Source organism: Neobacillus sp. KR4-4, assembly GCF_042136325.1.
In the GTDB taxonomy this organism is placed as follows: domain Bacteria; phylum Bacillota; class Bacilli; order Bacillales; family Cytobacillaceae; genus Neobacillus.
Map to the genome: position 1 here is coordinate 1 of NZ_JBHHJU010000007.1, position 201036 is coordinate 201036.

Genomic DNA, 201036 nt, shown 5'->3' on the forward strand with positions numbered 1-201036 from the left:
ATATTTAGGTTAAACTGTACTTGAGTCATAATTACTTCCTCCACATTGTTTAATTAGCCGTTAACATTGTAACCATGAGGAATTAATTTGACTCATTTTCTTTTTACACAATTATATGGGCTTAATCCGTTTCGGGGGGGATAAGCGGAGATTTTCCGGTTATGCAAAGAAAAATCCCCCACTTTCACGTTTTTCTAGTAAATAGGCGGAATTTCTCCGTCTATTTAAGCTTTTTTTTATTAAAATTTCAAATTAGGCGGAATTCTTCCGTCTATTGATCGGCTCGGGTACGTAACCTGATCCCCAACCGATAAGTACGGGCCCTCTTTATTCAAAAAGGTCCTTCCCAAAATGGGAAGGACCTGAACGAATTTACATATTTTCGTGAACCTTCACAATTGAAGTTTCCTGCGTTACATTGCCTTTGCGTTTTAGTTTGCCCCAACCAACGGTTACTCCCTTGATGGCTGAGAAGATGGATTTTACCACCACATACGTCATCAGCTGTTTGTACAAGATTCGTTGTAGAAACAATGAAGCGAGCGGCTTTGGACTTTCTTTTTCCAATCGAAACGCATAGAGAGAAGTACAGAAATCCAGCAAGTAAAATAGGATAAATCCAATCGCCGCTTTTTCAGGATGCGGGTTAAAAAGAGCGATAATGAACAATAAATCGGCAATCGGCGAAATGGTTTGATAGATATACTGAAACAGCCACATGTTTGGAAGCGCGACAAAACCTAATGAGTGATGTTTTTTATTGAATAAAGCCCCGCGATGCTTCCATAAGCATTGTAAGGTTCCATACACCCAACGGTAACGCTGTTTGGCCAGACTTTTAAGATCTTCCGGCACTTCTGTATAGGCATAGGCCTTTTCTTCGAATTCAATCGTTTTTCCCTGGCGTAACAGAGTAAGCGTGATATCCGTATCCTCGGCAAGGGTATCTTCTTGAAAATATCCTGCTGCTTCTACCGCCGTCTTTCTCCAGGCACCGATGGCACCAGGAACAACGGTAATGCAATTGAGGGCGGCGAAGGCTCTTCTCTCGAGGTTAAAGCCGGTCACATATTCGATATGCTGCCAGTTTGTCAGGAGGTTCCCTTTATTGCCGACCTTTACATTCCCTGACACAGCTGCGACATTCTCATTTTTAAAGTGGTTCACAAGCAAGGAAATCGCATTTTCAGCGATGAGTGTATCCGCGTCAAGTGCCACGACGATTTCCCCATTTGCTTCTTTAAACCCAAGATTGACAGCGGAGGATTTCCCGCCATTGGTCTTTTTAATTAATCGGACGAGTGGATGGTCTGCATAAGTCTCTTCCACGACAGCCGCCGTATCATCCTTTGAACCGTCGTCGATAACCAGGATTTCAAAAGCAGGGTAATCGCTCGCTAAAATCGAATCGACGGTTTTGCAAATGACTTTTTCCTCGTTATAGGCAGCAATCACGACACTAACATACGGGGTAAAGTCAGGGTCAATCTCCGTTTCCTTATACCTTTTGACCTGCCTTCTTGAAAGGAAAACGAAGACAACTAGTCGCAGGATTCCGATCACGATCGCTGAGTAGAAGAGAAAGCTTAATCCTAAGTTCCAGCCTTGGAGGACTTTGAATACTGCCTTGTCATAGACTAAATAAGGGTTGTCTGGATTAGCTTCAGGCATAATTTGACGATCACTTTTTCCAATCAGATCCCCAATGGTGGAAAAGGTGTAGCCGCGCTGTTTGAGCTCTTTAATAATCATCGGCAAGGCTTTTACCGTGTTCGAGCGGTCACCGCCGGCATCGTGCATCAATATCACATTTCCATCTTGCAGCTGGCTCAATACCTGCTGGAGAATCTCCTTACTAGAAAGTCCTTGCCAATCATCCGAATCGATTAATTCACCGACCGTTGTATATCCCATCTCCTGTGCCCGCAAGATCGGCTCCAGTTCACTCTTCGTGTTTGGTTCCGCATCGGCTGCATATGGAGGACGGAAAAGGGTCATCGAATGGCCTGTAATTTCTTGATACAACCGCTGATTAGCATTGAGTTCCCTTTTTGTTTGTTCCGGTGTGATCGATGCAATATTCGGATGGGTAAAGGTATGGTTGCCAATTTCATGGCCCTCTTCATACATCTTTTTCACCAATTGTGGATGCTGCATCGCGTTCTCACCAAGGATAAAAAAGGTGGCTTTGATATGGTTCCTTTTCAAAATGTCTAATATTTGTGGAGTATAGGTTGGATCTGGACCGTCATCAAAGGAAAGGACGATTTCCTTACTTTTCGGTTTTCCATACCGTTCTACCACAATTGGTTGTGGCAATTTAACATACGATTCGGTTTGAATCATCCCTTGTGCATCCAAGCGAATTGTTCTGTTCCCCTGTTCTGTTTGAGAAGCAATTTTCAAAACTTCACCCTCACCTGCAAAGTGAACAGGATTAGGGCTGACCAAGGATTTAAGGGCATTGGTTGGATCGTTTATTTCCTTTGGTTTATTCAGATAATTCCAGATGGAAGGATCTTCAGAACCAAGACGCCAAACCGCGATACCTTTTGAACCATGATCCATTGATAACTTCATCTGATTATAAAAAGTAGCCCCATCTAAAAACCAAACGGTATGATTTTTCCCTTTTAATTTGTAGCGTAAATAGGGGTTGCTTGTTTGTTTATTCCACTGGATTTGAAGGTTGGTGCCTATTCCTAAATCCATGATATCGCCGAAGGCAACTGTTTTGGCGGGCTGACCGGAGTTTTCCTCCCAGTCGTACCCGAAGCTGCCCAAACTCACAATCAATTTTCCCGATGGAATTTGGAGTTGGTTTAAATTCTCTTCAACCCAATCCGTTGGTGCCACAGGTCCAGGTTTACTCATTGAATGATGCTGGTCATATAACATGACAATCATCCGATCTACATTTGCTGATAGAGCAGCGTAGTTAAAACTATCGTTGTCCGGCGGAACATCTAGTGTAACCATGAGACCATGTTGATGGAAGGCATGATTAACTTTGCTGATAAATCGCGTGAAGTGATTTCTATCATTGGGCTGAATGTCTTCAAAGTCGATATTGATTCCGTCAAAGTCATTTGTTCTCACATAATCCAGCATCTTATTTATAAAAAGATCTTCTGCACCAGGAGTGATAAATAACCGGTGCAGTACTTCGCCATCCCATTTATTATTAGTGAAATTATTTACTAAGGGGAGAATCTTTATCTTATGTGTTTTGGCCTGATCAACAATCGACTTGTCTGTGCGGGTTTCAAGGGTTAGGCCATGTGTAAGTTGCAGCCAGCCCGGTACTAATGTGGTAATCGAATCAATATTCTTTTTAAAAGAAGTGCGGCTGTTTTTGTCCCAATCGACGTAAAAACCATAAACTTCTTGTTTTTGATTCACTTCCCCGATTTCTTTATGACTAGCAAGGGAAGGCGTTGTTTTTTGAACCTGAGCGGCGAGTTGTTCTTCACTAAAACTTATATTAATTGGTTCAATCCCGCTCTTTGCTCTGCTGTTATCAAGTTGCAGTGCTGGAAACTCTGGGTTGTTATTCAGGCTTTCGATAAAAATCGTCGACACTAAAATCATTAAAGCGGCAAAGCCTGCACCCATTCGTTTGATAATCGACCAGCGTCTTTTGGCAGGATCAAGAAAAACATGGTCTTGATTCCGCTCTCTCTTTTTCAACCCTAAATTGTAAAACCAATGGAAGAAAAAATAGCAAACAAGACCAATCAGGCCGCCTAGGATTGCTGGGGCAATCGATTGTGAAAGCTGTATTTTCGATTTTAAGGTTGAAATGAACCACGTATCTTCTAATCTACTTAAATCCAGGATGGGTAGATGATTCATTTTTGGAATGAAAATAGGTATCAACGTTCCCAGGAATAAGGCGATGATATTCAGACGTAACAAAAGTGACAGAACTACTAATAGCGGTATTCTTATATTATCTAAAGGCAAAAACCCTAAGAAAAAACCAAGTGTGCTTGCCACCGCTCCGGCATTTCCGGTGACAGGAGCAAATAGTGACCTAACCAGCCACCTAAACATTCGATTCACATAGATTCCTCCTCTAGGTGTAGTGTTGTTCTATATTAATAGATTTATATTTTACATAATGTCCAGCAGATAGCGGGCCAGATTTTTCGACAGAAAATGACCATATTCAAAGACTTAGATAGTAAAGTGGAGATTTTGGGGGTAGGAAGAAAAAGTTCTTATTCTTTTTAAATGGTAATAGAGGGTAGAGGGAATATTTTGGTTAGTTACCAAGATAACATCTATTCCTGCGCTTAGTACCTATTTTTAGAGACTTATGACCTATTTCCAGAGACTTATTACCTATTTTTTGAACCTTATAACCTATTTCCGGACGCTTATGACATGTTTTACGAGACTTACGACATTTATTGGTAAATAATTGGAAGTTAGAGGGGTGGAGAGGTATGTTTTTTACTAAAAATGGAAATTTTATATATATTGATGCCTAAGGAGTTAACTAAATGGTCGGGATTATTATAGCAGTGATCTTATTTAACCTAATTGCAATCAAAGTAAAAAAACGTTTAACCAGAAGTGAGATGCTGCAGATTTGGTTATTTACAACCTTATTCCAACTGATGTTTGATGTATTTATCAGTTTGAAATACCAGGGGTACTGGTACTTCACGAAGGGTGTGGATTGGCAGTCCTTGCTTGTGTATGTATGTTTAGTCCCACCTGTGAATCTTATCTTTTTAAATGTCTATCCTTTAAAAAGTCCATTATGGAAACAATTCTCCTTTTTTTTAGCTTGGAATGTAGGAATTGTGATCTATGAGGTTTTAACCTTATTACCAGAGCCTTGGGGTTATTTCCATTATGGTTGGTGGAGTTTGTATCACTCCATCATGATCAATCCTTTTCTCCTCCTCATCTTATTAGGGTTCTATAAATTAGTTCGTCGATTAGAACATAAGGCTGTGGTTAAGCAAGTATAGTGGGGAAAATGAGAAGGCCTCTCCTTGTTCTATAGGACGTTTGGTCTATTTTTATCCTTTAGCTGTTAACTGATTGACAACATTAACCAGCGGGTGTAGAGTGAATATTAAATTTATAGGAAGACCACTAGGGGAGCCGTTTGGCGGCTGAGACAAGAATAATCTTGGACCCTTTGAACCTGATCTAGTTCATACTAGCGTAGGAAAGTGGAGTCTGTGTATGGATAAATACTATTATTCTGCCGCTCCATTTTTGGAGCGGTTTTTTCGTGTTCGAACCGTTAGCCGTTCCATTTAGTGTCTTCCCATAAAACAAATAAGGGGGAGAAATATATGAGTTTTTCAGCAGAACTAAGAAGAGAAGCCAATCCGATTTTTGAGGCAATTTTTGAACATCCGTTTGTCCGGGGGATCGCTGATGGGGAGTTACAAAAAGAACAATTGGTTCATTATGTAAAACAGGACTTTGAATATTTGAATTCCTTTATTCGCATCTATGGAATCGCCGTTTCTAAGTGTGAGAATCGTGAAGAAATGGATATGTTTAATCAGCAGATTTCATTTATATTAAACAGTGAAATCCATCCACATAATAACTTTTGTCAAGTAGCAGGTGTACCCTACGAGGCATTACAGGGATATCCGTTAGCACCCTCAGCCCTTCATTACACGCGTCATATGCTTACGGTTGCACATGAAGGGACATTAGGGGAAATTCTAGCGGTATTGCTTCCATGTCCATGGACGTATTGGGAAATTGGGAAAAGATTATTAACGGAAGTGAATCCAGATCGCTCCCATCCTTTTTATGATTGGATTCATTTTTATGGAAACCGGACCGATTCGATTACGACAAAATTTTGTGCCAGGATCGATGAGTGGGCTAAGATAGCAACAGAGAAAGAAAAGGAAAAAATGAAGGAGCATTTCCTCATCAGTTGTCAGTTGGAATATATGTTCTGGGATATGGCTTATAAACTAGAAGAATGGCCTGTGAAAATGGAGGCAGTGAAATGAAGACCTGGAAGATGAAAGAAGTCGTTCTTGCTGTGATTCTAGCGGTGGCCTGTGGAGTGATTTATTTAGGATGGTCGACGCTGTGGATTCCGATTTCTGCTATTGTCGGGCCGGTCGGTGCAGGCTTTATGTTTGGTATTTGGGTGATTGCCAGTCCAATCGTCGCGTATATTATCAGAAAACCGGGAGCAGCATTTATTGCAGAGGTAGCAGCGGCTGCCGTCGAGTTATTAACAGGAAGTCATTTTGGTCTGTCGGCCCTGTTAGTAGGTGTTTTTCAAGGGATTGGTTCAGAAATTGCCTTCGCCCTATTCGGATATAAACGGTATAACCTTTTTACTTTAATGCTATCAGGTGCTCTAGCTGCCGTATTTGGAATGCTTTATAACATAATCGCCAACGGTTTCGGTTATTACACACTGGAAGTCTTTTTGATGACACTAGGAATTCATGTCATCAGCGGCATGATTCTTGGCGGCTGGCTAGCGAAAGTTGTCGTGGATGCCCTCGCAAATACAGGGGTGTTAGAGCAATATGAGTTGATGAAGGAAAAAAGAAAAAAGGACAATGTCAATGTTTCTGGGTTGTAAAGATCTTTCGATTCGTTTTTATAACCGCTCTGAAAAAATACTCAATCATATTACCTTGTCCATCCATCAAGGGGAGAAGGTATTAATCCTTGGACCTAGTGGGAGTGGGAAATCTACATTGATTTCTGCTCTTGCTGGGATTATCCCTGAGCATTTGGACGCAGAGGTCAGCGGTGAAGTATGCATCCGGAAAAATGCAGGAGTGATGTTTCAAGATCCTGATTCCCAGTTTTGTATGCTGCGTGTCGATGAAGAAATTGCCTTTAGTCTGGAAAACCGTTCGATTCCTCGTAACGAAATGGATCAAATGATCTCGGATTTGATGGAAAAAGTAGGGCTGATGGTAGATAAGAAAACACCGATTGAAATGCTCTCAGGAGGGATGAAACAACGATTGGCGTTAGCGTGTTTGCTTGCATTAGAACCAGACGTCCTCTTCTTTGATGAACCAACCGCTCAACTCGACCCTGCTGGCCGGAATGAGATCTTTGGTTTATTGAGACATTTAGCCGAAAAAACCAACCATACGATGGTCTTTGTCGAACATGTCCTTGACGGCTGCATCGAATGGATGGACCGAGTCATTATCCTTGATGAGCATGGAAAGATTATTGGGGATGGGGAACCAAAAGAGATGCTGCTCCAATTTAATCAACAAATGAAAGATGCGGGGATTTGGCGTCCTAAGTTGTTTCCTCACAAATGGGAGGAGATCGTTCAAGATCCCTCGCACCCTCTATCTATCAAACTTAAAAATGGAGTAAAAACGAAACCGCTCGTACAAGGCGATTGTTTACTCCGCACCGAACATGTTGAAATTGGCTATGGGAAGAAGACCGTCATCAGTGATATAGAGGTGAAAATCCATAGAGGGGAATGGATTTCCATTGTCGGAGAAAATGGGAGTGGGAAAAGCACCTTTTTAAAAAGTCTGATCCGGTTGGAGCCGATTCAAAAAGGGAGAATTTACTTTCAAGGTGAGGAACTAAAAAAATGGACAGACCGAGAATTATTTGAGCAGGCAGGCTTTGTTTTCCAAAATCCCGAACATCAATTCATTACCGATACGGTTTTTGACGAAGTGGCTTTTGGCGGCCGGCAGCGAAATTGGCCGGAGGAGCAGGTTCGCTCGAAAACCAATCGATTGTTAGAGGAGTTTGGATTGGCGCCATACCAGGATACGCACCCTTTTACCCTGAGTTTAGGACAAAAACGGCGGTTAAGTGTGGCGACAATGTTATTGTTCGATCAAGCTTTGCTATTGCTTGATGAACCAACCTTTGGTCAGGATGAAAAAACAGCGAGAGAGCTTATTAAACGTCTCAAAGAGAGACAGGAACAGGGAACAACCATTGTGATGGTAACCCATGATATGGATGTGGTCGATCGTTTTTCTGATCAAGTCCTTCTATTCAATAAGGGACGAGTATCCTATCAAGGAACGCCCTATGGTTTATTTTCAGAGCCAAGTTATTACTGTGAAAGTGCGTTGATTCCACCACTCCATTACCAGTTGATGCATGCAAGAAGGGAGGGTGTTTTGGTATGAAGGCGAATGATTCATTCCTAGCTGCACTCAATCCTGCTTGTAAGTTGTTCGCTCATTTGATCGTGATGTTTCTTTTAATGGCCATCTCCAATCCAACGGTGACTTTTTTGATTTGGTTTCTTGCGCTATTGATTGGCATTTTTTTAGGCGGATGGAGAATGACGTATCTTATCAAAAGGCTTTTGCCTTATTTAGGTTTTTTCATTCTTGTATTTTGGATGATCGCTGCTTTTGGAGAAGGAGAAGAAACGATTTGGAAAGGGGCCTGGTTCCATATTACGGTGGAGAGTGTAAATCATGGCTTAACCATCGCCTTACGGATGTTAGCGTTTGTCACGTATGGTTTATTATTCACCTCCACCACCGACATCACGTTGTTCATCATGAGTTTAATTCATCAATGTAAACTTTCACCAAAATGGGCGTATGGACTATTAGCGGGGTTCCGCTTTATCCCGTTGTTTCAATCGGAACTAAACCAAATGAAGACGGCACATAAAGTGAGAGGTTACCGGCAAAGAAATAATTGGAAAGCGTTTATGAGGTATGCTTTGCCACTGTTTACTCAGGGCATACGAAAATCAGAACGAATAGCGATTGCCATGGAGGCGCGTGGGTTTACGGGTACAAGGGACAGAACCTATTACCAAACAACTAAACTAGCAGTGAAAGATTTCGGCTATCTGCTTTCGTTACTTATTGTTGCTTGGGGGATCATGACTTTTATTGAATAGGCTCTGTTATATGGATTCCACTGTGTTTGAAAATAAACGGAAAAATTCCGTTTATTTTGGGAAATACCCATATTTCCTTAATAATAAAGGAAGTTTTTCCGTCTAAACTATCGAAATCTTTGGATATTGTCTTTTTTTGAGGAGTTAATCGGAATATCTTCCCTTATATTGCTTCTTAAGCCCTGTCTATATCCATTAGCCGGAAATTCTCCGCCTATGAATTCTCATAACTACTCAAAAATCTACAATGAATAATAAGGGGAGAAGTGTATACGCACTTCTCCCTTTTGGCTTTACTAAAGGTCTGCTTGGTCAACGTTTAGTTCAATGAGATTTCCATCTGGGTCGGCACAGAAAATCTGGGCAAAGCCACTCATGCCCTTAGGTTTCTCTAATAGTTCAACATCCTTACTTTTCAACCAATTCAACGCAGCATTGTAATCTTTCACCCGAAGGGCAAAATGACCTTCACGGCTGCTTAGGCGCTTATCTTGGCGAAGGGTTTGGGAGGCAGGATCGACGATGAGATGGAGCTGTTGTCCTTCGATATCGTACCAAGCACCAGGGAAATCAAAATTCGGGCGCTGGATTTCTTTTAAACAGAGGATATTGCTATAAAAATGCTTGGCCTGTTCTAAATTGGTCACGGATAGGCTCACGTGGTGGAGGCATTCATATTGAATCATGGCGGTTAACTCCTTCATAAATTTTATTCCATCATACCACAAGGGGTTGGACGGATTAAGATAAAAACCAGGCATACAGCCTGGCTTAGGTCCATTTCTTAATTCTCGATACTTGCGGCAACCTCTTTCTGCTGTTCATCCCATGAGTTATCGAATTCCGTAATCATTGCAATGAATGGTTCGATAAATTGGGGGTCAAATTGTTTGCCAGAGCAGCGGCGCAACTCGGCGATTGCTTCTTGAAAGGTTTTTGTTTTTTGATAGGGCCGCTCTGTTGTCATGGCATCAAAGGAATCGATCACGCAGAGAATTCTTGCTAGTTTTGGGATCGATTTTCCGATTAGCCCATATGGGTAGCCGTTTCCATCAAAACGTTCGTGATGGAGTTCAACGAGTGGAATCAAATCTTCTAATTTTTTATTGGTTGAAATGATATCTTTTCCATAGGTAACGTGTTTTTTCATGGTTTCCCATTCTTGCGAGTCGAGACTGCCTTTTTTATTTAATATTTCACGCGGAATTTCAATTTTTCCAATGTCATGGATAAGCGCTCCGAGAATCAGTGTTTTGCGTTCATCCACGCTTAGATTCAGTACTCGTGAGAAGTCGACCGCATATTGGTAGACGCGCTTGCTATGGCGATAGGTATAAACATCCTTGGAAAGAAAGATTTTTAATTGATATTCTGCTTCCTCTAGCTCTTTTTCAAGCGAAAGTGAGCGTTGTACGGAATATTCTGAATGTCCATTGTAAATTTGGACTAGATTTTTTCCTTGGTTTTTCGCTGCATACATTGCTTGGTCGGCTTTGTTAAGAAGTTCAGAAATGCTGTAGGTTTCTTTTTCACATTCAGCAATCCCGGACGAAAAGGACAAGCAGCCGTAAGGGAGACTTTCCACCCCTTTATAGTAGGTGTCATTTACTTTCTTCCGCAATTCATTCATGAACGAATAAGCAGTCTTTCGATCGGTATTGGGCATGATGATTGAAAACTCTTCTCCGCCATAGCGGGCAACGATATAGTTTGCTACATCTGAACTGGCCTTCAAAAGGGTGCCAAATTCTTGGAGCAAATGATCCCCTTGAATATGACCGTACAGATCGTTGTACTTTTTAAAATCATCAATATCCATGATGACCACACACAGTGGCTGATCATTTTCCTTCGCAGCTGTTACTTCTTTTTCCAAAATTTCTTTAAAGTATCCGTGGTTGTTTAAGCCTGTGAGGAAGTCTTTGTTGGCTTTCTCGGAAATTTCTTTATATAAATTAAAGTACTGTTTAAAGGCTAATGACAATAAAAAGGCAATACAGGTGAAAAGAGATAGACCGAATAATTCGTCGGGTTTCATTAAAATGACTAGGACTAATGAAAGCACAAGTGTAATTATATATGTGGCAGCTGTTTCTTTAATAATTTCTTTGAAAAAGGCTACTATGTTCTCAGATCCTGCCAAGATGAAAAACAAACCAACCAATAGTAGATTCAATGCAAAATAGGTGCAAAAAGAAAATAAATAGGGAAGGCTGTTATTGACACTGATAGGTCCAGTAATGCCATTTGTAAATATAAAAACATAATAGGCACAATTGATCATTAAAGAATAAACAGAGAAGTTAAACAGATGTTTCCACCAGGCAATATTACGCTGTACTAGTGTAAATATAATGGAATGTATAAATAAAACAAGTAATGTAGTATCTAATCCATACAAAAAAAGACTTGCTAGATAAATAGAAGAATCCATTGAAAGGGAATTACCCTTTGGAGGAATCAGTATAGTGTAGTAATTAAGCAATAAAATGGAACTGGAAAAAGCAAAAATAATAATCCAGTCCATTTGAGAGTATTGTGGGATTTTATTTAAGAAGGTGAAAAATAAAATGCCTAAAGCTGAAATGAAGAAAAGATATGTATTTGCAGGTGTCTTAATAATACGCATACTCATCACTCTCGTAAATAAATTTAGGAGAAGTAATAAAGAAATTACTTCTCCTATCATTCTACACTTAAACTAATTTATATCCAGAAGTTAAAGCAATAATAATTGAACCGATAATGATTGCATTGTATAGAATCCCAGTTAATTTAATGCCTTTTTTTTGTCCATTTTTCATCTTTTTTCACCTCCTTCAAGGAGAGGAGGTGAAGCAACCGCTTTTTTGAGATTGGATGATGAACCATTAGATACTGAATGAAAAAGAAGATTCCAATATTCATAATTATATCACCAATACTGATGATTTGGGTTCGTGGATAAGGGGCAGAGATTGGAATAACATCCCCCAAAAATCCGAGGTGAGTTGAAGATGTTAGCATTGTATGTTTTGCATATAAGCTATCTTTTAGGGTTTCGATGTACACTGGATCCAAAACGGTAGCAGCCTCTACTGATACCGGCATTCTTCCACCGTTGATTACCATGACTAGAAAGTTGAGAAATACTCCAAATAAAATAAGAATAAACCCTCGGTTTTTACGGTTCATATATAAAAATAATAGTCCGAGTACATAAACTACTATATAGATAGATCCACTGATCTGTCCAAGGAATTTACTATCGTTTTGAAACATAAACACGGTTAATTCAACAACTAATAGTAAAGGAAATATCCATCCCCACTTCAGCTTCAATTTCCCAAGTGCTCGTAAATTCCCTTTTCGAAGAAAGCCTACTAAAAATGAAATGATGATGCCGTCAAATACCATAGTTGATACCCACCTATGCTAGGATAAATGAAATATTTTAAAATTTCGTCAAGGTGAAATATTCCCATAATAATATAATCAAAGAAAATATTAAAATACAAGTGGTTATATGCTGAATTGATGAATAATTTGTGTATTTTTGAAAATATTTGGCGAAATAGGACGGATTTCAACTGAACCCCTCTAATTATGAGGAAATATAGAATATTTCCTGCGAAATAATCCCGCATATTTCGACTATTTCCTGCTACTCTTAGTCCATAAGATCATGACAAATCAAATCCTCAAATAAAAAGGCATCCTAATCAAAATTCATAGGACGCCTTTTAAATATATTACTTTAACCCATAAGCCTTAATAATTTCCTGACTGATGGTGTTACCTGCATTATCCCAGGCGCTGGCTCGAAGGGAGACATAGCTTCCAGGTGTTTTTGGATGTGTAACTTGGGCTGTCCAGCCATTAGCATCACGAACCAAATCTACCTTTTTCCAAGTTTGGCCTTCATCATAAGAAACTTCTAGAGTAGCACCATCCACTTTGCCGTTCTCTGGTGCACCAGGGACCTGAACTGCATTCAAGCCGAGTTGAATGGTGCGGCCAGCCTTCGAATCCCCGTTCATGTCAGTATCGACCTTATAGTCTAGCGAAAGCAGAGGTAATTCTGTCTTCCATTCTTCTTGCTGCTTAGACCAGAATGTCCACTCGGTATGGGTACGAACGGAAGTATTCCAACGTTCCGGATCGCGGGAAACATCACTCACTAATCGGTACTGAGTTTTTTCAGCCGGGTGCTGTATAAAGGAGTATAGCGCCTGTCCTTTTGCTTCCTTCACAAGCGTATCACCCTGATAAAACTTAAGTGTTTGTGGTCCCGGGTACTCTGTGTCTGCTCCTGTGTGTCCTAAGCCAGAATCAGCAAATGCAGGGATATTGAATGTAAAGCTGTTATTTGTACGATATGGTACCCAGAAACCAGTGCCCAAGCGCGGCCGAACCACTGGGGCAAACCATTCTTCCTCTAAATTCTGGCCAGGTTTGTATTTTGCCACTGGCTGACGTACTTCCCATTCTGCATCAAGCACGCTTGCCTGATGGTACCAGGATGTACCTTCCTGAGCCGATACCCATTCGGTTCGTACCGATGGAAGCGATAGCTTCATTTGGTAGCCTACTCCATTTGGGCGATATGCCGGGATATCCCAGCGGAACTCCCCGCCTGGTGCTTCGCGGTCTGATTTATACTGGGTATTAATTTTTACAAGATCCTTAGGCTTAGGTGCATAGGTTACATCTTTTGGAATGGCATGATCGTGATTGTCGATCAAATCATACACGTAGTCACTATCAGGATTTCCGTTAACGTTAAGTTTCGCATTTCCAGAACGAGCAGCCTTAATCAACTCTGCACCTTCTGTTCCGCTAATTGCTGCAACTGCGATTGGAACATCTTCATAATTTTCCGTTCCGGACCATTCACTCAATTCTTTAGGACCATCGTTTACGGTAATTAACAGTTTCGCACCTGCCGCAGTCGCTGCTGTGGCACGTTGCGCACCTGATACGTCGTTACTGCGTTCCACGATCACTGCTTTATCCTTCACATTCAGACCAGTGTAATCTTCTGGTGTACCTTTGCCAGCATAAACGGCATCCAGATTGTATTTACCATTTAGAAGTGTGCTTCCTGCCTGAGGGATATCATCCAATTCTTGGCCGCGGAAGTTAATGGTCAATACTGGTTCTGTTAGTCTCCAGCGTGTGTTCATTGTGAATTCGCCATCTTTTACAGCCTTCGTTGGAGCAGCGTACATTTTATCAATCCACACCGGCATAAGGTAGATGTCATTGACCGGGTTTCCGTTAATCGTACGGTAATACTCCATTTTTCTAAAATTAGCTTCATTCTCTTTTGGAACTTTTGCTGTGATTTCATTAGCCTTCCGGGCATCGAGCTCCACGGTTTTAGGTCCATCTAGCTTAACTTCAGGGTCACCGACCAATGCCACTCCGGCGTGATCCGTATCAGCATCGACATCCATCAAGGACATCACGGAATAGGTGTCAGGCACCAGTCGTAATTCCTTTGTTCCGTCGACAGCTATAAACTGCGGATCACCATCTGGACCAAGGACGTTAATGTAAGCAAGGGCGGGGGACCCATCTCGGTCAATTGCTTTAATGGTTAGAGGATATTTTTCCTCTTCTTTTATCATCCCTAACGCGGTATGCGCTACGGTTTTGCCATCTAAATTAGCAGAGATCTGTCCTTGATAACGAGCACCAAGAGCGCCAAACTGCGGGTCAACGGTTACAGTTACTTTCGTATTCCCATGAGCTGGAACGGTCACTTTATCTGTTGAAAGCTTTAGCAATCCAGCAGGGGTATCTGAACCACTGCCATCTGTAAAGTCTGCTGACAGGTCCAGAGTTACTTCCTGATCGCCATCATTCGTATACGTAATCGTCTTCTCTACAGGGGCATCCCCTTCATGCGGCCAATCAAAGAAGCCAAAATCCAATGATCCTGTTGCACGAACAGTGCCCAATGTGGCTACCGCCACGTCAAGGCGTCCAGTTCCACCCTCAAATGGTTTAATATCGTCGAGTTTTTTGGTTGTACTCATTAGAGCATCTTTCAATTCAGCACCAGTCCAATCAGGATGACGCTGGGAGAGAATCGCTGCTGCTCCAGCCACATGTGGCGTGGCCATTGACGTACCGTCCATCGTCAAATAATCGCCGCTGCCTTGTGAAGCATATTGGGAACGTGCCGCTTTAATCCCTACACCAGGGGCGGTAAGATCAGGCTTTAATCCTGAACTGCCAAAACGCGGTCCCTTAGAGGAGAACCATGCAAGTTGATCAGATTTATCAACCGCACCGACTGTAAGGGCAGAATCTGCCGCACCTGGTGAGCCAATGCCTTCAGCACCCGTGTTCCCGGCCGCAATAACAAACAGGGAACCTGTTTCTGCACTTAGGTTATTGACAGCTTGAGCCATCGGGTCCGTGCCATCACTTGACTCACTGCTTCCCAAACTCATGCTGACAATCTTGGCTTTGTGTGCAGCCCATTCCATTCCATCGATAATCCAAGAATCCTGACCGAAGCCATCATTATTAAGCACTTTCCCTACGAGGAGACTGGCTCCTGGTGCGACCCCTTTGTTGAGACCTCCGGAAGCTGCTCCTGTTCCAAGTACAGTAGAAGCAACATGGGTACCATGTGCATGATGGTCGAGCGCATCTTCACCAGGAACGAAACTCACGGCTTCTTCCAACTGGCCTGCTACATCGGGATGCTCTGAATCAATACCGGTGTCAAGGACAGCGACTTTAACGCCTTTGCCATCGTACCCCGCATTCCAGGCCGCAGGTGCCCCAATCTGTGGAACACTTTGTGCGAGTGTGGCTTCCACTTTCCCATCGAGCCAGATTTTCTCAATGCCTGGGGCCAGCACCGCCTTTGAAGTTTTAGACGGCTGAGTATTCTTCGTAATATCTTGCCAGAACTTCTTTGCTTCTTTTTTATTAGTAGAGAGTGCTGCCCCGTGAATGCTCTCCAGTTCATGCGTTTTCTTTGAACCTTTCGGAGCAGGTTTGGAGGCAGATGATTTCGTTTTCGATGGTGCGTATTGAACGATGACAGGCAATGTCGTCTGGCTGGCATCGTCATACCCGTCTGAAATAAGGGATGTGACGTTAAATAAATCTTTATCTAAAAAGCCGGAAGCTAAATAGGGCATCGCCTGATCTGGGATTACATATGTATCCTTGGCAATGGTGAGGATCCGCGCTCCGCTTTGTGCAGGATCAGCCGGTTCCACACTAATGACACTTTTTCCATCTGCCAGTCCTGTCACCGTGACCACATCACCGGTAATCAGCGTAATCACATGTTTGTCCTTATTTGCTAACACATTCAAGGCCTGTACATCCGAAGTTGTCGTATGTAAGGGACTCTTGGGCGGATCATCGGCAAACGCCTGAATCGTTGGAACGGCTAATAGGGCCGTCGTCATCATCGCCGCAAAATACTTCTTAAACGTTGGCTTTCTCATGATTCATTTTCTCCTCTACTAAAAAATTTTTGTTTACTAGATTTCACAATCCTCCTTTAAAAATGGGTGTTGGGCTTTTAAAGGTCTTTCTAGTTAAAAAGTATAGAGTGGATTTACTAGACTGTTTATCGGGAAAATTCTGATTTTTAAAGGGGGATGGGAGTGGAATGTCGATGTTATTTTTAAAGGAAAGGGGTGTAAATTCTAGCAAAATGAAGCCATCAACTTGGGACAATTTGATCAACTCGACAAAAAAAGACAATTGCGGCGAGGCAATTGTCGTGTAAATCTATCGTACATTCGCAGTTTTTAATTCAACGGGTGACCCAATATGGAATAGTTGATTCTTCAGGTGCTGGTTGGCAATATGAAGATAATGATTGGCCGAGGCGTAATCCTGTTTTTCTTCATAGTAAGAAGCAATGAGCTGGAGATATTTACTTCCACGATTTGTGGACAAATGATTTTCAATAATGGACAGTCCCTGGTTAATTAAATAGGTAATCAGCGCTTTTTGGGAACCAGCTGCCTCCAAATAGAGGACTTTTAACTCAATATAACGTGGGGATTTTTGATCTTGAATTGATTCTAACGCCCCCTTTAAAATTTCCATCGCTTTTTCGTTTTGACCATCCGCAATCAACGCCTCAGACAGAGAGGAGATTGTAATATAGTAAGAAGCTGAATTTTTTTCTTTGTGATGGAGCGCTTGAAAGTAATAGTCTAGAGATTCTGCCATTCTCCCTTGTCTGTAATACAAAAATCCGAGATTATGTAAGGAAAGCTCTTTTGTCTCTCTTTCTTGGAGGATGTCCGCATCAGATAAAATTTGCTCCAGTATTTCTTTGCCTTTTTCAAATTCACCGATGTGGATAAAATTAACGGCTAGTATCATTTTGACATAAACAATCCGCAAAAAGTTGTTGGTATTTTGAAAAACACGCAGGGCCTTGTAAGCATAATGAATCGATAAAGAATAGTGGCATAAATGTCCGTGCAAGGCCGACCGAAAATAATAGTATTCTGTAATCTTGGTTTCATATTGCTCTGCCTGCTCTTCGACACGGGAAAGATAGAGGAAAGCCTGCGGAAATTGTTCCATTTTTCCATAATAAATGCCCTGAAGTAGATTCCAGACATACTCTTCAAAGGGAGAAAATTTTGACACATAGCGATGAATGCCTGCTGAAGACTTTTCAAAGGTTGAAAAGTCATTTAATAGCAAAAAATAGCGCAGCTTATATAATTCGTATAAATAAATCATGTCTGTACATTGGATATATTCTTTTTCTTGCAGTAATTCTTGATAAAGAATGGTTGCTTTCTCTTGATGGTGCCTTTCCATCGTCTCGTAAAATATATCTAGCTTCTGCCGCAATTTCTGGCTTTTTTTGCTCTCATCTTCTAGTGAAATCGATAATCTGTCACATAACATTTGCAGGGTTTTCGGATTGGCTTCTTTGACATTGTTTTCAATTTTACTTAAGTGCGTCACCGAGCAAATGCCTTGGCAAAGCTGTTCCTGCGTCTTATTCTGCTTCCTGCGATGATAATAAATCACTTTTCCAATTGACATAAAACAAACCCACTCTCCTATCATCGAAGTCTTGCTCTCTATTATTATATTTATCCTTGGGCTAATTGAAATAGAAAAGATTTAAGTGCGTTACAAAAGATGCCTATTTGCACTGTTCTTTAAAGCACACAAATAGTAAAAAATAAAAATAAAGCCGTTCTCACTTTTAATGAGAAAGGCTTTATGTTCATTCTAAAATAATTATTTTAAACCCTTTCGAGCATCTTCATATTTCTCTTCATGCATATGGTCTACATAATCATCTGAAATCTCACCTAAATGAATCATGTCTTCCCCATCTACAATAGCTTCCATCGATTCAAAATACTCTCTAGGGATGTTAAAATCGATGAGCAGTTCCCCTGAAGTACTATAGATACTGCCATATAAAGTGCCTGGAGGTTCTTTCATTTTTAGTAAATCCTTTAAAGTTACAGCCTTACCGTCAGCTTTAAAGTTCACTTTAACTTCATACAGGGCAATAGTTTGCTCTAATAAACGAACCATCTCATCAAGGTCTTCATCGCTTAGTTGGGAAGGATCTTCTACAGTCATTAAATGTTCCCACAGTGTATCGTTTGTTGTCATTTGGTCTAGTTGGTCTTTATTTTTTTCTTCCACTTCCGCTAAATAGTTGAAAAATCTCTCTGCTTCTTCTTCTGTTATGCCCGTATCCGATAATGCTTTTTCTACTTCCGCCATACTTTTATCGGCACTAATATAAAATTCAACTGTTGAATCCAAATCGTTGATAAACTTATATTCTTTTACCGAGTCTCCAAAATGGTCCATTAAGTCATTTAGTTCTTTTTCAGTTAGACCATATTTGATTAGTAAATCCTGATAATTTTTCGAGTTAATGGGCGGACCCAGGAGTTCTTTTAGGCCTGTCATTGTATATTCATCTAAAGGAATTTCGTAGTAATCAATATACTCCAGAAATTCTTGTTTCGTCCATCCTATATCGGCTAAATACTGTTTTATTTCATTTTCAGACGGAGCTGCTTGAGCAGAGGGAGCACTGAATAGAAATGGGAGTAAAAGAAAGCCTATTAGCATAAGTTTTATTTTGACCATTAGTACCCTCCTTTATAGATGTTGCATTAATAATTTCCCCTTTTTGAACCATATTAAAAATGCAAATAATTTCTAATAAATCTTCACAAGGATATTCCCTTCATTTTTCTAAAATACTGGGTATCAACTGATTGCTATGAACAATAATAATATTGAAGTTAGTTAAGCGATTCAAAGTAAACCCAATTGACATGCCATATCGGTTTTGTATAGTAGGTGGCGAAGATGATGATTGGAGATTTGAAGTTGCTAGGGCCGCCAGAACCTTCCCTGTGGTCTCCCCTAAATTTAAACTCTCCGTTTCTCATGCATATATTTCATCCATTTCTTCAATTTATAACTGCAAACGATATACCCTGTAAGCGAGACCGCAGCGACTCCTGCGGACAGCTGCCAGATGAGGTCGTATGAGGTATAGAGTCCGGCGGCTATGCCTGTCATCCCGAAGAGGGTTAACTGGAATAATTGCTTTTTCGTATTTTCATAGATGGTGAATTGGAATTGCCTCCGCTGTTCGACTTCCTTTAACTGCTCCAATTTTTGCGGGGCATTCAGGAATTCGGTTATGGAGTGAAAGATTTTGAAGATTGGCTGTGATTGGAGCCATTGCCAGACGAACAGCCATTTATTATTCCCTTGCTTGTTTAACCACTCCATAAACACAGGTTTTCCTAACTCTAAGATCTCTGCCTCTGGCGCTAAGTTACGGATTATTCCTTCAATCGTGACAACGGAACGGCCTAAAAAGACAAATCTGGTTGGTATTTGAATGGGGAGCGCTTGAATCATATCATTAATTTCCATCTTAAAAGCGAGCAGGTCCATTTCTTTTAATTGGGCCGGCTGAAAGGTGATAAATTCCGCTAAAATTCGCTCGATTGTTCTTGATTCTGCTTCAGGGAGCAAAACGCCTAAATGAAACAAGCAATCGACGGCCTTCGGGTAGTTTTTAGCGAGAAAGCTTTCAATTAGACCTTGAAAATAACCGGCATCCTTTTTGGAAAGTTCTCCAACCATTCCAAAGTCTAGTAAAATGATTTTCCCTTCCTTTGAGACAAGCACATTTCCGGGATGGGGGTCGGCATGGAAGGGGCCGGGCTCCATCCATTGTGGCAGGAATACTTTCATCAGCCGTTGCGCCAGTTCCTGACGACTTACGGGTAATTGGTCGATGGCCTCGTTATTGGTCAGTCGTAATCCTTCAACCCATTCCATGACCAGCACATTTACGGTACTCAACTCGGCATACACCGATGGAATATGGACCGTATCCATCTCCTTAAACCGCTCTTTAAAGCTCAGGATGGTGATCAGTTCTTGGGAATAGTCCAGTTCGCGTTCAATCACTTGCTTTACTTCTTTAAAAAGAACTTTAAAATTCATAAAACCCTTTGGAAGAGGGACTAGGTGGTTCACAAACCACATGACAATACTTAATATACGAAAGTCGGTGTCGACAATGGAATCAATATACGGGCGTTTCACTTTAATGGCGACTTCGGTTCCATCGTGGAGCATGCCCTTATACACTTCTCCAATTGATGCCGAAGCAATCGCTGTTTTTTCTATTGATTGAAAATGCTGCTGATACAAGTGTCCCCATTCTTTTTCTAATATTTCCTGAATCTCGCTCCAATCCGAAGGGGGGACTTTATCTGTCATGTCTTCGATTTGACTGATAAAGGCAGGTGGCAGCAAATCGGCACGCGTGCTGAGGATTTGTCCCAGTTTGATGAGCAAGCCTTCTAAATCAAATAGAGTCTGGCGAAACCGTTCTCCGATGGTCCCCCAGAGTTTTTCCCACTCCGCTTTCGGTTTTCTGCGGATCTTATACCAATAAATTTGCAAGAAAATGCTAAAGGCTAAAGAAAGGACCTTCGACATCCGCACCAGCTTATTTTTCGTCTTCATCCGAATCCCCACAATCCCTTTCAAGTTTTACTGTTTATAACGATTTTGATAGATGGTAAGTTTCAGTACTAGTGTGGTCACTCATTATAGTGTGATGTAAATTTCTGCTATTTTATTTTAACATTTTGTCATCACCGTAGAATATTCTTGTGACTAAAATTTGGAGGAGAATTTATGAATAATAGATTGTAAATGTTAACCAATAAGAGTTAATTGTGCCCGTCTATGTTAAAAAAGGTGGTAAACGGTAATGAATAGCCGATAATTGTGCCCGTTCAAGTAATAAAAGGTGGTAGACGGTAACGAATAGCTGATAATTGTGCCCGCCCAAGTAATAAAAGGTGGTAGACGGTAACGAATAGGGGCCGCGCCGCACCGCACCGTACTAAATTAACGAAATCTACCAATCTAAATCATTTGCAAAAGTTGCCGCTCCATTGAATAACAACAGAAAACGCTTGCAAAAAAATAGAGAGCGCTTTATAATGAGCTCATAACTACCATATTAGTATATTAATATGTCGGTAATACCTGAAAAGGAGGTACATCTTATAATTCTCATTTGATATACTATGTGCAGTATAGAAAAGAGAAGAGGATAACGAATGGCAAACAACACCGTAAATGCAAAAGAATTTGCGTATGAAGAAATAAAAGCAGAAATATTAAGATTAAAATTAATTCCTGGTACAAAAATCTCTGAAAAGACGATATCGGACCGATTGAATGTCAGTCGGACGCCGATCAGAGAAGCCTTTTTAAAATTAGCCCAGGAAGAATTGTTAACCATCATCCCGCAAAGCGGTACCTTCGTCTCGCTAATTAATTTGGAGCTTGCCGAAGAGGCACGATTTGTTCGCGAGGTCATTGAGACAAATATTGTCGGATTATGCTGTGAACACGTTTCGGAAGAATCGGCTTTTAATTTAGAAGTCAACTTGAAAATGCAAGAGCATCTTGTAAGTAATCATATAGAGAAACAACAAATCGAAAAATTTACCAATTTGGATGAAAATTTCCATAAGGAGCTATTTATCGCTTGTGGAAAAGAACGCACCTGGCGAATGATTCAAAACATGGCCGGTCATCTCAATCGGTTTAGAATGTTACGAATCATCGATACAAAAAATTTGGACTGGGATTTATTACTGTCACATCACAAAGAAATTTATCAGGCCATTTCAGAAAAAAATAAAGAAAAAGCAGAAGCGCTGATGAAGGAACATTTGCGACTGATGTTATCGGAGAAAGACATTTTACTTCAAGCATTCCCAGAATATTTTTATACACAGGAATAGAGATCATATTTATTTTTTGAGAAGCGGGAAAGCGCTCACAAGGGAGAGAACAACATGCAAATGACATTTCGTTGGTACGGAGAGGGCAATGACTCCATTACGTTAAAACAAATCCGCCAGATTCCAGGAATCAAAGGGGTCGTTTGGGCGCTGCATGATGTGCCCGTCGGAGAGGTTTGGCCGGTTGAAAGAATTGAAGAAGTAGTAAAACAAGCAAAAGAGTACGAATTCAATACCGAAGTGGTTGAGAGTGTTAATATTCATGAAGATATTAAACTTGGTTTGCCTACAAGAGACCACTATATTCAGACGTATAAACAAACCTTGAAAAATTTAAGCCAATTCGGTGTGAAGGTCGTATGCTATAACTTTATGCCAGTCTTTGATTGGTTCCGGACCGACTTATTTAAAGAGATGGAAGATGGAAGCACCGCCTTATTCTTCGATGCCCAAAAAGTTCTCGCATTAACACCAGAACAAGTCGTAAAGAATATGGAAGAAAACCAAAAAGACTTCACCCTTCCAGGTTGGGAGCCTGAAAGATTAACAGATTTACAGCGTCTCTTTGATTTATATAAGGATATTACTGAAGTGGATTTATTAGAAAACTTAACTTACTTCTTGAAGGAAGTATGTCCGGTGGCAGAAGAATGTGGAATTAAGATGGCCATTCATCCGGATGATCCGCCATTCTCTATCTTTGGTTTACCACGGATTGTCAAAAACAAAGAGGATATTGGGCGGCTGTTACGTGCAGTGGATAGTCCAGCCAATGGGTTAACTTTCTGCTCTGGTTCGTTAGGTGGAAATCTTGCGAATGATTTGGTGGATATTGTCAACTCCTTCGCCGATCGGATCGCTTTTGCCCATATTCGCAATGTAAAACATTTTGAGGATGGCAGTTTTATTGAATCCGCTCACCGCGTTGAAGATGGTTCCTTACCGATTACAGGCATCATAAATGCCCTCTATGAAAATGGATTTGATGGGTATATTCGCCCCGACCATGGCAGACATATTTGGGATGAAGTATGCAGACCAGGATATGGCCTATATGATCGTGCGTTAGGCGCCATGTATTTACAAGGTGCTTGGGATACAAATGTGTCATTGAAAAATGGAGCAGCTCCTAAGAAAACAATGCAAACGGTTTAAGCTTCGTTGTCTATCAAGAAGTAAGGAAGGAACATGACCGAAATCGTTCCTTTTCTTATATTGCTGATGAAAGCGTTTTACCTGGTTCTGTTTTATATTTCTCATAATTATAGGGAGGCGTTATCATGCCTAGAAAGAATAAGGAAATTTCGCTAAAAACTAGTATTGGCTTTGGTTTAACCGATATGATGGGTGGAGGAGCCTTTACCATTATTGGGGCTTGGCTGCTATTCTTCTTCACCACGTTTGCTGGCTTGTCACCGGTTCAAGCGGCATCCATTATCGCGATTGCCCGGATCGTGGATGCCGTCGTCAGTTTATTCATGGGAAGCTTTTCGGATAACTTTTTTAAATTTAAATTGGGTAGAAAATATGGACGGCGCAGATTTTTCTTACTGTTGGGCGCCCCGTTAATGCTTGTATACGTGTTGCTATGGGTAACCGGAATGAACTATTTTTATTACTTACTGACGTTTTTAGCTTTTGAAATCATCGCCGCTATGATCTTAATCCCCTGGGAAACACTGCCTTCCGAAATGACAACAGATTTTAATAAGAGAACGAAATTATCAACGGCAAGAATGTTTATATCAGGTACAGGTACATTTTTGGCCACCTTTATTCCAGGTCAATTATTTGGAGTATTAGGACAAGATAATCCGATGGCATTCTTGGTTAACGGTGCCCTGTTTGCTGTCATCTTTGCAGTTTGTATTTATATTTCTTTCCGCTCCACATGGGAAAGAGAGGTTTCTCCAGAAGAGATGGCGCAATTTGCGACACAAAAGAAAGAGAAGAAGAGTGTTGCTGAAAATGTAAAAGTTATTTCCAAAACGCTTGTTGATTTTGCTTCTACGTTTAAAGTAAAAAGTTTTCGCAAACATTTACTTATCTATATTTGCTCGATGACCGCTAAAGATGCCTTTAACGCTGTGTTTGTTTTTTACTGTGTGTATGCATTACATAGTACGTCAGAAGTTGCGGCCAATTTGCTTTCCTTTAGTATTATCGGACTTCCTGGCGCGATTATTTATGGATTTTTAATGATCAAGATTGGGCCGGCTAATTTAGCAAAAATTTCTTATTCAACGATGATCCTTTGTGTATTTGGATACGGGGCTGTCTATTACTTCCATCCAAGTAACTTAATTATTACGTTAGGAATTATCTCATTTGTCTACCAAATTGGAAGAAGTATGCTAGAATTCGTACCTTGGAACGTATTCCCATTTATTCCTGATGTAGACGAAATGATTACGAAACAACGCCGCGAAGGGATCTTTGCATCTGTTATGACATTCTTTAGAAAGTCTTCTGTTGCACTTGCGACTTTCTTAGTTGGGGCCATTTTGGAGGCTGGAGGTTTTGTTCAAAAAGCAACAACACAACCAGAAGGTGCCGTTCATACAATCATAGGTATCATGCTAATTGGGGTGGTTGGACTACTTCTTGTTGCATTAATTACTGCTTTTACATTTAAATTAAATAAAGAAACACATGGTATTCTTGTAGATGAAATCAACCGCTTGAAAAACAACGGCAGCAAAGACAAGGTTACTCCAAAAACAAAAGAAGTGGTCGAAGCACTTACAGGTTATAAATATGAAAAGCTATGGGGCGGCCGCACACCAGCTGACTATCCTCGTACAAAAGCGAATTAATAAGAGGGGCGAATCAAATGAAAGCATTTATGGACAAAGATTTCTTGCTTCAATCAGAAACAGCAAAAGTGCTCTATCATGACTTTGCTGCTAAAATGCCAATCTATGATTATCATTGTCACTTAGATCCAAGCGAAATCTATGAAAATAAAAGATATAAAAATATCACCGAATTATGGCTGGGCGGCGACCATTATAAATGGCGGGCGATGAGAGCCAATGGAGTGGAAGAATACTACATTACGGGGGATGCTGAGGACTACGAAAAATTTGTCAAATGGGCTGAAACTGTTGAAAAATTGATGGGAAACCCGCTCTATCATTGGACTCATTTGGAGTTGAAACAATATTTTAATGTCGATACCGTCTTAAAAGGGTCGACGGCCAAAGAAATTTGGGAAACCTGTAATGAGAAGATCCAGAGCCCAAATTTCTCAGCAAGAAGTTTGATCGAGCAATCAAATGTAGCGCTCATCGGAACAACTGACGATCCAATTGATGATTTGCGGTATCATAAATTACTACAAGCGGATAGGGATTTCTCAACCACGGTTTTGCCGGCATTTCGACCGGACGTTGTCATGGCGATTCAACAGACGCAGCCATGGGCGGATTATGTGGGCAAGCTAAGCAAACTGACTGGGATTGAGATTACTGATTTCACCCAGCTAATCAATGCGTTAGAAAGTCGAATGGATTATTTTGCGGAAATGGGCTGTAAATTATCCGATCACAGTATCGAGACCGTTGTCTATGAAACAGCCACGGAACAAGAACTCGATGCCATTGTGCAAAAGGCTTTGAATAACGAGCCGATCTCATTGAAGGAAAATAATCAATTTCTAACGCAGTTACTTGTAAGACTTGGTATGGCTTATCACAAGCGCGGCTGGGTTATGCAATACCATATTGGAGCATTGAGAAGTGCCAACACTCGTCTGTTCCGTGCGATAGGGCCGAATGTCGGTGTCGACTCTTTCCGGGATGAGCCCATTGCTGTTCCTCTCTCGCGATTGTTGGATGAGCTTGATCAAGATCAGCAGCTTCCAAAAACGATTCTCTATGGCTTGAATCCGAAAGATAATGAAGTGCTGGCAGCGATGGCTGGTAATTTCCAAGAAGGCGGAATCCCATCTAAAGTACAGTTTGGTTCGGCCTGGTGGTTTAACGATCATATGGATGGCATGGTTGCACAAATGAAAATCCTTGGTAATCTTGGTTTACTATCCCGATTTATCGGCATGTTGACCGATTCGCGCAGCTTTTTATCATACAGCCGCCATGAATACTTTAGAAGAATCCTTTGTAATATTGTCGGTAATTGGGTTGAAAATGGAGAATACCCCAATGATTTAGAATGGTTAGGGCAATTTGTCCAGGATATCTCCTATAACAACGCACTGGAATATTTTAATTTTCAACTCAAGTCTGTAAAAGTGCCGTTGGCGTAATGAAGTTTGAAGGAGGAACCGCATTGCTATTACTAGAAAAATCCCAGCTAAAAACCAATAAGGATCAATTTGAAAAGATCGGGATTAAGACTCCCGCCTTTAATTTTGAAGAAGTTTGGGAAGAAACAAAAAAGGAACCGATCTGGTTACATTTCGGCGGAGGAAATCTTTTTAGAGCGTTCCATTCTGTGTTACAGCAGCATTTGATTGAGCAGAATGAAACCAATAAAGGGATCATTGTAGCTTCCACCTCCGATGATGCCTTGATTCAAAAAATCTATCAACCTTATGATAATTTAAGCCTCGATGTTGTCATGAAAGCGGATGGCTCATTAGATATGGAAGTAATCGCAAGTGTGGCTGAAAGTATTGCTACTTATAACGGTCCATCCTCATGGCAGCGTTTAAAAGAAGTGGCCAGTCATCCATCCCTGCAATTCATTTCCCTTTCAATTACCGAAAAAGGGTATGACTTAAAGGATATGAATGGGGAGATTCGAGCGTCGCTTCGTGAAGAAATCGAGCAGGGACAGGATCAGCCGAGTCAACATACGATGATTTTGCTGGCATCGCTTTTACATGACAGATACAATGGTGGAAAAGCACCGTTAGCACTCGTAAGTACAGATAATTTCTCCCATAATGGAGATAAGCTGAAAGAGGCTATTATGACGGTTGCTTCCATATGGAAGGAAAATGGTGTGGTTGAGCAGGGTTTTATCGATTATTTGAATGATGAATCGAACATCACCTTCCCTTGGAGTATGATTGATAAAATTACACCGCTTCCTTCTGTAACCGTACAAGAACAATTAACAAACCTAGGATTTGGCAGTGCCGAACTCATTCCAAAAAGAAAAAATGGGTCGCTCGTGGCTCCATTTGTGAATACGGAGGAATCTGAATACCTCGTAATTGAGGACCGTTTTCCAAACGGAAGACCGGCGTTAGAAAAAGCAGGCGTCTACTTTACCGACCAAGTAGTGGTCGACCTTGTCGAACGAATGAAAGTGTGTACCTGTTTAAATCCCCTTCATACCGCCTTAGCAATCTTTGGCTGCTTACTTGAGTATACCTCGATTGCGGATGAAATGAAGGATGCTGATTTAAAAGCATTAGTAGAAAAAATCGGCTATGATGAAGGGATGAAAGTTGTCACTGACCCTGGAATTATTGATCCAATGGAATTTATAAAAGAAGTCATTGAAGTCCGTTTTCCAAATCCTAATATTCCCGACACACCACAACGAATTGCGTCCGATACATCACAGAAGCTGGGAATTCGCTTTGGGGAAACGATTAAATTATATCTAGAAAGAGAAGACCTAGATGTCAATGATTTATCATTTATCCCATTAACGATTGCTGCTTGGTGCCGTTATCTGTTGGGCGTAAATGATGCCGGAAAAGAAATGAACATTAGTCCGGATCCGCTTTTAGAAGATTTACAGTTACATCTTCAAAAGGTGGAATTTGGTAACGCTGATTCAGTCGGTAGTCATTTACGGCCCATTCTCTCCAACCAAAGAATCTTTGGTATCGATTTGTATGAAGTTGGCTTGGGGGAAAAAGTAGAAGAATTCTTCAAGCAGCTGATCAAAGGACCAGGTGCAGTTAGAACGACATTGCATCATCAAATCCATGTATAACGGAAAGAAGTGACTCAGAGACTTGGACAACAAGTTTTTGAGTCACTTTTTTTTAAAAATCCAATTCAGTTCAACTTGGTGTTCATGATAGTAGTATAATAATCAATGAGGTGCTAATCGTATGAAAGAAATAACTATAGGATCACTGCTAGAGACCATCGGTGAATTATTTTCAGATGAAATATCCATTGCGGTTTCGAATACAAAAGAATATATCTACTATCGGCCAAGTAAACGAATTGATTTGAAAATTAGCCCTGGCGATCCTGTAAAGGAAGGGACGATTGCCCATAATGCATTGGTGACGGGTCAAAAGGTCTCTGAGTTTATTAATCGGGATGTTTTTGGTGTTCCTTATCATGGAATGGCGGTGCCATTTTTACATAATGGACAGCTTGAGGGGTGTGTAACAGCGATATATCCTGCTTTAACAGATGGGAAATCGGTCGTTACCGTGAAAACATTGGATGGCTGGATTCCCATTCCTTTTTCAAAGGTCGTTTATTTAGAATCCAAAGATAAGAAGACGAGTGTTTATTCAGAAGTGGTGTCAGGCACTCATAAATACTCCCTTCAAGAATTTGAATATCTGCTTCCGAAGGATTCCTTTATTAGATGCCATCGCTCATTTATTGTGAATGTTAATCATATTAAAGAGATTCATCCTGATACTCATTCGACCTTTTTGCTCTCTATGGATAATGGTGAGCGGGTACCTGTTAGCCAGTCCTACTCTAGTTATTTTCGAAAACTTCTAGGATTCTAGATACTTCTGCTTTGGAGCCTAAATTTGCTGTTTTATCAGAATATTTCGTATCGTACTCCATAATTTCCCATCTTGATGATGTAAATAGGTAAAATGAGGATAATACTTATTTACGAAGCGAGGGATTTGTTTATGGAGAAACATGTGGAGCGAATAAGAGATTCTCGTCTAAGAGACCGAGTGGTTACGGCTAAAGAAGCGGCTGCCTGGATTGAAAACGGAATGACGTTGGGTTTAAGTGGGTTTACACGAGCGGGTGATGTGAAAGCGGTGCCAGTGGCGTTAGTCAACCGAGTAAAGGATGATGAATGGTTTAAAGTCAATGTCTATACAGGAGCCTCCTTAGGGTCGGATGTTGATAAATTGTTTGCTGAAGCGGGGATTTTAGGAAAAAGATTGCCTTTCCAAGCCGATGCCACTATGAGAAGAGGAATCAATCAAGGTGACTTTTTATTTGTTGATCAGCATTTGTCCCACACAGCAGAGTTGATTCGGTCCGATGTACTGAATATAGATGTCGCTATTTTGGAAGCGGTTGCAGTAACGGAGGATGGAATGGTGATTCCAACCACTTCGATTGGAAATTCCTTATCGTTTGCCTTAAATGCCAAGTCTATTATTATTGAGATCAATATGGCTCAATCTCCCCAGCTAGAAGGATTGCACGATTTATATGAACCTGGAAAACAAGGATCAAGGCTTCCTATTCCGCTCGTTAAACCTGATGATCGAATTGGAATGATTGGCATTCCAATTGATGTTGAAAAAGTAAAGGGGATTGTGTTTACAAACCAACTTGATTCCCCATCGACAATTGTTCCACCAGATGAAGATACGGAGATCATGGCACAGCATTTAATAGATTTTCTTCGAAAAGAAGTAAAGACAGGCCGATTAACAGAACGTCTAGCGCCAATACAATCGGGTATTGGTTCGGTGGCTAATGCTGTCCTGCATGGAATGTTAGATTCAGAGTTTGAAGATTTGGTAGTCTATTCGGAGGTGTTACAGGATGCGGTGTTTGATCTCATGGATGCTGGAAAAGTACGCTTTGCTTCTTGTTGCTCCATCACGCTTTCTGAAGCAAAACACCAGCAGGTATTTTCCAATTTTGAACAGTATCGTAATAAATTAATGATGCGCCCGCAGGAAATTTCGAATCATCCCGAAATCATTCGCCGCCTGGGATTAATCTCCATAAATACGGCTTTAGAATTGGATATCTACGGAAATATCAATTCCACTCATGTTTCGGGTGCAAGAATGATGAACGGTATAGGTGGTTCTGGAGATTTTGCAAGAAATGCCCGTCTAGCTATCTTTGTCACTAAATCCATTGCAAAAGCCGGTAATATTTCAAGCATTGTGCCTTTTGTCTCTCATGTAGACCATACTGAACACGATGTTGATGTGATCGTCACTGAACAAGGATATGCTGACCTAAGAGGATTGGCACCAAGGGAAAGGGTGGAGAAGATTATTGAGAATTGTGCGCATCCAATGTATCGCGATCAGCTACGAGCCTATTACCAGGAAGCACTAACAAGAGGCGGGCAAACTCCTCATGTTTTAGAAAAAGCTTTTTCTTGGCATACGAATTATGCCAAAAATGGAACGATGCTTGAAGCGGTATTAGAAACGTTATAGATTTACATTTGCTACGATTATGGTAACTCTGAAAAAAGCTGAATGGAGAAAATCTCCATTCAGCTTTTATTTACTTAATTTCTAGTTCTGACTTTAATTCCTTTTGAACCCGTTGGATTTCTTCTTCTGAAACCAATCCATAATAAATGTTATCGATTCTTGTTCCTTCTTCTTCTATCTCCATTTGCTCAATGGATGATCCAACATGTTTATAACCTTTTTGAATAGCTACCATTTGATCAAACGTCAGGTTTGTTTTTACATTTTTGCCAAGGACGGCAAATATACCGGAAAACTTAGTTAAGCTGGATAAACTTGCTCCCTCTTTAATTACCCCTTCAATAATTTGACGCTGTCTTATTTGTCGGCCAAAGTCGCCTCTAGGGTCTTGTTTTCTCATTCTTGTATAGCTTAATGCTTTTTTACCGTTTAGCGTCAATTCTCCTTCAGGAAAATGGTATCCATCTTGGGTGAAATCTAAGTCATTATTGACCGTTATACCGCCAACGGCATCGACCATCCCCGTGAAGCCTTTCATATTAACCTCTATATAATAGTCAATTGGTATATCCAGAAAGTTTTCGACGGTATCCAGCGCCATGGGGATCCCTCCAAAGGCGTAGGCGTGGTTAATTTTATCCTCCGTCCCTTTTCCAATAATTTCAGTTCGAGTATCGCGTGGAATGCTTAGCATTTTTACGGAATTATTGTTGGGATTAACGGTTAATACAATCATGGTGTCAGAGCGGCCCGAGTCTCCTTCTCGCTCGTCCACACCAAGCATTAAAACCGAAAAAGGATCTTTTTCCTTAAGCGAAACGGGTTCCTCACGTTTTTCAGATGTTTCACGTTCCATCGGCTGATGCATCGCAGCAACAGCATTTTTGAAAGATTTATAGACAGTGGATCCATAGATTCCGCCGCCAATTAACAGTAGTAGAAGGATTGTGCCGGTCACCTTTACCCATTTTCTAAGTTTTCGTTTCCTTTTTTTCAATCGCATTCATAAACCTCCAAACTATCACAATCAGTTGTTCATATCATACGATAAAAGTGTTCGAAAGTCGTCGGTTTTCCGTTGCTATTGTCAAAATGTGTCGGAACTCCTAGGAATTAGGGGCGGGAAAATGGGGATAATAATGAATTAAGTCGCAGTATTCTGGTTGATTATGACTATCCCCAAAGTATCAGCCGTGAAACCTTTCCCCATCTCATACGTATGTATTCATAAATAAACGAACGAGGGTGACCGCATTACATGGAAACACGAGAAGTTTTGTTGAACGAACTAAAGGTCATTGAGAAGTGGGAAAATGATCAGAGTGATCTGTGGATTTGGGATCGACTAGGCAGACTTCCATTTAAGATTCTTGATAAAATAACTCCCCAATTCATCCATAACAAAGTTGGCAATTTGCTAGAAGAAATCGGCTCCTATATTCAGAATGGCGGCAGCTATTTAATGAAAGAACATAATCTCTTTGAAAAAATTGAAAAAGAAACGGGCCGGCCCATCACGCAGGTATCGGATATTGAGGATATCCCGTTAGTTACTATGGATAAGTTGAGTCAGGAGCTAACCGGGCAACGGAAGAAGTTTGCGGCCATCCAAGGAGCAAGCACAGGAATTGGCGGGATTTTTACCCTTGCACTCGATGTTCCGGCGTTAATGGGTATCTCCTTAAAAACACTGCAGGAAATCGCCATCCTCCATGGGTATGATCCCAATGAGAAAAGCGAACGTATTTTTATGATCAAATGTCTGCAGTTTTCATCGGCAGATATTGTTGGTAAACGAGCGATTCTGAATGAGCTTTCCAGCTATTATCAGCAAGGGAGCGGGTCCAGTGAAATGATGTCGCAGCTGCAAGGCTGGCGTGAAGTGGTATATACATACAGGGACCAGTTTGGATGGAAAAAGTTGTTTCAGATGGTGCCTATCGCTGGGATGATTTTTGGGGCATTTACCAATCGCTCGATGATTAACGACCTTGCGGAGACGGGAATTATGCTTTACCGGAAAAGAAGGATTCTTGAGAGGTTGGAACAAAAATAGGTATAAAAAAGGGGACAGCATATTTTTGCTGTCCCTTTTGGCGAGAGTCATGGGATCCCGTCAAAACTTTAATTCAAACCTATTAAATGCTAACGAGAATTTCTGCTTTTTCCTCAAAATATTTATGCATAAGTGTATTAAGTTTGATAGAAAGATTGATGTATTCCGAGCTGCTTGGTCCATCTTGCTTACATATTTCGCTCAGTGTTGTTTTAAGTTGAACGATTTCCTTTAAAAGTTCCATATTTTCCTTTTGAGTTCGTTCCATTGTTTTCATCATACACCTCGTAAAATTATTTTTTACTGCCTTTGGTTTGGAAGGCATGATGACTTGATTCCCATCTTTTTCGTCTTCTAATGATAATACAATTCCAAGCCCATTTTGATAGTAACATAGTGGATTTTTCATGTGAACACCGAATTTAATAGTAAAAATATTAGCAAAAAAGTAAATGATATTGGTATATCAATGCATTTAAATAGAGATTTCTAACTGCTTGGTAATAAACGTCTCTCATATTTCGACAAATTATTTCATAATAACATCAAAAATAAAAATAAAATTATTCGAAAATTTCAGACAATGATTCTCTCCAAAAAAATAGATCCGGCCGAGTGCCAGATCCAAACAGAATATATTAAAGGGGGTTTTTGAAAAAGAGAAAGGTAAGTGCTTGTCCTCTTCATGTACTTATCTTACCCCAAAATAATGAACAAACTATGAATAATTCATTTAGATTTTATTAATTGTTTAGAACTTGCAACTAAGCCTAGAGGCTTTTTTTATTGAATTGTAGGCTTTAATTCTACTTTTAAAATTCCATATATTATCAAAATGTACAAAAACACTGGATTTTTGTACTAAACGGCTTGAAAATTGCACAAAAGCTTGTTGGATTTGAACAAAACATCTTAAAAATTGAACAAAACCCGCCCGAAAAATAGATACAATGTAATATTGAAATTAAATTTCAATAATATTATTAAAAATATAAAATACAATAATATTATAGAGGAGGATTACATAGTGAAGTATCGACTACTAGCAACAGACTTAGATGGCACGTTATTAAATGATCAAAAAGAGATTGATGTGGAAACAATCGAGGCGATTCATGAGTACCGCAAGCGAGGTGGCAAGGTCGTCATTTGCAGCGGTCGCTCCCCGCTATCCACGCAATGGATTGCCCGGACAATTGGGCTTAGCGGTGAGTCAATCATTGCCTACAATGGAGCGATTCTGCTGGATGCGAATGGCGAAATCCGCGAGCAATCCGTTTTTCCATATGAGTCACTAATGACCTTTTGGGAAATATGTGAGACGGAGGGCATCTATGCGCATTTTTATGAGGGGGATATACTCCTCGTCCCTGAGGTGACTAAATGGAATGAGAAATGGATTGAAAATAACATCCCCACCCTGGAAGCATCTGGGGGAGAACCTCAACATTGCCAGAGGGTTCGGGAGAAATGTCAGGTGAAGGTCGTCGATGACTTTTACCAGTACCTGAAGGAGCAGGAGCGGAGCATTACAAAAATTGCTGTATTTGATGATGAGAATAAGCTCCCGGAGTTTACCCGGCGGCTTAAGGAACAGGCAGTGGAAATGGAAATTAGCAGCAGTTTTAATTTTATCAATTTAGAAATTACCCCCAGTGGTGTAACAAAGGCATCTGCCCTGGTTAAACTTACTGAGCAGTTGGGAATCCCGCTCTCACAAACGGCAGCGATTGGTGATAATTTTAACGATGCTCTGATGATCTCAGCTGCCGGCCTCGGAATTGCGATGGGAAATGCACCTGAAAAGGTGAGACAATTAGCGGATCGGGTGACTGGAAATAATAACGAGGCAGGGGTCGCAAAGGCGATTCGTCGTTACTTGTTTGAATAAGACCCTAGATCATCTCAGAGTGAAATAGTGTTTTGAAATACCATTTCACTATTTTAATAAATTACTTGAAATAAAATTTCAAACGGAATATAATAAACGTACGGTAACCGTTTTCACCTCAAAAAAGACTTACAGGAGGACAACGATCATGACAGAAAATCTTGAATTATTAACGACTGAATCTCGCAACGAACAGTCCATGCAGATAGATACAGCAAGTCCAAGTGACATCTTACGAATTATGAATGAGCAGGATCAACTAATCGCACTAGCAGTCAAGGATGTTTTACCGGATATTGAAGCAGCCGTCCAATTTGTGGTTGAATCCTTTAAGAACGGCGGACGCCTGATTTATTGTGGTGCAGGCACGAGCGGGAGATTAGGGGTTCTCGATGCAGTAGAATGCCCGCCCACTTTTAGCACAGACCCTGAAATGGTCCAAGGACTTATCGCAGGAGGAGAGCGCGCCTTTTTGAAAGCAGTTGAAGGAGCGGAGGATCAGCCGGAATTCGGTGTGAACGATTTGAAGGAAATCGGGCTGACGAAAGATGATACGGTCATTGGTATTGCAGCTAGCGGCCGCACACCTTATGTTATCGGGGCGCTTCGATATGCACGAAGCATTGGAGCGAAAACCGTAGCCCTTTCTTGCAATAGAAATGCGGCAATTAGTCAGGAAGCCGACCAAGCAATTGAAGTTATTGTCGGTCCAGAGGTCCTGACTGGTTCGACACGATTGAAGTCAGGTACCGCTCATAAGATGATTCTAAACATGATTTCAACTTCTTCGATGATTCTTTTAGGAAAAGCCTATGAGAATTTAATGGTTGATGTTCATGTAAGTAACCAGAAATTAAAGGAACGGGCGATTGGAATCATTCGTAAAATTACCGGGGTTTCCTATGAACAGGCGTCGGAAACACTTGAAGCCTCTAATCTTCAAGTCAAAACGGCCATTGTTATGATTAAGACGAATACGTCGAAACAAAAAGCAGAACAATTATTAATAGAAGCAAATGGATATGTGAAAAAGGCAATCCAACATGTAGTAGAGTAATTTTAAAAAAGGTGGTCTTTGGTGTGGCAGCAGGCGGATTAAAAATGATTCAAAATATGTTGGAACAGCTTCCAGCTTCTGAGCGGAAAATTGCTGAACTGATTCTTGAAAATCCTCAAGTGATATTAAACAGTACCGTCCATGACATCGGTTCCAAGGCTAATACAAGTGGTGCAGCTGTAATAAGACTGTGTAAATCTTTGGGCTTAAATGGATTTCAGGATTTAAAAGTAAGAATTGCAGGCGATCTTGTGAAACCGGTGGAGCAAGGGTACCGTGACATTGAGCCGGGTGAATCGTTTTTCTCCATCGCCCAGAAGACAACAAGCAATAGTATCCAAAGCATCCGCGACTCGGAAGAAATGATTAATTTTGATGAATTGGAACGTGCCGTTCACACCTTGTCTGCTGCACAAAATGTTCATTTTTTTGGAATTGGGGCTTCAAGCATTATCGCAAAGGACGCACAGCAAAAGCTCCTAAGGGTTCATAAAAATGCAACCGCTTTTACGGATACACATCTTGTTGCCACGTTAATTGCCAATGCCAATAAGGAGGATCTCGTGTTTGGGATCTCCCACTCAGGCGAAACACCTGAAGTCATTAAAGTTATGGCACTTGCAAAAGAGCGCGGCGTGAAAACGATTAGTTTAACGAAATATGGGCAATCAACGGTCTCTGCTCTGGCTGATATTAACTTGTTTACGGCGTACTCTGGAGAAGCTCCGTTTCGAAGTGCAGCTACTTCTTCACGCCTTGCGCAGTTATATATCATGGATATTTTGTTCTTGTCGATGGCAACCGTCCAATATGAGGATACGATTCATTCCATTGATAAAACAAGGGAAGCGATCCGGTTTATTAAAGATGGGAAATAGTCCTTTTCGGGAGGTGATGTGAACACTTTTCCATTTGTAGATTTAAGGAAATAAGTTCACTTAAAAAAATAATCAACGGAGAGAAGGGGAACAAGAATGGCTGGAGAGAATAAAATTTTAGCAGAAAAGATTCTTGAACAACTAGGCGGCCCGGCGAATATTAGCAATTACACGCATTGTATGACAAGACTTCGTGTGACACCAAAGGATGACGCACTTGTCAACCAAGTGGCCATTAAGAAAATTGACGGAGTCATGGGCGTAGTAGAGGAGGAAACCCTCCAAATTATCCTTGGACCTGGAAAAGTAAATAGAGTCACAGAAGAGTTTGGTAAATTAATAGAAGACGCCGGCGGGATTGATTTGAAAGAAAAGGCGGCCAGCAAAAAGGCGGAAATCAACAAAAAGAATGCGACACCGTTTAAATTGTTTTTACGAAAAATCTCTAGTATTTTCATCCCGTTAATTCCGGCTCTAGTTGCATCCGGGTTGATTACAGGAATCACCAAAGCGATTGTCCAAGCGGGCTGGCTGGCAGCGGATTCCCAACTGGCGACTATTTTATCGGTTATTGGCAGCGGTTTATTTGGTTACCTTGGCATTTTAGTTGGTACCAACGCAGCGAAAGAATTCGGTGGTTCACCCGCACTCGGGGCGATTGCTGGTATTTTAATCATTAACCCTGCGGTTGCAGGAATCAAATTGTTTGATACTGCTTTACTTCCGGGACGCGGCGGTTTAATCGGAGTTTTATTTGCCGCCATCTTTATTGCTCTTGTTGAAAAACGAGTTCGTCGTTATGTTCCACAATCGCTTGATCTATTTATCACACCAACGGTTGCTTTATTGGTTACTGGTATTGTTACTTATCTTGTCTTTATGCCGTTGGGTGGTTTTGTGTCAGATGCGATTACAAAAGGATTAACGTCACTGCTTGATGTGGGTGGTGTAGTGGCTGGATTTGTCCTTGGGGCCACCTTCCTGCCGCTCGTTGTCACTGGTTTACATCAAGGATTAACACCGATTCACTTGGAGTTAATTAATACACTTGGAAATGACCCGCTTCTGCCAATCTTGGCGATGGGTGGTGCGGCACAAGTCGGAGCGGCGTTTGCGATTTACGCTAAGACGAAGAAAACTCGCTTAAAAAGAGCGATTGGCGGGGGTCTTCCTGCAGGAATTCTCGGCATCGGTGAACCGCTTATCTTCGGTGTAACCTTACCATTAGGCCGTCCATTCTTAACTGCCTGCTTAGGTGCAGGTGTCGGCGGTGCGTTCCAGGCTGTCTTCCATGTGGCAACTATCGCGGTCGGGGTTTCTGGTTTACCGCTGGCATTTTTAGTCGTAACTGGGCAAGTCCTGCTGTATCTGCTTGGTGTATTAATTTCTTATGGAGCTGGGTTCTTGTTCACCTATTTATTCGGCTTCAATGATGACATGGCCGGTGAGTTTGATTGATCGGTATTAGTTTCTATTTAAATGACCCTTTAGCAGAAGAGCGGATTAGATCTGCTGGGAAAATGGGTGTGAGGTCGGCATTTACGTCGCTTCACATCCCAGAAGAGTCTGGGGATTTAGCAGGCCGTGCGTGTGAGTTGCTTAAGGCAGCAAAAGAGGCTGGTATCGAGGTGTATGCAGATGTATCTGCTCGAACGCCTGCCCATTTAGGATTGGATAGTTTATTTTCGTTAAAATCCTTAGGGGTTATCGGTTTGCGGTTGGATGACTTTTTTGCGAATGAGACGATTTTGAGTCTGGCGAAGGAATTCAAACTCGCGCTTAATGCGAGCATTTTGTTTGAGGAAGATGTGCGGGTACTGTTAGAAGGCGGGTTAGAAGCTAGTCAGCTGCTGGCTTGGCATAATTTCTATCCAAGGCGTGAAACGGGATTATCGGATTCGTTTTTTCAGGAGCAAAATGAGCTTTTTAAAAGGTATGGTATTCCGGTAAGCGCGTATATTCCAGGTGATGGTGAGAAACGCGGCCCGTTGTATGAAGGGCTGCCAACCTTGGAAAATCATCGCGAAGTTGATCCGTATCGGGCTGCGCTGGAGTTGTTCCACGCGGGTGTGGAGGATGTCTACATCGGTGATCCGGAGGTAAGTGAGGACCTTCTTCAAAAATTAAACGATTTTGACTGCCATCATCGTGTTTCGATCCGAGTTGAAGGCTTCCAGGAAGGTGAGTTCCGGCTCCGCCCTGATTTTTCCCGTGATGTTCTAAGGCTTATGGATACGAGAAGTTCTGAATCAGTCGCCGCTCGGAATACGGTAGAGCGGCCGCTGGGGACGATTACTCGAGATAATGACCGCTATGGACGCTATCGCGGAGAGGTCCAAATCACGCTTCATGACCTCCCGGCCGATGAGCGAGTCAATGTGGTCGGAAGGGTTGTAGAGGAGGACTTGCCGTTGCTTTCCTTACTGCAGCCAGGGCAGCTTGTCAAGCTGATTCGGGTTTAATTCTTGTGCTTGTCGACGTAAAACCAAGGGATATCCCTAATTGGTTCTGACACCTGTCACAAACCCTTCATTTACTCTTTAAAATGTTTGAAAATATGTACAACAAATGGCATCGCGTTTGCGGTGCTTTTTTCATGTCTCTTTAGAAAATTTAGCATTTCGTTATAGGCGCTTTTGTATGACTTTTCATTAAATTTAGTTGAGAATGGATCACTAAATCCGTGCTGTCCATTAAATTTATGGATCTCGACATTCTTTTTATCTAAAATTGAAATTAACTCATCCACATTAAAGGATTGTTCCTCTTGTGGAAAAAATAAAATTGTAGGACATAACGGAACTATTTGTTCGTAATTCCTTATTCTCGAACCATAGTATGCAACAACGCCATCAAGACCATCTTCCTCACTACACAACCAAGCAACAGTTGCCCCGACACTAAATCCAATAATAAATATTTTTTGGTAATCATTTTTAATATCTATTAATAGATTCTTTATTTTATGTACTGCTTTAGAAATCCCTACATTCTCCATAAAATTATGGTAGGCAGTCTTCTCTTCAGAATAATCAAATGGATGTTCGCGCTCTAATAAGTTCGGACAGATAACATCAAAATTCTGTTTTGATAGTAAATGACAAAAACTCTCCATATGTTGATTAATGCCATAGATTTCGTGTAACACAATAACCAAATTACCTGACTTATTTAGTAACTGAAGCATTTTTAATCCCCCTATAATGACTCTTAACACCCCTAGTATAAATCCAGTTTAATAAATTTTATCAATACAAAGATATAATCGGTTTCAAATAACCACAAAAAAACACCGAAAACCGGTGTTTTTTTTATGGTCAATTTTCCATCAGCCATTTTGTTACAATCTCTGATTTTTCCGCATCTAATAGATTTCCAGGCATTTTTTTCGTGCCTTCGTTGACAATCTTCAGAACTTCCGCTTCAGAATATTTATCTTTCATATGTGTTAATCCCGGGCCAACAGCTCCTTGTAATGTATCGCCGTGACAAGCGGCGCAACTTTCTTTATAGATTTCTTCCCCATCCATTGCTGTACTGGATTTAGTTGATGAACAGCCTGTTACTAATATAAGCACCAACGCTACAGCAGCCCACAGTCGATTCACGATGTCTCCTCCAAACACATTATTATTGTTCTTTATAACTATCTTAATAGAGTTTGGGTGCGAAATTTCATTTCAAATATGAACAAAAATGTAAACTTCGCGCTATAAAGGACATATGGAGTGTTCAATAAACAGCTAATCACATCCTACGAACGAACGTGGGCAGGCAGGGTTATATTTGATACGCTATTACCTTCAACCAATTTGAAATCTATCATATTTTGTATTGGTACTTTCTCACCTTGAATTTGTTTAAAAAGTAAATCTACTGTTTTTATGCCAATAAATTCTTCATCTTGTTGAATGTGAGTGAAAACCATAGCGTTATACAGCCGTCCGGGATGGTCGAAACAAGCAATGGCATAATCTTTAGGAACCGATTTTCCAAGTGATTTAAGTACTTGGGCTAGTACACATGCTATTTCATACTCACAAGCAATGAATGCGGTCACCTGTGGATTTTCCTCGATAAACTTCTGTAGTTTCATCTCATCCTCAAAAACCTGCTCTGATTGCCTAAATGTCGGCAAGGTACAGAAAATATCCGTTAATAAATAATTTGGACTAACTCCCATTTCCCTCTGCGAATATGCCGTCATAAATCCTTGAATTCTCTCTTCGATTGATGAGGTGTATTCTTCTGGCGGGGAAACAAACGCAATATGCTTATGTCCTTTGGAAAACAAAAACTCTGTTAATTCCTGAGTCGCTGTCTTATTGTTTGTATAAACGGCACAAGCTTGAATTCCTTTTAAATATCTGTCAATTAAGACGAGTGGAAATCCCTCAAGTACCAGTCGTAATAAGTTTGCTGTGTAATGCTGCCCGTGGACTGGACAAATAATAATCCCTTTTACCCCCTGCTGAATCATGGAATGAATGGCTTCTTCTTCTTGTTCTTGGCTGCCATATGTCAACTTGACCAACAGGTTAAACTTCAATTCAGAGCAGCGCTTCTCAATATTATTCAGCATTATCCTTCCAAAACTATCGGAAAAGAACTCAGGTATAATCAGACCAATCAATCCATTCACGTCTTGATCCTGATGTTCCCTTTGTTCCAGCTGATTCTTTGAATCAACTGTTCCAAAATCAGGAAGGGTCATAGAAACATAGGAACCTTTGCCTCTAATGCGCTCGATTGCCCCAATTTGCACCAATTTATCAAGCGCCTTTTTCGAAGTGATTCTGCTTACTTGAAATTGGTCCGCTAGTTCTCTCTCTGTGGGAACTTGATCCCCAGGTTGTATTTTACCTGTCTCGATCTGATTTAATAAATTAATATAGATTTTTTCATATAATGGAATTTCCATGTTAATCCTCATTTCGTTCAAATGATATATTAAATATATTATATAATACAACCCATTACAATGCATTATAAAATATATAATTTTATGGCGGTTCAACTAGTCCCTTTTCTAGGAAAAGAAAGAAAATCATTAAAAGATATGACCGAATTATAGTACTTTTATATCATTTTTTATTAAGAATATAGTAAATATTCAAAAAACATATTGACTTAATATAAATATATCAATTATCCTATCAACATATAAAGTTAGAAAATTAAGGCAAGGGAGGAATGAATTAGGTTGGGACATTGGCATCATTTTTATATTCAATTATGAAATCGTTTTCTTTTGCTCAAAACAATAAATGAGAGAATGGGTGAGAGTGTATGAAAATGAAGAAGTATAAGAGATTAGCAGTTGTTTCCCTTATCACTGGAAGTGTATTGTTAAGTGCAGCATGCTCGAATCAAAGCGCATCGACAAAAGACAGTAATAAAGAAGTCATTAAAATTACCTATCGATCTGGTGGAGGAACGAACAAAGGGTTTACAGATTGGCTCAATAAAGAAATTATCCCGGAATATGAAAAGAACAACCCCAAAATAGACATTCAGCTGGCGCCCTTAAATGTCTCGGAAGGGGATTATTTTGCAAAAATTGCCTTAATGCTGAAATCCAAAAATACAGCGCCTGATATCGTAACAGAGGATACCTTTATGGTGAATTCAGATGCGAGCGCCGGTTATTTGACACCGCTTGATGATAAGATCGAGGGTTGGAGTGATTGGAGCAACTATACCGAAAATGTTAAGCAAGGTGTTATTGCGCAGGACGGTAAGATTTATGGGGTGCCTTTTAACACCGACTCCCGAGGACTTTGGTATAACAAGGATCTATTCACGAAGGCGGGCCTTCCAGTTCCATGGGAGCCTAAGTCATGGGATGATATCCTGCAGGCCGCAAGAACCATAAAAGAAAAGCTTCCTGATGTGACACCGTTTTGGATGAACTCCGGAAAAGCAACAGGGGAAGCAACATCAATGCAAACATTTGAAATGTTGCTTTATGGAACGAAAACTCCGCTTTATGATAACGATTCGAAAAAATGGATTGTAAAGAGCCAAGGACTTACGGATACCTTCAAATTTATAGATACGATTTATAAGGAAAAGCTTGGTCCGAATCTTTCTCAAGTATTAAATGGACAGGCAGGTGCTGTGGCTTATCAGCAATTAATGCCTAAAGGCAAGCTAGCCATTGGCTTAGACGGAATCTGGCAGACAGGTACCTGGGGTGAGACTGGCGCAGTACCTTGGCCTGAAGCCTTTACGACGTTAGGATTTGCCGCGATGCCGACCCAAAATGGGGAAGCACCTGGAACCATCACGATGTCCGGCGGATGGGCACTCTCTATTCCAAACAATTCACAGCATAAAGACGAAGCATGGGAATTTATTGAATTTGTCTCAAGCAAGGAACACACTCTGTCACTTCTAACAAAAGAAAGAAATTTGACAACACGTGATGATGTTGCACAAGAGAAGTCGTATCAGGAAATTCCGATGTTTAAGGAAGCGACTGAATTTTTGAAATTTGCTCAATTCCGTCCTGCCGTTGATAAATATCCAACTGTATCCACACAAATTCAATCACTTGTCGAGGACGTTGTAACAGAAAAATTAACTCCTGAGCAGGCTGCAAAGGAATATCAGAAAAATGTTACAAAAATTGTCGGTCAAGACAATGTGATTGAAAAATAATCATCCACAAAAAGTAAAATAAAGGTTACCTTTTTGTTCTTTGTAAAAGGTAACCTTTGTTTTAAATATAATCGACCGGGGTGTGAAATGAATACAAATACGGTTGTATCACCAACAGTCGCCATAAAAGAGAAGAAGAGAAAGGATCATACTCTTGTAAAATCGGTTCTCTTCTTATTGCCAGCATGGATCCTATTGCTTGTCTTTTTTGTTGGACCTATATTACTAACTTTTTATTTTGCGTTTACGAATCTTGCGTTAACAGGAACAGAGGCTAAGGATATTCAGTTTATCGGATTTCAAAACTTTTTATCCATGTTTGAAGACCCCAATTTCCGAATCAGTGTTGTAAAAACCATTGTGTTCTTGCTTTTTTCTGCCGTTATTGGCCAGCAGGTTTTAGGGTTCATTTTGGCTGTCCTTATGAAGGAGAAAAACAAAACGTTTCGTCGAATCATCGGCATCATTGTTCTTGCAGGCTGGGTAACCCCTGAAATTGTGGTAGCTTTTTGCTGGGTAGCATTTTTAAGTGATAACGGGACCTTAAATTTAATTTTGCAGCATATAGGCTTAAAGCCGGTTACGTGGTTATACACCTTTCCGATGGTTAGCGTAGTCGTCGCGAATATTTGGCACGGAACGGCCTTTTCGATGCTCGTCTTCCAAGCAGCCTTGGATGATGTTCCGAAAAGTGTGGAAGAGGCAGCTATGATGGATGGAGCCTCTCGTTTTCAAGTCATGTTTCGCATTGTACTGCCAATGGTTAAAGGATCCATCGTTACCAATATGGTTCTGGTAACCTTGCAAACATTAGGTGTTTTTACCTTGATTTTTTCTATGACAGGCGGAGGGCCTGGAACATCAACACAAACTCTTCCTATTTTTATGTACAACCAGGCATTTGTCAATTATCAACTTGGCTATGGAACGGCGATTTCACTCATCCTGCTCGTCATCGGTATCGGTGCAAGCTTGATTTATATCCGCTCTATGAAGGTCAATCTTTAGGAGGAGTTACTGTGAACCGTTATAAAACTGAAAAACTGGTTCCATACATTATTTTAACAGTCCTTGGAATCATGTTTCTTTTACCGCTTTTGTGGGTGTTGTTTGCATCCTTCGATCCAAATGCCCAGCAAGCTTTAAAAATGCCCAGCTCCTTTACGGTAAACAACTTTACGTCAATCTTGGCGGATCCTGCCAATCTTCGTTCCTTTGGAATTGGGCTGTTTATTTCATTAGGACAGGCAGTGCTGGTTGTAGTTGTTGCCGTTATGGCAGCGTACCCACTTTCACGTTATGCCTTGAAGTTTAAAAAGCCATTTATGTATACCATTTTGTTTATGACCGCTTTACCCATTACTGCGGTAATGGTGCCTGTCTATCAACTCTTTATTTATATCAACATGCAGGATTCTCTCATCGGGACCATTTTGTTTTTGACTGCATCCGGGCTGCCCTATGCGATTTGGATGATGAAGAATTTTATGGATTCTGTTCCATTGGAATTGGAAGAGTCCGCGTGGATCGATGGAGCATCCGTCTGGGCAGGATTAAGGAAAGTGGTTGCCCCCTTAATGATTCCTGGCATATGCACGGTCGCCATCTTTACCTTTTCCGGAAGTTGGGGGAACTTTTTCGTGCCGTACATCTTAATCCAGACCCCGGATAAATTTCCTGCTTCTGTAACGATTTTTCAATTTTTTGGAAACTTTGGAATGATTGAATACGGAAAACTTGCTGCTTTCTCGCTGATTTATACGATGCCTTCAGTCATCTTGTATATGTTTTCACAACGATTTATGTCCCAAGGCTTCAGCTTAGGTGGAGCCTCCAAAGGATAATCTTTATTTAGAGGAGCGTTTGATATGTTTTGGACTATTGAAAAGTTGGAAAGACGGATAGAGGAACTAGATTCCTATCGGTATAGAAATGTTCAGCCAGTGGCATCATTACAAGCTCAAGATGATGAAGATGGCAAGGTTTCGCAACGGCCGCCCGAAGACGGGCCATGGAGAACAATGAATATACGGGAAAGATGGGAAGGACGCGATAAGTACATTTGGCTTAAAACACTCATCCCAATTCCTAAAAATTGGGAACAACAAAAAATTGTCGGTGTATTTGATTTTGGAAAAACAGGCGGCGGTCATAATTCAGGGTTTGAGTCACTGCTGTATGTAAACGGGGAGCCCTATCAGGGTGTAGACATGAACCATCAAGAGGTATTTTTAGATAGTAGTCTAGCAGGGACGACTATTGAAATGTGCTTCCGGCTGTGGTCAGGGCTTGAAGGCGGAGGGAAGCCAACGCTGCAGGAACACCAGTTGAAAACGGCCTTTATCGCCTGTCTGGATGAAAAGGTAGATGATCTGTATTACACAGCTAGGGCTGCACTAGCGACGATCGAGTATCTACAGGAAAATCAGCCTGAAAGGCAAACCCTGCTAAAAGCCTTAGACAGGGCTTTCCTGAAGATCGATTGGTCTGTTCCTGGTTCAGAGGGCTTCTATGATTCTCTTTATCAAGCACAAACGACCTTAAATGAAGAAATCGAGCGAATTCCGAAAAATTATCCTGTTACCGTAACGGCCATCGGACACACTCACATTGATGTGGCATGGTTATGGAGGCTGAAACATACTAGAGAAAAAGCCGCACGCTCTTTTTCTACCGTTCTTCGTTTAATGGAGCAATACCCAGATTACGTTTTTTTACAAACACAGCCTCAATTATATGATTATATTAAAAAAGATTACCCGGAGATTTTTAAACAAATTGAAGGAAGAGTTCAAGAAGGCCGTTGGGAAACAGAAGGTGGAATGTGGCTGGAAGCAGACTGCAATCTGACATCGGGGGAATCACTTGTCCGTCAATTGTTGCTGGGTACTAAATTCTTCCGCGAAAACTATGGGAAGGAATGCGAATATTTATGGCTTCCAGATGTTTTTGGATATAGCTGGGCACTTCCGCAAATTTTAGTGAAATCCGGCATAAAAACCTTTATGACTACAAAAATTAGCTGGAGCCAGTTTAATAGAATGCCGCATGACACCTTTAAATGGAGAGGGATCGATGGAACAGAGATTTTAACTCATTTTATCACCACCCCTGAGGATGACCGCTGGTTCTATACATACAACGGACAGATCACTCCCCGTTCGGTAAAAGGGGTTTGGGAAGCGTATCGCGATAAAGCTGTGAACCAGGAGTTGCTCATTTCCTATGGTTATGGAGATGGCGGAGGCGGCGTAAATCGTGAAATGTTAGAGATGAGAAGAAAATTAGATAAGATGCCAGGCATACCTGCTGTTAAGACAGGCAGAGCGGATGAATTTTTTAAACGCTTGCATGAGACGGTAGACAAAACTGATCAGTATGTTCACACGTGGGATGGAGAATTGTATCTGGAGTATCACCGCGGGACCTATACATCTCAGGCGTATAATAAACGGATGAACCGTAAAATGGAGCTGCTTCTTCGTGAAACAGAATGGCTGAACACCTTAAGCAGTGTACTGTCAGGTTCATGGTCAGCATATCCTGCACAAGACTTGGAAGAAAGTTGGAAGATCGTGCTGCGCAATCAGTTCCACGACATCATTCCGGGATCATCTATTCACGAGGTTTATGAAGACAGCAAACTGGAATATGCTGAAGCGTATGAGCTTGCGGCTAATGCCTGGAAGGAGGCTTCACAGTCTTTAGCCGTAAATCATGGCAAGCATATGTATTCGATTTATAATTCCTCTTCGTGGAAACGAAATGATACCGTGAAAATCAACACGAACACGACTGGAGAATTAGTGTGGAAGAAAGAGACCGGAGAGGTATTGGAGGCCCAGCAAACGGCTGATGGAGAATGGCTGGTCAGAGTTGATGAAGTTCCTTCCCTCGGAAAAAGCTCCGTTTATTATGAACAGGGAATGAATGTAACAGCTTCACCCTTCCATGTTTCTGGAAATAGTGTTTCTTCCAACTATTATGAGGTTTCATGGAATGATAGTGGTCAGCTGACAAGACTATATGACAGGAAAAATAAAAGGGAAGTTTTAGCCCCTAACACGCGTGGGAATGTATTCCAGGTATTTGAGGATAAACCGATGCAATTTGATGCATGGGATATCGATCTTTATTATCAAGAAAAGATGAAAGAGATCTCGACTTTGAAGGGAACAAGAATCCTTGAAAATGGTCCAATCCGATGTGTAGTTGAGTTTATATGGGCCTATTCAAACTCGGTCATCCATCAAAAAATGACCTTGTATGCGAACAATCCGCGTATCGATTTTGAAACAAAAATTGATTGGCATGATCTAAACCAACTGTTGAAGGTAGCATTCCCTGTCGAAATTCGGGCAACGGAGGCGACATACGATATTCAGTATGGAAATGTAAAGCGTCCAACGCATTGGAATACAAGCTGGGATTATGCTCGGTTTGAAACGGTTGGTCATCAGTGGGCGGATCTATCTGAAAGAGATTATGGTGTGAGCATATTGAACGATTGCAAATACGGACATGACATTAAGGATAATGTCATGCGCCTTACCTTATTAAAATCGGCTACTTATCCGGATATAGAAGCGGACCAAGGTGAACATTTGTTTACGTATTCCTTGCTTCCCCATACTGGAAGCTGGTATGAAGGAAATACTGTACAGCATGCTTGGGAGCTCAATAATCCATTAACCTACGGAGAAGGCCAGACAGAATGCATGTCACTCTTCAACGTGACTGCTCCAAATGTGATGGTTGACGCTGTTAAAAAAGCAGAAAATGGTGAACATCTCATTGTCCGGCTGCATGAATTTGCAGGTGCAAGAGGAACAGTCGAAGTAACTAGTGATTTCCATATTGATTCCTGGCAGGAATGCGATTTAATGGAAAGAAGTACTTCCGAAGTACGAGGAAATGAGGCTTTTGCGTTTGATATTAAACCATACGAACTTAAGACATTTATCGTTAAGTTAAGATAGGATAAAAGCAGTGCCATTAATCAAACAGTCAACTAGTCAAAGCTAGTTGACTGTTTGTTCTACATTAAAATTGAAATCGCATTAATAATACAGCATAAAGGCCCATATCTAGAAAAGACTGAAATCAATTCAATTGATTTCAGTCTTTTCTCTTTTCAAGTAATCATTTCGATACCTAGCAGGTGAAGAGTTCATCATCGTAGTAAATACGCGTGTAAAGTAATGCACGGATCCAAAGCCGGTAACATCAGCGATTTCTTTAATTGGAATGCTTGTCATTTCAAGCAGGCGAGCCGCTTCGCGTACCCTTTCCTTGCGAATATAATGGGAGAAACTTTCGCACAATTCATTAGAAAAGAGCCTCGATAAATGACGACTAGAAATGTGAAGATAGTCGGCGACATCCTCTAGCTTCAAGGGTTCTGATAAATTATCGCGGATAAACAATTTTGCTTGATACAAGTGTGTAGGTGAACTATTCAAAAAGATTTTTTCAGGACTGCGGTTTCGCTGATTTGCTTCGGAGAACAAAGAGTGAAAGGACAGTATGAGTGTGTGTGCCATACTAGTAATTATATTGAAATCGTCGCCGCTCCAGTTTGACGTATAATCTACTAATGCCCTCCAGATTAAGGCCGTTGGAGAATCATCTGCCTCACTGACACAAATCCTATTGGTTCTCGCCAGTTGATTAAACCTGTGACTGGCCTCATCCATTGATTTTTCATGTAAAATCTCAAATGCGACAAATACAAGAAACAGTCCTGTTTCACTTAGAATTTGATGATGAATGTTCGGACGAGATAAAAATAATGTCCCTTTCTTTAACCGAAATTGGTCATCCAAGTCTTTATAAAGTCCTTCTCCACTTAGTACATAACACACTTCATAGAAGGAATGCCTATGTACGGGATTGTTGAAATGTTTTGGGTTCACCCCCCAGTAATTCACCTTAAAGGCAATTTCTTCTCCAAGCGGCCCCAGGGCATATTGATTTAAACTTCCTTCACTGTGTTTACATGATTGAACGATCAAAAACATCCCTCCGATGTCTTCAAAAGACAAAAAAACAGCCTATTTGGATAAAGACAGAAACCTATTATTTTCTTAAAATTATAACAATTATATGATCAACCTTAAAGGAGGAAATGGAATGATTACTTTAAAGGAAGCGGAATTTTACCATGAAAATGGATACTTGCTTGTTAAAGGGGTTTTTTCAAAAGAGGAAGTAGAGAGCATGAAAACCGCAGTAGAACGGATTATTCAACGTGCAGCCAATACAAAACATGATCGAAATCATGCATGGCAAGGGGAGTACATCCCAGCAAACGAGTTAAAAAAACTAGTGTTAAAAGGATTTCATGATGTTCATTATCATGATGCATCCTTTTCGAGAGCGGTAATCCATCCCAATATGGTGTCTATTTTGCAAAAGCTAATCGGACCGAATGTGCAGTTACATCACTCCAAAATGCTGGTTAAGCCACCTGAAAAGGGGGCAGCTTTTCCCATGCATCAGGATCATCCTTATTTTCCTCACGAAAGTCATACTATGTTGGCTGCTAGTGTTCATCTTGATGATGCAGACTTGGAAAACGGATGCCTGAGGGTCATTCCAAAATCTCATCAAGAAGGTCCCGTTTCTCATGTAGGCCGTCACTACTTAAATCATAAGGAATATCCGATTTCCATAGGGACCCCGTGCCCTGCCGAAGCAGGTGACGTTCTATTTTTTAATTATTTAACGATCCACGGGTCGGATAGTAATCGAAGTGACCGGCCGCGGAGAAACGTATTATTCCAATATCGGGACCCGTCGGATAAACCGACTGCCGATGTACACGTAAACTGGGGGCAAGGCTTGATGGTCTGTGGAGAAAACCCGACTTTCCGTGATTATCATGCAGACTTTGCCTCGAAAATAGTGAAATGAAAATAAAATACAACTAGTCAGTGAAATAAATGAGCTGGGAGATACATTTTCCAAGCTCATTTTTATGTGTAAGTATCGTTAACACATTTATGGTAATATCTTTTAAATAGACCGTTAAAAAGAGAGTGTGGAATTTGGAAAGGCTGAAATCAATAAAGTGAGGGTTATGAATGATTTTTACCTATGCGATTACACAAGATAACCAGTTGATAAAAGATGTAAAGTTGGAGGAATTAAGGTCAGATCGTTTCAAATTTTATTGGGTGGATTTTGAGGAACCAACAGAAGAGGAAACAAAGTTGTTAAGTGAATTTTTCCACTTTCATCCCTTGGCGATTGAAGATTGTCTGCATTTTATCCAGCGCCCCAATATGAATTATTATGATGGAGTCCTATTCTTTGTTTTACATTCATTAAGTAAAACAATCAGGTGTGAGGAGATAGATGTTTTTGTGGGAGAAAACTATGTCGTTTCTTTTCATAAGGAAAAGGAAGAGGCGATAGATGTGGTTAAGCAAAAATTATCCGCAAGTAATGAAATGGAAATGGCTGGCCCGTTATATATTCTTCATAGCATTATAGATGAATTAGTAGATTGCTATTTTCCGATTTTGCATCAAATTGAGGACAAGCTAAATGAATATGAAGAGAAGGAAGCAAGCAGCAAAAAAATCATCGAAGAGGTTTATGAGATTCGCAGAGATTTGATTCGTTTGCGGAAAACGATCATTCCGATGAGAGATTTGTTATACCGGATGATAAACTCGAAGCGGATACAGGACACAAAGCAAATTCACCATTATTTTTCAGATATCTATGATCACTTGATGAAGTTAACAGATATGGTTGCTTCTAATCAAGACGTTACTTCTGATATGAGGGAGAATTACATGTCCGTTCAATCCAATCGAATGAACTCCATTATGATGACACTTACCGTGATCACTACCATTTTTATGCCACTTACATTTATTGTGGGCGTGTACGGAATGAATTTTGACCATATGCCAGAGTTACATTGGAAATACGGCTATTTTATTACGCTCGGGGTTATGGCGATCATAGTCACAGTAATGATTTTTTGGTTTTACAAAAAAGGCTGGTTATTTAAAAAGTAATGCAAATAATCTAGAAATATTATCCTTTCAAAATAACAACCCCGCTATCACTAAAAAAAGTGGCAGCGGGGTTGTATTTGTTTATAAATTCACTCCGATGATTATTATTTTTTCTTAGCAGTGGACTCTCTTATGATTAACTTGGTTGGTAACAGGATTTCCTGAAACGGTTCTTCATTGTTTTCCATTCTCCAACAAAGTTGTTCGACTGCCTTTTTTCCGTAATAATTTAAATCGATATCCATCGTTGTAATCGTAGGGGTTGCAATTTGTGACAATTGCCCATTATCAAAGCTGCATACTGATGCATCTTCCGGTACTTTTAAACCTCTTTGCTGCAATATGGATGTAACTAGGAAACCTTTGCCGTCATTCACACAAAACCATGCTGAAGGCATGTCTTGAAGGCCGTTAAGAAATAAATTGATATCATGCTGATTTTCCTGTGTGTTGGTTAATATGAAATCTTCATTAGGGCTTATCCCGTATCTTTTTAAAGCTAGCAGGTATCCTTCTAATCGTTCTTGATAGCTAGGAGAAATGTCCACATTACCTACAAACGCTATTTCACGATGACCTAATTGAATTAAATATTCCACAGCAGTGTAGGCTCCGAACCGATTATTGGTCAGGATCGAATCAGCTTCTAGGTGCGGTTCATGATGATCAATTAAAACCGTAGGGATCCCCGTATTTATTATCGTAGAAATATAGTCCGTACTGATATGAGATAGGATTAAAATGCCATCGATTTCGTGATTTATTAATAAGGAAGGCAGCGATAAATTATTTTTGGCTTCGCTATCTATCGATTCAATAAACAAATTCATCCCCCGAACTCTAAGCTCTTTTTCAACACTTAAGTAAATTTCACCAAAAAAGCTTTTAAGTGAAAATGCATAATCAGAAGCAATTAGAGCGATGTTTTTTAGTGTCTTTTTTTCAACTTGCTTTTGATTCCTACTATTAGAATAGGAATAACCTAATTCATCTGCAGTAGTTTGTACAAGCCTGCGGGTATCTTCACTAACTCCCGGCTTTCCAGATAATGCCTGGGAAACGGAGTTTTTCGAGATATTTAACCGATCCGCTATATCCTGCATAGTCACTTTTTTTTCCATTTCTTTGTTCTCCCTTAATCTATATCTTAATAATAATTTGTCATTACTTGTAATTATATTGTAACGTTACAACGCAAAAATTACAATAGTTATAAGGATGACAAAAATGTAAGTTATTTATAATTAACTTTATTGCTTTAGTGATTAATTGTTGACATTATTAAAGTAAGGTGCAATAATTACGTTTGTAAGGTGATAACTTACATGACTTTAAAGTTATTTTGATGTTTTGTAATTCCGTCAACACTTGTTGAGAAATGAGGGATTTGGGTTAATACCATAATTTTTGACTTGGATTACAAATAGTATACTTTTTTTTGAATGCTGTTGATAGCGCTGTCAGATAAGGCAGTTACGCCATCAGAAACACGTGTGATTAATTGTATAGTGTAATTATAGTTTAGGGCATTACTACTTTTATTAAAAGGTTGGATTAGAATTAGTCATTGGAGGAATATAAGATGAAAATGAAAAAAGTAGCATCAATCTTATTCGCAGCTTCTCTTACAGTTTCTGGTCTTGCTGCCTGTTCTACAGGTAACAATACAGGGCAAGAAACAGGTAAAAAGGATGGAGTAACAACAATTGAATTCTGGGCTGCTCCAAACCCAACACAGCAAGTATATTGGAAGGAAGTCGCAGCAGAGTTTACAAAGGAAAATCCTAAGATCAAAGTTAATGTAAGTCCTATGAAGGAAAGCCCGACATCTGAAGCAAGTATCCAATCTGCGATTGCAGGTAAAAGCGCGCCTACCATGTCTGAAAATATCAACCGTGGGTTTGCCGCTCAATTATCTGAAAGCAAAGCGCTTGTACCATTAGATGAATTAGATGGATGGGATGAGGTAAAGAAAAACCGTAACATGGAAAATACGATGAAGGGCTGGGAGTTTGCAGACGGCCACCAATACGTATTACCAATTTACTCAAATGCGATGTTATTTGGCTGGAGATTGGATGTTTTAAAAGAGCTCGGGTTTAACGAGCCGCCAAAAACTTATAGCGAAATGTTAGATGTAGCGAAGAAATTAAAAGCAAAATATCCTGATAAATATTTATGGGCAAAAGCAGACCTTGCTGATCCAACAGCTTGGAAAAGATGGTTCGACTTCTTCATGTTGTATGATGCAGCATCAAATGGTAACAAGTTTGTTGAGGGAACGAAATTCACAGGTGATCAAAAAGCTGGTGAACAAGTACTGGGCTTAATGGATGATCTTCGTAAAGCTGATGCACTGTTAACAAGACAATCAAAAGATCCGTTTGAAAGTGGTTTAGGAATTTTTGTCGATGTGGGTCCTTGGACTATTCCATACTGGGAAGAAAAATTCCCAGAAATGAAATTCAATGAAACCTATACATTAACACCTCCACCTGTTCCAGATGGAACAGATACTACCAATGTAAAAACGTTTGCTGATACAAAAGGTCTAGTTGTTTACGCTTCTGCAACAAAAGAACAACAAAAAGCAGCGATGGACTTCATTAAGTGGGTGTATTCAAAACCTGAAAATGATTTGAAATGGCTTGAAAAGACAAGCTTACCACCTGCCCGTGATGATTTAACATCAAACGATGCGTTTAAAGCGTTCTTTGACAAAAATCCAGCATTACAACCATATGCAGCCGCCGTTCCAAACGGTATCCCGCCGATGGATAATTCAAAATACAATGATATTCAGACTTTAATTGGTCAACATGCCTTCAATCCAGTGGTAAAAGGTGAGAAAAATCCGAAAACTGCCTGGAAGGACATGCAAGAAGCAATTGAGGGGGCTCTTAAATAATGAGCACAAAGCAAGGAAGGTTGGGCTGGCTATTTGCCAGTCCTTATCTTATATATGCGGTCGTTTTCTTTCTGATTCCACTGGTATGGTCACTGTTTTTATCCTTTACTGATTGGAATTTGATTGCACCAACTTTTAGTTTCGTTGGTATGGAAAATTACATGGAGGCTTTCAAGAGTCCAGGGGTTCAAAGTGCATTTTTTGTAAGTTTTAAATTTATGGCATTGTTTGTGCCGTTAGTTGTGGCATCTTCGATTATCGTTGCTTTAATCGTTCAAGGATTACCTAAATTTAAAGGGCTATTTTTAATTGGGTTTTTCCTGCCTTATTTAGCATCAGGGGTTGTATCGTCATTTATCGTTAAAGGGATCTTATCTTACAACAGTCCAGTGAATGAATTTTTGAGGGGCTCATTTGGATTAGATATAAACTGGCTTGGAACACCTTTTGCGGCACTCTTTGTCGTTGCGATGATTATCGCTTGGAAATTCACTGGCTACTATGCACTAATTTTAACGTCAGGATTTGAGAGTATTGATAAGGAAGTTTATGAAGCAGCTAGTATTGATGGGGTAACAGGCTGGCAGCGTTTCTGGAAGATCACCTTTCCACTTCTGTACCCGGCTTTGTTTACAGTATTAATCCTATCGATTGGTGTTACATTTGGTATTTTCACAGAGGTGTATCAATTAACAGGTGGAGGACCAAATTTTGCAACTAATACATGGCAAATGGAGATTTTTACAAGAGCATTCACGAATCTTCAAGCGGGCTATGCTTCAGCGATTGCCATTATTGCGTCAGTAGTAACGTTTATTTCAATATTTATCATTCGAAAACTCTTAGAAATGTGGGGGAAACGAAATGGGTGGAGCTAAGAAAAACGGATTATTGTTTCGTTACCTAATTGCCGTTGTTCTCTTACTGATTATGATCTTTCCGTATATTTATATGGTGTTAAATTCCTTTGCTGTTTGGGATCAAGTAGATAAGAAGCTCATTCCAACAGAGTACAGCTTGAAATCATATCAATGGCTGCTTGGTGGGGGCGAAGCGGTCATCCCAAGGCCATGGCTTAATGCGTTTTTTAACAGTTTTATCGTTTCTGGTGCATCAACGTTTTTAATGATGGTCACAGGTGTTATGGTTGCGTATGCCTTAGCGAAAATTCCTTTTAAAGGAAGAGACACCGTTAATAATGTGATTTTATTTCAAATGTTTTTCCCGGCGATTATTTTGTTAATCCCTACGTTCCTTGTGATTCAAAGACTCGGCATGTATGACTCTTATTGGGGAATGATTTTACCAAAAGCCCTCAGCTTATGGGCTGTATTTATGTATACCAACTTCTTTAAGGCGATACCAGATACATTTATTGAAGCCGCAAAATTGGATGGGGCGAGTGAATTGCAAATCATGTTTAAAATCGTCCTGCCAATGTCGAAATCGATTTCGACTGTTATCTTCTTATTCTTGTTTATGGAAAGATGGACCGAGTTGTTATGGGATATGTTAGTCGCGAAGAGCGATAATATGCTAACTTTAAACGTCCTTTTATCACAAATGTTTGGTCCTTATGGCGGCTATCCAGGGCCTATGTACGCGGCAGCGGTGTTATTAACCATGCCAATCATTATTATCTTCTTACTATTTGCGAAAAAGTTCCAAGAAGGAATGCAATTTACACTTAAGTAATTAATAGGAGTTTTAGTACTATGGTGAAATGGTGGAAACAATCGACTTTTTATGAAATCTATATGCCCAGCTTTAAAGATGGAAATGGTGATGGAATCGGCGACTTTTCGGGGATTACCTCTAAACTCGACTATCTTAAAGAATTGGGGATTGACGGATTGTGGCTGACTCCGTTTTATCCATCACCAAAGGTCGATAATGGCTATGACATTTCCGACTATTATGGAATTGATCCGGATTATGGCACGATGGCGGATTTTGAAATGTTTATACAAGAAGCGCATCAACGTGGGATCAAGGTCATCGCCGATTTAGTGCTCAATCACACTTCTTCTAAACATCCATGGTTCCAGGAGTCAAAGTCCGCTAAGGATAATCCGAAGCGTGATTGGTATATCTGGAGAGATATGCCGAATAATTGGGAGTCGTTCTTTGGCGGACCGGCTTGGGAATACGATTCGAGGACGAATCAATATTACTACCATGCCTTTGCGAAGGAACAGGTGGATTTAAACTGGGCCAACCCTGAAGTGAAACAGGCGATGTTTGATGTGATGAAATTTTGGCTTGAAAAAGGAATCGATGGTTTCCGGCTTGATGTCATCAACTTCTTAAAGGTGAATGATTCGCTTCAGGACAATCCATATGATTGGGAGAAAAAGGAACAAATTCATTTGTACGATAAAGACCAAGAAGGAATTATAGCGACGATTGAGGAAATTGCCGAGTTTGTTCATCAATATCCGGATAAATTCCTTGTTGGTGAGGTAGGTTCCGAGGATTTGGAAGTTCTAAAAAAATATTCGGGTCTACACAAATTAGATGTGGTGTTTAATTTTAATATCGGGAGTATGGCTGAGTTTGATACAGATAGGCTCTTTGGGCAATTAGTGGAAACAGAGAAAACCTATGATTCTACGCAAATTCCAACATTATTCTTTTCTAGTCATGATATGTCCAGGCATATTTCAAGATTTGGCGGCGATAAAGATCGTGCCAAACTGGTTGCAACTCTGATGCTGACGGCAAAGGGTGTCCCCTTCATCTATTTTGGTGATGAAATCGGGATGAGCGATTGGATGACAGACGACCTATCGAAAATGAAAGATATTCAAGGAATCATGGGCTATACGCTCGCATTAGAAGCGGGGAAGTCACCTGAAGAAGCCCTAATGGTTGCGAATGAAAAATCGCGCGACAAGTCTCGTACCCCGATGCAATGGAATGAACAGGACAATGTCGGCTTTTCAGATGGGCTGCCGTGGATTACGGTTCCAGACGATGCCTATAAAGTTACGGTTGAAGAACAGGTAAATAATCCAGAATCGATGCTTTCTTTTTATAAAAAATTGCTGAAGCTGCGAAAGGACCACTCATCTCTGCAGTTCGGGGATTATGAAGTTTTGCGAAATGAAGAGGGAATGATCTATTTTGTCAGAATGGATTCAGTTGAAAAAATATTAGTCGTTTTGAATTTCACTGATCAACCAAGAACGCTTGAAGTGGAGGGAGCAGCCTCCATGAAGTTGTTACTTTCAACACATCGAACAAGGTTGGATCGTGAAAGTGCCGTAACAATTTTAGCGAAGGAAGCAATGATCCTAAAGGGGGAAATAGGAAATGACCTTGTTAAGGAAAGGTAATGCTCAAACATGTGAACAGCTGTTAGGGGAATATAAATCGAAAACACAACCAACCAATCCGGAAAAAATTGTATTCTCCGGCATTGGGGAAAATGATGTCTATAATATTAGCGCACCGTTTGAGGATGAGGGAGAGTTAGTCATTGCCGGACGAGTGGAATCACGTGACAGTGAACACTCCAATGTATACTTCTTTATCGAAAGAAATGGCGAGTGGGTACCAAGAGAAAATGCGCCAGTCCTGGAATTGCAAGATCCTTTCTTTACTCGAATCTCAGGAGAGCTAGTAGTGGGGGGCGTTCAAATTTTCCCTCATCCAACGAATGAAGGGCAACTTGGCTGGAGAACCGTTTTTTATAAAGGTCAATCGATTGCAAGCCTACAAGAATTTGCAAAAGGCCCTGACGGAATGAAAGACCTGCGTTTAGTCGAACTAAAGGATGGAAGTATTGGGGTATTAACCAGACCTCAGGGTGAAAAAGGCGGAAGAGGAAAAATTGGCTGGACTAGTATTTCTTCCTTAGAAGAATTGACTGTCGATGTGGTCAACGAAGCGCCGTTACTACAAGGGCAGTTCATTGATGAAGAATGGGGCGGGGCCAACGAGCCGCATCTTTTATCAAATGGTCTTGTTGGAGTATTAGGACATGTTGCCTCCTTTGATGAAGAAGGAAACCGCCACTATTACCCAATGGTATTTGCCCTTGATCCGGAAACAAGTGAGTTTTCAGATATGGAGTTAATCGCAACTAGAAGTCAGTTCCTCCCTGGTCCAACGAAGCGTCCAGACTTAGTAGATGTCGTCTTTAGTGGCGGACTCGTTCGAAAACCCGATGGAACGGCTGATATTTATGCAGGAATTAGTGATGCAGAAGCTCAAAAAATTACCATTGTCGATCCGTTTTTACAATACGAGCGGTAAATCTGATACAACAAAGGAGTCATTAAAATGAATGTATATAGATATGAAGAGAACCCTCTAGTTACTCCAGCAGATGTGAAACCGCATCGAGCTGATTTTGAAGTGATCGGTGCTTTTAATGCAGGTGTTACAACGTATAAGGATGAAATTATCATGCTTCTTCGTGTCGCTGAACGACCAATTAGTGGTGACCCGAATATCATTAAATCGCCCATTTATAATCCCAAAACAAACGAACTTGAGATTTTAGAATTCCGTTTAGACGATCCTGCGTATGACTTCTCTGATCCACGTGTGATTCGAAAAAGCGGGGATGTACATTCATGGGACTATTTAACATCTATCGCCTACTTGCGGATTGCAAGAAGCAAAGATGGCGGTCATCATTTCACCATTGATGAGAATCCTTTCGTTTACCCTTCGAATGAGTTAGAAACATTTGGGATAGAGGACCCAAGGATTACTAAGATTGAAGATACGTATTACATCTATTTTAGTGCGGTTTCGCCTGTTGGTGTGGGAGAATCGATGGTTTCCACAAAGGACTTCGTAACTACTGAACATCACGGGATGATTTTTGCACCAGAAAATAAAGATGTCTTAATTTTCCCTGAAAAAATTAATGGGAAATATTACGCACTCCACCGCCCTGTTCCGAAAAGTGTAGGGGAGCCAGAAATGTGGATTGCTGAATCAACTAATCTCCTGCATTGGGGGAATCACAAGCATTTACTAGGTTTACGTGAGGGCATGTGGGATAGCGCTCGTATGGGCGGAGGGGCTGTTCCGTTTAAGACAGAAAAAGGCTGGCTGGAGCTTTATCATGGTGCAACTGAGGATCACCGCTATTGTATGGGAGCCGTTCTCCTAGATTTAGAAAATCCCACAAAGGTCATTGCTCGCTCCAACCAACCGATTCTTGAGCCTGAAGCAGACTATGAAGTAGAAGGGTTCTTTGGGAATGTAGTCTTTTCATGCGGTGCGGTTGTTGAAGGCGATGTAGTTAAAATGTTTTACGGTGTTGCTGATACATCCATGGCATGTGCGGAATTAAGCTTAAAAGAAATCTTGGATTCATTGACTTATTTATAATTTGAAAAATTAAGTGCCAAAATCCTGAGACTGATTTTGGCCTTTTTATTATGTTTTACGCTACTAGAGGCTTCACTAATAAAACGGTAATACTGTAAGCATTTTTCAATGGCAGGTGACAAACGATGAAAATAAATGATAACTGGAAAATAAAACATTTTGATGTAGGGGCCGCACGTGATCTTGAGGTCGCTGCACCTGAATACATTGATTACTTCTGGATGACAGCATCCGTACCTGGCGATGTTCATTCAACTTTGATTGACCGAAAGTTAATTGAAGATCCTTTTTACGGACACAATGATTTGAAATGTCAATGGGTAGAGGAAAAGGTTTGGTGGTATCGCAATACGTTTGAGTTCAATGGTGATGTTAGTAAAGACCACCGCTATGAGCTGATTTTTGAAGGGTTGGATACATTTGCTACCGTTTATTTAAATGGTGTGGAACTGGGTTCAACGGAGAATATGTATATTAGTCACAGCTTTGAGGTCGCACGGGAGTTGAAGCAAGGGAAAAATGTTTTGGCGGTAAAATTTGATCCCATCCATGTTCATGTGAAAGACAAGGTTCAATATTATTGGTCTGGATTTAGCAAGAAAAGAATCTGGACAAGAAAGGCTCAAAGTCATTATGGCTGGGATTGGGGGCCGCGCTTAGTTGCTGCAGGGATATGGAAGGAAGTTCATTTAGAGAAGAGAACTTTCGCGAAAATCGACTCGGTATTTGCGAAAACGAAATCCATTTCTCATGACAAAGCCATTATCGAGGTTGAAGTGGATATAGCTTCATTTAGAAAAGATAAAGATTATGTGGTCGATGTTACTCTTTCCGATGGGGCAGAAAGTTACTCAGCGAAAGGAAAAGTAGACCGCAAACAAGCAACCGTTGTTTTGGAAGTGGAAAATCCAAGGCTATGGTGGACACATGACTTGGGCACGCCTTACCTTTATCAACTAAAGGTTGAATTGTTTGCGGATGGTGTGAAAGTGGATGATCACCAAGAAGACTTTGGGATTAGAACGATTGAGGTCATGCGTAAGGATGAGGATGGAAACCATCGTTTTACCTTTGTGTTAAATGGTGAAAAGATATTTGCTAAAGGGGCCAATTGGATTCCAATCGATAGTTTCATAGGAGCTGTCCCAGATTCTCGTTACAAGCACTTAATCAAGATGTCCAAAGATGCGAATATGAATATGCTTCGTGTTTGGGGTGGCGGTATCTATGAAAAAGAGGTGTTTTATGACGAGTGTAATCGGCTTGGGATTTTAGTCTGGCAGGATTTCATGTTTTCCTGTGCGCTCTATCCGGATTACAATAAGAACTTTATGGCCAACGTCAAAGAGGAAATCATACATGTGGTCAAACGACTCCGTAATCATCCTTGCTTGGCACTTTGGTGTGGAAACAATGAGAATGATTGGCTGTATGAAGCGTTGTATTCCTCGGGTGAAATTACTCATCCTTTTTATGGTGAAAAAATCTATCATGAATTAATGCCGGAATTACTGGAAGAACTCGACCCAACTCGTCTGTTTTGGCCAAGCTCGCCATTCGGCGGGAATGATCATAATTCAAGAGATCAGGGCGACACGCATAATTGGCAGGTTTGGCACGGAAATATTGAGCCGAGAACGTTTGGTGAACCGCAAACGGTGAATTACAGCGTCGAAGGGCTGTCATTTAAAAATTTTAAAAATGATACGACACTCTTTGCGAGTGAGTTTGGCATGCATGCTTCTTCTAATCGTTATACATTAGAACGAAATATCCCCAAGGATCAATTTTACTGGGGAAGCGAGGAAATGGCCTATCGAAATAAAGATATCCATCATCCAAAAGGAATCTTGCTGATGGAAGGCTATACAGGGGTTCCAAGGGATTTAGATGAGTACATTGCCTATTCGATGTTAACGCAAGCAGAAGGTTTGAAGTATGGCATCGAACATTACAGGCGCCATAAACCACATACAAGCGGTGCGTTATTTTGGCAGTTAAATGACTGCTGGCCGGGGACAAGCTGGTCAGTTATCGACTATTATTTATTGCCTAAGGCTTCCTATCATTATGCAAGAAAGTTCTTTAGTCCAGTTCTATTAACGCTTGCACATGAACCAGGTAAGGATATGGCTATTTGGGTGGTAAATGACCGGTTAGAAACCTATGAAGATGAAATTGAACTGGCCGTTTATCAATTTACTGGCGAAAAAGTATTTTCAAAGCAATGGACAGTTTCGATCCCAGCCAATGTTTCGCAGCAAGTAGATGTTGTTTTAGAGCAGGAGGCCCTTAGTGGTCTGCAGCCAGAAGAGGCCGTGATCGTCATTCGCTCCAAAAGGAATAAAACCGATGAAAACTTCTACTATTTCCGCGACCAAAAGGATTTGAGATTGGAAGAGTCTGAAGTAACTGTTTCGATTGACCGTGAGAAAAATGAGCTGACCCTATCCGCGAATCTGCTCGCGCGTATGGTCACCATTGAAATGGATATGGAGCAGCTTGTCATCGAGGATAATTTCTTTGATTTACTGCCAAATATGAGCAGAACGGTTAAGGTCGGACAGGCTGAGGGGAAAGACGTTCCATGGGAAACCTTGAGAGTGAAGGCCATTAATAGTGTAAAAACAGGAGTGAAAAAAGCCTTCTAGGCCGACTCTTCTGCAAAAGGAGATCAAAGAATGCTTCAAATTTTTAAGTCTTTTTCTACGGAATTAAAGTTTTATTTACTGATGAATGCTTTATTTTCCTTTGGCGGCGTTTTGTCCGGTGTGTTTCAAAGTGTTTTCTTATGGAAATTGGATAAAACCTATTCACTGCTAGCTTACTATAGTTTGTATTGGTCCATCGCGATCATCTTTTGTTTTGGCCTTTGCGGATGGCTGGCTAGGAAAACGAGCCCAATGATTACGATGCGTTTAGGATTTGTCTTTTATCTGATTACCTATTTAATTATGCTTCTTTTTCATGACACCTTAAGTGAACATATCATGTTGTTAGGATTTTCAAATGGATTAGCAATGAGTCTGTATTATGTCGGCATGCATTTGGCTGTATTAGATTTAACAACCAATGATAATCGGGATCAATTTTTATATGTACAAGGTATTTTATTTACCATTGGAGGTGTGATCGGCCCGGTTCTGTCAGGAATTATCATCTCGCAATTGGAGGGCATGCTGGGGTATTATGTCGTTTTTATTGGAACTTGTCTATTCTTTTTTCTATCCTTTTTAACCTCTCTAAAAGTGAAGGGAAAGCCAATTACAGCAAAAAGTTATTTCTGGGATGTTATCAAGAATCCGTCCAAGGAATGGAAAAGGATGTACAAGGTAATGTTTGCTGATGGGATTGTATCTGGCGTGTACGGTACCTTTTTGATTACGATGATTACCTTCAAAGTAGCGGGCGGAGAATTAAGTTTAGGAGTTTATAATATGGCAGCTGAGTTGATTGCCATTGTTACATTTTATTTGCTTGCTAAGTTCTCTAATCCGAAATATCGTCTCGCCATTTATGCGATCGGTTCGGTAAGTATATTTTTGAGTTCTATATTGTTATCCATCCTTCCGGTCCTCCTATCATTGATTATTTTTGGAATTGTCTCGCCATTAGCACAAAATATGATTACCACCTCGATGAGTGCCATGATTTATGAAGCGATTGAGAAGGACCCCGAGTACAAGGTCAAGCGTTTGGATTATATCATTATTCGAGAAATTCCACTCGGAGTTGGAAGAATCGTAGGAGTATTTTTGTTTTTAGCGATGAGAAAATACTTTGATTTTGACCTGCTTTTACCTGTCTCGTTTTGTCTTTTTCCGATTATCTATGTGATGATGATTCCAACCCTATATTTTATTTGGAGAAAATCAAAAAAAGGATCTATGGGCAGTTATAATGAAATGTAGAAATTTTTATTTGGAGGTATTTCTGTATGTTGGGTGCAATTGAAGCAGGCGGGACAAAGTTTGTGTGTGCTGTTGGCGATGAAAAGGGTCATATTGTAGACCGTATTCAAATTCCAACCACTGTACCCGCGGAAACGATGCCAAAGGTGGTTGAATTTTTCAATCAATATCCTATAAAGGCAATTGGTGTGGGTTCGTTCGGTCCCATTGATGTGAATCCGGAAAGTGCTGCGTACGGTCATATTACTTCTACGCCGAAGCCGGGGTGGAGGGATTATCCGTTTGTTCAATCATTAAAAGATGCATTTTCCGTGCCGATTGGGTTTAATACAGATGTTAATGCAGCGGCATTGGGAGAGGTTACCTTTGGTGCGGCAAAAGGTTTGGATAGCTGCTTGTATATTACAGTTGGTACTGGAATTGGGGCAGGTGCCATTGTTCAAGGGAAGCTTCTTCAAGGACTTTCGCACCCTGAAATGGGGCATATTCTTGTGAGACGGCATCCAAATGACGAATTCCGAGGGAAGTGCCCTTATCACCACGATTGCTTAGAAGGTCTAGCGGCTGGTCCTGCCATTGAGGAGCGCTGGGGAGCAAAAGGAGATCAGCTTGTTGATCGAATGGAAGTGTGGGACCTAGAAGGATACTATATTGCCCAAGCCCTGATGCAATATGTCTTGATTCTTTCGCCGAAAAAAATTATCCTTGGCGGGGGAGTGATGAAGCAAAAGCAAGTGTTTATTTCTGTCTATAAGTATTTGAAGGAATTTATTAATGAGTATGTGTCTTTGCCGGATCTTACTGAATATATTGTCGGTCCTGGTTTAGGTGACAATGCGGGAATTACCGGCTCGCTCATGCTTGCTCATCAAGCATTTCAAGAGGAAAATCAACGATAAACTTAGCCTGGAGGGATTTATTATGCAACCATTATTTTTAAAACCAGTTTTTAAAGAGAGAATTTGGGGCGGCACCGCCTTACAAACCGAATTTGGGTACGACATTCCAAATGATCAAACAGGGGAGTGCTGGGCGATTTCCGCACATCCTAATGGGCCATCTATTGTGGAAAACGGTCCATATGCGGGTATGGCATTGGACGATTTATACCGTAAACATCCCGAGCTTTTTGGAAACCCGAAGGATGAGGTTTTTCCACTTTTAACGAAAATATTAGATGCGAACATGGATTTATCCGTTCAGGTCCATCCTGAGGATTCTTATGCAAAGGTTCATGAAAATGGGGATCTTGGGAAAACCGAATGCTGGTATATCCTCGATTGTAAAGAAGGCGCCGATATGATTTTCGGCCATAATGCGAAAACAAAAGAAGAATTAATCGAGCAAATAAATGATGGGAAATGGAACGAGCTGCTGCGCAGGGTCAAAATCAAACCAGGCGACTTTTTCTATGTTCCAAGCGGAACGATCCATGCTTTATGTGAAGGAACGTTAGTTTTAGAAACGCAGCAAAGCTCTGACACAACGTACCGTGTGTATGATTACGACCGACGAGATGCTGAAGGAAATTTGCGCGAACTGCATTTAGAAAAAGCAATTGATGTGACAACAGTGCCTCATCAAAATGCTGGGGTGGCTCCTAAAGTACAGGAAGGTGAAAATGTAACGATTACAACGTTTGTGGAGTCAGACTTTTTCTCTGTCTACAAATGGGAGGTTAGCGGAAAAGCTGCTTTCGCATTTCATGATCAATATTTGCTGCTCAGCGTCATTAATGGAGAGGGAACCCTTCTTCATAATGGTCAGCCCTATGGATTAAAGAAGGGTTCTCATCTGATCATCCCTGTGGGATTTGGCGAATTTGAAGTAGACGGGCATTGTGAATTGATCGTATCGCATACTTGATATATCTACATTAGCTAATAATAAAGCGTAAAGATTCCGTGATAAGGGTCTTTACGCTTTTTGTTTTTTGTCAAAAAAACGCCATAATCCAGTGACATTTGAAGCATTCAAATTCCGATATTTCCTTTAAGATATACAATATACAGATTATTTCATAAACCGTAGAGAGGAGCCCCTATGAGAAATCAATCCCTAAAGTCCGATGTAAGTTTGTTTATTCAACCCTTCAAATCCGTGCTGCTCTATCTCCCAGTGCCTTTGAGCCATCCATTTTATGAATGGAGCAATTGGGATCATATTTTTAACGAAATTGATATTTGTTTATGGTCTATTGATGCCAAGACGATGGAGACCCTTCAAATATCCTCAGCCTGCCAGCGTATGTTGGGTTATTCCGAGGAAGAATTTAACCAGAATCCTTATTTGTGGATGGAGATCATCCATCCGCAAGATAAAACTGCCGTCCTATCGCAGCTGGCTTTATTGGAAAAGGGGCAGTCTATTAAACTTGAATATCGGATTCGCACCGTTAATGGGATGGAGAAGTGGGTTTTTGATTATATCGTTCCCATTTTTGAGGAGCCGGCAGTTGGTCCTGTGAGATTTGATCGTGTTGTGATGGATATTAATCAGCGGAAAAGAAACGAAGCAGAATTAACCTATTTAGCCTTTCATGATCCATTAACAGGGCTGCCAAATCGCAGAAAATTTGATGAACAGCTTTGTACCGCCATTATAGAGGCGAAGCGAAATCACCGGTTTGCAGGGATCTTATTCATTGATATTGATCGGTTCAAGGATATCAATGATTCACTGGGGCACAAAATGGGTGATCGATTGATTAAAATCATCGCGAATCGCTTAAAGAGTCATATACGTGCGGAAGATGTCATTTCACGCCAGGGTGGAGATGAATTTGTCATTCTATTAAAAAACCTGCCGAATGGCCATGTGGTTGATGAAATTGCCGCAAAAATAAGCCAAGTGGTTGCGGAGCCAATTAAGCTGAATGAACATGAGTACAGGATAAGTGTCAGTATCGGGACAAGTATTTATCCCGTCCATGGAAAAGATGGCGATGTGCTTATGATGAGAGCCGATCAGGCGATGTATCTGGCTAAGGAGAATAAGACGGGCATTCAGCAATATCAACTGGGCATGGCAACAAGTCTGTCACGAAAAATGCTCCTGGAACAACACCTTCATCAGGCGATTGAAAAAAATGAGTTGTATTTAGAATATCAGCCCATTTTTGATATATATACCAAGAAAGCCATCGGTTTGGAAGCACTCCTCCGTTGGGAACATCCTGTATTGGGAAGCATTTCACCAGGTGAATTTATCCAGATTGCTGAGGAATCCGATCTGATTATTAAACTGAGCAATTGGGTTTTGGCAGCGGTCTGCAGCCAGCGCCGGTTATGGATGGATAGGAATTTACCGCCTTTTTATATCTCCATTAATGTTCCTGCTCGGCAAATTAATCAGGAGGATTTCATTGAGACGATTAAAGATTCATTAGAAAGATATGACTTACCGCCTGAATTAATAAAAATTGAAATAACCGAAAGAACGGCGATGACCAATGTCGAGAGAACGTTGAAAACCATTCAAGAATTGCAAGAATATGGGGTTGATATCATTCTTGATGATTTTGGGATTGGTTATTCCTCCATAAGTTATCTTGTTCAATATCCTTTTAATACGATCAAGATTGATAAATCGTTTATCCAGGGTTTGGATCATAAAAACCAGAAGTCTGTTTGCCGGGCATTGGTGGCCATGGGCAAAAACCTGGGGATGAATGTGGTCGCTGAAGGTGTCGAGAACATGGAGCAATACCATTATCTATGCAGCATTGGCTGCCATAAAATGCAAGGCTACTATTTTAGCAGGCCCGCTTCTGTCGAGTTGGTGGAGAAGTTTTTCTAAGAGCGGGATCGTCTCTGTTTTCATCTCATCTGTATAAATCTGGAACTTTTTTCATAAAGTGATTTAAAGGGGTGTGATCAGAATGAACTATACGAAATCGATAATTAGCGGACTTGTTGCGCTGGTGATTATCGTGGTTGGCCTTTTTTCTGGTACTACCGTGGATTCTGGATACCGAGGGGTATTGTTACAATTAGGGGCCGTTAAACCGACAATTTTAACCGAAGGATTTCATTTTAAGATTCCATTCATTCAAACTGTACAGCCGATTGAGGTCCGGGTTCAAAAAGAAGAAAGTTCACAGACAGCGGCCTCTAAGGATTTGCAAATGGTCACCGCGATGGTGGCCGTCAACTATTCGGCTGACCCGGAAGCCGTGAATAAGCTTTATCAAGAAATCGGCTTGGATTATCGTACTCGGATCGTTGACCCTGCGATTGCGGAATCACTCAAGGCGATTACCGCTCAGTACACCGCTGAAGAGCTAATCTCGAAACGGCCGGAAGTATCGGCGAAGGTGAAGGATATGCTCGCTAGTAAATTAACAAAATACTATATGATTCTAGAAGATATTAATATCAAGGAATTCGCGTTTAGTGATGAATTTAATAAAGCGATTGAATCGAAACAAACCGCCGAACAAAATGCATTACGGGCAAAAAGAGATCTCGAGCGAGTGAAAATCGAGGCTGAGCAGAAAGTGGCTCAAGCGGGTGCAGAAGCGGAAGCATTGCGACTGAAAAAACAAGAAGTAACCGAGGCATTGATTCAATTAAAACAAATCGAAGTCCAAGAAAAGGCGTTAGAAAAATGGGATGGGCACCTGCCAAGTGTCACAGGCGGAGCTACGCCATTTATTGATGTGGAGGGACTTTCGAAAAAATAAGCGGCGACTTGGGGGATTGAAATAGAAAAAGGTTGAAAGCGGAGGCCCTCAATCTGTGGAGAGCATTAAGCTCTCTTTTTTTTGTGGTTAATTATTTTTTAATAATTCTAAACTTTACATTAGATTAACGCTGACTTTACTAAACCTACATATCCCCTTAACAATCCTAGTTTACTATTTTAATTGTGAATAATTCTTAGGGGGAATTGGAAGTATGAAATCACGATTCAAAAAGAAAGCCATACCTTTATTAGCAACAACAGTTCTTGCCACCACTGCATTGACAACGCAAACGGTCTTTCATGATGGAGGTAATCAAAACGCTAAAGCACAATCATTGTCCAAAGAAGAAGTGAAAAAGAATGGCGCATCATGGCTTGCGGGTGACCACCATGTACATAGTGAATGGAGTGTTGGCTGGGACAATTCTACCAACCCTCCTACTGCCATACGGGGCGGCGATGCCATTTATCCAATAGTGAAAAATGCAGAAAATGCTAAGAAATATGGACTTGATTGGGTAATGACAACAGATCATGGTGGTCCTAACCATTCCAAGGTCAACTTAGAGCAAGCGTACCCTGAATTATTAAAATCCCGTGAAGCTGTTCCTGATCTTCTTCAATTCTACGGAATGGAATTAGACACACCCGGAGCAGACCACAGCACGCTAATGATCCCAAAAGGTGAAAATGAATCCCAAGTTCTATATGACCTTGAAAGCAAGTTTAATTCTCGTGAGGCTTATCCAACTGACTCAAGCCGAAACACTGAATCCAAAATGATTGAAGCTCTTAACTATATGAAGCAAATGGACGAACTTCCAATTTCCATCGCACATCATCCATCTCGTTCAGCGACTGGTGTTGGTGTATGGGGACAAGATACTCCGCAAGAGTTCCGTAATTGGAATGATACTGCACCAAATATCTCTATTGGTATGGAGGGGGCACCTGGTCACCAAGCAGGTGCGATTAATCCAGATGGCTCTCCTGACCCTAAAGGATCTCGTGGTAGTTACTCAAACGCAAACGCGCCAACAATGGGTGGATTTGATCAAATGTCTGCTATCGTTGGTGGTTTATGGGATTCGATGTTAGGTGAAGGAAGACACTGGTGGATTACTGCCACATCAGACTCCCATGTGAACTGGCGTGATGGGGGAAGTGACTTCTGGCCTGGTGAATATTCTAAAACCTATGTAAAAGCAGAGAAAAATTATGAGGATGTAATGGAAAACCTTCGTAAAGGTAATGTATTTGTTACAACGGGTGACTTGATCTCAGAACTGGATGTGAAAGTACAAGCAGGCGGCAAATCACCATTGCATGCAGTGGCAAAAGGTAATACAGCGACAATCGGTGAAACACTTACACTTCCAAGTAAGAAAACGGATGTCACAGTCACCGTTCGGATCAAAGATCCCAACGCTGCAAACTCTCATGGTGATAAGCCAAATGTTCAACGTGTTGACTTAATCATGGGAGAAGTGAATGGAAAAGTGGCAGACCGCTCAGCAGCTTCTAACCCGACAACAAAAGTCGTAAAGCGTTTCACAGAAAGTGACTGGAAAAAAGACGGTGAATACATCACCATTACTCATACGTTAAAAGATGTGGACAAAGATAGCTATATTCGTTTACGTGGTACTAACACTGACCAGTTGGAACCAGTCGCCGATCCTAAAGGGGAAAATCCTTGGAATGATCTTTGGTTCTATTCCAACCCAATTTTCGTCAAAGCTAGTAAATAATTTGTGAAATGAATTGAATTGAGACGAGGGGTCTACATGCTCCTCGTCTTTCCATTATCTTGGTCGAGACATGGAAATTAACAAAGGAATGGAAGTGGATATAATGAAAAAGATACTGCTCCCTTTATTGCTCATTTTTCTAGCATTAGGTTCTTTACCCCCTTATTCAGCTTATGCACATACAAATAACAGTGAAGGTTTTTCCACCATTCAGGTCAAGGATAAAACGCTGGGATATGAATTGAAACTTGATTTGGAAGAGCTGGGACATGCCCTTAATACAGCAACAGAAGAAAAGGCAATTATTAACCAAAAGGTCCTGCAAAATTATATAAATTCGCATATAAAAATTTATGCGGACAGCGGACTAGTTGCGGGCAGCGTGTTAAAAACAGAGATAGAAATAATTAAGGAGCGTCCGTTTGCGGTAATTAATTTGGCTTATCAAGTCGGGCATAAGCCTGAAAAACTAGTGGTTGAATATAATATGTTTATGGATGATTCCGACCCAAGTCATGCAAACTATGCAACTATTAAAATGGACGGGAAACAACAAGAAAAGATTCTTTCATTTGAATCAAGAGAAGTAGAAATTGGTGAAATCAGCTTCTTGCAAAATGTGAAACAATTTGTAGTTCTTGGTTTAAAACATATTTTCACAGGTTATGACCATATCCTATTTGTGATTAGCTTGCTTTTTGGGGCAAAAACGATTCGTCATATTCTGTCTTTAGTTACAGCTTTTACCATTGCACATAGTATCACTTTGGCTTTGGCAACTTTTGAGATTGTTCATCTTCCTAGCAGATTTGTGGAATCGGCTATCGCTCTGAGTATTATTTATGTGGCACTTATCAATATTTTTAATCAGGATTCAAAACACCAGCCATGGCTTGCCTTTGGCTTTGGATTAATTCATGGATTTGGTTTTGCAGGAATCCTCTCAGAAATGAAATTAGATACGAATCACATGGCTGCGTCCCTCGTATCTTTTAATATGGGTATTGAAATCGGGCAATTGTTGATTGTTTCCATAACGTTTCCATTAGTTTTGTGGATTAGGAAATTAAAATTAAAACCGATAGGCTGGGTGATCCCAGGAACCTCTGCTGCAATCTTAGCCTTTGGCTTGGTATGGTTTATTCAAAGGGCTTTTTAATATGCTAATAAAAACTAGCACCTGTAGTTCTTTTTTGCTAATATACTCTTATAAAATTGAAAAGGCGATGGAGTTCGCCATAAACGCTCTAGAGCTAATGACTCCTACCAGAAAAACTCTGGTAGGAGTCTATTTATTATAAGAAACTGTATATTTGAGGTGAGAAGATTGAGTTTTTTGTTAGTAGGGCTGGCTGGAATTATTGGGGCTTTATTACGTTATATGTTGGGCGTTTACTTTGGTCAGTGGTGGTTTCACGACTTTCCATTAGCTACCTTTGTTACAAATATGTTGGGATGTTTTATATTGGGATGGCTCACTAATTTCCTGCCCAGATTTAAATCATTGCCCCCACATGTTATAACTGCAATAGGCACTGGACTTATTGGCTCTTTTACTACATTTTCAACTTTTAGTGTTGAAACGGTTCAATTAATTAGTGCAACTAAGTGGGGAACAGCAATCCTTTATGTGCTTCTTAGTCTTTGGGGCGGTCTCTTATTGACTTGGATGGGCTATCGATTGGGATTAAGTGCAGAAAAAGAAACAGAAGTAGGTAGAGGTGAAAAACATTGATAACAAATATAGCTTTGGTGGCAGTCGGAGGTTTTTTTGGAGCGATGTCCCGTTTCGGTCTGAGTATCTTGATAAAGGGAAAGTATCCCTCTACATTTCCTCTTGCCACTTTAATCATAAATTTGTTTGGTTCGTTATTATTGGGTTTAATCTTTGGAGCAAATTTAGAGAATACGTGGAGATTACTCTTGGGAACGGGTTTCATGGGAGCTTTTACGACATTTTCTACATTTAAATTGGAAAACATACAGCTGCTTACCAAAAGAAACTGGAGGATGATTATTTTATATTTAGGAATGAGCTATACGTTTGGGATCTTACTAGCGTTTATTGGGATGAAGCTGGGCAGTTTATTTTTATAAAACATCATATGAATTCTTTGACCTAAAAAGAAAGAGCCCTCTCAGGTTATGAAGGCTCACTTCCTCTTTTTATCTAATTAGGTTCAACATGAACATGTACATCATAGACTTGATGGTTTTTTATTAATACATTTTCCACCTTGGTTGCAATATCATGGGCTCCGCGAATATCTAAATCGGAATTGACGAGAATCACAATATCCACTACCACGTTATTGCCGTAACTCCGGGCTTTAATGTCTTTAACCCCTTTAACTCCATGACAATCAATAATCGTTTCTTTATAGGTCTCTATTTGTTTTTCATCAAATCCATCGGTTAAATGATGGGAAGCATCCCTAAAAATCTCCCATCCGGTCTTACAGATGAGGAATCCAACAATTATCGCCGTAATCGGGTCGAGCCACGGAAGATTGAACTGGGCACCGACGATTCCTATAAATGTACCAACACTGACCCATGCATCTGATAGGTTATCCTTTGCAGCTGCCATAACTGATTGGCTATTGATCTCGTTAGCTAATTTTTTATTATAGCGATAAACCAAATACATAACCAGAGCACAAAAGAGACCTGTCCAAGCAGAAACTAAATCTGGAGTTTCGTTTCTTCCATAAAATATACTAGAAATCGCTTCGAATGTTACTTGGATTCCCACAGCGATCATAATAAATGAGGCGACCATGGAGGCAACGGTTTCTGCTTTCCAGTGCCCATAAGGATGGTCGTCATCAGGGGGCCGCTGCGATAATTTAAGACCAATCAGCACGGCTACGGATGCAATAATATCTGTGACATTATTTAATCCGTCTGCCTTCAAGGCTTCAGAGTGAGCTATAAAACCGACTGATAATTTTAATGAGGATAAGATTATATAAGCGACGATGCTGATGATCGCTCCGCGTTCTCCTCTTCTCAAATCCAAGTATCCCTGTTCGTTCATGATTCTATCCCCCGCCATTTCTCTTATTTTATTATGGAATACAAAGAGCTAGTGGGTCTAGAGAAACCTTTTGTCCTCCTTCAAACTAAGTAATGGCAGTGAAAAAAAGTTTCACTGAGGAAACTAGCAATTGGGAGATGAACGATGTACAAGATGCATTAAAGGTTCTTACAAATAATGAAGTAAGACCTTCTTAATTATTATTTTAGAATAATAATTACACGTGGTTAAAAAAAGTCCGTTAAGGGCTTTTTTGTTTGTACAGCCCTCATAAATGTGATTGGTCCATCCATGGACTTCCTATAATTGCATAAGAATTTTTTGGAAGATAATATGGAACCATTGGTGGAAAGGTGATCGTGTTAGTATTTTTGAAGGTAGAGAATATTTTATAATAGATAATAATTTTCATTGACAGTGATAATCATTCTCTATTATAATTGAAATTGTAAATGATAATCATTATCAAATAGAAAATTAAAACAAAACCGGGGGAAAACAACATGTCGATTAAATTTAAAATGCTAGCAGCCTTGGCAGCCCTTTCATTAATGCTAGGGGCTTGCGGAAAAGCAGAAGAAACGGAAAGCAAACCAAAAGTGGAGAACAAAGAAAAAGCTTCTGAGAAGAAAGAAGCTGTGGAAAAAGAAGATGCAGCGTATGCTGATGTTTTTACAGAAGCATTAACAGAGCTTGAAAAAGCTAAAGAAGGTAAAGATGTTGATTTTGATAAAGTTACAACGTTATATAATGAAAATCTAAAAGAGTTGGTTAAAAAGAGAGACGCAGAATTTGAAGATACAATTGATGATAAAATCACAACAGCACTTACTGCTGGTAAAGATGGAACGATGGATAAAGTAGTAGTTAAACAAATTTTTGATAAATTAATGCAAAAAGTATTTTATACATCAGTTAAACACGATTTTACAGAAGTAGCAGAACTATGGGGTAAAACGGACGAAGTTAATGGTGAACTTGAAGAAGCAAAAGAGCACTATGCAATCCTAAAGACAACTGTTGAAAAGCGTGATGCAGCGTATGGAACAAATCTTGTCAGTGTTATTGATGGCGGATTTAACGAAATGGATGAAGCTGTAAAAAATAATGATCTACTTAGCTTTAACTTAGGAAAACAAGTCGTTGATAAAACGTTAATGAAGACTTTCTATCTTGCTACTGGCGCCCTTCCAAACGGATATGCGACTAAAGCGGCAGCAGAAGCGAAAAACGACGCAGCCCTAGCTAAAGTGGAGCAGGCAGAAGGCTGGGCGTTCTTCCAATCATTATCCAGCTATCTAAACAGTCATGCCGCGGAGGAACATGCTTTTATTGAAAAATCTTTTACACTTGAATCTGATGTAAAGGCAATTGATCCAGATGCTGTAAATAAAGCCTTTGTTCGTGGGTTTGCTAAAATTGCCATTGATGAATATGGGGAAAGTAAAGAACTAATTGGCAAAGATGATAAAGCCGTTGTTACTGGTTTAGAAGGTGCATTATTTATTGACATTATCGGTGAGGATATCAAAACCCTTCTAGGTGAAGATGCTTACAAAACCTTAACTGAAAAAGCGCAAAAATATGTTGAAACTGCAAAAGCGAAAGATAAAGCAGCTGGGGAAGCGCAATTGAAAGAACTTATTTCCACTCTGAATACAATCGTAGAAAAAGCGAAATAATGCAGAGGAAAAACCTTGTTCTAGTTGTGCAAGGTTTTTCCTTTTTTCTTGTATATGAGAGAATAGGACTTATTGAACAATTTAGAGGTGTTTTTGATTGAAAATAATCGTAACTGGAGGGGCTGGATTTATTGGTTCCCATCTTACAAGAAGATTGATAAAAGAAGGTCATGAAGTACTAATCCTTGACGTACTTCACCCATATTATTCGATTGAGAGAAAAAAGCGCCACCTTGAATTTGTGAGTGAAGCAGGGAAGTTTGATTTTTATCAAGAAAGCCTTATACATAATGAAAATAAAGTCAGAGAAATATTTATTTCCTTTAAACCGGAAATAGTCATTCACTTGGCTGCCATTCCTGGAGTACCACACTCTATTGCCGCCCCGAATGAGTATGTAGATTACGATATCAAAGCAACGATCAATGCTCTTCGCTTTGCTGGGGAATCCAATGTAAAACAGTTTATTTTCGCATCTTCGTCATCGGTTTATGGTGAACAAAAAAATGTTCCTCTTAAAGAGGAAATGGCAACGGGACGAGTTGTTTCTCCTTATGCAGCGGCCAAGTTTGGTGCGGAATCCTTTTGCCATGCATATTCTTCTTTATTTGATTATAAAGTCTCAATCCTTCGCTTTTTTACAGTATATGGACCATGGGGCCGACCGGATATGGCGATTACAGGGTTTATCAAAAAGCTGATGAATAAAAAGGAAATTACCCTTTTTGGAAATAGGACGGCTAGGGATTATACCTATATTGATGATTGTATAGCGGGAATCCTTCGTGCGTTTAACCAACAGGAAAAAGTGGGCACCTTTAATATTGGCTCTGGCAGCCCTATTTTCCTTGAAGAACTAGTAGATCACCTCAGGCTGTATTTTCCAGATTTAGCAGTAAAGCAGGCAAAATTTCGCCAAGGCGATGTTCATTCCACTTGGGCAGATACTTCGAAGGCAAGGGAGCAGCTTGGATTTCAACCATTGGTTTCTTTTTCAGAAGGCCTTTCCAAGACAATAGAATGGGCAAAAAAACATGAGTCGGAAATCAGTTAAGCGTCTACTGATAAGACTAATGGGGTTATTTCTTGCAGGGATATTTATTGTTCTATCACTGCGCTATTTGCATGTTAAAAAGTTATTTAATGCAATGCAGGAGTTTTTTGCTGGAAACCCTTTTATTATTGCAGCTGTGACGATTTCTTACCTGTTATCTTTTATTCTAAGAGCTGAAGCATGGAGATTATACTTAGGAAAGAAAGTAAGATTCTATAGCTGTCTGCAGGGAGTGCTCCTAAGCCTTTTCGTGAATCATATTACTCCAATTAAGGTGGGAGATGCAGTTAGAATTGGCGTTCTATCCTGGAGGGAAAAAAACATAAGTCCGGAAATTTCAGCCCATTCTGTTATTGTCCTTCGAGCAATAGATATGTTTTTTCTCCTCATGTTTTCATTTATTGGACTCATTGCCTTTTCAAGGCCATTTGTCTTTCGTTATTCACTAGGGTTGTTGTTTATTTTAGTCATCATGATTTTAATGGGATTCTTTTTCGTCAAAAAACATCGTCCGCGGTTTGTGGAAAAGCATATACAAATCATAAAAACAAGCTTAGCTGGGAAAAATTTTATTTTAATTATGCTTTTCATTGCGTTTAGTTGGGCACTTGAAGGAGCTGTTGTCTGGAGTGTAACCGCATCGATAGGTAATGGTCTGCCGCTTTACAAGGCCATTTGGGTTAACTCGATCACGGTAGGGGGACAGGTTTTTCAGATTACGCCTGGTGGGATTTCAACCTATGAATCCGTCATGACTGCTGCTCTAGCAAGTTTTCATTATCCATTAAAAGATGGGTATATGGTGGCACTTATCAGCCATAGTTATAAATTTATTTTTTCCTATCTAGTTGGATGCCTATTATTAATCCGTTCACCGGTAACGAAAATAAGGCAAATAAGAGAGATTTTATTAAGGAGGGGAAGACCTGAATGAAAAAAGCATCATCATTTGAAAAATTTGCCGCCAGGTGCTGGAACCTTTTAAACGAGGGAAAGCCATTTACACCGATTTTTACCATTGGAATCATGCTGATCTATTCCATTTCAAAGCTTGGCAATCCTTCATTTTTAGGAGATCTAACCCTTGGGTTCCTCGCAATCCTGCCAATGCTGATTATTTACTATTTGTTCGATTACCCATTATTCTTAAGAAATTATTTATGGATGCCCTTTACGGTATACCTAATTATCTGGGATCATGTGAATCTCAGTTTGCTGCTGACAGCGGTGGGATTATATTTCTTCTTTACCGTATTTTTTTGGGGAACGTTTTATTATCATTTGCGAATTGGCACGTCATGGCTTAATTTTACGCGCTTCTGGAAACTTGTGCTAAAAAATAGCGATTCAACAAGCGGAAATGCTCAAGAGCAATTGCCTAAGTTTCTTTTATTATTGTCACTTTGGAATTTAGTCACTTCGGAGCAGTCATGGACTGGCGGGGAAGTTGGAGTACTAATCTTTTTTTATGCCGGCGTCCTCTTATTCTCATGGATTCTCCATAAAAACCTATTTGATTGGAAGCCGAAAATTATTCCAACCTATACGTCCAATATAGAGGAGCGGACATCTGCCATTAATGAAAAAGTGATTGTGATAGTCATCGATGGTATGCGGAAAGAACGCTTTGAAGAAGCCAATACGCCGTTTCTCGACTTCTTGAGGAAAAATGGTACAGAGTATACGAATATGGAAACCGTTTACCCTGCAAGAACCGTTGTATGCTTTTCCTCTATGTTTACAGGAACGTATCCCTTCGAGCATGGCATAAAGTCCAATATGGTGTGGAAGCTAGGGATCAAAGTCGAAAGTGTTTTTGATAGTCTGCGAAAAGTAGGGAAAAAGGGTTCATTATTAGCTGTAGCCCATCTCGTTGATTCCTTTGGTAAGGATGTTGAGACATTCACTGCTGTTATGAAAAATAATTTAGTGGATCGCGGGATTATTGAACGAGCTAAAAATATCATGGAAGAGCAGGATCCAGACCTGCAAATTGTTCAATTAATAAGTACAGACCAAACTGGGCACAGCCGTGGTGTTTTATATGATGAATATATTCAAAAGATTGAAGAAGCCGATTCTCTGGTAGAAGAATATTTTCATTGGTTAAAGGATAGAGGAAAGCTAGAAAATTACACGTTTATTGTTTGTGCCGATCATGGTCAGGCAGACGGAATCGGCGGGCATGGGCATTTAGATGAAGGTGAAAGATTTGTTCCCTTTTTCATGTATGGCCCTTCGATCGAGAAAGGAAAGAGTGTGGAGGAGAAGCATAGTTTAGTATCCCTCGCATCTACCATCTCTTACTTACTGGGTGCACCATTCCCTGATAAAGCCCGAGGCCCAGTATTAATTGATGCAGTAAGGAAGGAAGTTATTGATTATGAAGCAGCAAAAAGTAATAGTTTTTCTGCCAGCCTATAATGAAGAGGACTCCATTACAGAGGTCATTCGAAAAATACCGAGAAATTTTAATTCCCATGTGTGTGTAGAGGTCCTAGTGGTAAATGATGGTTCTAGTGATCGGACAGAAGAGCTATCATGGGCAGCGGGAGCAAATTATGTTCACACGTTTGTTAGAAATCAAGGTTTAGGGGCAGCCGTGAGAAAAGGGCTGGAACTGTGTGTCTCATATGGAGCAGATATTGGTGTGATGATTGATGCCGATAATGAATACCCAGCTGAACAAATTCCGGAATTAATTGAACCGATTCTTTTGGGAACTTCTGATTATGTGATGGGGTCCCGTTTTCTTGGATCGATTGATGGGATGAAATGGAACAGAAGAATCGGAAATTACTGTTTTACCATGCTACAAGCGCTTCTCCTCCGTAAATGGATCTATGATGGTCAATCTGGTATGAGAGCATTTTCTAGACAGGCCATGGAGGAAGCGGAAATTATTCATGATTACAATTATGCCCAAGTGGTCACATTAAATTTAATTCGAAAAGGGTTTCGCATGAAGGAAATTCCGATTCGATATCAGGTTCGTAAAACTGGTGAATCATTTATTAAGTTTCGTTCTTATATGACCTCAGTCTTACCGGCTATTTTAAAAGAAATGAGAAGGCCAGTAAAAAAAGTACACACCAAAAAGCAGACCTATCGGACGCAAGTCGGCAGGGTGTTTCCAATCATAGATAGAAAACAGGATTAATTTATCAGATAAGTACGATAAATATGTGACAATCTTCATTGCTATATTGACAGCGAGGATGATAATCATTATCATTAACCACAGGAGGGAATTTGGATGAAAAAACTCTCAGTTTTATTTTTTATTGTAATAATCATTGTTAACAGCCTTTCCATTCGTGATGCCCGTGCTTACTCATATGGTGACCCGAATGAAGAAAAGGTTGCTGAGGTATATAAGGAAATGGTCACTAAGCTTGATGAGACCCCTCCGAATTTCACATCTGCGAAAAAGCACTTTGATACCGTTAAAGAAGAAATTGATATGCATATGGGTCCTGAGCCTGCCAAGTTGATTTTGAAAAATATCGAAGCAGAAGATAAAAAAGCTACTTTAGAAAATATGGAAAAACTTCTTGTTTTAAATATTGCCAGACGTTTGGAGAATATTGAGAATAATTTCAAGGAATATGACACAACGAAGCGACTACTTGCGAAAGGGTTTGCTACATACGAAGCTTTATCCCCAAAGGTTGAAGCTGAAAACCCTGATAATGATAAAAAAATCCGAACCGATTTTGATCAGGCGCTGGAAGCATTGGGGAACCCTGGTTTGTTTGGGGTAGGAAAAAAAGAGGCAAATTTAGAGGCTTTTAAGGAAAATAAAGAAGAAATTCTGGATAGCTTACAATCAGAATTTAAACTAAAAAGCCTTGAAGTAGGGCATTTTTCTGAAAGTGCCACAGAACAACAAAGCACTGGGAAAAAAGATTGGACGGATATATCAAATATCCGTAACTGGATCCCACTCATTTTAATTGTAGTAGTTATTATCGCTGTTATTATCTTTGTCATCCGCAAAAGAAGAAAGTAAACGAAGGCACCATGGGGGAGGAGAAGGACTGTGGAAATTCAGGCACTGTTAATCACATTCCGGGAAGTGTTAGAGGCCTTATTAATTGTAGGAATCATTACAACCTATCTGAAAAGAGTAGATCATAAGCAGTACACAAAATATGTTTGGATGGGGGCAGGTCTTGCGGTATTGGCAAGTATCGGTGTAGCCCTATTATTCCAAATTGTATTTACAGGGTTTGCAGCCATGGGAAGCGAAATGTATCTAAAAATAGGAATTATGCTTGTATCGGCCGTTTTACTGACCCAAATGGTTTTCTGGATGGCTAGTCACAGTCGTGATATAAAAGGGAATATGGAAGGGAAAATGAATAAGTTTATTTCCACTGGAAATGTTGTAGGTATGGTCGTCCATTCCTTTCTTGTTGTTCTACGCGAAGGTGTGGAAACGGTATTCTTCTTTGCCGCCATTACTGGAGGAAACATCGGTGCCGCGATGGAAGGCTGGGGTGCGATTACGGGTGTAGTCATAGCAGTTATCGTTTCTTATTTGTTCTTTAAAGGAACAATGAGGATTCCATTAAGCAGCTTCTTTAAATTAACAGGAGCTTTCATTATTCTTATTTCAGCCGGACTGTTGGTTCAAGCTATCTCCATGATGCAGGATATTAACATCATTGGAAGTGTCCTGCCGCATGTGTACGATCTTACTTGGTTTTTACCAGAGCATCCGATTGATTATACTCATTATCTTCGTGATACTGGGACAGCACCCATCCTTTCAGGAGATATTGGAGTTTTCTTGAAAGCATTATTTGGTTATTCTTCCATGCCTTCGATTGAAGAAGTTCTGGCCTATATCGGATATTTTGTAGCCATTTTTCTGCTAACCTCCTCCAAACCAGCAGCAAGTCAGCGGAAAAAAGAAGATGCTTCACAGAATGGTCACATTCTTAAGACACAAGTGAAATAACCCTTTCGTGATTTCAAAGGCAATCGTGTCCGAACATCGGTCGTCTTCGGACAGCTTTCATGATTTCAAAGACAATCGTGTCCGAACATCGGTCGTCTTCGGACAGCTTTCATGATTTCAAAGGCAATCGTGTCCGAACATCGGTGGTCTTCGGACAGCTTTCGTGATTTCAAAGGCAATCGTGTCCGAACATCGGTCGTCTTCGGACAGCTTTCGTGATTTCAAAGGCAATCGTGTCCGAACATCGGTGGTCTTCGGACAGCTTTCGTGATTTCAAAGGCAATCCTGTCCGAACATCGGACAGCTAAACAAAAAGTACAAGGCTTTTGCCTTGTACTTTTTCTCTGAAAAGGCGTGTGAAGGAATGAAATTATCCGATCCGTTAAAAAAAAGCCTAGTAATAGGCTTAAGTATTACAGCAATAATGATTGTTTTTCTATCACAGCTTCTTTATGTAAATCCTTATACTTCCTCGTGGGACCAGGTTGATTTTTCTCTTGCTGTGCAACGCTTTGATTTAATGGCTATGCAGCCGCATTTCCCTGGCTATCCTTTATTTATTTTAGGAGGCAAATTCATTCATCTATTTGTGAATGATCCATCAAAGGCACTGACTTTGTTTAACATTCTTTTTTATGCCAGTACTGTGTTTCCAATATATAAATTATGCAGGAGTTTTTTAAGCGACGGCTATTCATGGCTATCTGCTGCGATCATTTATTCTAGCAGTTTTTGCATCATCATGGTTAACCAACCAATGTCTGAAGGTGCGGCGCTTGCTGCCTTTTGGTGGTATTTGTGGAGTTTGTTTTTTGCTTTTAAGAAGACGAATTCAACATTTATTTTGATCCCCTTAGCCATGTTAAGCCTTATGCTGGGAATTCGGCTTTCTTATCTGCCATTTTCCATCGGCATTCTTTTTCTTTTTTATCTTAAAGATAAAAATAAAACGATTACCAGGGTAGATTTAATTTATTACTGTCTGTTTGGCGTCGCTTTTCAAGCCTGCTGGATCGTTGCTCTTATTGTTTCAGAAGGTAGTTTGATTGGTTTTATCAAGCTATCATTAGCCTTTACATCTGGTCATTTTAATGATTGGGGCGGTGCAATAGAAACATCCAAAATAAGTTTTTTGGAGAGGCTGTCGAAATTCTCATGGGGGAATATTGTCTGGACAGGCATCGCTGGCAAATCTCTTATCACTTTAGTTATATTCATTTTTTTTCTGGGGGTCATCCTATTTCACCGCTATAAAAAGCAGGAAACAAAGCCTAATCACCCCTTTATACAGCTGCTTTACTTCATGTTTTCCTGCTATTTTGTTTGGGGATTGCTCGGGCAAAACATTGAAAAGGCTCGGCATGTACTTCCATTAATCATTCTGTTGGTCTTCATTATTTGTATCCATCTTTTTTCAAAAAGGGTATCCTATCTAATACTAGGACTTGCGTTCATCCTCTTAGGACATCAAGTTTGGAAAGATGTTATATTATTAAAGGCAGAAGGAACAGAAAGTCCAGCTGTCTATAAGATGAATGAATATATATCGAAAATGGATCAACCTGTGATTCTATATACATGGGAAGAAACAAGGGTACTCCAGTATTTAAATGCACCATATCCGCATAAAAGACTCGAAACGTTTGATTTTTTCAAGTCCGATTCAAAATATTTCAGAGGAAGAACGATCCTTCTAACGGATAAAGTAGTAGAGGGATTCCTCACACAAGGCCATTCATTGGATGGCAAAATAATAAAAGTAGCAAGCTTTCAATCAAATGAACTTTTTGATCCGGTTTATCATGATATTACTTTATATAAATGGATTGGAAATGAAGCAGTTCATTAAGAATTAGAAGATATTCATAAAGGAAGGGAAAAATGCTTTGAAAAAAATAGCCATTGCTGGTACAGGGTATGTTGGACTTGTCACAGGGGTGTGTTTAGCGGAGATCGGCCATGATGTCATTTGCGTGGATCGTGACCCTCAAAAAATAAATACTCTTCTTAAAGGCGAAGCAACCTTCTATGAACCGGGATTAGAAGAGTTAATGAAAAACAATCTCGAGGCAGGAAGACTTATCTTTACAACCAGCCCGACTATCGGTTATCAGGATGCAGATATCATCATGATCACAGTTGGAACGCCAAATGATCCAAATGGTTCGCTTGATTTACAATATATTGAACAGATTTCAAAAGAGATTGGCAGAACAATCACTAGAAATAATATCCTAATTGTAACGAAAAGCACGGTACCTTTAGGAACAAATGAGAAAATTAAAGAATGGATTCAGTCTGAATTGCGTTCACCCCTTTATTTTCATTTAGCAGCCAACCCAGAATTCCTTAGGCAAGGTGCTGCCGTTTATGATACTTTCCATGGCGACCGTATCATCATCGGATCGGACAGTAAGGAAGCGCTCCATACATTAGAAGAGTTATATAAACCACTGCACATTCCAATTATTAAAACAGATACAAAAAGTGCAGAACTGATTAAAATTGCCTCCAATTCATTTTTAGCCTTAAAAATTAGTTATGTAAATGCTCTTTCTAGTATTTGTGAACAAATAGGTGGGAATATTGAAGAAGTCACCCTGGGGATGGGGATGGATGCAAGAATTGGAACCTCGTTTCTAAATGCTGGAGTTGGTTTTGGAGGCTCTTGTCTGCCTAAAGATACGAAGGAACTTACTCATTTAGCAAATGAAGTGGGAGAACCCATCAGACTTCTAGATGAGGTTCTGGAAATTAATAAAAGGCAAGAATTAAGGCTAATTGACAAAGCCTTAGCTCGGTTTAAAAGCTTAAAGGGAAAAAAGGCCGCACTGTTAGGGTTATCCTTTAAGCCTAATACTGATGATGTCCGTGAGTCTGTTTCTATCAAGCTGGCAAAAAGGTTGGTGATGGAGGGGGCAATCGTCACTGCTTATGATCCTGTTGCAATAAGAAATGCCAAAAGAGAATTGGGAGAGATCATTTCATATTCTGATACATTGGAACAGGCTTTGATGAATGCGGATCTTGCGTTCATTGGAACGGAATGGGAAGAGATAAAAAATATTCCGATTACTATGTTTTCTGAATGGATGACAGAGCCTGTTATTTTTGATGGCAGAAATTGCTTTCAGCTTGATGCCATGAAAGGCTTCCCGATTGAATACCATTCCATTGGGCGACCATGTGTGATTGGGAAAGAAAACATCATAAAAACATTCGGTTTAGGCCTTGGATAGGGAAAAGGCTCCAATTGTAATATGAAAGATTTTACACTACAATATGTAATGGAAGGGAGGATGTTAAATGACAGTCAATAATTTTCGTTTTGACCAAGAAGGGCTTAATCGTTTTTTCGGTCCGCTTGAGTCTAAAATAATGGACATTCTTTGGGACGGCAATGAAAAGAGTATAAAGGACGTTCAGCAAAAATTAGAAAATGACAAACCTCTCAACTTTAATACGGTCATGACCGTTATGAACCGTCTTGTCGATAAAAACATCCTTACGAAAAGATTGGAAGGAAGAACATCTCTCTTTAAACCAATAAAGACGAAAGAGGATTTTATTAGCGACCAATCAAAAAAACTAACAGATAACCTTTTGGACGAATTTGGCGGATTAGTGGTTAATCATATGCTTGATTCTTTAAATGAAGTGGATGATCATTTACTTCAGAAACTGGAACAAAAAATTGAACAATTAAAAAAGGGCCGAAAGTAATATGATCTGGAAACAAAAATCCACTGCCGTGTTAGGATTAGCCCTTTTCTTTGCGATTATTTTATTTGTTCAAATGGCTATGTTTCTAGTTAATACTTTATTTGGCCCATTAGAGCTATTTAATATTTTTAACTTTTGCGTCAGCATATTTGAAAAAGGCACGATTGCCTACTATGCTGTCTTAATAATTGTGAATGTGTATATTTTTTATACAGTTTTCATGATTGGTAAAAAGATTATCCAGCAAGTTCTAGTCTTACAATCATTTCAAAGTAAAATTCATCACCTGATGAATAAGGGTAAATCCCAACAAATAAATCAAATCTATAACAGAAAAAATGATGATATTGTTGTGATCAATCACAACAATCCGTTGGCATTTACCTTTGGGTTTGCGAATCCAGTAATTGTCCTTTCTACCACACTAATTGAAATGTTAGATGCAAAGGAATTAGAAGCAGTTATCTATCACGAGACATCGCACCAAAGGTATTATGATGGAATAAAGGTATTTATTTTACAAATGATTTCAGAATCTATCTGGTATATCCCGCTGACGAGATGGTCCTATCAGAATTATCGGATTATGATTGAACTAGTTGCAGATGAATATGCAATTAATCGAATGGGTTCAGAACTGGGATTAGGCAGCGCGCTTTTAAAGCTGATCAAGAAGCAGTTAAAGGTTAATGCGAATCTAACTCCAGCTATGGTACATTTTGCAGATAGTACAGTTGATTACCGGCTTCAGCAATTGATTAATCCGCAGCAATCGATTCCGGTTAAAGTAGAAACACGTACAATCGTCATCTCTTTATATGTATTTATATTAATATTATTGCTATTAGTTATTGCCTAATAAGGATTGGAGGTTAAATCCAATCCTTTATTTTTAATGGCTGTGTTAAAGGTCAATATTGATTTTTGCACTCTGTTGATTGGAGTGGAAGGCACGAAGACTCCTGCGGGAGTACGGGGCTCCCCGGCACGCCCGCGGAAAGCGAAGTGCCTGGAACGGAAATCAACAGACAAATTAACACAGCCTATTTAATAGAAGTAATAATCACTTGACCATTTGCAACAACTTACACTACAATTAGTAGTGTGAAAGAGATTGATTCGTGTAAATAGAAGAGTTTGTTACTCTTTTACACTATAATCTGTAGTGTTGGTTACATACAATTTTACAAAACTTAGAGAAATTAGAGGGTGAATAGATGTCTTCAGGAAAAAGGAAAACAACAAAACCGAAAAATCAATCATCTAAATTTATATTCTGGGTGATTGGTTTAATCGCGGTTTGTCTCGTCGGGTTAATTTTTTTATCCAATACGGCCAAAAAAGAAGCAATGGACTATGAGGGACAGCCATTTTTAGGGGAAAAGTCCGCCCCTGTAAAAATCGTTGAATTTGGTGATTATAAATGTCCTTATTGCAAAAATTTTAATGATACACTACTTCCAAATATCGAAAAGGATTTGATCGATACAGGAAAAGCTTCGTTCTATTTTATGAATTATTCGTTTATCAATGTGGATTCTACGCGTTCTGCTAAATTTGCGGAAACCGTCTTTAAGGAACTAGGAAATGAAACGTTTTGGAAGTTTCATGAACTGTTATATGAAAAACAACCTGATGATACGAAAGCGGAGCAAATGGATATCTATACGGAAGCCTTTCTTAAGGACACATTACGCGAAATCTCCTCTGAAGCAGAGGTGAAAAAAGTGATCAATGCCTTTAATAATGACCAATCAAAAGAGGCATGGGAGAAAGACATGAGTGCAGCTAATAAGTTAAGTATTACAAGCACCCCTTCCATTTTTATTAATGGTGTGAAATTTGAAGGGAACACCTATAATGATTTTAAGAAAAGAGTAAACGAAGCAGCAAATGAATAAGTAATACATCAAAAAAGGTGGTACATCGAATTGTCGATGTACCACCTTGATTCCTTCTAATTATTTTACGAAAAAGGCCGTAAAATACATGATTAACATTCCAAGTGTAAATCCAGTAAAATTCATCCATGATATAACTGGTTCCGTCTTCTTTTTGTGTTCTTCGATCAGCATTTTGGAGATAACAAATATTACTTGTAAAATGGCCCCCGCACCAATTCCTAAAAATATGGCACCCCAAATGGGTGAAAAGATAAAACCTCCAAACCATGTTCCCAAAATGGCGGGAGCACCAGCAATCGTTCCTAATAAAACAAAAGAACTAAATTTTGGTTTGCTTTTTAATAATGGAGCAGCAATCCCTATCCCCTCAGTAATATTATGCAAGGTAAAACCGATGACCAAAAAAGTACCTAGTGCAGCCTCTCCGAGGGCAAAAGACGAACCAATAGCCAACCCTTCTCCAAAATTATGAAGACCAATTCCTGTTGCCATCAATAATGAAATTCCCAGCGGTGAATAACCCGTTCGTTTTTGTCTTTGATGTTGATATTGATCAAATCCAACCAGTAAAAGAAACGATAGGACGGTACAAATAATCACCACCATGTTGCCCTGGAATACAGACGGTGCTTCAGCTCCAATTTCAAATCCATCAAATAACGTGCCAAAAAATAAGAATAATAGAAGTCCTACAGTGAGGGCAAGAATGGCATTAATCCAGCTTTTTTTCAAACGCTTCATAAATGGATACCATAGTAATCCTAAAGTAATAGGAACAATCCCTACATAAAAGCCGATAAATCCGTAATTTAACACATTATCCCATGAAAATTCGGGAGTTAATGTGGCCGCATCAATCACAGCTTCCGTTATGATCCCATTCTCTGATATTAATAGAATGGTATGGGGGTCGCCTTCAACCCACGGATAATTTATGGTTACCTTTCCATCTTGAAACCTTTTGAGCTTTGAACTAGGAGCCATCGAAAAATTCCATACAGAATCATCAACAATCACTTGAGAAATCGTCAGTGTTTCTGGGCCTGTATTACTTACATCTAACTCAAAACCTGATGGTACAATTCTAATTTGTTCCACATTAAGCACTTCGATGGGAGAAGCAGGGTCTCGTTCTATTCCCGCCCCATTTTTAAAAACCCATCCCAACACAAGCATTAAAAGAACCAGCGGGATAAGACCAGTAATCACCCATTTTGATTTCATGGTTTTCACTCCTTCCTATTCAACCTCAAAGAATCCCATCCAGCCTAGTTCCGCAAATTCGCTGACATGTGCGTGAAACATATATTTTCCCTTGTATGGAAAACGAACTTCAATAATTCCACGTTCTCCTTGGCACTGCATGATGGTATCAGTAAATTGACTGGGGTTGTCATTTCTACCTGTTGGTATATACGTAAAAAAGTTGGCATGTAAATGGAAAGAGTTTAATAAGTCAAACTCGGTTAAATTACTTAAATAGATCCGGACAAGTTGATCCTTTTTTATCTTTATCGGATGATTCATAAAGGCAAACGCATACCCATTCACCGTATAAAATTCGTTTGCCCCGTCTAAATCTAAATCAAAGGCATTCATGACCATATTTAATTCAAGTGCTGGTTCTCTTGGTGTTTTGGGATCAATAATAAAATTTCCATATAGGCCTTTATGAATATGCCGGCGTAAAGGTAAAACATGGCAATGATATAGTTGCAGGCCATATGGTTTTGCTTCAAATTCATACGTAAAGGATTCACCTGGAGCGATAGCGTCCAATCCATCCATTTCTGGCGGGTGAATACCATGAAAATGAATCGAGTGAGGATGACTCCCACCGTTTATAAAATGAAATCGTAAAAGATCTCCTTCGGTACATCGAAATGTTGGGCCAGGAATCGTTCCATTATAGGTCCAGCCAGGGAACTTAATCCCCTTTGCGATTTCTATGTCTTTATCAACGGCAACTATTTGATATTCACGCAAAGTACGACCGTCTAATTGTTTGGTAGGTTTTCCATAATCAAACTCGGTTAAAAGACGTTTAGCCATTTTATACCCTTCTGTTTTCGTAGAATCATACATGTTTGAGTGATTTGCAGAATGATTATGGTGACTGGATGAATTTTTCTCTGCATGAGCGGTGCTAGTGAATGGAGTTGTTTTATTTAAATAAATACTTCCTGCTATCCCTATTGCTCCAGTGGTTCCCAATTTTAAGATATCCCGCCGAGAAATTTTTTTGTCTGACATGCTTTTACCTCCCTCTAAAAAGTTTACCTAATGCAACTTTATTGTCCTTGTCAATACTTTAAGATGCGGACAATCTCCTTGTCAATACATAATTCAAAAACATTCAAATAATTATTTGACCATTTATACGTAATTACATATACTGATAATCAAATAGTCGTTTGAATATGGGGGTATGGAACTTTTGAAGCACGATGATGTATGTGAAATAACTTGCGTGGATGGAGAAAAGGTAAAAAGGGTAAAAGAATCGGTATCCCAACAAAATACAATGGCCGTTTCACAAATATTTAAAGCTTTGTCCGATGATACTAGGATTAAAATTGCCTTGGCTTTAAGCGAAGAAGAGGAATTATGTGTATGTGATGTAGCCAATATCGTAGGTAGTACCACCGCTACTGCCTCCCATCATTTACGGCTTCTTCGTAATTTAGGATTAGCGAAATATCGAAAAGAGGGAAAATTAGTTTTCTATTCTTTGGATGATGATCATGTAAAACAATTGATTCAAATTGCATTTGAGCATCAAAAGGAGATGAAATCATGAGTGCCGCTTTGGAAAAATCCAATGAAAAAACCGTGTACCGTGTGCAAGGATTCACCTGAGCAGGCTGTGCGGCAAAGTTCGAAAAGAACGTACAGCACCTGGATGGTGTTGCTAATGCAAGTATAAATTTTGGAGCTTCTAAACTTACCGTTTATGGGGAAACGACCATAGAGGAATTAGAAAAAGCAGGGGCGTTTGAGAAGATAAAAGTCATCCCTGAGAAAGAACGATTTGATGTGAAAAAAGAACCGTTCCTGAAACAATACTCAACGGTTATCGCCTCATTTGTATTCTTGCTGATTGGATGGATTTCATCACAAATCAATGGGGAAGAAAGTATATCTTCGATCCTGCCCTATGGGGCTGCCATCCTAGTAGGTGGTTATCGCCTTTTCACCACAGGAATAAAAAATATTTTTCGCCTTGATTTTGATATGAGAACTCTCATGACCATCGCCGTAATTGGGGCGGCGATTATCGGTGAGTGGGGAGAAGGTGCAACGGTTGTCATCTTGTTCGCCATCAGTGAGGTTCTAGAGTCTTACTCGATGGATAAAGCAAGACAATCCATTCGTTCCTTAATGGATATAGCTCCGAAAGAGGCCTTCATTCGCAGGGGCGATAAAGAGTTTACAGTAGACGTGGACGATATTCGAATTGGAGATATCTTAATCGTAAAGCCTGGACAGAAAATCGCGATGGATGGAAGGGTGGTAAAAGGATTATCGTCTGTGAATCAGGCAGCGATTACTGGGGAATCTGTTCCAGTTTCCAAAACTGTGGATGATGAAGTATTTGCTGGAACTCTTAATGAAGAGGGACTTCTTGAGGTCAAAGTTACCAAACATGTGGACGATACTACGATTGCAAAAATCATTCATTTGGTGGAGGAGGCACAAGCGGAAAAGGCCCCGTCACAAGCATTTGTTGATCGGTTTGCGAAATATTATACTCCTGTCATCATATTGATTTCGCTATTAGTAGCCATACTGCCGCCTTTATTCTTTGATGGGGATTGGAGCAAATGGATCTACCAGGGGCTGGCCGTATTAGTGGTAGGTTGTCCTTGCGCGCTCGTTATTTCCACACCGGTTTCGATTGTAACCGCTATTGGGAATGCGGCCAGAAATGGGGTCTTGATTAAGGGAGGAATTCACTTAGAGGAAATGGGCGCGATTAAAGCCATTGCCTTTGATAAGACAGGAACCTTAACAGAAGGAATTCCAGTTGTAACGGATTATCTTCCACAAGAGAATACAAATCCAAAGGAACTTCTATCCATTATCGCTGCATTAGAAAATGGTTCACAACATCCTTTAGCTTCAGCAATCATGAAAAAGGCTGAACAAGAACAATTACCTTATCAAGACCTGGCGATTGAAGACTTTTCTTCGATTACAGGGAAAGGCATTATGGGTAGAGTTAAGGATCAAATATATTATGTGGGAAGCCCTCATTTATTCGATGAACTATTAAGCAATGGAATACCAGCGAAGCTTAAGGAGACGATATCTAAACTCCAAAATAAAGGAAAAACAGTTATGGCGGCTGGGACTGAATCACAACTATTAGCCCTGTTGGCAGTTGCCGATGAAGTAAGAGGAAACAGCCGAACAGTTATCCAGAAACTTCACTCATTAGGTATTCAAAAAACGATCATGTTAACGGGTGATAATAAAGGAACGGCCATTGCAATTGGCCAACAGGTGGGCGTTTCTGATATTCAGGCTGACCTTTTACCTCAAGATAAACTGGCCTTTATTAAACAATTAAGAAATAAATACGACCGTGTGGCCATGGTTGGGGATGGTGTGAATGATGCCCCAGCTCTTGCAGCATCGACTGTCGGTATTGCTATGGGTGGAGCTGGAACGGATACAGCTCTCGAAACAGCCGATATTGCATTAATGGCCGATGATTTAGGTAAACTGCCATTTACGTTAAATCTAAGCAGAAAAGCCTTATTTATCATCAAACAAAACATCACTTTTTCATTAGGAATTAAACTCTTCGCCCTATTATTAGTGATCCCCGGCTGGTTAACCCTATGGATTGCAATATTTGCGGATATGGGAGCGACACTTATCGTGACACTTAATGGTTTACGGCTTCTCCGGGTAAAAGACAAATAAAACGGGGCTCCCCATATTGGGGAGCCTTTTAATGGGAAGGGCCAATCGTGAATAATGACTCATTATTAAATTCCCCGGTACCGATATAGGATTCGATAGTTAAAATGTGAATAAAGTAGTTGAAAAACAAAGCATTTTGATTCAAGATGAAAAAGTTATGTTGAAAAGATTATATAGAAAAATATCGACTGCCAAGAAAGGATATACAAAATGAAAAAATTACTTTTCGTACTAATTGTTATGTTGGTCACGCTTCCTTCGATTGCAAGCGCCCATACGGAATTAACCACATCCAATCCAACTTCGGGACAAGTTGTTAAAGAGGACCTTAAGGAAATCGTGCTTACCTATGAAGGAAAGATTGAATCATTAAGCACCATGACATTAGTAAAAGATGGTAAGAAAATACCATTAGTAAGTGTTACTCCAAACGACAATCAACTAATCGGTTCATTATCAACACCCTTAGAAAATGGTACCTATTCCATTCAGTGGAGTATTGCTGGTGAAGATGGTCACCCTATATCTGGTGAAATCCCCTTTACGGTGCAAAAAGTAGTGAAGGAAGAACCGAAGGCGGAAACAAAACAGCCCGTTACTCCAAAAAAAGAAGAACCTAAAAAAGAGAATTCTAACCAGGAAAAAACAAAAAATGATTCGGTAGATTCTACATCCAATATGAAGAATATTATTATTAGTGTGGTCGTCCTCATTTTAATCATTGGAGTATTCCTTTTATTTAGAAGGAAGCGTTAGTAATGGGACTGTTAATTCCTATCGCAGAATTCGGTAATTATTTGTTGTATTCGATTCTTGTTGGACATGTGGCTTTGCGGTTTGTACCTGAATCCAATAAACCAAAAATCAATATTCCAATACCTGTTTTACTGCTTTCCACACTTGGAATTATTATTTTCTCATTAGGACCTGTTGTTCAGACGGTTTCCTATTTTCAAGGTGGAGTGGGTCTTCCTTTAGCCATTAAATCTGTGTTGTTGGACTTCCAAGTAGGAAAAGCATGGATTTTTATTGGGTTTATGGCGACCTTCTTATATCTAGCAATTTTGCTAAAGGGCTCCAAATATGTGCAATCCATTTTGCTGTTCCTGATGATAGTAGCTGTTGGATATTCCAGTCATTCTGCTTCACTGTCATTTTGGCCAGGATTGCTGTCACATAGCACTCATTTTCTAATCATTACATTATGGACAGGGATCCTTATTCAGGTTGCTTGGTTCTCTAAAGAGTGGTCAAATTGGTCTAAATTTTTACGGTGGTTTACGCCTTTTGCCATTTTCTGTATCCTCATCATACTTTTTAGCGGGATTTATCTAATGCTATTTGTAGTTGAACCTAGAGATTATGTTCGAACTTGGGTTTTGCCGTATGGACAAATGCTTCTATTAAAGCATATAAGTATCGTTCCCGTATTGGTTTTTGCCTTAATCAATGGTGTGCTTTCAAGGAAAACAGTAAAACTCCCTGCCTTTAATCCGAAACCGTGGGTAAAAGCAGAAAGTATTATTTTATTGTTCGTTTTCTATTTTACAGCGGTGATGGGAACGCTGTCGCCGCCACATGAGGTTGAATTTACGGTGAAGTCGGAAGGTGCATCAAAGTGGGTAGAATGGTTATTGGGAAAGAATATTCTTTCCACCTTACAGTTGAATTTAGTACCGTCCCTTCAAACGGGACTACTAATCATTGTTTCTATCCTATTTTTGTTCCTGATTATCATTAGTTTTAAAAGGGTAAAGCCTATACTAGGAGTTGTCTTTGGTGTCGGTTTTATCGCAGCATTGTATTTTGGTTTAATTCTGTCTATTGCCATATAAGTACAGTTAGTAAACACTAACAACACAGACGTTAGAAATAGCGAGGGTTTATACCCTTGCTATTTTTGTTATTAATTGCTATTTCATCATTTACGAATTACGATGTAGCAAACCATTTTCGCAGTCTCCGTACGATTTCGTGTAGGTATGAGAAATCATAGGCGGAGAATTTCCGGCTATTGTATAAAGAGGGGGCTTAAAAAGCAGATATAAGCGGAGATATTCCGGTTAACTTCTCTTTATAAGACAAAATCCAAAGATTTGGATAATATAACCGGAAAAACTTCCCTTATTCTTAAGGAAATATAGGTATTTCCCAATTTAGCCGGAAATTTTCCGTTTATTTTCCATATACATTGAAATCACCAGTCAGTTCTAACAGATCCTAACCTTAATTTCAAGAAAATTCAGTTGACTTATTTTTTAGTTGTTTTAATATATAATTATAAAACAGTGTTTTACTTATAAAACAAACTTCGTTTGGAGGGGAAAGCATGCCATTTTTACAAGTAGATGATCTACAGATTCATTATGAAATTGAGGGAGAGGGACCTCCATTAATCATCTTACATGGAATGGGTAACAACTCGCAGTCCTGGAAAAAACAATTACAGGGCTTAGCTAAGCAGTTCACGGTGATTGCCTGGGATGCGCCTGGATACGGGAAAAGTTCAGATCCTGTAGTAGAATTGAAAGAATTTAGTCAGTTTGCGGATGTGTTAAAAGGATTTATTGAAAAATTAAACTATCCATCCGTCACGCTCCTAGGACATTCAATGGGCTCAGCTATTGCGCTCGACTTTTGTTACCGCTTTCCTGAAATGGTAAATGCGTTAATTATTTCAGATGCAACCAGAGGGGCAGCAGCCCTGAGTAAAGAAGAGAATGAACGAAGATTAAACAACCGTCTCCATAATATTGATACTCTAGATCCAAAAGAACTTGCCAAGCTACGTGTACAGGAACTTTTATCACCGCAGCCGGATCCTGAAATACTGAAAGAGGCAGAAAGAATTTATTCGCAAATCAGACCGATGGGCTTCCGCTCTGTCGCCTATTCGCTTTCTTCCCTAAATCAAATGGATATTCTTCCATCGCTCCATGTTCCTACGCTGGTTATTTGCGGAGAATTAGATCGGGTGACACCTGTTAGTGAATCGCAGATATTTCATGAGGGAATTAAGGAATCCACTTTTGTGACGATCCCTGGAACCGGACATTTGTGTTATCAAGAAGACCCTGCTCGTTTTAACGAAATCGTCCGAGACTTTCTAACCACTTTACCGATAAATCAATAAGGGAATATCTTTCTTTGCGTAAATTTTGATAAAATAGTAGTATAAGTAAATTAACAATGAGTTGGTGAATTGCTGATGGCAAAAGAAGAAAAGGACAGATATAATGCCAATTCGCTAGTAAGGGGATTGGAGATTTTAAAGTTATTTAGTGAAGAGCGTCCGACATTATCCTTAGTAGAAATCGCAAAAGAACTGGATGTGAGCCGAACCGTTCCGTTCCGATTATTGTATACACTCCAAACACTTGGCTATCTCGACCAGGATGAACACACGAAACGCTACAGTTTAACTCCAAAAGTGCTTGAATTAGGTTTTGCCTACTTAAGTACATTAAAACTCCCGGAAATTGCGCAGCCTTATTTGGAAAAATTACGGGATGAAACAGGGGCATCTTGTCATTTATCCATTTTGGATGGACAAGAAGTCGTGTATGTTGGCAGTGCACCTGTCCGCGGGGTTTCCGCGGTTAATGTGAATATTGGGTTAAGACTGCCCGCCCATGCGGTCGCCAATGGAAAGGTCCAGCTGGCGTATCAGTCACAAGAAAAACTGAACCAAATATTATTTGGTTCGAATTTAAAACCTTATACGGAGCGAACACAAACCGATTTTATGGATTTTGGACAGGATTTAGCATCAATCCGTGAAAAAGGGTATGCGATTACAAAGGGAGAATTCCACCATGGAATTCAGTCTGTGGCTGCACCTGTTTTTGAGCGGACAGGCAAAGTAATGGCCGCGATTAATTTGGTTGCAACTGAGGCAACGTTCAACCAAGATTTTATTGAGAAAATTGCTGTACCTAAGGTGCTGGAAACTTCCAGAATTCTATCCGGTTTTATGGGCTGCCATACAAAAGTGAACTAGAAAGCTTGTGAACAATCGCAAGCTTTTTTGCTGTATGTTTTACATACAAAACGTATTTTATTTAATAAAACAAATTGCATTATTACTGTTGACACAATTTTCTTAAAACTTTAAAATAAACATAGTAGCAAACCTTGTTTTGTATATGAAACGTTTTCATTGCTGCTGGAAAATATTAAAGGAGGGATAAAAGTCGGGTTGGGACATCGAACTATTGTATAATAAGATCCTGTGGAAGCGTATTCATTGGAATTCAAAACTAAAAGGGGGCACTTTTCTTGCTGAAAACGAATAAACGTTGGATTTATATTGCCATGCCTATTTTCTTTTTTTGGTTTTTTGGACAAATTGATAAATTAGGGATTTCGATTATTCAAACCGATCAAGGTTTCTTAACGGATCTAGGATTAACTGGTGCCGATAAGAACGCAAAAATTGGATTGATTACTTTTATCTTTACGATTTCTTATGCCGTATCCAACATCTTCTGGGGATTTATCATAGATAAGCTTGGGGCAAGGAAGACAGGGATCATCGGTCTCATTGTATGGGCGATTACAATGGTGATTGGCGGGTTATCTACTTCCTATGAGATGTTTATCTTGAGCCGTGTCATTCTTGGTATTGGTGAAGGAATGATGATCCCAATTTGTGGGAAATTTATCTCCAATTGGTTCCACCAGCGCGAACTGGGTCGAGCGCAATCTTCCTGGCTGTCAGGAAACTATTTAGGACCGGCGTGTGGAGCCATTATCTTAACACTTGTGATTGCTACTTTTCATTGGCAAGCCGCCTTTTTTGTTTTAGCAGCGTTTAATATTTTCATTGTTCTTCCTATGTTTATCTTCCTTACACGTGATACACCTGAAGAACATCCACGTTTAGATCCACAGGAATTAGCGTATATTCGTCAGTCAGATTCCAATGCACCAACGAAAAAACAGAACTTTGCTCAGGACTACCGTTATTGGATTGTTTGGTTCGGCATGTTAGTATCATCGTTCTTATTTTTTGGAATTAGTATTTGGCTTCCTACTTATTTAGTTGGTGCGAAAGGATTCTCAAGAGAGGCGATGACTGGAATCACCTCGTTATCTTGGCTCTTCGCCTTGGGATTCGTTCTCCTTTGCGGGTATTTGGCCGATAAAACAAAGCGTCCTAGCTTACTTGCGACGATTCTATTTCTTTTGACAGCCACCTTTTTAACGGCAGCGATTCTTTCTCCGCAGCCAGTGATGGCGGGGGTTTGCATGGGCTTAGCGATGGGAACCCAAGGGGGCGTATTCCATTTAAGTAACTTATTTATGGTTAAATTCTCGACACCTGAAACAGCCGGCCGTGCAGCAGGATTAATGGGTTTCACGAACATTCTAGGCGGGTTTTCCAGCTATATTATGGGCTTTATGGTTGATATCGCTGGCGGGGACTTTGGACCGTCCATTGTGATGTTGATTATCGCAGCGGCGCTCGGATTCGTTGCGTATCTGTTTACATTGAAAAGAGAAGCCTCGGAACTCAAGATTGAGAGTATACCTCCCAATCGGGTGACAATCTAGCATGTTAAACGTTACGTATATAAAACATAGTTTTGAATATTAAATTTTCTCAATATTTTTAATTGACAATTATAATATTGAGATTTATTATTGGTTTATAAGGAAAACAATGTTTTGCATATAAAACATAGAGGAGTGTTGAAAATGTCTGAGGAAAAATTTTCGGTAGAAGCATTTGAGAAAAAATATGTGGCGAGGTTACAAGATCGCACGCTTGATTGGAATGTGTTGAAGTTCCAGGAAGAAATTGATCCAGCTTATCGTCGGGCACAAATGAGATATATCGGCCGTGGTGCCACAGCAAATAATGATTCAAATGTGATTGCGGCTGAACACTTTACCTTAAGCACGATGGTTTTACCTGCAGGTTGTATGGGCCCGCTTCATTTACATGATGATGTGGAAGAAGTTTTCTTTGTCATCAAAGGCAGTGTAACGGCTCTTATCCAAGAAGAGGGCGAAAGTGAAGTCCATGAAATTGTCTTAAATGAAAGGGATTGTATCAGCTCCCCGCCAGGCGTCTACCGCGGTCTCCGCAATGATACGGAAGAAGAGGCATTAATGCTTGTCATGTTAGGTGCAGTCAAGCCGAATTTACCGACCTATCCAAAAGGCAGTGCGTTAGAAGAACTTCGTATTCAGCGGGCAAAGGAAAGAGAAGCAATTATTAACGGAAAGTAATTTGACAATTAGGCAGATGTTTAAGGGAAATGTACTCCCTGATTACTTTGTTGACAGGGATGGTCCGCTTACTTTTTAACGGGATCATCCCTGTTTTTAAAAATTGGAGGTGGCGAGATGTTAGGGATTACTCATTTACGGCATATCAGCTTAATTACCCCTGTTCTCCAGGAACAAGCTGATTTTTATGAAAAAATATGGGGCCTAGATAAAGTGGCGCAAGATGAACATTCGGTTTATTTTCGCGGCGCTGGCCCTGAAAACCATATATTAAGCTTGCATGCCGGTGAGAAAAGAGGACTGCACCATATCGCGTTTGGAATGGTCGATAAAAATGCTGTCGATCGCGCAGCGGAAATCCTTGCTTCAAAAGGTGTCAAGATTGTTTCCCCGCCAGGATATTTAGACGAAGAAGGAAAAGGATATGGCTTGCGCTTTGTCGATCCAGAAAATCGCTGCATTGAATTATCCGCCTGGGTTGAAATTCATACGTCGATTTGGAACAAGAAAAACGTCGATCCGGTCAAACTGAACCATGTCGTAATGAACACGAAAGACCTGGATATGATTACGGATTTTTATACGAACGTCTTAGGGTTTAAGGTGACGGACTGGAGTGAGCACCAAATGTCCTTCTTGCGCTGTAACCGAAAACACCACTCGATTGCTTTTAATCAGGATGCTCACGCCTCTGTGAACCATATCGCCTATGAAGTCGATACCGTCGACGAGGTCATGAGAGGAATCAGTAATGTAAGAAAAGCAGGCTATCAAGAGATTTGGGGCCCAGGCCGCCATGGTCCTGGAAACAATGTATTTTGTTATTTTCAAGATCCCGGGAAGTTTGTGATGGAGTATACCTGTTACTTAGAAACGATTGAAGATGAGTCTGAATGGAGAGCACGTGTCTGGAAGCGGGTACCACATCTAATGGACCAATGGGGCATTGCCGGACCGCCAAAACCGGAAACAAGAGCGGCGATGGGCGGAGTACCGGATCCTGGATGGGTCGATGTAAAAACATTGGTATAGCTAAAAAAGGGGTGTCATGATGGATTTAGGATTAAAGGGTAAGGTAGCGGTCATTATGGGAGGAACCTCTGGAGTTGGCTTAAAAACAGCAGAGATGTTTCTTCAGGAAGGGGCCAGCGTCGCGGTTTGCGGCAGAAATAGTGAGCGCAAAGACCAAGCATATGATCATCTCACAAAGTTTGGAACAGCAACCTCCATTTTTGCCGCAACCTGTGACGTCACCAATAAAGAGGAAGTCAACGAATTTATCAGCGGTGCAGCAGACTATTTTGGCGGAATTGATATTCTTGTCAATGCAGCCGGACAAAGTGTGATGGGACATTTCTTTGATGTTACCGATGAACAATGGCAGCAGCAAATCCAGTTGAAATACTTTGCGATTATTTATGCGGTGAAGGCCGTTCATCCTTATTTGGTTCAAAGGGGCGGCGGCCGCATTGTTAATATTAATGCAACCTTAGCAAAAGAGCCGGAAAGACATATGATTGCCACGGCGGCAACGAGAGCAGGCTTATTAAATTTAAGCAAGACATTATCGCAAGAACTTGCGTCCGATAATATTTTAGTCAACTCCGTCAGCTTAGGCTTAATTCGAACCGATCAATGGGAACGTAGAAGATTGAAAAATGCTCCGGATATGAACGCTGAAGACTATTATGCAGACTTAGCCAAAAAGCGAAATATCCCTCTAGGCAGAGTAGGAGAAGCAGAAGAAGTAGCCAGTGTAATCTTATTTTTGGCCTCAAATAAAGCAAGCTATGTATCAGGTTCAACCATTGAAACAGCAGGAGCGCTCGGGAAAGCGCTTTAATTAAATGCAATGTTAAAACTCATTGTTGATAGGAGCGGAAGGCGCTGTGCTCCTGCGGGAGTACGGGGCAGGGGAGACCCCGCAGGAGCACAGCGACGAGGAGGCTCGCCGGCACGCCTGCGGAAAGCGAAGCGCCTGGAGTGGAAATCAACAATCTATTAACATAGATAAAATCATAGATAAAGGCAGGAATGAATAATGAGTGAAGATAAGCAATTAGAATTTACAACAGCTGACGCAGTGGTCCAAGAACTTATTCGTGCTGGTGTAGAGGTAGCGTTTGGAATTGTGAGTATCCACAATATGCCGATTTACGATGCAATTCTCCGTGAAGGAAGTATTCATTTAGTTTGTTCCCGCGGGGAAAGTGGAGCAGCCAATATGGCGGATGGCTATGCAAGAGCAACAGGGAAATTGGGCGTCGTGATTACGAGTACGGGAACAGGGGCCGGAAATGCAGCCGGTTCGCTAATTGAAGCATGGGCCGCAGGCGTACCGGTTCTTCATCTGACCGGCGAGGTGGCCTCCCCTTACTTAGGAACGGGCAGAGGCTATATTCACGAATGTAAAGACCAGTTATCGATGATGGAAGGCGCTTGTAAAAAGGCCGTACGATTACGAAAACCTGAGCAAGCAGGAGCCGTCGTTAGACAAGCGATCCAAGAGGCATTGGCTTATCCAGCAGGACCTGTAACACTTGAAATCCCCATTGATTTTCAATCGGCGATTATTCCTAATCATTCGATTGAGGAAATCAGCGTAATTGCTCCAACCAATCAAACCATCCCAACCTTACCTGAAGAGGTAGTAAGCAAAATGAGTCATGCTCGCCGTCCGGTCATTTGGGCAGGAGGAGGGGTGATTACTTCTGGTGCATCGAAAGAGGTGACAGCGCTTGCCGAAAAGATTGGGGCAGCCGTGATCACCAGCCAATCAGGTAAAGGAAGTATACCTGAAGATCATCCCCAATGTATCGGCCACTTTGCTGCGAATGAATTAACGAAAAACTTGCTGAAAGATGCTGATTTGTTGATCAGTATTGGCGTGAGATTTAGAGGAAATGAAACAGCGAACTGGAAAGTCCCTGCTCCAAAAGAACATATCGCGATTGATGCATCCTTCCAGGCAATGAACCGAAACTATGAAACTAGTTATGGACTTGTCGGCGATGCCAAACTCATTTTACAAGGATTAAATCAGGCATTAACTCAAACTTCAGTGCTTCCGGATCCAGCTTATTTGGATGAAGTGCAGTCCGTTCGCGAAGAATTGCGGACCCAGTTACGAGCGACACTTGGTCCTTATGAGCAAATCCTCGATGGCATGCGAAAAGTATTGCCTAAAAACACCATTTTAGTCCGGGATGTAACCGTTCAGGCAAATGTATGGGGAAGCCGGTTATTTGAAATCTATGAGCCAAGAACATCGATTCACGCATCAGGCGGGGGAATTGGTCAAGGGCTGCCAACGGCAATTGGTGCGCAAATGGCCAATAAAGATCAGTCTGTTGTGTTAATGGCAGGAGATGGCGGATTTATGGTTAATGTCGGTGAAATGGCCACCGCTGCCCAAGAGAAACTGCCGTTGATTGTCGTGTTATTTGATGATGCTGGGTATGGCGTGCTCCGAAATATTCAAGATGCGGCATATGGCCGTCAGGTAGCGGTTGATTTAATGAGTCCTGACTTTGTGTTATTAGCGCAATCAATGGGATTTGACGCCGCGCGAATTTCTTCAGCTGCAGAATTTGTCACAGAACTGGAAAAGGCCGTCGCAAGTAAAAAGCCTAACATGATTGTGGTCGATATGGAAGCGGTCGGACCGATGGCAAAACCATTTGGAGGTCCTCCTGGGGCAGCCGATGCTTTTAAACCGAAAAAGTTGTAGGGAGGAATAAACGTGATTTCAACACATCCATATGTTTCAGGAAAATACTTAATTGGCGGTCAGTGGATCCAAGCTGAAAAAACAGCAAAAGTCATCAATCCGGCACAGACGAGTGAAGTGGTCGGCGAAGTGGCACTATGTTCAAAAGCGGATGTAGAAGAAGCAGTGGGAACCGCAGCGAAAGCCTATGAAAGCTGGTCGCAAAGTGAGATTGAAGACCGGGCCAACCAGATGAGGCTTGCAGCGGAAGAGATTAAGGCCATCGTGGAAGAGAATGTTAGTTTACTAGTTCGCGAGAATGGCAAGGTACTTGTTGAAGCGAAGAAAGATTTGCTGCGTTGTGTCGATATCATGAAACAAGGAGCAGACGAACTTCTTGAATGGTGGAAGCCGGAGAGCCTGCCAGGGAGTCAAAAGGTGCAGATCCGCAAGCGTCCACGCGGGGTAGCAGCAATTATCTCTCCGTGGAACTCCCCGCTGATTCTTACCTTTAAGCGAGTTATTCCTGCGGTGCTGGCAGGAAATACCGTCGTGGTGAAGCCCGCAACGAGTTGCCCTTTAACGATTATGACGTTTTTAAAAGTGGTCGCTTCCTATTTTCCTGCTGGGGTCATTAATATCGTGACAGGTTCAGGCGGTGTGATTGGGGATGCACTTTGTTCCGACCCGCGGGTGCGCACGATTGCATTCGTTGGCAGTACCGAAACGGGCAAAGAAATTATGCGCGCTGCTGCCGGGACCGTCAAAAAATTATATATGGAACTGGGCGGGAATGATGCAGCGATTCTTCTTGCTGATGCGAATTTAGATGATGAAGCGGTGAAGCGTCTTCGGTTTGGTGTTCTCCGTGCGGCAGGGCAAGTGTGCTCCGCCATTAAAAGGATCTATGTGCACGAATCACGTTATAAAGAGGTCGTTGAAAAATTAACGAAGGAATTCAGCCACATTCGAGTGGGCAATGGGATTCAACCGGATGTCGAAATGGGTCCATTAAATAACAAGTCCCAATATGACTATGTAAACGGCTTGATTAATCGGGCTGCTGATGCAGGAGCAAATGTGATTACGGGCGGAATTCAGCTCGACCCGGAATCGTGGGAACAAGGTTATTTTATTGCACCGACGATTATTACTGGAGCAGCGCAATCCAGTGAAATTGTGCGTGCGGAACAATTTGGTCCGGTGATTCCGATTTTACCGTTCTCAGATGTGGATGAGGTCGTACGACTAGCTAATGACAGTGAATTTGGTTTAAGGGCGTCTGTTTGGACAGAGGATGAAGCATTGGCCGTGAAGTTAGCGGACCGGTTGGAAGCAGGGGCTGTTTTTCATAATAATCATACGGTTTTCCAAGACCTTCATCTTGATTTCCCTGGATTAAAGGAAAGTGGTCTTTCTCGTGAAACAAGGCATTGCGGGCTCGAATATTTCGCAGATTCATATGGTTTGGCTAACTAAGGGGGAGTCGGGATGAGAATAGGGTTAATTGGGGGAGGAAATATTGGCAAGTTCCTTCTTCAACGCATCAATATCGAAGGACTTCTTCCGGATGGTAAAATTGTCGGCCTCTATACAAGAAATAATCAAACGGCAGAGCAGCTTGCTGCTGAGTTTGATACAGCAAATTATCAGGATGTTCAACGGTTAATCGAAGATCCTGCGATTGACGTAGTAATTGAAGCTGCGACCATTGAAGTGGTGAAAGACCATGCGGCTTCCATTCTGGCAAAGGGAAAAGATTTAGTGTTAAGCAGTGTGGGTGCCCTGGCCGATGTGGATTTTTATAGGGAACTTGAAGGAATCTGTCAAGCAAGCGGCACGAGAATCCATTTACCTGCAGGGGCCATCGGAGGCTTGGATGTCTTGAAAGCAGCTAAATCGATCGGCGAACTAGAATCGGTTTCGATTATTACAAGGAAACCGCCGCAAGCATTGCCTGGAGCACCTGCTGACCGAGAACAAGTGATGTTCGAAGGCTCGGCAAATGAAGCAATTGAATTATTCCCGAAGAATATTAATGTATCGATTATTTTGTCTTTGGCGGGGCTGGGTCCAGAACAAACTGGTGTGAAAATTATCTCTGATCCAACCGTGAGGAAAAATAGTCATTCCATTGAGGCAACAGGATCTTTCGGAAAACTATCACTACAAGTGGAAAATGATCCAATGCCGAATAATCCGAAGACAAGTTACTTGGCTGCGCTGAGTGTGTTGTCTGTTTTGAAAAATAAAGATGCGGTTGTTAAAGTGGGATAATGATAAAATAATTTTATAATAGTAAAAAAACAGGGGGAACCCGAAGAGTTGATCTCATTCTCCTGTGAATATGAGAAAAATTGGGGGATAGGCCTATGATTAAAACGAACATCAATCTTGAAGAAATGTCGCAAAAAGAAGCCATTGAATACTTAATCGAATCCGTTCGACCAGAAGAGGGCTCCATTCCTGCCTCGCTTTTAGGCGACCCAAAGATTTATGACATTGAACATAAGAAGGTATTTTTAAAAACCTGGTTGTTTATTGGTCATGAATCAGAAATCCCCAATAAAAATGATTTCATTACGAGAGATGTAGCGGGTTATTCTGTCATTCTTACACGCGGTGCTGATGGTGAAATTCGCGGCCTCTATAATATGTGTACCCATCGCGGTATGAAGCTTTGCCGTGCGGATGCCGGTAATAAATCTTCCTTTACCTGTCCATATCATGGCTTTAATTTTAAAAACAATGGCGATTGTGTCGGCGTTCCGCTCCAAAAGGATATTTACGGTGAAGGCTTTGATAAATCGGGTTTAGGGCTTCATAAAGTCAGAATCGAAACCTACAAAGGCCTGATCTTTGGTACATGGAATGACGAGGCAGAATCATTAGAAGATTTTCTAGGTGATTTTAAATGGTATCTTGATATTTTAGTGGGACGTGCCGAAATGGAAGTGGTCGGGCCGCCGCAACGGTTTATTATTCAATCAAACTGGAAAATTGGTGCCGACAATTTTGTCGGTGATTCCTACCATACGATGGTGACGCATGGGTCGATTGTTAAATTGGGAATGGTTCCAAGTGCGACCTATTCCAAAAAAGGGTATCAAATCCATACAAGCCATGGACATGGTTTAAATCTTGGGACACCAAATCCGGATTTTGCTTTCCCTGAAGAGCTGAAAGATGAATATAAATCCAATTTAACCGAAGAACAATTTGACGTCTTGTCCAATTTAAAAAATATGATTGGAAATACTTTTCCGAATCTCTCCTTCTTAATTTCTCATACAAAGGTAAAGGGCCAGTTGATCTCGAATACTTCGGTTCGTCTCTGGAGGCCGGTGGGTGTCGACAAAATGGAGGTCATTACTTGGTTTTTAGTTGAGAAAAATGCATCACTTGATTGGAAAAAGCGTTCTCGTGAGTCGTTTATATTAACCTTCAGTCCGTCTGGTATCTTTGAACAGGATGATACCGAGGTATTTACGGATATTACCGCGGCTGCCACTGGGACAATGCCTTTAGTGAAACAATTGACCTTTAATTATACGATGGGGTTACATCGTCAACCTGTCGGAGATTTTGTAGGACCTGGTGTGGTTTTTGATGATAAATTCACGGAGGCCAATCAACGGAACTTTTATCGTTACTGGCTCGATCTAATGACGACCTGATGTATGAGGGCCTTTTTGAAATACGTATGAAAGATGGGAGGAGTCATGTATGAGTTTAGAGAAAATGCTGGCAACTTATGAATTTGAACAATGGCTGTATGAAGAGGCAAAGTTCCTTGATGATATTGATTTTGATGGCTGGTTTAACATGCTGCATCCAGCTATCTCCTATCAAATGCCGGTTCGGGTCAATAAGGAAGGGACCCTGCGCCCCGATTATTCTTTAGATATGTTTGCGTTTGATGATGATATTGAATTATTGAAAATTCGCGTTGACCGTTTAAAAACCGATTACGCTTGGGCTGAGATACCGCCGTCGCGGACACGGAGGTCTGTCAATAACGTGCGTCTCATCGAGTACGTTCCGAATGAAAAGGCAGTCGTCCACAGTTATTTAACCATCTACCGCAGCCGCAGTACGGATATCCATCATGATTTAATTTCAGGGGAGCGTCAAGATGAGTTTACCTATGTGGATGGAGAATGGAAGCTTTCTAAGCGAGTATTCATTGTAGATCAAACGACATTAAATACTAGGAATCTGGCTATTTTTGTATAGTAGCTAAAGTAGAAAGGAGCACCATGATGGCTCAACTCACAGGAAAATCAGTCTATTTGACCGGAGGTGCCTCCGGGATTGGAAAAGCTGTCACTGAGGCATTTGTGAAAGAAGGTGCGGTTGTCACCATTCTTGATCGGTCACTAGCCGGACTAAATGAGCTCAAACAGCAATTTGGAGAACAGGTTCAATGTATTGAAGGTGACGTGACCGTCTATGAAGACCATGTGCGAGCCGTACAAACAGCAGTTGAAACCTATGGAAAATTAGATGTGTTTGTGGCGAATGCCGGTGTATTCGATGGATTCGCCAAATTTGAAAATGTCACTCCGGAAGCGATGTCTGCGGCCTATGACCTCCTATTTACGATCAATGTGAAGGGATATTTCAATGGGGCAAAAGCGGCCACTGCGGAGCTGAAGAAAACAGCCGGGAACATGATTTTCACCGTTTCTGGGGCCGGTTTTTATCCAGATGGGGGCGGTGTTTGGTATACGGCGAGCAAGCATGCCCAAATTGGGTTAATGCGACAACTTGCGTTTGAATTAGCACCCGACATTCGAGTCAATGCGGTCGCGCCTGGAGGAACGTTAACCGCGCTTCATGTCATTCCGCCGCTGCAGCCTTTTGTAAAAACCGTCGATAATGAGACAAAAGAGAAGAGTATAAAGAAACGGAATCCACTCCAAATTGCGATGCAATCGGAAGATCATGTCGGATCCTATCTCCTGCTCGCTTCCGATCAGGCCCGCGCAATTACAGGTGAAGTGATTTCAAGTGATGGAGGCTTGGCCGTTCGCGGACTAGGTTGATATTAGCATGAAAAACTGGGGGAATATAAATGACCGAAAAATCATTAACAGAATTAAAGCCGTTAGCTGGAAATAACGTCATTAATCAAATTGCATTCGTTGTTCGTGATATAGAGCAGGCTTCCGAAGCATTTGCGAAACTTCTGGGGATCCCGACACCGAAGTGGTTTCTAACAGGCGACCGTGATGTTTCTAAAGTGGTCTTTCGCGGTCAGCCAACCGATTCCCGTAGTAAACTCGTGTTCTTAAACACACCAACCGTACAGATCGAATTGATTGAACCTGACTTGGAACCTGGTACGATGCGCGATTTTTTAGATACGGTGGGGGAAGGTATCCATCATATTGCTTTTGATGTGGACTCTATTAAAGAGAAGCTGCCTGTTTTTGCAGAGAACGGATTTCCGTTGCTGCAAAGCGGGGAATTTACATCTAGTGATGGAAGATATGTATATGTGGATACGTTAAATAGTCATAAGACACTCATGGAGCTACTAGAAAGTGCTGAGCCGAGAGATACGGCACCTGCTGCAGATGTATTCACTCCTTTGTTAGGAACCAATAAAGTCGAGCAGCTGGCCATTGTTGTGAGAGATTTGGACGCTGCAGCTGAAGCGTACTGCAAGTTACTAGATGTCGAAAAGCCACCCGTGATTCAATCTGGACCAAGTGAGCTTACACAGGTTACTTTTGAAGGAAAGCCAACGGAGGCTGACTCCAAATACATGTTTATCAATACCCCATTACTTCAACTAGAATTAATCGAGCCGGGTGATTCACCAAGCACGTGGAAAAAGCACCTTGAAACATATGGCGAAGGAGTTCACCATATTTCCTTCGTGGTCGATGACATGGAGGAAAAGATGAGATTACTAGAGGACATGGGCTATCCCGTCATTCAGAGAGGAAACTTCTGGAATGGGAAAGGTAGATATGCCTACATGGACACGACATCTACATATAAAGTAATCATAGAATTACTTGAGAGATTTTAATTTCAACAATTGCAAGAAAAGCCCTAATCGTGACCGATAAGGGCTTTTTTTCATGGAAACGGTCATGAATAACGGCTAATCGTTCCCGTCGATGGCTTTTTACAATGCAAACGGTCACGAATAACTACTAATCTTTCCAAAAAAAGCTGAAAATTCGCTCTTTATTATTGACGTTGATAATCATTTTCAATTATTATTTATATTAGGTATTGATAATGATTATCAATTAAGGTCTGCGATTGATAATGAGTAAAGCACAAAGTGTAAAGTCTATATGAAGTTATTGGAGTTAACGATCTTTTTTAAATTATCCTGAATGGCATTAAGGAAATTTGCTGAAAGTAGGTATCATCGTGTTTGTTTGTAAAAAACATGTAAGGGAAGCACTCAAAGGACTGGAAGTTCCTCATGTTGTTAAAGTTGATAATTATCATTGCACCTGCTCATTTTGTCATAAAGAAGCAAATCTAAGAATCTTTTATTCAATTCCTTTCTTTCAAACATCTAGTAAGAAAAAACAAATAATAGTTGGAAAATGAACTAGATTACTAGTGATATGACTTGAATGTATTCGTAAAATAACTAATCAAAACTACTAATCGTTCACCATGAAAAAATGTAAAATAAGGAAGTGATTCATGGGTAAAAATAAATGAATGAAAGGGGGATGTGTATGGATTTATCAATAAACTGGAAAGGGAAAATGGCATTTTCGGGGGTCACCCCCACCGGGCATGAATTTATTATGGATGCGGCACCAGAAGTGGGCGGGGAGAATTCCGGTCCAAGACCAACGGAGCTGCTGCTAGAGGCGGTTGCCGGCTGTACGGGGATTGATATTATCTCGATCTTGAACAAAATGCGTCTTGAGCCATCCGCATTTCAAATGGATGTAAAAGGAGAGCGTGCCGAGGAGCATCCGAAGCGCTTTACGACGATTAATATTCATTATGCGTTAGACGGAGAGCTGCCTGAAGATAAAGTGGTCCGGGCGATACAATTGTCGAAAGACAAATACTGCTCCGTCTCCCATTCCTTGAATGCAGAGATCACCGTCAGCTATTCGATCAATGGGGTTAAAGGGGAAAAAGCGATATAACATCAATAAGAAGTAACGGCAATGGGTTGTTACTTCTTATTGATGATCATTAATTACCGATTATCGGTAATCAACATATATCTTAATACCGCAGCAAGTCCAGCGCCATGCTTGAATTCGCCTTTTTCAATTAAAGTCTTCACTTCGTGCATCGTCAATTTATGTAATTCGATTTGTTCGCTGCTTTCCAGTCGTTGCTCGACAGCGTGAAGGCCGGTAGCTGCGAATAAATAAATTTCCTCGCTGGTAGAGCCAGGTGACGGATAAAAACTGCCTAAATCGAGCCAATAGTCAGCTGTATTGCCAGTCTCTTCTTCCAATTCTCTTTTCGCCGTATCGATGGGAGCATCGCTTTCGTTGTCAATCATTCCCGCGGGCAGTTCCCATTCCCAGCTTTTAATCGCATGACGGTATTGTTTTAAACAAATGATTTCCTTATCCGCTGTGATGGGGAGGATACAGACGCCCTTTGCAAAATCTAAATAGGAAAAGTTCCTTTCCTCCCCGTTTGGGACAATGACCTTTTCAATCACTACCCCAAAACGATCCACTTGTTCTTTCCTTGAACTATTAATCTTCCAAACCATCTTCCTTCATCCCAACCTTTCATGAACATAAACCTATTGTACACTCTTTTTGGAAATTGGCTAATTCTAGCTGGGTATGGATATTTATGACATTATTTGTAAACACTAGCTGAGACATATGTTTTTTGAAGGGGGAAAGGACAACAAGTGAATCAAATACCTCCGTTTCGAAGGCAGCGATCATATCTTTCCCAATTTACAACGGGACAATTGCATTTAAAGAATCCTTGGATTGCCGCATTCTTTTCTTTCTCATATCCCGGGTTTGGTCATATCATGCTGCATCGCTACATGGCTGGCTATATTCTTATTCTTTGGGAGACTTTCATAAACGAAAAAGCGAAAGTGAACCTTGGCATTTTATATACGTTAATAGGTGAATTTGAAAAGGCAAAAGATGTTCTGGATAATCGGTGGTTAATTCTGTATCTGGCGATTTACATGTTTGGTATTTGGGATAGCTATCGGACAACCATTGATCTCAATAAGCAGTATGTCTTGGCCGACCGCGAGGACGCGCCTATCTTAAACATAAAAATGGGAACATGGGACACGAACTTTTTAGATAAACGAAAACCTATCAATGCGTTGATCTGGTCCACTTTATTTCCTGGTCTTGGTCATCTATATCTCCATCATGTTATTACGGGGTTCTTTATTTTTGTTTATGCCGTGGCAATCACGTATTTGGGGCATATTCCACATGCCATCCATGCCTCGATGACTGGAAATTTTGCGCATGCCAAAGAAATATTAGATATGCAATGGGCTTTGTATTTTCCTTCGATTTACTTTTTCATTATTTATGATTCTTATGCGTCTGCCATTGAGCACAACAAATTGTGTGAAAAAGAAATGTCAAAATTTCTACGGCAAAGATATCAAAGTAAAGACTTTATTTTTCCTCTATAGAAAGTGAGTGTTAATCAGGTGTATGTCATAGCCACTTTCGAGAATTCCTTATTTATTGAGTTAGCTATCTCTGCGATCGAACAAAAGGGGATACCTAAAGAAAAGATTCTCGCTGCCCCGCTTGATAAACGTTCGGAGCCAAGGCAGTTATTTGATACGATCCACCGAGCGGATGGTTTGAGTTTGTTTGACGGTGCTGCGATGCTGGGAACTTGTTTTATGCTGCTCGGTGCGATTTACGGATATGTTCTAAAATGGGGGCCGATTATTTGGGGAATTATTGGTGCGGTCAGCGGGTTACTTTTGGGCTTTTTCATTAAAATACTCCTTGTCAAAAATAAACAGCGAGGAGGAAAAGGCATCACAGCGGAAATTGTTTTAATCATTCGATGTGAAGAGCATCAATGGGAAACCATTGAAAAGATTTTATGGGATCATACGGCTCTTGGAATAACAAGAATACATAATGGGATTAGCCCTATACTTACCCAAAGTTAAGGAGCAAAAACACAGATTTTTTACTTATTCTCGATTATTTGTCAAGAATGTGAACTTTTTTGCACAAAGTTACCAAGTTTTCGGCATATTCCGAGGAACAATTTAGGAGTAGGTGTCATAAACAACGTGATGATAGTTAATAATGTCGATATTTGATGACGAAAACTAGTTACTTGTAGGCGCTTTCAATTGATAAACTTTTAAGTACATAGTTCATATATTAAGGAGTTTAGTGATGATGAATAACGATGATCTTTTTGTACAAATCGAAAATTTGAGAAATAAAATGATAGGAGTGGGGCTATCGGAAGGTTTAAATTCAGTGGAAACTGTAAAGCTAAGCGAAAGACTTGATAAGTTAATTAACTTACAAATGGGGTTATTTACGAAGATTTCTGCTTGAGTAATTATTTTGGGTTTAGCTAATACTATGAAAGCAACTAGAATCATAATCATATCCCAGTAAAAAAAGCGTACAAGTCCTCTCTGTTGGGATCTTGTACGCTTTTTTTACTTAGATCTACTAATGCGGGCAGCCTCTATAAGATAAGGCTGCAAGAATTTAATGTCTAATCCTATTCAATCATGATCTTATTTCTTGCTATAATAGGTAAATGATGTAAATGGGGGAGGGGGTTGTTAACGTATGAAAATAAAGGTCATCATCGCAGATGATAACTCCTTTATTCGGGAAGGCCTGAAAATTATTTTATCTACATACGAAGAATTTACCGTGCTCGACACCGTGAGTGATGGAAAAGAGGCAGTCGATTACTGTCTCGCCCATGAAGTCGATCTTGCCTTGCTTGATGTTCGCATGCCCAATATGAACGGAGTGGAAGCAACGAAGCTGATTGCCGAGCAAACAAGCACTAAGCCGATTATTTTAACGACCTTTGATGATGATGAATATATTCTTGATGCCATTAAAAATGGGGCAAAAGGCTATTTGTTAAAAAATAATGATCCGGAACAAATCCGGGATGCAATGAAGAGTGTGTTTCACGGAAACAGCATTCTTCAGGATGTCATTTTTGAAAAAATAAAATCCAATTTGTCTCCGGTCAATAATGGAGCTGAAACAAAGATTGACCTCACCCAGTTTACCGAGCGGGAACGGGATATCCTCTCATTAATTGCGAAGGGATATTCCAATAAAGCCATCTCCAAGGAATTATTTATCTCAGAAGGGACAGTCGCGAATTACATCACGTCGATTTTAGGAAAGACGGGTCTAGAGCACCGCACTCAAATCGCGATTTACTACCTCACCGGGAAAATCGATTAAGATGGAAATGTGGATAATTATTACGAAGATGATTTTGCTTGTATATATCGCGATTCAATGTGCACAGGTCAATGTCAGCCATATATCCTGGGTGGTTCTTGCGTTTTTGGTTTATTTTTGCGCCAATATCACACTCTATCTTTTTAAAAGTCATACCGTTAAAAAGGTTCTGCATGTCCTGTCCATTGGTATTTTGACAGTGGCTTATCTAATCGTAAATCCATTGTTTTATTTGCTGTTGCCACTTACGATTATCGAGCTGGCGGCCAGTTTTATCGATAAGAAAGTTGCGGTTTTATTGTTATCATTGCTTCCCATCCTCTATATGAAAGCGTGGCTGCAGCCTATTTATGGCTTAGCCGCTTGCCTTTCATTTATGATTTTTTCAATTACGTCCATTTATGGAGAGAAACTAGAGAAAAATGAAGTGCAAAAAGATGAGATGCGAAAGCAGCTCCAGAAACTTACCAAACATATTCATGAAAATAGCGAATACATCCGCCAGTCAGAATACACCTTTAAATTGGAGGAGCGCAATCGAATTTCACAAGAAATCCATGATAAAATTGGCCACTCGATGACGGGTGCTCTTTTTCAAATGGAAGCGGCAAAACGGCTGGTGGAAACAGATCAACATAAAGCCACCGAGCTCCTCCAAAATGCCATCAATATTTCAAAAGAGGGGATTGAAAACATCCGCCTGACCTTAAAAAATATGAAACCGCCGACAGAACAGGTGGGGATTCACCGCTTAAAGTTGCTGGTAGATGATTTCAATGCCAAACAGACAATCAAAACGGTCCTTACCCATGAAGGCAATCTCGATATCATCGCACCGATTCATTGGAAAATCATCCATGAAAATGTCACGGAGGCACTGACAAATGCGATGAAATATTCTTATGCCACGCAAGTATCGGTCAATCTAAAGATCCTAAATAAAATGATTCGAGTCGAAGTGAAGGATAATGGAGCGGGAACGGAGATGATCAAAAAAGGTTTAGGCATTATTGGGATGGAAGAGCGGACGGCTGCCGTCAATGGAAAGATCATCGTCGATAGCACGAATGGTTTTTCCGTCACCACTCTTCTTCCGTTGGGCACATGAGAATCACATGAACATCTCACGCTGAAAATATGAATATTCTCATATGAAAAGAATGAACGATTGCACTTATGCGCGTTCATTCTTTTTCTATATACTGGAAGCAGACAAACGAATTAGGGGTGAGAGGATGAATGTTTTAGAAATTAAGAATTTAACGAAAAAATTCGCTGACTTTATTGCAGTTGATAATATGAGTTTATCTGTGGCCGAAGGTGAAATCTTTGGTTTTCTTGGTGCCAATGGAGCTGGGAAAAGTACGACGATTAATATGATTGCGGGCCTGCTCCGCAGCAATGAAGGGACGATTAACATACTAGGTAAAAATAGTGCCAAATACAGCCGCTTGGCCAAAATGAATATTGGCATGGTTCCACAGGATCTCGCTATTTATGAGGATATGACCGCATATGAAAATGTGAAATTCTTTGCGGGACTTTACGGCCTGCGTGGTGCTGAACTCAATGATCGAGTCGAGGAGGCCCTGGAATTTGTTGGTCTCCAGGATAAGCATAAAAGCTATCCGAAGAGTTTTTCGGGCGGGATGAAACGGCGCCTCAATATCGCCTGTGCGATTGCCCACCGTCCGAAGCTGATCATTATGGATGAACCAACGGTCGGGATTGACCCCCAATCCAGGAACTATATTCTAACCTCGGTCCGTAAGTTAAACGAAATGGGCTGTACCATCATTTACACGAGCCACTATATGGAAGAAGTCGAAGAGATTTGCTCGCGGATTGCGATTATTGATCATGGAAAAATCATTGCCGAAGGAACGAAGGAGCAGCTGAAATCGATTATTACCAATACGAAGGACGTTTGGATTGAGGTCAAATCGACGGAAAAAGTGGACCTAGCGGCGATTAAAAGCATTCATGGTGTCGAAGCTGTTTCCGTGGATGAACACATGATTAAAATTAACTCCGATACCGGGGTCAATAACCTAAACAAAATCATTGAACACTTTATGAGCAGCCACATGGAAATCCGCTCCTTACAAGAAAAAGCTCCAAACTTGGAGACGGTATTTTTAACATTAACGGGCAGAAATTTGCGTGACCAATAAGGGGGATTCACTTTGAATATACTCAATATCGCCTGGAAGGGAATTAAAACAGACTTCCGGGATACCCGAACGTTGTTTTTCATGTTACTTTTTCCGATTTTATTAATGTTGGTCCTCGGAACGGCATTGTCGAATACATTTACGACCAGTCTCATTGTCGATGATATCGATGTTTTATATAAAGATACAACGAACGGTGAGTTTTTTCCTCATTTTATTAATGAAGTCGAAAAATCGGGGCTTCATTTTACAAAAGCAGCTGGTTCTACGGATGGCGAAAAAGAAGTAAAGCAGGGTACCTATGATGGCTATGTCGAAGTAACGGATCAAGGAATTCAGCTCTATGTTAATAATGGAACCAGTATTGAAGGGACTATCCTTCAAGGCATGCTCGCTTCGTTTGTCGATCAATACAATATCACATCGGAGATTATAAAGGTGGCACCGGAAAAGCTGGAGAATGCCTTTACACGTGAGAAGCCGGCGGACTTTATTAAGGAGACCTCCCTGCTTCCCGATCAGCAGCCTGGTTCCATGGATTATTATGCGATTGTAATCACGACGATGATTATTCTGTACGGGGCGATGTCTGCTAGTTCGTTAATTGTGAGCGAACGTGTACGAAAGACGGGTGACCGGCTAATCGCTTCACCGGTTTTAAAGAGTGAAATTTTCATAGGAAAAGTGCTCGGGAGTCTTGTCAGTAACAGCATTTGTATCGTTCTGGTCCTCCTTTTTAGCAAACTCATTTTCAAAGCAAATTGGGGTGATCATTTAGGCTTAGTATTCCTGGTTCTCCTAACAGAAGTGGTGTTTGCGGTCAGCATGGGGATTGGCGTTAGTTTCTTGTCAAAAACGAGTGCGGGTCCAAAGGTAATTATCATGTTATTTGTTCAATTATCGTCCTTTTTTGGGGGAGCCTATTTTAAAATTGAGAATCCTGAGGGTATTTTTAAATTAATCACTGATCTCTCACCGCTGACTTGGATGAATACAGCGGTGACGAAGATTATTTACGCGAATGATTTTGCGGCGGCCATTCCGGCGCTCATCATCAATCTATCCGGGGCGCTGCTATTCTTGCTTGTAGCAATCGTCTCATTGCAACGACGGGAGGGAATATAATGAAGGATATCCTCTGGTTAATTCAGAACACTCTCCGTGTAACGTTTCGGAAAAAGAAAAACATTATTATGTACCTGTGTATGCCGTTAATTGGGATCCTCGTTGCCCTGCTCGTCTATGGAGGTGATCAAAAAACGATCCTTCATGTCGGGATTGTTCAAGAGGACAATAGCGAGATCACTGCGGATACCATCGGCTTTTTAAAGGGATTGGAGAATGTCGAGATTTCAACGATTGCTGCTGGGCAAGTCCAGGATAAAATCTCTTCTGGGAAATTAGATAGTGTGATTACCTTTGAAAAAGGGTATGCAGACAGTGTCTTAGCAGGGAAGCCTGACCATATCGAATTGACCTCCATCAAGGGGGCAGCCATTACCGCTTACGTGAAATCGTATTTGCATCAGTATATCGATAATATCGCGACGATCAGTTATGTGGCGGGAGGAAATCAACAAAAGTTTGAGCAGATGTATAGCGATTTTCAGCAGACGAACTATAAGCTCACGACTCATTCTCTAGAAGACGGTTCGAAAAATAAGAATATGACCAACCAAACAATTGGCTTCTTGATCATGATCATGTTAATGTCAGCCGGGAATATGGCGGAAATCATTCTGTTGGAAAAAGAAAGCCGCACCTATTTTCGATTATTATCGACACCGATTAATGCGCGGAAATACATTTTCTCCAATATTGTGGTCAACATGATTGTAATGACGATCCAGGTGGTTATTACGTTAACCATCATGAAAGGCGTCTTTCATATTGGCATGAACATGTCGTTTTGGTCCGCGGCCTGTGTGATGTTACTGTTTTCATTAATATCAGTCGGGATCTCTTTAGTGATTGTTTCTTTTTCTAACAGCCGCAGTGCCGCTGGTGCTTTACAAAATTTAATTATCACACCGACTGTCATGCTTTCCGGCTGTTTCTGGCCGGTGGAAGTAATGCCGAAATCCCTGCAAAAAATTGCTGATTTCCTGCCGCAGCGCTGGACCTTGGATACGTTAACAAAGCTGCAGGAAGGAAATGCGATGAGCGGTTTGTATATGAATTTCATTATCCTATTTGCCTTTGCCGCCGCCTTTTTCTTGATTGCGATTTATCGGTTTAGTAGAAATAATACGACACAGAATTTTGTCTAAAACGTTTTTTCTAAAAGGTAACGACCAGCTTTTGACCGCTCAATTGGGCGGTTATTTTTTTACGGTTTTCTAAAATATGGAATTTTGGTAAGCGGAAATTAAGAAACTTTCACGAAACCAGATGTTTTTATTCGACTTTTTCTATAATTATTCTACATAACATTACAAATTCATTACATTTTCCCTAGTTCCATTGTTATTATTCTCTTGGAAACTTAAACTATAAATATATAAAACGGAAAAATTTTCTTTTGGAAAAGGTGAGAATAGGAATGAAACGGAAACTAGTAATATATTCGGTAATGGTAGCTCTATTATCGACGATCTTTCAAGCAACCCCGACTTTTGCAAGTCCAACTGTTACCCAAGAACAAATCAATGAGACTGAAGGACAAATAACCGCAACACAAAATCAAATTGAAGAGATAGAAACAAAGATTCAACAACTTGACGACCGTATCGTCATTGGTATGGAGAAAAGCAAACAACTAAACAATGATATTAAAGTCCAACAAGGTCAAATCGTAAAAACGAAGGCAGACATTGAAAAAGCTAAAAAGGATTTAGAGACGAACAAAACCTACTATACTGCAAGATTGAAAACAATGCAGGAGCAAGGTCAGCAGCCGATGATCACTTATGCTGAGTTCATTCTTTCTTCTGAAAGCTTTTCACAGTTACTAACTCGTTCTACTGCTATTATGCAAATTCTTGATAATAATACAGATATCATGAAGACGCTAGCTAAAAAAGAGGAAAACTTACTAGGTGCGGAGCAAAAGTTAGAAAACGAATTGGCGCAATTAAAAAAGAGCCAAAGTGACTTAGTTTCTGAACAAAAGCAGATTGAAGCAGATAAGGCCGAAATTAAAACCGTATTGGCAGAATCAAAAAATACCTTAAATCAACAACTAGCGCAACTTGCTAATCAAAAAACACTGAAAAGTGCACAAGATAAAGCACGTCAAGAAGCACAAGCTAGAGCAGTACGTGAAGCACAAGAGAGAGTTGCAGCTGAGGAAAGAGCACGTCAAGCAGCGGAAGAAAGTGCAGATCAACAAGCGCCTGAAAGCCCAGCGCAACCAAAACAAGAATCTCCGGTGGAAAAACCGGTGAAAAAACCAGCGAAATCCGTTGATACACCGAAAGAAACAGTGACTAATTCAGGAGATGCCGATGCGTTAATCTCCTATGCTAAACAATTTTTGGGTGTTAAATACGTTTGGGGAGGAACAACTCCAAATGGGTTTGACTGTTCAGGGTTCACCCAATATGTGTTCCGTCATATTGGTATTTCCCTTCCGAGGGTCTCTCGTGACCAGCAGGATGTAGGAACCAGCATTTCTCCTTATAATGTACAAAAAGGTGATTTAGTATTTAGGGGTAATCCTGCCCACCATGTTGGTATCTATATCGGCGGTGGGAAGTATATCCATGCACCACAAACAGGTGATGTAGTAAAGATTGCTGCGTATAATCCGTCTAAATTTACAACTGCAGCACGAGTATTACGTTAAGAACAAGGCTTGGAGGAAAACTCCAAGCTTTTTTTTGTGTTTTTGGGGAAGATAATCACATAGATTAGAAGAGGTGAAACGAACATTTTTCTAAGAAGGTGTCTAAGATAACCACAACCGAGGAAATTGCTGCCATCCTTGCCGGTTTTGATCATTCACTGGCCCCGTATTGGCTTAATAACGACCTAATCAAGAAGACGATCGCAACCAGTTATGATTATTGGGTAGAAGATACAGAAATCCCAATGTCATTGGCCCACTTTGTGTTCCAATATCTTGAACATGCCGAATATCTGGGCGGAATTTTTTCAAACATACATGATCCCAGCTGATGGTCAGCTGGGATTTCTTTGGTGTCAGGCACCACATTTAGTTTAGCTTTTTCTTGTCCTTGCTGAAGACGGTGATTTCGTAGGGATCGTTGCGCACCTTTTTTGTGAGTCCATCAGTCTGAATGAAGCTGTTGATTTCATTGACAATCGTTGCCGCTTGTTCCTTTGCATCGGAATCGGTGGACTTGATGGATGTCTTGATTTCTAATTGCAACGGCAGGGGATGGAAGGAGTAGCTGTAGCCGGTCACCTTAAATTCCTTATTTTCCATTAACCCTCCGCCAAGGATTTGAATGATTCCAAGTTCATCCCAGCGCTGTTCCTGCGCACGGGCCTTCATATCAATTCTACTCACCCGGAATGTAAACTCACCATAGGGACGGGAGGCTGCGACAAGCATCTTTTTCAACTCATCCACTCGCGGTTTTGTTTCTGTTTTCGGGATTGCTACGTAAATAAACTTTTCAATTTGATTGATTCGTACTTGGACCGGGAATGCCATTTGATAATGATTTTTCTCCAGCAAGTCAATGATTTTTTGCTCCAGTTTTACACTATCCTCAATGTATTTTTTCACATCTGGGCTATCCTCTTCCACAACACGTTCCTCTTGTCTTTTGAGTGTGATGTCATATTTTCCAAAGTTTTTAGCTACTAAAGCTTTATTCAGATTTTTCTCGATCTCATCTTTGATGTGATTAAAGTCTTTTTTTGAATATAATACTCCCAGCGTTATTTCCTTTTTGGGAATCGAGGAATCGATTGAACCTAACTTATACCCTTTACTAACAGCGGCATCACCAATCACGTCATAGAGTGCATATTTGTATTCTTCCTGTTTGATAAAAATACTAAAGTATGGAATTTTGGCAGCTACCTTAGCCGCTCCGACGGAAAAGTAAGAAGAACCGATTAACCCTGCAAAAATGACCGCGGCTGCAACACCTGGATAAATAAACCGTTTCGCCCTCGTCTTTCTCCGTTTCATTTGGTTTCCCTGTATACCGTTTAAAACATTTTGTTTCATCCTATCATCAAATTTGAGGTTGATTACGTCTTTCGGGTACTCAAGCTTATTTTTCATAAAAATCACTTCCCTCAAATGTAGTTTTTAAGGAATTTCTAGCACGATGAAGTCTGGTTTTAATGGTATTTTCATTGATATGTAGGAGTGTAGCAATTTCATCAATCGACAAATCTTCATAATAATAAAGAATGATGACCTCTCTTAGTTTCAAAGGCAAAGTGAGGACTTTTTGAAAAATCATCTCTTTTTCTTCGTTCTCAATCATGTTTTCTTCTGCGAGAGGCACTTCACTTTTTAAAAAGAAACTAAAAAAATCCTTATAGTAAATATTTCGATAGGACCAGCTTTTTACCACGTCCGTACATCTATTTACAGCAATCCGGTAAAGCCAGGTTTTATAGGATGCCTTCTGTTGAAACTGATCCATATTTTTATAACAACTAATAAAGACTTCTTGAGAAATATCTTCTGCTAATTGTTTATTTTTCACATAGGTATAGGCGAGCCTTAGTACCATATCTCCGTATTTCTCCATCAACCAAACGAGTAACTCTTCATTTGATAAATGGCTGGCTTCACAAGGAGTTGGGTTCTCTTTGATCTTCATCACATGCATTGAAATCCCCCTTTCATACAACCTTAGACGAAGGTAAGCAAAATAGGTTCCAAAAAATCGGTTATTTCAGAGATAACCTTTTCATTATATTGCAACTGAGGCCGTTCAAAAGTTCGCCATAACATTTCAAACAAACTGTGAACTTGTTACTATACCCATGTTGTTTAATGAAAAAAGGAATATAGTGTAAATATAAAGAACAAATAAATTTTGAAAGGCGGAATCATTTATGTTTAATACATTTTTAAGAGAAAATAAAATTGCAGCGGCCATCTTAACTGTCTTACGATTATATCTTGGTTATTCTTGGTTTACAGCAGGTTTTGGAAAATTAACTGGCGGCGGCTTTGATGCTTCTGGATTCTTAAAAGGAGCCATCGCCAACCCAGTAAAAGGTCCAGACGGCGCGGTCGTATTTGGCTGGTATGTAGACTTCTTAAAACACTTTGCACTGCCAAACGTGGATGTGTTCAACGTCATTGTTCCTTGGGGCGAAACTTTAATCGGTTTAGGATTGATCTTAGGTTGCTTAACAACAACAGCCATGTTCTTCGGCCTAGTGATGAATTTCAGCTTCTTCTTAGCAGGTACTGTATCACATAACCCAAGAGACATTTTCCTTGGCTTCATCATTCTAACAGCAGGTTACAACGCTGGTAGAATCGGTTTAGACCGCTGGGTGGTTCCATTCTTCAAAAAGACTAGCAAAAAAGGTACTGGGCATGAAAAAGCAAAGGTAAGTGCATAAATAATTTGTAAACAAAAGACGATTCGGGCTTCATACCGAATCGTCTTTTGTTCTATTTTGTATCGAATGACCTGGTTAGTTATCGTGAACGATGGGTTGGTCAAATAGATCGGAATTTACTGAGGTCGTTGCACTTGATCCGTTAACAGTTGTGATATGAACCCCTGTATTGGAAGAACCTGAGCCATGTGCAGTTTTCACGGCGCTTTTAGGAGAAATAAACAAGGAATTGCCAAATTGGACAACCCCGCCACTAATTGTATCGATTTTCACTGGAAGTCGAAACTCAGACATAGAAGAACATCCTTTGCACTTTAATATTTTACTATATGTGAATCAGCAATCTTTTGTTCTCAGATTGCAATTGGGTGCCGTTCAAAAGTTCGTCATAACATTTCAAACAAACTGTGAACTTGTTACTATACCCATGTTGTTTAATGAAAAAAGGAATATAGTGTAAGTATAAAGAACAAATAAATTTAGAAGGGCGGAATCATTTATGTTTAATACATTTTTAAGAGAAAATAAAATTGCAGCGGCCATCTTAACTGTCTTACGATTATATCTTGGTTATTCTTGGTTTACAGCAGGTTTTGGAAAATTAACTGGCGGCGGCTTTGATGCTTCTGGATTCTTAAAAGGAGCCATCGCCAACCCAGTAAAAGGTCCAGACGGCGCGGTCGTATTTGGCTGGTATGTAGACTTCTTAAAACACTTTGCACTCCCAAACGTGGATGTGTTCAACGTTATTGTTCCTTGGGGCGAAACTTTAATCGGTTTAGGATTGATCTTAGGATGCTTAACAACAACAGCCATGTTCTTCGGCCTTGTAATGAATTTCAGCTTCTTCTTAGCAGGTACTGTATCTCATAACCCAAGAGACATCTTCCTTGGCTTCATCATTCTAACAGCAGGTTACAACGCTGGTAGAATCGGTTTAGACCGCTGGGTGGTTCCGTTCCTTACTAAAATGAACAAAAAAGGCACTGGTCACACTGGTCATGAAAAAGTAAAAGCTTAACATTAAGAAAAGCAGAAGCAGCTCGTGTGAGAGCTGAACTTCTGCTTTTCTTTTTAGTTAAAATATTCATCTTCAATGGACGGTGAAATTTCGTTTAATATGGTGTCTTTATCGATTACATCTGAATGGATAAATTGGAATACTTCTTCGATCCCTGCTTGTATTTGTTCCTTTGGCAATCGGTGTATATGAGGAGACGGTCTAAAATATAGGTACAGGGGAAGCCCGCCATCGTTTGTGGGGAGTTTATAAGAGATATTTAGTCTTCTTGCACCCATTCGTTCGTAAAAGTTTATTCTTCGTATTTGTTGCTCTCGTGAGTCTGAATCTTCTTCTGGTATTTCCACTTCTACAAACGTCCCAATATACCCATCCCGCTTTGATTGAGTGATTTGATAAAAAAAGAGGGACCCATAGCCAGCATTCCGGAATTGCTGATCGATTGCCATATAATCAAGCCAAATTGCTGGTAAGTGCTCAAATTCATAAATTAAGGCATAGCCAACGATTTTTTCCTGTTGCCTTGCCCAGATGAGTTTGTATTTTTCGTTAGCTAAAAGCAATTGAAAATGCTTGTAATCTTTTAACTCATTTACTGGAAAGTCAGTCGAGAGTCGTTGATAGACGTCCATTAACTCACTTAGATTGCCCTCTGATAATTCGATTTGCTTGATTTCCATATTTCGGTTGCCTGCCTTTATTTTTTTACATTAAAATTTATTTTTAGATTCTGTTCAAAATTACCTTTTAATCCATATGCTTTAGGATAAGGGGTGAATGTTATGTCAACTGAACCGTTCGATATCGAGACATTAAAGCACATAAGGAACAAACTTGATTATATTTACTATATCGCAAAAAGCAATTACAACGACAACCCTGAATTAATGGACACGATTGAAAATTTAGCCCAAGTTTCAAAAATGTTTACGAATATAAAAATTCAAGAGCTTAGCAAGCAGGTAGAAACACCTAGCCCTCAGGGATACATTCTCTCCAAACTAGCAAACTCCTACTCTAGAATGAAAGAATATGAAAAACAAAAAGAAGCGGATATCCCATTTTGGAAGGATTGAAAGGAGAGAGGTGCTTCATGCACTTCTCTCTATTTTTTCAATGGTGCCTGACACCATCATTGAATTACCAAAATTATTTAGATAAACTAAATATTTCTTAGGGTCAGTTCATTTGTCGTAGTATAATAGTTTTATGAGTCTATTCGACATTTAATCTATTATACTAGGAGGAAAAATGAAGAAAGTTGTCATCTCTGTTTTGTCACTGTTACTTTTTATTTTAGTCCATCCCTCTCTTATGAGTGCAGCGGGTACAACCTATCCTAACGTGAATGATTATATCGCTTCTAAGAAACTAGTCCCTGCGAAAGTAGAGAATCAGCACCAAAGCATTTTTACAAAATTTGCGTATCGGAATGGGTATGGTGAGGTTGAGGGCGTTGTCGCCCATGAAACAGCCAACAGCAGCTCGACGATTACAGGCGAAATTGCCTATATGACGAGAAACCATAGAAATGCCTTTGTTCATGCATTCGCAGATGGTTCACGTGTCATTGAAATCCATAACCCGAATTATGGCGCTTGGGGTGCAGGGTACTACGCAAACCAGCGTTTTGTACATATTGAATTAGTACGTGTGAAGACGTTTGATCAATTTGCCCGTTCAATCAATAACTATGGGAATTACATCGCCTCCGTACTCTATGAGTATAATTTACCTTTAATAAGTGCCGAAAAAACAGGTGTGGGTACTCTATGGTCGCATGGTGCAGTCACCAAGTATCTTGGTGCAACGACCCATACGGATCCACATGCTTATTTTAAAAACTGGGGCTATAGTTGGGATCAATTTGTTCAGTTAGTAACAATGAAATATAAAGCTCTCCCTGATAAAACGGAGAATACCAATCGTTTAGGGCAAATCCCAAGCAGTAAAGTTTTGATTTTTAAAGATTATAAAGATACGGCAGCCGCCTCTCCAGCAGGGGAAACGTATACGAATCAAACGTTTTATATTAAAAAATTAGCCTTTGTAAACGGACAAACGTATTATCTGCTAAGCGAGCAGGCTAGTAGTGTAAACGGAGTAATCGGCTGGGCCAAGGCCTCGGATTTGCTTACTAATCCAGAATCAAGTCTAAAGTCTACATCAAAAACATTGTATTTTACGGGGAAGGGCAGCGCCTATAGCAAGGCATGGGGGATGACGAAAGATGTCGTCTATTCTTCTCTCTCTAAATATAAAGATCAAGAATTTAAGGTGAACGGAACAGAAACGGTTGGAAATATGGTTTGGTACCGTGGGAATTTGGACGGAAAAACCGTGTGGATTTATTCGAGCAGATTGGCACCAAAGGTGGAGCGATCGACCAGCAGGTTAGGTCAGATCAAAAATGGCAGTGTCAATATTTATAAAACGGTCGGCACTGAAACTGGAGCGTTTCCAGCCGGATCCACTTACACTGGAACCGTCTATTACATTAAGAAACAAGCGACCATCAACGATCAAACATATTATTTAATTAGTACCCAGCCAAGTAGTGCCACAGGGGTCATTGGCTGGGTAAAAGCCAACGATATCACTACTTATTCACATACTTCCTATGACAAATATGCAAAAACGATGTATTTAACGGGTAAAGGTATCGTCTATAGCAAGCCATGGGGCAGTACGAAGGATATTGTCTTTAAAGACCTTTCGAAAAATAAAAACCAACAATTTAAGATTAATTTAACAGAAAAGGTTGGCACTAACACGTGGTATCGTGGTAGTTTCGCTAATAAAACGGTATGGATTCAAAGCGCCTACCTAAACCAAACGCTGGAAAGTGCAGAGAACCGTTTAGGCAATATCAAAAAAACCGGCATCAAGATTTATAGAAAGTTAGGTTTAAGTTCCTACTTTAAGGCCGGATCTACTTATACCAATAAGGTTTACTATATAAAAAGAAAAGGTAAGCTGAATGGTCAAACATATTATTTAATTAGTAAAAGTTCCACTGGTGCGAACGCCATCGGCTGGGTACATTCCGCCGATATTTCCGATATAAGCTATGCCGTAGTAAGCCAAAAAGCCAAAACCATGAATATCAAAGGAACAGGCAGTGCCTACAGCAAAGCATGGGGCGGAAAGAAAGACGTGGTTTATAAAAAACTTTCTGCCTATAAAAATAAGAAATTCACGGCCGAGCTCACGGCAAAAGTAGGGAGCACGAACTGGTATAGAGGGAAATTAGCCGGTAAGACCGTGTGGTTGGTGCAGTAACTGCAATCTTACAAAGGAAAAAGGGGCTTATGATAGCCCCTTTTTTCTATTATTCTATTGAATTAACGGTTTCTTCTTTGACAACTTGTGGCAGCGGTTTTTGCTTCTGGCTCAGGAAGAAGAACACACCGAGCAGGACGAGCATTCCTCCAACAATTTGCCAGGTGACAAGATGTTCATTTAAGAGAATCACTGCTAGAATTGTAGAACCAACGGGTTCACCTAAAATACTCATCGAAATCGTTGTTGCATTGACGTATTTTAAGAGCCAATTATTAATCACGTGACTAACGGTTGGAACGGTGGCGAGCAGTAGAAAGATACCCCATTCCTTAGCTGGATAGCCAGTTAAAGAAACACCTGCTGATACGTTATAGATCGTAAGGACGATCGCAGCAGCGAAAAACACACAAAAACTATAGAGCCAATGTGAGACTTTTTTGACGATGGATTGACCAATTAATAAGTATCCGACCACAGCGATGACACTAAAGAATGATAGTAAATCCCCCATCATCGCATCCGAGCTTAATCCGAAATCTCCCCAGCCTATCATCATCGCTCCGATAATGGCAATCCCCATCGTCATCAATGCAGATACAGTGGTTCGTTCCTTAAATAGAAGAAAGCCCCCGATCAATGAAACGATTGGCTGCAAGGCGAGGATGATGGTCGAACTTGCGACTGTCGTTAATTTCAAAGACCCGAACCAAAGGACAAAATGGAGAGCTAGAAAGACGCCTGAAAAAAATAAAAACAACCACTCTTTTTTTTCAATGGTCTTAAATTCTTTTCGTTTATTCCAGACGATCGGTACCATTAAGAGACTGGCAAACCACATCCGGTACATACTCAAAATCGAGGCTGGTGCGTCTGACCATTTGACAAAAATCGCCGAAAATGAAATGGCAATGATGGAAATGGTAAGCGGCAGCCCGATACCCCTTGAACCTACTTCTTGTTGTTTCATCATATCCCCCTCTGCCTTCTGACAGGTCTATTTCTTAATATAAAAATTCTTTCGCCATCCGAAATCTGCGCAAATATTGTTTATTATATCACATGGTGTCAGGCACCAGCACAGTAAATATTTTCATTAATAAAGGTTTGTGGGATTTTGCCTTCATCTACCATTGACGAATGGTGTGGTGTTCTATATGATATGAAGTAGAGATTACCCGTACTTGCGGGAGAGGTTCATAGCTGATACCCTCTATAAAAAACTATGGATACATGACTATTAGGCCATGTCCATATTGGACGTGGCTTTTTTGTTGGGTCCTGTTAGTTGAAGAGTAGAGCCACCGCGGAAACTCTTTCTTGGAAAAGTGTGGGGCAGATTGCAAGGAGGTTTTTTTATGTCTGGCAGAAGCCATGAGGAAGGTTTAAAAGATTTAACTTTATTAGGTAATCAGGGGACTACCTATTCATTTGAATATGCGCCGGAGGTATTGGAGGCGGTCGATAATCTTCACCCGGACCGTGATTATTTTGTGAAATTTAATTGCCCGGAGTTCACTAGCTTATGCCCGCTCACGCGCCAGCCGGATTTTGCAACGATGTATATTTCGTATGTTCCGGACAAAAAGATTGTTGAAAGCAAATCGTTGAAGTTATATTTGTTTAGTTTCAGGAATCATGGGGATTTCCATGAAGATTGTGTGAATATCATCATGAATGATTTAATTAAGCTGCTTGACCCAAGGTATATTGAGGTGTGGGGCAAGTTCACTCCACGCGGTGGAATTTCCATTGACCCATGGTGCAATTATGGGAAGCCAGGGACCAAGTATGAAGAGATGGCCCATTTCCGTTTGATGAATCATGACATCTATCCTGAGAAAGTGGATAATCGTTAATTAGCAGGGGCCGGGTTTCCGGCCTCTTTTTTATGATCCGTTCTGTTTAGCAAGGGGAGCTTGTCCGCGAGTAAGTGTCGGGCATCTGCCAGTTAAGCGACTTATCCACCAGTAATACTGAAAAGCCACGGAGCCGTCCGTGGCTTTTGGTGTCTGGATTACCATGCGTAATCATCATGTTCGTCTTCTTGAAAGTCATCATCATCATTTAGTCGGTTGACTAGCCATTCGTCGTGGGTTATTCCGGTGAACATCATTTCGTTTTGAACTTCTTCGCTATTCCATTCATCCGCCAGCATATCCCCGCGTAGATTCGGATCTTGTGTCATCATTTTTTCACCTCCTCTACTATCTATGCCCATTTTTTCGTGACTATAATAGAAAAAATGCGGTCATCTGAGATGAGCCGCATTTTTGTATTATCGAGAAAATTTTGTTTCCTCAAAAATGGCTTTTCCGCCACTTAAACAAGTTCATAGTCAGTCACGCTGCGGTCGATAACTCTCGCACCTTTAGAAGAGACAAACTTGCCGCTGCTTGTAGTGAAAACCTCAGCGGCAATAATCTGTGCCATCGATAGCTTGACGATTTCTTCGTCAATTGGATCTTTGGGATTATCAACCGTTAGACGTGCTGTCTTTCCAAGTTCCGTCGCAAATTGTAATTCTAATGTTTTTGCCATATTCATTCACCTCCATTCTTATCCTAATGTGCCTCTCTTACTAAGCGATGATCTCAGAACTGTCATTTCGCTCTACTTTGTTTAGCATGTCATTACACAAAACGGAAATGGCTATTGCTGCTTGAAAGATCTGATCTGTTGTCGCATCTTTTTTGACATTGCTAAACGTTTTGGCGTGTAAGATTGGTTCGCCATCATCGTCCATGCCTCCTTCAAACACTAAGCGAAGCTTCGTCCCTTCTAAAAGTGATTGTGCCATGTCCCTCACCTCCTTTCATCTTTTATATAGAAAAAAGTCGGTAAAAAGGACATGGTGTGGGAAAATAAATGGATAGACTTGGGCTCGTAATAAAACGGAGAGAATTCTGATTGTATGAATAATAAACGAAAAATTTCCGGCTAAATTGGGAAATGCCTATAAATAAAAGTAAACACCCCAATCAAAGATGGGTTTGCTTTGATTGCGGTGTTGTAAACAAACTTCTGGAACCTGATGCGAGTAAAATCCCGATTAGATCGATGGCTATATCAAAAATTCTCCCGTCCCGTGTGAAATATAATTGAAGGATTTCGGTTAAAGAAGCAAAGGAAATGGCCAGGAACAGAATCCATGCTTTGGAACGGAATTTGGTTTGCAGTAATATGGTCAAAATGAGAAAAGCAATGGCGTGTCCGCATTTTTGAAGCAGGAAGTCATGGGTAAGCTCGAGCGGGAATGGTGCTAGAAGTTCAGAAAAGTTAGGATGACTGTCCCATTGAAAATGAACTTGGCCTGATTCCTTTAATGCAGAAAAGCTGGCGGTACAGGTTAAAATAAAGATTACTAGAGCCCATAATAAAATAAAAAATCCACGCATAGAAAAGACCTCCTGTTATCCTTCAGTGTGATCCTGTTTTTTCCGTAATATACCGCGAGCGGAAGAATTTAAAAAACAAAAGAAAAGACCTCTTCTGAATGATTAAAAGAGGTCTTTTGCAGGGGGGGAGTGCCAGGCTGTATCCATTGTAAGGAGGGGAATTTGGAAAACTCCCACTATCCATTAGACTGAATGAATCATTTGTTGATAAAGGGCAAGAATGGATTGACCATAGGTTGTACCTGGAACAGCCCATTTTCCGTTTAAAGCTGTCCATGTTGGAGCAGAACCTCTATCGACAAGATGAAAGCGGGGATCAACTAATGGATATTGATTTGGCAGAGGCTTGGTTGTCGCATACGCATATAAATGCTGAAGCTGGGCAAGGACACCTTCTTCTGCACTTTCAAACCGTGCACCGCGCGTATCTCCACCTGTTGCTCCAATTCCTGCAAAGTTGTTCTGGTCAGGATTGACGACTCCGGTAAACCGAAAATAGTCTGTTTCGTGAATGGCTTGTGCAAAGGCTACATCTCCGCGAATCCCGTAATATTTTCCAAGCGTTTGATAAAATTCACCTAATGCAGGTGCTTTTGGATTGACCTTTTTTACAAATTGGTCCATCTGTTCGGCCGAGAGGAAAGTCGGGCCTAAAATAGTAAACTGTCCGGGGTCAGCGATGATGGGGATTTCTTTGGTAGTATTGTTTGGAGTCGTAGTTGGGTTTGTACTTGTACTGCCTTTGGTACTTGTAGTTGTAGATGTTGATGGTTTACTGGTGCTCGTGGCCGGTGTAGATGTTGATGGTTTACTAGTGCTCGTGGCCGGTGTAGATGTTGATGGTTTATTAGTGCTTGTTGCAGGCTTTGCTGTTGTACTGGTGCTTGCCGCAGGTTTGGTGGTTTCCGTTTTCGTTGTTGTGGTGGTTTCTTTTTCCGTAATAATAAATGCATCGTCATAGCCTGCTTTTTCAATTGCTTTTAGGCGTTTTTCTGCATTGGCGTTGGTCGAGTAGCTCGCCACTTTCACTCGGTACCATGTAGCTCCAGAGATTTTTGTGGTAACAATGGATGATTTAATGCTCTTTTTCTTCAATTCTGCGACCCTATCCTGGGCATTCTCTTTTGATTTATACGAGCCGACATAAACCGTATAGACTGTTTTTGTGGTAGTTTGAGTGGTTTTTGGTGTGGTGGTTGCTGTTTTCGGTGTCTCCTTCACAGCTTTACGTTTCAGGCCAAAGGCTTTGGCAATCCCGTTCACATGGCCTTTGGCCACTTTTTGCTGCCACGCCGAGTCTTTCATCAGTGCAGCATCATGTTTATTACTAATAAAGCCGTTTTCCGTTAGAATGGAAGGCATTTTCGTTTCTCTTATGACGTGAAAATTGGCCTTTTTTTGCCCGCGGTCTTTCAACTGATTCACCTTGATGACCTCGGCATGGATAATATCTTGGTATTTTGCTGCTTTACTAGTAGTAGATGACCCATCGTAAATAAAGTCCTCATATCCTTGGGCGGAACTGTCAGCGGAATTGATGTGAATAGCTAAGAAAAAGTCTGCGTCCCATGCGTTGGCTCCACTTGAGCGCTGGGCTAAGCTTCTGGTCGTATCGCTTGTACGGCTCATCTTTACCTGAACATTTTCATAATCATTGAGGATGATTTTTCGTATTTTAAGCGCAATAGCTAAGGTAATATCTTTTTCATTCAGCCCATTCCCTTGGGCACCGGGATCCTCACCGCCATGGCCTGGGTCTAAATATAGCTTCATACTTACTCCTCCATTTCATTTAAAATACGTTCGTTCATCTATATGTTATGGCAGAGCTAATCTTGTGGACTCCATCTGCCTAACATAAACACAAAAACCATACAAAAGACCTCCATATTGTTCGGGAATAGAAGGTCTTTTGTAGGGTATTTATTCTGCAACGAGGAATGCATCGTTTATTCCGGCTTTCTTTACTCCTATTAAACGATCTTCTGCATTTTCACGGCTGGAGAAGGCTCCGGCTTGGACTCGGTACCATGTTTCACCAGAGATTTTTGTGGTATCAACAAATGATTCAATGCCTTTTTTCTGAAGCAGCTCAACTCGCTCAACCGCATTTTCTTTGGACTTGAACGAACCAGCAATCACTTTGAATAGTGTGCCGTCATCGGGTGTATCTGGTTTTTGGGGCTCAGTTGGTTTGCGTTTCAGCCCAAAAGCTTTGGCGATTCCATTGGCATGACCTTGTGCTACTTTTTGAATCCAAGAGGATTGTTTCATTAGTGCGGCGTCATGATCGTTACTGATAAAGCCGTTTTCCGATAAAAGTGCCGGCATATTTGTCTCACGTAATACATGGAAGTTCGCCTTTTTCTGGCCGCGGTCTTGTAGTTGATTTAGTTTTTTTACTTCCGCATGGATGATATCTTGATATTGGGCTGTCTTCGAAGAGTTAGACAAGCCACTGTAAATATAGTCCTCATAACCTTGGGCGGAGCCTGGCCCGGAATTAATGTGAATCGCTAAGAAAAAATCGGCATCCCAAGCATTGGCCTCACTGGACCGTTGTGCTAAGCTTTTAGTTGTATCGGTGCTTCGGCTCATTTTTACGTCAATGTTTTCATAATCATTTTGTAAAATGGACCGTAGTTTGAGCGCGATTGCTAATGTGACATCCTTTTCATCCAATCCATGCCCTTGAGCGCCAGGGTCTTGTCCACCATGACCTGGATCTAAATAAAGCTTCATTTTATCCTCTCCATTTCCTAAAATTGATTATCTATACATGCTATGTAGCAATGGACAAGTATGTGCGGGTGCTTGTCACGGCATTGGCTGATGGATACCTACACAGTTGATTCTCTCCATTTTAATGTATCAAAAAGAACACCCCTTACCTATAGGCCAGGGGTTGTCCTGAGTATTTATATTCTTTCCTTCATGCGGTCGGGAAGGTTCTGAATCGAGGTGACGACCATATCCAGCTTTGATTCAATGCGGTAAAGCAGATAAAGGGTCACGACAATAGGGAAACCAACCTCGCTGATGATCGGAATGAGCTGCTCCACTCTTTTCACCTCCTTTGTAAAAAAAGGCCGTCCCCAAGGGGAAACGGCCCTTCTGTTATTAAACTAGTTCATAATCCGTTACATTTCGGTCGACGACTCTTGCCCCTTTGGCCGCTACAAACTTCCCGCTGGCAGTAGTAAAGATTTCAGATGCAATAATTTGAGTCATCGATTGCTTGATGACTGCCTCATCAATTGGTTCCTTCGGATTTTCAATTGATAAGCTCGCTGTTTTTCCAAGCTCCGTATTAAAGTGTAATTCTAAGGTTTTTGCCATTTCTCTCACCTCCTATCGATTAATCCATTTACGAGCGTATTAAGCAATAATTTCTGAACTGTCGTTTCGTTCCACTTTGTTAAGCGTGTCCTTGGATAATACAGTAATTGCTTGTGCAGCTTGAGACAACTGATCTGTCGTTGCATCCTTTTTCACATTGCTGAATGTTTTTGCGCGGAGAATGGGGGCGCCATCTTCATCCATGCCAATCTCAAAAAGCAACCGAAGTTTCGTTCCTTCTAATAATGCTTGTGCCATGATTACTCACCACCTTTCACCTTCTATATAGAAAAAAGCCGGCCAAAAGGACATGGTCTGAGAAAATAAATAGTGATGATTTAGTAAAATCAAGTTTATTAATGCTATACTTGGGGAACGATTTAGTTCGTGGAAGGGGTTCATCATCTTATGAAGTATTTAAAATCACAAATGCAGCAGCTAATTAAGGATAATAAAGAATTGCATACACGCTTGAAAGAGTTGAAGGTGGAACACGGCCTCGAGAAAAACACAGCCCTAAAGGCGTTGTACCATTCAGAAGTAGCAGACGGCGGGAAGTATCAATTAGCCTACCAAGCACTTGATCAGCCGAAAAAATAGGGAACACAAAACACAAAAAGGGTGTCAGGCACCACACTGGTGCCTGACACCCTTTTTGTATATTAATGTTGTAAGAAGGCAAGTTGGATAAAGAAGAGGACGGCGAATACATATAGCAAAGGATGAATTTCGCGCCATTTCCCTTTGACTAGTTTCAGAAGCGGATAGCTTATGAAACCGAGGGCAATCCCTGTTGAAATGCTTGAGGTTAGCGGCATGCTCAGGACAGTCAAAAAAGCAGGGAAGGCTTCATCCAGCTCATTCCAGCGGATCTTAGCAATACTTCCCATCATTAAACTGCCGACAATGATTAAAGCAGGCGCGGTAATCGCTGATATCCCAGAAACCGAACTGACGAGCGGCCCGAAAAAGGCTGATAGGATGAACAATATTGCAACTGTAAGAGAAGTTAACCCCGTCCGACCTCCGGCAGCTACACCTGACGATGATTCAATATAGGCTGTTGTTGGGCTCGTCCCAAACATGGCACCGACTGCCGTACCAATTGAATCGGCTAGTAAAGCCTGTCTTGCTCGCGGCAATTTGCCATTCTTCATTAAACCAGCTTGATTGGCCACGCCAATCATCGTACCGGTTGTATCAAAAATAGTCACTAAAATGAAAGAAAAGACAACAGCATAGAGGCTGTGCTGAATTACGGCGGTCAAGGCTGTTAGTGGATTACCGATAATTAATCCCTCAGGCAAAGTAGGCAGGGACATAAATCCTTGATTGAACTCAAGCTGGCCGGTAAAGAAAGCAATTAGTCCGGTAATGACCATTCCGAAAAATATGGCACCATTGACTCGGAGCGCCATCAATACCAGTGTAATTGCCAGCCCAACAACGGCTAAAAGAGCAGATGCTGAATGAAGGTCACCGAGACCGACAAGATTAGTAGGATGAGCTGTGATGATCTTTGTGAGTCGTAAGCCGATAAAAGCAATAAACAGGCCGATTCCAGCAGTAATCCCGTGTTTAAGGTTTTCCGGAATCGCGTCAATTAATTTTTCCCTAAGGGGCGTTAACGATAAGATGACAAATATCACGCCTGCGACAAAAACAGCTGCAAAGGCCGTTTGGTAGGTAATTCCTTGATGACCGCCAACAACAGAATAAGCAAAAAAGGCGTTGAGTCCCATTCCTGGGGCAATGGCGATTGGATAATTAGCAAAAAGTGCCATCCATAGTGTTGCAACGACTGCGGCAATGATGGTCGCGGTGAACACTTGCCCGAACGGAACCCCAGCGTCAGCGAGAATGACCGGATTTACAACCACGATATAGACCATCGTAAAAAAGGTTGTAATCCCTGAAAGCAGCTCCGTTTTTGTATTTGTATGATTTTCCTTTAACTTAAACATTGTGGTTCCTCCAAAATACGAACGTTTTAATAAGACCTAAACTATAATATTCGTTTTTGAGAAAAAACACAAGGGATCCCTATTATTTTGTTCTTTTTTGGTGCCTGACACCAAAAAGTGACACCAAAAAAAGAACCACCCTGTGCGAAGGGATGGTTCCATTAATCTGTCTAGATTATTGACTTTTGTATCGCAGAATCGAGGGAGGTGTTTTTTCTTTTGTGTACAGCCTTTTCCTTGTACATCTCCTGATCGGCCATTTCTAGAACTTCCTCAGGGGTCAGGACAGTTCCTGGTTTATAGTGATAATAACCGTAACTGGCGGAGATCGAATAAGGCTTTTGCTGCGTGAAATTGATCTCCTCGAAACTTAGTTTAATCGTTTTCATTAAATCTCGCACATCATTCATTTGCTTTTGAAAGAACACAATGATAAATTCATTGCCGCCTAGGCGGAAAAAAATATCTACATCTGTAATATGACGGTTGATTGTGTCACAGCAAGTCTTGATGAGGTCATCCCCAATGGAATGGCCGAATCGATCATTTGTCTTTTTTAAATCGTTAATATCGATATAGCAGATAATAAATTCTTGGGATTCTGGACCAGCGGATAATTGCTGGTTAAGGATTTCCATCCCGCTTCTTCGGTTTAACACACCCGTAAGCATGTCCAGCGAAGCATGTTTAAATAGCTCTTCCTCGTTTTTTTTCAAATCTGTGATGTCAGTGACACCGATCAGGACACAAGGTTCATCCATGTAATCTACCAATTCTAAACTGAGCATTACCCATTTTCTTATCGTAGGTGTGATTTGCTGCTCTATACAATAGTTTTTTATGCTTTGCTGCTCCATTAGACGTTGCAGGAGATCCTGTTTTTCCTCTTGATTCTGAAACAAGAATCTTGCGTCGATCTGAGCCATGTTGTTATCATGCAAATGGTAATATCCAAGGGCATGCTTGTTCATGAGCAAAATTTCTTCATTATATAACTTTGTAAGGATGAGTGGATGGGGATTAAGGTTAAATAGGCTCCTGAAATTTTCCTCATTCTGTCGCAGTTTCAATTTGTTCATAAAATCATTTTTTCGAAATGAATAGAAAGATAAGGCAATCATAAAGGAAATGACCGCGGTCCCTGTCGAGTTAATCAGTTTCGATAAAAATGCGAAGTGGTCTGGTTCAAAAAAATAAAGCCCGATGATAAAGAAAATATGTATAACCATAAATTGAATGAATATGTGCCTTGGCTGGATCGGTAAAAATACGGCTACCCCTAATACGATAATGATATAGGCGTAAATATTCCCGGTAAATAATTGGCTATTAATAGAAGAGACTGCACCGATCAATAGATAGATAAGGATATAACTAGAGACGATGACTCCTCTAGGAGCCTTTAAATATTTATGATAAATGAATAGAAATAGAAGGGAGACAACAAGCCCTGTGATGTGAATGGCAGAAAGATTGAATTTGAAAGTCTGGCTGCTCAGTTTATTAAACAGGAAAAAGTCAACGATAAAAAAACAGGGATAGGTGAAAATTAGCATATATGAAATGAGTTTTATTCGCTCATATAAAACAACGTAGTTATGATGAATAAACTCTCGATTAGTAATAGAATTCATTCTCTTTCTATTAAAAAAATCGATTGCAAAGGCCCTCAATTACTCCACCCCTTTTTTACCATTACCTCGAGTATTTTAGCATAATTTGGGATACCTGTCACAAAAAAAAGGGTGTAGGCACTCTCAAGAAGATTGGTGTCAGGCACCAATGAAAGGCACCAGTGAAGGCACTAGTGAAAGCATCACCAATAATACATAGGAAGAGCCCAATTCTGGCGGATGGAACTGTCAGAATTGGGCTCTTTTTTTGCATGTAACTATTGGTTTAATTTTACTTCTCTTGTTTGTTTTTCGCCGTAGATCCCTTTTGATTCAAGAAATTTCTGGATTCTTTTTAGGGCTTCTTGCAGCTGCGGCATTGAGGCTGCGTACGAGCAGCGGATGTAGCCTTCACCGCTTTCTCCAAACACATTGCCCGGCACGACGGCTACCTTTTCTTGCATTAAAAGTTCTTCGGCAAATTGTTCGGAGCTGAGGCCGGTTGCCTTAATGGAAGGGAAGACATAGAAAGCTCCTCCAGGTGTATGACAGTCTAAACCTATTTTATTTATGGTTTGCACGACATAGTTCCGTCTCATCCGGTAGCTTCGTTTCATCGCTTCCACTTCCTGGAAGGTATTCTTAAGGGCTTCAATCGCACCGTATTGGAGCATAGTTGGCGCACACATGGTAGTGTATTGGAAAATCTTCAACATTACCTCGATAAATTCCTTAGGGGCTGCGAGCATCCCTAAGCGCCAACCGGTCATCGCAAAGCCTTTTGAGAATCCATTGATTAAAATGGTTCGCTCATACATGCCTTCAATCGCTGCAAAACTGGTATAGGTTTCTTCGTAGGTTAATTCTGCGTAAATCTCATCAGAGACGACGATTAAATCATGCTTTTCAACAATTGCAGCAATTTCCATTAGTTCTTTTCGATTTAAGGTGCTGCCAGTTGGGTTGTTTGGCGAACAAAACAAAATCGCCTTGGTTTTTTCTGTAATTGCCCCTTCGAGTTGTTCAGGCGTTAATTTGAACCCATTGGCAGGTGAGGTGGAAATGGCGACAGGTGTCCCGCCGGCAATTGCTACCAATGGAGCGTAAGAAACGAAGGCTGGTTCTACAATTAGTACTTCATCGCCTTCGTTTAAAATGGCTCGAAAGGCGAGGTCGATCGCCTGACTAGCTCCAACGGTGACGATGATTTGATTTTTGGGATCATAGTTGACAGCAAATCTTGTTCCAAGGTAATTAGAGATTTCCTGTCGTAATTCTAATAATCCCGGGTTTGCTGTATATGCAGTATAGCCTTGTTCCATCGATAAAATGGCGGCCTCGCGTATGTTCCAAGGCGTAATGAAGTCTGGTTCACCCACGCCTAAGGAAATGACGTCTTTCATACTGGCTGCTAAATCAAAGAACTTCCGAATCCCAGATGGCTGTAATTCTTTAGCGGTGTTAGATATATAGTGGGAATAATCCTTTTTCATGGTGTAATCACCATTCTCCGGTCTTTATCATCACCACTGCCAAAAACCACTCCATCATGTTTGTATTTCTTTAACATGAAATGCGTCGTGGTCGAGATGACATTTTCAATCGTCGAGAGTTTTTCCGATACAAACGTCGCAATTTGATTCATCGTTTGGCCTTCAATGGTAATCGACAAATCGTATGCACCACTCATGAGATAGAGAGAGGTTACTTCCGGAAAACGATAAATTCTCTCAGCGACCTCATCAAATCCTACACCGCGCTTTGGTGTTACCTTTACATCAATCATAGCGACGATATTTTCCTGACCCTCCACTTTGCTCCAATCGATGAGCGCTGGATAACTGACGATTACTTTTTCTTCTTCTAATTTTTTAATAGTCTTTCTAACTGATTCTTCACTGCTCATCACCATTAAAGCAATCGTTTCTTCAGAGATTTTATGGTTTTCTTCGATGAGCTTTAATATTTCTAGTTCTTCATTCGATAATTTCATAAGGTGCCTCCTGATTTGAATTTCATATTATTGATTTTATAGGAGGATGGCTTCTAACTCAAATGAAAGTATTGGGATAATTCTCTCTTTTTTGACAGTAAGATTGAATGGTGTCAGGCACCACGGTATATTTCATGATGATTCTAAATTTACAGATTACAAGAAAAATATATTGACGGTAAATCTAGTCGTGTTATATAGTTTAACAATACGATGTTAGGTTATATAACATGGAACAAGGAGCCGATTCTCATGAAAAAAATAGAGGCAATTATTCGACCAGAACGACTCACAGAGACGATTAAGGGTTTGAAAAATATGGGGATATTAGGTTTTACGGTTTCACAAGTAGTCGGCAGAGGAAAACAAAAGGATACACAAGGAGTTTACCGTGGGAAAAATTATCAGGTAACTCTGCATCCTAAAGTGAAACTGGAGATTGTCCTCTCGGATTATTTGGTAGAATCCACGATTCAGACGATTGTGGATACGGCACAAACGGGTGAAGATGGCGACGGCAAAATATATGTTTATCCGATTCTGGAGGCCTATAACATTCGGACAGGGACAATAGATTATGATATCGAGGATTTAGCAAATAAGGAGGGATGACTTGTGGAAATAATGTATATAAATACCGTTTGGGTCGTCCTTGCAGCCGCGATGGTTTTGTTCATGGAAGGCGGTTTTAGTTTACTAGAGGCAGGGTTGGTCCGAACGAAAAATGCCGTCAATGTGACAATGAAAATTTTTGTAGACTTGACGATTGGTGCTTTAGCGTTTTGGCTTATCGGATTTGGGATCATGTTTGGAAACGATGCGTTTGGATTCGTTGGGACCAGCCTATTTGGAAGCCCTGAGAAAATTGCTCTTTCGATTGAACTGCCAAGTGTGGCTTTTGTGCTTTTTCAAATGGGATTTGCGGTGGCATCTGTCTCGATCATTTCAGGCGCTGTCGCAGAACGAATGAACTTTAAAGCCTATGTGGTAACAGCGGCACTTATTTGTATTATTATTTACCCTCTATCTGGTCATTGGATATGGAATAGCGATGGCTGGTTAGCCAAATTAGGAATGAAGGACTTTGCTGGATCTGCTGCGATTCATGCTGTCGGTGGTTTCGCTGCTTTTGCAATGGCAAAACTATTGGGTCCGAGAAAAGGAAGATTTAATTCTGATGGAAGCTCTAATGTGTTTGCCCCTAGTAACATTCCGTTAGCTTCTGCTGGTGCCTTTATCTTATGGTTTGGGTGGTTTGCGTTTAATGCGGGGAGTACATTGGATGCCTCCAGCTCCGCCCTAGCACCGATTGCCATCAACACGATGCTGGCGGGAGCAAGCGGGGGAGCGGCGGCACTATTTATGACGATGAAAAAGTTTGGAAAAGCCGATCCGAGTATGACGATAAACGGGGTGTTGGCTGGACTAGTTGCAATCACAGCGGGCTGTGCCTTTGTTTCGGAGTGGAGCGCCGTTATAATAGGCGCAATAAGTGGTGCGCTCGTTATTTATACCACCCTTTTTGTGGATTATTTGAAAGTGGATGATCCGGTCGGTGCCGTTGCGGTTCATGGTTTCAGCGGGGTGTTCGGGACAATTGCGGTTGGATTATTTGATACAAAGCAAGGATTATTGACAACGGGTCATACCTCATTATTAGAAGTGCAGCTTTTAGGCGCTGTTGTCGTGATTGTTTGGGGGTTACTCGGTGGTGCTTTTATCGCAAAGATATGCGAAAAAACAGTCGGTTTCAGAGCATCGGAGCGGGAAGAAGAAGAAGGCTTGGATATGTCCTACCATGGCATTCCGGCTTACAATGAATTAGAGCGGTTTACGGATTTGCCGACTAGCCTATTTAATTTTGAAGAAACCACAGGAATTACGGTAGCTTCTCCGGCCAGTCGAAAAGAAAAGGTAGTTTGAAAGTAACTAGAAACATAAAGGGATCCTTATTTCATCATACAAAAGTCGAAAATAGATTAGTTCTACTTTAGAACCTATCTATTTTCGGCTTTTTATTTTGTTTTTTTATCTCTCTTAAACGGTAAAAAGATGAAATTAATTAGAATTATTAAAAAGGCAACATAAATTTACAAAGATTATCAAATCTTTACAAAACTATACATACGATTAACACGCAGTTAACAAATAAGGATTATTCTTATACCTGTAAACAACAACAACAAATTGACTAGGGGGATTTAATGAAATGAAAAGATTGAAAAACTTAAGCCTGCTTACATTGCTAGCTGCGTTAATGGTATTTATGGCTGCTTGCGGAGGCGCAGCTTCTACAGATAAGACAGAAGGTACTGCAAAGAAAGAAACACCAAAGAATGAAGAAACGAAAGAACTTTCCGGCTCATTAACTATTTCCGGCTCTTCTGCGATGCAGCCTCTTGTGGCAGCTGCCGCTGAAGAATTTATGGCTGCTAACCCTAAAGTTGATATACAAGTAAACGCGGGTGGATCTGGTACAGGCTTATCACAAGTTGCTGAAGGATCTGTTCAAATTGGTAACTCGGATGTTTTTGCTGAAGAAAAAGAAGGAATTCCAGCTGATCAGATTGTTGACCATAAAGTTGCTGTCGTAGGGATGACTGCTGCCGTTAACCCTAAAGTAGGAATTAAAGATATTAAAAAAGAGGATTTAATTAAAGTCTTCACTGGAAAAATCACAAACTGGAAAGAACTTGGCGGAGCAGACCAAAAAATCGTTCTTGTAAACCGTCCTGATTCTTCTGGAACTCGTGCAATTTTTAATAAATTTGCTCTTGAAGGAGCAACACCTGCTGAAGGAATCACGGAAGATTCTTCAAACACAGTTAAAAAGATTATTAATGAAACTGATGGGGCCATTGGCTACCTTGCTTTCTCCTATTTCACTGATGAAACAGTAACACCTCTAGCGATTGACGGTGTTGAACCAACTGCTGAAAACGTACAATCAGGTAAATTTCCAGTTTGGGCTTACCAACACTCATATACTAAAGGGGAAGCAACCGACCTTGCCAAAGCATTCCTTGATTATCTGATGTCAGATGAGATCCAAAATACGTTATTACCAGAGCAAGGGTACCTTCCAGTAACAAAAATGCAAGTCGAACGTGACGCACAAGGCAATCAAAAAAATCTATAAGACTAATAGTTTATTATCATGAGAAAGCCTTCATTCCTTAAGTACAGGAATGAAGGCTTTTCTTATTTTCTTGGCTGTGTTAAAGGTTAATGTTGATTTTAGCACTCTGTTGATTGGAGTGGAAGGCACGAAGACTCCTGCGGGAGTACGGGGCAGGGGAGACCCCGCAGGAGCAAAGCAACGAGGAGGCTCCCCGGCACGCCCGCGAACCGCTTGTGCCTGGAACGGAAAACAACAGACAAGTTTAACACAGCCATTTTCTTAAGGATAATTTAAGGAACGGACAAGATAATAGGCACATCAAATAAATCATTTTCCTGCTGGATGAGGGGTAATTACAGCGGGGAGTAAAGGAGTAGAGATTGTTGAAGAAAGTGATTTGGATACTTGTGAGTGTTTTGGTTATTGGATTTGTCGGGTTTCAGTATTATAAATCGAAAACGGTGAATACGGAGGCAGCAGCTCAAATTCGAACAGCTGTGGTCCAACAAGGAAAGCTGGAAGTGAAGATTAGTGGTTCAGGTACGGTTGAACCTGTAACAAGTGAAGATATTAAAGCAAAAGATGATAATAATGAAATCGATGAAGTGTTGGTTTCAGCAGGGGACAAAGTAAGTGAAGGGGATGAATTAATTACCTTCACGGATGATAGTGATCCAATTACAGCTCCTGCTGACGGGACGATTACCACGGTTTCTGTTTTAGAAGGAGAACGCGTAACGAATGGTCAGGTGGTCGCCCATCTTACCGATTACAAGAATTTACAAACGGTTGTTGCCGTTGATGAGCTAGATATTACAAAAATTAAAAAGAAGCAGACGGTCAGCTTAACTGTAAGTGCGTATCCTGACACTCCTTATACAGGAAAGGTAACGGCGATTGCTGCTGAAGGCACATCTGCAAACGGAACATCGACTTTTGATGTCACCATTCACATTGATAAACCAACGAATTTAAAAGTCGGGATGAGTACGGAAGCTAGTATTTTAACCCAAAGTAAGGAAAATGCTCTTTACGTTCCAGTCGATGGGGTCTATACAAACAATAATGAGAAATATGTGATTGTGACTGCGGCTTCGACAGATTCAAGTTCCGATGCATCGGCACCATCGGCAGGCACAAGCCAGCAAAAGACGGTTAAAACAGGAATTTCTACGGATGAGTATGTTGAACTAACAGAAGGAGTAACCGCAGGCGAAACGATTCAACTGCCGGAACTAGCTGCAAGCAGCTCGTCTAACAGACAAGGCGGTATGATGAGAGGCAACATGGGCGGCATGGGCGGTATGAATGGCGGCGGCATGCCTCCAGGTGGAAATGGACAAGGAGCGCCAAGCGGAAGGGGTGGCAATTAATGAGTAAGCCGATTATTCAAATTAAAAATATGATGAAAACCTATAAGCTTGGCGGGGAAATAGTTCATGCTCTTAATGATGTGTCATTAAAAATTCAAAAGGGTGAATTTCTAGCCATCATTGGTCCGTCTGGGTCAGGGAAATCCACCTTAATGAACATGCTAGGCTGCCTGGATCGGCCGAATAAAGGGACATATCACCTTGATGGCAGAGATATTGGGAAAATGGATGACAATAGTTTAGCGACGATTCGGAATCGGAAAATCGGGTTTATTTTTCAAAACTTCAACTTATTAGGTAAGCTTTCCGCACTCGAAAATGTGGAATTGCCTTTGTTATATGCCGGCGTACCAACCCGTGAAAGACGGGAGCGGGCATTAGACGGATTGGATAAGGTTGGCTTGAAGGAGCGCGCTGGCCACCTGCCCACTCAGCTTTCTGGAGGGCAGCAGCAACGGGTGGCGATTGCGAGAGCCCTGGTTGGGCAGCCATCGATTCTCCTCGCCGATGAACCAACCGGTGCCCTTGATAGTAAAACAAGCAAAGAGATCCTTCTATTAATGAAGGAATTGAATGAATTAGGCCATACGATTATTTTAATCACACATGACCTGGAAATCGCAAAACAAGCCAAAAGAATGGTCAGTATTCAAGACGGCCAACTCTATGAGAATGGAGGTGTTCTCCTTGGGAATGCTGCAATCCATTAAAATGGCTATAAAGAGTATCAGAAGCAATAAACTTCGGGCGGTTCTGACGATGCTCGGGATCATTATTGGTGTTTCGTCAGTCATCGTCCTAGTTTCGATTGCCCAAGGGTCAGCGAAAAACGTCACAAGTCAAATCAATCAATTAGGGACCAACCTTTTGACGGTAAATACCTATAGTACCGATATTGAATTAACAGAGGATAAAATTAGTCAGCTAGGTGAGATTGATGGTGTGAAAGCAGTTGCACCGGTTGTTTCAGGCCGTGTCTATGTGAAAAAGGAGCGGACATCCTCTCAGATTACCTTAACAGGAACAAATGCCGCCTATTCATCAGTACGTGATGCGAAGGTCACTCAAGGGCGCTTTATTACCGATTTAGATGTCGAGTACCGCCAAAAGATTGCCGTCCTCGGTTCGGAAACAGCAAGCACCTTTTTCGGCACAGAGAATCCGATTGGACAGTACATTCAGGTGTCAGGCACCTCGTTCAAAGTAGTAGGAATACTAGCTTCGAAAGGAAGCTCACTCGGTCAGAGCGGGGATAATGTGGTCATTGTCCCGTTGAGCACGGGTCAGCGTTTAGTCGGCAGTACGACGATAAGCACGGTTTATTTGCAAGGCAAAAGCGAGGATCAGATGGATTTCGTGATGAACGAGGTTAAAATGGCGCTCGCTAGTATGTATCCTGGGAAAAGTGATTATTATGGTGTAACCAATCAGCAGGATGTGATGGACACGATGAGTTCAGTGTCTGACACCATGACCATGATGCTTGGCGGAATCGCGAGTATTTCCTTACTTGTCGGCGGGATTGGCATCATGAATATCATGCTTGTGTCGGTGTCAGAACGGACGAAGGAAATCGGGATTAGAAAAGCGATTGGCGCGAAACGTCGAGATGTGCTTTTACAATTTTTAATTGAGGCCGTTGTACTAAGTTCGATGGGTGGCTTGATTGGAATTCTGTTTGGATTAGGCGTAGGAAAAATGGTCTCATCTCTGATGAGCTTAAGTATCGCCTTCTCACCAACCGTCATTCTATCATCGTTCCTATTCTCGCTCGTCGTCGGTGTGGTCTTCGGGGTATTCCCGGCCAATAAAGCTTCTAAATTAAATCCTATTCAGGCACTTCGCTATCAGTAGGGCTTCAGACAGAATAGAGCATGCTTTACACGAAATAGTCAAATCAAATCTAAAAAAATGAGGAGAATATATATGAAGAAAACAAGAAAGGCACACTTATGGATTGGTTTAATCTGCTCGATCTTTATCTTAATCGAGTCGGTTACGGGATTATTGATGAATGAGCCATGGTTAATCGGCCAGACACAAATGGAAGGAAATAGAGGCAATTTCCAGCCAGGGCAGTTTAATCGAGGAGCCATGCAGCAAGGAACAACGACTAATTCAGGCCAAACCCAAGGCACAGCTCAAGGTCAATCCCAAGCTCAAGCACCAAATGGAGCAAACTCAAACGGCCAACCCGGTCTATCTGGTCAAAATGCAGCAGCTAACCAATTTCCAGGTCGCCCAGGGGCTGGCGGTGAAGGTGGATCGACTTCTATCACAGACATCATTAGAGGTCTTCACGAAGGAAAAATCGGCACAGCCAATGTAAAATGGCTGGTAGACTTAGTGGCTATCGCATTGATCTTCTTAACCGGTACAGGCATATACCTTTCAATAAAAGTCCTCAAAGCCGACAAAAAAAGAAGAAGCCGAAATGCTGAGGGGCAAGTGGCGTAAAACGGAGTACAGTTAAGTTAGGGTGTCAGGCACCATGTGAAAAAATTCACATGGTGCCTGACACCCTTTTTTAATGAAGGGCGCCTGCGCTTTTCTTGCAATTTCATAAATTATGTTGTTTTTTCGACAAAATGTTATAATAGTGAAAGTAATTGAAATTCTAGCTAAGGGGAAATGAATATGATTCTCGTCGTTGGCGGAGCAGGCTATATTGGTAGCCATCTTGTGAAGGAATTAGTAGAAACAGAAGAAGTGGTTGTTCTTGATAATTTAACGACCGGTCACCGAGCCGCAGTGGACAGCCGGGCAGTCTTTGTTGAAGGTGATTTAGGTAATGAAGAAGATTTACAAATGATCTTCAAAAGTTACCCAATCAAGGCGGTCATGCATTTTGCAGCCTTTAGCTTGGTCGGGGAGTCTGTTGTTGATCCGTTGAAATATTATGAGAACAACGTGGCGGCTACTCTTACTTTGTTAAAAGTCATGATTAAAAACAATATTAAAAACTTTATTTTCTCTTCAACAGCTGCTACCTATGGAATTCCAGATGTAGAGTTGATTGATGAAACTACTCCCACTAGACCGATTAATCCTTATGGACATTCAAAACTGATGATTGAACAAATCCTGTCAGATTTCTCGAAATCCTATGGATTGAACTATGTGATTCTGCGATACTTCAATGCAGCAGGTGCCCATGCATCAGCAGTAATCGGCGAGAGTCATGACCCAGAGACTCATTTAATTCCGATTGTCCTTCAACAACTGTTAGGGCAGCGAGAAAAGATAGCTGTTTTCGGATCAGATTATGATACCGCTGACGGTACATGTATTCGTGACTATATCCATGTCACTGATTTAGCAAGTGCGCATATCCTTGCCCTCGAGGCGTTACTGGCTGGGAAGAAGTCAACTGAGATTTATAATCTTGGCAACGGTCTAGGTTATTCGGTGAAAGAAGTTATTGAAACATGTGAAAAAGTAACAGGTATAGAGGCGAACGTCGAAATGGCCGACCGCCGTGCCGGAGACCCAGCCATGCTTGTTGCTTCCTCCCAAAAGATTCATTCCGAACTTGGCTGGAAGGCTGAACGGAACTTAGAAAGAATTATTGAGGATGCCTGGAAATGGCACCAGCAGCAACAGTATTAAAGTATTAATCGTTAAATGCAATCTCGAAAACAGACCTCCTTCTTTTACACAGGAGGCCTGTAAATATAAACAGCGAAATTAAGACGGAATGTTTGATGGTTCTTCGGAATTACTTGTTGATAAGTTCTGTTGGATGTAACGATGGGAAGGGCAGAAATCATTGATTTCTGCCCTTGTTTATTTAATTTCCTCAAGTTCGTGTCGAATTTTGTAAAAATATCATGTAATGTGTCGGATAACTTTCGACATTTTATTCGCTTTATATGAGAGAATAGTAATTGCAGTCTTAGAATTGTAGAATAATTTTAAGTGCTATATGTCTTTAGGATTGCGAAATTGCTCATATCTTTCTAATTGGTAATTGATTGTAAAATGTGTATTTCTATTTTAATCAGTTGGAATAACGAGTAAGATAATAAATAGGATGTACATTAACATACAAAATATGATAAAAAGTCATTTCAACGAGTGGAAATAACTTTCTTCCTGTTAGAAATAAAGGATATTTAAAGGGTGGTAACTAGTTAGTGAAAAGGGTTTTAATCATTTCTCAACATTTTTATCCTGAAATAGGAAGTCATGCTAATCGAATTAAGAATTTATATATACTACTGAAAAGAGAGAATTTTGATGTAACGATCTTTACATCAGAACCTTCTTACCCCAATAAAAATATTTATCATAACGGTGATTTTTGGGATGAGGAATCCCTTAATTGTGAAAACAATAACATACACAGGATAATTATCACTAATCGGAAGTACTCCAATAGCTTCATGAATCGCTTATTTTATTATCTGGAAATAGCATTAAAATTAGTCATACTTATCCTTAAAGATAAGAACAAGTATGATTATATCTTTGCCACTTCCCCCCCCATATTCACAGGATTTGTTGGTCTCTTTGCTAAATATAAATATAAAACCAAATTCATTATAGATATAAGAGATTTGTGGCCGGAGTCTTTAAAAGGTGTGGGAGTATTTAGTAATAGCTTCATCCTAAACTTTTTCGGCCTATTAGAAAAAGTCCTTTACAAGAAGTCTGACAAAATTGTTATTAACAGTCTAGGTTTTCAGGATTATATTCAAAAGAAAGCTGGAATCACTGATTCGAAAATATTATTCATACCAAATGGTTCTCTCAAAGAAGAACTAGCGCTTACTAATAAGGAACGAACTGGATCAAGGAAAATTATTTATGCGGGAAACCTTGGCCTGGCGCAAAATACGGAGTTGATCCATCAACTAGTTCCACTATTTGAAGTGAACGGGATTCAACTAACGATTATTGGATATGGAGTCCATAAGAATGATCTAATCAACTCGGTTAAAAACCATAAAAATGTGAAGATTATTAATCCGTTGACTAAAAAGGAATGCTTTAAAATTATTTCCGAACACGATTTAGGATTAGTCACATTAAAGGATGAAGAAGTGTTTAAAACAGTGCTGCCTGGAAAGATTGTTGACTATATGACATGTGGTGTACCGATTGTCGGCATTGTGGATGGGTACGCGAAAGAGTTAATTAATAATGAAGGAATAGGGATTGCTATCCATGAAAATGACCCTCAGCAAATCTTGGCTTCGATCATGGTGTTATTAGACGACGAATCAAGAAGAAAAGAAATGGTCAAAAGAGAGCAGCAGCTAATTCTTGAAAAATTCAATTGGGAAATTAATATAAAAAAGCTAGTTGAATATATGAAATAGGTAATAAAACTAACTTGTAAGGAATGGTATGGAATTATGTCTAAAAAGGTATGTATGTTTGTGTGGAATCACTTCACAAATGATGCCAGGGTATTGCGAGAGTGCACCGCTTTATCGGAGTCGGGTTATGAAGTGGATTTAATTTGTATCCACGATCCGAAAGATAAATCATTACCAAGGTTTGAACAAAGAAATGATCTTTTTAAGGTCTACCGAATCAAACGATATCCCGTTTTATTGGAATTGATGCAAAAGGTTTACAGGTACTCCATGCAAAACAAATTGTTTGGGGCTTTTTTTCTGCTCATATGGGGGATGTTAATTTATTTATCTCCTATTGTATTTTCGATTCTGACCGTTCTTGCGGTACTTCTTTTAAAAACAAAGTTGAAGGTTGTATGGGTTAGAGGAAGTTTAATCTTGGGAATGATTATGAAGGGATATGCTATGAAATACGATATTTACCATTCTAATGATTTAAATACTCTTCCACAAGGTTATATTTGCTCGAAGTGGCGCCTGAAACCGAAGAAGCTTATCTATGATTCACATGAAGTTCAAACAAGCCGTACTGGTTACTCTAGTCCAGTATATGGGAAAATGGAACGCTTTCTTATAAAGAAAATTGATGAAATGATGGTCGAAAATGACACTCGTGCTAAGTATAACGAAGATTTATACGGATTTTATCCACATGTTGTCCACAACTATCCATTTAAACAAACAAATACAAATGAAGAAATGGTCGATTTACATGCGATTTTAGATATCCCGAAAGAAGAAAAAATCTTATTGTATCAAGGTGGCATTCAGACTGGCAGAGGTTTGGATAAGTTGATTCAGGCAGTCCCGCTATTTAATGAAGGTGTGCTAGTCCTTATTGGGGATGGGAAAATTAAACAAGAACTGCAAACAATGGTTGAAGAAAAGCACCTTCAGGATAAGGTAAAGTTCCTCCCGAAAGTACCACTTGCAGATCTGCCTAAATATACACGAAATGCCTATTTAGGATTTCAAGTCCTAAATAATGTCTGCTTCAATCATTATTCTGCATCTTCGAACAAGTTGTTTGAATACATGATGGCAGGTGTACCAGTAGTTGCGTGTGATTTTCCGGAGATTAAGAGAGTAGTAGAGAGCGATGGTACAGGGGTATGTGTAGACTCTCATAATCCTGAATCAATAGCGGATGGAGTTAACTTACTGCTAGAAAACGAAATCATGCATAGTGAGATGAAAGTAAAGTCCTTTGAAGCTAGCAAGAAGTATAACTGGGAAAATGAGAAAAATCTTTTCGTTAAGGTTTATTCGATTTTTTATTCTAAAAACGTAATAATTGTACCGGAAAATATAAATCATAAAAACTGATATCATTACCCAATTTAATAGAAAAATTTAATGAGAATATTAATTAGTGCTCTTTGGTTTGAGTGCTGTAACAGTAGATTATTTTAGAAAATCAAACGGGGGGAAATTAGGTGGTCACTCAAGAGGTTATAAATCTAAAAGATGGTAATAAAATATGTGTCATCAATGATTATATCGGGAAATTAATAAAAAATTCAAAGGGTTACTATGAAGAGGAATTACTAGTTAATTTTATTGACTATATTCCTTTTAATGCTGTAATTTACGATATTGGTGCAAATATAGGTAATCATACAGTATTCTTTTCAAAATATGTAAAGCCCAAAAAAATCATCTCTTTTGAGCCATCAAAAGAACTTTTTGAAATATTAAAGAAGAATATTCAAATAAATGATATTAATAATGCCCAGTTGATTAATTCTGCAGTTGGAGAAAAAGAAGATAAAGGTGTCTTGAATTTTAATGCAGTTAATTCCGGTGCTTCAGATGTTAATGTAACGGAAAATGGAGATATTCAAATAGTAAAGATTGATGATTTAGAATTAGAAAGTCCAGACTTTATTAAAATTGATGTTGAGGGCTTTGAATATCTAGCACTAAAAGGAATGGATAAGGTTTTACTAGAAAAAGGTCCTCTACTATGGGTCGAAATTCAACCGGAGAATCTATATCAGGTGGATTCATTTTTAAATGAACGGGGATATAGTCTAATTGACCGTTGGTTGGATAATTATATTTATCTTAAACCAAATAAAAAGACTGACTTAGTGCAAATAATAAATCAAATTAAGAATAAACCCTTTCAAAGGTTTAATTCTAAGATAATGGAAATTAATTTGAAATATAGGACCATTACTGAACAAAACAATACCCTCCAAAACAAAATGAAGATGTTGGAAGGTGAATATTTAGAAGAACAAAAGAAAACTACAAAATTAAATAATGAAATTAAAGAATTAAAAATAACAATTCCGCATTTAAAGGAACAACTAGATTTCGTTAAATCAATGGATACAACAGTTCGAGACCAATTAGTACAGAGCATAGACAAAAAATATAAAAATGACCTAAAAAATCATGAAACAAAAGTCAGTGAATTAAATGCTGAGAGGACATTTTTATTAAATAATATTACTGAGTTAAAACAAAAGTTAGAGAAAAGTGAAGAGTATACACTGAGTTATTTTAATGAACATGCAAACTTAGAGATACTAAAAAGCAAATATGAATTGATCCAAAGAGAAAATAATATCCTATTAGATTCTGTAAGGAAAATTGATATTTATAAGAGTGATATAAAGGAATTAGAAAAAGAAGTTAATAAAAAAGCAGCGCACCTTTTGGAAATAACTCATCAAAATGAATTATTAAAACTTAATTCGGGAAAATTGGAAAATGAATTCCGTGAAAAACTTGCACTTGAAAAAAGTTTGAACCAGGAACAGTCAGAAACAATAAAAATATTAAAAGAGCAAATTACAGAATTAGAAAAGGTAGTGAATGAACAGACAGCAAATATTCAGGAAATAACTCATAACAATGAAATATTAAAAGTTGACTCCGAAAAGATGAAAAATGATTTCCTTGAAAAACTTATTAGGGAAAATGAATTGGTTCAGGAACAATTAGTTAAGATAGAGGCACTTGAAGGTAAGATAATGGGGTTAGAAAATTCTTTATTAGAAAAAGAATCAGAAATAGACAACCTTAACTCAGAAAATTACTCTCAAAACCTAAAATTGAATAATCTTCAACAGGAACTTAAGGAAAAGGAAGAAAACCTTATTGTCGTACTTGCTGATCACAAGGAGAAAGAACAAATAATATCAGACCTGAAAAATTCTAATGTGGAATTAATACAACAAGATTTAATATCACAAAAGAAAATTAGCACCATGAAAAATAATAATATTGATATCCAGAATCAATTAAATAAAAATAACGAGACTATTAATATGATCCGCCTTGAAAATGAAAAATTAATTGCGGAAAATGTGGACTTAAAATCAGAATTAGAAAATGAAATTATAGAAAAAATTAAGTTGCTTAATAATGAAGAGTTATTTGCTTTAAAAATTGAGAATGAACTTGTCTTGATTAAAAAAAGTGAGGACGAAAAAGCGGCTTTAAATAATAAAATTAGCAAACTTGAAAAACAATTAGCAAAAATTACCCAAAAATATAACTCACTCAGTAACTCAAAACTTGGGAAAATAACTACGAAGTACTGGGTTATGAGAAAACAATGGATAAGAGGTAAATAAATGGAATCATTAGTGTTAAGTAAATTAAAAAGTTTAGGACAAGAAAAAGCTAAATACAAGAATCGTTTAAAGTCTTTGAACCCAAACTTTGAGTTTTCAAACATAGATGATCATATGAAGATTTTGTTCTCTCATGAAAAGTTTGGGAAAAACGAAAAAATAAATATAAGAAATAAGGAAAACGGAATTGAACTAATCTCAAGTTTAAATAATGATGAATTTCAGTATTTATATATGAGCAATATGGATGAAATAAAATTGATAAATGACTTTTTTAGTAAAAAGAGTACTCGCCGTATCAATCTTACTTTATCTGGTTTTTGTGATAAAACAATTGATATTGAATTTTATATAATATTTATTATGGGAAATGGCGAACGTACAAACTTTAAAGTTATTCCTGGAAAGAACAGTATGTTCACTGTCCCTAATAAGGAAAATGTCGACGCAATTAAAGTAGCAATTAGGGTAAAAGGAAATGGATATTCATATCTGCATAACCCATTTCTATATAGTCAAGAAATAAAGAGTTCCTCAAACAATCTGCCTTCTAAAATTAAAGCTCCAAAAAAAATAAGAGAAATGAATGTAATTTTTATTGGAGACGAGTTTACTACACGGAGTTTTGAACCTGAATTTAATTTAATAAAAGTCACTCCTGAAAACTGGGAGAAAGAATTATCTGTATTGGAACCTGATTTATTTTTCTGTGAATCGGCATGGCTAGGGAATAATGGTGCTTGGCAAAATAAGGTTGGAACTGGTGGTCCCAGAGATAATTCTACATTATTAAATTTAGTCGAATGGTGTAAGGAAAACAATGTACCAACGGCATTCTGGAATAAGGAAGACCCTTTTCACTATAATGCATTTGTAGAAACAGCGAAGCATTTTGATTTTGTATTTACAACAGATTCAAACTCAGTAGCGAAATATACAGCTGATGGCTGTGAGAATGTTTATAGTTTTCCTTTTGCAGCACAGCCTAAATATCATAATCCTATTGAAAAATACAAACGGATAAATAATGTAGTTTTTGCAGGTGCTTACTATGGCGATAAATTTCCTGAAAGAAAACAAGTAATGGATAATATGATTGAGATTTCTGGAAAATATGGTTTAGAAATATACGACCGAAACTTTAATAATCCCGATTCACCCAATCAGTTTCCTAAAGATTTTAAGAACTATATAGTAGGGACATTAAAAGGTGATGAAATTGAAAAGGCATATAAAGGCTATAAACTATCATTAAATGTAAATAGTATCGTAGACTCTCCAACCATGTTTTCGAGAAGGGTGTTTGAAATTATTGCTTCTAACACTCCAGTGGTAAGCTCAGAGTCATTGGGTATTAAAAATTTATTTGGAGATATTGTAATTGCTTCTAATAATTTCAATGAATTACAAGAAAGAATTCAAAAATATTTTGAGGATGACTACTTCTATAAAACTAATCGATTATTAGGTTTAAGGAAAGTTATGGATGAACACACCTATACCCATAGAATTAAAATGATGCTTGAAAAGATGGATATAGGTTTTATTGAAGAGGATCATTGTGTCACTGTAGTGGGTATTGTCAGGTCTAAAGAAGATTATGATGAATTAATGAATCAGTATAATAGACAAGCTTGGAAAAAGAAAAAGCTATTAATATTGTTAGATATTTTCGATGGATATTTAGATATCTTTAATGGTAACAATAACAAAGAAGTAAAAACATTTTTGATAGATTATATTCATAATTATTCGAGTCTAAATGATGTTATTGATACCGATTATTTTGCTGTATTTGATAAAAAACATTATTATGGCGACTCCTATTTAACAGATATGATGCTGTCAACATTATATGTTAAGGATGCAATAATAGTTAAAGGCGAAGGGGAGGAATATACCTTTGCAATGTCTGGACATATTTGTAAGTCACTTATTCGAAAGAAATCTACTGGTTTATTAAATCCGACAGAACTAATAAAAATTATTGAAAATAAGGAACTAAACGAACTGAATGATTGGTTTAAATTTGGAGCAAGGTTTTTTAATATCGATGGTTTTAATTTTATTAGTAATTACAAGGGCAAGAAGAACATTAAAAAGAAAATTAACCAACTAACAATATAGGGTGAAGATATGAAAAAAATTGCTTTTATTGGACATGATTTAAAATTTATTAACCATATAATAAACCATTTGGATGAAAAGTTTGGCTATGAGGTCCGTATTGATGAATGGACCGGGCACGAAGCACATAATGAGGCAAAAAGCCTGGAGATTATTGAGTGGGCAGATATATTATTTTGCGAATGGGGATTAGGCAACGTAGTTTGGTATCAAAAGCATAAAAAAGATCACCAAAAGTTATTTGTTCGCCTTCACCGGTTTGAAATGAACACAAAATACCCACAGATGTTTGATTATGAGAAGATTGATAAATTGATCGCTATATCCCCTTATATTTTTGAAGAATTCCATAGAGTAGCAAAAGTGCCTAGGGAAAAAATGATTGTAATCTATAATGCTGTGGATACTGAGCGGTTTAATAAACCTAAAATAAATGATGATACTAAATTTAATTTGGGAATTATTGGATTTGTTCCTAAATTGAAAAGGCTAGATCGGGCAGTGGAGATATTTGAAGCACTCTATGAGAAAGATAAAAGATACAAATTATATATTAAGGGAAAACACCCAAAAGAGTTCGGTTGGGTGTGGAATAATGCTATTGAAAGAGCCCATTATGATGAAGTTTTTGAAAAAATAGAGAACGCCCCATATAAGAAAAATGTTATTTTTGAAGGATGGGGAGATGTATCTGAATGGCTAAGAAAAATTGGATTTGTTCTTTCTGTAAGTGATTATGAAAGCTTTCATATGGCACCAATAGAAGGAATGGCATCAGGTGCCTATCCTGTCGTTATAAGAAGAGAAGGGGTAAATACAATTTTTCCGAAGGAATATATATTTGAATCAACCTCAGAGGCCTGTTCTTTTATTCATAAAAATCATAAAAAGGCAGTCCTAGAGGAGACTATAAAATCATTTCCCCAAGTCAATTATGGATTAGAAACGGTATGTTCCCAATTAAGAAACCTATTCTAGATATTTAGTAGTCGTCCATTTAACTAATTAAATGAAAAATAAACAGCGAGGATTGGTAAGAATGGTCAAAGATGTAAAGGTTATATTGAATAAAGAAGATAAAATATTACATGGTAAATTCATAAATGATAAATTATATATAGAAGCTACCCCACTTTTTGATGGTCTAAATTGGTACGGGACTTGGGTTAAGGAGTTTGACACATATAAAGTCTCTTATTCTAATGTTAGAGTAAGAGAAATGTCAGAGTATGACTTTAAAGGAATTTACCTAAATTTCGATAAAATCAGTGTAGAAAAGTGGAATGTAAGTTTTGATGAAAAAGGCATTCCTAAAACGAACTTTAGATGGGGGACATATCATTACCCAATTACTATTGCCCATTATGGTCTACAACACCACGGTTTATATTTAATAAGTAATCAAGAAGTAAATAAACAAATATTCCTAAAAGTAGCAGATTGGCTTCTTGAAAATCAAAATGAAAATGGAAGTTGGGCTTCATATTTTGACCATATGTATTATAAAGGTAGAACCCAAGTGATGAATTCCCCATGGTGTTCTTCTTTGGGGCAAGGATTATCTATATCAGTTTTGACAAGAGCATTTCATATAACTGGGGAAAGAAAGTATCTAGATTCAGCATTAGAAGGGTTCAAGATATATGCAATCCCAGTTGAAAATGGTGGAGTCCTTAGAAGGTTTGAGAATGAATATCTCTTTTATGAAGAGTATCCTACTGAACCTGCAAGTTATGTTTTGAATGGCTTTATATATTCCTTACTCGGATTATATGATTTATATAAGACTTCTAATGATGTATTAGTAGAATTTTATTTCTTAGAAGGATTAAAAACCCTTAAACGAATGTTACCATTATATGATTTAGGAAATAGAACAGCGTACGATTTAACCCACTATACAACTGATGGTGGTTTTCCAAATGTTGCAAGATGGGGTTATCATGTAACTCATGTTCATTTACTGATGGCAGTATACGCAATAGATCAAGATCCTAAGGTGAAAACTATTCTTAACAGATGGATAGATTATATTGATGGAAAAACTGTTAGAGAAAATTAGTAACTAAATAAATGGATCCCTGATAATATATTTTTAAATGGGTGATATTGTGAAACGTAGAAATTTCTTAGTCAATTTTATTATTTGGTTCTTATCTTTCGCTTTTGGATATAAGGTTGGAAATGCGGAACGTTTAGACAAGATTATTGAAGAAAAAGACGGATGGTCTAATTCCGAAAATATCAATGAACTATTGGCTGAAAAGGCGAACAAGGTGGATATAGCAACAGTTTTAACGATCTATGTATCAACAACTGGCAATGACAAAAATAATGGTTTATCTAAATCTGCTCCACTTCAAACCGTACAAAGAGCTTTTGACACAATCAAAAATAATTACTCAGTGATTGATGGGAAAATTATAGTGGATTTAGAAGCAGGGAAGTACGAACAATCGGCTTCTATTTCGAATGTGATAAGTAAAAATAGAATTGAAATCATTGGGAAGAAAGATGCAAACGGAATACCTACCGTTAAATTTGATGGTGGGAGGAAAGAAAATCTACCCTATGCGCTGTCTTTTTCGGATTATATGAGTGTAACCGTTCAAGATATAAAAGTACAAAACTTTGCAAACAGTTTGGGACGAAGCGGAATCGTCGCTCAAACTTATACGAATCTTTGGGCAAAAAATGTCCATGTGGAAAATTGTGGTTTTGCAGGGATAAACATGGATATATTTACTCGTCTGTATGTTGAGGGTGGAATCATTGAAAATTGCCGAGTTGGTATAAGGATTTATTCGAATAGTGTGTGCACCATCGGCTTTAACAATCCAACTCAAAGTTACAAAGATCCAAATCACACTATTATTAAAAATTGTACCGAAACAGGCGTGTTACTGTATAACATGTCTACTGGGCATTTGGACTACTCAGAACTAGACGGGAATCGAGTAGGTTTAACTATTCAAAATTCATCTCGCTTACATGTAATGAAAAATTGGATTATAAATTCAAAGGTAGTTGGAGTGAACGTAACCGCTTCTTCCACCTGGTATAATGATGACAACCTATATGAAAATAATGTGCAAGATATTAAACAAGTTGCCTTCAGCACGGAAATTAGCCAGAGTGAAGATTATACACCAATACTAAAAGTTCATCCTACCACCTTTATTGATAAAGTCACACATAAAGGTGTTTTAGGTGAAGTGTCTTTCAATACCATTAACAAAAATCTTATTCATGATCTCAAAGGGGATTCATTTGTTCAAAAGGGGCAAAAACTAAAAGTAACGATTAACGGTTTTTTTCAAGGGGGTGGAACAAAAACTGTTAGCCTTCGTTTAGGAAATGGTTTAATTACTTCCTTCACTTCAGTAAATGATTCTAATAAGAATTTTGTTTTCGAAACTGACCTATATGCAGTGGATGATATTTATGTAAAAGCCATTGGAAAATGGACAGAAGGAAATGTGGCATTTAATACCTTATATTCTAATCTAAAAACTTCCTCTCGTAGAAAAAAGCAAACCTTGACGGTTACAGGAGAATTATTCAATAAAAAGGGCTCGATTGTGATCGAATCTTTTGAGGTTCGAGAAATAGCTTGATGAAGCACAGAGTGATATTCCTATAAACGACAATAAATGAAGAGATTTAACTAAATGGGACAAAAAAACCTGTATTATTTATTGAATTAACAATTATGCGAGTTTACTTTTTTTAATTTTGTTTTATTATTAGTTTTGTTGTCGATTAGTATTTTCCCTTACCATATTAAAGGATCTTTTGTCTTTCGTTTTACGAAATTCAACTTGTTAATTTGGTAATTGATTGTAAAAAGTTTAACCATGTTTTAATTTCCGACAATAAAGTGTAATATTATGTGGTACTTATTTTACATTAAATTACAAAATGTGATAAGGCAAAGTATTAATTATTTTTAGAAAAGTTTGGAATGGAAATACTTTGAATTGTGAAAGATAACATACTCAGGATTACAATTTTTCAGGGAGTTGAAGAACTTTTTGAAATTGGAAATATAAAAGACTATTAAAAAACAAAACAAAACAACTTTTAAAATATATATAGATAGATTAGTAAGTAATATATAAAATTCGGAGGTAAAAAAATGAAAATTTGTACAATAGGCTTAGGATATATAGGTTTACCAACTTCAATCATGTTTGCAAAACATAATGTTGAAGTTGTGGGTATTGACGTTAAGCAGGAAGTAATAGATTCGTTGAATAGCGGAAAAATTCATATTGAAGAACCTGGACTACAAGAAGCCTTAGAGGAAGTAATCGAAAAGGGAACTTTTAGAGCTTCAATGCAGCCAGAGAAGGCCAATGCTTTTATTATTTCTGTTCCAACACCAAATCATAATGACCAGTACAAGTCATGTGATCTTACGTATGTAGTTAGTGCAGTTAATTCAGTGTTGCCTTACGTAGAAAAAGGAAATGTTATTATTGTCGAATCTACTATTGGGCCACGCAGTATGGATGATGTAGTTAAACCTTTAGTAGAGGCTGCCGGTTTCGTTGTGGGTAAAGATATTTTTCTTGTTCACTGTCCAGAAAGAGTATTACCTGGTCAAATCATGCATGAACTTATTTATAACAATCGGATTGTTGGTGGGATTACACCAGAATGTACCGAAGCTGGGGCAATGGTGTACAGTACCTTTGTAAAAGGTGAAATTATCAAAACGAATGCTAAAACCGCAGAGATGTCTAAGTTAATGGAAAACACATTTAGAGATGTTAATATTGCTTTGGCAAATGAACTAGCGAAAGTATGTAATGAGTTAGAGATAAATTCACTAGATGTTATTAATATGGCAAACAAGCATCCTCGTGTTAATTTGCATACACCTGGTCCTGGAGTAGGTGGGCATTGTTTAGCAGTTGATCCATATTTTATTGTTGCTAAAGCTCCTGAGACAGCTCAGTTAATTAATCTATCACGTTCTATCAATACTTCTATGCCAGAATATGTTGTAGAAAATGTTAATAAACTAATGAAAAATGTAGATGGTAAAGTAGTAACAGTATTTGGTTTAACTTATAAAGGAAATGTTGATGATATCCGAGAAAGTCCTGCGATGGAAATTTATGAAATGCTTAAAGAGCAAGGTCAATTTGAAGTAAGAGCTTATGATCCACATGTTCAACTTAATTGGGTTATTGCAAGCATGGAAGAAGCCGTAAGCGGTTCTGATTTAATCGTTGTACTTTCTGATCATGATGAATTTAAATTATTTGGGGAAACTGATTTAGTGAAAATGAATAATAAAAGAATTTTTGACACAAAGAATGTGGTTACGGCTGTTTCTAGTGATGTTGAATATATGAACTATGGAAATTTATATGAATTTCTAAAGAAGGAAGCTAGCCTTGTATGAACTTTATCTGGCAAATCATGAAGGAACAACTTCTTCATTTGAATTTGATATTTAGATTAAGTTTTTATGAAGAAAAAAGTAAATATACGATGCATTATTTAGGTGCCTTTTGGCAATTATTTAATCCTATTATTCAGATTGGTATTTATTGGTTTGTCTTTGGTTTTGGAATAAGAGGTGGGGGGTCTTCTGTAGGAGAGACCCCGTTTTTCTTGTGGCTTATAGCTGGCATCGTACCATGGTTGTTTATTAATTTAGCAATAACACAAGGGTCGAATAGTGTTTATTCTAATATAAACTTAGTTTCGAAAATGAAATTTCCTGTTAGTGTATTACCATCTATAAAAATTGTAGGAAATTCTTTTTCCTTTTTTATCATGATGATCCTTACACTGGCAATAATTTTTTTCAATAAAAGTTTCCCAGGGATCTACCTAATACAATTACCTTATTACTTGCTTTGCTTATATTCTTTACTGTATGGATTAACTTTATTATTATCAACGTTTACAACCATTATTAGAGACATACAAACAATTGTGCAATCAATTATGAGGCTAATGATGTATGTTTTACCGATTGTCTGGAATGTAGACAGTCTGCCAGGCCCTATTCTAAAAATACTTCAACTAAATCCATTTTTCTACATTATTGAGGGGTTTAGGTACTCTTTATTAGGCGGAGGTTGGTTTTTTAATGACTTAGCCTACAGTTTGTATTTTTGGACTATTAATTTATTAATTTTATTCATTGCTTCAAGTTCACATTTGAAATTTCGTCATAAGTTTGTTGACTATATTTAATTGGAGGCTTTAAAAAATGAGGCCGAAAATAGCTTTTTCTAATGTATCAAAAAGTTTTAGTTTATATAAAAAACAGTCCGATAAATTAATGGAGATTATCTCATTTAAAAATAATAAGGATAGCTTTTATGCCTTGAAAAACCTATCATTTGAGATTTATGAAGGGGAAGCCATTGGTATTGTTGGTCTTAATGGCTCAGGGAAATCCACCCTTTCTAATTTGCTCGGACAAATTATCCCACCGTCTTCCGGAGAAATAGAAATTAATGGAGAAACCTCTCTAATTGCTATTGCAGCGGGTTTAAATAACCAATTGACGGGATTAGAAAACATTAATCTAAAGTGTTTAATGCATGGTTTAAGTAAGTCAGAGATTCAAAAGCTAAAATCCGATATTATTGAGTTTGCTGATATTGGAAAATTTATTAACCAGCCTGTGAAAAACTATTCAAGTGGGATGAAGTCCCGTTTGGGCTTTGCTATATCTATTCACACCAATCCAGATATATTAATTGTTGATGAAGCCCTTTCGGTGGGAGATCAGACTTTCTATCAAAAGTGTCTGGACAAGATGAATGAATTTAAAAGTAAAGGGAACACGATTGTCTTCATCAGTCATTCAATCTCACAGGTTCAGGCATTCTGTGACCGTGTGATGTGGATTCATTTTGGTAGAATGGAAAAGTTCGATGAGGCTAACGTTGTTATTAAAGAATATAGTGAGTTTATTAAATGGTTTAATGCCTTAACCGAGACCGAAAAGAAAGAGTACCGGACAAAAATGCTTGGACGGCAATATATAGAAGAAGCCCCGGTTGTAGATAATCATTCCGGAAGACAAGCAAAACTAAAGAAAAAGAAACAGGTAAAAAATAATAGCAATTTTCTTTTTTCTTTGCAATTCATCTTACTTTTTCTAGCGGTAATCATTAGTGCTTCCTTTATGTTTGGTATCCAGCCAGTCAAAGGAATTGAAAGATATCTTGATGATTTTTTAATAAAGGATCCCATTCCTGCAGAAAAGACAAAAAAGGTCAGTGAAGAAGGTAAAAAAGAAAAACCGCAAGAATCTAGAGCAAAGGAAGTAAATAAAGACGGTATGGTGATTACTGGGCATTCAGACCTGTACAGTGACTATGAAATGAAAACTCCCAGCGAACCGATGAAGTTCACTCAAAAACTACGTGTTTTAGAGCAAAAGGGAAATTCCTATAAAGTAAGAACAAATAATGACACAATTGGTTATACTAATGTTGATAATATTAAAATATTGGAAGAGGATATTCCAGTCACTCAAAAGGAAATAGAGGAGTTTCTCCCTCTATTTCCTGTGAGATTCTCCAATGCTTATGAATACTTTCTTACCTGTCTCAATTCAGACTATGAAGAGGTTAAATCAAAGTTAATTGGCTTAGATGATGAGAAGATTCTTGATAATGGTATGAAAACGCTGACTTATTCCGTTTATAGTGCTCAGTTTTCAATAAACCAAGAGAATAAAGCTGAATCCATTAATATTAGCAATATTGATACAACCAAAGAACAGTGGGATCAATTAAAGGAAAGTGCATCGCTTATTTCAAACGATTCCCTTTATTACTATTTTAAAACTAAAAAGTATGAGATCGTTTTAGATCTTCATAATAATAATGTTACTATTTCATTAAATAACTAATGAAATACGGAAAATGAGGGAGCTAGTCATGAATCAAAAAATTAAAGTAATGACCATATTCGGGACGAGACCAGAGGCTATAAAAATGGCGCCTTTAGTTAAGGAACTAGAAAAGAACTATGAAACGATTCAATCAATTGTGACTGTAACAGCACAGCATCGGCAAATGCTGGACCAAGTGTTAGAAATATTTGAAATCATTCCCGATTATGACTTGAATATTATGAAAGATCGCCAGACATTAACGGATGTAACGATGAGAGCTCTAGAAGGATTAAACCAAGTACTTCAGGAAGCAAAGCCAGATATCGTTCTGGTTCATGGGGATACCACTACTACATTCGTAGCAAGTTTAGCTGCCTTTTATAATTCTATTCCAATCGGCCATGTAGAAGCGGGTCTACGTACTTGGAACAAGTTCTCTCCTTATCCAGAAGAGATGAATCGGCAACTTACTGGAGTTATGGCTGACCTTCATTTTGCTCCTACTGCTGTTTCAAAGAAAAATTTGTTACAGGAAAACAAATCCGAGAACAATATATTTGTAACAGGAAATACGGCAATTGATGCCTTGAAAACAACGGTCAAACCACAGTACTCTCATCCAATTTTAAAACAATTTGGACAGGACCGGTTAATATTAATGACGGCTCATAGAAGAGAAAACTTGGGTGAACCAATGGAAAATATGTTTCGAGCGATTCGAAGATTGGTTGAAAAACATCATGATGTTCAAGTGGTCTATCCAGTACATATGAATCCAGTAGTACGCCAAATTGCCGATAAGATTCTAGGTCAGAACAGTGGGATTCATTTAATTGAGCCATTAGATGTAATCGACTTCCACAATTTTGCATCTAGAGCTTACTTGATCTTAACTGATTCAGGTGGAGTTCAAGAGGAAGCACCATCATTGGGAGTACCTGTATTGGTCCTTAGAGATACTACTGAACGCCCGGAAGGTGTTGAGGCGGGGACGTTAAAGCTTGCAGGAACTGATGAAGAAGTTATTTTTAACTTGGCAGATGAGCTGTTAAGTAATGAAGAGGCTCATGATGCGATGGCAAAAGCCTCCAATCCATACGGGGATGGAAATGCTTCTAAAAGAATTGTTGATGCTATCCTATATTATATGAAAACTACTGAAATTAGACCCAAGGACTTGGGTGAATTATAGTGAAAAAAGGTCTGTATTGGAACAGACCTTTTTTTACCGGAAATGATTGTTTTTGACAAAAAAATCACCCTGCAATTAACAAATTTCATCAAATTATGAACGGAAGGTGTGAAATAATTAAGATGTAAATTTGGAAGGGGTTGTTTAATTTGGTTTATTTAAAAGATCCTGTATGCATAAAAGAAGCACTATCCATTGCTTTAGAGTTACTGCCGGACAATAAATATTGCCAATTAAAAGAGTTTGTTGCATTAATCCCTAGTATCGTTGGCCGTACTAATTGGGAGATTCCCGAGGAACTGAAAGAGGATCTAAACCGTTGTATTAAGGAGTTTAAACCGTCTAAAATCTATTTCTGGCTAAGGGAAGACTTTAAAAATGCCTTATACGATATGGAAATACAACTGAATCAAAAGATTTCATAATAGTATAGATGGAAGTGTAGAGCAGCCATCCATAAAAAAAGAGCATCACAAGTTTGCTAGTGATGCTCTTTTATTGTTTAGTTGGATGCATAAACGATTACTTTTTCTTCAAACTTACTAACTCCATGACGGTTATTCCGTCACGTACTGTTTTCACCTGCCCGATATTTTTCGCATAGTAGTAAATATACCCAGAATCTTCCTTTACCTCGATACAGTTTTTAAACGTCCCAGCTGGCGTTTTCACCGTCCTTTTTAAGGAGGTAATCCGAGCTTGTCCTTCTCCCTCATAGCCGATATCCCATTTCAGGCCGACCTTCGCAGGATATTTGATATCGATATAATATTCGGAGTCAATATACCCGGTATAGAGTCCTTTACTGTCTTCGCCGACAATGAATTTTTGCTTATCAGAAGAAGTGGCGTAGTACCAAATATCCCAAGAATCATATTTTTTTCCTGTCGGGATTAATTGGTAGCTTCCTTCCGTCCCTTTATAGGTATAGACTTTGGTCTTATCGATCAAGAAGCTGGCCCGTTTGGTAATAAACTTCAAATACTTTGTGGACACATACGCTTTTTTAGACTTGTATTTAATTTGCGACCAGCCCGATTTGGTTTTCGAATAAACTGTTACTTTGGTGCCTTTTTTGAGGACGCCTTTTTTCTTGGAATGCGTCGTAGGCTTTTCACGTACATTTAGCGCTTTCGTATTTACGGTTGCAGAAGATGTAGAGGCTGCGTAGGAAACCGTTTGAAAAGGTATGAGGATCGTTAGGAACAGTGTTAGTGCAATCAATACTTTTATGAATTTTTTCAGAATAATCCCTCCATTTCTATCTTAATTGTATGGAAGGGAGTTCTATTAATAAATGAATATAAATACAAAAATATAGACAATATCCGTGCTTGTCCGTGTTCGAAATTTGTAGATTTATAGGGGATGTGCATTTTTGTTAAAGTATTTTTCGTTCATAAGTTTCAAGGTTTAGACTTAATTGCTCATTTACCTGTCCGTCGAACTTAGGTATGATTTTCATAGGTACATATTGAAGGGCTGTGAAAGGTTTGAAATTATTCTATAAAAATTATCGATTTACCCTTATCTTGCTAACTGCTATTATCGTGGGCGGGGCGGCAGGTTTGATATTTGGACCAAAGGCTGCACTTGTTAAGCCGTTTGGGGATTTATTCTTAAATTTAATGTTCATGATGATCGTCCCATTAGTGTTTTTCAGCATTGCTTCTGCGATTGCCAATATGAATGGGATGAAACGGCTTGGAAAAATCATGGGCAGTATTTTGGTTGTGTTCTTAGTAACAGCTTCAGTGGCAGCGATTTTGGGCTTAACAGGCGCCTCCATCATTCATCCGATTGAACATGCCGATATCGCTTCGATTAAAGCGGTAATGAGCCAAACATCTTTTGAGAATAATCCTGAGAAATTGTCGTTTCTTGACCATCTCGTTGCCACCTTTACTGTAGGAGATTTCAATTTATTGTTATCAAGAAGTAATATGCTGCAATTGATTGTCTTTTCGCTGCTATTTGGGATTTCCACTGCGATGGTTGGGGAAAAAGCAAAACCTGTGGCTAACTTTTTATCGGCTGCAACGGCAGTCATGATGAAGATGGTCAGTATTATTATGTACTATGCACCGATTGGACTAGGCTGTTATTTTGCTACGGTGATTGGTGAACTTGGGCCGCAAATTCTAGAGGGGTATGCCCGCTCCTTTGTATTATATCTGATACTTGCCGTGATTTATTATTTCGGATTCTTCACCCTGTATGCCTTTATTGCCGGGGGCAAGGACGGTGTGAAGGTTTTTTGGAAACATGCGATTACACCATCGGTTACAGCGATTGCCACTTGCTCAAGTGCTGCATGTATTCCGGTCAACTTGGCCACCGTTCGAAAGATGGGGGTGCCAAAGGATATCGCCGAAACGATTATTCCGCTTGGTGCGAATACGCATAAGGATGGATCCGTGTTTGGCGGTGTGCTGAAAATCGTCTTCTTATTTGCGTTGTTCGGGAAGGATTTAACGAGTATCCCGAATATTTTAAGCATCTTAGCGGTTGCCTTTTTAGTCGGTGCGGTGATGGGGGCGATTCCTGGCGGCGGGATGATTGGTGAGATGCTAATTATCAGTGTGTATGGCTTCCCGCCAGAAACCTTGCCCATTATCGCCGTAATCAGTACGATCATTGATGCCCCGGCGACACTGCTCAACTCCACCGGAAACACCGTGTGTGCAATGCTCGTCACACGCTTAGTCGAAGGGAAGAACTGGTTGAACAAAGCCTTTAAAAGCGAAGAACTTGGTGCCTGACACCATCAAATGATGAAAAAATGCTGCGAGAATGATTGGGTTCTTGCAGTATTTTTTTTGTTTCTTATGGCGCAAATGTTAATTGATGGCTAACATTTCTTAGGGTAAGATTAGGTGATATAAGGAGAAACAAAGGATGGTTTTTATGAAGAGGACGGTAAAGGATATTTTATATATTTTACTAGGGGCGCTCATTTTTGCCTTAGGGGTCAATTATTTTACGATTCCCAATCATCTTTCAGAAGGCGGCATTTTAGGGATTACGATTATTGCCCACTATTTGTTTGACTGGTCACCAGGTGTCGTAAATTTTGTCTTGAATGTGGCGCTGTTAGCGGTGGGGTATAAATTTTTTGAAAAAAGAACCTTTATATATACGCTAATTTCGATTGCAGCCTGCTCGTTGTGTTTGTATGTAACGGAGGATGCTGGGCATCGACTGACCGAGGATACATTTTTGGCATCGATCTTTGCTGGTTTGCTGGTTGGAGTAGGGTTGGGGCTGATTTTCCGGACGGGAGGAACATCGGGAGGATCAACGATTTTAGCAAGACTGACCAACCAATTGCTAGGCTGGAGCATCGGCAAGGGGATGCTGATTATTGACATTGTAGTCGTAGTGGGATCGATTTTCATTATCGGATTAGAAAAAGGGATGTATACGCTGTTGATTGTGTTTATTGGGGCGAAAGCGATCGATTTCATTGTTGAGGGATTGGATGAAAAGGTAGCCGTACTGATTATTTCGAATACGCCGGAGCAGGTGTTGACCAATATTACGAGTCGAATGTCCCGAGGGTTAACGGTGCTAGACGGGCGCGGCGGCTACACAGGGCAGAACAGAGAAGTCCTTTACATCGTCATCAATAAGCAGGAAATCGTCCAACTGAAAAGTATAATAAAAGAAACAGACAAGAACGCCTACGTCACCGTCCACAATGTCCACGAGATGATTGGGCATGGATATAAGGCGAGTTAAGTTTAAGTTTAATTTTAAGTTTAAGTTGGTGCCTGACACCCAAATTGGTGTCAGGCACCATTTTTATCTTTTTGATACACTTACACGCCCTGAGAAGAAGGTGGCGCCGCCGCCCATATCGGCGATTCGGTCGGGAGTAAGTGCGTTTACTAGCTGTTTCGCGTCGGCATTGGCTGTATCGGCCCAAAGACCTTGCGTCACCACGACTCCTGGCAGGACTTGCTCACCCACAGAAACCTTCAATTCACATTCACCGCGCTGGTTCCAGATTCGAACCATATCGCCATCTTCAATTCCCTCCGATAAAGCATCAAGATGATTCATATAGACTTTCGGCTCTTTTTCCAATGTCATATGTTTTTGATTGTTGGAAAAGGTAGAGTTTAAGAAATTATGATTTGGGCCCGGAACAAATTGGTATCGGTGGTCCCCATTGTCCTCTAAAGGTATGTAAGTTGGCAATGGGGGATACCCATCCTTTTTCATCTTCTCAGAAAATAATTCAATTTTTCCACTAAGGGTTGGCAGTTTGCCAGGAAATATCGGTTTTACCTTGGCCTTCATGAATGTTTGTTCCACTAATGATTCATAGCTAATCCCGTTTAAATAAGGGTTGCGTGGATTATCCAAGGCTTGTGCAATCATCACCGCTTCCGTTTCCTGAAAGAGTGGTTCCGTGAAATCCATCCCCTCGGCAAGCAATCGGAACACCTCAACATTGGATTTTGACTCAGCAAATGGTTCAATGATCGGCTGCTGCAACTGAATGTAGTGATGCCAATACGATGTGTACATGTCAGTGTTTTCAAAAGAGGATGTTGCCGGTAAAACGATATCCGCATATTTGGCTGTTTCGGTTAAAAATAAATCATGGACCACCGTAAATAAATCTTCGCGCGCTAGACCTTTTCTGACTTTATTTGTATTAGGTGCTACCACGGCAGGATTTGAGCCGTACACATAAAGTGACTTCACTGGCGGTTCTAGAGCAAGTAACGTGTCACCGAGAAGGTTCATATTGATCACGCGGGTCTGTTTATTTTTCAATAGATCCGGTCGTTGCAAGTGCACGGTATTCGGTGCCAGATAGGCCGAATTTCCTTTGATTGCACCGCCGCCTTTGACAAGCCATTGGCCTGTAAGGGCGGGAAGGCAGGAGATTGTCCGGACGAACATGCCGCCATTGTCATGATGCTGGGGACCATTACCGATGCGAATAAACGCAGGTGATGTTTCACCGTACATGCGGGCCAGTTTGTATATATCCTCTACTGGGACACCTGTGATCGCAGAAACGGTAATTGGGTCATATTGGATGACATGCTCACGCAGTTCCTCGTGACCGATTGTATACTTTTCTAAAAAGTCTTGGTTGACCAGGTTTTCGGCAAATAGAATGTGCATCATTCCCAAAGCGAGGGCACTGTCCGTGCCAGGCAAAATCGGAATAAACCAATCTGCTAATCTGCCAGTTTGATTTTTGAGAACATCAATAACGATGATTTTAGCCCCGTGTTGTTTCCGGGCTTTTTGAGCAAGGGCGACTTGATGCATGTTGGTGCTGGCCGCATTAATTCCCCAAAAAATGAAGAGCTTTGAATCAACTGTATCTTCCGGGTCGATGCCGATGCTGCCGCCCATGGTGTACTTATAGCCTTCTGAGCCTGCTGCGGAACAAATGGTTTGATCTAATCGGGAAGCCCCGAGTCGATGGAAGAAACGGCGGTCCATTCCCTCGGCATTAAGCCGGCCCATGTTTCCGTAAAAACTGTAGGGAAGGATGCTTTCCGGTCCGTTAGATTCTATTAAATTGCTCCACCGGGAGGTAATGGTCTCGATCGCTTCCGCCCAGCTGATTCGTTCGAACTTGCCTTCACCTTTAAGGCCGGTGCGTTTTAGCGGGTATTTCAAGCGATTTTCATCATAAATCCGTTCTGTCATATTTCGGACTTTGTTGCAAATATGCCCTTTGGTGACCGGATGTTCGGGGTCACCCTCCACTTTAATAATTCTCCCATTTTCCTTATGTAGAAGTAACCCACACTGATCCGGACAATCAAGCGGGCAAACCCCATGAAAAATACCTTCCCGTTCCTGAATAAAAGAACTCATAGCCCTATCCATCTCCTTTCGTGTTTGGTGTAAGTGTTTGGTGTAAGTGTTTGGTGTAAGTGTTTGGTGTAAGTGTTGGTGTAGAGTTTGGTGTCAGGCACCGCTCGTGGACAGCTGTCCCTCTGGGGGAGACACTCCCCGCGTGTTAAATGCTAATTTCTAATATTGCTACTATCATAACATCAAATTCTTGGATATGAACAAATATGGTATGCTATTTTTAGTGGCCATCGAGAGGCGGGGATTGGTTTATGAAGAAATGGAGAATGCTGGGAGTGGCGATTATGCTGGTATCACTAATGGCGGCATGTGCCCAAGAGATACCTCACACCAACACATCCAAAGATAATGTCATCGTTTTAGATAAAGAAACAATCAAAGGATTTGAAAAGGGGATTCTGGTGGGAACGCCGCTGCGATTAGATAAAAAAATCCACTTAGCAGATGTCGAAAAAGTTTGGGGCAAATATGAAGAAATGCATGATCACGAAGATATCCATACCTATGTCTATACGATAAAAAATCGACGGGTCGTAATTGATGAAGATGAATTAAAAACACTTTACATGTTTCACGTCGAGATTGGAATCACCAGAGAAGAGATTTTAGCGAAAATGGGGAACCCGACAAAAGGGAAAAAGACAGGGAAAACGCTTGTGTATCAAAAAAAGGATTACCGGGTCACCTTCGGATCTATTGATGATAAAACGTGGAATTTAATCTTGTATAAGGTACCACAAGATCATTAAGCCTATTTTATTTAGGAGAATACAAAAAATGAAATGGGCCACATTGAGAAGTTCCATTCAATGTGACCACATTCATAGAATACTTAAACTAAGGGTTCGAATTCGCTGTTACTGACCAAGTTGTTTTATTTGATCAAGGATGTTGCTTATTTCTTGGACACTTTGAAAAATTTCTGTGTTTTTAAGGGTAGAAGGGTCGAGTAACCCGTTATGGATATTTTTTAAATATAGATCTATGCCAGCAGTTAATTTGTTGTTTTGGTCAACAAGTTGCTGATGTAAGTCGGCTGCTATTTCCGGTGCTTGAAGTTTATTGAATGAATTGATTTCTTGTTTCATTTCTTGAAGCATCGTTTGCAGTTTTTTTGTGGCCTGCTGATCGCTTACGGCTTGTTGCGCAATAGATGGAGCATCATTTGCAAAAGCTGTCGCTTTATTTAGATAGTCCGATGCATCATTTACATAGGAGAGAGTATCCTTCGCCTCATTTAGCATGGAGCAGCCACTCAGGATAAAAAGAATCGCCGCGGCTAAACCTAATACCTTCATTTTCATGTAGAAACCTCCGTTTTATCAGATTTTGTATGGGAAGAGTATGCTGAGTTAGGACCCGAACGTGATACTAAGTAAATCTACGTCCGTAAATAATCCAATCATTATCATATGGTTTGAGATTTATTTCGTTGCTGATGCATAAGCAGTTTAGGAAGCTAATATCAATAAAAATAGTAAGTACTTTGATTCGTTAGAAATTCCGCTTACTTCTGAAAGCATCCCTTAACCCATTCTTTCTAAAAGTGTAAAATCCTAAACGGGTGTCAGGCACCATCGTTGATATTTTCATATTGTTTTTAGTGAAAAGTACAGAATAGTAAGCACCCTAGAGTCTCGTCTCACGTAGGATATTTTTGAGAGAAAACGGGGGAGGTTTTACTATGTATCCGTACACGAATTATTACGATGCTTTATATAGACAAAATAATAAATTGATTAGAGAAGTGGAAAAAGCGATTCATGGTGAGTACAACGCTATCCATTGTTATAGCAAATTAGCAAAATTAGCTTCCAATGAGAAGGAGAAAGGTCAAATCCTTGAAATACGCCAAGATGAAATAAAACACCATAAACAATTTGAACACATTTATACTCAGCTAACCGGACGAAAGCCACAACAACCAAAGCTCAGCGAGGAATGTCCTGATGTTTACCTAAATGGACTAGAATTTGCCTTGCAAGATGAGCAACTCACGGTGGATTTTTACCTGGAAGTCGCTGATGGTACTTCGGATCCAACTATAAAAGAAGCATTTCGAAGAGCGGCCGCCGATGAGCAAAATCATGCAGTCTGGTTCTTGTACTATTATGCTAAAAATAAGTAAAATTGGTATAGTTAAGGTCAAAAAACCACCCTTGTCACTGATGGCAAGGGTGGTTTTGAGTGTGCGTATTAGTGGTTATTAATCCCCGCCGCTGTCTCCACCGGAATCCCCGCCAGAATCCCCGCCAGAATCGGTATCGCCATTATCATTCGAGTAGTCTGAATCATTGTGATAATCATTTACATAATCATTGCTATCAGATCCTTTTGGTCCTTTTCCAATACTCGGAAAGATAAAAAAGGCCGCGATTATAGCTAAGGTTCCAAAGAACTCCTGCACTCCAAAAATAAGATAAATCCCATAGATGAGAAGCAATCCACCCAACAGCCATTGAATGATTCTTACCGCGTTCAGAGACAACCACCCCCAAATAAAAAGTAAGAAAAATAAAGCCATACAAAATAAATATTACATTTTAGGTCTTTTTATACATCTTTTATGGTGTTATGGTGATAAATGGTGTCAGGCACCATACGTGGACACTTGTCTTTGCTGGGTGGACAAAAGGTGTGGTGCTGAATGTTATTTGGTTATCGTGAATTTTGGTGTGTTGTGCAGGATTTTGGGAAGTGGTGTCGAATCAATGTTTTAGTGGTATACTTTTTCGTTTCCTGTATGGGGGAGCGGTCTTTCCCACATCTTCACACATCTACCCCTATCTCCCTCGATTCCACCTGTTTTTATCCCGCCCCATTAATTTTTAAGGAGTGATTTACAATGGTTCGCAGTGTTCGCCTTTGGTACAAAGGTGCGAAGTATCATGTTACGAGCAGAGGCATTAGAAGAAGTTCCCTTTTTTTCGACAATGATGATTTTGAGAAGTATCTGGCCCTATTGAAAGAAACAAAAGAGCGTTATCCCTTTAACCTTCACACATACTGCTTAATGACGAATCATATCCACCTGCAGCTTGAAACACTAGAAACCCCGCTAAGTACAATCATGAAACATCTCAACACTAAATTCGCTAAATATATTAATAAAAAATATAATTTCTCTGGTCATGTGTTCGAAAAGCGATACGGTGATGTACTTCTTAATTCTCCTGAATACGAGATAGACGTAAGTAAATACATTCATTTAAATCCAACTTCAGCAGGGATGGTGGTAAATCCTGAGGATTATCCTTGGAGCAGCTGCCGGGCCTATATCTTCGGTGAGAGTATCCCTTTAATTGACCCCCAACCACTTCTTTCCTATTTTCCCGATCCGCCCCTTTCACACTATGAAAATTATCTAAACGCACTATCCACAGACAAGTTTTTTTGGGAAGATGGAAAAATTCACATGCTCGATAAGGAGGATGTGAGATGTGGGCTAAAGTAACGAGTATCGCCTTAAAAGGATATCGTGTAAATGTAGAGGTTGGCTCTTATGTAGGGAACGATTCCTTTAAAATTGTCGGTCTGCCGGATGCGGCGGTGAAGGAATCCAAGGAGCGTATCATTGCTGCGCTTCGAACATTAGGCTATCATCTATCAGGCCAGAAAATTACCATTAATTTATCACCTGCAGATCAAAAAAAGTATGGTTCCATGTTTGATTTGCCGATGGCGATAGCGGTTCTGCAGAGTTTGCATGAACTCGATATAATAGTTGCCGAGGATACAGGATTCCTGGGAGCATTATCGTTAGATGGCTCCATTCAGCCAGTCGAAGGGATGCTGCCTGCTATCCTTGCTGCAAAGAAACTAGGGATCCAAAAGCTTTATATCCCTTTTAATGAAGAATTGCCTGTATTAGAACTTGAACCAATGGAAATTATCTATGTTTCTAGTTTGCAGGAGGCAATCTCACATCTTTCAGGACAATGGGTTCCTTCTTATAAAAAAAGACAAAAGGACGAGAGATTTACCAGCATTACTTATTTAGATATGAAGCAGATTATAGGGCATAAAGGGGCCAAGCACGCTTTAGAAATTGCAGCGGCAGGAGAACATCATGTGTTACTGACTGGCCCGCCCGGTTGTGGAAAAAGCATGTTAGCTGAATCTTTCCCTTCTATTTTGCCTTCACTAACTAAAGAGTCGTTACTTGAGGTTATCAGTTTGTATCAATTGAGTCAGAATTCTTATCCCCCATCCAATATGCCGCCTTATCGAAATCCGCATCACTCCGCTTCAGGAGTTTCTATTATCGGAGGAGGACAATACCCAAAGCCGGGTGAAATATCGTTAGCCCATCGTGGTGTTTTGTTTCTTGATGAAATCGGGGAGTTTTCGAAAAAAACTTTAGATATGCTCCGTCAGCCATTAGAAAATGGGTTGATCATGATTAGTAGAACGCATGCGACCATTACATACCCAGCATCGTTTATATTAATCGCAGCGATGAATCCATGCCCCTGTGGCTATGAAGGTTCAAATACGCATTATTGTACTTGTACAAGGAAGCAAATAAAGGCTTACCAGAATAGGCTTTCTGGCCCGCTTAGGGATCGTTTTGATATTAATCTTACTTTAGGGCCGATTGATTTTAACTCTGCTGTATATGAAAAGGAAGGTGAGTCCTCTAAAATTGTCCGGGAACGAGTGGAGGAGGCGAGGGACAGACAATATGATCGATATGGGAGAGAGGTTTGTAACGGAAGAATCCCCTATGAAATCCTATTGGACAAAAGCCCTTTAACCGGTGTACAACAATCTAGGTTACAGCGACTAGCTCTTAAAAATAACTGGAGTAACCGGACACAAATCAAAATTATCCGCCTAGCTCGTACCATCTCAGATCTGCAATCAAGCCGTCCCATAACCGACCAAAGCATATGGGAAGCCATCCAGTTGAATGAGGTGTGAACGCCCAGATAACAGGACAGTATGGAGCAGCGACCTTCATAAATTAGGTGTCAGGCACCATGTGAAAAATTCACATGGTGCCTGACACCTACACCAACATCCCCAACACCAGCCGACCGCAGTCTCTTATATAAACAATAACAGGCTGAGGGCCATTACTGCCATTCCTCCCATTAATCCGTAGATTGATAGATGTGCCTCGTCGTATCTTTTTGCAGCGGGCAGTAATTCGTCGAGGGAGATGAAGACCATGATCCCGGCAACCGCTGCAAAAATAATTCCGAACATGATTTCGTTTAGAAACGGCATTAAGAATAGGTAGGCGGCTAATGCCCCGACTGGTTCAGATAAACCAGACAAGAATGATAGTTTAAAGGCCCGCTTTTTATCCCCTGTCGCAAAATAGACAGGAACAGAAACGGCAATGCCCTCTGGTACATTGTGAATCGCAATCGCAACGGCAATGGCAATCCCAAGGGCAGGGTCTTGCAGCGCCGAAGTGAAGGTGGCAATCCCTTCCGGAAAGTTATGAATTCCGATTGCGAGGGCTGTAAATGTGCCCATTTTTAACAAATCTGGTTTTTCTCCAGTACTCGTACTTCCTCCCCTCGTCATGTCCTCTACTTTCTTTAGTTCATGGGGGTTACTTTGCTTGGGAATAAATTTATCAATGCTGGCGATCAACAGCATCCCAGCAAAAAATCCACCGACCGTTAACCAGTTTCCTAATCCAACGCCCAAGGAATCTACAAGAGCTACCTTGGCCTTTACAAAAATCTCAACCATCGACACATAGATCATCACACCTGCAGAGAATCCGAGAGTTACTGATAAAAATTTAGTATTGGTATGTGAGGTAAAGAACGCAAGGAGGCTGCCAATTCCTGTTGCCAGTCCTGCAAACAATGTTAACCCAAAAGCTAATAACAGATTTTCAGTCACTGTGATCACTCCTTCATGAACTGAATTCCGTATTTATAGAAAGGGGACGTAGTCTCCACTACATCCCCTTAATCTATAGGTTTTATCTCAATATATTATATTGGTGTCAGGCACCAGATTATTCCTCGTCTTTTTTCTGCTTTTTCTGTGCCTCTTGGAGGGCGAGGAGGATGTCTTGGACGTCGATTTTCCCGTCGTTATTTAGGTCTGTTAGTGTATTTTCTGGCCCTGTTTCCGGCGGTGTTGCCGTTGTCGGGGTTGGAGAAGTCAGTGTCTGAGCAACAGCTGGCTGCTTCGGCCTAAAAGCAAAGGTAAACAACAAGAGAATGATAATGAGAACTCCAGATACACCATCCACGATATAGAAGGTTGTGGCGTAATCGGACCAGAGTGTCTTGCTGCTTCCCATTTTCTTCTCAGCATTCGCGATATATTGTTTGATTTCGGAATGATTTGGGTAAATCCGCTGAACCGCCTCGAATTTTTCTAACGCATGCTTATAGTAGCCGCCCCAGTAAAGATTAAGTCCTTCTTGGTAAAGTTTATCCGTTTCGCTCTTTGCATTTTTCGCCCCAGCTTGGTTTACAAATTCTTTGACCGTATTAACAGGAACGGCAAAGTTAAAGCCTTGAACTTCCTGGCCATTAACTGTGTCACCCCTAAAGGTGAGCAGCCCAATGATTTCCCCTTTTGTGTTGATGACCGGCCCGCCGCTATTTCCATGCGTGGCAGCCGCATTAATTTGAATGACCGGGCTTCCTTGATCTGTCTTTTTGGAAGTAGCCGAAATTTGACCGGCATTCATCGAAGAAACCAGCGACGAATCAGGTGATAATAGATCCGAATCGGCAGCAGCAGGATATCCGCTGACCCAAACATTATCTTGGTTTTGGATATTATCTGAATCACCAAGAGGTAAAGTCGGCAGATTTTTGCCCTCAATTTTTAAAACCGCCACGTCTTTTCCTTCGTTAATTGGGGCACCATAGCTTTTTACTTCTCCATCAAGGACATCTCCGCTAGGTAAAATTACTTTTAAAACCTTTTGAATTCCCGAGTATTGTGTGTACTGGACCATATATTTATAGGCAGTTTCATAGTCGACTTTAAAATAATCCGCGATGATTGTTACTAGTTGTTCAAAGGCAGCATTGGCAATTTCCGCATCTTCCTGTTGGGTCGCTTCCACCACATGTGCATTCGTAACGATATAGCCGTTCGAGCTAATAATGGCCCCTGAGCCTGAGCCTCCCACAACAGATTGGTTATTTAACTTCTCTAATATGGCGATAACTTCAGGATCATACGGATTATTAAACTGCCATTGTACAACAGCATAATCTACGATTCGAACCACTGCTGGCTTCGAGTATTCCGCAAGTTTTTGGGCTTGAGCGATTTTGCCAGCCTGTGGTTTAAGATTGATTAGGAATATAGAAGCCACCATGACCGCAATAAGCAGCAAACTGATAGGGATGGTAATAAGGGCCCTTTTTTTCAAAACATTATTCACTCCTAGGTTGGGTATTTTTCGAAATTTACTCTGCAATATATTCGCCCTAGCGAGAAAAGTAATATTGTACAAAGAAATTTTTAGAAAACAATAAGGTGACATTGGAAGGGAAAGAATATGATTTTTTCATAAATGAGCAATCTTTGGTATCATGTTAGTGAATGAAATATTATGGATTGAAGGATACTTGGAGGCCGCTATGGATAATCAATTGAAGGTAATGACTGTATTTGGAACGAGACCGGAAGCGATAAAAATGGCTCCCTTGGTAAAAGAATTAGGGAAATACCCTGATCATATTAAACCGATTGTTACGGTTACTGCTCAGCACCGGGAGATGCTTGATCAGGTGTTGCAAATTTTTGAAATTACTCCTGATTATGATTTAAATATAATGAAAGAACGGCAAACCTTGCTAGAAGTAACAACCCGGAGTTTAGAAGGGCTCAATCAAGTTCTTGCGGACGTCAAGCCGGATATTGTCCTGGTCCATGGTGATACGACGACCACCTTTGTCGCGAGCTTAGCTGCTTTTTATCATTCGATTCCGATTGGACACGTTGAGGCTGGACTCCGGACTCATAATAAATATTCCCCGTACCCGGAGGAAATGAACCGTCAGTTGACAGGGGTGTTGGCAGATCTTCACTTCTCGCCAACTTCCCAATCGAAGCAAAATCTTTTGATGGAAAATAAGCGGGAAGCCGGGATTTATATCACTGGAAATACGGCCATCGATGCGCTAAAAACCACAGTGAGAGATAATTATACTCACCCTGTTTTAGACAAACTTGGGAATGACCGGTTAATTCTTATGACGGCCCACCGCAGGGAAAACACAGGGAAGCCAATGGAAAATATGTTCCGTGCGATTCGACGGTTGGTTGAAAAGCATGTGGATGTTCAGGTGGTGTATCCTGTCCATATGAATCCAGTGGTTCGTGAGATTGCTAATCGTGTACTGGGCAAACACGAAAGGATTCACCTCATCGAGCCGCTAGATGTGATCGATTTCCATAACTTTGCCTCAAGAGCCTATTTGATTTTAACGGACTCTGGCGGTGTCCAGGAAGAGGCGCCATCCCTAGGTGTACCCGTATTAGTATTGCGCGATACCACTGAACGGCCAGAAGGAATTGAAGCGGGCACGCTAAAACTTGCAGGAACAGATGAGGAAACAATCTTTGACCTTGCGGATGGGCTGCTGTCAGACCCTGTCGCCCATGACAAGATGGCTCATGCCTCGAACCCTTACGGAGATGGCTACGCTTCTGAACGCATCGTCAAAGCTATCCTCCACCACTTCGGAAAAGAGGAACGGCCATCGGACTTAGGAGAATGATTGATTAAGGAGATATGGTTAAATGAAGTTAAATAAGATTCATCATGTAGCGGTAATTTGTTCGGATTATGAAAAATCTAAGGATTTTTATGTACGAGTTCTTGGGCTCACCCCGATAAATGAGGTATATCGGGAGGAACGGGATTCCTATAAGCTTGATTTAGCAGTAAATGATCAATATCAAATTGAATTGTTTTCGTTCCCGGCACCAGCTGAACGGCCGAGCTATCCTGAAGCAGCTGGATTAAGGCATCTTGCATTTGAAGTAGATGATATCGAAGAGGCAGTTCAATATATGTCCAATCATCATGTGAATGTTGAGGACGTCCGTGTAGACCCCATAACAAACAAGAAATTTACCTTCTTCGCAGACCCAGATGGGCTGCCGATTGAACTGTATGAGCGGTAGCTTTACCTAATTCAGTTTATGAAAACCCAATGAATTGCCAAAAAGAGCAGGACCCATGGTCTTGCTCTTTCTTTAAATGTAACGGAGTAGTTCTTGCCTTGCAGCCAGAATTAAAATCTTCCCCAGTCATACCTTGGACTAGGCAGGCCATATTCACTTGGGGACCATGTGCCATAGCCGCTTAAACTAGGAGATGGCTGGAACGGTTGCCCATACATGTTCATATTCGGTCCAACTCCTGGGTAACCCGGGCCTCCGCCAGTCGGATAGCCTAAGCCAATACCCCCGCCAAAAGTGCCGCCAGGTCCGGGGCCGTATGGATTGAAACTTTGACTAGGTGCTCCAGGGAATCCTCCGAATCCACCATAACCAGGGAATCCTCCATAACCTCCTCCAAATCCATAACCTCCTGGATTAGCTGCATTTGCCAGCCCGGCCCCACCTAAATACCCTAAACCAAGGCCAAGCAGGCTCGAGCCTAATGACCCAAGATTTAATCCTGGATGTCCCCCATGTCCCCCATGTCCCCCATGTCCCCCATGTCCTCCATGTCCGCCATGGTTATGGTGCCCGTCATGATTGTGATGCTGTCCACCGAAATGATGCTGTCCCCCGGAATGATGATGCCCGTCATGATTGTGATGCACTCCGCCCCCATGATATTGTCTTTGAAAATTCAGCTCATTTCCTACACTATTTTGATACTCCATTGGCATATAATAAGGTTGATACATATCTATTCTCCTCTCTCCTCACTACCTGTATCTATCCTATGCATCTAACAAACTGACTCTTGGGCAGAAGCCTACAGTGGGGGTACGACATCCCCCACTACCTAAAAATACGTCTCAAGTCCTAGATTTCTTTCCGTTTGAAGTCTATGGCGGGGAGGAGTTTTTTCCTGTATTGTGGAAGTAGTTAATGGAAGTAATTTTCTTTTTGGCATATATTTTAGAGGGAAATGAAACATTCCATTGCATTCATTCGTAGGAATATAAAGATGTCTTAAGTCAGGAGTCGATCCAAATATGAACCCGATTTTGTCGTTTCTTATCCGCTCATCTGCGGCCGTCCCAATAACCATCTTAACGTGGCTGATCAGCTATTTTCCTTTTGACCAAACCTTTTGGGCAGCAACGGGAATCGCCTTAACCACAGGACTGCTTACTCATTTTATTCTTGGCATTGTGATGAACACCCGCTTTTTAAAAAAGCATCAAATATCCAGAAAAGAATATCGGTACATAAGGAAGAACCTTATGGAAGCCAAACAGAAAATCAATCGCTTGAATAAAAACCTATTTTCGATTCGCGATATTTCATCTGTCAAACAAAGAATTGATCTCATAAGAATTACAAAAAAGATACACAAGATGACAACCAAAGAACCGAAGCGTTTCTACCAAGCGGAGCAGTTTTATTTTTCCCATTTGGACTCCATTGTGGAACTCACCGAAAAATACAGCTTTCTATCTTCCCAGCCGAAAAAGAACATGGAGATGGGCCAATCTCTCATCGAAACCCGTCATACTCTTGATGAACTCACAAGGGTAGTGGAAGAGGATTTATACAAAGTGATTTCAGATGACATTGATCACTTGAATTTTGAAATTGATGTTGCAAAGCATGCTCTCAATAAGGAAAAGAGCGCTAAATTCCCGGAAGAAAATAGGTGGCTAAAATGACCGAAAACAACCCAATTCAACCAAGTAAAACTGGTAATTTATTAGATGATATCCTTGCTGATCCTTTTGGAGGTCAACTGGAGACGGCTAAAAGCCCAATCCAGCAAACGAGCGAGGTGAAACCTGTCAAATTAATTGATGTGATTCCGGAAGAACATCGGGCCAAGGCCTATCAGATTGCCGAGCAAATCGATCCGACAAACCATCAGTCGATGATTCAATATGGTACCCAAGCCCAAGGTAAGCTGCTGTCATTCTCACATACGATGCTTGAACATGTGCAGAAACAGGATGTGGGGGAAATCGGGCAGATCATTAGCGATTTAATGAAGCGGCTGGACGAAGTGAATCCCGATGACTTGAAGGATGGGAAGCCATCCTTATTTGCTCGTATGTTTGGAAAAATTTCAAGCTCGGTTCAAGAAGTGCTGTCCAAATATCAAAAAACAGGTGCACAAATTGACCGAATAAGTGTAAAACTAGACCGCAGCAAGAATGTCTTGATGTCCGATATAAAATTGCTCGAACAGTTGTATGAGACCAATAAGGAATACTTCCATGCCTTGAATGTCTATATTGCTGCTGGGGAGATTAAGCTGGAGGAAATGCAGGAAAAGACGATTCCTCAGCTGAAAAAAGCAGCGGAACAGACCAATGATCAAATGAAGTTTCAAGAAGTGAATGATATGATCCAGTTTGCGGATCGGTTGGATAAACGTCTGCATGATTTGAAATTAAGCCGAGAAATTACCATTCAAAGCGCACCGCAGATTCGTTTGATTCAAAATACGAATCAAGCGCTTGTGGAAAAAATCCAATCTTCGATCATGACGGCGATTCCATTATGGAAAAATCAAGTCGCGATCGCCTTAACCTTAATTCGCCAGCGTCATGCGGTTGAGGCGCAAAAGCAAGTTTCGAAAACAACCAATGAGCTGCTGTTGAAAAATGCAGAAATGCTAAAAACCAATACCATCGAGACGGCGAAAGAAAACGAACGAGGAATCGTTGATATTGAAACCTTAAAGAAAACACAGGAAAGCCTGATCACGACACTCGAAGAAACAATGCGAATCCAAGAGGAAGGCCGCCACAAGCGCCGCATAGCCGAGCAGGAACTAGCGTCAATGGAAAACGACCTTCGATTAAAACTACTAGAGATAAAAGGGAAATAAAAAATAGGCCCTCGCTGCAACCAAACATGTGCAGCGAGGGCCTATTTTATTAAAAATGATTTTGGTGTCAGGCACCAAAATCAAAATCAAAATATATCAGTTATTCACTTATTCACAACGGTGGCGTCCACATATTCTTCAAGTGTGATGCCGCGTTCCATGATTTCTTTGGCGATTGTTTTACCGACGTAGCGTAGATGCCATGGTTCGTATTGATAGCCGGTGATGTCGTCTTTGCCTTTCGGGTAGCGGATGATAAAGCCATATTCCGCTGCATGATCTTCGAGCCAAACCGCTTCATCAGTACCCCCGAAGCAGTCCTCGGCGGCACATTTGCCATCCCCGCCCGTTACATCAATGGCAAGGCCGGTTTCATGTTCGCTCGTTCCTGGAACAGCACTATATTTTCTTGCTGCCTCATATCCATCTTGGTTCACGTAATGGTTGAACAACGCTGCTTGGGTAGCATGAGACCTGTAGGCAGACACCCCTAACAGATTCACGCCCTGTTGTTTAGCGCCGGCAAATAATTTTTCAATTGCTGCACCGGCATCGGCTCTCATTTGCCGCTTTTCTGACTTTTGTTTAAAGGTAAAGGGGATATCTGGATAAATTAAATCGCTTGGCTGAAATTGCTCGGGCAGTTTATTGCTTTTATTCACAAGAACAGGTATAACTTCTTGGGAGGAAATCGCTTGGTTGTTAGTATTCTGTTGTTGAACTTCAGCACGAGGAGAACTATTCTGCGACAAGTTCCCTTCATTCTGAAAAAAGTGAAATTTCCCTGTGCAGCCTGCTAATGAGAGTGTAAACACAACAAGAAATAGAAAAACAAACCGTATCTTAAACATAGTCATAAATTCACCCCAGTAACATCATGGACAGGAACATCGACTTTAAAACGTCTTTTTCCGCTGTTCCTAAGGTATTGTATACGGCGTGGGAATTTTAAGATGTATTAACCAGCCCATCAAGCATTTAGCTGCAACCAAAAAAGGGTAGAATAATTTTCCAAAGATTGATAGATTGTGGGTCCAAAGGCACTTTTATTTTATAAATTAGTTGCTTATATTCTAAATAAACACATAAATCGTACGAAACGGCAAAACCATTGAAAAGTGGTGACGCAAAACTATAGGGGCTAAGGTTTTAAGAACGATGCTTGCCAGTTACCGAACACGATCACTCCTGCGATTTATGTTCATCACTAATGAGGGGGATTTTTTGTGTTGAAAATGTTTATAAAGTGCAGATATTACTATCATTTACTCCAGCACCGCCACAATGAACTATTAAAGCAAGACTGTCTGGACGAGGAATTAAGAGCCAAGCTAATCGTTAGAGCAAGTTATCATAATAGTAAAGCATTTGAATTCGCCTTAAAAATGTAAATGAAACCATATATGTAGGGAAAGCCAGTGTTGTGATACCGGCTTTTTTTACGTTTTATGGTATAAAATACTTCCATAGGACAACCATTACATGTAGAAACGTTAATGATTGAGAGGGGATTTACTAAATGTACAATCGGACAAAATTTAAAATCATGAAACCAGTGAATGAGGTGTTTGAGGCTTTCGTGGACCCTGAGAAAATCAAGAATTTTTGGTTCTCATCAGCTGCAAGATGGGAACAGGGCCAGACCGTCACACTTAGATATGAAGAATACAATGCCGAAGTAGTTATTGAAGTCATCGAGGTCTTGCCCAACAAGAAAATTGTGTACCGCTGGGGGACAGATGGGAAAGGAAATATAGTAACGATTTCACTCGAAGAATTGGATTCTTCAAGCACCATCATTGAGATTACCGAAGAAGGATTTAGAGAAGATGACGACGAGTTCATGAGTAATCTTCTGGATAATAAAGAAGGCTGGGTCTTTATGTTGACCTGTCTAAAGGGATATTTGGAGTTTGGTATTAACCAGTTAAGGGGAGCCATCGTTAAATAATGAACGGAGCTTGGATAAATCCTGCTCTATTTAGTTAAAGTGAGTCTGTTGCTACGCACATCATTTGCTCAAGACTTTGAACAAACTAACAATGAAAGCAGGCTCGTTCAAACAGTTGCTATGCGGCAAGAATGTTTTCGGCAAAATTCCTATAGAAATAGTTTCCATCAACATCGGGCACCCTATAAAAAAAGGGGGTGCCGCGATGAAGCAGAATGAGGATAAAACGAGTGAAGGCTTAAATGAAATTTTTGAAATCATTAATGCAAAAGGTGACACGGGAGAGTTAAAGGAAATTGTTGATCGATATGACAGTGAAAATCCGGCAGAAGACTCGAATAGATAATGACAAAGGCCTAGCCATTTCGCTAGGCCTTTTGTAATGGGGAATGTGGATATATTAATATGAATTGTGGGTAAAGTTGTTAATTTTGTGGATAAAACTGTGGGTTTTGTGGATATTTTCATCCATTAGTCAATATTTTTGGAAAACTCAAAATTTATTCATACAATCTGTGTATAAAGGTTGAAATACTGTGGATATCTCCGTCGATTGTGTGGATATAACCAGTATTAATGTTGATAAGTTGTTATTATCCTCGAATAAGTCCACCAGCATCGCTAAACAGGCAGGCTGAGTTTATATTTGGATACCAAGACCATAAGGACCTATTTGGTCCTTTATTGCTTTTGGTTTTGTTAAACTTGTCTGTGATTTCCGCTCCTATCAACAGAGTGGAAAAACAGCAATAACCTTTAACCAATTCTTGCTTAAAAAAATTTCTTGCCGGAGGAATATTTTTTGCAACATGTTTTTACTAAATAGCAAGAGTCCGCATACATTAGTACGAGGTGATGTAATTTGAATGTAATGGAAACATTTTTGCCAGGAGTTAAAATTATTGATCCTAAGATTTATGGCGATCATCGCGGCTGGTTTATGGAGACGTATAGTCACCAATTATTTCAACAAGCCGGGATTGACTGCAATTTTGTCCAAGATAATCAATCTTTTTCCGCAGCAAAGGGGACTTTAAGGGGTTTACATTATCAATTGAATCCTAAAGCACAAGCCAAGCTTATTCGTTGTACAAAAGGGGCCATTTTTGATGTAGCGGTTGATATTCGAAAGGGAAGCCCGACGTTTGCCCATTGGTTTGGGATAACTCTAAGTGCAGATAACAAAAAGCAGGTATTCATTCCAAAAGGATTTGCCCATGGATTTATGACATTGATGGATGATGTGGAAGTCCAATACAAGGTTGATGAGTTATATGCACCAGAATTTGACTGTGGAATTAGTTGGAATGATCAAGTGATTGGCATTAAGTGGCCACATGATCTTACCCCAATATTATCGGTAAAAGATGAAAATGCCCCACCCTTATCAAAAGCTAACAATAATTTTATCTATGGAGTGTAAACCATGAAAATTCTAGTAACCGGATCTACTGGCCAGCTCGGATATGATGTTGTTCGTGAAGGGGTGAAACGTGGCTTAGACATGATTGGTTTTGGTTCTAAGGATTTAAACCTTGTGAATGAACAGGTGGTGTATGAGCGAGTAAACGCAATTAAACCTGATGCTATTATTCATTGTGCTGCCTATACGGCTGTTGATAAGGCAGAAGGTGATCAGGAAAACTGTTGGGATGTTAATGTGAACGGTACGAAATATCTAGTAAATGCTGCAAAAGCAGTAAAGGCTAAGTTTATGTATATAAGTTCAGATTATGTTTTTGATGGAATCGGCGAGGTCCCGTTTAAGGAAACAGATGAACCCAATCCTGCAGGCTATTACGGATTAACAAAATATGAAGGAGAAAAAGTGGTAAAGTCCGTATTAACTGATTGGCTCATTGTCAGGATTTCATGGGTTTATGGGATAAATGGACACAATTTTGTTAAAACGATGCTTAGGCTTTCGGAAACCCGGAATGAATTAAATGTAGTAGGGGACCAAGTTGGTTCACCTACGTATACATTGGATTTAGCCCCTTTATTATTAGATATGATTCAAACAAACAAATTTGGAATCTACCATGCAACGAATGAAGGGTATTGCAATTGGGCGGAATTTGCGGAAGAAATTTTTCGAATCACTGGAAAAAAGGTAAGAGTCCATTCTATTCGTACCGAGGAATATCCTACTGTGGCGATTCGTCCAAAAAATTCACGTCTGTCTAAACAAAAATTAATGGAGCAAGGATTTAATCCACTGCCAACCTGGAAAGATTCATTAAAACGTTTTTTACGCAATTTATAAGCTGAGGTGAAAATCTATGGTAAGGACTAAAATTCTTGTCACGGGTGGAGCCGGGTTTATAGGTGGAAACTTTGTCCAATATATGGTGAAAAAATACGAGCATTATCAAATTTATCATTTAGATGCATTAACCTATGCTGGTGATCTTACTAAACATCGTGATTCAGAAAAAAAAGAGAACTACCACTTTATAAAAGCAGATATAACTGACCGGAACCTAATTTTTTCGACTTTTAAAAATGAAAAATTTACCCACGTTGTTCACTTTGCTGCAGAAAGTCATGTCGACCGTTCGATTGCTGATCCAGAGATCTTTGTCCGGACCAACGTGTTAGGAACACAGGTGTTATTGGATGTAGCCAAACAATATGGTGTGAAGAAATTTATTCATGTTTCCACTGATGAAGTCTATGGTGAACTAGATTTTGATACGTCCTCCTTCTTTACAGAAGATACCCCACTAAAACCTAATAGTCCCTATAGTGCGAGTAAAGCATCATCTGATCTATTGGTACGAGCTTATTTTGAAACCTATGGTCTGCCAATCAATATCACTCGTTGTTCCAATAACTATGGCCCCTTCCAATTTCCTGAAAAATTAATTCCGCTAACGATTTTACGAGTATTAAATAACGAAAAGGTACCGGTTTTTGGGCACGGTCAAAATATTCGTGACTGGCTCCATGTCCTCGATCATTGCGCGGCCATCGACCTTATCCTTCATCAGGGCGCGAACGGGGAGGTTTATAATATCGGCGGACATAATGAACGAACAAATATAGAAGTGATTAAAACGATTATTAACTTTTTAGGAAAGTCTGAAGAATTGATTGAATTTGTACCAGACCGCTTAGGTCACGACAAGCGTTACGCGATAGATCCTTCTAAATTAGAGAGGTTAGGTTGGAAACCAACATATACTTTTGATACTGGCATTGTTCAAACCATTGATTGGTATCAGGATAACAAATGGTGGTGGGTAAAAAAGAGAAAATAATGGAAAGGAATGAAAAGATGAAAGGAGTAATATTAGGTGGTGGTAAAGGCACCCGTCTTGATCCATTTACCAGAATAATCAACAAACACTTGCTCCCGGTTGGTCCATATCCAATGATCTATTGGCCGATAAATAAGTTGAAACAAGCAGGTGTTACGGAGATTTTAATTATTACTAACAAGCAAGACTTACGTTCATTTAAAGAATTATTTGGTAATGGTGATGAATTAGGTGTTAAGTTGACATATACCGTTCAAAGTGAAAAAGGCGGAGGTATTGCCGATGCCTTAGTATGCGCAAAATCTTTCGTTGATAATCAATGTATCGTTATGTTAGGGGACAATCTGTTTGATGATGATTTAAGACCTTTTATTGAGGATTTTCAAAATGAACCTTATGGTGCAAAAGTGCTCTTAAAAGAAGTGAAGGATCCTAAGAGATATGGAGTTGCCATATTAGATGAAGAAAAAAAAACTATACTTTCCATTATTGAGAAGCCTGATAATCCCAGCTCGACATTTTGTGTAACAGGTGTTTATTTTTACGACAAAAATGTATTTGATTTAATTGAGTTACTACAACCATCGACACGGTCAGAATTGGAGATAACAGATATAAATAATCTCTATATTAGAGGAAAGGGACTTCGTTATGATATTTTGAAAGGCTGGTGGCTTGATGCAGGAACTCATGAAGCTTTATTTGAAGCGAATAAACACTTCTTTGAAACCCGCCTTGAGTAAAGTTACCTAATAAAATAATCGTAAGCCCGTCCAGATTGTTGGACGGGCGGTAATAATGGCGAGGTTTGTTGAAGGTCAAAATGGTCATTTAGTAGCCCATTTTGATTGAAAAAATTTCTCCATATATTCCTTAGTTTTTTCTTTTATGGTCAAGTTAGGTGAACTTCCAAACACAATACTATTGTCAGGTATATCAGTATCCTTAATATAAGTATTTGCTGATATTAAACAGTTTTCCCCTATTTTACAGTTGCCAATAATTGTTACACCAGAGAACAAAATCACATTTTTCTCAAAGGTAGGAAAAATGCCGTGGTTATTACCTACAGTACAATTCTGTGAAATAGAAAAAAAGTCGGAGTATTTAGCCCTGCCCATTACAGTTCCAACTGGATGGCTTAATGAAAAAATGTCTGGAAGTTCCACTTCAAAGTATAAATCAAAAGAGTTTAATAACTTATTAAGGCAATAAACTCTAGTTGCCAGGCTTTCATTATTGAATTTTTTCCAAATCGTATTCGATAAATAGTATAGGAACACCGCATATTGATCAGTTTGAAAGGGATTAAAGTAAACTTGTCCATCTTTTGAATAATATTTATTTTTATTAAATTTGAAATTATATTCTGTGCGATCTAAAGCAATATTTATCGCTTCTTCTAGTACTTTAAGTTCCTTTGTTTTATCGAATATTAGCAAATTATTTAATTGATTAGCAACTAAACTAATTAATTCTTCTTTCATAATAGACATTAACACGATAATCTACCTCCTAAATAATCCTGTGACAACCAATAACCCTTTCAGTTTGGAAAAGTAATCAATAAAGATTGTGTAATCGTGATTACTTTATAATATTGAAAGATCATTACTATTGTTCACAAAATTTTTACCTTTTCTGAAAAAAATGAGTCCATTTATAATAAATGCCTGTCCAAAAATAGGCCATAAAATTAGTTGATTTTAATAAACGAAAAAGATGAAAATTTCATAGAATATTTAATGGGGGAGTTGACTTGAGCTTTTTCACCTAGGGTAATTATGAAACTATACGTAGGAGTTTTTATCTTTTGCCTACATAAAAATTTTTCGGGTCAGAGTTTAATAGAATTACCGAATAAACTAACTAAAACTAGTAAATACTGGGACAAAATTATAATAAGCAGGAGTGATTGTGTGAATACATTTTTTACGCATTATTGGTCTTTATTTATTGATTTTATTGAAGATTTTCAAGAAATAAAGTACAAGGGCATACCTTTACCTTTATTTCCTGCCTTTCACATGTATATAGATGACAAAATAAATGCACATATGAAAATGGAATCATTTGGCGAAACATTAAGGAATACAATCCAAGTAGAAAATCAAATTCAACTGCACTTTGATAGGTTCCTGAATACCATTATTGCTCACAATTCTAATTTAAAAAAAGAGGGGAAAATTCTTATACATGATGGAGATTGGCTGCGTTTTCCACGTGAATATTTAAGTACTTTTGATAAAAGTAAAACGGAGTTTTTGTTTTCGGTAAAAATGAAAAATAGTCGATCTTATCGTATCTATATTCAAAACTTGGAGGAATTGGGGACTGTTCATATTTTAGATCACTATCGTGAGGATGTAACAGGGGTAACGAATGAGTTAATAAAAAACGCTCAGTCTTTATTTTCCCAATATCATGATCATCCCGTTTATGCTAATAAAAACTTTCAAAATAAATTTATAGAAGATATTCCCTTAATGGTAGACTTATTGACGGCCTATGATAACTTTTTCAATAAGGTTGATATATCGTGTGTGATAGTCGGAAATACAAAAGGTATGTTCAGCCGAATTCTTTCCTTGATGGCTAAGTCAAAAGGAATACTAAGTATATGTACCCAGCATGGCATAATAGGCAACGAATTAGGTTACATGCCTGCATTTGCATCTAAATACGCTGTTTTTGGTCCTTATGAACAACGATGGTACCAACAACAGGGTGTGTCAAGTAACTCCATCGAAATTACGGGTCATCCTCGATTTGATTCAATCTCCACAAGGAAATATATGTCAAAAGCGGAGTTTTGTAAGAATCTTCAAATCAGCCCTGAAAAATATATTGTTTTTATTGCCACCAATTTGACCAGTCGTATTACTAGTTGGGCAAACTTCTTTCATCAACTAGCAAAAAATCCTCAATTAACGATCATCATAAAACCGCATCCTTCTGAAGCAAAAAAGTTAGGAATAAATCATTATGAAGCAATTAGTTCAACAATTAGTTCAAAGTACAGTTCCGTTCATCTTGTTTCTCCATCAATGGATTTGTATGATATTATCGCGAATGCCGATATAGTCGTTCAAGAATTATCAACCGTTGGTTTAGAAGCGTTGTTATTTGGTAAACCCGTATTTTGCTTACGGAAAGAAGACTATTATAATATAAATGACCGTTATTATTATGAAAATTTAGCAAAATTTACACATTATGACCCTGTAAAACTGGCAAAAATGATTATTTATTATCTGGAAAATAATGATATAAAAAAAGAATACACAACAATCAAAGAGGATTTTCTTGCCGATAGCTATCCGCAAAAACTATCTGGTCCAAAATTCCATGAGTTTTTATTCCGTGTTACAGGCATTAATACCGATGCCAAAGATAAGGAAACGGTTATGGAGACTGTTAATGAGACCCTAGATGAAATCGTCGATAAAAATCATGAATGAAATCGTTGATGGAATGCTGCTTTATGGAAGCGGTCCTAAAATTTATTTAATTGTGGATGGAGAAAAATGTCACATTACTTCTATGGCTGAATTCAAAATCTTGGTATTACATCAAGGACTATTAAAATAGTAAGTGAAGACACACTTAAAAAAATACCGGATGGCCCTCCTATAAAAACCTAATTAAAACCTGCACACAAAACAGCCCCTACTTATGAAAAAAGTGGGGGTTGTTTTTAAAATAGGTGCAGAGGATTTCTTTTCTTAAAGAATACCAGTTTGGAAAAGTATTCAATAAAGATTGTATGATTGTGATTACTTTATAATATTTAAAGATGATTATAAATTGTTCAGGAAATTTTTACTTTGTGAAAAAAATGAGTCCATTTATAATAACTGCCTGTCCAAAAATAGGCTATAAAATTAGTTGATTTTAGTAAACGAAAAAGATGAAAATTTCATAGAATATTTAATGGGGGGAGTTGACTTGAGTTTTTTTCAACAACATTATTGGTCTTTGTATCTTGATTTTATAGAGGAATTCAAAGAAGTAGAATATAAGGGTATATTAATCCCTTTGCTTTGTGATTTTTCTGGTTTGTTAAAAGATAATGGCAAATTGGTTCAGAAAATGCAGAATTCATCCTTTAAGGATCATCTAAAGAATAAGATTTACTCTGATACGCAAATTCAACCGCTATTTGATAAGTATATTCAAAAAGGAACAAACCAAAATCCTGTAAATCAAAGCTCTGGAAAGATTCTTCTTTATGAGTATGTTTTACGCTTTCCTGATAATATACTTAAGAAATATTTTGACCCATCGCGGACGGTAATTTTAAGAAAACAAAAAAACATGGGGGGAAATAAAGTAATTCCTACCATTTATTTAGAACAATATAAAAAAGATGTATCAGAACCAGTAAAAAAATATCAGGAACAGATAAAGGATATTATTTTATCTCCTAAAAGTAATCAAATCTTTAGAAAAAATAATAATCTTATAGAGAAATTTATGGAATGCCTTCCTGAACTATTGGAGAATTTGGCAGCTATAAACCGTTTTTTTGAGGAAGTTCCGATTTCTTGTATTATTGTAGGGACAACAGAGGATCCTATAAGCCGAAGTATTGTGGCGGTGGCCAATTCCAAAGGAATTCCAAGTATTTGTATGCAGCATGGGTTAATTATGAAGGAGGAGGGCTATTTACCTGTTTTTTCTACCATACAGGCTGTTTATGGAGAATATGAAAAAGCATGGTATATAAACAATGGAGTATTAGAGGAACGAATTGAAATCGTTGGTCATCCTCGTTTCGATGAACTCTTCTCAAAAAAGCAAATGACTAGTTTACTAAAAAAAGACCGAAGAGTAAAGTACGGGAAAAAAAGGATACTAATCGCAACTCAACCTAATAATCTCCTTGAATGGGAGAAATTAATAAAACATCTTGTTATGGATCAGACTAACGAAATAATCATTAAACCCCATCCATTGGAGTTATGGAACAAGGATTATAGATATTACAAAATGCTTAGTTCCAAGTATAGTTCTGTAAAAATAATTTTAAATCCAATCCTACATTTATACGATATTCTTCCCAATGTGGATGTTGTGGTGGTAAACTCATCAACTGTTGGATTAGAAGCAATGCTATTTGGAAAACCTATTACCGTTTTTAAACATGGCATAAACACTAACTATTTTGATAAATTGGATGACTTTGTTCAATCTGAGCCGAGAAAAATTGCAGATAACATTAATAATGTTTTATCTAATGAATCTTTCAAAAATTATTATGAAACGAAACGTAAGGAGTTTTTATCTTTTGCATACACTCAAAATTTATCGGGTAATTGTTTAACAGAGTTAATTAATAAGCTAACTACAGGAATTAGATAATTATACAAAATATTAATAAAATGGAGTGATTGTTTGAATACATTTTTTAAACATTTTTGGTCCGTATTTATCGATTTTATTAATGATTTTCAAGAAATAAACTATAAGAACATTCCTCTACCGTTATTATCTACACTGCAAACTTATATAGATGATGAGATAAAATCACTAATGAAAGTAGATTCATTTGGCGATAAATTAAGGAATAAAATTCAGAAGGAGAATCAAATTCAACCACACTTTGATGTGTTCTTATGTAAAATTCAAAATAACCATTCAAATTTAACGAAAACTGGTAATATTCTAATTCACGATGGAGACCTACTACGTTTTCCACGTGAATATTTATCTACTTTCGATAAGAATAAAACTGACTTCCTGTTTTCACCAAAAATGAAAAATAAAAATTCGTATAGTACGTATATTCAAAACTTGGAAGAATTAGGAAAGGTTCATCTTTTAGATCATTATCGTGAGGATGTAATAGGGTTAACTAATAAATTTATAAAAAAAACGCAGTCTTTATTTTCTCAATATCATGAACATCCCGTTTATAGTAATAAGAATTTTCAAAATAAATTTATAGAAGATATTCCGGTAATGATCGATTTATTAGCAGCTTATGACAACTTCTTTAATCAGGTCAATATAGCGTGTGTTATTGTAGGAAATACAAGTGGTATGTTTAGTCGAATTCTTGCGTTGGTTGCTAATTCCAGAGGCATCCCAAGTATATGTACCCAGCACGGCATTATAGCGAACGAAATGGGTTATATGCCTGCTTTTGCCTCAAAATATGCTGTATTTGGCCCTTATGAAAAGGAATGGTACCAAAAACAAGGAGTTTCAGAGAATTCTCTAGAAATTACAGGTCATCCTCGATTTGATCAAATCTTTACAAAGAAACACATGTCTAAAAACGAGTTTATTCAGAATCTCCAAATAAGCTCAGAAAAAAAACTTATTTTTATTGCCACAAATATGGTCCGTGATATTAATACGTGGTTATCCTTCATTACACGACTAACAAAAAACCCTTTAATAAACATCATCATTAAACCTCATCCTTCTGAAATAAAACGGTTTGGAACGGATGAATATAAAAAAATTAGTTCAATGTATGATTCAATTAAGCTTGTTCCGCCTACAATGGATTTGTATGATATTATTTCTAATGTTGATATCGTAGTTCAAGAATATACAACCGTAGGCTTAGAAGCGATGATATTTAGTAAGCCAGTATTTTGTTTACGCAAAGAAGACTATTACGATGGAAATGACCGATATTATTATGAGAAATTGGCAAAATTTACACATTATGATCCTATAAAACTTACAAAAATGATTGGTTATTTTTTAGAAAATAGTAATATTCAAAAAGAATGGACCATAATAAAAGATGAATTCCTTTCCAATGCCTATCCACAAAAAATTGCGGGTAAGAAATTTCAAGAGTTTTTATTTACTTTGACTGGAATTAAAGTTTATTCAACAGCTGATGAAATCGTGGACGGAATGCTAGTTAAAGGAAAAAGTGATCCAATTTATTTAATTGTTGGTGGGGAAAAATGTCACATATTCTCGAAAAACGAATTTAAAAAGCTAGGTTTTAATTCAAAGGATATCAGAGTATTTTATGATAACACTCTTGATAAAATACCAGATGGTCCCACTATTAACTCAGAGAATGTATTGACATTTATTCCACTCAGAAACGAGAATAGCAAGAATGGTATTTAAATAGGTCCTAGATTTAGGAAAAGAACTCCTTCGATTTAACTGTTCCAACAGTTAAATTGAAGGAGTCCTATAAATGCAATTTATTCCTTTAATATATTCCAATCGGCAGGAGTACCTGCCTTTATTTCTTTACATACCTTTTTACCTAATAACTGTTCGTAATATTTTGGAGCTAACCCATAACTTGGTCTAATGACACTTAAATTTTCTTTTGTCAAAACGTCTCCGATTTTTAAGTCTTTTGTAATATAAATGGATCTTCTAAATTTCAGTGATTTCATTTCTTGTTCAGTCGGTCCGTAAGTTACGTGACCCAAAGCCTGCCATGCCCTTGTTGCATCCATAACCAAAGCTTGCATTTCAGAAGGCTCCATAGAAAAGGCTGAGTCTACGCCCCCGTCAGCACGAGAGGTTGTAAAATGTTTTTCTATAACAGTGGCTCCAAGGGCCACGCTGGCTACAGACACGCCAATTCCCATCGTATGGTCAGATAAACCAACTTGGCAGTTAAATAATTCCCTCATATGAGGAATCGTTGATATATTGGTATTTTCGGGGGTAGCCGGGTAAGTACTTGTGCACTTTAAAAGAATGATATCTTTACATCCAGCATTTCTTGCTGTACGAACGGTTTCATCTAATTCGGCTAGCGTAGCCATACCTGTTGATATAATCATCGGCTTCCCTGTAGCAGCAACCTTCTTTATGAGTGGAATATGATTATTTTCGAAAGAAGCTATTTTGTACATAGGTGTATTTAATTCTTCGAGGAAGTCAACGGCAGTTTCATCAAAAGGTGTGCTAAAGGGAATGAGTCCTAATTCCCGGCATCTTTCAAAAATCGGTTTATGCCACTCCCACGGAGTATGGGCTTGTTGGTATAGTTTATAGAGATTATTTCCATGCCATAAACTATCCTTATCTTCTATTTTAAAATCTTTATTACTCATATTTAACGTCATTGTATCTGCGGTATATGTTTGAATTTTTAATGCGTGAACCCCTGATTTTGCAGCAGCTTCTACAATTCCCAATGCCCGTTCTAGCGATTGATTGTGATTCCCTGACATTTCCGCAATAATAAAAGGAGGATGATTTGGTCCAATCATCCGGCTTAGAATTTTAATTTCCTTCATGATAATTCCATTCTTCCTTTCAATAAATAATTTCTGTATCGGCTCTAAAGATCTTTTTTCCTAAATATTCTTCATTCACAACCATCTCGTCTTTCTCTCCAAATAAATCAAGTATGGCCCATTTCACATCTTCAAACCCTAATTTATGTCTGAAAACTACGGTACTTGAAAACCTTGGATTGATTTCGAAAATAACAGGTCCTTTTTCAGTAACTCTTAATTGAATATTGATACTTCCGTGAAATTTAATGTCTTCAGCCATTTTTAGTAATAAATTCTCTATTTCGGCATTTTTTACTACTTCCGCATAGCCGGTTCTTCCACCGGCTAATACTCTTTTAAAAATTATGGTTCTCGTTTCTCCACTTTTCGTCCTAAATACGCCACAGGTATACTCCTCACTATCTGGTAAGAGTAACTCTTGAAATATATATTCTGGATAATTTTTTTTGAAATATTCTAAATTCCCCTTATGAACAATATTGATCGATTTACTGCCAGATCCATCTCTACTTTTTACAATACACGGCAACTCAAGCGGAGAACTGTTAGAAACTTCCGCAACCCATGGAAAAGGGTAACTATTATCCTGTAGGTATAATGATGTTTTTAATTTATCAAAGCCTAAGTTCATAATTTCAAAACTAGGAATTAATAGTGGAACACCATTTATATCCGTTATTTTATTCCTGCTAAAAAATCTTAGCTCCGGCTCAGAACTAGGAATTATTAATTGGAATTTAAATTCATTGATCATTGCTGCAATAGACTCAAGATAATTTTCATCCTTAACCTTTGGAATTTTCTTGAAACCATCATAAAAATAACCTACTGGAAACTGGTCATTAATATCGCAGCCATAAATTTTTTCAATCCAAGAAAGGTCTCTAATAATTCTAGCTATGCCAAGACCTATATCACCCGCACAACCTGTAATAAGAACTGAATTTAAATGCATCAGTCTCCCACTTTCTTCAAATAGATATCTTGCCTGTTTCTTAGAATTGCATTTTTCAGATACTCTTTGTTATGTGTGTAGTTATCAATATCATTAAGAATTGAGCTTACATTATAGGGGGTTTTTATGGGGGTATATATTCGATTGCCAGTGTTTAATACGCCCCAATTAGCCAACCCTCCTATATCTCTGCTTAGCCCTACAGAACCTGCATTTATTAATAATTTGTTATTTGAAGAGTAGATAAATTGGTAATGTGAATGCCCGATAAATACAAAATCAGAATCACCATCTAGAAGCTGGTTTAGATGTTCTTCAGAAGCGTCAGGATATATATATTCATCAGGACATAGAGGAGAGCCATGGCATAATTTTATTTTTAATGTTTCAAAACAAACCTCCTGCTCATCTGGTAGATTAACCAACCAATTTAATTCGTCAGCATCCAATTTCTCTAAAGCTTTTTGATGGCCTGGTCCATATTTTTCTGTAACTTCATAAAGATTTAGTTCTCCATGCATTACTTTTTCTAAAAGACGTTCATGGTTCCCTCTAATAAAAGTACAAGAGAGTTCTTTTAGTTTTCTTATTACTAAATCAGGTTCATGAAAATATCCGATTAAATCGCCTAATACTAAAAAATGATCAACTCCAAGTTTGTTAGCGTAGTTTAATACAGTTTCTAATGAATAATAATTTCCGTGAATATCTGAAATCACTCCTATTTTCATGTTAAAAACTCCTCAACAATGCCCAGTGCCACTTGATCAGGAGATTTTAATTCACCTTTTAAATAAAAATCACGAAAATCATTTACGAAAGGAAAATCTTTTGGATTACTATTCCTTATTGATTCCTGCATCTCAGTATCCATAACCCCCGGGTCAATATGGTGTACATCAATGTTAGTGGATTCCTCTTTTAAGCTATTTAAAAAAGTCTTAATGCCCTTTTTGGTTGAAGAGTATAGGCTCCAACCCTGAATTGGTTTTTCCGCAGCACCAGAAGTGATATTTAATATCTTTAAAGGTGTTTCTCTTTTTTTAAATGAAATGATGCTATTAATAAAATAAATGACAGATGTCAAATTAATATTAATATGTTTTTGAATGTCCTCGAAATCTCCAAGAGAACCTACTTTTCGAATAGGTTCTATCGTACCTGCATTATTGATAAAGATAATTTCATCAAAGTTTGTCAGATCGAGTTCTTTTAGGTTAATAGAGGGTTTATACCCAAAATCGCAAAACATAATTTTGAAATTTTCATTTAACCTGGACAAAGCTAATTGGTTATCGGTAAAATTTCTACCTACTCCAATTACATAATGATTTTTTAGTTTTGTGATATTTGAAAATAAAGAAGAACCTAAGCCTTTGGAAATTCCAGTTATGAAGATTATTTTCAACAGAATCACATTCCTTTTACTGTTTACTTAAAATATCATTTATCAGATAATCTTTATCGTTAGAAGAAATTACAGACTTACAGTTAATGGACATTTTCTGAATTTCAGATGGATTATGAATCAATCTTAAAAGTTGTTTTTCTATTTCATTTTGTGAAAGGTTTTTATGGTGCCCTAAGTGGTAAATACAGCCGGTTTTTTGTACTTCTTGTAAGACTGAATCTTGATTTTCTGCAACTGAAATAGTAATGGTTGGAAGTAACATAAAAATTCTTTCCCAAAGATTAATGCCTCCTGCACCTATACACAAATCGCATTCTGAAATAAGTTTTGAGAAATAGTTAATTTGGCAATGGAAATTAAAGTTACGAGTATTATTACAAATCGTTTGTATCTCATCTTTATCTTTATTAGTACTTCCAACCACAACTTCTACTGCGATGTTTTCCAAGTTTATTTCATTTATTAAATTCAAGGTTCTAAGTGTCGCATTAGTAGGATCACTGCCACCAAAAAAAATTAGTATTTTTTGAACCTTGGTCCGCACATTTACTAATATCCTGTTAACATAAAATTCATCTCTAAAAATGGCAAAGTTAGGACCCAAAAAGGTTTTAGTTTCACCAATCAATTTATCTTTATATCTTACATTTAAGTCCATAAAAAAATTTTGATCTATTAGAATGTCACACTTGTGCTTTCTATCCGCTAAATCATCTATTACAATTAATTTATCAACGAATTCATAGATGATGGTTTCCCACTTGAAATCTATTCCATAGTGGTCGATAATTAAATATTTCTGACCTATAAATTGTTGAATAATGTTGATTGACTTAGATACATCATGTTCAAAACTAGACTTAAGCCACTCTGAATAGTTAACAGTAGGATCGATTTTAAAATTTAGTTCTTTTGGAATTTCGAAAAATTGAAAACCTTCATTAACTACCATCTGTTTAAGATTGTCTTTATCATTTTTGCAGATAAAAACAATATTGAATCCATGGATCTTGGCTTTATGAGCAATTGTAAGACATCTGATTAGATGCCCTGTGCCAATTTCTTTAGATGCATCAACTCTAAAAAATAAATTTTTCATATTATTATCCTCTAATTTCCTTTTGTTCAATATGAGAATTTATTAAAACCCATTCCGGTTTTTTTTGTAACAAATGAATGATATCTTCTATTGAGAACCATTCTTTATACTGTCCATAAAGGCATGGAATCAAGCGGGCAATTAGGTCTAAATCTTCTTCTGTATCTACTGTTAAACGAAAAGAACTTAAATTGATCCTATGTTTAACACACCCTATTTTGAATTTGTCAGGATGATGATAAATATATGGTGTCACATGTTCACGATCCTCTGGATTTGTTGCTTCGTTATTCGATTGTTCTAATGCTTTTATTGAGAATACTTCCACATCTAAACCACGAGGATAGGTTTTTTCTATTGTATTGGAAACATAATCGTAATTATTCATGTTCGATAGATATTCAGAGATGGTTTTATCTATAACAATCGGATCAATTAACGGACAATCTGAAGTGAGACGAACCACCACTTCAGCGTTATATTTTTTTGCTGATTCAAAATACCTCAACAATACATCATATTCAGGACCCCGATAGTAATCCACCTTCAGCCTGTCACAGAGATCTATAATGGGCTGTTCCGTTTTCTTTGTTGTTGTTGCAACAACTATTTGTTGAATGAGCTTTGATCTTCTTACTCTTTCGATTTGGTATTCAAGCAAGGGTTTGCTTAAAACTTCTTTCATAACTTTTCCTGGTAATCTTGTAGAGCCCATTCTTGCTTGAATAATAGCTACTACTTTCAAATAATCACCTTCTAATCATTTTGAATAATGGGTGACCACCTTATTGACAGCATTTATGACGTCGAATACGTCTTTTTCTGTCATGGCTGGAAAAAGTGGTAAAGTAATGATTTCTTCATATAATTTTTCAGAAATTGGACAATCCCCGCGGTGATACCCTAAGCCCTGATAATAGGGTAATAGATGAACAGGGATATAGTGCACATTCACTCCAATATTTTCTTGGAGTAAGGCCTCGAATACCTCTTTTCGACTGGCAGTTAATTGCTCTAAATGAAGACGGATGATATATAAATGCCAGCTCGATTCACTATTTTCGTCTTGATGGGGAATCGAAATTTCAGTGATTTTTTTAAATGCCTCATTATACATCGAGACATATTTTTTTCGTAAACCTATAAATTTATCAATCTTTTTTAATTGGCTTGTCCCAAGGGCAGCTTGAATATCAGTCATTCGATAATTAAAGCCAAGAAACTGCATTTCATAATACCATGGGCCATGATTTTCCGTTAATTTATTAGGGTCTCTGGTGATACCGTGAGAACGAAACTGCAGCAACTTCTCATAATAATCTTTATTGTTGGTTGTAATCATTCCGCCTTCCCCTGAAGTGATATGCTTGACCGGATGAAAGCTAAACATGGTCATGTCACTTATAGAACCAATCATTTTTCCCTTGTAGGTGGCACCAAGGGCGTGCGCAGCATCCTCGATCACCACTAGGTTATGTTTCTTAGCGATTTCACCTATTTCATCTAGAAATGCAGGCTGCCCTGTGAAATTTACTGGTATAATGGCTTTTGTGTTCGTTGTAATTCTATTCTCGATTTCCTTTGGGTCGATATTGTACGTTTTTTCACTAATATCAGCAAAAACGGGCTTTCCACCTTGATATAAAACGGAATTTGCACTCGCAGCAAACGTCAAGGGGCTTGTAATCACTTCATCTCCCTCGGTAATCCCAGCTGCGAAGCAGGCACCGTGCAGGGCAGCGGTGCCATTTGAGAAACTAACGGCATATTTTGCTCCGACGTAGTTAGCAACTGCTTGTTCAAAAATGGAAACGAAGGGTCCCGTAGTAAGGTAATCTCCTTTTAACACGTTCACGACAGCCTCAATATCATCATTATCAATCCACTGTCGGCCGTAAGGAAGATAGGAATCCCTCATTGGTTTATGATTCACTGTCAGTCTCCCTCCGTTCCATCACTGGCTAGACTTCTTAACTCTTCCACCGATAGCCATTGAATATTGGTATTACTTACATAACTAAAACCTTCAGGTAATGGTTTTCCTCCGGTTGAGGATTCAATAGTCCACCAGGGGAATTCTGGTTGAATGACATAGTATGTGCCATAGTCTAATGTTCGGCGGGCATCATCTTCCGTAATCATCACTTCATGCAATTTTTCACCGGGGCGAATGCCGATAATCTCTACTTCGCAATCCGGTGCAATCGCAATTGCTAGATCCGTTACTTTCATACTTGGTATTTTCGGGACAAAAATTTCCCCGCCCCTCATTCTTCTTAGATTGTCAATTACAAACTGTACGCCTTGATCCAATGTAATCCAGAAGCGTGTCATCCGTTCATCTGTAATCGGAATTTTCCCACTATCCTTCACTTTTTGGAAAAATGGAACGACGCTGCCACGGCTGCCAACCACATTTCCATAACGAACCACTGCAAAGTGAGTCTTTTTCATTCCAACATAAGAATTTGCCGCAACAAACAATTTATCAGATGCTAATTTTGTTGCACCGTATAGGTTCACTGGACTTGCAGCTTTATCGGTACTTAATGCAATAACTTTTTCAACCCCACTGTTAATTGCTGCCTCAATAATATTTTGAGCACCATGGATATTGGTTTTAATGGCTTCAAACGGATTATACTCGCACACCCCGACATGTTTTAATGCAGCTGCATGGATGACAATATCAACACCGTTAAATGCTTGAACTAATCTATCTTTGTCACGGACATCACCGATAAAAAAGCGGATTCTTGAATCCGTAAACTCCTGAGCCATTTCATATTGTTTTAATTCATCGCGACTGAAGACAATGACTTTCTTTACATCCATCTCCAGAATTTTACTGACAAATTTTCGTCCAAACGATCCAGTACCACCGGTTATCAGGATCGTTTTACCTTTTAATTCATACAAATTTCTCCCTCTTCCTCTGGTAGATTTAACTTATTTTTAAAAATAAGTGTTATAGGTTTTACTTATTAATATTCAAATTTTGATAGTTGCCATTATATTCGCCTGAGTTTGGTCATAATTAAGGAACATTCCCAGTCCCTTTAATTCTCTGAAATTTGTTTAAGCAGTAATTCAACTCGATGAACAAATGTGTGACTTTTCAAAAGCTTTTCTCTTGCATTTTGTCTATAAAAATTTCTAGACTGTTCATCGTCTACAAACTGCTTGATTAAATGAACACATTCATTAAAATCGCCATAGGGAACAATTTCTTGAGAGGTATCAAAATGCTGGCTTAAATCGAGTTTATTTTCTATTAATTGAAATTCTCCGCTAGCGGCAATATCAAATGTTCGATTGTTAATGCTTCTGCTTTCAATCCCAAGGCTATTTTGGTTTTTATTAAAGTTAAAAGGGCGATGAGGGTTTAATACGATTTTAGAGTAGGAAAAGATTTTTCTAACAACTCCTGGTTCCATCCATTGGTTAAGAATCATCAATCTATCTGTTTTTTTATTAAAATATTTTTTCCAATTAGGACCTGCTAATAAGATGGTATGGGATGTTTGGTCTAGTATATGGTTGATTAAGTCTATTCTGTTTGGATAAGGATAACCAACTAGACATAAATCGTATAATGAATCCTGAATTAAAGAGTTCGAAGGATAATAAAGAGAAGGATCTGATCCCAATGGAAGATGATGAATGTTTTTGGCAGGAAACTTTCTTTTGTAAAACTCATATGCCCCCAAATCAATCGTAAATATATAATCGTACTTCTCGATTAGAAGGATGGATTGGTCAATGTAATAGGGATCTTCCGTTAACCACACACCGAGTGCAGCTCCGTTTTTCTTTAGAAGCTGTAATAACTGGTCATCTGTTTTATAACCTACAAAAGTTAATACAAAATCGGGATTGAAGCGTTCAATCCATTCAATTGTTTCATTTGTATATTTTGGAGCAATTTTGTGTATGGAATGGTTCAAGGTTATAAATGCAGCTACTATAGAATCTTCAAAAAAAGGATAGATTCCAGTAAAACCGGAGGAAATAAATAAAACTTTCATTATTAAAAGCCCCTCTTTTCAAACTTCTATAACCTAGGAAAAAATAATATACCTAATTAAAAGGTATATTATTTTTTCCTATAAAATTAACTTGAAGATTCATCTTGAGAGAGTGGTACAGTAAAGTGTTCAATATCAATAATACGGATGACTGTTAATTGGTCATCCATAAATGGTGAAAGCATCCCTTGCTGGATTATTTTGACCAGTCCACTGTCTGCGACTTCTTCCATTGTGCCTTGAATGGTATCACCAGACCTTGTCCTTAATGTAATGAATTGACCTTCATACTTTTTAAGTTCACTACAGAATTGGTCACATTGAGACCCATTGTGATATCCATCAGGAGGTCCATTATGATGTCTATGGTGTTTACGAGGCAAAGTGTTCACTCCTTTTCTTAAAAATTTTAAATGTGATTTCAAAATACTTTATTCGCATAATGTTAAATGTGATTGGGCATGTACCACATGAAATAAAAATTTAGTATTACTAATTCATTTTTGACCTTTTATTATTTGATAAATTTTTTTAGAAAAGCATTGACCAATTAATTAATATCCTGTAATATATAAAAAGTCGTCGGCAAGACGATGAACATTTGTTGAAAAAGTTGTTGACATTAACAGCTTGAATTGTTATATTGATAGAGTCGCTTTTGGGTGATTGTGAAAAAAATAATTAATGCAAAATGAAGGTATTCGATTTTGCAGCCTTGTTCTTTGAAAACTAAACAAACAAAATCGTGCAAACAAATAATATTAATCGTGTTTTTTCTATTAATATAGTAAGAACACGAGCCAACGTAACAAATGAGCTAATCAACTTTCTTGGAGAGTTTGATCCTGGCTCAGGACGAACGCTGGCGGCGTGCCTAATACATGCAAGTCGAGCGAGACTCTTCGGAGTCTAGCGG

At 39.5% G+C, this 201036-nt stretch carries 186 protein-coding genes, 1 rRNA gene and 4 riboswitches; of the genes, 131 read left to right on the forward strand and 56 right to left on the reverse strand.

What is annotated here, in order from left to right; translation table 11 throughout:
- Positions 1-372 precede the first annotated feature (372 nt).
- Positions 373-4065: a polysaccharide deacetylase family protein gene (locus ACE198_RS09120; protein WP_375375306.1), complete on the reverse strand. Its 3693-nt coding sequence runs from the start codon at positions 4063-4065 to the stop codon at positions 373-375.
- 443 nt (positions 4066-4508) lie between these two features.
- Here ACE198_RS09120 and ACE198_RS09125 point away from each other — a divergent pair, with 443 nt between their 5' ends.
- From ACE198_RS09125 to ACE198_RS09145, 5 genes are all read left to right on the forward strand, one after another.
- Positions 4509-4985 (forward strand): hypothetical protein, encoded by a 477-nt coding sequence (locus ACE198_RS09125; protein ID WP_098573895.1) that lies wholly within the window; start codon positions 4509-4511, stop codon positions 4983-4985.
- Positions 4986-5104: 119 nt separating this feature from the next.
- Positions 5105-5208, forward strand: a riboswitch (TPP riboswitch).
- 110 nt (positions 5209-5318) lie between these two features.
- Positions 5319-6002 (forward strand): thiaminase II, encoded by a 684-nt coding sequence (tenA, locus tag ACE198_RS09130; protein ID WP_251462095.1) that lies wholly within the window; start codon positions 5319-5321, stop codon positions 6000-6002.
- The gene (locus ACE198_RS09135) at positions 5999-6592 is read left to right on the forward strand and encodes an ECF transporter S component (RefSeq protein ID WP_251462093.1); all 594 of its coding nucleotides are present in this window, start codon (positions 5999-6001) and stop codon (positions 6590-6592) included. The genes tenA and ACE198_RS09135 overlap by 4 nt, the downstream gene beginning before the upstream one ends.
- On the forward strand, positions 6570-8141 hold the full coding sequence (locus tag ACE198_RS09140; protein WP_375375307.1) for an ABC transporter ATP-binding protein: 1572 nt from the start codon (positions 6570-6572) through the stop codon (positions 8139-8141). The genes ACE198_RS09135 and ACE198_RS09140 overlap by 23 nt, the downstream gene beginning before the upstream one ends.
- On the forward strand, positions 8138-8875 hold the full coding sequence (locus tag ACE198_RS09145) for an energy-coupling factor transporter transmembrane component T family protein (protein ID WP_375375308.1): 738 nt from the start codon (positions 8138-8140) through the stop codon (positions 8873-8875). Before ACE198_RS09140 ends, ACE198_RS09145 begins: the two co-directional genes overlap by 4 nt.
- Before the next feature lie 296 nt (positions 8876-9171).
- On the opposite strand, the gene ACE198_RS09150 is transcribed toward ACE198_RS09145, so the two are convergent.
- From ACE198_RS09150 to ACE198_RS09180, 7 genes are all read right to left on the reverse strand, one after another.
- Complete coding sequence (locus tag ACE198_RS09150; protein ID WP_375375448.1) at positions 9172-9561, reverse strand: VOC family protein; 390 nt, start codon at positions 9559-9561, stop codon at positions 9172-9174.
- A 98-nt stretch (positions 9562-9659) separates the two neighbouring features.
- Entirely contained in the window at positions 9660-11504 is a 1845-nt protein-coding gene (locus ACE198_RS09155) for a bifunctional diguanylate cyclase/phosphohydrolase (protein WP_375375309.1), read from the reverse strand.
- A gap of 146 nt (positions 11505-11650) precedes the next feature.
- Entirely contained in the window at positions 11651-12271 is a 621-nt protein-coding gene (locus ACE198_RS09160) for a DUF5317 domain-containing protein (RefSeq protein WP_375375310.1), read from the reverse strand.
- A 335-nt stretch (positions 12272-12606) separates the two neighbouring features.
- Complete coding sequence (locus ACE198_RS09165; protein ID WP_375375311.1) at positions 12607-16335, reverse strand: S8 family serine peptidase; 3729 nt, start codon at positions 16333-16335, stop codon at positions 12607-12609.
- 289 nt (positions 16336-16624) lie between these two features.
- The gene (locus ACE198_RS09170; protein WP_375375312.1) at positions 16625-17911 is read right to left on the reverse strand and encodes a helix-turn-helix domain-containing protein; all 1287 of its coding nucleotides are present in this window, start codon (positions 17909-17911) and stop codon (positions 16625-16627) included.
- A 201-nt stretch (positions 17912-18112) separates the two neighbouring features.
- Positions 18113-18988 carry a processed acidic surface protein gene (locus tag ACE198_RS09175; protein WP_375375313.1) on the reverse strand — a complete coding sequence of 292 codons (876 nt, stop codon included), beginning with the start codon at positions 18986-18988 and terminating at the stop codon, positions 18113-18115.
- A gap of 288 nt (positions 18989-19276) precedes the next feature.
- Positions 19277-20899, reverse strand: a complete 1623-nt coding sequence (locus tag ACE198_RS09180) for an ABC1 kinase family protein (RefSeq protein WP_375375314.1) — start codon at positions 20897-20899, stop codon at positions 19277-19279.
- A gap of 605 nt (positions 20900-21504) precedes the next feature.
- Between ACE198_RS09180 and ACE198_RS09185 the strand changes: the two genes are divergently transcribed.
- From ACE198_RS09185 to scpC, 7 genes are all read left to right on the forward strand, one after another.
- Positions 21505-22197 (forward strand): GntR family transcriptional regulator, encoded by a 693-nt coding sequence (locus ACE198_RS09185; protein WP_375375315.1) that lies wholly within the window; start codon positions 21505-21507, stop codon positions 22195-22197.
- Positions 22198-22251: 54 nt separating this feature from the next.
- Complete coding sequence (uxuA, locus tag ACE198_RS09190) at positions 22252-23352, forward strand: mannonate dehydratase (protein ID WP_375375316.1); 1101 nt, start codon at positions 22252-22254, stop codon at positions 23350-23352.
- Positions 23353-23477: 125 nt separating this feature from the next.
- On the forward strand, positions 23478-25013 hold the full coding sequence (locus ACE198_RS09195; RefSeq protein ID WP_375375317.1) for an MFS transporter: 1536 nt from the start codon (positions 23478-23480) through the stop codon (positions 25011-25013).
- A 17-nt stretch (positions 25014-25030) separates the two neighbouring features.
- A complete protein-coding gene (gene uxaC, locus ACE198_RS09200) occupies positions 25031-26464 on the forward strand; it encodes a glucuronate isomerase (RefSeq protein WP_375375318.1) in 1434 nt (477 codons plus the stop codon).
- A gap of 23 nt (positions 26465-26487) precedes the next feature.
- Positions 26488-28113: a mannitol dehydrogenase family protein gene (locus tag ACE198_RS09205; protein ID WP_375375319.1), complete on the forward strand. Its 1626-nt coding sequence runs from the start codon at positions 26488-26490 to the stop codon at positions 28111-28113.
- Positions 28114-28234: 121 nt separating this feature from the next.
- Positions 28235-28879 (forward strand): LytTR family DNA-binding domain-containing protein, encoded by a 645-nt coding sequence (locus ACE198_RS09210; RefSeq protein ID WP_375375320.1) that lies wholly within the window; start codon positions 28235-28237, stop codon positions 28877-28879.
- 132 nt (positions 28880-29011) lie between these two features.
- Entirely contained in the window at positions 29012-30526 is a 1515-nt protein-coding gene (scpC, locus tag ACE198_RS09215) for a succinyl-CoA:acetate CoA-transferase ScpC (protein ID WP_375375321.1), read from the forward strand.
- Between the two features lie 70 nt (positions 30527-30596).
- Here scpC and tagU read toward each other — a convergent pair whose 3' ends face one another.
- Positions 30597-31529, reverse strand: coding sequence for a polyisoprenyl-teichoic acid--peptidoglycan teichoic acid transferase TagU (gene tagU / locus ACE198_RS09220; protein WP_375375322.1), 933 nt, complete (start codon positions 31527-31529; stop codon positions 30597-30599).
- Between the two features lie 255 nt (positions 31530-31784).
- Between tagU and ACE198_RS09225 the strand changes: the two genes are divergently transcribed.
- Positions 31785-32582 (forward strand): EcsC family protein, encoded by a 798-nt coding sequence (locus ACE198_RS09225; protein ID WP_375375323.1) that lies wholly within the window; start codon positions 31785-31787, stop codon positions 32580-32582.
- An 82-nt stretch (positions 32583-32664) separates the two neighbouring features.
- On the opposite strand, the gene ACE198_RS09230 is transcribed toward ACE198_RS09225, so the two are convergent.
- Positions 32665-32991, reverse strand: a complete 327-nt coding sequence (locus ACE198_RS09230; protein WP_098573937.1) for a hypothetical protein — start codon at positions 32989-32991, stop codon at positions 32665-32667.
- Positions 32992-33609: 618 nt separating this feature from the next.
- Here ACE198_RS09230 and ACE198_RS09235 point away from each other — a divergent pair.
- The 5 genes from ACE198_RS09235 (at position 33610) to ACE198_RS09255 (ending at position 38870) form a co-directional block, all read left to right on the forward strand.
- Entirely contained in the window at positions 33610-34473 is an 864-nt protein-coding gene (locus tag ACE198_RS09235) for an HAD family hydrolase (protein ID WP_375375324.1), read from the forward strand.
- Between the two features lie 148 nt (positions 34474-34621).
- Positions 34622-35530 carry an N-acetylmuramic acid 6-phosphate etherase gene (murQ, locus tag ACE198_RS09240; protein ID WP_375375325.1) on the forward strand — a complete coding sequence of 303 codons (909 nt, stop codon included), beginning with the start codon at positions 34622-34624 and terminating at the stop codon, positions 35528-35530.
- Positions 35531-35553: 23 nt separating this feature from the next.
- The gene (locus tag ACE198_RS09245; RefSeq protein WP_251461258.1) at positions 35554-36408 is read left to right on the forward strand and encodes a MurR/RpiR family transcriptional regulator; all 855 of its coding nucleotides are present in this window, start codon (positions 35554-35556) and stop codon (positions 36406-36408) included.
- Positions 36409-36504: 96 nt separating this feature from the next.
- Positions 36505-37866 carry a PTS transporter subunit EIIC gene (locus ACE198_RS09250; protein WP_375375326.1) on the forward strand — a complete coding sequence of 454 codons (1362 nt, stop codon included), beginning with the start codon at positions 36505-36507 and terminating at the stop codon, positions 37864-37866.
- Complete coding sequence (locus ACE198_RS09255; protein WP_375375327.1) at positions 37863-38870, forward strand: MupG family TIM beta-alpha barrel fold protein; 1008 nt, start codon at positions 37863-37865, stop codon at positions 38868-38870. The genes ACE198_RS09250 and ACE198_RS09255 overlap by 4 nt, the downstream gene beginning before the upstream one ends.
- A gap of 71 nt (positions 38871-38941) precedes the next feature.
- Here the strand turns inward: ACE198_RS09255 and ACE198_RS09260 are convergent, their stop codons facing one another.
- From ACE198_RS09260 to ACE198_RS09270, 3 genes are all read right to left on the reverse strand, one after another.
- Positions 38942-39595, reverse strand: coding sequence for a dienelactone hydrolase family protein (locus ACE198_RS09260; protein ID WP_375375328.1), 654 nt, complete (start codon positions 39593-39595; stop codon positions 38942-38944).
- 130 nt (positions 39596-39725) lie between these two features.
- Positions 39726-40016: a c-type cytochrome gene (locus ACE198_RS09265; RefSeq protein ID WP_375375329.1), complete on the reverse strand. Its 291-nt coding sequence runs from the start codon at positions 40014-40016 to the stop codon at positions 39726-39728.
- 146 nt (positions 40017-40162) lie between these two features.
- Positions 40163-41329 carry a GntR family transcriptional regulator gene (locus ACE198_RS09270; protein ID WP_375375330.1) on the reverse strand — a complete coding sequence of 389 codons (1167 nt, stop codon included), beginning with the start codon at positions 41327-41329 and terminating at the stop codon, positions 40163-40165.
- Positions 41330-41703: 374 nt separating this feature from the next.
- Between ACE198_RS09270 and ACE198_RS09275 the strand changes: the two genes are divergently transcribed.
- The 4 genes from ACE198_RS09275 (at position 41704) to ACE198_RS09290 (ending at position 48050) form a co-directional block, all read left to right on the forward strand.
- The gene (locus tag ACE198_RS09275) at positions 41704-43071 is read left to right on the forward strand and encodes an extracellular solute-binding protein (RefSeq protein ID WP_375375331.1); all 1368 of its coding nucleotides are present in this window, start codon (positions 41704-41706) and stop codon (positions 43069-43071) included.
- An 87-nt stretch (positions 43072-43158) separates the two neighbouring features.
- Positions 43159-44079 carry a carbohydrate ABC transporter permease gene (locus tag ACE198_RS09280; RefSeq protein WP_375375332.1) on the forward strand — a complete coding sequence of 307 codons (921 nt, stop codon included), beginning with the start codon at positions 43159-43161 and terminating at the stop codon, positions 44077-44079.
- 71 nt (positions 44080-44150) lie between these two features.
- Positions 44151-44915, forward strand: coding sequence for a carbohydrate ABC transporter permease (locus ACE198_RS09285; protein WP_098574090.1), 765 nt, complete (start codon positions 44151-44153; stop codon positions 44913-44915).
- A gap of 24 nt (positions 44916-44939) precedes the next feature.
- Positions 44940-48050: an alpha-mannosidase gene (locus ACE198_RS09290; protein ID WP_375375333.1), complete on the forward strand. Its 3111-nt coding sequence runs from the start codon at positions 44940-44942 to the stop codon at positions 48048-48050.
- Between the two features lie 129 nt (positions 48051-48179).
- On the opposite strand, the gene ACE198_RS09295 is transcribed toward ACE198_RS09290, so the two are convergent.
- Positions 48180-49085 carry a helix-turn-helix transcriptional regulator gene (locus tag ACE198_RS09295; protein WP_375375334.1) on the reverse strand — a complete coding sequence of 302 codons (906 nt, stop codon included), beginning with the start codon at positions 49083-49085 and terminating at the stop codon, positions 48180-48182.
- Between the two features lie 118 nt (positions 49086-49203).
- On the opposite strand from ACE198_RS09295, the gene ACE198_RS09300 reads away from it, so the two are divergent.
- Together ACE198_RS09300 and corA are read left to right on the forward strand one after the other, a co-directional pair.
- On the forward strand, positions 49204-49986 hold the full coding sequence (locus ACE198_RS09300) for a phytanoyl-CoA dioxygenase family protein (RefSeq protein ID WP_375375335.1): 783 nt from the start codon (positions 49204-49206) through the stop codon (positions 49984-49986).
- A 170-nt stretch (positions 49987-50156) separates the two neighbouring features.
- Positions 50157-51104 (forward strand): magnesium/cobalt transporter CorA, encoded by a 948-nt coding sequence (gene corA, locus ACE198_RS09305; RefSeq protein WP_375375336.1) that lies wholly within the window; start codon positions 50157-50159, stop codon positions 51102-51104.
- 104 nt (positions 51105-51208) lie between these two features.
- Here corA and ACE198_RS09310 read toward each other — a convergent pair whose 3' ends face one another.
- Positions 51209-52225 carry a LacI family DNA-binding transcriptional regulator gene (locus ACE198_RS09310; RefSeq protein ID WP_375375337.1) on the reverse strand — a complete coding sequence of 339 codons (1017 nt, stop codon included), beginning with the start codon at positions 52223-52225 and terminating at the stop codon, positions 51209-51211.
- A 467-nt stretch (positions 52226-52692) separates the two neighbouring features.
- Between ACE198_RS09310 and ACE198_RS09315 the strand changes: the two genes are divergently transcribed.
- From ACE198_RS09315 to crcB (ACE198_RS09390), 16 genes are all read left to right on the forward strand, one after another.
- Positions 52693-54012 carry an extracellular solute-binding protein gene (locus ACE198_RS09315; RefSeq protein ID WP_251461286.1) on the forward strand — a complete coding sequence of 440 codons (1320 nt, stop codon included), beginning with the start codon at positions 52693-52695 and terminating at the stop codon, positions 54010-54012.
- Positions 54012-54890: a carbohydrate ABC transporter permease gene (locus ACE198_RS09320; RefSeq protein WP_251461246.1), complete on the forward strand. Its 879-nt coding sequence runs from the start codon at positions 54012-54014 to the stop codon at positions 54888-54890. The genes ACE198_RS09315 and ACE198_RS09320 overlap by 1 nt, the downstream gene beginning before the upstream one ends.
- Positions 54877-55707 (forward strand): carbohydrate ABC transporter permease, encoded by an 831-nt coding sequence (locus tag ACE198_RS09325; RefSeq protein WP_098573970.1) that lies wholly within the window; start codon positions 54877-54879, stop codon positions 55705-55707. The genes ACE198_RS09320 and ACE198_RS09325 overlap by 14 nt, the downstream gene beginning before the upstream one ends.
- Positions 55708-55727: 20 nt before the next feature.
- Positions 55728-57350: a glycoside hydrolase family 13 protein gene (locus ACE198_RS09330; protein WP_375375338.1), complete on the forward strand. Its 1623-nt coding sequence runs from the start codon at positions 55728-55730 to the stop codon at positions 57348-57350.
- Positions 57328-58272 (forward strand): MTP-1 family protein, encoded by a 945-nt coding sequence (locus tag ACE198_RS09335; RefSeq protein ID WP_375375339.1) that lies wholly within the window; start codon positions 57328-57330, stop codon positions 58270-58272. Before ACE198_RS09330 ends, ACE198_RS09335 begins: the two co-directional genes overlap by 23 nt.
- A gap of 27 nt (positions 58273-58299) precedes the next feature.
- Complete coding sequence (locus ACE198_RS09340) at positions 58300-59364, forward strand: BtaManbiosPhlase (RefSeq protein ID WP_251461240.1); 1065 nt, start codon at positions 58300-58302, stop codon at positions 59362-59364.
- 125 nt (positions 59365-59489) lie between these two features.
- Complete coding sequence (locus ACE198_RS09345; RefSeq protein WP_375375340.1) at positions 59490-62015, forward strand: beta-mannosidase; 2526 nt, start codon at positions 59490-59492, stop codon at positions 62013-62015.
- A gap of 30 nt (positions 62016-62045) precedes the next feature.
- Entirely contained in the window at positions 62046-63275 is a 1230-nt protein-coding gene (locus ACE198_RS09350) for an MFS transporter (protein WP_375375341.1), read from the forward strand.
- 26 nt (positions 63276-63301) lie between these two features.
- Positions 63302-64174: an ROK family protein gene (locus ACE198_RS09355; protein ID WP_375375342.1), complete on the forward strand. Its 873-nt coding sequence runs from the start codon at positions 63302-63304 to the stop codon at positions 64172-64174.
- Positions 64175-64193: 19 nt separating this feature from the next.
- Complete coding sequence (manA, locus tag ACE198_RS09360) at positions 64194-65141, forward strand: mannose-6-phosphate isomerase, class I (protein WP_375375449.1); 948 nt, start codon at positions 64194-64196, stop codon at positions 65139-65141.
- A gap of 177 nt (positions 65142-65318) precedes the next feature.
- On the forward strand, positions 65319-67073 hold the full coding sequence (locus ACE198_RS09365) for a putative bifunctional diguanylate cyclase/phosphodiesterase (RefSeq protein ID WP_375375343.1): 1755 nt from the start codon (positions 65319-65321) through the stop codon (positions 67071-67073).
- A gap of 82 nt (positions 67074-67155) precedes the next feature.
- The gene (locus ACE198_RS09370; protein ID WP_375375344.1) at positions 67156-67959 is read left to right on the forward strand and encodes a prohibitin family protein; all 804 of its coding nucleotides are present in this window, start codon (positions 67156-67158) and stop codon (positions 67957-67959) included.
- Between the two features lie 214 nt (positions 67960-68173).
- Positions 68174-69712 carry a CehA/McbA family metallohydrolase domain-containing protein gene (locus ACE198_RS09375; RefSeq protein ID WP_375375345.1) on the forward strand — a complete coding sequence of 513 codons (1539 nt, stop codon included), beginning with the start codon at positions 68174-68176 and terminating at the stop codon, positions 69710-69712.
- Positions 69713-69815: 103 nt separating this feature from the next.
- Positions 69816-70871: a HupE/UreJ family protein gene (locus ACE198_RS09380; RefSeq protein ID WP_375375346.1), complete on the forward strand. Its 1056-nt coding sequence runs from the start codon at positions 69816-69818 to the stop codon at positions 70869-70871.
- Between the two features lie 54 nt (positions 70872-70925).
- Positions 70926-70985: riboswitch (Fluoride riboswitch) on the forward strand.
- 54 nt (positions 70986-71039) lie between these two features.
- The gene (gene crcB / locus ACE198_RS09385; RefSeq protein WP_375375347.1) at positions 71040-71447 is read left to right on the forward strand and encodes a fluoride efflux transporter CrcB; all 408 of its coding nucleotides are present in this window, start codon (positions 71040-71042) and stop codon (positions 71445-71447) included.
- Entirely contained in the window at positions 71444-71809 is a 366-nt protein-coding gene (gene crcB, locus ACE198_RS09390; protein WP_375375348.1) for a fluoride efflux transporter CrcB, read from the forward strand. The genes crcB (ACE198_RS09385) and crcB (ACE198_RS09390) overlap by 4 nt, the downstream gene beginning before the upstream one ends.
- 73 nt (positions 71810-71882) lie before the next feature.
- On the opposite strand, the gene ACE198_RS09395 is transcribed toward crcB (ACE198_RS09390), so the two are convergent.
- Positions 71883-72752 carry a cation diffusion facilitator family transporter gene (locus ACE198_RS09395; protein WP_375375349.1) on the reverse strand — a complete coding sequence of 290 codons (870 nt, stop codon included), beginning with the start codon at positions 72750-72752 and terminating at the stop codon, positions 71883-71885.
- Positions 72753-73255: 503 nt separating this feature from the next.
- On the opposite strand from ACE198_RS09395, the gene ACE198_RS09400 reads away from it, so the two are divergent.
- The 13 genes from ACE198_RS09400 to ACE198_RS09460 all read left to right on the forward strand — a co-directional run bounded on the left by ACE198_RS09400 (position 73256) and on the right by ACE198_RS09460 (position 86078).
- Positions 73256-74434 (forward strand): hypothetical protein, encoded by a 1179-nt coding sequence (locus ACE198_RS09400; RefSeq protein WP_375375350.1) that lies wholly within the window; start codon positions 73256-73258, stop codon positions 74432-74434.
- 97 nt (positions 74435-74531) lie between these two features.
- Complete coding sequence (locus ACE198_RS09405; protein WP_375375351.1) at positions 74532-75488, forward strand: NAD-dependent epimerase/dehydratase family protein; 957 nt, start codon at positions 74532-74534, stop codon at positions 75486-75488.
- On the forward strand, positions 75469-76422 hold the full coding sequence (locus tag ACE198_RS09410) for a lysylphosphatidylglycerol synthase transmembrane domain-containing protein (protein ID WP_375375352.1): 954 nt from the start codon (positions 75469-75471) through the stop codon (positions 76420-76422). The genes ACE198_RS09405 and ACE198_RS09410 overlap by 20 nt, the downstream gene beginning before the upstream one ends.
- Entirely contained in the window at positions 76419-77912 is a 1494-nt protein-coding gene (locus ACE198_RS09415; protein WP_375375353.1) for an alkaline phosphatase family protein, read from the forward strand. Before ACE198_RS09410 ends, ACE198_RS09415 begins: the two co-directional genes overlap by 4 nt.
- Complete coding sequence (locus ACE198_RS09420) at positions 77872-78648, forward strand: glycosyltransferase family 2 protein (RefSeq protein WP_251461206.1); 777 nt, start codon at positions 77872-77874, stop codon at positions 78646-78648. The genes ACE198_RS09415 and ACE198_RS09420 overlap by 41 nt, the downstream gene beginning before the upstream one ends.
- Positions 78649-78744: 96 nt before the next feature.
- Positions 78745-79500, forward strand: a complete 756-nt coding sequence (locus ACE198_RS09425) for a hypothetical protein (protein WP_375375354.1) — start codon at positions 78745-78747, stop codon at positions 79498-79500.
- Positions 79501-79530: 30 nt separating this feature from the next.
- Positions 79531-80454, forward strand: coding sequence for an FTR1 family iron permease (locus tag ACE198_RS09430; RefSeq protein ID WP_251461203.1), 924 nt, complete (start codon positions 79531-79533; stop codon positions 80452-80454).
- A gap of 364 nt (positions 80455-80818) precedes the next feature.
- Positions 80819-82303 (forward strand): hypothetical protein, encoded by a 1485-nt coding sequence (locus ACE198_RS09435; RefSeq protein ID WP_375375355.1) that lies wholly within the window; start codon positions 80819-80821, stop codon positions 82301-82303.
- Positions 82304-82340: 37 nt separating this feature from the next.
- On the forward strand, positions 82341-83693 hold the full coding sequence (locus ACE198_RS09440) for a UDP-glucose dehydrogenase family protein (RefSeq protein WP_375375356.1): 1353 nt from the start codon (positions 82341-82343) through the stop codon (positions 83691-83693).
- Between the two features lie 67 nt (positions 83694-83760).
- The gene (locus ACE198_RS09445) at positions 83761-84177 is read left to right on the forward strand and encodes a BlaI/MecI/CopY family transcriptional regulator (RefSeq protein ID WP_251461197.1); all 417 of its coding nucleotides are present in this window, start codon (positions 83761-83763) and stop codon (positions 84175-84177) included.
- Between the two features lies 1 nt (position 84178).
- The gene (locus tag ACE198_RS09450; protein WP_375375357.1) at positions 84179-85036 is read left to right on the forward strand and encodes a M56 family metallopeptidase; all 858 of its coding nucleotides are present in this window, start codon (positions 84179-84181) and stop codon (positions 85034-85036) included.
- Between the two features lie 6 nt (positions 85037-85042).
- Entirely contained in the window at positions 85043-85228 is a 186-nt protein-coding gene (locus ACE198_RS09455) for a hypothetical protein (protein WP_375375358.1), read from the forward strand.
- A gap of 166 nt (positions 85229-85394) precedes the next feature.
- Entirely contained in the window at positions 85395-86078 is a 684-nt protein-coding gene (locus tag ACE198_RS09460) for a DsbA family protein (protein WP_375375359.1), read from the forward strand.
- Between the two features lie 60 nt (positions 86079-86138).
- On the opposite strand, the gene ACE198_RS09465 is transcribed toward ACE198_RS09460, so the two are convergent.
- Entirely contained in the window at positions 86139-87305 is a 1167-nt protein-coding gene (locus ACE198_RS09465; protein ID WP_375375360.1) for a ZIP family metal transporter, read from the reverse strand.
- 15 nt (positions 87306-87320) lie between these two features.
- The gene (locus tag ACE198_RS09470; protein ID WP_375375361.1) at positions 87321-88334 is read right to left on the reverse strand and encodes a multicopper oxidase domain-containing protein; all 1014 of its coding nucleotides are present in this window, start codon (positions 88332-88334) and stop codon (positions 87321-87323) included.
- Between the two features lie 184 nt (positions 88335-88518).
- On the opposite strand from ACE198_RS09470, the gene ACE198_RS09475 reads away from it, so the two are divergent.
- From ACE198_RS09475 to ACE198_RS09565, 19 genes are all read left to right on the forward strand, one after another.
- A complete protein-coding gene (locus tag ACE198_RS09475; RefSeq protein WP_098574094.1) occupies positions 88519-88881 on the forward strand; it encodes an ArsR/SmtB family transcription factor in 363 nt (120 codons plus the stop codon).
- Entirely contained in the window at positions 88878-91013 is a 2136-nt protein-coding gene (locus tag ACE198_RS09480; RefSeq protein ID WP_375375362.1) for a heavy metal translocating P-type ATPase, read from the forward strand. The genes ACE198_RS09475 and ACE198_RS09480 overlap by 4 nt, the downstream gene beginning before the upstream one ends.
- A 210-nt stretch (positions 91014-91223) precedes the next feature.
- Complete coding sequence (locus ACE198_RS09485) at positions 91224-91769, forward strand: copper resistance CopC family protein (protein ID WP_251461182.1); 546 nt, start codon at positions 91224-91226, stop codon at positions 91767-91769.
- 2 nt (positions 91770-91771) lie between these two features.
- Positions 91772-92848 carry a copper resistance D family protein gene (locus ACE198_RS09490; RefSeq protein WP_375375363.1) on the forward strand — a complete coding sequence of 359 codons (1077 nt, stop codon included), beginning with the start codon at positions 91772-91774 and terminating at the stop codon, positions 92846-92848.
- Between the two features lie 494 nt (positions 92849-93342).
- Positions 93343-94146: an alpha/beta fold hydrolase gene (locus tag ACE198_RS09495; RefSeq protein ID WP_375375364.1), complete on the forward strand. Its 804-nt coding sequence runs from the start codon at positions 93343-93345 to the stop codon at positions 94144-94146.
- Between the two features lie 75 nt (positions 94147-94221).
- Positions 94222-95013: an IclR family transcriptional regulator gene (locus tag ACE198_RS09500; protein ID WP_375375365.1), complete on the forward strand. Its 792-nt coding sequence runs from the start codon at positions 94222-94224 to the stop codon at positions 95011-95013.
- A gap of 278 nt (positions 95014-95291) precedes the next feature.
- Positions 95292-96569 (forward strand): MFS transporter, encoded by a 1278-nt coding sequence (locus ACE198_RS09505; protein ID WP_375375366.1) that lies wholly within the window; start codon positions 95292-95294, stop codon positions 96567-96569.
- Positions 96570-96713: 144 nt separating this feature from the next.
- On the forward strand, positions 96714-97250 hold the full coding sequence (locus tag ACE198_RS09510; protein WP_375375367.1) for a cupin domain-containing protein: 537 nt from the start codon (positions 96714-96716) through the stop codon (positions 97248-97250).
- Between the two features lie 117 nt (positions 97251-97367).
- Positions 97368-98282 (forward strand): VOC family protein, encoded by a 915-nt coding sequence (locus ACE198_RS09515; protein WP_251461173.1) that lies wholly within the window; start codon positions 97368-97370, stop codon positions 98280-98282.
- A gap of 19 nt (positions 98283-98301) precedes the next feature.
- Positions 98302-99093, forward strand: coding sequence for an SDR family oxidoreductase (locus tag ACE198_RS09520; protein WP_375375368.1), 792 nt, complete (start codon positions 98302-98304; stop codon positions 99091-99093).
- 9 nt (positions 99094-99102) lie between these two features.
- Entirely contained in the window at positions 99103-99255 is a 153-nt protein-coding gene (locus tag ACE198_RS09525) for a hypothetical protein (protein ID WP_375375369.1), read from the forward strand.
- 36 nt (positions 99256-99291) lie between these two features.
- Positions 99292-100980, forward strand: a complete 1689-nt coding sequence (locus ACE198_RS09530) for a thiamine pyrophosphate-binding protein (protein ID WP_375375370.1) — start codon at positions 99292-99294, stop codon at positions 100978-100980.
- A gap of 12 nt (positions 100981-100992) precedes the next feature.
- Complete coding sequence (locus ACE198_RS09535; RefSeq protein WP_375375371.1) at positions 100993-102438, forward strand: aldehyde dehydrogenase family protein; 1446 nt, start codon at positions 100993-100995, stop codon at positions 102436-102438.
- Between the two features lie 12 nt (positions 102439-102450).
- Positions 102451-103236 carry an aspartate dehydrogenase gene (gene nadX, locus ACE198_RS09540; protein WP_375375372.1) on the forward strand — a complete coding sequence of 262 codons (786 nt, stop codon included), beginning with the start codon at positions 102451-102453 and terminating at the stop codon, positions 103234-103236.
- Between the two features lie 95 nt (positions 103237-103331).
- Entirely contained in the window at positions 103332-104636 is a 1305-nt protein-coding gene (locus ACE198_RS09545) for an aromatic ring-hydroxylating oxygenase subunit alpha (protein WP_375375373.1), read from the forward strand.
- Positions 104637-104685: 49 nt separating this feature from the next.
- The gene (locus tag ACE198_RS09550; protein ID WP_375375374.1) at positions 104686-105195 is read left to right on the forward strand and encodes an aromatic-ring-hydroxylating dioxygenase subunit beta; all 510 of its coding nucleotides are present in this window, start codon (positions 104686-104688) and stop codon (positions 105193-105195) included.
- A 26-nt stretch (positions 105196-105221) separates the two neighbouring features.
- Positions 105222-106007: an SDR family NAD(P)-dependent oxidoreductase gene (locus ACE198_RS09555; protein WP_375375375.1), complete on the forward strand. Its 786-nt coding sequence runs from the start codon at positions 105222-105224 to the stop codon at positions 106005-106007.
- A gap of 29 nt (positions 106008-106036) precedes the next feature.
- Positions 106037-107002, forward strand: a complete 966-nt coding sequence (locus ACE198_RS09560; RefSeq protein WP_375375376.1) for a VOC family protein — start codon at positions 106037-106039, stop codon at positions 107000-107002.
- A gap of 673 nt (positions 107003-107675) precedes the next feature.
- Positions 107676-108101, forward strand: a complete 426-nt coding sequence (locus ACE198_RS09565) for an OsmC family protein (RefSeq protein WP_375375377.1) — start codon at positions 107676-107678, stop codon at positions 108099-108101.
- 53 nt (positions 108102-108154) lie between these two features.
- On the opposite strand, the gene ACE198_RS09570 is transcribed toward ACE198_RS09565, so the two are convergent.
- A complete protein-coding gene (locus tag ACE198_RS09570) occupies positions 108155-108688 on the reverse strand; it encodes an NUDIX hydrolase (protein ID WP_098574063.1) in 534 nt (177 codons plus the stop codon).
- A gap of 147 nt (positions 108689-108835) precedes the next feature.
- On the opposite strand from ACE198_RS09570, the gene ACE198_RS09575 reads away from it, so the two are divergent.
- From ACE198_RS09575 to ACE198_RS09620, 10 genes are all read left to right on the forward strand, one after another.
- A complete protein-coding gene (locus ACE198_RS09575) occupies positions 108836-109600 on the forward strand; it encodes a hypothetical protein (RefSeq protein WP_375375378.1) in 765 nt (254 codons plus the stop codon).
- An 18-nt stretch (positions 109601-109618) separates the two neighbouring features.
- Positions 109619-110098: a hypothetical protein gene (locus ACE198_RS09580; RefSeq protein WP_375375379.1), complete on the forward strand. Its 480-nt coding sequence runs from the start codon at positions 109619-109621 to the stop codon at positions 110096-110098.
- A 238-nt stretch (positions 110099-110336) separates the two neighbouring features.
- Positions 110337-110501, forward strand: a complete 165-nt coding sequence (locus ACE198_RS09585; protein ID WP_375375380.1) for a Spo0E family sporulation regulatory protein-aspartic acid phosphatase — start codon at positions 110337-110339, stop codon at positions 110499-110501.
- Between the two features lie 243 nt (positions 110502-110744).
- Positions 110745-111386, forward strand: coding sequence for a response regulator (locus ACE198_RS09590; RefSeq protein ID WP_375375381.1), 642 nt, complete (start codon positions 110745-110747; stop codon positions 111384-111386).
- Between the two features lies 1 nt (position 111387).
- Positions 111388-112494 (forward strand): sensor histidine kinase, encoded by a 1107-nt coding sequence (locus ACE198_RS09595; RefSeq protein ID WP_375375382.1) that lies wholly within the window; start codon positions 111388-111390, stop codon positions 112492-112494.
- Between the two features lie 127 nt (positions 112495-112621).
- Positions 112622-113560, forward strand: a complete 939-nt coding sequence (locus ACE198_RS09600) for an ABC transporter ATP-binding protein (RefSeq protein ID WP_098574077.1) — start codon at positions 112622-112624, stop codon at positions 113558-113560.
- A 12-nt stretch (positions 113561-113572) separates the two neighbouring features.
- Positions 113573-114685: an ABC transporter permease gene (locus ACE198_RS09605; RefSeq protein WP_375375383.1), complete on the forward strand. Its 1113-nt coding sequence runs from the start codon at positions 113573-113575 to the stop codon at positions 114683-114685.
- Positions 114685-115830, forward strand: coding sequence for an ABC transporter permease (locus ACE198_RS09610; protein WP_375375384.1), 1146 nt, complete (start codon positions 114685-114687; stop codon positions 115828-115830). Before ACE198_RS09605 ends, ACE198_RS09610 begins: the two co-directional genes overlap by 1 nt.
- A gap of 272 nt (positions 115831-116102) precedes the next feature.
- Entirely contained in the window at positions 116103-117347 is a 1245-nt protein-coding gene (locus ACE198_RS09615; protein WP_375375385.1) for a C40 family peptidase, read from the forward strand.
- Positions 117348-117445: 98 nt separating this feature from the next.
- Positions 117446-117679 (forward strand): hypothetical protein, encoded by a 234-nt coding sequence (locus ACE198_RS09620; RefSeq protein ID WP_375375386.1) that lies wholly within the window; start codon positions 117446-117448, stop codon positions 117677-117679.
- 37 nt (positions 117680-117716) lie between these two features.
- On the opposite strand, the gene ACE198_RS09625 is transcribed toward ACE198_RS09620, so the two are convergent.
- Together ACE198_RS09625 and ACE198_RS09630 are read right to left on the reverse strand one after the other, a co-directional pair.
- On the reverse strand, positions 117717-118763 hold the full coding sequence (locus ACE198_RS09625) for a DUF4030 domain-containing protein (RefSeq protein ID WP_375375387.1): 1047 nt from the start codon (positions 118761-118763) through the stop codon (positions 117717-117719).
- The gene (locus ACE198_RS09630) at positions 118753-119322 is read right to left on the reverse strand and encodes a sigma-70 family RNA polymerase sigma factor (RefSeq protein WP_375375388.1); all 570 of its coding nucleotides are present in this window, start codon (positions 119320-119322) and stop codon (positions 118753-118755) included. Before ACE198_RS09630 ends, ACE198_RS09625 begins: the two co-directional genes overlap by 11 nt.
- Positions 119323-119551: 229 nt before the next feature.
- Between ACE198_RS09630 and ACE198_RS09635 the strand changes: the two genes are divergently transcribed.
- The gene (locus ACE198_RS09635) at positions 119552-120070 is read left to right on the forward strand and encodes a DoxX family membrane protein (protein WP_375375389.1); all 519 of its coding nucleotides are present in this window, start codon (positions 119552-119554) and stop codon (positions 120068-120070) included.
- Positions 120071-120145: 75 nt separating this feature from the next.
- On the opposite strand, the gene ACE198_RS09640 is transcribed toward ACE198_RS09635, so the two are convergent.
- Complete coding sequence (locus ACE198_RS09640) at positions 120146-120364, reverse strand: spore germination protein (RefSeq protein ID WP_251461125.1); 219 nt, start codon at positions 120362-120364, stop codon at positions 120146-120148.
- Positions 120365-120569: 205 nt separating this feature from the next.
- Between ACE198_RS09640 and ACE198_RS09645 the strand changes: the two genes are divergently transcribed.
- Positions 120570-121091, forward strand: coding sequence for a DoxX family membrane protein (locus ACE198_RS09645; protein WP_251461123.1), 522 nt, complete (start codon positions 120570-120572; stop codon positions 121089-121091).
- A gap of 53 nt (positions 121092-121144) precedes the next feature.
- Here the strand turns inward: ACE198_RS09645 and ACE198_RS09650 are convergent, their stop codons facing one another.
- Entirely contained in the window at positions 121145-121771 is a 627-nt protein-coding gene (locus ACE198_RS09650; RefSeq protein ID WP_375375390.1) for a GNAT family N-acetyltransferase, read from the reverse strand.
- 102 nt (positions 121772-121873) lie between these two features.
- On the opposite strand from ACE198_RS09650, the gene ACE198_RS09655 reads away from it, so the two are divergent.
- Entirely contained in the window at positions 121874-122167 is a 294-nt protein-coding gene (locus ACE198_RS09655; protein WP_375375391.1) for a hypothetical protein, read from the forward strand.
- Between the two features lie 175 nt (positions 122168-122342).
- On the forward strand, positions 122343-124373 hold the full coding sequence (locus ACE198_RS09660) for a peptidoglycan recognition protein family protein (RefSeq protein WP_375375392.1): 2031 nt from the start codon (positions 122343-122345) through the stop codon (positions 124371-124373).
- Between the two features lie 49 nt (positions 124374-124422).
- Here the strand turns inward: ACE198_RS09660 and ACE198_RS09665 are convergent, their stop codons facing one another.
- Positions 124423-125343 (reverse strand): DMT family transporter, encoded by a 921-nt coding sequence (locus ACE198_RS09665; protein WP_375375393.1) that lies wholly within the window; start codon positions 125341-125343, stop codon positions 124423-124425.
- Positions 125344-125559: 216 nt separating this feature from the next.
- Positions 125560-125606, forward strand: a riboswitch (PreQ1 riboswitch).
- Positions 125607-125731: 125 nt separating this feature from the next.
- On the opposite strand from ACE198_RS09665, the gene queF reads away from it, so the two are divergent.
- The gene (gene queF, locus ACE198_RS09670; RefSeq protein WP_026564093.1) at positions 125732-126232 is read left to right on the forward strand and encodes a preQ(1) synthase; all 501 of its coding nucleotides are present in this window, start codon (positions 125732-125734) and stop codon (positions 126230-126232) included.
- A 158-nt stretch (positions 126233-126390) separates the two neighbouring features.
- Here queF and ACE198_RS09675 read toward each other — a convergent pair whose 3' ends face one another.
- The 9 genes from ACE198_RS09675 to ACE198_RS09715 form a co-directional block, all read right to left on the reverse strand.
- On the reverse strand, positions 126391-126561 hold the full coding sequence (locus ACE198_RS09675) for a hypothetical protein (protein WP_375375394.1): 171 nt from the start codon (positions 126559-126561) through the stop codon (positions 126391-126393).
- A gap of 134 nt (positions 126562-126695) precedes the next feature.
- Entirely contained in the window at positions 126696-126914 is a 219-nt protein-coding gene (locus ACE198_RS09680) for a DUF2922 domain-containing protein (protein ID WP_098575083.1), read from the reverse strand.
- Positions 126915-126954: 40 nt separating this feature from the next.
- The gene (locus ACE198_RS09685; RefSeq protein ID WP_098575082.1) at positions 126955-127173 is read right to left on the reverse strand and encodes a DUF1659 domain-containing protein; all 219 of its coding nucleotides are present in this window, start codon (positions 127171-127173) and stop codon (positions 126955-126957) included.
- A gap of 181 nt (positions 127174-127354) precedes the next feature.
- The gene (locus ACE198_RS09690; RefSeq protein WP_375375395.1) at positions 127355-127771 is read right to left on the reverse strand and encodes a VanZ family protein; all 417 of its coding nucleotides are present in this window, start codon (positions 127769-127771) and stop codon (positions 127355-127357) included.
- A 183-nt stretch (positions 127772-127954) separates the two neighbouring features.
- A complete protein-coding gene (locus tag ACE198_RS09695; RefSeq protein ID WP_375375396.1) occupies positions 127955-129544 on the reverse strand; it encodes an N-acetylmuramoyl-L-alanine amidase in 1590 nt (529 codons plus the stop codon).
- A gap of 150 nt (positions 129545-129694) precedes the next feature.
- Entirely contained in the window at positions 129695-130513 is an 819-nt protein-coding gene (locus tag ACE198_RS09700; RefSeq protein WP_375375397.1) for an N-acetylmuramoyl-L-alanine amidase, read from the reverse strand.
- A 176-nt stretch (positions 130514-130689) separates the two neighbouring features.
- Positions 130690-130833 carry a YvrJ family protein gene (locus tag ACE198_RS09705; RefSeq protein ID WP_026564087.1) on the reverse strand — a complete coding sequence of 48 codons (144 nt, stop codon included), beginning with the start codon at positions 130831-130833 and terminating at the stop codon, positions 130690-130692.
- 58 nt (positions 130834-130891) lie between these two features.
- Positions 130892-131110, reverse strand: coding sequence for a DUF2922 domain-containing protein (locus tag ACE198_RS09710; RefSeq protein ID WP_375375398.1), 219 nt, complete (start codon positions 131108-131110; stop codon positions 130892-130894).
- A 39-nt stretch (positions 131111-131149) separates the two neighbouring features.
- On the reverse strand, positions 131150-131368 hold the full coding sequence (locus ACE198_RS09715; RefSeq protein WP_098575078.1) for a DUF1659 domain-containing protein: 219 nt from the start codon (positions 131366-131368) through the stop codon (positions 131150-131152).
- Between the two features lie 150 nt (positions 131369-131518).
- Here ACE198_RS09715 and ACE198_RS09720 point away from each other — a divergent pair, with 150 nt between their 5' ends.
- Complete coding sequence (locus ACE198_RS09720) at positions 131519-131710, forward strand: hypothetical protein (protein ID WP_026564084.1); 192 nt, start codon at positions 131519-131521, stop codon at positions 131708-131710.
- Positions 131711-131772: 62 nt separating this feature from the next.
- On the opposite strand, the gene ACE198_RS09725 is transcribed toward ACE198_RS09720, so the two are convergent.
- The 4 genes from ACE198_RS09725 to ACE198_RS09740 form a co-directional block, all read right to left on the reverse strand.
- Positions 131773-133074, reverse strand: coding sequence for an NCS2 family permease (locus tag ACE198_RS09725; RefSeq protein ID WP_375375399.1), 1302 nt, complete (start codon positions 133072-133074; stop codon positions 131773-131775).
- 170 nt (positions 133075-133244) lie between these two features.
- A complete protein-coding gene (locus tag ACE198_RS09730; protein WP_375375400.1) occupies positions 133245-134747 on the reverse strand; it encodes a sensor domain-containing diguanylate cyclase in 1503 nt (500 codons plus the stop codon).
- 218 nt (positions 134748-134965) lie between these two features.
- The gene (locus tag ACE198_RS09735) at positions 134966-136180 is read right to left on the reverse strand and encodes an aminotransferase (RefSeq protein ID WP_375375401.1); all 1215 of its coding nucleotides are present in this window, start codon (positions 136178-136180) and stop codon (positions 134966-134968) included.
- Positions 136177-136680 carry an Lrp/AsnC family transcriptional regulator gene (locus ACE198_RS09740; RefSeq protein ID WP_098575075.1) on the reverse strand — a complete coding sequence of 168 codons (504 nt, stop codon included), beginning with the start codon at positions 136678-136680 and terminating at the stop codon, positions 136177-136179. The genes ACE198_RS09735 and ACE198_RS09740 overlap by 4 nt, the downstream gene beginning before the upstream one ends.
- A gap of 252 nt (positions 136681-136932) precedes the next feature.
- Here ACE198_RS09740 and ACE198_RS09745 point away from each other — a divergent pair, with 252 nt between their 5' ends.
- From ACE198_RS09745 to ACE198_RS09845, 21 genes are all read left to right on the forward strand, one after another.
- A complete protein-coding gene (locus ACE198_RS09745; protein WP_375375402.1) occupies positions 136933-137292 on the forward strand; it encodes a P-II family nitrogen regulator in 360 nt (119 codons plus the stop codon).
- A gap of 3 nt (positions 137293-137295) precedes the next feature.
- Positions 137296-138603 (forward strand): ammonium transporter, encoded by a 1308-nt coding sequence (locus ACE198_RS09750; protein ID WP_375375403.1) that lies wholly within the window; start codon positions 137296-137298, stop codon positions 138601-138603.
- Between the two features lie 286 nt (positions 138604-138889).
- Complete coding sequence (locus ACE198_RS09755) at positions 138890-139819, forward strand: phosphate ABC transporter substrate-binding protein (protein ID WP_375375404.1); 930 nt, start codon at positions 138890-138892, stop codon at positions 139817-139819.
- Positions 139820-139889: 70 nt separating this feature from the next.
- Positions 139890-140084 (forward strand): hypothetical protein, encoded by a 195-nt coding sequence (locus tag ACE198_RS09760; RefSeq protein ID WP_375375405.1) that lies wholly within the window; start codon positions 139890-139892, stop codon positions 140082-140084.
- A 109-nt stretch (positions 140085-140193) separates the two neighbouring features.
- Positions 140194-141174, forward strand: coding sequence for a biotin/lipoyl-containing protein (locus ACE198_RS09765; RefSeq protein ID WP_375375450.1), 981 nt, complete (start codon positions 140194-140196; stop codon positions 141172-141174).
- Positions 141174-141884 (forward strand): ABC transporter ATP-binding protein, encoded by a 711-nt coding sequence (locus ACE198_RS09770; protein ID WP_375375406.1) that lies wholly within the window; start codon positions 141174-141176, stop codon positions 141882-141884. The genes ACE198_RS09765 and ACE198_RS09770 overlap by 1 nt, the downstream gene beginning before the upstream one ends.
- Positions 141868-143028: an ABC transporter permease gene (locus ACE198_RS09775; protein ID WP_375375451.1), complete on the forward strand. Its 1161-nt coding sequence runs from the start codon at positions 141868-141870 to the stop codon at positions 143026-143028. The genes ACE198_RS09770 and ACE198_RS09775 overlap by 17 nt, the downstream gene beginning before the upstream one ends.
- A 57-nt stretch (positions 143029-143085) precedes the next feature.
- Positions 143086-143631, forward strand: a complete 546-nt coding sequence (locus tag ACE198_RS09780; protein ID WP_375375407.1) for a PepSY-associated TM helix domain-containing protein — start codon at positions 143086-143088, stop codon at positions 143629-143631.
- A gap of 180 nt (positions 143632-143811) precedes the next feature.
- A complete protein-coding gene (gene galE / locus ACE198_RS09785) occupies positions 143812-144783 on the forward strand; it encodes a UDP-glucose 4-epimerase GalE (RefSeq protein ID WP_098575066.1) in 972 nt (323 codons plus the stop codon).
- A 527-nt stretch (positions 144784-145310) separates the two neighbouring features.
- Complete coding sequence (locus ACE198_RS09790; RefSeq protein ID WP_375375408.1) at positions 145311-146498, forward strand: glycosyltransferase family 4 protein; 1188 nt, start codon at positions 145311-145313, stop codon at positions 146496-146498.
- 36 nt (positions 146499-146534) lie between these two features.
- On the forward strand, positions 146535-147866 hold the full coding sequence (locus tag ACE198_RS09795; protein ID WP_375375409.1) for a glycosyltransferase: 1332 nt from the start codon (positions 146535-146537) through the stop codon (positions 147864-147866).
- A gap of 110 nt (positions 147867-147976) precedes the next feature.
- A complete protein-coding gene (locus ACE198_RS09800; RefSeq protein WP_375375410.1) occupies positions 147977-150130 on the forward strand; it encodes an FkbM family methyltransferase in 2154 nt (717 codons plus the stop codon).
- Complete coding sequence (locus ACE198_RS09805) at positions 150131-152257, forward strand: CgeB family protein (protein WP_375375411.1); 2127 nt, start codon at positions 150131-150133, stop codon at positions 152255-152257.
- 9 nt (positions 152258-152266) lie between these two features.
- On the forward strand, positions 152267-153235 hold the full coding sequence (locus ACE198_RS09810) for a glycosyltransferase family 4 protein (protein WP_375375412.1): 969 nt from the start codon (positions 152267-152269) through the stop codon (positions 153233-153235).
- 61 nt (positions 153236-153296) lie between these two features.
- A complete protein-coding gene (locus ACE198_RS09815) occupies positions 153297-154319 on the forward strand; it encodes a D-glucuronyl C5-epimerase family protein (RefSeq protein WP_375375413.1) in 1023 nt (340 codons plus the stop codon).
- 49 nt (positions 154320-154368) lie between these two features.
- Positions 154369-155874, forward strand: a complete 1506-nt coding sequence (locus tag ACE198_RS09820) for a right-handed parallel beta-helix repeat-containing protein (RefSeq protein WP_375375414.1) — start codon at positions 154369-154371, stop codon at positions 155872-155874.
- A 521-nt stretch (positions 155875-156395) separates the two neighbouring features.
- Positions 156396-157673, forward strand: coding sequence for a nucleotide sugar dehydrogenase (locus ACE198_RS09825; protein ID WP_375375415.1), 1278 nt, complete (start codon positions 156396-156398; stop codon positions 157671-157673).
- Entirely contained in the window at positions 157670-158476 is an 807-nt protein-coding gene (locus tag ACE198_RS09830) for an ABC transporter permease (RefSeq protein ID WP_375375416.1), read from the forward strand. The genes ACE198_RS09825 and ACE198_RS09830 overlap by 4 nt, the downstream gene beginning before the upstream one ends.
- 16 nt (positions 158477-158492) lie before the next feature.
- Entirely contained in the window at positions 158493-160151 is a 1659-nt protein-coding gene (locus ACE198_RS09835) for an ATP-binding cassette domain-containing protein (protein WP_375375417.1), read from the forward strand.
- Between the two features lie 28 nt (positions 160152-160179).
- Positions 160180-161328, forward strand: a complete 1149-nt coding sequence (wecB, locus tag ACE198_RS09840) for a non-hydrolyzing UDP-N-acetylglucosamine 2-epimerase (RefSeq protein ID WP_375375418.1) — start codon at positions 160180-160182, stop codon at positions 161326-161328.
- A gap of 149 nt (positions 161329-161477) precedes the next feature.
- Positions 161478-161753, forward strand: coding sequence for a hypothetical protein (locus ACE198_RS09845; RefSeq protein WP_375375419.1), 276 nt, complete (start codon positions 161478-161480; stop codon positions 161751-161753).
- A 97-nt stretch (positions 161754-161850) separates the two neighbouring features.
- Here the strand turns inward: ACE198_RS09845 and ACE198_RS09850 are convergent, their stop codons facing one another.
- Entirely contained in the window at positions 161851-162552 is a 702-nt protein-coding gene (locus ACE198_RS09850) for an SH3 domain-containing protein (protein WP_375375420.1), read from the reverse strand.
- A gap of 269 nt (positions 162553-162821) precedes the next feature.
- Here ACE198_RS09850 and ACE198_RS09855 point away from each other — a divergent pair, with 269 nt between their 5' ends.
- Positions 162822-164090: a dicarboxylate/amino acid:cation symporter gene (locus ACE198_RS09855; RefSeq protein ID WP_098575090.1), complete on the forward strand. Its 1269-nt coding sequence runs from the start codon at positions 162822-162824 to the stop codon at positions 164088-164090.
- 145 nt (positions 164091-164235) lie between these two features.
- Positions 164236-165069, forward strand: a complete 834-nt coding sequence (locus ACE198_RS09860) for a YitT family protein (RefSeq protein WP_098575089.1) — start codon at positions 164236-164238, stop codon at positions 165067-165069.
- A 63-nt stretch (positions 165070-165132) separates the two neighbouring features.
- On the opposite strand, the gene ACE198_RS09865 is transcribed toward ACE198_RS09860, so the two are convergent.
- Complete coding sequence (locus tag ACE198_RS09865) at positions 165133-167181, reverse strand: molybdopterin oxidoreductase family protein (RefSeq protein WP_375375421.1); 2049 nt, start codon at positions 167179-167181, stop codon at positions 165133-165135.
- Between the two features lie 251 nt (positions 167182-167432).
- Between ACE198_RS09865 and ACE198_RS09870 the strand changes: the two genes are divergently transcribed.
- Positions 167433-167930 (forward strand): hypothetical protein, encoded by a 498-nt coding sequence (locus tag ACE198_RS09870; RefSeq protein WP_098575063.1) that lies wholly within the window; start codon positions 167433-167435, stop codon positions 167928-167930.
- Between the two features lie 108 nt (positions 167931-168038).
- Here the strand turns inward: ACE198_RS09870 and ACE198_RS09875 are convergent, their stop codons facing one another.
- Entirely contained in the window at positions 168039-168485 is a 447-nt protein-coding gene (locus ACE198_RS09875; protein WP_375375422.1) for a DUF6376 family protein, read from the reverse strand.
- Positions 168486-168865: 380 nt separating this feature from the next.
- On the opposite strand from ACE198_RS09875, the gene ACE198_RS09880 reads away from it, so the two are divergent.
- On the forward strand, positions 168866-169309 hold the full coding sequence (locus tag ACE198_RS09880; protein ID WP_375375423.1) for a ferritin-like domain-containing protein: 444 nt from the start codon (positions 168866-168868) through the stop codon (positions 169307-169309).
- Between the two features lie 78 nt (positions 169310-169387).
- Here the strand turns inward: ACE198_RS09880 and ACE198_RS09885 are convergent, their stop codons facing one another.
- Positions 169388-169669 (reverse strand): hypothetical protein, encoded by a 282-nt coding sequence (locus tag ACE198_RS09885; protein WP_375375424.1) that lies wholly within the window; start codon positions 169667-169669, stop codon positions 169388-169390.
- A 357-nt stretch (positions 169670-170026) separates the two neighbouring features.
- On the opposite strand from ACE198_RS09885, the gene ACE198_RS09890 reads away from it, so the two are divergent.
- Positions 170027-170635 carry a transposase gene (locus tag ACE198_RS09890; protein WP_375375425.1) on the forward strand — a complete coding sequence of 203 codons (609 nt, stop codon included), beginning with the start codon at positions 170027-170029 and terminating at the stop codon, positions 170633-170635.
- Positions 170620-172104, forward strand: a complete 1485-nt coding sequence (locus tag ACE198_RS09895) for a YifB family Mg chelatase-like AAA ATPase (protein ID WP_375375426.1) — start codon at positions 170620-170622, stop codon at positions 172102-172104. The genes ACE198_RS09890 and ACE198_RS09895 overlap by 16 nt, the downstream gene beginning before the upstream one ends.
- A gap of 126 nt (positions 172105-172230) precedes the next feature.
- Here the strand turns inward: ACE198_RS09895 and zupT are convergent, their stop codons facing one another.
- A complete protein-coding gene (gene zupT, locus ACE198_RS09900; protein ID WP_098575058.1) occupies positions 172231-173046 on the reverse strand; it encodes a zinc transporter ZupT in 816 nt (271 codons plus the stop codon).
- A 118-nt stretch (positions 173047-173164) separates the two neighbouring features.
- On the reverse strand, positions 173165-174547 hold the full coding sequence (locus tag ACE198_RS09905) for a S1C family serine protease (RefSeq protein ID WP_251461070.1): 1383 nt from the start codon (positions 174545-174547) through the stop codon (positions 173165-173167).
- A 211-nt stretch (positions 174548-174758) separates the two neighbouring features.
- On the opposite strand from ACE198_RS09905, the gene wecB (ACE198_RS09910) reads away from it, so the two are divergent.
- The gene (gene wecB / locus ACE198_RS09910) at positions 174759-175901 is read left to right on the forward strand and encodes a non-hydrolyzing UDP-N-acetylglucosamine 2-epimerase (protein WP_375375427.1); all 1143 of its coding nucleotides are present in this window, start codon (positions 174759-174761) and stop codon (positions 175899-175901) included.
- A 22-nt stretch (positions 175902-175923) separates the two neighbouring features.
- Positions 175924-176310 carry an SMU1112c/YaeR family gloxylase I-like metalloprotein gene (gene gloA2 / locus ACE198_RS09915; RefSeq protein WP_375375428.1) on the forward strand — a complete coding sequence of 129 codons (387 nt, stop codon included), beginning with the start codon at positions 175924-175926 and terminating at the stop codon, positions 176308-176310.
- Positions 176311-176420: 110 nt separating this feature from the next.
- Here gloA2 and ACE198_RS09920 read toward each other — a convergent pair whose 3' ends face one another.
- Positions 176421-177044: a hypothetical protein gene (locus ACE198_RS09920; RefSeq protein WP_375375429.1), complete on the reverse strand. Its 624-nt coding sequence runs from the start codon at positions 177042-177044 to the stop codon at positions 176421-176423.
- A gap of 294 nt (positions 177045-177338) precedes the next feature.
- Between ACE198_RS09920 and ACE198_RS09925 the strand changes: the two genes are divergently transcribed.
- Positions 177339-177995 (forward strand): 5-bromo-4-chloroindolyl phosphate hydrolysis family protein, encoded by a 657-nt coding sequence (locus ACE198_RS09925; RefSeq protein ID WP_098575053.1) that lies wholly within the window; start codon positions 177339-177341, stop codon positions 177993-177995.
- Entirely contained in the window at positions 177992-179170 is a 1179-nt protein-coding gene (locus ACE198_RS09930; protein ID WP_251461060.1) for a toxic anion resistance protein, read from the forward strand. Before ACE198_RS09925 ends, ACE198_RS09930 begins: the two co-directional genes overlap by 4 nt.
- A 104-nt stretch (positions 179171-179274) precedes the next feature.
- On the opposite strand, the gene ACE198_RS09935 is transcribed toward ACE198_RS09930, so the two are convergent.
- Positions 179275-180021, reverse strand: a complete 747-nt coding sequence (locus tag ACE198_RS09935) for a M15 family metallopeptidase (protein WP_375375452.1) — start codon at positions 180019-180021, stop codon at positions 179275-179277.
- Positions 180022-180261: 240 nt separating this feature from the next.
- Positions 180262-180347: riboswitch (cyclic di-GMP riboswitch) on the forward strand.
- 49 nt (positions 180348-180396) lie between these two features.
- Here ACE198_RS09935 and ACE198_RS09940 point away from each other — a divergent pair.
- From ACE198_RS09940 to ACE198_RS09970, 7 genes are all read left to right on the forward strand, one after another.
- Positions 180397-180561, forward strand: a complete 165-nt coding sequence (locus tag ACE198_RS09940) for a hypothetical protein (protein WP_180230158.1) — start codon at positions 180397-180399, stop codon at positions 180559-180561.
- A 128-nt stretch (positions 180562-180689) separates the two neighbouring features.
- Positions 180690-181121: an SRPBCC family protein gene (locus ACE198_RS09945; RefSeq protein WP_375375430.1), complete on the forward strand. Its 432-nt coding sequence runs from the start codon at positions 180690-180692 to the stop codon at positions 181119-181121.
- A gap of 205 nt (positions 181122-181326) precedes the next feature.
- Positions 181327-181467: a hypothetical protein gene (locus ACE198_RS09950; RefSeq protein ID WP_375375431.1), complete on the forward strand. Its 141-nt coding sequence runs from the start codon at positions 181327-181329 to the stop codon at positions 181465-181467.
- Positions 181468-181983: 516 nt separating this feature from the next.
- Positions 181984-182544: a dTDP-4-dehydrorhamnose 3,5-epimerase gene (gene rfbC / locus ACE198_RS09955; RefSeq protein ID WP_375375432.1), complete on the forward strand. Its 561-nt coding sequence runs from the start codon at positions 181984-181986 to the stop codon at positions 182542-182544.
- Between the two features lie 3 nt (positions 182545-182547).
- Positions 182548-183387: a dTDP-4-dehydrorhamnose reductase gene (gene rfbD, locus ACE198_RS09960; protein ID WP_375375433.1), complete on the forward strand. Its 840-nt coding sequence runs from the start codon at positions 182548-182550 to the stop codon at positions 183385-183387.
- Between the two features lie 16 nt (positions 183388-183403).
- Entirely contained in the window at positions 183404-184384 is a 981-nt protein-coding gene (gene rfbB / locus ACE198_RS09965; RefSeq protein WP_375375434.1) for a dTDP-glucose 4,6-dehydratase, read from the forward strand.
- Between the two features lie 17 nt (positions 184385-184401).
- Complete coding sequence (locus tag ACE198_RS09970) at positions 184402-185127, forward strand: sugar phosphate nucleotidyltransferase (RefSeq protein ID WP_375375453.1); 726 nt, start codon at positions 184402-184404, stop codon at positions 185125-185127.
- Between the two features lie 84 nt (positions 185128-185211).
- On the opposite strand, the gene ACE198_RS09975 is transcribed toward ACE198_RS09970, so the two are convergent.
- Complete coding sequence (locus ACE198_RS09975) at positions 185212-185880, reverse strand: LbetaH domain-containing protein (protein WP_375375454.1); 669 nt, start codon at positions 185878-185880, stop codon at positions 185212-185214.
- Positions 185881-186303: 423 nt separating this feature from the next.
- Here ACE198_RS09975 and ACE198_RS09980 point away from each other — a divergent pair, with 423 nt between their 5' ends.
- The 4 genes from ACE198_RS09980 to ACE198_RS09995 all read left to right on the forward strand — a co-directional run bounded on the left by ACE198_RS09980 (position 186304) and on the right by ACE198_RS09995 (position 191488).
- Positions 186304-187845, forward strand: a complete 1542-nt coding sequence (locus ACE198_RS09980) for a UDP-N-acetylglucosamine 2-epimerase (RefSeq protein WP_375375435.1) — start codon at positions 186304-186306, stop codon at positions 187843-187845.
- Positions 187817-187975 (forward strand): hypothetical protein, encoded by a 159-nt coding sequence (locus ACE198_RS09985; RefSeq protein WP_375375436.1) that lies wholly within the window; start codon positions 187817-187819, stop codon positions 187973-187975. The genes ACE198_RS09980 and ACE198_RS09985 overlap by 29 nt, the downstream gene beginning before the upstream one ends.
- Before the next feature lie 357 nt (positions 187976-188332).
- The gene (locus ACE198_RS09990) at positions 188333-189748 is read left to right on the forward strand and encodes a capsular polysaccharide export protein, LipB/KpsS family (protein ID WP_375375437.1); all 1416 of its coding nucleotides are present in this window, start codon (positions 188333-188335) and stop codon (positions 189746-189748) included.
- Positions 189749-189781: 33 nt separating this feature from the next.
- On the forward strand, positions 189782-191488 hold the full coding sequence (locus ACE198_RS09995) for a CDP-glycerol glycerophosphotransferase family protein (RefSeq protein ID WP_375375438.1): 1707 nt from the start codon (positions 189782-189784) through the stop codon (positions 191486-191488).
- A gap of 80 nt (positions 191489-191568) precedes the next feature.
- Here ACE198_RS09995 and pseI read toward each other — a convergent pair whose 3' ends face one another.
- From pseI to ACE198_RS10045, 10 genes are all read right to left on the reverse strand, one after another.
- Positions 191569-192624 (reverse strand): pseudaminic acid synthase, encoded by a 1056-nt coding sequence (gene pseI, locus ACE198_RS10000; RefSeq protein ID WP_375375439.1) that lies wholly within the window; start codon positions 192622-192624, stop codon positions 191569-191571.
- Positions 192625-192643: 19 nt separating this feature from the next.
- Positions 192644-193582 (reverse strand): ATP-grasp domain-containing protein, encoded by a 939-nt coding sequence (locus ACE198_RS10005; protein WP_375375440.1) that lies wholly within the window; start codon positions 193580-193582, stop codon positions 192644-192646.
- A complete protein-coding gene (locus ACE198_RS10010) occupies positions 193582-194313 on the reverse strand; it encodes a metallophosphoesterase family protein (protein ID WP_375375441.1) in 732 nt (243 codons plus the stop codon). Before ACE198_RS10010 ends, ACE198_RS10005 begins: the two co-directional genes overlap by 1 nt.
- Positions 194310-194990: an SDR family NAD(P)-dependent oxidoreductase gene (locus ACE198_RS10015; protein ID WP_375375442.1), complete on the reverse strand. Its 681-nt coding sequence runs from the start codon at positions 194988-194990 to the stop codon at positions 194310-194312. Before ACE198_RS10015 ends, ACE198_RS10010 begins: the two co-directional genes overlap by 4 nt.
- Positions 194991-195006: 16 nt before the next feature.
- Positions 195007-196092, reverse strand: coding sequence for a UDP-2,4-diacetamido-2,4,6-trideoxy-beta-L-altropyranose hydrolase (gene pseG / locus ACE198_RS10020; RefSeq protein WP_375375443.1), 1086 nt, complete (start codon positions 196090-196092; stop codon positions 195007-195009).
- Positions 196093-196096: 4 nt separating this feature from the next.
- Positions 196097-196837 (reverse strand): cytidylyltransferase domain-containing protein, encoded by a 741-nt coding sequence (locus tag ACE198_RS10025; protein WP_375375444.1) that lies wholly within the window; start codon positions 196835-196837, stop codon positions 196097-196099.
- A gap of 15 nt (positions 196838-196852) precedes the next feature.
- Complete coding sequence (pseC, locus tag ACE198_RS10030) at positions 196853-198010, reverse strand: UDP-4-amino-4,6-dideoxy-N-acetyl-beta-L-altrosamine transaminase (RefSeq protein ID WP_375375455.1); 1158 nt, start codon at positions 198008-198010, stop codon at positions 196853-196855.
- A 17-nt stretch (positions 198011-198027) separates the two neighbouring features.
- Complete coding sequence (gene pseB, locus ACE198_RS10035; protein ID WP_375375445.1) at positions 198028-199011, reverse strand: UDP-N-acetylglucosamine 4,6-dehydratase (inverting); 984 nt, start codon at positions 199009-199011, stop codon at positions 198028-198030.
- Between the two features lie 140 nt (positions 199012-199151).
- Complete coding sequence (locus ACE198_RS10040; protein ID WP_375375446.1) at positions 199152-200120, reverse strand: CgeB family protein; 969 nt, start codon at positions 200118-200120, stop codon at positions 199152-199154.
- Between the two features lie 86 nt (positions 200121-200206).
- Positions 200207-200503: a hypothetical protein gene (locus ACE198_RS10045; RefSeq protein WP_375375447.1), complete on the reverse strand. Its 297-nt coding sequence runs from the start codon at positions 200501-200503 to the stop codon at positions 200207-200209.
- A 444-nt stretch (positions 200504-200947) separates the two neighbouring features.
- On the opposite strand from ACE198_RS10045, the gene ACE198_RS10050 reads away from it, so the two are divergent.
- A 16S ribosomal RNA gene (locus tag ACE198_RS10050) occupies positions 200948-201036 on the forward strand; the annotation flags it as partial.

What these genes read in the sequence shown, in the direction of transcription:
- ACE198_RS09775 (WP_375375451.1), top strand. Translation starts at nt 141,868, where the DNA reads ATGCTGCAATCCATTAAAATGGCTATAAAGAGTATCAGAAGCAATAAA.
- ACE198_RS09310 (WP_375375337.1), bottom strand. Translation starts at nt 52,225, where the DNA reads ATGGAAAAAAAAGTGACTATGCAGGATATAGCGGATCGGTTAAATATC.
- ACE198_RS10010 (WP_375375441.1), bottom strand. Translation starts at nt 194,313, where the DNA reads ATGAAAATAGGAGTGATTTCAGATATTCACGGAAATTATTATTCATTA.
- ACE198_RS09350 (WP_375375341.1), top strand. Translation starts at nt 62,046, where the DNA reads ATGCTTCAAATTTTTAAGTCTTTTTCTACGGAATTAAAGTTTTATTTA.
- ACE198_RS09420 (WP_251461206.1), top strand. Translation starts at nt 77,872, where the DNA reads ATGAAGCAGCAAAAAGTAATAGTTTTTCTGCCAGCCTATAATGAAGAG.
- ACE198_RS09650 (WP_375375390.1), bottom strand. Translation starts at nt 121,771, where the DNA reads ATGGAAATCAAGCAAATCGAATTATCAGAGGGCAATCTAAGTGAGTTA.
- ACE198_RS09595 (WP_375375382.1), top strand. Translation starts at nt 111,388, where the DNA reads ATGGAAATGTGGATAATTATTACGAAGATGATTTTGCTTGTATATATC.
- ACE198_RS09445 (WP_251461197.1), top strand. Translation starts at nt 83,761, where the DNA reads ATGACAGTCAATAATTTTCGTTTTGACCAAGAAGGGCTTAATCGTTTT.
- ACE198_RS09695 (WP_375375396.1), bottom strand. Translation starts at nt 129,544, where the DNA reads ATGAAGCTATATTTAGACCCAGGCCATGGCGGTGAGGATCCCGGTGCC.
- ACE198_RS09165 (WP_375375311.1), bottom strand. Translation starts at nt 16,335, where the DNA reads ATGAGAAAGCCAACGTTTAAGAAGTATTTTGCGGCGATGATGACGACG.
- ACE198_RS09150 (WP_375375448.1), bottom strand. Translation starts at nt 9,561, where the DNA reads ATGATTCAATATGAATGCCTCCACCACGTGAGCCTATCCGTGACCAAT.
- ACE198_RS09555 (WP_375375375.1), top strand. Translation starts at nt 105,222, where the DNA reads ATGGCTCAACTCACAGGAAAATCAGTCTATTTGACCGGAGGTGCCTCC.
- corA (WP_375375336.1), top strand. Translation starts at nt 50,157, where the DNA reads ATGATTTTTACCTATGCGATTACACAAGATAACCAGTTGATAAAAGAT.
- ACE198_RS09415 (WP_375375353.1), top strand. Translation starts at nt 76,419, where the DNA reads ATGAAAAAAGCATCATCATTTGAAAAATTTGCCGCCAGGTGCTGGAAC.
- ACE198_RS09315 (WP_251461286.1), top strand. Translation starts at nt 52,693, where the DNA reads ATGAAAAAAGTAGCATCAATCTTATTCGCAGCTTCTCTTACAGTTTCT.
- ACE198_RS09465 (WP_375375360.1), bottom strand. Translation starts at nt 87,305, where the DNA reads ATGAAATCAAAATGGGTGATTACTGGTCTTATCCCGCTGGTTCTTTTA.
- ACE198_RS09330 (WP_375375338.1), top strand. Translation starts at nt 55,728, where the DNA reads ATGGTGAAATGGTGGAAACAATCGACTTTTTATGAAATCTATATGCCC.
- ACE198_RS09970 (WP_375375453.1), top strand. Translation starts at nt 184,402, where the DNA reads ATGAAAGGAGTAATATTAGGTGGTGGTAAAGGCACCCGTCTTGATCCA.
- ACE198_RS09745 (WP_375375402.1), top strand. Translation starts at nt 136,933, where the DNA reads ATGAAAAAAATAGAGGCAATTATTCGACCAGAACGACTCACAGAGACG.
- ACE198_RS09320 (WP_251461246.1), top strand. Translation starts at nt 54,012, where the DNA reads ATGAGCACAAAGCAAGGAAGGTTGGGCTGGCTATTTGCCAGTCCTTAT.
- ACE198_RS09460 (WP_375375359.1), top strand. Translation starts at nt 85,395, where the DNA reads ATGTCTTCAGGAAAAAGGAAAACAACAAAACCGAAAAATCAATCATCT.
- ACE198_RS09920 (WP_375375429.1), bottom strand. Translation starts at nt 177,044, where the DNA reads ATGTATCAACCTTATTATATGCCAATGGAGTATCAAAATAGTGTAGGA.
- ACE198_RS09335 (WP_375375339.1), top strand. Translation starts at nt 57,328, where the DNA reads ATGACCTTGTTAAGGAAAGGTAATGCTCAAACATGTGAACAGCTGTTA.
- ACE198_RS09860 (WP_098575089.1), top strand. Translation starts at nt 164,236, where the DNA reads ATGAAGAGGACGGTAAAGGATATTTTATATATTTTACTAGGGGCGCTC.
- ACE198_RS09870 (WP_098575063.1), top strand. Translation starts at nt 167,433, where the DNA reads ATGAAGAAATGGAGAATGCTGGGAGTGGCGATTATGCTGGTATCACTA.
- ACE198_RS09435 (WP_375375355.1), top strand. Translation starts at nt 80,819, where the DNA reads ATGAAATTATCCGATCCGTTAAAAAAAAGCCTAGTAATAGGCTTAAGT.
- ACE198_RS09720 (WP_026564084.1), top strand. Translation starts at nt 131,519, where the DNA reads ATGAAGTATTTAAAATCACAAATGCAGCAGCTAATTAAGGATAATAAA.
- ACE198_RS09135 (WP_251462093.1), top strand. Translation starts at nt 5,999, where the DNA reads ATGAAGACCTGGAAGATGAAAGAAGTCGTTCTTGCTGTGATTCTAGCG.
- ACE198_RS09510 (WP_375375367.1), top strand. Translation starts at nt 96,714, where the DNA reads ATGTCTGAGGAAAAATTTTCGGTAGAAGCATTTGAGAAAAAATATGTG.
- ACE198_RS09520 (WP_375375368.1), top strand. Translation starts at nt 98,302, where the DNA reads ATGGATTTAGGATTAAAGGGTAAGGTAGCGGTCATTATGGGAGGAACC.
- ACE198_RS09525 (WP_375375369.1), top strand. Translation starts at nt 99,103, where the DNA reads ATGTTAAAACTCATTGTTGATAGGAGCGGAAGGCGCTGTGCTCCTGCG.
- ACE198_RS09195 (WP_375375317.1), top strand. Translation starts at nt 23,478, where the DNA reads ATGCCTAGAAAGAATAAGGAAATTTCGCTAAAAACTAGTATTGGCTTT.
- ACE198_RS09210 (WP_375375320.1), top strand. Translation starts at nt 28,235, where the DNA reads ATGAAAGAAATAACTATAGGATCACTGCTAGAGACCATCGGTGAATTA.
- ACE198_RS09375 (WP_375375345.1), top strand. Translation starts at nt 68,174, where the DNA reads ATGAAATCACGATTCAAAAAGAAAGCCATACCTTTATTAGCAACAACA.
- ACE198_RS09890 (WP_375375425.1), top strand. Translation starts at nt 170,027, where the DNA reads ATGGTTCGCAGTGTTCGCCTTTGGTACAAAGGTGCGAAGTATCATGTT.
- ACE198_RS09880 (WP_375375423.1), top strand. Translation starts at nt 168,866, where the DNA reads ATGTATCCGTACACGAATTATTACGATGCTTTATATAGACAAAATAAT.
- ACE198_RS09875 (WP_375375422.1), bottom strand. Translation starts at nt 168,485, where the DNA reads ATGAAAATGAAGGTATTAGGTTTAGCCGCGGCGATTCTTTTTATCCTG.
- murQ (WP_375375325.1), top strand. Translation starts at nt 34,622, where the DNA reads ATGACAGAAAATCTTGAATTATTAACGACTGAATCTCGCAACGAACAG.
- wecB (WP_375375427.1), top strand. Translation starts at nt 174,759, where the DNA reads ATGGATAATCAATTGAAGGTAATGACTGTATTTGGAACGAGACCGGAA.
- scpC (WP_375375321.1), top strand. Translation starts at nt 29,012, where the DNA reads ATGGAGAAACATGTGGAGCGAATAAGAGATTCTCGTCTAAGAGACCGA.
- ACE198_RS09560 (WP_375375376.1), top strand. Translation starts at nt 106,037, where the DNA reads ATGACCGAAAAATCATTAACAGAATTAAAGCCGTTAGCTGGAAATAAC.
- ACE198_RS09170 (WP_375375312.1), bottom strand. Translation starts at nt 17,911, where the DNA reads ATGTCAATTGGAAAAGTGATTTATTATCATCGCAGGAAGCAGAATAAG.
- ACE198_RS09740 (WP_098575075.1), bottom strand. Translation starts at nt 136,680, where the DNA reads ATGAAATTATCGAATGAAGAACTAGAAATATTAAAGCTCATCGAAGAA.
- ACE198_RS10040 (WP_375375446.1), bottom strand. Translation starts at nt 200,120, where the DNA reads ATGAAAGTTTTATTTATTTCCTCCGGTTTTACTGGAATCTATCCTTTT.
- tenA (WP_251462095.1), top strand. Translation starts at nt 5,319, where the DNA reads ATGAGTTTTTCAGCAGAACTAAGAAGAGAAGCCAATCCGATTTTTGAG.
- ACE198_RS09985 (WP_375375436.1), top strand. Translation starts at nt 187,817, where the DNA reads ATGAAATCGTCGATAAAAATCATGAATGAAATCGTTGATGGAATGCTG.
- ACE198_RS09550 (WP_375375374.1), top strand. Translation starts at nt 104,686, where the DNA reads ATGAGTTTAGAGAAAATGCTGGCAACTTATGAATTTGAACAATGGCTG.
- ACE198_RS09570 (WP_098574063.1), bottom strand. Translation starts at nt 108,688, where the DNA reads ATGGTTTGGAAGATTAATAGTTCAAGGAAAGAACAAGTGGATCGTTTT.
- queF (WP_026564093.1), top strand. Translation starts at nt 125,732, where the DNA reads ATGTCTGGCAGAAGCCATGAGGAAGGTTTAAAAGATTTAACTTTATTA.
- ACE198_RS09325 (WP_098573970.1), top strand. Translation starts at nt 54,877, where the DNA reads ATGGGTGGAGCTAAGAAAAACGGATTATTGTTTCGTTACCTAATTGCC.
- rfbB (WP_375375434.1), top strand. Translation starts at nt 183,404, where the DNA reads ATGGTAAGGACTAAAATTCTTGTCACGGGTGGAGCCGGGTTTATAGGT.
- ACE198_RS09485 (WP_251461182.1), top strand. Translation starts at nt 91,224, where the DNA reads ATGAAAAAATTACTTTTCGTACTAATTGTTATGTTGGTCACGCTTCCT.
- ACE198_RS09125 (WP_098573895.1), top strand. Translation starts at nt 4,509, where the DNA reads ATGGTCGGGATTATTATAGCAGTGATCTTATTTAACCTAATTGCAATC.
- ACE198_RS09865 (WP_375375421.1), bottom strand. Translation starts at nt 167,181, where the DNA reads ATGAGTTCTTTTATTCAGGAACGGGAAGGTATTTTTCATGGGGTTTGC.
- ACE198_RS09665 (WP_375375393.1), bottom strand. Translation starts at nt 125,343, where the DNA reads ATGAAACAACAAGAAGTAGGTTCAAGGGGTATCGGGCTGCCGCTTACC.
- ACE198_RS09585 (WP_375375380.1), top strand. Translation starts at nt 110,337, where the DNA reads ATGAATAACGATGATCTTTTTGTACAAATCGAAAATTTGAGAAATAAA.
- ACE198_RS09700 (WP_375375397.1), bottom strand. Translation starts at nt 130,513, where the DNA reads ATGAAGCTTTATTTAGATCCAGGTCATGGTGGACAAGACCCTGGCGCT.
- galE (WP_098575066.1), top strand. Translation starts at nt 143,812, where the DNA reads ATGATTCTCGTCGTTGGCGGAGCAGGCTATATTGGTAGCCATCTTGTG.
- ACE198_RS09155 (WP_375375309.1), bottom strand. Translation starts at nt 11,504, where the DNA reads ATGCGTATTATTAAGACACCTGCAAATACATATCTTTTCTTCATTTCA.
- ACE198_RS09835 (WP_375375417.1), top strand. Translation starts at nt 158,493, where the DNA reads ATGAGGCCGAAAATAGCTTTTTCTAATGTATCAAAAAGTTTTAGTTTA.
- ACE198_RS09630 (WP_375375388.1), bottom strand. Translation starts at nt 119,322, where the DNA reads ATGCATGTGATGAAGATCAAAGAGAACCCAACTCCTTGTGAAGCCAGC.
- ACE198_RS09345 (WP_375375340.1), top strand. Translation starts at nt 59,490, where the DNA reads ATGAAAATAAATGATAACTGGAAAATAAAACATTTTGATGTAGGGGCC.
- ACE198_RS09655 (WP_375375391.1), top strand. Translation starts at nt 121,874, where the DNA reads ATGTCAACTGAACCGTTCGATATCGAGACATTAAAGCACATAAGGAAC.
- pseC (WP_375375455.1), bottom strand. Translation starts at nt 198,010, where the DNA reads ATGAGGGATTCCTATCTTCCTTACGGCCGACAGTGGATTGATAATGAT.
- ACE198_RS09470 (WP_375375361.1), bottom strand. Translation starts at nt 88,334, where the DNA reads ATGTCAGACAAAAAAATTTCTCGGCGGGATATCTTAAAATTGGGAACC.
- ACE198_RS09815 (WP_375375413.1), top strand. Translation starts at nt 153,297, where the DNA reads ATGGTCAAAGATGTAAAGGTTATATTGAATAAAGAAGATAAAATATTA.
- uxaC (WP_375375318.1), top strand. Translation starts at nt 25,031, where the DNA reads ATGAAAGCATTTATGGACAAAGATTTCTTGCTTCAATCAGAAACAGCA.
- ACE198_RS09400 (WP_375375350.1), top strand. Translation starts at nt 73,256, where the DNA reads ATGTCGATTAAATTTAAAATGCTAGCAGCCTTGGCAGCCCTTTCATTA.
- ACE198_RS09975 (WP_375375454.1), bottom strand. Translation starts at nt 185,880, where the DNA reads ATGTCTATTATGAAAGAAGAATTAATTAGTTTAGTTGCTAATCAATTA.
- ACE198_RS09755 (WP_375375404.1), top strand. Translation starts at nt 138,890, where the DNA reads ATGAAAAGATTGAAAAACTTAAGCCTGCTTACATTGCTAGCTGCGTTA.
- ACE198_RS09925 (WP_098575053.1), top strand. Translation starts at nt 177,339, where the DNA reads ATGAACCCGATTTTGTCGTTTCTTATCCGCTCATCTGCGGCCGTCCCA.
- ACE198_RS09640 (WP_251461125.1), bottom strand. Translation starts at nt 120,364, where the DNA reads ATGTCTGAGTTTCGACTTCCAGTGAAAATCGATACAATTAGTGGCGGG.
- ACE198_RS09395 (WP_375375349.1), bottom strand. Translation starts at nt 72,752, where the DNA reads ATGAACGAACAGGGATACTTGGATTTGAGAAGAGGAGAACGCGGAGCG.
- ACE198_RS09260 (WP_375375328.1), bottom strand. Translation starts at nt 39,595, where the DNA reads ATGCTTCAGTTACTAAATAAGTCAGGTAATTTGGTTATTGTGTTACAC.
- ACE198_RS09895 (WP_375375426.1), top strand. Translation starts at nt 170,620, where the DNA reads ATGTGGGCTAAAGTAACGAGTATCGCCTTAAAAGGATATCGTGTAAAT.
- ACE198_RS09300 (WP_375375335.1), top strand. Translation starts at nt 49,204, where the DNA reads ATGATTACTTTAAAGGAAGCGGAATTTTACCATGAAAATGGATACTTG.
- ACE198_RS09380 (WP_375375346.1), top strand. Translation starts at nt 69,816, where the DNA reads ATGAAAAAGATACTGCTCCCTTTATTGCTCATTTTTCTAGCATTAGGT.
- pseI (WP_375375439.1), bottom strand. Translation starts at nt 192,624, where the DNA reads ATGAAGGAAATTAAAATTCTAAGCCGGATGATTGGACCAAATCATCCT.
- ACE198_RS09175 (WP_375375313.1), bottom strand. Translation starts at nt 18,988, where the DNA reads ATGGTCAAAATAAAACTTATGCTAATAGGCTTTCTTTTACTCCCATTT.
- ACE198_RS09780 (WP_375375407.1), top strand. Translation starts at nt 143,086, where the DNA reads ATGAGGAGAATATATATGAAGAAAACAAGAAAGGCACACTTATGGATT.
- ACE198_RS09490 (WP_375375363.1), top strand. Translation starts at nt 91,772, where the DNA reads ATGGGACTGTTAATTCCTATCGCAGAATTCGGTAATTATTTGTTGTAT.
- ACE198_RS09795 (WP_375375409.1), top strand. Translation starts at nt 146,535, where the DNA reads ATGTCTAAAAAGGTATGTATGTTTGTGTGGAATCACTTCACAAATGAT.
- ACE198_RS09565 (WP_375375377.1), top strand. Translation starts at nt 107,676, where the DNA reads ATGGATTTATCAATAAACTGGAAAGGGAAAATGGCATTTTCGGGGGTC.
- wecB (WP_375375418.1), top strand. Translation starts at nt 160,180, where the DNA reads ATGAATCAAAAAATTAAAGTAATGACCATATTCGGGACGAGACCAGAG.
- ACE198_RS09945 (WP_375375430.1), top strand. Translation starts at nt 180,690, where the DNA reads ATGTACAATCGGACAAAATTTAAAATCATGAAACCAGTGAATGAGGTG.
- ACE198_RS09825 (WP_375375415.1), top strand. Translation starts at nt 156,396, where the DNA reads ATGAAAATTTGTACAATAGGCTTAGGATATATAGGTTTACCAACTTCA.
- ACE198_RS09590 (WP_375375381.1), top strand. Translation starts at nt 110,745, where the DNA reads ATGAAAATAAAGGTCATCATCGCAGATGATAACTCCTTTATTCGGGAA.
- ACE198_RS09290 (WP_375375333.1), top strand. Translation starts at nt 44,940, where the DNA reads ATGTTTTGGACTATTGAAAAGTTGGAAAGACGGATAGAGGAACTAGAT.
- ACE198_RS09410 (WP_375375352.1), top strand. Translation starts at nt 75,469, where the DNA reads ATGAGTCGGAAATCAGTTAAGCGTCTACTGATAAGACTAATGGGGTTA.
- ACE198_RS09935 (WP_375375452.1), bottom strand. Translation starts at nt 180,021, where the DNA reads ATGTTTAAGATACGGTTTGTTTTTCTATTTCTTGTTGTGTTTACACTC.
- ACE198_RS09140 (WP_375375307.1), top strand. Translation starts at nt 6,570, where the DNA reads ATGTCAATGTTTCTGGGTTGTAAAGATCTTTCGATTCGTTTTTATAAC.
- ACE198_RS09230 (WP_098573937.1), bottom strand. Translation starts at nt 32,991, where the DNA reads ATGAAAAATCCACTATGTTACTATCAAAATGGGCTTGGAATTGTATTA.
- ACE198_RS09950 (WP_375375431.1), top strand. Translation starts at nt 181,327, where the DNA reads ATGAAGCAGAATGAGGATAAAACGAGTGAAGGCTTAAATGAAATTTTT.
- ACE198_RS09610 (WP_375375384.1), top strand. Translation starts at nt 114,685, where the DNA reads ATGAAGGATATCCTCTGGTTAATTCAGAACACTCTCCGTGTAACGTTT.
- ACE198_RS09545 (WP_375375373.1), top strand. Translation starts at nt 103,332, where the DNA reads ATGATTAAAACGAACATCAATCTTGAAGAAATGTCGCAAAAAGAAGCC.
- ACE198_RS09285 (WP_098574090.1), top strand. Translation starts at nt 44,151, where the DNA reads ATGTTTCTTTTACCGCTTTTGTGGGTGTTGTTTGCATCCTTCGATCCA.
- ACE198_RS09355 (WP_375375342.1), top strand. Translation starts at nt 63,302, where the DNA reads ATGTTGGGTGCAATTGAAGCAGGCGGGACAAAGTTTGTGTGTGCTGTT.
- ACE198_RS09365 (WP_375375343.1), top strand. Translation starts at nt 65,319, where the DNA reads ATGAGAAATCAATCCCTAAAGTCCGATGTAAGTTTGTTTATTCAACCC.
- ACE198_RS09270 (WP_375375330.1), bottom strand. Translation starts at nt 41,329, where the DNA reads ATGGAAATTCCATTATATGAAAAAATCTATATTAATTTATTAAATCAG.
- nadX (WP_375375372.1), top strand. Translation starts at nt 102,451, where the DNA reads ATGAGAATAGGGTTAATTGGGGGAGGAAATATTGGCAAGTTCCTTCTT.
- ACE198_RS09425 (WP_375375354.1), top strand. Translation starts at nt 78,745, where the DNA reads ATGAAAAAACTCTCAGTTTTATTTTTTATTGTAATAATCATTGTTAAC.
- ACE198_RS09685 (WP_098575082.1), bottom strand. Translation starts at nt 127,173, where the DNA reads ATGGCACAATCACTTTTAGAAGGGACGAAGCTTCGCTTAGTGTTTGAA.
- ACE198_RS09185 (WP_375375315.1), top strand. Translation starts at nt 21,505, where the DNA reads ATGGCAAACAACACCGTAAATGCAAAAGAATTTGCGTATGAAGAAATA.
- ACE198_RS09615 (WP_375375385.1), top strand. Translation starts at nt 116,103, where the DNA reads ATGAAACGGAAACTAGTAATATATTCGGTAATGGTAGCTCTATTATCG.
- ACE198_RS09715 (WP_098575078.1), bottom strand. Translation starts at nt 131,368, where the DNA reads ATGGCACAAGCATTATTAGAAGGAACGAAACTTCGGTTGCTTTTTGAG.
- rfbD (WP_375375433.1), top strand. Translation starts at nt 182,548, where the DNA reads ATGAAAATTCTAGTAACCGGATCTACTGGCCAGCTCGGATATGATGTT.
- tagU (WP_375375322.1), bottom strand. Translation starts at nt 31,529, where the DNA reads ATGCGATTGAAAAAAAGGAAACGAAAACTTAGAAAATGGGTAAAGGTG.
- ACE198_RS09810 (WP_375375412.1), top strand. Translation starts at nt 152,267, where the DNA reads ATGAAAAAAATTGCTTTTATTGGACATGATTTAAAATTTATTAACCAT.
- ACE198_RS09710 (WP_375375398.1), bottom strand. Translation starts at nt 131,110, where the DNA reads ATGGCAAAAACCTTAGAATTACACTTTAATACGGAGCTTGGAAAAACA.
- ACE198_RS09635 (WP_375375389.1), top strand. Translation starts at nt 119,552, where the DNA reads ATGTTTAATACATTTTTAAGAGAAAATAAAATTGCAGCGGCCATCTTA.
- ACE198_RS09280 (WP_375375332.1), top strand. Translation starts at nt 43,159, where the DNA reads ATGAATACAAATACGGTTGTATCACCAACAGTCGCCATAAAAGAGAAG.
- ACE198_RS09495 (WP_375375364.1), top strand. Translation starts at nt 93,343, where the DNA reads ATGCCATTTTTACAAGTAGATGATCTACAGATTCATTATGAAATTGAG.
- ACE198_RS09680 (WP_098575083.1), bottom strand. Translation starts at nt 126,914, where the DNA reads ATGGCAAAAACATTAGAATTACAATTTGCGACGGAACTTGGAAAGACA.
- ACE198_RS09830 (WP_375375416.1), top strand. Translation starts at nt 157,670, where the DNA reads ATGAACTTTATCTGGCAAATCATGAAGGAACAACTTCTTCATTTGAAT.
- ACE198_RS09725 (WP_375375399.1), bottom strand. Translation starts at nt 133,074, where the DNA reads ATGTTTAAGTTAAAGGAAAATCATACAAATACAAAAACGGAGCTGCTT.
- ACE198_RS09145 (WP_375375308.1), top strand. Translation starts at nt 8,138, where the DNA reads ATGAAGGCGAATGATTCATTCCTAGCTGCACTCAATCCTGCTTGTAAG.
- ACE198_RS09660 (WP_375375392.1), top strand. Translation starts at nt 122,343, where the DNA reads ATGAAGAAAGTTGTCATCTCTGTTTTGTCACTGTTACTTTTTATTTTA.
- ACE198_RS09930 (WP_251461060.1), top strand. Translation starts at nt 177,992, where the DNA reads ATGACCGAAAACAACCCAATTCAACCAAGTAAAACTGGTAATTTATTA.
- ACE198_RS10005 (WP_375375440.1), bottom strand. Translation starts at nt 193,582, where the DNA reads ATGCATTTAAATTCAGTTCTTATTACAGGTTGTGCGGGTGATATAGGT.
- ACE198_RS09250 (WP_375375326.1), top strand. Translation starts at nt 36,505, where the DNA reads ATGGCTGGAGAGAATAAAATTTTAGCAGAAAAGATTCTTGAACAACTA.
- ACE198_RS09500 (WP_375375365.1), top strand. Translation starts at nt 94,222, where the DNA reads ATGGCAAAAGAAGAAAAGGACAGATATAATGCCAATTCGCTAGTAAGG.
- ACE198_RS09370 (WP_375375344.1), top strand. Translation starts at nt 67,156, where the DNA reads ATGAACTATACGAAATCGATAATTAGCGGACTTGTTGCGCTGGTGATT.
- ACE198_RS09450 (WP_375375357.1), top strand. Translation starts at nt 84,179, where the DNA reads ATGATCTGGAAACAAAAATCCACTGCCGTGTTAGGATTAGCCCTTTTC.
- ACE198_RS09160 (WP_375375310.1), bottom strand. Translation starts at nt 12,271, where the DNA reads ATGGTATTTGACGGCATCATCATTTCATTTTTAGTAGGCTTTCTTCGA.
- ACE198_RS09645 (WP_251461123.1), top strand. Translation starts at nt 120,570, where the DNA reads ATGTTTAATACATTTTTAAGAGAAAATAAAATTGCAGCGGCCATCTTA.
- ACE198_RS09275 (WP_375375331.1), top strand. Translation starts at nt 41,704, where the DNA reads ATGAAGAAGTATAAGAGATTAGCAGTTGTTTCCCTTATCACTGGAAGT.
- ACE198_RS09805 (WP_375375411.1), top strand. Translation starts at nt 150,131, where the DNA reads ATGGAATCATTAGTGTTAAGTAAATTAAAAAGTTTAGGACAAGAAAAA.
- ACE198_RS09515 (WP_251461173.1), top strand. Translation starts at nt 97,368, where the DNA reads ATGTTAGGGATTACTCATTTACGGCATATCAGCTTAATTACCCCTGTT.
- ACE198_RS09675 (WP_375375394.1), bottom strand. Translation starts at nt 126,561, where the DNA reads ATGACACAAGATCCGAATCTACGCGGGGATATGCTGGCGGATGAATGG.
- pseG (WP_375375443.1), bottom strand. Translation starts at nt 196,092, where the DNA reads ATGAAAAATTTATTTTTTAGAGTTGATGCATCTAAAGAAATTGGCACA.
- ACE198_RS09340 (WP_251461240.1), top strand. Translation starts at nt 58,300, where the DNA reads ATGAATGTATATAGATATGAAGAGAACCCTCTAGTTACTCCAGCAGAT.
- ACE198_RS09690 (WP_375375395.1), bottom strand. Translation starts at nt 127,771, where the DNA reads ATGCGTGGATTTTTTATTTTATTATGGGCTCTAGTAATCTTTATTTTA.
- ACE198_RS09735 (WP_375375401.1), bottom strand. Translation starts at nt 136,180, where the DNA reads ATGAAAAAGGATTATTCCCACTATATATCTAACACCGCTAAAGAATTA.
- ACE198_RS09770 (WP_375375406.1), top strand. Translation starts at nt 141,174, where the DNA reads ATGAGTAAGCCGATTATTCAAATTAAAAATATGATGAAAACCTATAAG.
- ACE198_RS09530 (WP_375375370.1), top strand. Translation starts at nt 99,292, where the DNA reads ATGAGTGAAGATAAGCAATTAGAATTTACAACAGCTGACGCAGTGGTC.
- uxuA (WP_375375316.1), top strand. Translation starts at nt 22,252, where the DNA reads ATGCAAATGACATTTCGTTGGTACGGAGAGGGCAATGACTCCATTACG.
- gloA2 (WP_375375428.1), top strand. Translation starts at nt 175,924, where the DNA reads ATGAAGTTAAATAAGATTCATCATGTAGCGGTAATTTGTTCGGATTAT.
- ACE198_RS09225 (WP_375375323.1), top strand. Translation starts at nt 31,785, where the DNA reads ATGGAAACACGAGAAGTTTTGTTGAACGAACTAAAGGTCATTGAGAAG.
- ACE198_RS09625 (WP_375375387.1), bottom strand. Translation starts at nt 118,763, where the DNA reads ATGAAAAATAAGCTTGAGTACCCGAAAGACGTAATCAACCTCAAATTT.
- ACE198_RS09180 (WP_375375314.1), bottom strand. Translation starts at nt 20,899, where the DNA reads ATGAAGACGAAAAATAAGCTGGTGCGGATGTCGAAGGTCCTTTCTTTA.
- ACE198_RS09600 (WP_098574077.1), top strand. Translation starts at nt 112,622, where the DNA reads ATGAATGTTTTAGAAATTAAGAATTTAACGAAAAAATTCGCTGACTTT.